General features: G+C 60.8%; 149 protein-coding genes, 1 tRNA gene and 5 pseudogenes. 77 read left to right on the top strand and 78 right to left on the bottom strand.

The genetic code is table 11. The features are described 5' to 3' along the window. A pseudogene (locus ACMX25_RS16775) lies at window positions 1-552 on the bottom strand (tyrosine-type recombinase/integrase); the annotation flags it as partial. A 3-nt stretch (window positions 553-555) separates the two neighbouring features. Continuing rightward, window positions 556-990, bottom strand: coding sequence for a hypothetical protein (locus ACMX25_RS16780; RefSeq protein ID WP_414951119.1), 435 nt, complete (start codon window positions 988-990; stop codon window positions 556-558). A 1,437-nt stretch (window positions 991-2,427) separates the two neighbouring features. Between ACMX25_RS16780 and ACMX25_RS16785 the strand changes: the two genes are divergently transcribed. Genes ACMX25_RS16785 through ACMX25_RS16795 form a run of 3 tightly spaced genes read left to right on the top strand, consistent with a single transcriptional unit; the run spans window position 2,428 to window position 4,499 of the window. Beyond that, window positions 2,428-2,892 (top strand): hypothetical protein, encoded by a 465-nt coding sequence (locus tag ACMX25_RS16785; RefSeq protein ID WP_414951120.1) that lies wholly within the window; start codon window positions 2,428-2,430, stop codon window positions 2,890-2,892. Between the two features lie 10 nt (window positions 2,893-2,902). After that, entirely contained in the window at window positions 2,903-3,610 is a 708-nt protein-coding gene (locus ACMX25_RS16790; protein ID WP_414951121.1) for a nucleotide-binding protein, read from the top strand. Then, complete coding sequence (locus ACMX25_RS16795; RefSeq protein WP_414951122.1) at window positions 3,600-4,499, top strand: hypothetical protein; 900 nt, start codon at window positions 3,600-3,602, stop codon at window positions 4,497-4,499. The genes ACMX25_RS16790 and ACMX25_RS16795 overlap by 11 nt, the downstream gene beginning before the upstream one ends. On the opposite strand, the gene ACMX25_RS16800 is transcribed toward ACMX25_RS16795, so the two are convergent. Both ACMX25_RS16800 and ACMX25_RS16805 read right to left on the bottom strand, forming a co-directional pair. Further along, window positions 4,381-6,633, bottom strand: coding sequence for a ParB/RepB/Spo0J family partition protein (locus tag ACMX25_RS16800; protein WP_414951123.1), 2,253 nt, complete (start codon window positions 6,631-6,633; stop codon window positions 4,381-4,383). The two genes, ACMX25_RS16795 and ACMX25_RS16800, sit on opposite strands and share 119 nt — an antisense overlap. A gap of 135 nt (window positions 6,634-6,768) precedes the next feature. Continuing rightward, window positions 6,769-7,602 carry a DUF932 domain-containing protein gene (locus ACMX25_RS16805; RefSeq protein WP_414951124.1) on the bottom strand — a complete coding sequence of 278 codons (834 nt, stop codon included), beginning with the start codon at window positions 7,600-7,602 and terminating at the stop codon, window positions 6,769-6,771. A gap of 733 nt (window positions 7,603-8,335) precedes the next feature. On the opposite strand from ACMX25_RS16805, the gene ACMX25_RS16810 reads away from it, so the two are divergent. The 5 genes from ACMX25_RS16810 (at window position 8,336) to ACMX25_RS16830 (ending at window position 15,469) form a co-directional block, all read left to right on the top strand. Continuing rightward, entirely contained in the window at window positions 8,336-10,279 is a 1,944-nt protein-coding gene (locus tag ACMX25_RS16810; protein ID WP_414951125.1) for a hypothetical protein, read from the top strand. Continuing rightward, window positions 10,276-11,382 (top strand): phosphoribosyltransferase-like protein, encoded by a 1,107-nt coding sequence (locus ACMX25_RS16815; protein WP_414951126.1) that lies wholly within the window; start codon window positions 10,276-10,278, stop codon window positions 11,380-11,382. The genes ACMX25_RS16810 and ACMX25_RS16815 overlap by 4 nt, the downstream gene beginning before the upstream one ends. Further along, window positions 11,366-13,285, top strand: coding sequence for a hypothetical protein (locus ACMX25_RS16820; protein ID WP_414951127.1), 1,920 nt, complete (start codon window positions 11,366-11,368; stop codon window positions 13,283-13,285). The genes ACMX25_RS16815 and ACMX25_RS16820 overlap by 17 nt, the downstream gene beginning before the upstream one ends. Before the next feature lie 71 nt (window positions 13,286-13,356). Then, complete coding sequence (locus ACMX25_RS16825) at window positions 13,357-14,397, top strand: hypothetical protein (RefSeq protein WP_414951128.1); 1,041 nt, start codon at window positions 13,357-13,359, stop codon at window positions 14,395-14,397. A gap of 28 nt (window positions 14,398-14,425) precedes the next feature. Continuing rightward, a complete protein-coding gene (locus tag ACMX25_RS16830) occupies window positions 14,426-15,469 on the top strand; it encodes a PfkB family carbohydrate kinase (protein WP_414951129.1) in 1,044 nt (347 codons plus the stop codon). Here ACMX25_RS16830 and ACMX25_RS16835 read toward each other — a convergent pair. The 5 genes from ACMX25_RS16835 to ACMX25_RS16855 form a co-directional block, all read right to left on the bottom strand. After that, a complete protein-coding gene (locus ACMX25_RS16835; protein WP_414951130.1) occupies window positions 15,443-15,973 on the bottom strand; it encodes an NADAR family protein in 531 nt (176 codons plus the stop codon). The genes ACMX25_RS16830 and ACMX25_RS16835 overlap by 27 nt on opposite strands. 449 nt (window positions 15,974-16,422) lie before the next feature. Beyond that, complete coding sequence (locus ACMX25_RS16840) at window positions 16,423-17,805, bottom strand: RES family NAD+ phosphorylase (protein WP_414951131.1); 1,383 nt, start codon at window positions 17,803-17,805, stop codon at window positions 16,423-16,425. 135 nt (window positions 17,806-17,940) lie between these two features. Then, window positions 17,941-19,038, bottom strand: coding sequence for a topoisomerase (locus ACMX25_RS16845; protein WP_414951132.1), 1,098 nt, complete (start codon window positions 19,036-19,038; stop codon window positions 17,941-17,943). Between the two features lie 549 nt (window positions 19,039-19,587). Continuing rightward, complete coding sequence (locus ACMX25_RS16850; RefSeq protein WP_414951133.1) at window positions 19,588-20,568, bottom strand: DUF4062 domain-containing protein; 981 nt, start codon at window positions 20,566-20,568, stop codon at window positions 19,588-19,590. Window positions 20,569-20,669: 101 nt separating this feature from the next. Further along, a tRNA-Leu gene (locus ACMX25_RS16855) sits at window positions 20,670-20,751 on the bottom strand. A gap of 27 nt (window positions 20,752-20,778) precedes the next feature. Here ACMX25_RS16855 and ACMX25_RS16860 point away from each other — a divergent pair. Continuing rightward, window positions 20,779-20,919 (top strand): annotated as a pseudogene (locus ACMX25_RS16860) (hypothetical protein); the annotation flags it as partial. Window positions 20,920-20,938: 19 nt separating this feature from the next. Here ACMX25_RS16860 and nadA read toward each other — a convergent pair. Next, a pseudogene (nadA, locus tag ACMX25_RS16865) lies at window positions 20,939-21,339 on the bottom strand (quinolinate synthase NadA); the annotation flags it as partial. A 265-nt stretch (window positions 21,340-21,604) separates the two neighbouring features. Here nadA and ACMX25_RS16870 point away from each other — a divergent pair. Further along, window positions 21,605-22,654, top strand: a complete 1,050-nt coding sequence (locus tag ACMX25_RS16870) for a phosphoribosyltransferase-like protein (RefSeq protein ID WP_414951134.1) — start codon at window positions 21,605-21,607, stop codon at window positions 22,652-22,654. Further along, window positions 22,629-23,276: an NADAR family protein gene (locus ACMX25_RS16875; RefSeq protein ID WP_414951136.1), complete on the top strand. Its 648-nt coding sequence runs from the start codon at window positions 22,629-22,631 to the stop codon at window positions 23,274-23,276. The genes ACMX25_RS16870 and ACMX25_RS16875 overlap by 26 nt, the downstream gene beginning before the upstream one ends. 165 nt (window positions 23,277-23,441) lie before the next feature. Here ACMX25_RS16875 and ACMX25_RS16880 read toward each other — a convergent pair whose 3' ends face one another. Beyond that, the gene (locus ACMX25_RS16880; RefSeq protein ID WP_414951137.1) at window positions 23,442-23,852 is read right to left on the bottom strand and encodes a hypothetical protein; all 411 of its coding nucleotides are present in this window, start codon (window positions 23,850-23,852) and stop codon (window positions 23,442-23,444) included. A 144-nt stretch (window positions 23,853-23,996) separates the two neighbouring features. Between ACMX25_RS16880 and ACMX25_RS16885 the strand changes: the two genes are divergently transcribed. Beyond that, window positions 23,997-25,016 carry an IS110 family RNA-guided transposase gene (locus tag ACMX25_RS16885; RefSeq protein WP_414951138.1) on the top strand — a complete coding sequence of 340 codons (1,020 nt, stop codon included), beginning with the start codon at window positions 23,997-23,999 and terminating at the stop codon, window positions 25,014-25,016. A gap of 282 nt (window positions 25,017-25,298) precedes the next feature. Here ACMX25_RS16885 and ACMX25_RS16890 read toward each other — a convergent pair. The 5 genes and pseudogenes from ACMX25_RS16890 to ACMX25_RS16910 form a co-directional block, all read right to left on the bottom strand. After that, window positions 25,299-26,213 (bottom strand): annotated as a pseudogene (locus ACMX25_RS16890) (tyrosine-type recombinase/integrase); the annotation flags it as partial. A gap of 793 nt (window positions 26,214-27,006) precedes the next feature. Next, window positions 27,007-27,732, bottom strand: coding sequence for an H-NS family nucleoid-associated regulatory protein (locus ACMX25_RS16895; RefSeq protein ID WP_414951139.1), 726 nt, complete (start codon window positions 27,730-27,732; stop codon window positions 27,007-27,009). A gap of 548 nt (window positions 27,733-28,280) precedes the next feature. Next, entirely contained in the window at window positions 28,281-28,808 is a 528-nt protein-coding gene (locus ACMX25_RS16900; RefSeq protein ID WP_414951140.1) for a hypothetical protein, read from the bottom strand. Window positions 28,809-28,812: 4 nt separating this feature from the next. Further along, entirely contained in the window at window positions 28,813-30,054 is a 1,242-nt protein-coding gene (locus ACMX25_RS16905) for a hypothetical protein (RefSeq protein ID WP_414951141.1), read from the bottom strand. Beyond that, a complete protein-coding gene (locus ACMX25_RS16910; RefSeq protein WP_414951142.1) occupies window positions 30,051-33,680 on the bottom strand; it encodes a patatin-like phospholipase family protein in 3,630 nt (1,209 codons plus the stop codon). Before ACMX25_RS16910 ends, ACMX25_RS16905 begins: the two co-directional genes overlap by 4 nt. 1,148 nt (window positions 33,681-34,828) lie before the next feature. On the opposite strand from ACMX25_RS16910, the gene ACMX25_RS16915 reads away from it, so the two are divergent. Further along, the gene (locus tag ACMX25_RS16915) at window positions 34,829-34,975 is read left to right on the top strand and encodes an acyl-CoA thioesterase family protein (protein ID WP_414951143.1); all 147 of its coding nucleotides are present in this window, start codon (window positions 34,829-34,831) and stop codon (window positions 34,973-34,975) included. A gap of 149 nt (window positions 34,976-35,124) precedes the next feature. On the opposite strand, the gene ACMX25_RS16920 is transcribed toward ACMX25_RS16915, so the two are convergent. Together ACMX25_RS16920 and ACMX25_RS16925 are read right to left on the bottom strand one after the other, a co-directional pair. Then, window positions 35,125-35,385 carry a hypothetical protein gene (locus tag ACMX25_RS16920; protein WP_414951144.1) on the bottom strand — a complete coding sequence of 87 codons (261 nt, stop codon included), beginning with the start codon at window positions 35,383-35,385 and terminating at the stop codon, window positions 35,125-35,127. A gap of 303 nt (window positions 35,386-35,688) precedes the next feature. Further along, complete coding sequence (locus ACMX25_RS16925) at window positions 35,689-35,943, bottom strand: hypothetical protein (RefSeq protein ID WP_414951145.1); 255 nt, start codon at window positions 35,941-35,943, stop codon at window positions 35,689-35,691. A gap of 458 nt (window positions 35,944-36,401) precedes the next feature. Between ACMX25_RS16925 and ACMX25_RS16930 the strand changes: the two genes are divergently transcribed. Then, window positions 36,402-37,460: a LuxR C-terminal-related transcriptional regulator gene (locus ACMX25_RS16930; protein WP_414951146.1), complete on the top strand. Its 1,059-nt coding sequence runs from the start codon at window positions 36,402-36,404 to the stop codon at window positions 37,458-37,460. A gap of 74 nt (window positions 37,461-37,534) precedes the next feature. On the opposite strand, the gene ACMX25_RS16935 is transcribed toward ACMX25_RS16930, so the two are convergent. The 8 genes from ACMX25_RS16935 to tssJ all read right to left on the bottom strand — a co-directional run bounded on the left by ACMX25_RS16935 (window position 37,535) and on the right by tssJ (window position 50,810). Next, window positions 37,535-38,305: a hypothetical protein gene (locus tag ACMX25_RS16935; protein WP_414951147.1), complete on the bottom strand. Its 771-nt coding sequence runs from the start codon at window positions 38,303-38,305 to the stop codon at window positions 37,535-37,537. Between the two features lie 327 nt (window positions 38,306-38,632). Beyond that, on the bottom strand, window positions 38,633-40,714 hold the full coding sequence (locus tag ACMX25_RS16940) for an MltA domain-containing protein (protein WP_414951148.1): 2,082 nt from the start codon (window positions 40,712-40,714) through the stop codon (window positions 38,633-38,635). 35 nt (window positions 40,715-40,749) lie between these two features. Continuing rightward, window positions 40,750-42,600 carry a protein kinase domain-containing protein gene (locus ACMX25_RS16945; RefSeq protein ID WP_414951149.1) on the bottom strand — a complete coding sequence of 617 codons (1,851 nt, stop codon included), beginning with the start codon at window positions 42,598-42,600 and terminating at the stop codon, window positions 40,750-40,752. Then, window positions 42,597-43,328, bottom strand: a complete 732-nt coding sequence (gene tagF, locus ACMX25_RS16950) for a type VI secretion system-associated protein TagF (RefSeq protein ID WP_414951150.1) — start codon at window positions 43,326-43,328, stop codon at window positions 42,597-42,599. Before tagF ends, ACMX25_RS16945 begins: the two co-directional genes overlap by 4 nt. Continuing rightward, the gene (tssM, locus tag ACMX25_RS16955; RefSeq protein WP_414951151.1) at window positions 43,310-47,056 is read right to left on the bottom strand and encodes a type VI secretion system membrane subunit TssM; all 3,747 of its coding nucleotides are present in this window, start codon (window positions 47,054-47,056) and stop codon (window positions 43,310-43,312) included. The genes tagF and tssM overlap by 19 nt, the downstream gene beginning before the upstream one ends. Before the next feature lie 50 nt (window positions 47,057-47,106). After that, window positions 47,107-48,603, bottom strand: a complete 1,497-nt coding sequence (gene icmH, locus ACMX25_RS16960; protein WP_414951153.1) for a type IVB secretion system protein IcmH/DotU — start codon at window positions 48,601-48,603, stop codon at window positions 47,107-47,109. Between the two features lie 43 nt (window positions 48,604-48,646). Next, the gene (tssK, locus tag ACMX25_RS16965) at window positions 48,647-50,062 is read right to left on the bottom strand and encodes a type VI secretion system baseplate subunit TssK (RefSeq protein ID WP_414951154.1); all 1,416 of its coding nucleotides are present in this window, start codon (window positions 50,060-50,062) and stop codon (window positions 48,647-48,649) included. A 196-nt stretch (window positions 50,063-50,258) separates the two neighbouring features. Beyond that, window positions 50,259-50,810, bottom strand: a complete 552-nt coding sequence (gene tssJ, locus ACMX25_RS16970; RefSeq protein WP_414951156.1) for a type VI secretion system lipoprotein TssJ — start codon at window positions 50,808-50,810, stop codon at window positions 50,259-50,261. A 174-nt stretch (window positions 50,811-50,984) separates the two neighbouring features. On the opposite strand from tssJ, the gene ACMX25_RS16975 reads away from it, so the two are divergent. The 6 genes from ACMX25_RS16975 to tssC all read left to right on the top strand — a co-directional run bounded on the left by ACMX25_RS16975 (window position 50,985) and on the right by tssC (window position 62,519). Then, entirely contained in the window at window positions 50,985-53,246 is a 2,262-nt protein-coding gene (locus ACMX25_RS16975; protein WP_414951157.1) for a CHAT domain-containing protein, read from the top strand. A 4-nt stretch (window positions 53,247-53,250) separates the two neighbouring features. Further along, window positions 53,251-55,206, top strand: a complete 1,956-nt coding sequence (locus tag ACMX25_RS16980) for a POTRA domain-containing protein (protein ID WP_414951158.1) — start codon at window positions 53,251-53,253, stop codon at window positions 55,204-55,206. A gap of 75 nt (window positions 55,207-55,281) precedes the next feature. Continuing rightward, window positions 55,282-59,136, top strand: coding sequence for a beta strand repeat-containing protein (locus ACMX25_RS16985; RefSeq protein WP_414951159.1), 3,855 nt, complete (start codon window positions 55,282-55,284; stop codon window positions 59,134-59,136). A gap of 34 nt (window positions 59,137-59,170) precedes the next feature. Beyond that, window positions 59,171-60,301 (top strand): type VI secretion system protein TssA, encoded by a 1,131-nt coding sequence (tssA, locus tag ACMX25_RS16990; protein WP_414951160.1) that lies wholly within the window; start codon window positions 59,171-59,173, stop codon window positions 60,299-60,301. 85 nt (window positions 60,302-60,386) lie between these two features. Next, on the top strand, window positions 60,387-60,959 hold the full coding sequence (gene tssB / locus ACMX25_RS16995; RefSeq protein ID WP_414951161.1) for a type VI secretion system contractile sheath small subunit: 573 nt from the start codon (window positions 60,387-60,389) through the stop codon (window positions 60,957-60,959). 57 nt (window positions 60,960-61,016) lie between these two features. Next, a complete protein-coding gene (gene tssC / locus ACMX25_RS17000; protein WP_414951162.1) occupies window positions 61,017-62,519 on the top strand; it encodes a type VI secretion system contractile sheath large subunit in 1,503 nt (500 codons plus the stop codon). A 105-nt stretch (window positions 62,520-62,624) separates the two neighbouring features. Here the strand turns inward: tssC and ACMX25_RS17005 are convergent, their stop codons facing one another. The 6 genes from ACMX25_RS17005 to tssE form a co-directional block, all read right to left on the bottom strand. Then, window positions 62,625-63,449 (bottom strand): PP2C family protein-serine/threonine phosphatase, encoded by an 825-nt coding sequence (locus ACMX25_RS17005; RefSeq protein WP_414951163.1) that lies wholly within the window; start codon window positions 63,447-63,449, stop codon window positions 62,625-62,627. A gap of 9 nt (window positions 63,450-63,458) precedes the next feature. Then, entirely contained in the window at window positions 63,459-64,772 is a 1,314-nt protein-coding gene (gene tagH, locus ACMX25_RS17010) for a type VI secretion system-associated FHA domain protein TagH (protein WP_414951164.1), read from the bottom strand. Between the two features lie 83 nt (window positions 64,773-64,855). Next, window positions 64,856-67,591 (bottom strand): type VI secretion system ATPase TssH, encoded by a 2,736-nt coding sequence (gene tssH / locus ACMX25_RS17015; RefSeq protein WP_414951165.1) that lies wholly within the window; start codon window positions 67,589-67,591, stop codon window positions 64,856-64,858. A gap of 43 nt (window positions 67,592-67,634) precedes the next feature. Continuing rightward, entirely contained in the window at window positions 67,635-68,810 is a 1,176-nt protein-coding gene (gene tssG / locus ACMX25_RS17020) for a type VI secretion system baseplate subunit TssG (RefSeq protein WP_414951166.1), read from the bottom strand. Continuing rightward, the gene (tssF, locus tag ACMX25_RS17025; protein WP_414951167.1) at window positions 68,786-70,681 is read right to left on the bottom strand and encodes a type VI secretion system baseplate subunit TssF; all 1,896 of its coding nucleotides are present in this window, start codon (window positions 70,679-70,681) and stop codon (window positions 68,786-68,788) included. The genes tssG and tssF overlap by 25 nt, the downstream gene beginning before the upstream one ends. A 4-nt stretch (window positions 70,682-70,685) precedes the next feature. After that, window positions 70,686-71,327, bottom strand: a complete 642-nt coding sequence (gene tssE, locus ACMX25_RS17030) for a type VI secretion system baseplate subunit TssE (RefSeq protein WP_414951168.1) — start codon at window positions 71,325-71,327, stop codon at window positions 70,686-70,688. Window positions 71,328-71,465: 138 nt separating this feature from the next. Between tssE and ACMX25_RS17035 the strand changes: the two genes are divergently transcribed. The 5 genes from ACMX25_RS17035 to ACMX25_RS17055 all read left to right on the top strand — a co-directional run bounded on the left by ACMX25_RS17035 (window position 71,466) and on the right by ACMX25_RS17055 (window position 80,431). Next, on the top strand, window positions 71,466-71,942 hold the full coding sequence (locus tag ACMX25_RS17035; RefSeq protein ID WP_414951169.1) for an Hcp family type VI secretion system effector: 477 nt from the start codon (window positions 71,466-71,468) through the stop codon (window positions 71,940-71,942). Between the two features lie 67 nt (window positions 71,943-72,009). Next, window positions 72,010-74,286: a type VI secretion system Vgr family protein gene (locus ACMX25_RS17040; protein ID WP_414951170.1), complete on the top strand. Its 2,277-nt coding sequence runs from the start codon at window positions 72,010-72,012 to the stop codon at window positions 74,284-74,286. An 18-nt stretch (window positions 74,287-74,304) separates the two neighbouring features. Further along, window positions 74,305-75,669: a hypothetical protein gene (locus ACMX25_RS17045; RefSeq protein WP_414951171.1), complete on the top strand. Its 1,365-nt coding sequence runs from the start codon at window positions 74,305-74,307 to the stop codon at window positions 75,667-75,669. Further along, a complete protein-coding gene (locus tag ACMX25_RS17050; RefSeq protein ID WP_414951172.1) occupies window positions 75,666-79,982 on the top strand; it encodes an RHS repeat-associated core domain-containing protein in 4,317 nt (1,438 codons plus the stop codon). The genes ACMX25_RS17045 and ACMX25_RS17050 overlap by 4 nt, the downstream gene beginning before the upstream one ends. After that, on the top strand, window positions 79,979-80,431 hold the full coding sequence (locus ACMX25_RS17055) for a hypothetical protein (protein ID WP_414951173.1): 453 nt from the start codon (window positions 79,979-79,981) through the stop codon (window positions 80,429-80,431). Before ACMX25_RS17050 ends, ACMX25_RS17055 begins: the two co-directional genes overlap by 4 nt. A gap of 14 nt (window positions 80,432-80,445) precedes the next feature. On the opposite strand, the gene ACMX25_RS17060 is transcribed toward ACMX25_RS17055, so the two are convergent. After that, the gene (locus ACMX25_RS17060) at window positions 80,446-80,634 is read right to left on the bottom strand and encodes a SymE family type I addiction module toxin (protein ID WP_414951270.1); all 189 of its coding nucleotides are present in this window, start codon (window positions 80,632-80,634) and stop codon (window positions 80,446-80,448) included. Between the two features lie 146 nt (window positions 80,635-80,780). Between ACMX25_RS17060 and ACMX25_RS17065 the strand changes: the two genes are divergently transcribed. Beyond that, a complete protein-coding gene (locus ACMX25_RS17065) occupies window positions 80,781-80,939 on the top strand; it encodes a hypothetical protein (RefSeq protein ID WP_414951174.1) in 159 nt (52 codons plus the stop codon). Window positions 80,940-81,018: 79 nt separating this feature from the next. Here ACMX25_RS17065 and ACMX25_RS17070 read toward each other — a convergent pair whose 3' ends face one another. Beyond that, window positions 81,019-82,329, bottom strand: coding sequence for an IS5 family transposase (locus tag ACMX25_RS17070; RefSeq protein ID WP_414951175.1), 1,311 nt, complete (start codon window positions 82,327-82,329; stop codon window positions 81,019-81,021). Window positions 82,330-83,022: 693 nt separating this feature from the next. Between ACMX25_RS17070 and ACMX25_RS17075 the strand changes: the two genes are divergently transcribed. Both ACMX25_RS17075 and ACMX25_RS17080 read left to right on the top strand, forming a co-directional pair. After that, complete coding sequence (locus ACMX25_RS17075; RefSeq protein WP_414951176.1) at window positions 83,023-83,748, top strand: OmpW/AlkL family protein; 726 nt, start codon at window positions 83,023-83,025, stop codon at window positions 83,746-83,748. 644 nt (window positions 83,749-84,392) lie between these two features. Beyond that, window positions 84,393-87,578 carry an NAD(P)-binding protein gene (locus tag ACMX25_RS17080; RefSeq protein WP_414951178.1) on the top strand — a complete coding sequence of 1,062 codons (3,186 nt, stop codon included), beginning with the start codon at window positions 84,393-84,395 and terminating at the stop codon, window positions 87,576-87,578. Window positions 87,579-87,614: 36 nt separating this feature from the next. Here ACMX25_RS17080 and ACMX25_RS17085 read toward each other — a convergent pair whose 3' ends face one another. After that, a complete protein-coding gene (locus tag ACMX25_RS17085) occupies window positions 87,615-91,508 on the bottom strand; it encodes an AAA family ATPase (RefSeq protein WP_414951179.1) in 3,894 nt (1,297 codons plus the stop codon). A 200-nt stretch (window positions 91,509-91,708) separates the two neighbouring features. On the opposite strand from ACMX25_RS17085, the gene ACMX25_RS17090 reads away from it, so the two are divergent. Continuing rightward, window positions 91,709-91,972 carry a hypothetical protein gene (locus ACMX25_RS17090; RefSeq protein WP_414951181.1) on the top strand — a complete coding sequence of 88 codons (264 nt, stop codon included), beginning with the start codon at window positions 91,709-91,711 and terminating at the stop codon, window positions 91,970-91,972. A gap of 154 nt (window positions 91,973-92,126) precedes the next feature. Here the strand turns inward: ACMX25_RS17090 and ACMX25_RS17095 are convergent, their stop codons facing one another. Then, on the bottom strand, window positions 92,127-93,335 hold the full coding sequence (locus tag ACMX25_RS17095) for a hypothetical protein (protein WP_414951182.1): 1,209 nt from the start codon (window positions 93,333-93,335) through the stop codon (window positions 92,127-92,129). A gap of 615 nt (window positions 93,336-93,950) precedes the next feature. Here ACMX25_RS17095 and ACMX25_RS17100 point away from each other — a divergent pair. Further along, window positions 93,951-95,177, top strand: coding sequence for a hypothetical protein (locus tag ACMX25_RS17100; RefSeq protein WP_414951183.1), 1,227 nt, complete (start codon window positions 93,951-93,953; stop codon window positions 95,175-95,177). A gap of 72 nt (window positions 95,178-95,249) precedes the next feature. Here ACMX25_RS17100 and ACMX25_RS17105 read toward each other — a convergent pair whose 3' ends face one another. The 3 genes from ACMX25_RS17105 to ACMX25_RS17115 form a co-directional block, all read right to left on the bottom strand. Continuing rightward, window positions 95,250-98,588, bottom strand: coding sequence for an AAA family ATPase (locus ACMX25_RS17105; RefSeq protein ID WP_414951185.1), 3,339 nt, complete (start codon window positions 98,586-98,588; stop codon window positions 95,250-95,252). Between the two features lie 405 nt (window positions 98,589-98,993). Then, a complete protein-coding gene (locus tag ACMX25_RS17110; protein ID WP_414951186.1) occupies window positions 98,994-99,134 on the bottom strand; it encodes a hypothetical protein in 141 nt (46 codons plus the stop codon). Between the two features lie 436 nt (window positions 99,135-99,570). After that, window positions 99,571-99,774, bottom strand: a complete 204-nt coding sequence (locus ACMX25_RS17115; RefSeq protein WP_414951187.1) for a hypothetical protein — start codon at window positions 99,772-99,774, stop codon at window positions 99,571-99,573. Between the two features lie 164 nt (window positions 99,775-99,938). Here ACMX25_RS17115 and ACMX25_RS17120 point away from each other — a divergent pair, with 164 nt between their 5' ends. After that, a complete protein-coding gene (locus ACMX25_RS17120; protein ID WP_414951188.1) occupies window positions 99,939-100,631 on the top strand; it encodes a GMC oxidoreductase in 693 nt (230 codons plus the stop codon). Window positions 100,632-100,769: 138 nt separating this feature from the next. Continuing rightward, window positions 100,770-103,829, top strand: a complete 3,060-nt coding sequence (locus tag ACMX25_RS17125; protein ID WP_414951189.1) for a patatin-like phospholipase family protein — start codon at window positions 100,770-100,772, stop codon at window positions 103,827-103,829. Window positions 103,830-103,964: 135 nt separating this feature from the next. Here ACMX25_RS17125 and ACMX25_RS17130 read toward each other — a convergent pair whose 3' ends face one another. Next, window positions 103,965-104,549: a GGDEF domain-containing protein gene (locus ACMX25_RS17130; protein ID WP_414951271.1), complete on the bottom strand. Its 585-nt coding sequence runs from the start codon at window positions 104,547-104,549 to the stop codon at window positions 103,965-103,967. A gap of 211 nt (window positions 104,550-104,760) precedes the next feature. Between ACMX25_RS17130 and ACMX25_RS17135 the strand changes: the two are divergent. Next, window positions 104,761-105,480: pseudogene (locus ACMX25_RS17135) on the top strand (IS6 family transposase). A gap of 1,283 nt (window positions 105,481-106,763) precedes the next feature. Here ACMX25_RS17135 and ACMX25_RS17140 read toward each other — a convergent pair. The 4 genes from ACMX25_RS17140 to ACMX25_RS17155 all read right to left on the bottom strand — a co-directional run bounded on the left by ACMX25_RS17140 (window position 106,764) and on the right by ACMX25_RS17155 (window position 111,230). Next, window positions 106,764-107,486 (bottom strand): 2OG-Fe(II) oxygenase, encoded by a 723-nt coding sequence (locus ACMX25_RS17140; protein WP_414951190.1) that lies wholly within the window; start codon window positions 107,484-107,486, stop codon window positions 106,764-106,766. Between the two features lie 133 nt (window positions 107,487-107,619). After that, on the bottom strand, window positions 107,620-108,234 hold the full coding sequence (locus ACMX25_RS17145) for a recombinase family protein (RefSeq protein ID WP_414951191.1): 615 nt from the start codon (window positions 108,232-108,234) through the stop codon (window positions 107,620-107,622). Window positions 108,235-108,362: 128 nt separating this feature from the next. Beyond that, window positions 108,363-108,866 (bottom strand): hemerythrin domain-containing protein, encoded by a 504-nt coding sequence (locus tag ACMX25_RS17150; RefSeq protein ID WP_414951192.1) that lies wholly within the window; start codon window positions 108,864-108,866, stop codon window positions 108,363-108,365. A 51-nt stretch (window positions 108,867-108,917) separates the two neighbouring features. After that, window positions 108,918-111,230 (bottom strand): helicase C-terminal domain-containing protein, encoded by a 2,313-nt coding sequence (locus tag ACMX25_RS17155; RefSeq protein WP_414951272.1) that lies wholly within the window; start codon window positions 111,228-111,230, stop codon window positions 108,918-108,920. Between the two features lie 315 nt (window positions 111,231-111,545). Between ACMX25_RS17155 and ACMX25_RS17160 the strand changes: the two genes are divergently transcribed. Further along, entirely contained in the window at window positions 111,546-115,733 is a 4,188-nt protein-coding gene (locus ACMX25_RS17160; protein WP_414951193.1) for a CheR family methyltransferase, read from the top strand. Window positions 115,734-115,761: 28 nt separating this feature from the next. Here ACMX25_RS17160 and ACMX25_RS17165 read toward each other — a convergent pair whose 3' ends face one another. The 9 genes from ACMX25_RS17165 to ACMX25_RS17205 form a co-directional block, all read right to left on the bottom strand. Beyond that, window positions 115,762-116,907, bottom strand: coding sequence for an acetate/propionate family kinase (locus ACMX25_RS17165; RefSeq protein ID WP_414951194.1), 1,146 nt, complete (start codon window positions 116,905-116,907; stop codon window positions 115,762-115,764). A gap of 5 nt (window positions 116,908-116,912) precedes the next feature. Beyond that, window positions 116,913-119,300 (bottom strand): phosphoketolase family protein, encoded by a 2,388-nt coding sequence (locus ACMX25_RS17170; protein WP_414951196.1) that lies wholly within the window; start codon window positions 119,298-119,300, stop codon window positions 116,913-116,915. A 166-nt stretch (window positions 119,301-119,466) separates the two neighbouring features. Continuing rightward, entirely contained in the window at window positions 119,467-119,907 is a 441-nt protein-coding gene (locus ACMX25_RS17175) for a hypothetical protein (protein ID WP_414951197.1), read from the bottom strand. A gap of 29 nt (window positions 119,908-119,936) precedes the next feature. Then, window positions 119,937-121,235, bottom strand: coding sequence for a PQQ-dependent sugar dehydrogenase (locus ACMX25_RS17180; protein ID WP_414951273.1), 1,299 nt, complete (start codon window positions 121,233-121,235; stop codon window positions 119,937-119,939). 82 nt (window positions 121,236-121,317) lie between these two features. Continuing rightward, window positions 121,318-121,485, bottom strand: coding sequence for a hypothetical protein (locus ACMX25_RS17185; RefSeq protein WP_414951198.1), 168 nt, complete (start codon window positions 121,483-121,485; stop codon window positions 121,318-121,320). Window positions 121,486-121,591: 106 nt separating this feature from the next. Beyond that, complete coding sequence (locus ACMX25_RS17190; RefSeq protein WP_414951199.1) at window positions 121,592-121,957, bottom strand: DUF3175 domain-containing protein; 366 nt, start codon at window positions 121,955-121,957, stop codon at window positions 121,592-121,594. Between the two features lie 23 nt (window positions 121,958-121,980). Continuing rightward, window positions 121,981-122,589 (bottom strand): UdgX family uracil-DNA binding protein, encoded by a 609-nt coding sequence (locus ACMX25_RS17195; protein ID WP_414951200.1) that lies wholly within the window; start codon window positions 122,587-122,589, stop codon window positions 121,981-121,983. Between the two features lie 7 nt (window positions 122,590-122,596). Continuing rightward, on the bottom strand, window positions 122,597-124,141 hold the full coding sequence (locus tag ACMX25_RS17200; protein ID WP_414951201.1) for an FAD-dependent oxidoreductase: 1,545 nt from the start codon (window positions 124,139-124,141) through the stop codon (window positions 122,597-122,599). Window positions 124,142-124,211: 70 nt separating this feature from the next. Continuing rightward, a complete protein-coding gene (locus ACMX25_RS17205; protein WP_414951202.1) occupies window positions 124,212-125,132 on the bottom strand; it encodes a LysR substrate-binding domain-containing protein in 921 nt (306 codons plus the stop codon). Window positions 125,133-125,239: 107 nt separating this feature from the next. Between ACMX25_RS17205 and ACMX25_RS17210 the strand changes: the two genes are divergently transcribed. Both ACMX25_RS17210 and ACMX25_RS17215 read left to right on the top strand, forming a co-directional pair. Next, window positions 125,240-126,538 carry an MFS transporter gene (locus ACMX25_RS17210; RefSeq protein ID WP_414951203.1) on the top strand — a complete coding sequence of 433 codons (1,299 nt, stop codon included), beginning with the start codon at window positions 125,240-125,242 and terminating at the stop codon, window positions 126,536-126,538. Between the two features lie 155 nt (window positions 126,539-126,693). After that, on the top strand, window positions 126,694-127,545 hold the full coding sequence (locus ACMX25_RS17215; protein WP_414951204.1) for an NAD-dependent protein deacetylase: 852 nt from the start codon (window positions 126,694-126,696) through the stop codon (window positions 127,543-127,545). Window positions 127,546-127,594: 49 nt separating this feature from the next. On the opposite strand, the gene ACMX25_RS17220 is transcribed toward ACMX25_RS17215, so the two are convergent. From ACMX25_RS17220 to ACMX25_RS17230, 3 genes are all read right to left on the bottom strand, one after another. After that, window positions 127,595-128,446 (bottom strand): PA4780 family RIO1-like protein kinase, encoded by an 852-nt coding sequence (locus tag ACMX25_RS17220; RefSeq protein WP_414951205.1) that lies wholly within the window; start codon window positions 128,444-128,446, stop codon window positions 127,595-127,597. A gap of 629 nt (window positions 128,447-129,075) precedes the next feature. Then, window positions 129,076-131,184, bottom strand: a complete 2,109-nt coding sequence (locus ACMX25_RS17225) for a phosphocholine-specific phospholipase C (RefSeq protein WP_414951206.1) — start codon at window positions 131,182-131,184, stop codon at window positions 129,076-129,078. Between the two features lie 66 nt (window positions 131,185-131,250). After that, window positions 131,251-131,802 (bottom strand): hypothetical protein, encoded by a 552-nt coding sequence (locus ACMX25_RS17230; RefSeq protein ID WP_414951207.1) that lies wholly within the window; start codon window positions 131,800-131,802, stop codon window positions 131,251-131,253. A 302-nt stretch (window positions 131,803-132,104) separates the two neighbouring features. On the opposite strand from ACMX25_RS17230, the gene ACMX25_RS17235 reads away from it, so the two are divergent. Then, window positions 132,105-132,542: a hypothetical protein gene (locus tag ACMX25_RS17235; RefSeq protein ID WP_414951208.1), complete on the top strand. Its 438-nt coding sequence runs from the start codon at window positions 132,105-132,107 to the stop codon at window positions 132,540-132,542. Between the two features lie 382 nt (window positions 132,543-132,924). After that, window positions 132,925-134,586: an FUSC family protein gene (locus tag ACMX25_RS17240; RefSeq protein ID WP_414951209.1), complete on the top strand. Its 1,662-nt coding sequence runs from the start codon at window positions 132,925-132,927 to the stop codon at window positions 134,584-134,586. A gap of 1,060 nt (window positions 134,587-135,646) precedes the next feature. Here ACMX25_RS17240 and ACMX25_RS17245 read toward each other — a convergent pair. The 4 genes from ACMX25_RS17245 to ACMX25_RS17260 all read right to left on the bottom strand — a co-directional run bounded on the left by ACMX25_RS17245 (window position 135,647) and on the right by ACMX25_RS17260 (window position 142,201). Then, window positions 135,647-136,591: an aldo/keto reductase gene (locus tag ACMX25_RS17245; protein ID WP_414951211.1), complete on the bottom strand. Its 945-nt coding sequence runs from the start codon at window positions 136,589-136,591 to the stop codon at window positions 135,647-135,649. Between the two features lie 102 nt (window positions 136,592-136,693). After that, window positions 136,694-139,615: a sensor domain-containing phosphodiesterase gene (locus ACMX25_RS17250; protein WP_414951212.1), complete on the bottom strand. Its 2,922-nt coding sequence runs from the start codon at window positions 139,613-139,615 to the stop codon at window positions 136,694-136,696. 202 nt (window positions 139,616-139,817) lie between these two features. Beyond that, window positions 139,818-141,056: an MFS transporter gene (locus ACMX25_RS17255; protein ID WP_414951213.1), complete on the bottom strand. Its 1,239-nt coding sequence runs from the start codon at window positions 141,054-141,056 to the stop codon at window positions 139,818-139,820. 164 nt (window positions 141,057-141,220) lie between these two features. Then, a complete protein-coding gene (locus ACMX25_RS17260; protein ID WP_414951214.1) occupies window positions 141,221-142,201 on the bottom strand; it encodes a GlxA family transcriptional regulator in 981 nt (326 codons plus the stop codon). A 103-nt stretch (window positions 142,202-142,304) separates the two neighbouring features. Between ACMX25_RS17260 and ACMX25_RS17265 the strand changes: the two genes are divergently transcribed. The 4 genes from ACMX25_RS17265 (at window position 142,305) to ACMX25_RS17280 (ending at window position 144,953) form a co-directional block, all read left to right on the top strand. Continuing rightward, complete coding sequence (locus tag ACMX25_RS17265; protein ID WP_414951215.1) at window positions 142,305-142,988, top strand: DJ-1/PfpI family protein; 684 nt, start codon at window positions 142,305-142,307, stop codon at window positions 142,986-142,988. Window positions 142,989-143,055: 67 nt separating this feature from the next. Then, on the top strand, window positions 143,056-143,352 hold the full coding sequence (locus tag ACMX25_RS17270) for a hypothetical protein (protein ID WP_414951216.1): 297 nt from the start codon (window positions 143,056-143,058) through the stop codon (window positions 143,350-143,352). A gap of 84 nt (window positions 143,353-143,436) precedes the next feature. Further along, a complete protein-coding gene (locus tag ACMX25_RS17275) occupies window positions 143,437-143,742 on the top strand; it encodes a DUF4148 domain-containing protein (protein WP_414951217.1) in 306 nt (101 codons plus the stop codon). 143 nt (window positions 143,743-143,885) lie between these two features. Continuing rightward, window positions 143,886-144,953, top strand: a complete 1,068-nt coding sequence (locus ACMX25_RS17280) for a hypothetical protein (protein ID WP_414951218.1) — start codon at window positions 143,886-143,888, stop codon at window positions 144,951-144,953. 98 nt (window positions 144,954-145,051) lie between these two features. Here the strand turns inward: ACMX25_RS17280 and ACMX25_RS17285 are convergent, their stop codons facing one another. Together ACMX25_RS17285 and ACMX25_RS17290 are read right to left on the bottom strand one after the other, a co-directional pair. Further along, window positions 145,052-146,914 carry a zinc ribbon domain-containing protein gene (locus tag ACMX25_RS17285; RefSeq protein ID WP_414951219.1) on the bottom strand — a complete coding sequence of 621 codons (1,863 nt, stop codon included), beginning with the start codon at window positions 146,912-146,914 and terminating at the stop codon, window positions 145,052-145,054. 844 nt (window positions 146,915-147,758) lie between these two features. Further along, complete coding sequence (locus ACMX25_RS17290) at window positions 147,759-147,965, bottom strand: hypothetical protein (protein WP_414951220.1); 207 nt, start codon at window positions 147,963-147,965, stop codon at window positions 147,759-147,761. Between the two features lie 600 nt (window positions 147,966-148,565). Here ACMX25_RS17290 and ACMX25_RS17295 point away from each other — a divergent pair. The 16 genes from ACMX25_RS17295 to ACMX25_RS17370 all read left to right on the top strand — a co-directional run bounded on the left by ACMX25_RS17295 (window position 148,566) and on the right by ACMX25_RS17370 (window position 168,371). Then, the gene (locus tag ACMX25_RS17295; RefSeq protein WP_414951221.1) at window positions 148,566-149,279 is read left to right on the top strand and encodes an energy transducer TonB; all 714 of its coding nucleotides are present in this window, start codon (window positions 148,566-148,568) and stop codon (window positions 149,277-149,279) included. Between the two features lie 77 nt (window positions 149,280-149,356). Beyond that, window positions 149,357-150,262 (top strand): MotA/TolQ/ExbB proton channel family protein, encoded by a 906-nt coding sequence (locus tag ACMX25_RS17300; protein ID WP_414951222.1) that lies wholly within the window; start codon window positions 149,357-149,359, stop codon window positions 150,260-150,262. A gap of 12 nt (window positions 150,263-150,274) precedes the next feature. Next, the gene (locus ACMX25_RS17305) at window positions 150,275-150,697 is read left to right on the top strand and encodes an ExbD/TolR family protein (RefSeq protein ID WP_414951223.1); all 423 of its coding nucleotides are present in this window, start codon (window positions 150,275-150,277) and stop codon (window positions 150,695-150,697) included. A gap of 19 nt (window positions 150,698-150,716) precedes the next feature. Then, window positions 150,717-151,148, top strand: a complete 432-nt coding sequence (locus tag ACMX25_RS17310; protein WP_299718451.1) for an ExbD/TolR family protein — start codon at window positions 150,717-150,719, stop codon at window positions 151,146-151,148. 9 nt (window positions 151,149-151,157) lie between these two features. Then, window positions 151,158-152,363: a tetratricopeptide repeat protein gene (locus ACMX25_RS17315; protein ID WP_414951224.1), complete on the top strand. Its 1,206-nt coding sequence runs from the start codon at window positions 151,158-151,160 to the stop codon at window positions 152,361-152,363. A 248-nt stretch (window positions 152,364-152,611) separates the two neighbouring features. Next, a complete protein-coding gene (locus tag ACMX25_RS17320; RefSeq protein ID WP_414951225.1) occupies window positions 152,612-153,187 on the top strand; it encodes a helix-turn-helix domain-containing protein in 576 nt (191 codons plus the stop codon). A gap of 375 nt (window positions 153,188-153,562) precedes the next feature. After that, complete coding sequence (locus tag ACMX25_RS17325; protein WP_414951226.1) at window positions 153,563-156,307, top strand: TonB-dependent receptor; 2,745 nt, start codon at window positions 153,563-153,565, stop codon at window positions 156,305-156,307. Between the two features lie 190 nt (window positions 156,308-156,497). Continuing rightward, window positions 156,498-158,138, top strand: a complete 1,641-nt coding sequence (locus ACMX25_RS17330) for a peptide ABC transporter substrate-binding protein (protein WP_414951227.1) — start codon at window positions 156,498-156,500, stop codon at window positions 158,136-158,138. Between the two features lie 95 nt (window positions 158,139-158,233). Continuing rightward, window positions 158,234-160,072 carry an extracellular solute-binding protein gene (locus tag ACMX25_RS17335; protein ID WP_414951228.1) on the top strand — a complete coding sequence of 613 codons (1,839 nt, stop codon included), beginning with the start codon at window positions 158,234-158,236 and terminating at the stop codon, window positions 160,070-160,072. Between the two features lie 7 nt (window positions 160,073-160,079). Next, entirely contained in the window at window positions 160,080-161,129 is a 1,050-nt protein-coding gene (locus ACMX25_RS17340; protein ID WP_414951229.1) for a microcin C ABC transporter permease YejB, read from the top strand. Further along, entirely contained in the window at window positions 161,083-162,228 is a 1,146-nt protein-coding gene (locus tag ACMX25_RS17345) for an ABC transporter permease (RefSeq protein WP_414951230.1), read from the top strand. The genes ACMX25_RS17340 and ACMX25_RS17345 overlap by 47 nt, the downstream gene beginning before the upstream one ends. After that, window positions 162,225-163,838: an ABC transporter ATP-binding protein gene (locus ACMX25_RS17350; RefSeq protein ID WP_414951231.1), complete on the top strand. Its 1,614-nt coding sequence runs from the start codon at window positions 162,225-162,227 to the stop codon at window positions 163,836-163,838. Before ACMX25_RS17345 ends, ACMX25_RS17350 begins: the two co-directional genes overlap by 4 nt. A gap of 291 nt (window positions 163,839-164,129) precedes the next feature. After that, window positions 164,130-164,984, top strand: a complete 855-nt coding sequence (locus ACMX25_RS17355; protein WP_414951232.1) for an oxidoreductase — start codon at window positions 164,130-164,132, stop codon at window positions 164,982-164,984. Window positions 164,985-165,355: 371 nt separating this feature from the next. After that, entirely contained in the window at window positions 165,356-166,321 is a 966-nt protein-coding gene (locus tag ACMX25_RS17360) for a LysR family transcriptional regulator (RefSeq protein WP_414951233.1), read from the top strand. A 61-nt stretch (window positions 166,322-166,382) separates the two neighbouring features. Continuing rightward, window positions 166,383-167,177, top strand: coding sequence for an N-formylglutamate deformylase (gene hutG, locus ACMX25_RS17365; protein ID WP_414951234.1), 795 nt, complete (start codon window positions 166,383-166,385; stop codon window positions 167,175-167,177). A 168-nt stretch (window positions 167,178-167,345) separates the two neighbouring features. Next, the gene (locus tag ACMX25_RS17370; RefSeq protein WP_414951235.1) at window positions 167,346-168,371 is read left to right on the top strand and encodes an aldo/keto reductase; all 1,026 of its coding nucleotides are present in this window, start codon (window positions 167,346-167,348) and stop codon (window positions 168,369-168,371) included. A gap of 85 nt (window positions 168,372-168,456) precedes the next feature. Here the strand turns inward: ACMX25_RS17370 and ACMX25_RS17375 are convergent, their stop codons facing one another. From ACMX25_RS17375 to ACMX25_RS17385, 3 genes are all read right to left on the bottom strand, one after another. Continuing rightward, the gene (locus ACMX25_RS17375) at window positions 168,457-168,777 is read right to left on the bottom strand and encodes a HigA family addiction module antitoxin (RefSeq protein ID WP_414951236.1); all 321 of its coding nucleotides are present in this window, start codon (window positions 168,775-168,777) and stop codon (window positions 168,457-168,459) included. 8 nt (window positions 168,778-168,785) lie between these two features. Beyond that, window positions 168,786-169,064, bottom strand: a complete 279-nt coding sequence (locus tag ACMX25_RS17380; protein WP_414951238.1) for a type II toxin-antitoxin system RelE/ParE family toxin — start codon at window positions 169,062-169,064, stop codon at window positions 168,786-168,788. Window positions 169,065-169,142: 78 nt separating this feature from the next. Beyond that, the gene (locus ACMX25_RS17385) at window positions 169,143-169,730 is read right to left on the bottom strand and encodes a MarR family winged helix-turn-helix transcriptional regulator (protein WP_414951239.1); all 588 of its coding nucleotides are present in this window, start codon (window positions 169,728-169,730) and stop codon (window positions 169,143-169,145) included. A 282-nt stretch (window positions 169,731-170,012) separates the two neighbouring features. On the opposite strand from ACMX25_RS17385, the gene ACMX25_RS17390 reads away from it, so the two are divergent. After that, window positions 170,013-171,842, top strand: a complete 1,830-nt coding sequence (locus tag ACMX25_RS17390) for a sensor domain-containing diguanylate cyclase (protein WP_414951240.1) — start codon at window positions 170,013-170,015, stop codon at window positions 171,840-171,842. Here the strand turns inward: ACMX25_RS17390 and ACMX25_RS17395 are convergent. Beyond that, complete coding sequence (locus ACMX25_RS17395) at window positions 171,836-172,777, bottom strand: LysR substrate-binding domain-containing protein (RefSeq protein WP_414951242.1); 942 nt, start codon at window positions 172,775-172,777, stop codon at window positions 171,836-171,838. The genes ACMX25_RS17390 and ACMX25_RS17395 overlap by 7 nt on opposite strands. A gap of 185 nt (window positions 172,778-172,962) precedes the next feature. Between ACMX25_RS17395 and ACMX25_RS17400 the strand changes: the two genes are divergently transcribed. Together ACMX25_RS17400 and ACMX25_RS17405 are read left to right on the top strand one after the other, a co-directional pair. After that, complete coding sequence (locus tag ACMX25_RS17400) at window positions 172,963-173,685, top strand: transporter substrate-binding domain-containing protein (protein ID WP_414951274.1); 723 nt, start codon at window positions 172,963-172,965, stop codon at window positions 173,683-173,685. Between the two features lie 20 nt (window positions 173,686-173,705). Continuing rightward, the gene (locus ACMX25_RS17405; protein WP_414951243.1) at window positions 173,706-174,827 is read left to right on the top strand and encodes a succinylglutamate desuccinylase/aspartoacylase family protein; all 1,122 of its coding nucleotides are present in this window, start codon (window positions 173,706-173,708) and stop codon (window positions 174,825-174,827) included. Between the two features lie 6 nt (window positions 174,828-174,833). Here the strand turns inward: ACMX25_RS17405 and ACMX25_RS17410 are convergent, their stop codons facing one another. After that, entirely contained in the window at window positions 174,834-176,255 is a 1,422-nt protein-coding gene (locus tag ACMX25_RS17410; protein WP_414951275.1) for an MFS transporter, read from the bottom strand. A gap of 315 nt (window positions 176,256-176,570) precedes the next feature. Here ACMX25_RS17410 and ACMX25_RS17415 point away from each other — a divergent pair, with 315 nt between their 5' ends. Both ACMX25_RS17415 and ACMX25_RS17420 read left to right on the top strand, forming a co-directional pair. Then, window positions 176,571-176,822 carry a DUF1488 family protein gene (locus tag ACMX25_RS17415; RefSeq protein ID WP_414951244.1) on the top strand — a complete coding sequence of 84 codons (252 nt, stop codon included), beginning with the start codon at window positions 176,571-176,573 and terminating at the stop codon, window positions 176,820-176,822. A gap of 93 nt (window positions 176,823-176,915) precedes the next feature. Further along, window positions 176,916-177,596 (top strand): Pr6Pr family membrane protein, encoded by a 681-nt coding sequence (locus tag ACMX25_RS17420; protein WP_414951246.1) that lies wholly within the window; start codon window positions 176,916-176,918, stop codon window positions 177,594-177,596. Between the two features lie 82 nt (window positions 177,597-177,678). Here ACMX25_RS17420 and ACMX25_RS17425 read toward each other — a convergent pair whose 3' ends face one another. Beyond that, window positions 177,679-178,068 carry a tautomerase family protein gene (locus ACMX25_RS17425; protein ID WP_414951247.1) on the bottom strand — a complete coding sequence of 130 codons (390 nt, stop codon included), beginning with the start codon at window positions 178,066-178,068 and terminating at the stop codon, window positions 177,679-177,681. A 143-nt stretch (window positions 178,069-178,211) separates the two neighbouring features. Between ACMX25_RS17425 and ACMX25_RS17430 the strand changes: the two genes are divergently transcribed. Further along, window positions 178,212-179,126, top strand: coding sequence for a LysR family transcriptional regulator (locus tag ACMX25_RS17430; protein ID WP_414951248.1), 915 nt, complete (start codon window positions 178,212-178,214; stop codon window positions 179,124-179,126). Window positions 179,127-179,213: 87 nt separating this feature from the next. Here the strand turns inward: ACMX25_RS17430 and ACMX25_RS17435 are convergent, their stop codons facing one another. The 4 genes from ACMX25_RS17435 to kynU form a co-directional block, all read right to left on the bottom strand. Next, on the bottom strand, window positions 179,214-179,825 hold the full coding sequence (locus ACMX25_RS17435) for a glutathione S-transferase family protein (RefSeq protein ID WP_414951249.1): 612 nt from the start codon (window positions 179,823-179,825) through the stop codon (window positions 179,214-179,216). 1,052 nt (window positions 179,826-180,877) lie between these two features. Continuing rightward, window positions 180,878-181,714: a class I SAM-dependent methyltransferase gene (locus ACMX25_RS17440; RefSeq protein ID WP_414951250.1), complete on the bottom strand. Its 837-nt coding sequence runs from the start codon at window positions 181,712-181,714 to the stop codon at window positions 180,878-180,880. Window positions 181,715-181,746: 32 nt separating this feature from the next. After that, complete coding sequence (kynA, locus tag ACMX25_RS17445; RefSeq protein ID WP_414951251.1) at window positions 181,747-182,655, bottom strand: tryptophan 2,3-dioxygenase; 909 nt, start codon at window positions 182,653-182,655, stop codon at window positions 181,747-181,749. 19 nt (window positions 182,656-182,674) lie between these two features. After that, window positions 182,675-183,925: a kynureninase gene (gene kynU, locus ACMX25_RS17450; RefSeq protein ID WP_414951252.1), complete on the bottom strand. Its 1,251-nt coding sequence runs from the start codon at window positions 183,923-183,925 to the stop codon at window positions 182,675-182,677. 334 nt (window positions 183,926-184,259) lie between these two features. Between kynU and ACMX25_RS17455 the strand changes: the two genes are divergently transcribed. The 4 genes from ACMX25_RS17455 (at window position 184,260) to msrA (ending at window position 188,423) form a co-directional block, all read left to right on the top strand. Continuing rightward, complete coding sequence (locus tag ACMX25_RS17455; protein ID WP_414951253.1) at window positions 184,260-185,501, top strand: ArgE/DapE family deacylase; 1,242 nt, start codon at window positions 184,260-184,262, stop codon at window positions 185,499-185,501. A 239-nt stretch (window positions 185,502-185,740) separates the two neighbouring features. Next, the gene (locus tag ACMX25_RS17460) at window positions 185,741-185,938 is read left to right on the top strand and encodes a DUF3311 domain-containing protein (RefSeq protein WP_165104398.1); all 198 of its coding nucleotides are present in this window, start codon (window positions 185,741-185,743) and stop codon (window positions 185,936-185,938) included. Next, window positions 185,935-187,419, top strand: a complete 1,485-nt coding sequence (gene mctP / locus ACMX25_RS17465) for a monocarboxylate uptake permease MctP (RefSeq protein WP_414951254.1) — start codon at window positions 185,935-185,937, stop codon at window positions 187,417-187,419. Before ACMX25_RS17460 ends, mctP begins: the two co-directional genes overlap by 4 nt. Before the next feature lie 263 nt (window positions 187,420-187,682). Continuing rightward, window positions 187,683-188,423 carry a peptide-methionine (S)-S-oxide reductase MsrA gene (gene msrA / locus ACMX25_RS17470; RefSeq protein ID WP_414951255.1) on the top strand — a complete coding sequence of 247 codons (741 nt, stop codon included), beginning with the start codon at window positions 187,683-187,685 and terminating at the stop codon, window positions 188,421-188,423. A 47-nt stretch (window positions 188,424-188,470) separates the two neighbouring features. On the opposite strand, the gene ACMX25_RS17475 is transcribed toward msrA, so the two are convergent. From ACMX25_RS17475 to ACMX25_RS17495, 5 genes are all read right to left on the bottom strand, one after another. Further along, window positions 188,471-188,722, bottom strand: a complete 252-nt coding sequence (locus ACMX25_RS17475; protein ID WP_414951256.1) for a hypothetical protein — start codon at window positions 188,720-188,722, stop codon at window positions 188,471-188,473. A gap of 41 nt (window positions 188,723-188,763) precedes the next feature. Further along, the gene (locus ACMX25_RS17480) at window positions 188,764-189,036 is read right to left on the bottom strand and encodes a hypothetical protein (RefSeq protein WP_414951257.1); all 273 of its coding nucleotides are present in this window, start codon (window positions 189,034-189,036) and stop codon (window positions 188,764-188,766) included. 123 nt (window positions 189,037-189,159) lie between these two features. Continuing rightward, window positions 189,160-190,440, bottom strand: coding sequence for a c-type cytochrome (locus ACMX25_RS17485; RefSeq protein WP_414951258.1), 1,281 nt, complete (start codon window positions 190,438-190,440; stop codon window positions 189,160-189,162). An 11-nt stretch (window positions 190,441-190,451) separates the two neighbouring features. Further along, window positions 190,452-192,686 carry a xanthine dehydrogenase family protein molybdopterin-binding subunit gene (locus ACMX25_RS17490; RefSeq protein WP_414951259.1) on the bottom strand — a complete coding sequence of 745 codons (2,235 nt, stop codon included), beginning with the start codon at window positions 192,684-192,686 and terminating at the stop codon, window positions 190,452-190,454. A 1-nt stretch (window position 192,687) separates the two neighbouring features. Then, window positions 192,688-193,143 carry a (2Fe-2S)-binding protein gene (locus ACMX25_RS17495; RefSeq protein WP_414951260.1) on the bottom strand — a complete coding sequence of 152 codons (456 nt, stop codon included), beginning with the start codon at window positions 193,141-193,143 and terminating at the stop codon, window positions 192,688-192,690. Between the two features lie 226 nt (window positions 193,144-193,369). Between ACMX25_RS17495 and ACMX25_RS17500 the strand changes: the two genes are divergently transcribed. The 3 genes from ACMX25_RS17500 to ACMX25_RS17510 all read left to right on the top strand — a co-directional run bounded on the left by ACMX25_RS17500 (window position 193,370) and on the right by ACMX25_RS17510 (window position 195,879). Next, a complete protein-coding gene (locus ACMX25_RS17500) occupies window positions 193,370-193,867 on the top strand; it encodes a DUF305 domain-containing protein (protein ID WP_414951262.1) in 498 nt (165 codons plus the stop codon). Continuing rightward, window positions 193,864-195,345: a YncE family protein gene (locus ACMX25_RS17505; RefSeq protein WP_414951263.1), complete on the top strand. Its 1,482-nt coding sequence runs from the start codon at window positions 193,864-193,866 to the stop codon at window positions 195,343-195,345. Before ACMX25_RS17500 ends, ACMX25_RS17505 begins: the two co-directional genes overlap by 4 nt. Window positions 195,346-195,552: 207 nt before the next feature. Further along, entirely contained in the window at window positions 195,553-195,879 is a 327-nt protein-coding gene (locus ACMX25_RS17510) for a DUF4148 domain-containing protein (RefSeq protein WP_414951264.1), read from the top strand. Window positions 195,880-195,955: 76 nt separating this feature from the next. On the opposite strand, the gene ACMX25_RS17515 is transcribed toward ACMX25_RS17510, so the two are convergent. Continuing rightward, complete coding sequence (locus tag ACMX25_RS17515; protein ID WP_414951265.1) at window positions 195,956-196,393, bottom strand: carboxymuconolactone decarboxylase family protein; 438 nt, start codon at window positions 196,391-196,393, stop codon at window positions 195,956-195,958. Between the two features lie 573 nt (window positions 196,394-196,966). Between ACMX25_RS17515 and ACMX25_RS17520 the strand changes: the two genes are divergently transcribed. The 6 genes from ACMX25_RS17520 to ACMX25_RS17545 are packed head-to-tail and all read left to right on the top strand — an operon-like array spanning window position 196,967 to window position 201,984. Continuing rightward, entirely contained in the window at window positions 196,967-197,581 is a 615-nt protein-coding gene (locus tag ACMX25_RS17520; protein WP_414951276.1) for a c-type cytochrome, read from the top strand. A gap of 35 nt (window positions 197,582-197,616) precedes the next feature. Next, window positions 197,617-198,831 carry a c-type cytochrome gene (locus ACMX25_RS17525; RefSeq protein WP_414951277.1) on the top strand — a complete coding sequence of 405 codons (1,215 nt, stop codon included), beginning with the start codon at window positions 197,617-197,619 and terminating at the stop codon, window positions 198,829-198,831. A gap of 7 nt (window positions 198,832-198,838) precedes the next feature. Beyond that, on the top strand, window positions 198,839-198,997 hold the full coding sequence (locus ACMX25_RS17530; RefSeq protein ID WP_414951266.1) for a hypothetical protein: 159 nt from the start codon (window positions 198,839-198,841) through the stop codon (window positions 198,995-198,997). Beyond that, window positions 198,994-199,563 (top strand): cupredoxin domain-containing protein, encoded by a 570-nt coding sequence (locus ACMX25_RS17535; protein ID WP_414951267.1) that lies wholly within the window; start codon window positions 198,994-198,996, stop codon window positions 199,561-199,563. Before ACMX25_RS17530 ends, ACMX25_RS17535 begins: the two co-directional genes overlap by 4 nt. Beyond that, window positions 199,553-201,181 (top strand): b(o/a)3-type cytochrome-c oxidase subunit 1, encoded by a 1,629-nt coding sequence (locus ACMX25_RS17540; RefSeq protein WP_414951268.1) that lies wholly within the window; start codon window positions 199,553-199,555, stop codon window positions 201,179-201,181. The genes ACMX25_RS17535 and ACMX25_RS17540 overlap by 11 nt, the downstream gene beginning before the upstream one ends. Continuing rightward, complete coding sequence (locus tag ACMX25_RS17545) at window positions 201,178-201,984, top strand: c-type cytochrome (protein WP_414951269.1); 807 nt, start codon at window positions 201,178-201,180, stop codon at window positions 201,982-201,984. The genes ACMX25_RS17540 and ACMX25_RS17545 overlap by 4 nt, the downstream gene beginning before the upstream one ends. The last annotated feature ends 374 nt before the right edge of the window (window positions 201,985-202,358 follow it).

Genomic DNA, 202,358 nt, shown 5'->3' on the forward strand with positions numbered 1-202,358 from the left:
CCGTTCTGCGGCGCGTTCGTGCGCTTCGCCCGTGGACTGCAAGTGCCCGATGGCATTGTCGAATACCTGCTTGATGATCAGATGCACAGCACCGCGGGTCAGCATCCGGTGGGCGCCGCCTATCGGCAACAGCAGCGGTGTCGTTTCGCCGCTGTAGGGGAGGGCCGCGAGATCGTAGTGTCGGCGATACCGTGCGAATTCTGTCATTAGTTCCGTCGTTGCTGGAAGCAAACGTTCCTTGTCGCCCTTGCCGGTGATCGACAGCCACCATCGGTCCTGGCCGTTGCGGTCCCGCCGCCTAAAAAAGCCCCCCATCGGATTGCTCACGACTTCCGAAATGCGCAGACCCATCAGATACAAGAGCGAAATCAGCCAGCGCACCCGCGCGTGGTGCTCCTGCTCGCGGGCAGTGTCACGCGGCATCGCGTCGATCGAGGCCTTGACGGCCTGCCAGAGATCGTCCTCCAGGAATCGCGTTACCCGTGGCTTGGCCTTGCGCGTGCGTTGGCGCCACAGAGACAGCGGATTGCCGGCCAGGTAGCCGGCGTTCACCAATCAGGCGAAGAACGTATTCAGAATCACAATCGCCTGTCGTTCGCTCGTAGGTGAGAGTGGCCCCGCGAACGGGCGCCAGGATGGGTCTGCGCGGGCCGCTTTGCGACCGGCCATCACCCAGCGCTGCGCCGGTTGCGGGTCGGCCAGAAAGCGCCGATAGAGGAGCAGGTCTTCGTGCGTGAGCGAGGAAACGGGTTTCCTCAATTCTGTGGTCGACCACAGCAGAAGGCGTTCGGACTCCTTAAGGTAGGTGTCGAAGGTCGCTTTTGTGTCGACGAAGCGCGCGAGCCACCCCTTGATGGCGTCGACGTCATTTTGCGCCGCAATTTGAGGACGGTTGCCGAGCGCGCGGTTTGTGCCGAGGCTACCGTCGAGCTCGGACGGCAGAGACAACTGCTCGAGCGGCTTAAGCGACAAAAGGGCGCCGTCGGACACGCGGAGGGGCTCAGAAAATGGCATGGCGAGGTAGGCGTGGCCAATTCAAACATTTCGTTATTTTACCCGACATTATCGTCATAATGTCTAAATTCAGACTATTTATTCAGGATAACAAACGTTATACGTTTGTAATTTTATACTTCGATCTCCGGAAAATACTCGCCATGAACGCTTCGCCTTGGAGCTCAACTGCACGCACGAATTGACCAGTTGCGCGCGCAGTTTCCGAGAACGCAGGATCGGTATCAAGAGGTCTGCGCGCTGCTGTTTTTCTGGCACGGCATCACGCCCACTGTGAACCGGCTCTATCAACCGGTGAAGAAGGGCAGCATGAACGTGCCGGCCGAAGCGTTAACGCGCTTTCGGGCTATGCTCCGCGATCCAGTCCGGATATAAGCCCGCAATCGCCCACTCCGTCAAACACAATATTTGCTTGCATATGGGAGGCGGCCATATGAGAAATGTCATGTTTCGGTGCTGGTGCGATGCGGAGAGCTTCCGTTCCGACAATGGGTGGTCGCCGTGTAACGAACAGAACTGGTGACATTGGACATGCGCGGATTTGACCGATTCAAAGTGATTCAAACCGTCGTGGACAGGGTGCTAAAGCCTGGGCCGGCCGATGCGTTTGCACCTGACAGTGCGCAGGTCGAGCGCTCGGTGCTTCGGCACAAACATGCAGGCGCCGACATGAGTGGAAGTCTGGTTGGTCAAATTCTTGGAGCTTATAACGATGGCGCCCAAAACCGGCGGTAGCCTATCCTGCAATCACTTTTTAAAGGTTCTGTTTTTGTTGTGAACGTTCGTCTTTTCTGCGAGGTTGATCCGCTGAGTTTGCGAGGTTGACTGCCGAATTCTGTTAGCTCTGTGCCAAAAGTCTGTCAGCGCGCTGGCAAGATTGGGATCATTGCGTCTATCGGGTCGGCAAAGTCGACAACGGCAGCATGTCGACCCGGTCACGAAGTTCCTGAGGTGACGGGTGTGAATTTGAGCATGCCTATCCTGCTGGTCGCACAGGTGTATAGCTTCAGTCTGACGGGTTTCCTCGCCGTGTCGGCTAGCTCACGGTCACCGACTTGCGATGTGCTCGCAATAAGTCCGCAGAGCTACCCGATCGAATCTGCCGGCATGGTTGATTGAGGTTCGCTGGCGCGCCGCGCGAAATTGCTCACTCGAAAATGCAGGTTGGCAGATGTAGCGCGTATAGCCATACAGCGCTGCGCACCAGTTTGTCAGCTCGTTGTCTCTAGTCTGCGATATGCCCTCCTGAAAGCTGATGGCTTGGTTGGGGGCGCTAAAAATATTTTTCTGTTCCCTCGTTTTCCTGTGCATTCCGACCGATTCTGGTCACCCAGTTATACCGTTGGCAGGGGTATTGACGAGCCGCTTCGCGATTCGCATGATGGTCCCGAATGCGATGCATGGGAGTGAATCGTGCCGGGTGCAAAAGGCTACACACGGGCGCAGTGGGATGAGTTTGTCCATGCCCTTGAGGCATTACCGGAGAAGCCCAGGAATGAACAACGCGTCACGGTCAGCGATGCGATGAAAGAGATTCGGGCGCATATCACTGCCACCCAGGCGAAAGGCTATACGCTTGAGGAGATTGTTCAGGAGGCAGGGCGTAAGGGGCTCGATGTGAGCATTGGCGCAGTCAAGTACGCGCTGTATCGCCCAGAACCTTCTGACGCAGCATCCAGAACGGCTAATCCGCAGGTAACGCGTGAGGCCGACCAGTCGTCCCGTCCGAAGCAGGCTGTAAAGCGAAAGGGCACGCGCGTAGGTAAGGCGCATGAGGATGCACGACAACAAAGGGGAAGGGGTGTCAACCAGCCGGGATCGATGGAGATTCAGGACGCGTTCTCGTTTGAGATCCGGCCTGATATCGAAAACCTGTAGGAGGTCGGTGATGGATACGGTGCATCCCATTTATCTGGTCGGTGGCAGCAAGGGCGGCGTTGGAAAAAGCATGGTGACGCTTGCCCTTGCGGACTATTTGCAGCGACAGGGTATCCATGCTGTGCTCCTGGAAACTGATACGTCGAATCCCGATGTCATGAAAGCGCTCAGGGACGAAATCAAGTGCGCCGCCTACGATCTCGACGATGCAGACGGCTGGATTGGGTTCGTCAACTTCTGCGATGTGCACCGGGGTGCGGCGGTGATCGTCAATACTGCCGCCCGCAATCAGACTGGAGTGACACGGTACGGCGGGACGCTCGCCCGGACGCTGGTTGAACTGGAGCGGCAACTCGTCGTGCTATGGGTGATCAACCGCCAGCGCGACAGCCTTGAGTTACTGCATATTTTCGGGCAGACGTTTCCGGATACCGCGACGCATGTCGTTCGCAACGGCTACTTCGGTGAGCCGGACAAGTTTACGCTGTATCAGGAATCGCAGCTTCGCAAAGCTATCGAGACGAAAGGGCGGTCGCTCGACTTTCCCGATCTGGCGGATCGGGTCGCTGACGAACTGCGCAGTCAACGCATCTCGATCCGCAAGGCGGCTGAGGTCATGCAGATTGGACAGCGTGCGGAGTTGATTCGCTGGCGCGAACTGTGCGATGACATGTTCTCTAAAGTGATCAGCATCGAGGGGATCGGCCATGAGCAATAGGCGGTCGAGGTCCGTCGATCCGCTCGTACGCCTGTTTCGCGAGGTATCGGGGGATGTTCCTGACGGGGCCAGTCTCGCCCGCATGCACCAGGTATCGAGCGCACTGAACCTGCGTGACAACGATGCCTTATGGTCGATTATCGCTGCGCTCGAATACTATGCGCGCCTGTACGAAGCGATGCCAGAACGTATCCGGTGGGCGAGCGAGGGTAGTCTCGAAGCCGCACGCCGGGAAGTCGGTGGCGCGACCGAAGCACTGATGCAGCAGCATCGGGATGCGCTGGAGCGATGCAAGGCGACGATCCAGTTGGCGGAAAGCCTGATACTGGAACATGAGGCGCGGTACCGGGCAGCACTCGCACAACTCAATGAGACGGCAATGCTGGCCTCGACCGAGCGCATGTCACATCAGATAGCGCGCACTGCAGGCAATCGGTTGATCGGTGCCGCAGCGGTTTCGGCTCGTGAGCAACGCGAGCGACTGGACGGCGCGATGACCACGTTCGGGCAGGCGGTTGAGGCAACGGCGGCGCGCGTGGAGGTGATGGCTACACGTATGGAAAAGCGTTTTGCACGCTCGATACGTCGCCTGTTGCTGGCGGGCGGTGCCGTCCTCTGCCTGCTGCTGGTTTCCGGCGGGCTGGCAGACTGGTGGAGCGCGTGTCATCTGGCGGGTGCGGGTTGTCGCACGGTTCAGATGCGGCAGGCAGACGGCAGGCCTCGAAGGACCACCGTCTGCCTTGCCCAGGTGCCAGGGCAACGGATCGGGCCTACACGACGCGCTGGTCAGCTTGCGCGGTGCTCACGCTGGCAGCAGTCGGGAAAGGCCACGGCGGCTGTTTGCTCCGCGTGTCGGGGGACGCGTCTGCATCGCGAGGCGTGTTGTTGACGTTCTCGCCGCCGTTGCATTGATCCGGTTCGGCGTCGCCATCCTCGCCACCCTGCGTCTCGCCTGCGCCGTTCCCGGCATCCGCATTGTCTCCGTCGTCTTCGTCTTTATCGTCGCGGATATGCCATGAGGGTGCGGTCGGGATTGCGCGATCGGTGAGGATTTCCGGGACCCATGCGGTTTTCGCGAGCCGCAGTTCAGCGGCGGCAGCCGCGTCGGCCTTCTTCATCTTGCCGAGGTCGGCGGCAATCTTCGGTGACACGGCGCTGGCGACGACCTCCGCGATGCGCGCCTTGCTGACGTGATCGAAATACGAGGTGCGCGTGGGCGTCCAGTACCGCGTCATGTCAAGGTTCAGTGCGCTCGCGAGCGCATTGATCGCATGCGGCTTTTCGTCGCCCGCGATACCGTCAAGCAGCGCGCCGGTGCAGAAGGCGAGCAGGTCGAGCAGGGTCGTGCCGGGGTCCTGCTCGATCAGCCACGGCAGCAGTTCCGCGCGCCGCGCAGGGAGTTCGCGTTCCCACCGCTCGCGCTGCGCGTCGATGGGACTCCACGCCGCGCTTGCGTGCAGATCGTCCGCCGCGCCGAGCAGACTGTCGCGGTTGCTCGTGCAGGACAGTTTCAGCGCATGCGGTGCGAAACCCGTCCCATAGCCCTCCGGAAAGACTTCCGGAATCAGACGTTGGAGGATGGCGGCGAGGGCGACGGACGGCTGCGCGATGAGTTCCGCGTAAATAGCGGCGGTGCGATGCGCAGTGAGGCGCTGGCAGAGCTTTGCGCTGTGGACCGGCTTCTCCTTCGCTTCGGGTTCCTCTGTCTCGCCAGATGTGCGTTCCGCCTCCGGCGTGCCGGTCACGGTCGCGCCCACTGCATCCAGTGCCGCGCTGTTCTCGCGGCGCACCAGACCCCGTTCGATCACGAGTTCGCCCTGCGGGCTGACCATCACGAATGCGCCCGCTTCGGCCATCTGCTGCCCGTCCCACGTCAGCGTGCTGCTTTCAAGTGCGATGAGGGCAGCGTTCACCCTGTCGATTTCGGCTTCGAGGCGTTCGGCTTGCTCGTAGGCGTTCTCGTCGTCCTCCGACAGTGCTTCGAACTTTTCGGCCAGTTCGTCCTGCTGCGTGGTGAGCGCGTCCATTTCCCGCTGTTCCTCGTCGGTAAGGGGGCGCTGCACCGGTTGCAGCCTGCCGTAGCGGTTCAGCTCGAACACGTCGCGCTCGATACGCTGTTCGGTCCATCCCCAACCCTCGGCGCGGACTTCTTCGGCGGCGGCGTCGAGTTTCGCGGCGGCGAGACGTTGCAGCAGTTCGGCGTCGACAATGTAGCCCGCGTTTTCGTCGTCGCTGAAAAGGTCACGGCGGACAAAGCCGCCTGCTGCCTCGTAGGTGTCGAGGCCGACGAAGCGCACCAGACGGCTGCGGCTCGCGTCGATCTCGGTGCGCGTGATGGCCTGCCGCAGATAGTTGGGCTGGCGCTGCCACTCGTTCGCATCGAACCAGATACGTTCCTGCGTCTCGTGGTCATCTGTGAGAGCGAGCGCCGAAAGCTGGTCAAGCGTGATGGCGTCCTCACGCAGCAGGGCGAGCAGTTTCGGGGAGGCGCTGGCGAGCTTTATGCGCCGTTTGATCGTGATCGGCGCGGCAGAGAAAAGAGCGGCGATGTAGTCGACGCTGCGACCTTCCTCGGCCAGCATCCGGTAGGCGCGCAGCACGTCGAACGGGTCGAGCCCTTCGCGTTCGCTGTTTTCGATCAGCGAAATGGCGAGGGCTTCACCTTCGCTGACGATCCGCACGGGGACCGGATAGTCGGCGGTGATGTCTTTCTGTTGGAACAGCAGGTCGAGTGCCGCCTCGCGGCGCTGCCCAGCACAGACTCCGTATTTGCGCTGCCTGCCGCGCGAGCCCTTCATCTCGTGGATGACGAGGTTTTGTAGCAGGCCCTTAGCGCGGATACTGACGGCAAGGGCTGGAATACCCGTGAGCGGTTTCGTACGGGCATTGAGCGGCGAGGGATGCAGGCTGGAATATGGCACGGACACGACTGGCTGCTCGTTGCCAACAGTGGTTTCGAGTACCGGCGCGGTTTCGGTAGCGTCCGCCGCAATGACGGTGGGTTTGACTTCAAGGGCTTGCATGATTGACTCCAAAAAATGGAAAAGAAAGGTGCCGGGTCAGGGTACTGCGGGATACCGCCAGAACTTGACCCGAATAGGAGTCCTGAAGGTATGAATAGGAAGCCGGGCGGCGATGGGCTGTCGCCCGTGCCGTGCTTACGCCTTCATTTGGCGCATGGCGTCCGCGAGCATCCAGAGCGCGCGGTTCAGTTTCACGTTCTGGTCGATGCCGGTGACGGGACGGGTGGACATGGCGCGCCCGCTGCGCGAGCGACCATGCAGACCGCCCTTGGTCATGTTTTCCTGAATTCGGTTAAAAACGACCCAGAGGTCGTCGCGGTGGTCCTCGAAGCGGCGCACGTTCAGAAGCTGGCTTTCGGTGATCGGAGCGGGCGCGTCGGCGTCGGTCGGGTCGTAGCGCAGCGCGAGCGCAGAGCGGGCAAACGCGAGCTGTTCGTCACGGCTCAGGGTCACGGTCTGCATGCCCTGCTTCTGTTCACAGATCAGGTCGAAACCGTCTAGTAGGTCGAATGCGCCGTTGATGACGTTCTGCACGATGTTGCCCTTGTGGGGTACGCGCACCTCGCCCGCGGTTTCGCCCGCAACCATGCCGTTCTGGCAAACGAACCTGTAGACGCCCCCCAGCATCTGATAGCTGCTGGTGCCATCGTGCGAATTGAGCAGGATGATTTCGTTGACGTCCTCGCCGGTAATCTCACTCGCGGGGCGCATGCGAATCAGGTGTTTTGTGAATTCGCGCTTGTCTTGATCGCGCACACGTGTTTGGCAGACCATGAATGGCTGGAAACCTTCGTTGCGCAGGCCACGCAGCACGTCGATGGTAGGGATATAGGTATAGCGTTCTGAACGGCTTTGATGCTTGCCATCGGAAAAGATGGAGGGGGCGACCCGGCGAATCTGATCGTCCGACAGCGGAGAGTCGGAGCGGAGCGTTGGGGAGCCGTAACGGAAAGAGGATGCGAGTTGCATGGCACTTCTCCAAACAAATGGTTGAATGGGTGTTGCGCTGACCGGGCTCCAAGATTCCGCCCGCCCGTAGGGGTTGGGCTCGTCCCGGTGCAACTCGGGGTTGGCATTGCTGCCGCCAGTCTCCTGAGTTCGCGCCCGTGCGACTGAAGGAGCCGATAGCGGCCCGGCGTCAAGGAACAAGGCGAGGGAGGGGTGCGGGCAACACGGTCCCTCGCCCCTTGACACCGGGCCGCTATCGGCTACTGTCGCGGGTGTCGGGCGGGAACGCTGGAGGCTGGTGGATGCGAAGCTGCGGGTTTGACCGGGATGAGCCGCCGCGCGGCGAGCGCGAAAGTGGAGGCCGCTTGCGGCCTGCAGCTGACCGGGCTTTACAGGATTAAGGTGTTGCGTCAGGGGTTGATGCCCGTCAGGGTCGAGACGCGGTGCGCGGCTCGACGCGAAGCGCGAAGACCCGGCCTGCAGCGTGAGCGGAGGGAGACGCCCAGCCGACAGGCAGTTATAGACGTTGTAATCGTCGCTGCAGCAGGCAGGCATTCCGAATTGACTGGAACTGCGAAAACGCCAGGTTGGAAACGCGAGACATTGCTGGCTCGCATCGACACGACCTGAAAGTGGAAAGCCGAACGATGCTTTGCTATCTCGTCAATAAGCCGATTTAATGCTAATGTAAATGGGTGCGTAACAGGTTGGATTGCGGCGCAGACAAACTAAAATCTGAGAGAGACTGTCGGCGATGGGGAAGCGGTTTTCGGAGGAAATTGCCTACCTGCCAAGCGCCATTCATTGGGCGCTTGAGCAGAACGTGGACCTTTTAGGGCGGGTTCTCGCTGCCCACTCAGGGCGAAGCCTCCTTGCCGTCGGCTCGGGCGGCTCTTCGACGTCTGCCGCTTTTCTCGCCCGACTTCATGAGTTGGAGTTCGGTCGGGTTTCACGTCAGGCAACACCGGTCGACTTGCTTGCGCACGAGACACGACCGGATGACTGCGCGATTGCTCTTGTTTCGGCCGAAGGCAAAAATAAAGACGTTATCGCTGCGGCCCATCAAATGTTGGCGATGGAGGCCCCAGGATTCGCGCTTACCCTTGCGCCAGAAAGCCCACTAGCGCGCAAACTTCTTGCGTGCGGCGCGACCGCTGCTGCGTTCCCAGCTCCATGGGGAAAGGACGGATACCTCGCAACCAATTCCCTCATCGCAACCATGATCCTTATGGCGCGTGGGTACGATATCGATGGCTTGGATCGGTATCTAGCGCAAATCGATGAACAGTGGCTGCGAAGCCGTCGAAGTTATATTGCCGAGCAAGGGCTTGGGGATGCGGTAGCTAGCGGACGTCACATGTGTGTGCTGTATGGCAGAGATGGCATATCTGGAGCAATCGACATCGAATCGAAGATTGCCGAGTCTGCGATCGGCGTGATCCAGACGGTCGATTTTCGACAGTTTGCGCACGGCCGTCACCTGCAGTTGGCAAGTGGTGATCTTGCGCCGTGCTTTGTCTCATTTCAGTCACCTCGAGACCTGAACCTGGCGCAGGCGACCATTGGCAGTTTCCCTTCAGATGTACCTGTCGTTCGGCTCGATCTTCCTGATGGTCACGCGCTTGCTGAAATTGTAAGTGTGATCGATGCGATCCTGATAACCGATATCCTGTCGCGCAGTCGCGGAATTGATCCCGGTCAGCCAGATGTTCCGGAATTTGGCCGCGCCCTGCATGCAACAGACGTTGGCGAGGCCCTTCGCGGGCACGGTGGTTGGCCCCCTGCGCTGGTTCGGAAAGTGCGAAACGTTGAAGCGCCTTTTGCGGCATACGACAAATTCAGGCTTTCCGGTCTTGCGTTTGCCAATCGGCTCGAGCGGGCACGATTTCGCGCGCTTGTATGCGATTTCGATGGAACGTTCTGCAATACAGATCTCCGATTTGAGGGACTCGATGCCGGGCTGGTGTCGCAGATTGAGCGGATCGCAGGAGCCGGGATCCAAATAGGTTTTGCGACAGGTAGAGGAGACTCTCTGCATACTGACCTACGCGCAAAACTGAGTGTGTTGTCTTGGAGCAAAATCACAATCGGTCTTTATAGTGGATCGGTCATATCGGGTCTCGCCGAGGCTCCTCCGGTACAGGGTAAGTCGGATCCAAGATTTGTCGAGCTGACTGAGTGGTTGGACGACTCTACTCTGCTCGGTGCGTTGAAGTCGTCTCCCAAAATTTGCGAGGGACAGTTAAGTCTCAGGATTCGCGACCAATCGTCAAAATACCGGATAGGCGCATACGTCCGTCAATGGCTTGAGGCGAAAGGCTATGTCGGATGGAGAATATTCTATTCGGGCCATTCAATTGATGTTCTCACCGAATCGGCCGGTAAGGACAAGGTAGTGTCGGCAATTTCATCGACGATCGGCTGTAGTTGCGAAGATGAAATTCTCAGAATAGGGGATTCGGGCGACATCGAAGGTAACGATCACGAGTTTCTCAATGAAGGGTTGGGTCTTAGCGTCAGCGGCGTCTCGATCGCGAGGGATGCTTGCTGGAATTTTCTTCCACTTGGCCTTACGGGTGCGCAGGGCACGCGGTTCTACCTCGAAGCGCTAACGGTCGATGGAGGGGAGATGTGTTTTGCACCAGAGTTCATTGACCATGTTCGTGATGTTCTCACGATGCCGAGGATTCGAAAATGAAGGCTCAACTTGCCATGCGTCTTTTGGCAGATCTGCTGCAATGGGATGAGAGTCGTGCAACAGAAGAGTTTGCATGGTTACGGTTGATGGTTAGCGCCAAATATGACCACTACCAGGGCTTCAGCCCAGGATCGCGGTTTTATGTAAATCTGCTCGCCTGGCTGGGGCAGTTCAAGGAAGAGGATCGCGCCACGGCCTACACCTTCATTCGCAGGCGATTGGTGTTTATAAGCCAAAGCGAAATGCACCATTTGGTGGACTTGACAATGCCAGTGCTGCTGCGTTGCATGCGACACCAAGTAGCGAAGCAATTAGGTGTTCCACTATACAAAACATGGGGTAACAACGAAGCGGAACAGCGGCTTGAGTTGATCGGGATTCGGACCCTCTACGTTGGATTGAGCGATGGCGCAAAAATCGACATCTTCCGCCGCGACAATGAGGGCCGGGTTTCGACTGAGCAAGTCGTTGCCGCAAGCGAGATCTCAGACGAGAAGTGGACGAAATTGAACGAAGCGTTACGGGAGCGCTTAGACATCCGGGGATATCCCGGCGAAGAAGCACTATTCGAAAGGGTCTGCTTGATCGATGATTTCACCGCGTCGGGTGCAACGCTGATTCGCCAGAAAGATGGCGAATGGAAAGGGAAGATTCCCGTCTTCTGCGGTCAGAACAGTGGGCGACTTGGCACTTCGCTCACGCGTCAATGCTGCATCCACATCCATCATTATTTGGCTTCCAGTCATGCGACTGGAACCGTGGACGATGCTATCAGTCGCTTTCGAGACGCAACCGGCGCATTCCAATTTGAACTGACGTTTTCTGCCGTTCTTAGTAGTGATATCGTGATTAATGATGCTGGCCCAGCAGACGTGGTCAAATTGCTTAAAGATTGCTACGACTCCTCAATTGAAAACACGCATCTCGGAAAAGATGTCTGGTACGGCTACAGGCAGTGCGGCCTTCCTGTTGTGCTTTACCACAACACACCAAATAATTCGGTAGCGATCCTATGGGCGGCATCTGGATCTCGTCATGCGCCCCCGTCACACCGGATGAAGCCGCTATTCTCCCGTAAAACGCGGCATGCTGACCATGGATAATCCGTTCAAGAAACGCGCAACTGAATACTTCGACGCGCCAGGCGCGTTGCTTTCCATTTTGAGCCCGGAACCCCTCAGACGTTTCTTTGAAAGCAACGCCGCGTCGTTTTTTGATCGCCTTGTTATCGTGGTCGGAACGCCAGGCAGCGGTAAAACAACAATTGCGCGACTGATCGAGCTCGATACCGTGATTGCTTTGTTGAGGTCACTTCCTAGCAGCGATCACAAAGACGTAACTAGTGCGTTGACCGAGTGTCTAGTCATTGCAGATCTTCGGCCGCGAATATTAGCTCTCCGAGTCGCAACCACGCCCGATATGCGAGATATTTGGGAGCTGCCCTATTCGGTTAAGGTAAGAAGTGGTCTTCTGCGATCATTGATCCAGGTTCGCTCAGTGCTTGGATGGTTGAGAAAGATTGAGGCAACGGGCGTCGATCTGTCGAAGGTGAAGATCGTAGCACGGCAAGAATTTGAGGTTCAGTCGAAGCTGATTCACGCCGAGAATACGCCTGACTTTCGTGACCATGCCCGTGCGGTGGAAGCTCAGATATTCAAGATCGTAACGGCGTTAGTGCCTCCCGCAGAGCATCGATTGACGGAGATCGGACCGGAGAGCACCTACGAAGCCTTTTCGATAGTAGAAGCGATTCAAATCCCCCCGATCACGGGAGTGGAGGGTGCAGAAATCACGATGAGACCACTGGTAATTGTCGATGACGCGCACGAATTGCATCCTGAGCAATTCGCGGATATTGAGCAATGGCTGCGCGGGCGGGAACTGAAGGTTGCACGGTGGCTAGTCACGCGTGTTGATGCGATCGGCCACGACGTGTTCCGACAGGCGTTGGCGGTGGATCCGGAGCGGTCTGTCGGCAACGTCGCGGGCAGTACGCCGGATCGCGACTGGGTTCTTAAACTCATGCAAAAGGGCGCGGAGGACAAGCGTGCTTTCAAGGCAACGGTTAAGGACATCTCAAAGCGCTACATAGAACAGATGCCTACGCTGCGGAGACAATCTATCCGTCTAGAGGATTGCCTCTCAACGAGGGACCCTGTGCTGTCGCCCGCGGACACGCAACATCTGGCAGCATCCGTAAAGAAGGTGATCGATGAAAGTGGTTTTGCGGCTAAGCGTGTCGATGTTGTTAAATCGTGGATTCCCTCAAAACTGCCTGCTGACACCCGTCAAGCTTTGCTTAGAATTCTGATACATCGTGAGTCCCGGCGCACCCCCCAGACAGAGCTTTTTACTTCGGAACCGGAGCAACCGGAATCACCACCGGACGAGCAAGCAGCGCCACGCTCAGTGAATGCCTCGTTGATTGCCGGCGCCAATCTCCAACTACTACACGACTACAAAAAGCCCTTCTATTATGGCTTTGACCGTCTGGTTGATGCGAGTAGCGAAAACATCGAGCAGTTCATTCAGCTGGCCGGAGCATTGGTCGAGAATGTTGAAACCAGGATACTGCGGGGACGCGAGCCTCGTCTTGAGGCCAAAGTGCAAAACGAAATTTTAGTGCGACAGGCAGCGTCGACCATTGAGCGTTGGAACTTCCCACACAGTGACGCGGTGCGGCGACTGGTTGAGTTCGTCGCCTCGCGATGCAAGGTCCGCACCCGTGAGCCTAATGCACCGCTAGACGATGGCGCAAACGCATTCGGGATACCTCAATCCGAAATGGATCGCTTCCAGAAGGATGGTGGCAATCTCGTGGTTGTTCTGCATTACGCGCTCGCTTATAACGCGCTCTCTCTGACCGAGAATTACGAGTGCAAACGTCGGACCTGGTGTCTGTTTCAATTGGGTGGACTTCCGATCCTGAAGCACGGATTGACGTTCGGCCGTGGCGGCTTTTGTGAGGGCCACTTGTCGGAACTCATTGCGAGTATTGGTGAATGAGCCGTTTCTCCCGGAACAGGTGCTACGCCCAGAGCGACGCCGATGTGCTTCCGTTCTTGACGGAGCACCTGATGAATTCGAGACGTGTGCTGTTTATCGGGACCGTCGGAATTGACACAAGTAGTCTTTATTTTGCTACTGCTCTCGCTGCTGGAAAAAGCATAGATTTTCGCTTCATGGTGGAGCGTCGCCGCGATAGTTCAAAGACGTTGACCAATATTGGCGCAAGTCACCTTGCGCACCTTGTGAAAGTAATACCTCGAGCCCGAATCAGGTTCGAAGACGTGAGGATCGTGGCTGATGACGGCGCGACGGTAGGAGGGCGTGTCGCTGCTCGCGCGGCGGACGCCTGGTATCAGGAAGAGTATTCCGATATCGTGATTGATGCGACGGGGATGTCGCGCGGCATATGCTTCCCTCTTGTGAAGCAGGCCATCGAACGCAGCATGCGGTCCAACGCAAACGTTCATGTTTTGATGGCGATGAATGACCATCGAGAGGTCAAGCTTGATTCTGAATCTAACGACCGTGCCGAGTGGATGCACGGGTTCCAAGGAACGATGGGGCTTGATGTAAGCGCCGACACTCTAAAACTTTGGGTGCCGCAATTGGCCGAAGATTCACTTCCGCAGATGAACACGATGTTTCAAGCGCTATCGGCAAGCTCGCCCGTTGCGGAAGTATGCCCGATCGTACCCTTCCCATCAGCGCGGCCTCGGCGTGGAGACGATTTGCTCTTTGAATTCGGTGACCGTCTGCTGGGGGACTGGGAAAGCAGCCACCTGAACGTAATTTACGCCCACGAGTCAGACCCAATGGATGTGTACCAGTCGATTTCGAGGATGGACTCAGCGCGAAAGGAAGTGTTCCAAGCGGCCAACCAAAATGCGATTACGGTGCTCTCGCCGAATGGGTGGCGCATGGGCAGTCTCGGAATGCTGCTAGCTGCAATCGACCTAGACCTGCCGATGCTGTATGTGGAGACGATCGGGTATACTACCGCTTCAGCACCGCCTGCAGGGGTGTCTGTTTCAAAGCCTGACCATTTGTGGCACGTTTGGCTTGCTGGGGTCCCATATGACGATTCGATTGAGGTTGCCGGAAAGGTCTGAGGCACGGCCACGCGTAGTCGGCACAGGCTTGCTGGCGCTGGATGTTCTCCTTGGAGAAGGTAAATCGAGCTTGCGAGCCGAATTGGGCGGCTCGGCAGGGAATGTTCTGGCCATCCTTGCCTTCCTGGGCTGGTCAAGCGTTCCGGTTGCGAGACTTGGGGATGATGTTGCTGGGAAGCGGATTCGCCGCGAGTTTGAGGTCCTCCGCGCCGATACGCGTTTTCTAAAGCACGAGCACCAAGCTCACACACCGGTCGTCTATCAGTCGCCTGGCGATCGCGACTGTACACACAAATTCAGTTTCTCGTGCCCCTTCTGCGGACTGAAGCGAGGCTTTGCTGCTGAGGACGGGGATGCTCACTGCCATACCGTGCTGCGACAGATCGAACGACCCGACGTCTTCTATTTCGATCGTGTCACAGACGGGTCGCTTAGTCTTGCAGAAAGCTACCGTCGTCGGGGCGCGTTGGTGGTGTTCGAACCATCCGCCGTCGCTACTGACACTGCAGACTTTCAGCGGGCGATTGATGCGTGTCACGTCTTGAAGTACGCGGACGAGCGAATCGCAGAGTTGGCGGCTTTTGACTGCTCGAGCGTCGAGGTTGTTATCCAGACACTTGGTGCGCAGGGACTTCGCTTCAGGGTAGCGTCGGAGATGCCGGCAGGGAGCTGGCGGACGCTGGCAGCGTTCAAGGTCCCGCATATTAGAGACACTGCGGGAGCCGGTGACTGGTGTACTGCGGGTCTGTTGTACGCATTACACGATGCCCGTTCATCTCCAGAATTGCGTACATCAACGGTAGCGGCGTCTCTTCGGTTTGGGCAGGCACTGGCTGCACTGAATTGCATGCACTTAGGAGCCCGTGGATTGGCCCGGTTTGAGCCGAGGGACAAGCTGCAGGCACTAGCTGCTCTGATGAAGGGGCCTGATCCGGTCGAAGTTTTGGAAACCGAAGGATGGCGCGACGCATGTGAGTCCGCGCACGCCTTTCCGGTGCCGCACTCCGGAGTTGGTTCACATATCTCCTCAGTACAGCCTGCGAAACTATGCTGCGAGCTTTTCCCGGTTTGATTTGCGGCGGGGAACCGCGGGCTTTTTTTTCGTCTGGGAGGGCTTGGTAAGAGAGGTCTGAATCTCAGAACGGACCTCCATCAGCAAGGTTCCTAACATGTTTTTCCCGACACCGTTCACCTGCCCCCAAAGCCGGTTGACCGCATTATCGACGGTTGCTACTTCAGTCAGCTGGGCGTCTCCGGTGGAAAGAAGAATCTCCTGCAAGTCGAGATGCTGAGTAAATTTGGCTGTCAATACTCGCTTCATCCTGTCGAATTTGGTTTTTGACCATTCTGGATGAACGTCCCACACATACAGCCCATGTGCGGCCATCGCGAGCAGTGAGGGTGATGGTGCAGCCATGAGCCATTCACGCACAGAGTCCTTTCGCGGCTTTCCGGCCTGATAAGCGTGTTCCGACGTTGGATACTCGATGCCGTCAAATATGATTGCGCGTTTATACAGGTTACTGAAAACGCCGTAAGGTTTCTGGTTTGCCCGATAGAATTCGATTTCTTGCATCTTTAATCGGCTAGCGCCCGGTGACTTATGAATAGACGGGATCCCGCTGTTTCCCCGCCCGCTAGGACATCACGCCTTTTTCGTGTGGGCAGGGTCAACAAAGCGGACACAGCGGGTGCATTGTATCAAGGGGTTCCGTAATATCGAACGACTAGCGATGATCGTTCGACCCGTTGCCATGTAACTCCCTGTTAACCGGGGGAAGGCGCTGATCAGTACGAGGGGTGGCTTGCGCATACCGGTCGATGGCAGGCATTGTGTTTTGGAGGGTCGACGAAGGTCAGGCTCCTCGAGGCTCAGTGAAACGGCGTCGCTACGTTTGTCTTTCCAGACGTCCTGTATGGCGTCAACTGTGACCGTCGTGACAGAACAATTGTCGCCGCGCGACGTCCTTCCTTTTGGTACTTCGTTGGCTGGCACAGAAGAGTTACGTTCGTACGTACGCCGGCTTAAAAATTGGAGGCCGGACGCTGAGCGCTAACGTGGAGTTCGACCGTGTGTGCGTAGGTAGTGAATTTTACACCTTCGATCTCGTGGATCTCGAGGGTATTGCGGTCGAGTGTTAGCGCCGGAAGACTTTCATCGGTTGCGTTTGACCACGGGCTATGCTCTGACTCGTCAGCTGGATGATCCTCTACCCAGAGCTGTGGTTCGAATCGTATCCCGTCCTCGTCGTGATCGAATAAGCGGACCTGCACACCGTCGGCGTATTTCGTTTCAGAGAGGAGTACCTTGGACGCTTTGTTAAACAGAATGACGTTATGGACGTCCGAGGGTGTTGGTTCCCCTGCTGATTGAACGGATCGGAAGAGTATCCCATCCAGTTCAAGGCGCGGGTGCGTAGCGAGGTAGTCAGCTATGGCCTGCGTGGTAAGGTAGCCCTCGTCGACCAGTTCAGGCATGACTGGCATCGTCAGCTTAGATTCGAGCTGGTTGAGGAACCGGCATCTTACCGACTGCTCGATAGTGGCGGGATCAAACACGCTCAGGGTGGGATCGAGCTTCACCGAGGCGAGCTTCGTCACGTCGAGCAGCCGCAGGGGGCGACTTATCTTGAACGCCGCGACTACAACGTGACTTCCCACCGGCGGACGCACTTCGGAAATCGCGATGGCTGGTTGTGTGGAACCATAGAATACCGACACGCCTTTGGCATTCATTCTCCCAGCCTGTCCGACTCGAGGGGGAGGGGGGCCCAGATGGCGTTCGGGGTGGGCAAGAGCCGCCTCGAGAGCTCCAATCGTTTGAAAAACTCTGGCTCGATAAAGCGTATCTAAAGGGGCAGTTGGGCCCACCTCCACGATTACCGATTTGCCATCGTTTGTCCTGTCGGCCAAGATCGGGCCGAATATGTTTTCCATCGTCTGTGTAGCAAGCGGATTGACGAATCTCGCTTCGCTTCGTAGGCTACGTTCCATTCTTTCCCAGGCCTCACTCAAGGGCTGTGGTGAAGCATCCGTCCTGATAAACCAAGGATTGTCATCGCCATAGCGATGTTCGCACGAACCGCGATCAAACCACATATCGTTCAGTAGTTCTGTCAAGTCTTGTGCGGCTTGCCCGGAGGTCACCAAGAGATTTTCAAGCAGATCGACGAGTTCTTCTCCTTCCGGTGTGTAGTCGTAAATGGTGACCGCATCCGTGAGGCTCGAGATGGAGTAGAAATCCTCAATTACCTTGTCGCACCGCTGTGCGAGATCCCACATTTCGATGGTCGGTCGTGTCTCATCGCAATAGCTGCATGCGACGTCGACGACAGGAGATCGGGCGATTTCGCTGTTGAGGAATCGTTCTCTAATACAGTTCGAACAGATCCGGTTTTCTAGTGGCATTTGCTGTCTGTCTCCATCAACAGGCGCCGCTTGGCCATACCTTAACTGCGTTGAGTGAGCGTCCCGGGACACCGAGGCGGTGTAACTACATCGCAGCAGTGAATATCGTGAGGTATGCGAGAAGTATCGCAGGGTTCAGGGTTGCGGCGAAAATGCCAGAAAATCTTCTATCGCGTGAAATTCAAGCTGCTTGGCTACCTTCTTTGGGGATAGATACTTTGAGATCTCGGCGAAGAGGCCATCCTTGTCTAGCAGATCTTCATCGGTATAAACAAGAATCGGGATTCCCCGTTTGCGGAAGTAGGCCTTCAGTTTCCTCATCTCTTTTTCGAAATTTCCCTTTGCTTCTTCATTGATCTCCTTCTGCGACTTGCCTTTGGTTCCGGCAAGCGCTCCATGGGAGGACCAGGGGGACAGCTCGAAACCGATCTTCGCGAGGGTATGCGGGTTAATAATTGTAAAATCGAGTCTGTACTCGTGCTTTGCGTCCTTTCCTCCATACCTTAGTTCGGGAATGAGCAGCGGAACGTCAAGGGGAGCTGGATTCGTTTTTACAAAATCGCAATAACGCTTCGCAATCTCTCTCTCGTGGATAGAGCCGGAGTTGCGTACCAATGTTTGCCGAAAGAACGCGAGGTATTGATCGACCGACTTGAACCAGATCACATCATCTTCGTCGGGAATCACAAGCCCCGTCTGCAGGACGTGGCCAATGGTCCAATATTTTGGTTTGAAATGTCGTATTTCACTGCGATCGTTCTCCCATGCGCCATTTCGGAAACGTGGGGTGACGAAGATGCCGTACGATGCGTTATTTTGACCAATCCAAATGCTAGCATCCTCGTCCGACGGGCGAGGTTTCGAGAGCGCTTCATAGTTACGCAGGTATGTTCGCGTAAGAAACAAGCGGAGCCACTCCCGTACCTTTTTGTTTTTCTTAACTGGCAGGAATGCGTCGTAGTAGGCGTTACCGGTCCTTGCGAAGATGCCGAGCCCTTCCAAAGTCCGAAGGAACCCCTGGAAATAAAGGGCGACGAACTGCTCCGGGGAGTCGATGACTTCGTTTCGGATGTCGATATATTCGGCGTACTTGCCCCCATATTTTGCGTTCAATGACTGCTCGCTTCTGAAGCCCGTGAGATCGAGCACATCGTCGAGCATTCCGTTGATTTTTTCGGTCAGCGCTGCGATTTGCTGGTTGCGTATCGTTTTTGCCGGATCACGTGTGGCCATGGGTCCTTTGAAAAGGATGGGTGGCTGGGGACAAACAGCTATTTTTTGAAGACAACTGATAACACTTCGAGTCAGTGGAACATTTTAGAGGTCTTTATGTGAGGCTGCATGTCGATGCCCGACGGTGCGAGGACCTTTAGGTGTCACTTGCCGATCAGCATCTTAGCCGGACTCAAGCCGCATAAGCGTCCCTTCGATTCCTCCGTCGTATTCACCGTGATGGAAGGTCTTAATTCGCATTCGGGAGAGGCAGCCTGCTTAGGTTGCAGGGCACACCAATTTCGGCTGTCCCTAAGGGTTCCGATGGGCTCCGCTCCCGTGGAGCCGTACTCAACAACATCGTCGAAGTTGACCGTGTGCGCCGGTTGTGAATGCTAGTGCGGCTGACATCAGTCAGTTCGATAACCTTTGCGATGCGCAGCAATTGAATACCGTCTTTCGGAACCATGTTGAACGTTCCAGGGCTGCATTGAACATGGTTCGATCCTATACCTCGACCATGCACAACATAGACTTGCATCGCGGATGGTCGAGGAGTAGCAACAAAAATCAGGAAGCGGCGCGCTTGACGGTTACCGAATCGCATACGAACGTATCAGAAACATCTGGGATAGGAGGAAGCGGCTTCCCTTTTGGCGGATTTTGGGTTTGGCCGCGTAGATTTTCAACTTCATCCCAGTGTGCCTTGCTAGCTGTTGGGAAGTACCCTGCCAACGACAGTCCTGCTGGCCCCATGACGCAAGCACGGACGATTCGCGTGTCACCAGGGTTGCCCAAAATGTCGCAGTCTCGGGCAATCCAGGTCTTGCTTATGCCGTTGATCTCTACGCGTTCCCCCATTGGATAGGAACCCTTTAGGTTCGGCCACGCACGAGTCAAGCGCAGTTCATAACCCACAGGCAAAGGTTTCAAGATCGTCCCACGAAAGTCGCACTTACCGATGACGTCTCCGCCCGACGGGCTCGTAATCGTGATCCCATAAGAGTCCGCTTCCCCCTGCGAGTCGACAACCTGATCCGCGCGCATCCAGCCGCTCATCCGATTTTCCTCGATCAAGATGTTTATCGACTTCAACGCTTCAAACTTGATTTCCCCGAGGTTCGATATGGGGGCAGAAAGTTTGCTCATAACCAGTTTGCGAAACTCCTTGAAATCGCCAACGTAGTCCTTTTCGCGCACCTTGTCCTCCAACTCCCCCTGATCTTTCTGATCGATCATCTTTTCGTCGAGATACAGGGCAAAAAACGGCTTTCCCGTCGTCACAGCGTAGTCGTACTCAAGGTGGGTATAGCTCTTTTTCGACGTTTTTTCGACGCTGCCATAGCGCCCCCCAAGGATCAACACAAACATGTCACTTTCGTCGATCCACTTCTTGATGACATCCCACTGATCGCGGTTTCCCGACGCGAAGAGTTCCATCCCGGCGGGGATGTGTCCCGCGCTGAGGATCGCTTGTACCGCGGCCTGTCGCTCTTCCTTAAGATCAAGGTAGGTCGACGAGATGAAGATCTGGAATTTTTTCTTGCTCATCGCAACGCTCCGGAACTGCGAATAAAATTCCGTACGTTTTTCCGTACGGAACGAAAGGGGCTTAGACGTTTCGGTCTAAGCCAGTATTTTTATGCTAATCCTGGTGGGTGATACAGGGTTTGAACCTGTGACCCTGCCGTGTGGACGCAAGATATATATCGACCGACTTGAACCAATCACATCATCTTCGTCTGCAATCACAAGCCCGGCAATCTCATCGATGTCGCTTCGCTCATCGTGGAAAGCGCATGTTCACGGCGGGAAAGCCGCGGACAGCACTTCAGCCGCGACCGGCGCGAGACCTTGCCTAAAGCGCTGCCGACCGTGCTCACGCCGCCGAGCGTCTCGCGGCGCAGTCAGTATGCGTTAGTCAGGCCGGCCCGACGTTCGAGAACAGCGAGCCATCCTTTGCCAGGTCACCGCTCGCCTGCACGCGCTTGTTGCGTGCGGCGGCGAAATCGAGCATTCGGTCGATGGCCAATCGCGCACGTTCGCCATTCGCCGGATCGACGGAAATCTCGTTATGCCCGCGTTCCAGCACATCGGCGAGGTTGGCCACGCCATTCATTGCCATCCACGGGCAATGCGCGCAGCTCTTGCAGCTCGCGCTATTGCCGGCGGTCGGCGCCTCGATGAAGATCTTGCCGGGCGCAGCCAGCCGCTTCTTGTCCAGGATGCCGAGATCCGTCGCGACGATGAATGTCTTAGCGTCCCCAGGCGCACGGCGGCGTCGATGAGCTGAGTGGTCGACCTCACCACGTCCGCCAGCGCCGCGTCCGCGAGAAAACTTATCATTTGTAAGATGAAACCTCTATCGGTCCAGTTTTTCTGAGATGTGAGTCAGCGGCAGGCGCGTTCCGGTGGATGATAAAATTGCTATAGTGTTTTAATAGCATAATTCTATGATGGAGTTTCGACGCAGGCAACGCTTGCCTCAATCTGCGCGAAGAAACGAGCCGGGATTAACGCGCGCGAAGTAGATTTTGCCGGTCACACTTTATAATGACGTTATAACAATACTGTGGAGTGTTACCACATGAACGCGAGAGACGACCTTCTTGCTTCAATTGCCGGCACGATCAGCACCTATCGCCAAGGCGAGCTTGCGGTGCCCACGCCGGCGCACGTTGACCGCTGGGCGAACCAGTTCAGCGCTACGGATCAGCTCCTCTTCCTTCGGGAGTTCGATCACGTCATGAAACAGACGTTTCTGACCAAGGAGACCGTCAAAACATTTTTGAGCAACCTGGTTCGGAACGAGAAACTTGCTGGGACGGACCCCGGTGGCTATTGGGCACGGGCGAACGTTCTGCAGATTCAGCGGGCCGGTCAAAGTCAAAGGGCGATGGTCAAGCTTTTTGCCGAAACGCTAGAGCAGCAGTGTGGGCTAACTCTCTCAAACTGCGGGGCGGTGGACGGCGAGTACATCTACATGGATGACGTTCTGTTTACCGGCGGTCGAGTGGCAACGGATTTGCAAGCGTGGATTGCGACACAAGCGCCGGCCAAGGCTGTTGTACATGTGATTCTTATGGCGCTGCACACCGGGGGTAGTTATTACCTCATGAGCAATCGCTTGAAGCAGACGATCGCGAGTTCGAGGAAGGACATCAAGGTCAAGATCTGGCGATTGATCGAGCTCGAAAACCAGCGGAACCGAAAAGACGACTCAGGGGTGCTCTGGCCCGCCGTTATTCCCGACAACCCAGCGGTCCAAAGTTATGTGGCCTCTGAGACCCGCTTCCCGTTGGTGCCCAGACAGCCGGGCGGGAAGCTTGGTGTATTCTCCTCCGAAGAGGGGCGTCAACTGCTGGAACGAGAGTTCCTTATCGCGGGAGTCAGGATTAGGTCGCTGACGCAAACGCCGAAAGATTTTGTCAGACCTCTCGGATGTAGCAGTTTCGGAGTTGGTTTCGGTTCAATGATTGCGACATATCGTAACTGCCCGAACAACTGCCCGTTGGCGATGTGGTGGGGTGACCCCACGGCCGCTTCGGGTGCACTCCATTGGTATCCTCTGCTATCGCGCAAGACCTATGCGGCTCCGGAGAATGTTTTCAATGGCTTCAACGATCTCAAAGTCTGAAATGACCGACAGCTTCCGCTCGTACCATCGCGCGGAGGTCGTTGTCGTCTACAAGACGAAGGAGAGCTTCGGCGGTCTTTCGAACATGGCGTCTGGCTACCCCCTCCAAGTCACCGGGGTACGCATTCTGACGACCGAAGCTTTGTATCAGGCCTGCCGTTTTCCGCATCTTGCTGAGGTCCAGAGGGAGATCATCGGACAGCACAGTCCTATGACCGCGAAAATGAAGAGCAAACCTCATCGGAAGGACTCGCGACCAGACTGGGACGAAATTCGCTTCAAAGTCATGCGGTGGTGTCTTCGGGTCAAGCTAGCTCAGCATTATGAAGAGTTTGGCCGATTGCTACTTGCGACTCGTGATAAACCTATCGTAGAGCAGTCCCGTAAGGACAGCTACTGGGGAGCGATGGTATCGAACGATGACGAAATGTTGATTGGTCAGAACGTCTTGGGTCGACTCTTGATGGAGCTGCGGGAACGTCTCAAAGCAGATGCAGAGGAAAACTTGAAGGTAGTTCGCCCGTTGAATATCCCAGACTTTTTACTAATGGGTAAACCCATTGGGATTGTGACGACTCAAAGTGCCGCGCGCGCGGACAAGCAGCAGCCCGCACTTCTCTGATGAGTCATTGACAGAGCGACCCAAAGCCCATAGCTGAGGCATAGCGCCCCGTTGCTGTGCTGTGGAAGTCCTCTATTCCATCTGCCGGAGCGGCGGGAGCCGCCCCGAGGGGGGAACCCTCGCCTCGGTAAGCTAGGGTGTGTAGTCTTGCGCGGGAGCGCAAGACTACACGTCCGTGACCTTTCGCACCCGAAATACTGAAGCGGCCCATTTTCGGTCGGCTGAGATTTCGTAAATCATAAAAAGGGGCGACAAGTAACGTTGCAGCAGGCCGTCATCTGGCCTGGCGCGATGCCCCTCGCCAGCGCGACACCGGTGATATTCCTTGCCACCAAGAGGCGGATCGAGGCCCGTGGAACCGTGGAAAAAGCTCACCACACCCCAAAGCTGCGGCCGGATATTAGCGAAGCCATTGTCACTAAACGGGCTGAACGCGATCCCGTCGCCGCCCACCGATTTTCGCGGCGCTTGACCACACGTCACAAAAAGCACTTCGCGTCCATAGCCGACCTGAGACAGGTTGGTGCTTTGGCTTGTGACGCTCATGTTTTGTGATGCGCCTTTGAGGAAGCGCATAAGGGTGGATATCGTCAAATGGAATGAACGCCCCCACCCTCAGCGGTCAGGAACGTAGACAGCGGACCCTCACGGGCCAACGGCATCAAGGTGCCAAAATTGGAAGATCATTGAGGTCTTCGCAGGCAAACCAGAGGGTCCGAAATGAACTATACGACGGTCGGGGTAGACATCGCCAGGAATGTGTTTCAGCTTCATTGGGTAGATGCTGAGACGGGAGAAATCGTCAGCAAGCAACTCAAACGAGCGGTGTTCCTCGAGCACTTCGCAAATCGAGGACCTTGTCTGGTTGGAATGGAAGCTTGCGGCGGAGCCCAGCATTGGGCACGGCGGTTGATCGATATGGGCCACCGGGTAAAGCTGATGCCAGGAAAGTTCGTCAAGGCCTTCGCTACCGGCAACAAGAACGATTCGGCGGATGCGCGTGCAATTTGGATGGCCACGCAGATGCCTAGCAAGGCGGTTGCGGTGAAAACGGAAGCTCAACAGGCGATCTTGGCGCTGCACCGAATTCGGCAGCAAAAGGTTAAATTCCGCACGATGCAGATGAATAGTCTGCGGGGGCTGCTGACTGAGTACGGCGAGGTAGTAGCTAAGAGCCGGACGGCGCTGGACAAAGCAATTCCTAGCGTGCTGGCAAAATTGGTTGAGCGTCTGCCGGCGATGTTGATTGAGTCGTTGCGTGAGCTATGGAATGATCTCGAAAAATTGGATAAGCAGATCGCTGATATTGAACGACGTTTGCAGATGTGGTTGAAAGAGGACAAGGCATGCAAGGCGATTGCTGCGATACCTGGCGTTGGGCTGCTCACTGCGACCGCTGCTGTTGCGACAATGGGAGATCCGAAATCCTTCAAATCCGGACGTGAATTTGCAGCGTGGCTCGGGCTCGTGCCGGCGCAAACGGGCACGGGCGGAAAGGTCAAGTTGTTGGGTATAAGTAAGCGGGGAGATACGTATTTACGGACTCTCCTGGTCCACGGTGCCCGCAGTGTGCTCTTCCTCGCGAAGGAGCCGGGGCCGTGGGTAGAAAATATGAAGCAACGAAGACCAGCAAACGTGATCGTCGTGGCGCTGGCCAACAAGATGGCTCGAATGATATGGGCGGTCCTGGCACATGACCGTCCATATCGAAAGGATCACGTGAGTATTCGGCCGGTTTGATAAATTACGTTTCGCAGAAGATCTAACTTTTACAGGGTATGGAGTCAAAAGGTTGCGTTGGAAACGAGTGTGATGACAAGACAGGTCGGACCGTGGCTTGCTAAACCTGAATCGTAGTTCGAGCTCCAAGCTCGTGCGTCAAATGAGGGGCAAGTCAGCGGATTTCATCGGGGCCAGCGGCGTATCAGGCTGCGAAAAGGTCGGATATAAAACTGCAACCTATCCTGTTAAATCAAAGCACCGAAACTGACGTAAACGGGGGCGTTCATATAAAACTACGATGTCCGCCACGCTCGGGAACACGAATTGGCCTTGGCCTGTCATGGCGTGCAGTTCGCGCAGTATTGCAACTGCCTGCGTGGCGAGTGGCACCAGGTGCTCCGTTTTAGTCTTGCTGATGAGGTAGCGCCATTCTCCCTTCTCCAGATCGAACTGAGTCCATTCGGCCTGCCGCAATTCGCCGGGCCGCACGAATATCATCGGTGCTATCTTGAGCGCACAGAGCACTGGGAACGTACCCGAAAAGCCGTCAAACGCGCGTAGCATCTCTCCGACTTTCACGGGTTCGGTAATAGCCGCGAAATGCTTTTCTACTGGCGGTGGTATCGCGCCGATTAGATCCTTAGCCGGGTCGGTCTTGCAAAACCCCTCCTTGATCCCGTAGCGGAAGACCCGGCTGATTTCGCTGCGCACCCGATGGGCCGTGAATCGCGCGCCCCGGCTGTCGATACGCTTTAAGACAGAAAGGATCTCCGGGGCGTCGATTTCGGTGATCGGTCTCTTGCCCAGCCACGGAAACACATCATTCTTGAAGCGGGCTGATGTCTTCTCGTACTGACCGATTTCAACAACCGTCTTGCGTTCTTCCATCCAGCCATTGGCGACGAATTCAAATGAATTGGCTGCGGCGATGCGCACAGCGCGTTTTTCGGTTTTCTTCGCCTCGCCAGGGTCTATCCCCGCCGCAAGTTTTTCGCGCGCGTCGTCGCGTTTCTTGCGGGCTGCCGCTAGCGACACAGCTGGATACGCGCCGAGCGCGAGCGTTTTTTGTTTGCCGACGAACCGATAGTTCATCCGCCAGTATTTCCCGCCGGACTGATCAAGCTGAAGGTACATGCCGCCACCATCTGACAGGCGGTTGCCGGTTCCGTCTGAGTTGTGGCGTGCGTTCTTGATCTGAATATCGGTGAGCGGCATGTTGGTATCTCGAAGCGGAAAATGGCGTTTGCGAGGTCGATACCAACAAAAATACCATCTGATACCTTCAGATGTCCACGGAACATCTCCGCTCAGCTGAGACAAAAAAACCCGCGAAGCCTTGAGCTGGCGCGGGTTTGTGGACTTCTCTGGAACTTACTGGAATATTTTGTGGTGCCCGGGGCCGGAATCGAACCACCACGCCTGTAACGCTGGATGTTGAGCTTCGTTGTGCGGTCAAGAATTTGCAGGGAAACTTCGTCAGAGCAGTCGCCACCGTCATGCTCGACCTTCGAGGCCAGTTGATCGACTCGTCTGAAAGGACATGAAGGTCGTCAAGTAGTCTGCGCAGCCCTGCAGCATTGGATGCATGCTGGCGTCGATTTTGAAGCAGGTGGTGAGGATGCACTGCGGTGACGATGAGTGCCGTAGCGGTCAGCGATCCGACTTTAAGGCCTCAGCAGAGGCATTGCGACATCTCCTTGTCGCGGCGTGGCAAGTTCGTGAGCAGTGTCAACAGCGGGTCGAGTCTGTCGGCTGGTTTAATGCAAAGCAATTTATCAAACTGCTCATCGGACAAGGATAGTGTCTCAATAGCACTATATTTGGACAAATTTGGCCTACAAAACTCTCCGGCCGGATTGCGAGTCGCACCCGCGACTGCCAACTGCGCTCAGGTCGTCGAGTCGGCATCAGTCGCGACCGGTGCCGCCGGAGCGGCCACGGCTGCGCTTGCGCGCGGTGTTTTTCGCCGCCGCCGTCCTGCCCGCAATTGCGGCTTCTTCGTGATGCCCTAGTTGGCTGACGCCTTGGCGTTCACAATCTTCTCGGCGGTGCCTCTCGTTGATGTTGCCTTCATCTCTACTTTCTTCTTTGCAACAGCGCCGCTCGTAGTCGAAGACTGCGACTTACCGGCTTTGCTCGTGGCACTGATCTCAGTCGCGACGGTGGCCGCGTTGACAATCAAAAACTTCGAGCGGTCTTTTGCCGCCGCAAGCCATACGGGTGCCGGGCCACGTCCGCTCCATGTTGCGCCGGTCTTGGGGTCGAGGTATTTCGCCGGCTGCGGACCTTTGCGCTGTCCTTTGTGAGCCACTGCACTGCCAACTGCCACGGTTTTCTTGGTTGCGGTCTTCGCCGTTCTCACGGCGCCACCGTCCGGGCCGTCAATCAAGAACTTGCTGCGGTCCTTAGCATCTGCAATCCATGCCGGCGCGCGCCCGTGTCCGGTCCACGTGGCGCCCGTTTTAGGATGGCGGTATTTCGGCGGCTTGACTCCGGTGACAACTGAACTACTCGCCACCTTTCGCGTTGCGGTGGTGTTGGGCTTGGAGCCCGCCGGTCGGCCGCGCTGCTTCTTTCCAGTCGAGTGAGCGGCGATGTCCGCGGTAGTAAGACCATGCTCTTCCATTAGCTTGCGGATGTCGGTCAAGACAGACTGCGCGCGCTTGGCAATCAATTGTTCGGCTTGCTCTTGAAGCCTCTTCATCTTGTCTTTGATTTGTTCGAGTGTCGGCATCGTGGTTTCCTCAATGGATGTGCCCGCAATATGCCACGCGCGCTTCAATTGCGAAAGGCTTGAAAAGCCTTCGCACTGCGTACGTGCAACGAACAACTATCATAGAACCGTTGAGGATCGTCAGCGAGTCAAGGTCGGTGTGCCGCTGTCCGCCGTACCCTACATAGCGCTGAGTCGGTCGCGAAATGACGCGCTATTTTTGAACCACTTCGCGCTGGACAGGTGTTTTCACAGCGGAGTACCGCTTGCGTCGAAGCTTGATAAGCGAGCACTGTTCGGCAAAACCGAGCGTTGTGTGTTTTCTGACCTTGTCGGCCGTTGCGGCCCTCGATCTAGCGGTATTGTTCTTCCAGAGGGCTTCGAATTCGCCCACTAGACCGATACTAATCGATGCTGCTGATTGAGCGGAGAGAACGGGGGCAGGGGCGAAGAAAGGCAGACACGGCGACAGCGTCCCTCCAAAGACATCTGCTCAATCCAGTCAAACTAAAGAGGGTTGAATGCGGCATCGGTGTCGGACGTGACAGGCTGCACGGAACACATAACCGTCAGAGCGGCGGTACGGGAAGGAAATACTCACCCATCACACGCCCAATGATGTCTTGACGCGCGTGACGGAGCGTCATTTCCGTCGTGGCCAGGACGTAGTCGCCGATGCACTCTTCGCCGGGGGAAGCAAAAGCAATGCGTGTGTGGCAGTTGAGCGCGATTGCAGGTTCGATCAGACGGCCACCGATGTAGACCGAGATGACGGGACGGCAGTGCAGCCAGACATCGTCGGGCCAAACATGGCGGCTGCCGAGCGCGGCCCGAAGCGTGTCGATGAGCGAAATCGACAGAAGTTGTGGAAGAGTCTGCCGAGTAAGTGCAATGAAGCGAAGCCAGGCGTCGGCGCCGCCGTGCTGAAACAATTGATCCCGAATCGCGTCTATGGGTCCGTGGCTCACGACACCGAGATCGAAGTCATCCCATAGTCCGTCGGGAATCAGATCACGCAGAAACCACGCGATCGTCGGTTGTGGCGGAATGCCGCGGGGCAGCGCGGGAAAGTTCGGGTGCATATCGTTTGGGTGCATATCGTCAGGCCCTCGTGTCGGGCGAGGAAGTGCTAGATTTTGCTTCGCGCACGCGCGGCGGCCTAGGCGGATGACGGAACGCGACTGTGATCTGCACGTCCTGGATCGCGTGTGTGGCCTCTGCGGGTGGTTGGTCGGGTCCCGTCTTTTTCTTCAATCTGCCAAATATCCGCGTCGCGAGAGTCGCCAGCAGCGCACCTACGCCGGCTGAGCCCGCGGCGGCGGTAGGAAGCGAAACGGTGGACGACGGTGACGGTGGATTGGGAGAGGGTTCGGCATCGTAACTACCATCCACCTTTCCGTCGCTGGCAGCGTCAATCTGGACTCGCTCGGTGAACTTGTCCGGCCCTTCCACTTTTGGCAGAAAGCGAATGTGTACATTCCGGACGTTCGTTCCAGCGTTGCAAAGTGCGAAATGCTTTGAATCGTGCAGTAGCCGAAGCGCGTCGCACACGCCTACGTCAATGGGTCGTTGAGGCACCGTCACATCCACGCACACGGGCTCTTCGCCTTCCTTGTCGCAGACTGGTTGCGTGGGCAGAACAGGCCGCAACGGAATCTGAACCTGCGGGATGAACGCGACAGTCACCGGCGGTTGCGGCGCGGTCCCCGATTCATCGGTTCTGACGGGCGGATGCCGCGTCAGCGTGACGTTGGCGTACTCTCCGTCAGGACCCATTTGCGCGAGATCGACATTGCAGCCCCGTTTGAGCAGTACCTCGAAAGCGCGGCTGCGTCCCGTTGTGCTGGTCAGATACGTCGCATCGTTTAGCTCCTTCTCAATACCTTTGAGCACCGCCTCTTCGCAGGAAGGCGTCGACCATTTCAGCGGCGCTTTACCGGGGTGTGCTTTAAGCGCAATCGCCGCTCCCGTTGCCGTTATCGGCACTGGCCTCGCCTCGGGATTGGTCCAGAACGAATCGGCGTTGAAGCCGCATCCGAGCCGAGCAAGACGGCGGTGCAGAACAAGCGGCGTACAAGTGGCATCGTGCGAGCACGCCGCAATCGCAGACGATACGGCTTTCGGCTCGCAATAGTTGATCAACGAGCAACGCGCCCTGCAGTTTCCACTCGGGCAAGGCATGTTGTACCAATCGCCATCCTGATCGGCGGAGCACACCCAGCGCGCCGTGACGGCCGGCTTTGTGTCGACGCGTTCAGACGCAGTTCGCGCAGGCGAACAGAAGCACGCGATGTTCAGACCAAAAGCGGCTATCACGACACGTCGACCGAGCAGACGGATCACCTCGACCTCTTCTTGTCCGGGGAGAACAGGCCGCGCTGCGCGTCACCGTCAGGCCTGACGGGCCCGACGGGCGGCATGGTGTCCAGCGGTACATTGTCGGGAATGTCATCGGTATCGCGGCAATCCAGCACACGCCGCAACATTTGCAGCATTTCCCATTCGCCGAGCTTGCGATAACTCTCGAACTGCGATTCGCTAAAGAACTGATCGGCCGTCGATTCATGCGGGAACTCGATATGCTTGTGCGCGTATTCGTGAATATCGGGCGGTTCACTCCCATAAATGCAAGGCTTCAGATAGAGCAACACGCCGTCGACGGGATTGCCATTTTCGTTCAGATAGCGAATGGTAAAGCGCGCGTGATACAGGCCGGACGCGCGAGCGGAACGAGGAAACAGCAAGATCGGCTCGCTTTCTGCGCTGATCTCGATACCCATGTCAATGCGGATCTTGCGTATTGCGCAGTACAAATCCTCCATCGCAAAGCGGCCATCCTGACTGGCGTCGATCACGAAGATGCGGCGACACCGGCGATGCACCATTTCCCACAAGCCCATATTGTCGAAATGCCCGCCATCGGACAGATGAATCCAGTCGCCGGTGTCCGTCGTCTGTCCCGCTGCCTCCTGCAACAGACGCCAACTCGATGACGTGGGGTCTTTGCTTTCCCACTGTTTGTATTTTGGATTGCCGAGCCACCACCCTAGGCGCACATTGAACACCGACATCAGGAAGGCCATAGGTGTGCTGCTGTTGTAGCCCATGTTCGGATTGAAGGCCGCGCCGGAAATGGCCATCGCCGTGCCGAGCTTGACGTTGCCGGCAAATCTGGCCACGCTGCGATAGCCGAGCCGGTAATTTCCCGCGTGCAACGCGGTGAAGGTGAAGCTGTCCGCTTTGCGCTCCTGCCACGCAAGTGCATCGCCTTTCACGAGATTCAGCGCGGTGTTGACGACGAGATAAGGCGGTTTGTTCGAATGTCCCGCGTAGTCGAATCGGGGCGAACCGGGGTCATAAGCCGAAGCGATATCGGCAAGATGAATATCATCGTCGGTGTCAAAACCCGTGAAACGCGCTGGCTTGCGAGGCCGCCTGTCACTACGAAAGCCGCCATAGAACGTACGAATCAGGCGGTCGCGATAAAAGCCGTGAAGGCTAAATTCGTTCATGCGGGCGACGAGACCGAGCGCAAAAAACAATACGCCCGAGAACACCATCACTAGAAGGCAAAAAGCAAGTCTGCTGTTCTCGTTAAATTGCTTGATGACCTGATCGACAAATCTGGAAAACGATTGATCGATGCATTGCGTCGACTCAGACGTGCAAGAATGGCCTTTGGTCAAGGGTTGAAAAGCGCTCGTGACGGCGCATGAAGTGGTCTTGTCCTGCAGACACAAATAGCGCGCGGGCAGCGTCAAGTTATCTTTACTGATCTGGAAGTGCGTCAGAGTCAGATCATCCCAAGCCGGCGCGAGTTCGATTGCCTTCCATGCACCGATGGAAAGCAGTATCGCGAGCAACACCATGCCCACACTGCCAACTAGCGTGAGACTCATTGGCACCTGCGTGCCCGGCTTACCGGGACTCGATTTACGATAGCCCACAAACGTGCTGACGGCGAGCGATAGCGCGCTTCCCGCCGCCGCGACACCTTGAGCCGAACTGCCGTAGTAGCTGAGCAAGCCGGGAACGCCGATCACCAGCGCCGCACTAACGATCCACGCGGTGAGCAGCATGAAAACGAACGCGTGAGCGCGTCCCTGATGCTCGCGCCGTTCGGGACCTTCGGTGAAGGAGCGCACAGCCGCTTTCAGGCCTTCGCCGATGAGCAAAGCGATGAGCATCAACGCTGGCGTCGCCAGCGCGCGACCGGCGGAGGCCAGACTGCGCATATCCATTGTCGACTTGTACCAGTCTACGAGACCCAGGAAGATTGAATAGAGAAGGCCTATCTGTGTGCCGCCTGCCAGAATCGCCGCCCCGATCATGACCCAGAAGCTACGCGGGCCGTTGACATTGCCCAGAGCCAGAATAATCTGCGTTCCAGCAATTGCGACCCACGCGTACCACAATTGCGACGGGTGATCGGGTGGGTCCTTGTCGGCCGCACATCCCATCGCATAGGAAAGGCAGAAGCATGCAACGACCAGCAGCAGCGCGCCAAAAGCCGCGCGCACGTCGCCGCTGCGCGGCAAGGCAAAGTGGTTCGCAAAGCGCAGTTCCTGTTTGCGCTTCGGTTTGCCTTGGTAAAAATAACTGGCACCGAGCACACCCAGGCAGGAGCCCACGAAGCCTACCCACAAGGGAGTCTGTGATGTTTCCGGGTTTTGCGTCGCCTGCCCGAGCCAGACAGTGAACCACGGACCCAGCAGAAACACCATGAACCAAGGCCAGAACATCGTCCAGACGATGAACAGGTTGCGAAGATAGGTCGCGACGATGGTCCATGCGTCGGCTGAGAAGAGCGAAAGGCGTCTCGCAAGATAGTTGCTGTTCATCCTGAGCCATGTCAGCGGCCCTTCCTGATTGAAGGTCAACCCCGCCATGCGAGCCTGGACATAGTCAGTCCGACGCAATCGTTCCAGTTCGTGTTCGACGAATTGCAAAGCGTCCCTAGGCGACAGGCGGTCGTCGTCTTTCTTCGCGGTTATCCAGCGGGAAAGGGCTGTGCCGATATAGCCGCCGCCGGATACGGTAGAAATGTAGTGAAACTTGCCGAGCAGTCGATAGGTCGCCAGCACTTGCAGCACGCCGAGACAGAACGACGCGCTGCGAATGCCGCCGCCCGACAGGCAGATCGCACTTAATCCGGCGCCCGATTCATCCGCGTGATAGAGCAAGGTGTTTTGGATGTGGACGCTGGGCGCGTTTTCGTTCAGCCTGCCAGTGATATGCGCGTATTCGTCCGCCAGTACGCGATGGCCGATATAAGGCAAGCCAGTCAGGAGTTGATTCACCTTTTCGTACGCACGACCCTTGATAATTTCGTGCAGTGTCAGCGCTGCTGCCCAGATCTCCCTGTCATAAGACGCGATTTCAGGGTGAGTGACAACCCGCACGAAATAGTCCCAGTCGAGCGTCACAATCAGGCGACGCAGCCCTTCCTGGTGTGGTTGCCCGAGCCGGTATGCCAAGTAAAGCACGGTGATCTTGAGTTCGTCAATGAAACCGGGGTACGCGGTAAGCTCGTCGGGCAGATCGGGTGGATCTATTTCAGGGGGCCTAATGATCGGCTTCTCATCGAGCTGCGGACGCAGCCAGCTCCGAACCATCCACTCGATTTCCACCAGTTTCTGCTTACGCAAGAACCGGTCGAACGCATTTTCATCGACAATGATCTTCGAGTTGTCCGGCTCGCTCCCGGCCAGCCTTGCCCGCCATTCAAGGATTGCTTCAGGCAGCAGTTCGTTTGCCCGTTCGCCAAAACAGTACTCCACGAGTTCACGGACGTCCGCTTCGCTCGACAGCGGAAAGCCGCGACCGACGCACACACGTCCGTGCTCCCGATACATTGTCGGAGAGAACCCGTGATAAAACTCGGGACAATAGCGATGCGTGTGCCCGAACGTGAGCGTCGCCAGCAAGACCCTCAGGTATGGAATGACATGACCCGACAATGAAGACACAAGGGCGTGCGGTGCGTCAAAGTCTCCTTTGACGCGAGAATGCTCCAAGTTTCTCTTGTCCATCATCGCCTCGCTGCCGGTCGTTTTGCTTTAGCCAAAGCACGTTGCTGATAGCGATCGACCGTTCGCGCACGTAAGCGGAGAGGATCGATGCTTCGAAGAGATGAGGCTGGAATTGCTGCTGCCACTGACGCGAACGGTCCGGCAACCTGCGCCCGCTGACTTGCGCGCGTGCTTAAGCGCAAACAAGGCCGCTCTTTTCAGACAATCGCGTTGCGAAAGTCGTCTCTCAATCTTGTTCTAACTTCGTCTTGTATTTGTAATAGTAGATATGGATAGCGGGAGCGATCTAAGTTCGGAACTTGGGTGCGGTAGCGCACATAACCTCGGGCTTGCCATTTATCGGCTACCAAAGTTCTAAGAAGTGGGCCGCGTTGCACCGATGGACTACGGACGTCCGGCGCGGGGACGCATTCAGGGTCGAAGGATGTCAAATGACCTTCGGGAAACGTATCGACGGCGGGCGCTGGTACTCGGATTGGTCACTTCCACACGAAGCTCTACGCGTGCCAGAATGGCAAGCCAACTGTTTCGTCAATGGACGCTCGTCCGGATGCAACTGTTGATTGTATTTACATTAAGACTTTTGCCGAAGAGTCGAGACAGCCTATCGCGGAACCCCTGCAGTGCCAGCACCCACCATTGCTCGAGGAAGCCATGAGCATTGTCGTAGTCAGCCAGCGGGCGGATGGGCATCAGTTCCATTGGTACTAGTGGGCGGTCGAATTCCACTTCAACCACCGGTTCACATTCGGAAACTGCCGGATACACGGTGGAGACTTCTCGGCCTAAGCCGACGTTCGTCCATGGACTTTGCTATGCCCGCTCACCGCTTCAGACCAGCCATTCGTCTACAGCAGAGGCCTGATCCGCTCGGTTGTTAGCGACGATCCCGCCCAACTTCTCGCCGCTGAAACGGGCCACTGTATCGGAAATCATTGAAAACGGTTATTCGCAGCGAACGAGTGGCACATCCGAGGCAACGGCGGTTCGGGTCGCTGTCACGCAGTTCTCCATTGCCTAGCCGGGCGAGCCAGCCGAGGTACACGGGCGAGTGTCGCCTCTTAGTAGTTCATCACGCAAAGGACTTGAACCTGGCTGCTTCAGCAGGAGGAAAGGTGCGTGCTCAGATTGAGCAGACACCGGTGCTTTTCTCCTTCGACACCGGTAAATCCATTCCGGTGCCGGACGACTTGCGGGAAAGCATGCTGCGATTTTGCAGCGAGAAAGGCTGAGCGGGCACCCTCGATCAGATCCATGAAACACCCAAAAAAATGTCGCTTGGCAACCCAATCGAGGGGAGTGAGATACCTCCGCTTTTCAGACCTCTTCGGCTTATACGATCGCGCTGCAATCTGAAAAAACAGCATCGCACGGCATCGATTCAATGATTCAAAGGCGCAAAAGCATTCATTCCCATCATGGGACGATCCGATCGGGGCGGGAAGATACTCCAGTGCCCCTCGGCGTTCTGGAAGAAGAACAACACATGCGAATTCACACCATCGCGCGATTCCACGCGCGCGGAGCGAACCCGTGATGACCCTGTGTACCGGATCAGTGTGACGTGGAGCGAGGTATCGAGACGCGGCATCAGCCATTTCTCGACCTGGGCACGGAGTGAGAATTCGCGGTCGGCTTTCATGAGTCGCTCTCCCTGCGCCGGCGGGAAGTGGAATCGACGATTCCCGGAAGACGCGTCGTGATGTTTCGGCTCCTGGCGAACATCACTCCAGAAGGTCGGTCCGGCACATAGTGGAAGCTCGAACGAATGACCCGGCCTGACGAGTGGAAGATAGATCTTTGCCGGCGCAGGGCCTATCGTTCGAAGGCCCTAGATCGAAAGTCGTAGAAGCAGTCTGGACAGCGACCTTTGCCTATTCGCGCGGCCTCCCACATCCCGCGCGGATGTCGGGAGAGGCCGTCGCGCAATCCAGTCAGGCGGCGTTCACTGGCCCTTGTAGATATCGCAGAAGGTCCGGGGCGCGCAGTCGGTCTGTTTCCCATAGGCGTCCTTCGCCGCCGACCCCGCAGCGCTCTGATTCGTGGCCCCGCCGTAGCTGTTCGAGTCAGGCGGCGGTGTCGTGGTCGCGCCGTTTTGCGAGGTGGTCATGTTGGCGCCGTCGGGCGCTTCCTGAGCCTGCGCGACGCTCATCGAGAGCGCGCTCAGGACCGACGCGAGCAGAAGCAGTTTGTTGCTCATGGCAATTCTCCTTACGAGATAACGTGGGTGACTACCGTTTGCCGGCAGCCGTCTGGAACAGTAAGCACTCGACCGTTCGATGACGCGTGGAATCGTGACCGGCGGCACGTGAGTAGTCCGATCGGATTCCTTGCAGGATGAATGGTGCAAGTCGGGAGGCCACCCGATATGTGTCGGCGTCTGAGCGACTCATGCTGTGGAATCGCGAATGACGTAATGGCGCTGTTGCGCAGAGAGACTGCGCACAAAGAAGACGAGCGAGCCGAGGCGCGAATGAAAAACGAAACGGCTTGGCGAACGCAGCCGCCGAGCGAAATTGACCATGCAAAGCAGGTCTTTCCAACGTGCAGTAGCATCGAGAGATATGAGCTTGCGCCCGGCTGCCCAAAGCACCCGGTTTTGAACGCTAGGGCGTGGCGCGCGCCTGTCCGAGAATCGACGGCCCCTGGAGGCATCATGTGCGAGCGACTCTCATCAACCCGGCCGAGGCCTGCGACTCCATGAACATCTTGCTCACCGGACCGGCGGGACTCTTTCTCGAAGGCGTCGCGGCCCTCCTGCGCGACGTCGTGCCCGACGCGCACGTGACGGCCCGCAACAGTCTGGAGCGATCCGGGCCCGATGGGGACAAGCCCGATTGCATCGTGCTCGACGGCGACAACCTGCGCGAGCCGAGCAGTGAACTCGATACAGCGCGCGAGCATGCTCGGCTCACGCCGGTCATCGTGCTGGTCGACCATGCGCGGCGCGAGCAAGTCGAAGCACTGATCGTGGCGGGCATGGCGGGTTGCGTCGAGAAATCCGCATCCGCCGACGTGCTGTTCGGGGCGGTGCGTATCGCGCTTGCGGGCGGTGTGTATCTGCCTCGACCGCTGCTCGCGATGGATTCCGACGCGGACGATACGCGCGCGGCGGGCAAAGCCGAGCAATCGGATGGGAACCTGCATCTCACTGCGCGACAGATCGAAGTGCTCGCGCTGCTCGCCCGCGGCCGCTCGAACAAGGTCATCGCGCGTGAACTGAATGTGGCCGAGGCCACCGTCAAGACCCACCTCACGACCATCTTCAAGGCGCTCAACGTATCGAGCCGGGGCGAGGCGAGCGCAGCCGCGGCCCGCATCGCGAAAGTGCGCGACACTCAGGCGAGCGTAGCGCTCAACGGTCATGTGCCCATCAGCAGGCTGCTCGCGAACATGGACGCGCAGCATTTCCGCACGAATGAGATCCTGTTCCGCAAGGGCGATCCAAGCGGCGCGCTGTTTTACCTCGAAAAGGGTACGGTGGAACTGCGCGAGTTCGGCATCGAGCTGGGGGCGGGCACGGTGCTTGGCGAGATAGGGCTGTTCTCGCCGGAGCACCGGCGCACGTGCACGGCGGTTTGCCGCTCCGCGTGCGAGATGCGCGTCGTGTCCGCCGCCGATGCGGTTCGTCTCTACTATCAGGAACCCGAATTTGCGCTGCACCTTCTGCAACTCATCGTGCGGCGCCTGCAGGCCGATAGCTTGCGTCACGGCTGATGGCTGATGGCTGACGGTTCATGCTCGACGGCGGACGGCGGACAACGGACGGCGCCCGCACACCCGCCGCCGGCTCATGCGTGCGCTTCCAGCGCGAGCAGGTTCAGCACGATCAGAATCGCGTCGCGATTCTCGGCCGCGATCTCGATGCCGAGCGTGTCCGTGATCCAGCGGCCGATGCGCGTGGCCGCGAATTCATCGGGCGTGGTGGATTTCCTCGTGGTGACGCCCAGCTTGCGCGCGCGATAGTGATAGGACGGCACATCGTTGGCGTCGGCAACGGCCTTGAGACCACCCGGATGATTTTGCGCCGCGCCCAGGCTGCCCGCGAAGATGATGCGATCGGGCGCATCGAGCGCGGCCACAAACGCATGGGCGAGCTCGCGCACGCGCGCTTCGCTCAGGCCGTGCTCGGACAGCGTGGCGGCAACCGGATCGCCGGGCGCATGGCTGCGCGAATCCACTTCGGCCTGCACGCCGTCCATTTCTATCGACACGTTGCGCTGCACGCTCGCGCTGCGCAGGCAATCGATCAGGAACCGGCGGAAGTACGCGCACAGCGCGTAGGCGGTGGAGGGCGCACTGTCCGCACTGGCATGCGACGCGCGGTGTTCCAGGTCAATGCGCAGCACCCGCGAATAAAAGAACTGGGCAATCAGTTCTTCCTTGTCTTCCGCCAGTCCGCGCAGTTCGGACGGGTAGTAGGCCCTGAGCGCATGGCAGACCATCTTGTAGATCTGGCAGGTCTCCAGCTCGCTCAGTGCCGTGCGGCGATGCCAGAGGTCGATCAGCGTGGCAGCATCCAGCGCGAAAGCGGCGGATTCGCGGTGGATCAGCGCGTCCATGATGCCGCTCCGAAGAACCGTGCGCCTGCATGCTGAACGAAGGGTGCATCAACGTAGGGTGCATCAACGGGTACGGGCGACGCGGATGGCGCCCGGGTGGAAGTTTGCGCGGTCATGGCCTCTCCTGACGAGTCTGAAACGCTGCCGGCGTCTAGCTGGCGAACGGAAACGGCTCGGGGGCTTCGGCATTGCATGCCGTTGTGGTGAGCCGGCGTTTCAAAGGTACGGATGCGGGGAGCGCCGCAAAATCGGCCAGATGGTCTACATCGAAAGTCGTAGAAGGCGATGTCGCGCGCGTTCGTGAGGGCGCACGCGAATCGCCGCGGGTCAAGGGGTGCTGTCGTAGTCGACGCAGAAACCGTCGTCCACGAGGCAGTCGGCGCTACTACCGGAGTTGCCACCGGACTCGCCGCCGCGCGTGGTGCGCAGGCCGCTGCCGTGCGAAGCCAGGTTCAGGCCCGTCGGCAGCAACACCCATAGCCGCGCCGGCGCCTTGAGCGTGCTGGCGACCCGTTCGGCGTCCATGCCGGACCCGGAATAGAGGTCCGCACGCTGCGCGCCGCTGATCGCGCCGCCCGTGTCCTGCGCGATGAACAAGCCCTTGAGCCCGCCCGTCGCCCCGGTACGCGCGGAAAGGTACACGGGCGCGCCGAGCGGGGTGGTGCGCGGATCGACGGCGATCGAGCGGCCAGCGGAAAGCGGCACGCCTAGCGCGCCGAGCGGGCCGTCAGTGTTGTCGCGAATCGGCTTGAAAAACACGTAGCTCGGGTCCGAGGTCGCGAAAAGGCGGGCCGGGACGGCGAACGGTGCTGCCGGGGACAACTCGCCAGCGGCGCTTACGCCAGACGCCGGACGATGCATGCTCACACGGCGCGCCTTCACGACGCTGCCATCGCCGTCGGAATCCGCAGCGCCGGGCAGCGCTACCGCGCCCAGGTTCGTGCGGCCGCCGGATGCCGGCTGGCGTGCCCGCGTGGAGCCCGCGCCGCCCGCCGACTGGAGGTCTGCGAGCAGGTACACGCTGCGTGACTGGCCCCCGGTGCGCGCGCTCGCGGCGGGCACGCCGGCACCGGAGCGCTGGTCTTCTTCCTCCGCGCCCGCCAGCAGGACGGGCGCGCCGCCCGGCGCCGCGGCGTCGCGCGCGTCCGCCATTTTGCTCGCTAGCGGCTCTCGCGTCGCCATCGATGGGGCGCTTGCTTGCATATTCGCTGGCATGTTCGCCGGCGTTCCGACGCCGGCGGTTGGCGCGGTTGCGCTTGCGTCCGCGTTGTCTTCCGCCACTTCGACTTCCATGCCGCGCAGGACGAGGTGTTGCACGCTGCGCGCGCCGGCCGCAACGACCGACGGGCTGAACGGATGTCCGTTCTGGTCCGCATAAGCGACGCGCACGACCGACTCGTCCTGCAGCACGATCTTGCCCGAGCCCTGCATCTGGATCGTATAGAGCTGCGCCGGATTTTCCACATAGGCGATGACATCGGCCTGCAAGCCGCGCTGCTCGATCTCGGCACGCGTGTAGTACGGCACGATACGTCGCCCTGAAAGGCGCATGCGGATTTTCTTGTCGCGCAGGTCAGGCACCGCGCCGGTGAGATCAAGCGCTAACACGCCGGACATCGAGCCGGTTGACACCTGGGCCAACGGAACCACCTGGCGGCCCACGATGCGCGCGACCGTCAGCGTGCCGAGCGCGTTCGGCGGCACGCGGTGCGCGTCGAGATAAAGCATGTCGCGCGGCACCCCATACACCGGGTACACGAAGCGCCCGCCATAGCTGCGGCTGCCGTGCACGACCGGCTCGAAGTAGCCGGTGAGCAGGCCGCCCTGTTCGCCTCGCGTGCTCTCCACCCGATACACGACGAAGTGCCGTTCATAGAATGCGCGGATTGCGGCATCGTCGGCGGCATCGACATTCGCGGCGTCCGCGCAAGTCGATGCCCACGCCGGGCGGCTTCCCAGCACGCGGCAACTGCGCAGGAACGCCTGCCACGATTGATCGAGGCGATCGCTGGTCCAGCCCGGCAGTTCGGCGAAACCGACCGGCGTGTAGACGGCGTGTTGCGTGGCAAACGGGGTGGCGGTTCGTGCGCGCGCGGGCGGCGCTGCCGCCGCGAGCACCGCGGAGCGCGTCGGAGTGGGTGATGGGGACGCTGTGGACGAGGCGGACGATGTGACATCGGTCATGGCGCGTGTGGCCGGCTCCGCCGCAGCGGGCGCGGTCGATGCAGTCGATGCCGCGACGGGCAACGGCGGTGCGCCGGCGCTAGCCGGTGAGACGCGCGTGGCGTCCTGCTGCATCGCGCATCCGGCGAGCGCGGCGCATAGCGCCAAACCCAGACCCAGACTCGCGCGCGCGGGCGGCGGGCGAAAGACTGGCAGCGAACCTGATTGGGCGGTCATCGTTTTCATCGTGTCCTCGTTGCGAAAAAAAGGGCGGCTCACGATCATCTGGACGAGCGGACGACGTCGATTTTGAATTGCGCGATACCGTACTCGTCAGGACAGGACGGCGCTTGCTTGCCGCACTCCGGGCGCCCCGCATAGGGCGATGCCGAATCGGCCGACAGCGTGGCCGGCGCACGTGCCGGGTCGAATACGCCGAACACCGAATCCTGTGTGAGCAGCGAGGTGTCGAACGCGCGCCGCGAGCGCGACACCAGCACGAAGACGTGCAGGTCACCGAACGGCTCGCCAATAACGGTCGCCCATCGCGGCTTGGGCAACACGAGCGGGCGGGCCGCCGTGATCGCGTTGTCCTGGTCGATCTCGTTCGGAAAGAGCATCTGGTACTTGCCGTTTGCATCGATGAGAAAGAGATAGACGTAGCCGTCCTGCGAGCTCGTGAGCGTAAGCTGAAGCCTGTCCCGATCGGCGATGGCGCGCGTGGACGGCGGGTTGGCGCGAACGCGTATCGACGCATCGGCATGCAGCGCTATGCGCTCGAGTTCGGCGAGCGGCGTCCAGCGAATCGGCGGCGTTTGATGCACGGCCGGTTCGTGCGATTCGTGCGATTCGTGCGATTCGTGCACCTCATGCTGCACGGCCGGTGCCGATGGACTCAGCGGCGCCGCATTCGATCGGGCCGGCTCGACGATCGTATCGGGCGATGCGCCCCGGCGCTCCACCGGGTTTGGCCCGACCAGCAACGCCCCCGTGAGCGCCACGGCCGCCAGCGCAATCGCGGTACGCGGACGCGCGAGGAGACGCAGGGTTGAGACGCCCTGCGATGTGTCCGCCACTTTGTCCACCGCTTTATCCGCTCGCCGCTTCCGCTCCCCACGCTCCCCACGCTCCCCACGCTTCGCGCCATCCCCCGCGTCCAGGTTGGCCGCGAACGCCTCGATACTGCGCGTGCGCTCGGCCGGCCACAGCACCAGCGCTTCGTCGAAGGTGCTGAGGAGCGCGGCCGAGTAGCCGGGTGGCGCGGCTCGCGCGAGCGGCACGAAGCCGTCCTCGACGATCCGGGCCACGGCCGGCGGCGGCGTCTTGCCGAGGATGGCGAAATAACCGAGCGCGCCGAGCGCGTAGACGTCGCTCCACGGCCCTTGTCGCAGCGAAGGTACTTCGGCGTACTGTTCGATAGGCGCATAACCCGGCTTCAGGAAAGCGGTGAGCGCTTGCGTCATGTCGCCGATCACGCGCCGCGCGGAGCCGAAATCGAGCAGCACGGGCCGGCCGCTGCCGGCAAGCAGCATGACGTTGTCCGGCGCGATGTCGCGATGCCAGCAATGTTCCCGATGAAGCGCGCCGATCGCATCGACGAGCGGTTCGAGCACGGCGCGCAGCCACGCTTCGCCGGGCGGCTCGCGCATGGCGCGCAGGGTATCGAGCAGGGTCGCGCCTTCGTAGTAGGGCATCGCCATGTAGGCCGTGCCGTGACCTTCCCAGAAACGGAAGACCTTCACGAGCGACGGATGGTCGAAGTGCGCCAGCAGACGCGCTTCGTTGATGAAGCTTTTCAGCCCCATGTCGAACGCGTCCGCGTGCCGCTCGGATTTCACTTCGACGTTCGTCATGCCGATGCGCGAGGCGAGCATCGCGGGCATGTACTCCTTGATCGCGACATTGCGATGCAGCGAGATATCACGTGCGAGATAGACGATGCCGAAACCGCCCTCGCCGATCAGCGAAACGATCTCGAATTCGGCGAGCCGCGTGCCGGGCGTCAACGCGTTGCCCGAGCCGCCGGGGTGCGAGGCCGCGCGCGCCGTGGGTGGCCTCGCCGGCGGCGGTGCGCCGTTACCCCAACCCGGCGAGGAGACGATGATCGTCTTGTCGTCAGCATCGGAATTCATGGCTGTCCGTCCGTGAGCATGGCGACGAAAAGCCCGGCGTCCGGCAGGCCGGGCGCCACCCACAACGCATGCGCGGCGGCGGGGCCGGGCTGCGGATCGGGGAGGGAGTCAGGAAGCGAGTCAGGAAGCGAGTGCGCGCCGTGCGCGGAGGGCGCAAGCGCTGCCCAGATGCTGAGCTCATCAAGCAGCCCGCCACGATACAGCGAGCCGTGCACGGGCCGGCCGTCAGGTGGCGGACGCAGCGCCAGTTGTGCTTCGAGCCATGCCACCGGCTGATCGAAGCGCAGCACCGCGAGCGCGATCCGTTCAATCTCGCCGAGCCAGCGCCATAGGTCGGCGAGCGCGTCGCTGCGCACGGGCGCGGCCTGGAACGGCGCGGCGATGGTGAGCGGGAAATAGCGCCCCACGCTGTCCACCGACGGCATGACCACGCCGCTCCAGCACACCTCGCCGTCCTTATCTGCGGATGCGAGCGCGCCCGGCATCAGGAAGAAGCGCCAGACCGGACTTGTTAGATATGCGTCGAGCCAGGCATCGCCGAGGCGTTCCCGGCTTGAGGCCAAACCCTGCGCGAGCCAGCGGTCCCACGACGCGACAAATCGCGCCGGCAGCCGGCGCGACGCAAAGTCGCCGAGCGCGGGCAGCTTGCCGTACCAGCCGGGCGCGCGCAGCTCACCCGCCTCGGGTGCGCCGGCCGGATCGAGCGAGCTCATAGTCCCTCCGGGCATCGGAACGCGCGCAGCTCGGCGAGACCGAACGGGCTCTGCACGCTGCCCGCCGACACTTCCAGGCGCACCTGCCGCCCTTCGACGTCGAAGGTCGCGAAAAAACGCTCCGGCTGCGCGGTGGGTTCGATCTTCATGCGATCGAGCATGCGAAAGAGCGCCCAGGGTCCGTCATAGGAGAGCGGGCCGGCGCCGCTGCCGGGTGCCGGCGTGAGCTGCACGCTGACACGCGAGGCGCCGTGTGCGGCAGGCCACTGCACGGGAGTCGCGAGTTGCGGGCCGTGGGCGTAGCTGACGAGCTGACCGTCGATGTCGAGCGTGAACTGGAGAATCGACGGATCCATCTCGACCGGCTTGAAGTTCAGCGCGAGCGCGGATGTCGGGTTGCCCGCCGCGAAAAACACCGCGCGGATGGTCGCGGCGCGCTCGAAATCGGCGAGCCCCGCGGCGTTCGCCGCGCTCGCGCTGCCGTCGACCTTCTTGTAGGCCCATGGATGCACAGAGGTATCGACATCGGCGGCCAGGGTCTTCTGGAAGAAGGCGTCAAGCCGGCCATTCGGCGCGAAGAGCGTGTCGAAATCCTGCGGCGGCACTTCGGCGCGCGCGGACGGATCGAACGGATAGCGCCCGTCGACGACCCGCTTGCACCATGCCGTGAGCGACCTGAGATCGTTCGATGCAATGCCGCGCTTGGTCTCCTGCGCGCGCTGCGCGCCGCTCTGCCCGAGCTGGATGAGTACCGTGCGGAGCGGCTCGGGCAATTGCCCGGCGAGCGCGCCCAGCCGCGCGAGCACGTCGGAGCTGGGTGGCGCGACTTTCTGCTGCATGGCGCCGTCGAGCGCGCTCAAATAGACGTAGACCTCGTTGAGCAGCGCCATCGCGGCGACGATCGGCGCAGGCTGGCCGGGCGCGGACGCATCGACGATGGCATGCAGACGGTAGAAACGATTGTCGACGTCTTGTTCCGGACCGGTCGCAGATGCCGCCGATGCCGCCGCTCCCCCCAAGTGCTGCTGCACGGTGTTGCCTAGGGCGTGAAAGGTCTGGCCGGCCCGTTCGGTGAGCGAGGGCTCACCCTTGGGCGCGTCCGACAGCGCGGTTTCGCGCGCCGCCTCACGCACGAAGGCGAGCAGCGGCGAGTCCGGCGCCGCGAGCAAGCGCGCCCGCTGGGCGCTTTGCGCGAGGTCCTGCACCGGCACGAGGCGAATGCTGCCGAGATAGTTCTCCCACTCGCGGATGTAGTCCTGCGCATAGAGGCGCCGCACGCCTGTCTTCAGCGCCTCGGGTGCGCTGTCAGGACCCGACGCGCCCGGTCCGAGCACCCAGGACGCCTCGTCGTGCACGTCTTTCGCATATTTGTCGATCGCGCCGAGGAAGGGGCCGTAAAAACACTCGCGGGTAAATAGGCCCGGCACGCCCTCGGAGAGGGGTGCGCCATTCACGCGCTCGAAGACCAGCGGCGCATTCGGGCCACCCGCGCGCGCGATCGTGAATGGCGTGCAGCCGCTGTCCACGCCGGCGGTTCTGACGCGCTCGTAGACCTGCTGGTCGAGCGCCACGCGCAGCAGCCGCGCGCGCGTCGCCGCGACGAGGGGTGCGTCGAACGGCCGGCTCGAGTGGACAGCGCCGTGTTCGAACAGGGCATCGACGTGCTTGCCGAGCGCCTGGCGATCCGTACCGCCCGGCTGCGCGCCGGGCAGGCGGCTCGCGTCGGCGAGCAGCCAGGTGCGCAGCGCCGCGCTGCTGTCCTGATGCTGCGTCTCGAAGAGCGATACATAGGTTTTCAGCGCGTCGTAGGCTTGCGCGGACGTGCCGCGCGCGGCCTCGCGCAAGTTTGCTTCGGCACGCGCTGAGAGGTAAGGCAGCAGCCAGCCGTCGAGCAGGCTCGCATAGGTCGCTTGGGCCGCGTCGTCGAGCTTGGCTCCTTGCCACAGGCCCCATTGCATCGTCAACGGCGCATGCGCGGCGTCGATGGGCGGCGCCGAGGCGAGCGCGCGCGCGACCGACAGCAGCGTCAGCGCACGCGTCAGATGCGCGGCGTCGCTGACGTTGCTATTGCCGTTGCCGTTACTGTTGCCGAGCGCCGCCGCCTGCACGCCGAGCGTATGCGCGGCCTGATCGACGGCGGCAACGTAGGTGCGGTTGCGCAGATAGCTCACGCTCCACAGGCTCACCGCGAGCGCGGCGGCGAGTCCGATCGCGGCGAAGCCGGCCAGGCGCAGAAGATGGCGCCGGCGCATCCATTGAAGATTGCTGCCCGCGAGACCTTGCTCCGCGAACACGACTTCGGTCAGCATGCGACGCACGAAGAAGCTGCGCGCGGCGGTCCTGAGCGGCCGTGGCGCGGCGCGTTCCAGCCGCAGCGCGTCCTTGAGCGTGGCGAGCACGCGGTCGATCGGTGCGCCTCGCTGCGTGCCGCTCGTGATATAGACGCCGCGCATGAACGCCGCATCGCGCGCCGGGGATTGGATGAAGACATCGGCGAGGAAGGTTTCGAGCAGCGGCCGGAACGCCGCGAACTGCTGAGGAAAACCGATGATCGCGGCGCGCGCCGCGACATTCGGCTCCTGATCCGTGCGCGCCAGCACGCGCGCGACCAGGCGAGCGTCGAGTGCTTCCAGCTCCCGACGCACCTGCGCCGCAAGGTTCGGCTGCGGCGCGGATGCGGCCGGCGCGGTGGCGGTTGTGGCGTGTTCAAGCGGCAGCGTGAAGCCGAACACCTGCGCGCGGGCGTCGCTGTCGAGGTCGGCGAAGAACTCGGTGAAGCCCGGCAGCAGGTCCGCCTTGGTCACGAGCACGTACACCGGAAAGCGCGTGCGCAGATGCGCGCTCAGTTCGTGGATGCGCGCGCGCAGCGCGGCGGCGGTGAGCGCGCGCTGCGCGTCGTCCGCTTCCAGCAGCTCGGCCACGCTCACGGCGAGCAGCACGCCGTTGATCGGCTCGCGCGGACGCGTGCGCCTGAGCAGCGACAGGAAGCCGTGCCATGCGGCCGCGTCGGCGCGCCGGTCGCTTTCCTGCGTCGTATAGCGGCCGGCGGTGTCGATCATCACGGCACGGTCGGTGAACCACCAGTCGCAATGGCGCGTTCCACCGATCCCGTCGATACGGCTCGCATGCCAGCCCGCCCCCGACGCCGCTTGCGCAGCCGGCGCCGAACGGCCGGCGCCTGCAAGCTTGTCGGCAAGCTTGTCACCGAGCTTGTCTGCGAGCGGAAACTGCAGGCCCGAGTATTCGAGCACGGTGGTCTTGCCCGAGCCCGGCGCGCCGATCAGCACGTACCACGGCAGCCGGTAAAGATACTGCCGCCCGGACATCGAGAGCCAGTCGCGCCATCCGGGCCGGCTGCCCGCCGCGTTCACGCGGGCTTCGCGCAGCGCCGCGACCGCGCGGTCGAAACGCCGCCCTAGCTCCACGATCTCTTCCGCGCCCGGCTCAGGCTCGGCGTACGCCTGCGGCGCTTCGTGCGCGGCTCGTCCGACGAGTCCGGCCGCCAGCACATGATTGCGCCAGATCGCGCGCGCGACCAGCCAGAGCCCGCGCAACACCACCACCAGCACAAGCACGCCGATCGTGATGACTCGCGCCCGTTCGCTGTCCAGCGGACGGTACGTATCGGGCGCGCCGATCGCGATGAGCGGGCCGATCCACCAGATCAGCGCGCCGGTCATGCCGAGCGCGAGCGCGAGCAGCAACAGCGGATGAAACAGGATCGATGCGATCTTCTTGAGCACGGTGATTCTCCTGTTATTGGTGCGAACGGTGCAGGCGCCGGCCGGTGCGCTCAGCCCGGCTGCGCGAACAGCGTGATCTCGACGCGACGGTTGCGGGCGCGTCCGGCGGGCGTGTCGTTGCCGGTGACGGGTTCGGTCGCGCCAAAACCTTGCGCCTCGACGCGGGCCGCATCGAGCGTCGTGTCGATAACCGCGCGCACGCGTTCCGCGCGCTCGCGCGAGAGCTGCCAGTTCGACGCGTAGCGGGCCGAATGGATGGCGACGCTGTCGGTATGCCCGCCGACCAGGATCTTGCCGGGCAACACCTTGAGCGCCTCGGCGATGCGGCCCACCAGCGCCTCGGCGGACGGGTCGAGCGTGGCGCTGCCGGGCGCGAAGTCCGCGTCGCCGGCGAGCGTGATGACAGAGCGGCCCGGCCGCGTCGCGATGCTGATGTGCCCCGCCGCAATGTCCGGCGCGAGCAGGCCGGCCAGGCGTGCGGCGCCGGCGGCGGGCGCCGCGTGCGCGACCGGCGTCGCGTGCGCGACCGGCGTCGCGCCGGTCGCGAGTCCGCCGGATTCGCCGGGTCCGCCGGGCGCGTTCAGCGAACGAATCGCGGCGATGTGTGCGAACACCGGATCCGACGCGCGGTTGATCGATACATCGAAGCCGACGAACACCGCCGCGAGCGCGAGCGCCGTGGCCGCCGCGACTAGCCACGACGGCACCACGTCGCTGACGCGGCGCGGTGGCGCGCTCGCCGGCCGCCAATGCGGCGCAAGCTCGGCATGCGGCACGCCGCGCTGCTTGCGGATCAGGTCGGAGAGACGGCGGCGCAGCGCATCCAGAGCGTACTGGCCGTTCGCGTGTACCCGGTACTGGCCCTCGAAACCGAGCGCAAGCGTGAGCGCGACAAGTTCGAGCAGGTCGATATGGCGCGCCGGGTCTTCCGCGAAACAGGTGAGCAACTGGAACACCTTGCTGCCGCCGCGCGCCTCGTTGTGGAACATCACCAGCAGACTGTATTGCGGCCAGGCGGTCGCGCCCCACGGCGTGCTGCATGCCGATTCATCGATCAGCGTGCAGACGATATAGCGTGCCGCCAGCACCGCTTCGTGCGCGATGCCGCGCGCACGCGCTTCGCTCTCGAAACGGCGCACCGCGCGCGCGAGCGTGTCCCTGAGCGCGGCGGGATCGGGGCAGCGCGTGCACAGGCGCAGTTGCGCGGCGGCCTGCATGAGCGGCGCGCAGGCCTGCGCGAGCGGATTGAGCGCGCCGCCCGAGCGGAACAACTCATCGAAGCCGAGACCTGCGGCGAAGGCCGGTTCGCGTCGGCCGATACCGTCGAAGTCATTGAAGTGGTCGTGCGGGTCGTGGGAGAAATCAGGGGCGCCGGGGGTGTCCGGGGTGTCGTAGGCGCCCGGTGGTTTGCTCCCGCCCGCGCCGCCGTTCGCCGCGCGTGTTTCCGGTGACGGCCGCGCGCCCGCATGGAGCCGGCTCGACGGATTCGGCTTGACGATGGTGTGCTCAGGATCGGCCGGAGCGATGAAATTTTCATCGTGCATCATGGAAAGCCTTTATAGGGGAATCCTTACTAACAGAAAGCGGCGCTCAGAGCCGCACCGCCCAGCATTCGACTTCCAGCGCGGGAAAGTCGCCGAGCACCCGCATGGCGAGCTGACCGCTTTCCTGGAGCTGCCGCCACAGATCGCCACCCGGTTCAAGTTCGAAATAATCGAAACCGGCGTGCACCGGAATCTGCGGCGGCACCGTTGACAACGCCCGCAGCGTGATGCCCGGCAACGCAAGCGTGACGATCTCCTGGATGCGTTGCGCGGGCGCGACCTTCGCCTGCGCCGCAAAACGCACGCGCAGGGCTTCGGAGGACATTTGCGCCCGCGCGGCGAACACGATGCGCGCGCGCTTGAGCAGCTCGGGGTCGTGCAGGGTCGCCTGACGCTGGCCCGGCGCGGTCTCCACAATTTCGATGGGCTGCGCCGCGCGCTGGATGCGCCAGGCGGATGCACCGCGGATCATATTCATCAGCATGCCGAAGCAGTCGGCAAGCGAATCGTGACGATACGCCACGCGCTTCGCCGGGCGGCGCTGGGATTCGAAGGTGGCGAGTTCCCCGGCCAGCTCGCGCATCGCTTCGAAAAGCTGCTCGGGATGCAGGACCGGCATCTCCTGCAGATGCTCGGCACGTGCCTCGTGCCGATTCACGAGCATCAGCAACATGACATCGACGATCTCCGCGACACCGCCGCTGCGCGCTTCCGTAAAGCGCTGCGCGAGCAGGTTGCCTTGCGCCCGCAACAGCGCACACAGTTCGCGCAGCCATCCCGCGAGCGCGGCTTGCCGGCCGACATCGAGCGACGGCGCAATGAAGGCCGGATCAAGCGTCACGCGTCCTTCGGCGCCGCGCTCGAGCACGCGCGCCACGCCGATCGTGGCGTAGGCGGCGGTGGCATCGCGTTCGAGCATGAGGCGCAGGTTCGGCGCCGCGGTCTGCATCTGCGCGACCTGGTTCGATCCCGCGACGTTGTCGGTCACTTCCGCTTCGCTCATGCAATAGCGCAGGCCATGCATTTGCCCATGCATTTGCCCATGCCGCTGGCCGTTCGCGTAGCCATTCCCGTCGATCGCGCCGAATGTGATGTCCGGCGCATCGGCCAGGCGCTGGCCGATGTCGAATTCCTTCGCGCCCGGACGCGCCATCGGCACGCCCAGCAGCACGGTTTCGCCACGCGTGTCCGGCGGAATATCGAGCGGCGCGGGGGCGGGTGCATCGTCGGGAAAGGAAAAATGCGTGCCGTCGGGCAAGTGTCCTTCAGCGGCGACCAGCGCGATCTTGCCAAGCTCCAGCGCGAGCGGATCGAGCGAGAGCGACAGCGTGCCCCACATCCACGCCTCGGACGCGCGGGCATGCGAGCGCAACTGATGCTCGATAAAGCGATCCTGCTGCTGCAGGTGATGCGGCTGGAGAAACAGCCCTTCGGACCAGATGACGCGTTGGTGCCAGGTCATGAGTACGCCTCCTTGCCTTGTCTGGATTGCGGCCCGTTGCGCGGTGCACCGCGGGTGCGGCCGCGCAACGAGCGGCTAATTCGCTAAATTCATGCGGTAAACGAAAGAGCGGCGCGGGTTTGCAACAACATCGTCCGTCCGGCTCGATCTGGCTCGATCTGGCTCGATCTGGATCGAAACGCACCGCCAGTTCGCGTCATGGCGGCCCGATGGTCACGTCGAGATCGTCGATGCGCAGTCCGAACGCGGTCGTCTTGTGCAGCGCCACCGGATGCACCGCGCGCCAGCGCGAGCGTTCGATGTCCCGATAAGCAGCGACAAGCGCCACGTAACGCGTGTCGGGCTGTAGGGTCTGTTCGAGGTTGAGCACATCGCCGGGACGCAGCATGTAGTCGCGTCGGGTGTTGAGGTCGGTGCCGAGCGTCGCCTGATCTTTCGCCTGCAGCGTGAAGAAGTCGACGGTATCGATGGTGCCGGACGATTTCAGCTCGTAGATGCGCACCGCGACGGGCGAGGGCCGTCCGCTCGCGTCGCGATTCATGGTTGCCGATGCGGAAAGCGTCAGCTTGAGCACGGTCGGCCGCGAGTCGGCGGACTTGCAGCCGGGCAAAACCGTGAGCGCGAGCAGGACCGCGAACCTGAGCATGACCATGAGCATGAGCGCCGCCCCCCGTGACGCGGGACGAGACTCGCCGCACGGCGTTGAAAGCGCCGCGCTGTGCGCGTCTTTTAAAAAAGATATCGCCATCCCGGTCCTCCGCTGAGTCGACGCAAGACGCGCGAACGCTTGCCGCGCGCTTCCGTTAAACGAAGTGCACGCACGTCGTTTTAAAAGCGCCCCGAACGATTCGTCTTGCCGCAGTAGTCTCGACGCCGGATGCAATCACCGGCGTATCCCCTGGACGAGTGAGCGGAGAACACGGTGAAGACCAAAGCGTGCTTCGAACATCCCGGTGGCAGCGGCCGCGCTGTCATTCCCGACTTGCGGCGCTGGCGCGCGAAAGCGCTGGAGAGTCGGCTAGTGAGTGGGCTAATGAGTGGGCTAAAAAGCGGGCTGGTGAGCGCATTCAGCGCACTGAGCCTGATGAGCGCTGCCGCGTCGTGGAACTGCGCCGCCGCCCAAACATCCGCTGCACCCGCTACACCCGCGCCATCCGATCGCATCGATCAAGCCCGCCAGAGCGATGCGGAAAGCGTGCGCGCGCTGACCGCCGACGGCCGGCTGCTGCTCACCCGCGACCGTGTGAAGCTCGACGGCTACGCTTACTGCAGCATGGCGGTGGCGGCGGCCGAGCGTGGCGATTTCAGGCTGAGCATCGAGGCGGCGTCGCGCATGCTGGTGCTCGCGCAACAATCCGATAACGAGAACCTGCAGGTGCTGGCCTTTCGCGATCTGTCGATTGCCTACAGCTACGCCGGCGATCTGCGCGATGCACGGATCTACGCGCAAAAGGCGCTCGATGGCAAGCCGAAGGACCCGGCGCAGGTCTATGCGCCGGCGCATAAGGTGCTCGGCGACGTCGTGCTGCGCGAGGGCGACGCAAACGCGGCGATCGATGCGTATCGCGCGGCGCTCGAGACAGCCTCGCCGCGCTACCGGCCGCTCGTGCTGGCCTCGGTGGCAAGCGCCCAGATTGCAGCGGGCGACACCACCGGCGCGCGCGCCAGTCTTGCCGCATCGGGCGGGGCGCCGGCGCCATCGCTTGAACCGTTCTTTCGTCGTATCGAAGGCAATCTGCTGCTCGCCGAACACGAGCCGCAAAAGGCGCTCGATGTGTTCTCCGCCAGCCTGGTGAAGCCAGGCGCGGAGCACGCCGAGGACGCGGACTACGACGATCTCTGGGCGCATGAAGGCATGGCCCGCGCGTGGCTCGCGCTCGGCGATGCCAGGCAGGCCCGTGCTGCGCTCGCCGCCGCGATCGCGGATTCGGAAGCCATGCGCGCGCGCTTTCGCAGCGACGAGTTCAAGACCGGCCTGTTCGCGGACGTGCAGGGCGTGTTCGATCTGGCGATCGGCCTTGCCATGGATGATCAGGATGACGAACATGCGTGGGCGCTCTCGGAGCAAAGCCGGGCGCGCGCGTTGCTCGACACCGTGCGCAGCCGCGTGGACGCCGGGGTGAACCCGCGCCATCTCAACGGCGACACGCTCACGCTTGCCCAGGTGCGCACCACGCTGCGCGACGACGAAACGATGGTTGAATACCACGCGTTGCCGCACCGCATGATCGCGTTCGTCGTGCGCCGCGACGGGCTCACCACGCATGTATTGCCGATCGAGCGGCGCGACCTGGGCAGCGCGGTGGACGCGTTCCGGGCTGCGATCCTCGACCAGCAGGCGAGCGCACGGGCCTACGGCGCGCGGCTCGACAAACTGCTGATCGAGCCGCTCGGGCTGCGCGAGCACGACCGGCTCATCCTCGTGCCGCACGGTGTGCTGTACTACATGCCGTTCCAGGCGCTGCGCAATGACCAGGGCTATCTGATCCAGCGCCATGCGCTTGCGCTCGCGCCTTCCGCGAGCGTCGCGGTGCAGCTCGTCACACGCGAGCGCACGCTTGGCAGCCACCTCGTCGCGTTCGGCAATCCGCATTTTTCCGACCGATGGGATCTGCCGGCCGCCGAGCGGGAAGTGCGGGTCATCACGCCCTATTTCAGCCAGAGCACCGCGTGGCTGCGCGACGACGCCACGCGCGCCCACTTCTACGACAGCGCGCCCAACGGCCGTGTGCTGCATGTCGCCGCCCACGCGGAAGCGGATTCTGTCGATCCGCTTTACTCGAACATCAAGCTTGCGCCGCCGGAGCATCCGCCCATCGGCCCGGACAAGCTCAGTGCGCGCGACATCTACAAGCTGCGGCTCGACGACGTCGGTCTCGTCACGCTGTCCGCCTGCGATACGGCGCTCGGGCGTCTTGGCCTTGGCAACGAGATCGAGGGCCTGACCCGGGCGTTCTTCTATGCGGGCGCATCGAGCGTGATCGTGTCGATGTGGATGGTCGACGACGAAGCGAGCGCACTCACCATGAGCACGTTCTATCGCTCTCTCACCGCCGGCCACGAAGCGATCGACGCCATGCGCGATGCACAACTCGCCGTGCTCGCCGATCCTCGCTTCGCAAGCCCGTATTACTGGGCGCCGTTCGACCTGACGGGAGGCTGGCGGCTCACGGTCGCCCGGTGACACGATGCAACCATCCCCAAAATCCAATCCTTTTGCGCGGGCCGCCGCTTGCGCGATGCATGGCGCACGGCGCCGCGGAACCGCGGCAGTTGCAATTGTCGCGAAACCGGAATGCGGCGACACGCCGGCCGCCGGCGCACGCGCACGGCAACCGGCGCGACGCGCGTCGTGCCCGGTCGCGGCGCTTCGGCTCGCGGCGGCCATGATGGTCGCCGCCGGCATGAGTCCGCTCGCTCAGACCGAGGCGCAGGCGCAAACGCTGCCACCGGGCGTGAATTTGCCCGCGCTGCCCACGCTACCAGGAGGCCTGCCACGTGCGCCCGACGCCGGCACGCTGCTCCAGCAAACACAGCCCAATCCGAACCCTGGCGCGACGAGCCCCGACAACGGCGACGCGAGCCTGCCCGCGGGCCGGCCGGGCCCGCCCGCCCGGCCCGGATCATCCGCGCAGGCAGCAACTCCTGGCGCGCCGGGCCAGTCATTCGAACTGCGAAGCATCACCTTCACCGGCAACGACAGCGTGTCCGCCACCGACCTGCTGCCGCTCGCGTCGCCGTGGATCGGCAAGCCGGTGACGTTCGACGATCTGCAGGTGGTTGCCGCGCGCATCACGCAGTCGTATCGCGAGCGCGGTTATCTGCTTGCGCAAGCCGTCGTGCCGCCGCAGGACGTCACCGACGGCAACGTCCAGGTCACGGTGCTCGAAGGCCGCATCGGGCACGTGCAAATCAACCTGTCACCCGCCGCGCGCGTTCGCGAGAGCGCCGTGCGCGCCCGGCTTGCGGCCATCACGCCCGGCGCGCCGCTCCAGGAACACGCGCTCGAGCGCGCCATGCTGCTGCTGTCGGACTTGCCGGGCGTGCGCGTCTCGTCGTCGCTGGAGGCGGGCGAGGCGCCCGGCACTGTCGACCTGACCGTCAACGTGGAAGCCGCGCGGCCGTGGCAGTTCGCGCTGACCGGCGACGACTACGGGACGTCGAGCGCGGGGCGGGTACGCATCGGCGCCGTGGCGCGGCTGAACTCGCCATTCATGATCGGCGACAACCTCGACGTCAACCTGCTCGCCGCTGAACGCTTCGATACCGCATACGGGCGCGTCGGCTACGACATGCCGCTCGGGGCGAACGGCACACGCATCGGCGTGGCGGCGTCGCATCTGTACTACTACCTGGGCAAGCAGTACTCCGCACTCGATGCAACCGGCGACGCCGATATCCTGACCTTCTCGGCGTCGCAGCCGCTCGTGCGCTCGCGCCAGCACAACCTGCTGTTGCGCGGCTCGTTGGAGTACCGGCACCTGGTCGACAGGATCGGCGTGATCGGGCAGGACAGCCGCCAGACGCTCTGGGCCGCGAACGGTGCGCTGACCTACGAAGGCCGCGACGCGCTTTTCGGCGGCGGTTTCACGAGCGCCGAGATCCAGTTGACGGCAGCGACTCTTCACATCGATTCGGACCCGCAACGCACCTTCGACCAGGGACCGTTCGGGCGCGACACGCAGGGCGCGAGCCTGCGCGCGACGATGTTCGTCAACCGCCTCAACGCCATCACCAACCGGCTGAGCGTGTTCACCGGGGTCTCGGGGCAATGGGCGGGCCGCAATCTCGACAACTCGTCGCGCGTGGCGCTCGGCGGACCACGCGCCGTGCGCGCCTATTCGCCATCGGAAGCGGTCGTGGACGACGCGCTCATTGCCACCGCCGAGCTGCGCTTTGCCGTGATGCCGAGCCTCACGCTCTCGGCGTTCTACGACTTTGGCATTGGCTGGTACAACGCGCGTCCGGTCAGCGGTGCGCCGGATAACCGCGTGACGCGCGGCGGCGTCGGCATGGGCGCTTTCTGGAGCGGCCCGTGGGGCCTGTCGGCCAACGCCACGCTCGCCTGGCGCACCGGCACGAAGGACAGCACCGGCGACGACAAGGTACCGCGTTTCTATTTGCAGCTGACCAAATCGTTCTAAAGAGAAGAGACCGCGCGGACCGCGCAGACCGTGGCCGCAACCGATGTCATGCCGCGCGCGCGGCGGGAGATTTCGATGAAGACACAGCTCGCCCTGAGCACGCTGGCCGTCGCCGCGTGGATGCTATTTCAGGCGCAGGCGCAAGCCGCGCCGCCCTTGCTCGCTCCCGCACCCAGTGCGCTGCCGGTGCAATACGGCACCAATCCGGGCATCAGCGTCACGACGGGCAAAGACGCGCGCACCCTCACCATCAACCAGAGCGCGCCCACAGTGATCAGCAACTGGACGAGCTTCGATATCGGCTCGCAGGCGAGCGTGGTCGTCAAGCAGCCGACGACGAACTCGACGCTGGTCAGCCAGGTGTTCACGAGCGCACCCACGCGGATCGCGGGCGCGCTGAGCGCGAACGGGCGTGTGTTCGTGATCAATCCGGCCGGCATCACCGTGTTCAACGGCGCGACCATGACGGCGGGCGCGCTGGTGCTATCGACCCTGCCGCTCGACCGCAAGACGCTCACAAGCGACCACTTCGGGTTCAACACTAACAGCGATGGCGTTGCGGGCACCGTCGAGAATCACGGCAAGCTCATTGCCACCACGCCGCAGAACACGCCGTCGGCGACGCGCACCGTCGCCTTGATCGGCGGCAACGTCATCAACGGCACCGACGGCGTCGTCAGCGCCAATGCGGGCACGGCGGCGCTCCTGGCGGGGCGGAACGTGACGCTGGATTTCGCCGCCGACGATCTCACCAAGGTCGTTGTCAACGGCAACGCCTTGCGCGCGGCTATCGAGAACCAGGGCATGGTCGTGGCCGATGGCGGTCAGGCGCTGATGACGCTGCGCACAGCCGATGACCTGATCTCGACGGCGCTGAATCAGGACGGCATCGTGCGCGCGCAGTCGGTCGCGACGCGCGGCGGGCGCATCGTGCTGGACGGCGGCTCGGGGATGGTGCAGGTCACCGGCACGCTGGACGCCAGCGGCGGCGCCAACGGCGTGCCGGCGCGCGGCGGCAACATCGATGTCACGGGCGGCACGGTGCACCTGAGTTCGACCGCGCTCGTCGATGCGAACGGCACGGCGGCCACCGCGCAAGGCGCAGGCGGCGGCCGGGTTCGTATTGGCGGCATTGGCGAGAGTGCGCTGCAATCGGGCGCGGCTGTCGATCTGACCCGCGCCGGCAGCGTGCAGATCGATGCGGGCGCGCGGGTGCGCGCCGCCGCCGCCGCGCCGGCCGCCGCCAGCAGGTATGTGCTGGCGGGCACCGAAGCGCCGGCGAAGGGTGCTGGCGGCGAGGTGATCGTGGACGGCGCGGCGGCGACCATTGCCGGCACGCTCTCGGCCTCGGGCGGCGCGCTGGGCGGGAACGGCGGCACGGTCGAAACTTCGTCGCCCACGCTCGATGTGAGCCAGGCGCAGGTCAGCGCGCATGCGGTCAATGGCGCCGCGGGGCAATGGCTGATCGATTCGGCGGGAGTCGACATCGACATCGTGGCGAATCCGCCGCTCGTGGCAACGGGCAGCGGCGGCGTGCGTATCGTGGCGGACCAAGCGCCTGCCGCGCAGGGCCAGGTGAGTGCCGATGCGATCGACCGCGCGCTCAGCAATGGCACGTCGGTGACGGTGCGCTCCTATACGGGCGGCGCCGTGGTGGCGGCCGCGCCGCTGTACACCACCCCCGCGCCGCAGCCGGCCGGCACGATCACCCTCGACGCCTCGATCCTCAAGAGCGCGCAAGGCGCACCGAGCAACGTGCAATTCGCGCTGCAATCCTATGGAGGCATTGAAGTATCGAACGAAGGCGCGACGTCGGTGAGCGCCGCGCCCAACGCTGGCGCGCTCGGCGTATTGATGCAGACGGACTATCGGAATCCGGCCACGCCGTCCCACAGCGTGACGCTCGACGCCGCGAATTTCGTCACGAACGGCGGGGACTTCAGCGTGCAGGCGCCGGTCATCGACATGGACGGCGTGAGCATCGACACGCGGGTCCTGAACGCGCTGGCAACCAGCGGCGCGGTCACCATGACCGGCAACGGCATCGCCTTGAACGACAGCAGCATCACCACCTCCAGCAGCTCGATCAGCCTCACCGCGACAGGGGGCGGCTTGTCGATCGAGTCGTATCCACCCAATCTCGATGACCCGTCCGCGACGCTTGTTTCATCGAGCAAGCTGACAAGCGGCACCGGCTCGATCTCGCTGTACGGCAGCAAGGTGTATGCGCCGCCAGTGGCGGAGATTGCCGAGGTGGCGGCACTCTCGTCGCTTTCGTCACTTTCGTCTCAGTCTGGCGTCTCGTTGCAGAACGTGTCGGTGAGCACGCAGGGCGGCGCGATCGACGTGCGCGGTCTGGGCTTGCCGCTCAAAGGGACCGGCAGCGTCAACGGCGTCTCGCTCAACCAGGTGTCGATGTCCACCTCGGGCGGACCGCAAGCCTATGTCGCGCTGTCCGGGCAGGGGACGGGCGCGGGCGCGGGCATTGTCGCGCGCGGGTCGGCGATCGGCGGCGCCGGCCAGCAGGGCGACGTCATCCTGCGCGCGCAAGGCGGCACGAACGGCGGTGCGCTCGACCTTGGGACGAGCGGCACGCAGAACCGCTTCGCGAGCACCGGCAATCTCGTCGCGATGCCAGGCGGCGTCGATGCGAACTTTGCCCTTGCCGCCGCCAACGCGACGTCGATCGTGATCGGCGAGCCGTCGGGCGGCTTCGGACTGTCCCTCACCGATCTCGCGCAGATGACCGGCGTAGACACGCTGATCGTGGGGAGCGCGACTCACACCGGGCGCATCACGGTTGACGCGGCCAGCCCGTTTCTCACCAATCTCACGCTGCAGAATCTGGGCGCGGGCAGTCAGGGCATCCTCGCTTACGGCGCCGTGAACGTGGCGGGCAAGATGCTCGCGATTGCCTCGGCGGGCGCCGTGACGATGCCGGACGCGGTGACCGCCAATGCGCTTCTGCTGAGCGGGCCGGGCACGTTTTCGCTGACCAGCGCGGGGAATTCGGTCAACACGCTGGCAATGTCCGGCGCGGGCGGCGTCACGTTCGTGAATGCGCATGGGTTCAATATCGGCGCGCTCAAGGGTTCGGCGTATGGCAGTGCGGCGCAGAACGGGCCGGCGAATGTGATCGACGCGTCGAACTCGACCGTGAACGGTGCGCTGTTCACACGGGCGCTGACGGGAAATATCGGGCTTGGCGGTGGTTCCGCGCAGTTGCATGGCGTTGGCGACCGGCTGGGCGCGAGCGGCGCGACGAACGTGAACCTGAAAACGGGCGGTGCGTTCGATCTCGTGATGGACGGGCCGGGTGGCCACTTCGTCAATGCGGGTGCGGGCAACGTGTCGTCCGGCGCGACCTGGCGAATCTGGGCCGACACGCAGACCGGTGAAACGCGCGGAGCGGTATCGCCAGGCGGTGCGACGCCGAACGTGTATGGATGCGTGTATGGCGCTTGTAACCCGGATATGCAGGCTAATCATTTCCTGTACGCGGGGAGTGAGGGCGTGAACAACCCGAAGAATCCGAATAATCCGAACGGCCCGAGTGGTCCGAACAACCCGAACGGTCCGAGTGGTCCGAGCGACCCGAATGGCCCGAATGGCCCGAACGTTCGCAAAAACCCGAACGACAACATCATCACCAACCAACAAAATGCCCCCGGAACCTTATTCACCCAAACCGGCCTGCAATCCTTCTTCACTGACGCACAGCATTCGTTCCTCTACGACAACAACCTCGCCGGCGTGATGTCGCGCGGCGGCACGTCGGTGTGCATGGGTTCGAATCAGCCGCTGGCGTCGAACCTGCCCGCGGATACCGCGCCCGATGCGCTCGCCGTCGAATGGCGGCGCGTGCGCTCGCAGCCCAATCTGAACAATTGCATCATCGTCAACCGGCCACACGGCTGCGGCGATTTCTGAGGACGGCACCATGACCTACACACGAGGCATCGACATGCAGGAATCCGAATCGATCAACGGACGCTCCGGCACATTGCTGTACGAAACGCTCGAGCCGTTGCTCGCGCCCGTGCCCGGCGCCGCGCCGGGCGGCCCGAACCTCGAAAATGACCGTGAGTTCCTGGCGCTAGAAATCGACGTTTTAGGCAGCCCCGAGAAGAGCATCGGCAACGACGTGAAGCCGGCGGTGCCCCCGAACTGGATCGACATTCAGGCGCGCGCTGAAAACCTGTTGATGCGCTCGAAAGACCTGCGCGTGGCGCTCATCTACATGCAGGCGGCTGTCGCGCTCAACGGCCTCGCCGGCTGCGAAGCGGGCTTGCATCTGCTGCGCGAACTGGTGGTGCGCTTCTGGGACACGCTGCACCCCGAACTGAAAGCGATCACGAATGCGCCCGGCGAATTCGACGCGTCGTGGCGTTGCAACGTGCTGACTGCGCTGCGCGGCCCCGCTTTCCTGCGCGCGCTGCGCGACCTGCCGCTCGTGCAAATGCGCAACCCGGTTCCGACGGTGCGTGAAATCGAGCGGGCGGAGCGCGACGAGCTGCCCGCCCCGGCGCTCAATCAGTATCACAAGCAGCTCGACGACGCCGTGCGCGATCAGCGTGCAGGATTGGAGGTCGCGCTGCGCCTTCCCGGCGCGGTGTCCGCGCTGGAGGACGCATTGCACGAGCGCTGCGTCGAGCCGTCGGCGCCGCGCTTTGAGCAGCTCGCGCAGACTGCCGAGGCGCTTGCGCAGGCCGTGGGCAATGCCTTCGCGCGCCAGGCCGAAAAAGCCGCCGCCACGGCAACCGAAGCACTTGGCGCCGCCATGTCGCCATCGGAGGCGAACGGGAGCAACCGTGAACGCGCGTCAGCCTTGCCAGCCCTGCCAGCTTTGTCAGCCGCGCCACGCGGCGCGCATCCGGCCACCGGCAAGCTTACATCCCGCGCCGACGCCATCGCCTGGCTCGACGCGGTGAGCGCCTTTCTGGAGCAGTCCGAGCCGGCGCATCCCGCGCCGCTCTTGATCCGTCGCGCGAGCGCGTTGCTCGGCATGGATTTTCTTGGCGTGATGCGCGAACTCGTGCCGGACGCGCTGCAGCAGGTTCGCGCCATCGCCGGTGTCGGCGCCGAGCGCAATTGAAGTCGCCGAGGTCGAGGGATTTTTTTCAATACGCGCGATGTGAATCGTCTTGTCGACAGTCCCTTGACTGTCGTCTTTATGGAGGATGCAAATCATGGATAGTGGACAGAAATGGATCAGCCGCAACCGCGAGCCGCGCGTGCAGATCCAAATGGATGTGGAGGAAGGCGGCGCGGAGAAACGCAAGGAACTTCCGTTCGTCATGGCCGTGCTGTCGGACCTGAGCGGCAAGACGACCGACACCGTGCCGCCCGTCAACGATCGCGACTTCCTGGAATACGACATCGACACCTTCGCGGGACGTCTGGCGGCCATGAAACCGTCCGTCGCCTTCACCGTGAAGAACACCCTGACCGACGAGGACAACCTGCAGGTCGCGCTCACCTTCACGTCGATGGATGATTTCGGCCCGGGCGCGATCGCGCGCAACGTGCCCGAACTGAACGAGTACCTGAAGGTCCGCATGCAACTCGACCGCCTCAAGCTGATGCTCGACGGCAGGGGCGGGGCGGAGAAGGCGCTCACCGAGGCCTTGAGGAATCCGGATTATCTAAGGCTGCTCGCCGCCGGCAGGAACGACGCGGCCGTGCCGGGCGCATCCGATGACGACGCCGCGGACCCAGCGAATCCGGACGCAGCTTCTCCCAACGATCAATGATCCCGATGACCCCGATCATCTCAACGATCTTCATGACTCGCCAGCGAGGACTTTGCCATGCCCGACACCATCACCAATCTTGAGACCGCGGCGCTCGCGCCCGAGGCGGCCGACGCCAAATTCGACCTCTTCTACAACATGCTGCAGAAGGAATTCCGGCCCCGCACCGATGAGGCCGAACGCGCCGTGCAAAGCGCCCTTCAGACGCTCGCGCAGCAGGCGCTGCAGGAAGATTCGCTTGTCTCCGACGACACGCTGCGAACCATCGATGCGATGATCGCGGCAATCGACGAGAAGCTGACCCGGCAGGTCAACCTGATCCTGCATCACCCGGATTTCCAACGGCTGGAAGGCGCCTGGCGCGGACTCGACTACCTCGTGCGCAACACCGAGACCGACACCAAGCTCAAGATCCGCGTGCTGAACATCAAGAAGCAGGAGCTGGGCGACATGCTGCGCGGCGCCATGGGCGCGGGGTGGGATCAGACGCCGTTCTTCAAGCGCGTGTACGAGCACGAGTTCGGCGTGCTGGGCGGCGAACCTTATGGTGCGATCATCGGCGACTATTACTTCGATCATCATCCGCAGGACGTCAAGCTGCTGGGCGAGATCGCCAAGACGGCCGCGGCCGCGCATGCGCCGTTCGTGGCCGCCGTGGCGCCGTCGCTGCTCGGTCTCGATTCGTGGCAGGAACTCGACAACAAGCGCGATGTCAGCAAGATCTTCGTGACCGACGACTACGCGCCCTGGCGCTCGTTGCGCGATTCCGACGATTCGCGCTATCTCGCGCTCACCATGCCGCGCTTTCTCGCGCGGCTGCCTTACGGGGCGAAGACCGATCCGGTGAGCGCGTTCGATTTCGAGGAAGACGTGGACGGCACCAACCACGAACGCTACGCCTGGGCCAATGCCGCGTATGCCATGGCGGTGAACATCAACCGGTCGTTCAAGCTGTATGGCTGGTGCACGCGCATCCGCGGCGCCGAAAGCGGCGGCAGCGTGCCGAACCTGCCGCTTCACGCATTCCCGACCGACGATGGCGGCGTGGACTCGAAGTGCCCAACTGAAATCGCCATTTCGGAGCGCCGCGAGTTCGAACTGTCCAACAACGGCTTGCTGCCGCTGATCCATCGCAAGCACAGCGACGAAGCGGTGTTCATGGGCGGGCAGACCTTGCAGAAGCCGGCCAAATACAATCGTTCCTTCGCCAACGAGAACGCCGAGTTGTCGGCGCGGCTTCCCTACGTGTTCGCATGCAGCCGCTTCGCGCACTACCTCAAGCATCTGTGCCGCGAGCAGATCGGCTCGTTCAAGGAACGCGAGGACATGGAGAAATTCCTGAACGGCTGGATCAGCGATTACGTCGACGGCGATCCGGCCAATTCGACGGTCATCACCAAGTCGCAGAAGCCGCTGGCGGCCGCCAAGGTCGAGGTGCAGGAAGAGGAGGGCAAGCCGGGGTATTACCGCGCGACGTTCTGGTTGCGGCCGCATTATCAACTGGAAAAGCTGGGCGTATCACTGCGGCTCGTGTCGCGCTTGCCGGAAGTGAAAGGCTAGGAAAGGCCGTGCGCGAGCGCACGGCTACGCAGCCCCGCCACGCCGGCGGGGCTTTTTTTATCGCGTGAATTATGAAGTGAATTATGAAGTGACTTATCAAGCGATTTATGACGTGATCCTCACGCCACGCGTCTGGGCCGCGGCCGGGTCGTCCGGCTTCAAGGCCAGGATCGTCACCTCTCTCGGCGCGCCCGCCCACACGGCAACCGCGCTGAGGTTGTCCGCCTGCGGCGGCGCGACGCGCCGCACGCGCGCGGCGAGCGCCGCAAGCCAGCCATTGGCGTCGTCGGCCTCGCCGATCGACTCGATCATCTCGGCTTCGTCTATGTGTTCCCACAGCCCGTCGCTGCAGATGAGGAACGTGTCGCCGTCCGCGATCGCGAAGGGCGTGGTCGCCGCCTCCACTTCCAGCGCATCGGTCGTGCCGAGCGCGGCGAGCAGGAGGCTGCGCATTGGATGGCCGCGCATTTCGTGCGAGGCGAGCAGACGCGCGTCGACCAGGTTCTGGACCATGCTGTGATCGACGGTCTGCAGCGCCGTGCGCCCCTGGCGAAAACAGTAGATGCGCGTGTCGCCGCAATGCGCCCAGGCGGCGCTCGCGGTGAGCGGATCGATGGCGAGGACCGCGGCAGTCGAGCGCATGTGCGCGAGGACGCCACCGGCTGCCTGCGCTTGCACGATGGCGCGATTCGCGGCGAATAGCGCATCGGCCAGTTGCGCGGTGCTGATGGCGGTGTGCATCGCGCATTGGCCGAGCACCGCGCAAACGGTGTCGACGGTGAGTTGCGCCGCGACGTCTCCGCCGCCGTGGCCGCCGGCGCCATCGGCGACGACGCCCGCTAGCAGCCGCGTGTGCCGGATGAGCGCGAGCCGGTCTTCGTTGCTCCGGCGTCCGCCGCGATCCGTGATGCTGGCAAGATCGAAACGCATCGGGTTCCTCTAATCTTGATGTTTATGCTGCTCGACGGATTCTTCGTATGCCGAACGAAATGCCGCACCGAACAGCGTGAAAAAATCTTCTTCCGATTCACCTACGAGACGCGCATAGAGCGCCGCGAAGCTGCGCCACCGTTGCGCGTCGCGCAGGACCGGCAGAAGGTTCTGCGCATTCGAGGGCGGTGGCAGCAGCGCATCGATGCGTTGCGGCGAGAAACGTTCGAACATTCCGCCGATGGCGCCGCGCAAGCCCGCCAGAAAGCCGAACTGATGCGCTCGCAAATCGTTGCAGGCATCGCGCAAGGCGGCGCTGCCGCCCAGATAGCCGCGCCGTGGTACGCCGAGTACGCTGCGCAGCGCCGCATCGGCATTGGCTGCATGCTTGAGGGGATTGTTGTCGCGCGGCTCGATCAGGGTGAGCCGCGCGTGCAGCATCTGCTTGACCGCCTGACGCGCGATGAGCAGATCGACCGTGCCCTGCAAGGCTTCGCGCAAGAGCGCGCCGAGCCGTTCGGCGAACTCGGGGGTGAATTCCGCGAGGTCCGCGTCATCGATGCCCGCGCCGCGCGCGAAAGAGGCGCGCAGCGACAGCGCGCTCACGTCCCTGCTCATGTCCCTGTTCACGTCCGCGTCCACGTTGACCTGAGCGGCCGGTGCCTCCTTGCGTGCCGGTTCGGCAACGCTCGCGCGCGGCGTCGTGAACTCGGGCGTGATGAACGCGCTCTCGATGCCAAGCCCGCTTTCCGGCAGGGCGCGGGGCGGCACGTCCTGCGTCGCGCGCAAGAGGCTCTCCATCGGGTTGTCGCCCTGGTGTGTGTTGGGCGCGGACACCGGTTCGGCGAGTGGTGACGCAGCGGGCCTCGGTACGCGCCGGGGCGCGTGTTCCGGCATGAAAAAGCGCAGTGGATCCGTCTCGGTGTGGCCGGGCACGTCGAAGCTGCTGTCCGCGTCGGCGAACTGGGCATGAGACGACTCACAAGACGACGCGGAACAAGCCTGCGCCGCTGCGTCGATGCGCACCATGATGTCGTAAGCGCCTATCTGCACGGCATCGCCGTGCTCAAGCGCGACTTCGTCTCCGGCCGCAACCGGGCGGCCGTTCACCAGCACGGGATTGGCGCCCTGCTGCGCGAGCTGCCAGCGGCCCCCGCGGCGCTCGACGCGCGCATGCACGCGCGATACGAGCCGCTCGGGATCGGCCAGCACGAGCCGGCTGGTCTCGGCTCGGCCGATGGTGCCGCCTTCGACATCGAACGAGGCGCTAAGCGGTTCGGCGAGCGGCTGCCCGCGGCAGGCGGTGACGGTGAGCGTGAGCATCGGTCATGCTTCCTTGAAAAACCCGCCTGGCGCGCGAGGCTGGAAAAAGCCACGCGCAGCGAGTGACAGGGTCGTGGGCGCGTTCATTCAAAGCTGTAGTCGAAGTCGCCGTCGCGCACGGCCAGCCCGATGTGCGTGAGCGGCGCACCGTTCGCGATGCGGCTGAGGAACTCGGTCGAGATGCGCGGCAGCACGGTGTTGGTAAGCAGCGCGCCGATCGCGCGTCCGCCCGCTTCCACATCGTTGCAGCGCGCGACGATCAGCTCGACCGCGGCTTCGTCGTACTTGAACGACACGTGATGGTGCTCCGCCACGCGCCGTGCGATGCGCTCGAGCTGCAGCCGCACGATGCGCCCGATCATCTCGTCACTGAGCGGGTAATACGGCACCGTGACGAGACGGCCGAGCAGGGCCGCGGGAAACACGTCGAGCAACGGTGCGCGCAAGGCCGCGGTGAGTTCCTCGGGCGAGGGCAGCGACGCGCTCGCGCGGCACGCGCGCTGGATGAGCGCGTCGCCCACATTCGACGTAAGCAGGATGATCGTGTTCCTGAAATCGATACGGCGTCCCTCGCCATCTTCCATCGAGCCTTTGTCGAAGACCTGGTAGAAGAGCTCGTGCACGTCGGGATGCGCCTTTTCGATCTCGTCGAGCAACACGACGCTATAAGGCCTGCGCCGCACCGCCTCGGTGAGCACGCCGCCCTTGCCATAGCCCACGTAGCCGGGAGGCGCGCCCTTGAGCGTCGACAGGGTATGCGCTTCCTGGAACTCGCTCATGTTGACCGTGATCACGTTCTGCTCGCCGCCAAACAGTGTTTCAGCGAGCGCGAGCGCGGTTTCGGTCTTGCCGACGCCCGAGCTGCCGCACAGCAGGAATACGCCCACCGGCTTGCACTGCTCGTCGAGACGCGCACGTGATGTCTGGATCCGCCGCGCGATGGTCCTGAGCGCATGGCGCTGTCCGATCACGCGCTGGTCGAGAATGTCAGGCAGCTTCAGGATGGTGTCGATCTCGTCGCGCATCATGCGGCCGAGCGGGATGCCGGTCCAGTCGGCGACGACGCTCGCCACGGCGCCTTCATCGACGCTGGAGAGCACGAGCGGCGTTTCGCCCTGCAACGCACTGAGTCGGGCCTGACAGTCGCGCAGTCCGGCGAGCAGGGTTGCGCGCCGGTCGGCGGCGGCAGCCTCGGGAAAGCCGGAAGCGCCGGCTTCGGTGGGCTCGCGTAGCGCCGCCCGCGCGGCAAACATCTGTTCGACGAGCGCGCGCTCTTCCTTCCAGCGCGCCTGCAGCTTGTCGAGCGCGGCTTGCTGCGAGGCCAGCTCGTCATTGAGCGCCGCGGCGCGGCCGCCGCGCTCAAGCCCGATGCTCCGTTCGCGTTCGAGGATCGCGGCCTCCACGCGCAACGCCTCGATGCGCCGCTGCAGGTCCTCGACCGCGGCGGGCGTCGCGTGCTGGCTCACGGTCACGCGCGCGCAGGCGGTGTCGATCAGGCTCACCGCCTTGTCGGGCAACTGGCGTGCCGGAATATAGCGATGCGAAAGCCGCACGGCGGCTTCCATGGCTTCATCGAGCAGATGCACCCGGTGATGCGCCTCCAGCACCGGCGCGACGCCGCGCAGCATGTCGAGGGCGCGCGCTTCGTCCGGCTCGGCGACCTGGATCGCCTGGAAGCGCCGCGTGAGCGCCGGGTCCTTTTCTATGTATTGCTTGTACTCGGCCCAGGTCGTGGCGCCGATGGTGCGCAGATTGCCACGCGCAAGCGCGGGCTTGAGCAGGTTCGCGGCGTCTCCGGTGCCCGCTGCACCGCCCGCGCCCACGAGCATATGGATTTCATCGATGAAAAGAATGATGGGGCGCGGACTCGCCAGCACTTCGTCAATCACCTGGCGCAGGCGCTTCTCGAACTCGCCCTTGAGGGCCGCGCCCGCCTGCAGCAGGCCGAGATCGAGCGCGAACAGCGCGACGTTCGCGAGCGGCGGCGGCACGTCGCCGCTCGCAAGCCGCTGCGCGAAGCCTTCGACAATCGCCGTCTTGCCGACGCCCGCCTCGCCGGTGAGAAGCGGGTTATTCTGGCGGCGGCGCATCAGGACGTCGACGATCTGGCGAATCTCCTCGTCGCGGCCGGTGACCGGATCCAGCTCGCCGCGCGCGGCCCGCGCCGTAAGATCCACGGCGTAGCGCGTGAGTGCATCGAGCCGGACGTCCGGTCCGGCCGATCCGGCGCCCTGCGGCGATTGACCGGATTGCCCCAATTGCCCCAATTGCCCCAATTGCGCCGCCTGTCCCATCGACGCGGCGCTCGCGAACACCACGCCATCCTGCGCAATCAGGCCGTCCTCGGCGTCGCCGTGCGTGATGGCGTCGAAGTTGTCACGCAGATTGTCCAGCTTGATGCGCTCGAACTGCTTCGACATCGCGAGAAGGAGCATGCGCTTCTGGAACTTGTCGAGCAGCGCGATCAGCAGATAGCCGCTGCGCACCTGCGCATCGTGGCAGACCAGCGTGGCGTGGGACCAGGCCGCGTCGATGGCGTCGATGAGCGGCGTGGACGGCACGGGTTCCGATGTGCGCCCGCGCGGCAGACGCTCCAGCGCGCGCGTCAGGTCGGCGGCAAGGCGTGCGGCATCGATGCCGTAATGATCGACGATACGCATGAGATCGCTGCCGGCATTGCGCAACAGCACCTCGAACAGGTGCTCGAGTTCGACATAGGGATTGCGCCGGCTGGCGCAGAAACTCGTCGCTTCGATCATCGCGTCGTGCACGAGCGGATTGAACTTGCCGATATACATCGCGAAGGTGGTGCGGTCCATGATTTCTCCCTTTCGATCGGTTCTTGCCAAGACTTGCCGAGACCTACCTGGACGAATTGCCCGGGCGCGGATTGGAACGAGGTTGTGGCGGCGGATACTCGGAGCCTGGCAGCGGCACGCGCATTTCCGCGTCGATGAGCGGGCCGCTTGCGGCTTGCGTGTCGCCCGGTCGGCCCGCGAAGAACGTGGTCCAGCCGAGGCGCGCGCCGCGGCCGAGCCGGAGTTCCGGCACTTCGTCGCGTTGGAGCACGAGGTGCACGTCCCACGCGAGTTCGCGATTCAGGTATTGGCGCACCAGCGCCGTAAGCACCGGCAGGCGCTCGCCGCCCGGCAGGAGCGAGATGAATTCAGCGAGCGTGAGCGCCCCGGCGATCAAGCGGAACCTGAACTGGCGCGTCAGCACATGCGCGCCCAGCACGGTGCTCTCGCCAAGGCGCCGGCTCGCGCTGAGCGTGAGCCGCTCGTCGGCCGCCACCGCAAGGCGCTCGCAGACGAATGGTTCCAGGCGCAGCGGCACCCGCAGGCCGTCGGCAAGTATCGAGAGCAGTCCCTCGGGCGGGCGCGTCTCCTTGGCGAAGTGCATGGCATGGCGCAGCTTGAGGTGATCGTGCGCGGCGTCGCGACGCTGGCAACTCGCGTGGCCGATTCCAAACAGCGCGCCAATGAACCGGCCAAAGCGGTCGTCTCCGGCGCGGTCGAGACTGGCGGCCGGCTGCGCCTGCGCGAACGCGCGATAAAAAAGCAATGCGTAACGATGCGTGAGCAGATCGAGAAAACGCACGAGGGTCTCGTCGTGTTCATGCAGCAGACGGTCGCGCGCGTATTCGGTCAGATGCAGCGGCAGCGGCCCGTTTGGCCCAAGCAAGCCGAAGAAGTATTGCGACAGCCGCGCGGGGCGCACGAGGGAATGCGCATGGGCATGGGAATGGGCATCGGCGGCATCTGGATTTCCATCCGGCTCGAAGGCGCACTCGAGCGACGCGATCGGCGCCGGGGCGAACGCGAGCGACGGCGTCTGCGCAATGCGCAGCGGCTCCTGCGCCGGACGCGGCGCGCACCCGAGGCGCGGCAAGCCCGGCGTCAACGCCTCGACGCGCCGCAAGACCTGGAAAAAGTGATGCCGATGCGGCGCGTCGGCGACTTCCCGCAAGTAGTCCGCGAGCTCGCGCGCACGAGTGTCCTCGTGCGGGACGCTCAGATCGTCGGTCGGCCGCCGCATCGCGGGGATCCTGAGTGAATCGTGCGCCCGTCCACGCCGCGCACGGTGGTTTGAACAAAGGAATTGATCGATACGTAACGCGCGAAGAATGTGTCGAGCACGCGCGCGAGCAGGTGCGCGCCCGCGCCGGCGAAAGCGGTTTCGTCGAAGACCAGCTCGACGGCGAGGCCGCGCCCGAAGGTGATCGGACCGGGTATCGCGAGACGGCGTACCACCGGCACCGCACGCACCGAGCGCACGCCGGCGGCCTGGGCGGCGGCTTGCGCATCGCCGGGCGCCACGTGCAGCATCAGGAGCGCGCGCAGGGCAGCGGCGCCTTCCTCGGGGTTGGTATCGAGCAGGGACAGGTAGTTGAGCGAAAGATGATCGACGAGCCGCCAGCCATCCTGCGCGTCGAGGATCGCGGGAATCGGGCGGGACGGCCCGCACACGCGGCGAATGGCGCGCACCGGCGCGGCGCAATCGAGCGTGAAATCGCCCTTGGCACCGCCAAGCGGCAGGGCCAGCGGCAGGTCCCGGTTAGTGCAAAGCGTTTCGAAGGCGAGCTGGCGCAGCGTGCGCGGCCACGGCGCCTGCCGCGCGTCGACGACCGACACGTACATTTCGCTGCCAACATATCCCGTATCGATGCCACCCGCGCGACGCACGGTGTCCACGCCGCGCGGTGCGCGTTCGCTCGTGAAATAGGCGGCATGGTCGGTGCGCGCGTCGTGGAACGCGGCGTAGAACGGCTGGAAGACCTGCTCGCCCGTCACGCTGCCGCCGTAGCCGCGCACCCCGCAGACCGAATGCACCTCGAAATCGAGCGGGCGCGAGCGGTCGGGCACCACGTGGAAATTGGTGCTCTGATCGCTCACGAGCGCGCGGTCGGCCTGCTTCGGGAACAGGTTGACGGCGGGTACGCAATGCAGCAGCACGTGCTCACGGGAAACCGTATGTTCAAGCGCGGCATCGGCCCGGTCGATGAGCACGTTGATCTCGAATTCGCGCCCTTCAATATACGGGAGCGCCTGCGCCAGACCCGCGATGCGCAGGAAGCGAAAACGCGGCGCGAAGGCGAAGTATTCGCGCAGATGCCGGTAGCCGCGCAAGCCCTGTGCGGTGACGGGCAGCAGCGCTTCGTCATCGTCGAAACCCGGATGAGACACGGCACTCGCCGCCAGTGGAAAGAGCCGCTGCAGCGGCCGCGCCGGCGCGCTCACGGTGAGCGCGAGCGCATGCGACGACACGGCTTCGTGCAACCGCCACGCCACCGTTTCGTCGCCGCTGAAAAAGAGCGTGAGTGTATCGAGAGCGAGCATGTTAACGCTCAGCCCCTCCGGCACGCAGAGCCGAAGCCGCAGCACGCCGCGCACGCGGTTCACGAAGGGCGCGAGCGCCTGTGCTCCGGCCAGCGGCAGGTCGCTCGCGCGTGGCAGCCAGGCCGCTTCCGTGACCTCCAGCGGCCACAGCGACAACGCGCAGCCGGTCCGGAACAGGCACGCGGTGCGGGTGTTGAGCGCCTCCTTCGAGGCGAGCATCGCGCCGCGCGGCAGCGTGAAGCCGCGCGCCAGGTTCGGGTTGCTGAAGTCGGGTTGCAGTTGCGCGACGAGCATCGACGGCGTGGGCGCGAGCGCTTGCGGCATCAACGTTTGCATCATGCGTTGCGTGAAGCGCGGGAATTCCTCTTCGAGCCTGAGTTGCACGCGCGCCGCGAGAAACGCGCTGCCTTCCAGCAAGCGCTCGACATAAGGGTCGGCGACTTCGGTGCTGCCATCGTGCTGCAAGCCGAGGCGGCCGGCGATCTTCGGAAAGTCGCGCGCGAACTCGGCGCCCATCTCGCGCAGATAGCGCAATTCCGTTTCGTAGTGGCGCAGCAGGCGCGGATCCATGGCGTCACGCTCCCGCTTCGTGCACGGTCACGCCGCCGTCTTCCAGATCGATCTGCGTGCGCAGGACGATCGCGAGCGAAGCCGGGCGAAACCACAACAGCGCGCGAATCACGAGCGCGATCTGTTTGAGGGATTCGTCCGCCTGGTCGCCGCCCGCCCGCTCGATCTCGATTGACGACGGCAGGATGCGCGGCTCGAAGCGCACGATGGCCTCGCGGATCGCTGTGTGCAGGCGCGGCACGTCGACGCTCGCCGCAAAGCCGCCGACGAAGTTCGGCAAGCCGTAGTTCAGCACGGAATCGCTTGCGTACGGATGAAGGCTGGCGTCGATATCGCGCGGCTGCCCCGCCGCGTTGAAGAGCCAGCGCAGCTCGCGCAGCACCGACGCGCGCAGTCCTTCGCCAGACATCAGGCGCGCGTCCAGCGGCTCGCTCTTGCGCTGCGGATGCTCGTCGGTCAAGCGATCGAGCAGTGATGGCTGGAGGCGCATGCCGCGGGTCGTCTCGATCATGTCGCGTGTCTCGTGTCTTGTGCAGGGGGAGGGCGGGTACGGCGCATACAGCACATACGGCACATACGGCACATACGGCACATACGGCACATACGGCGGCCGTGCGAATGCGCCGTCTGCTACAGGACGAACCATGTGCCCGCGCTTTGAAACGCCGTAACGCGCGCTCCATTGCTTCCACTACAACTAGCGAAGCCGGCCGCTTTTCAAAAGAACCGGTCCACGCCCGTCTTGCCGATGCAGTTTCCCCATGACTTTCAAGCGGAGTCCTCAATGGCAAACGATATCTATCTCAAGATCGACGGCATCGAAGGCGAAAGCGTCAAAAAGGGCGCCGAGAAGACCATCCAGTTGCTGAGCTGGAAATGTGGCGTAACCAACAAGCACAGCGCGGATCACGGAGGCGGTCTCGGCAGCGGCAAGGCCGAGCCGCACCACCTCGAGTTCACGCATCACTACGACAAGGCGTCGCCCGTGCTCCAGCGCCATTGCGCGGCGGGCAAGCATTTGCCGAACGTGAAGCTCGTCGTATCGAAATCGGGCGATGGCCAGAAGGAATACCTGACCGTCACGCTCAAGAACGCATTCGTCACGCACATCTCGCACGACTGCCAGACCGACGCGACCGTGAGCACCGTGCACCTCGCCTATGAAGACATCGAGCACGAATACAAGCAGCAAGGCGATGACGGCAGCATGAAGGGTTCGGTCAAGGCGGGCTGGAACACCAAGACGCACGAACTCCGCTGAAGCGGCGCACGCCTCGTTTCACGACTGCTTTCACGTCTGCTTCACGATAGCCCTCGGGGGTGCATGCATGACTTCTGCTGCGATGAGCATCGATACGCCGCTAGGCCAGGACCTGCTGTTTCATACCTTGCGCGGCACGGTCGAACTGGGGCGTCTGACGCGCTACGACGTGATCCTGCTGTCCGCACGCGGCGACATCGAGCTATGCAAGGTGCTCGGCCAGCGTGTGACGGTGCGCATCGCGCTGCCGGACGGCGGCGAGCGGGCGATGCCGGGTTATGTCGTCACCTTCCGGCAATGCGGCATGCACGGGCGGATGCACGCTTACCGCGCGTGCATCCGCCCGTGGCTGTGGCTGCTGACCCGGCGCACCAACTGCCGCATCTTCCAGAACATGGCGGTGCCCGATATCGTCAAGGCGGTGCTCGCGGATCCGATGTACCAAAGCCTGGAGCAAGGCGAGATCCGCTGGCAGGCCGATGCACGCCATCACCCGGCGCGCGAATACTGCGTGCAGTACCGCGAGTCCGACTTTGCGTTCATCAGCCGCCTGCTGGAGGACGAAGGCATCTGCTACTGGTTCCAGGAGCGCGACGGCAACGAAACGCTCGTTTTCGGCGATGGCGCCGCGGTGCACGAATGCACGCCGGGCTACGAACAACTGCCGTTTCGCAGCTCGGAGGCAGGCGTGCCTTTGATGGAGTTCGTGACGCAATGGGAAACGCATTACGCGATTGAGACGCGCAATTTCGTACTGACCGATTACGACTTCGAGAATCCCACGCGGCCGCTGCTCAAGCAGTCCGTCAAGGACATGCCGGGCTTCGACGACTTCAGCGATCTCGAGCAGTTCGACTATCCGGGCGGTTACGTTGCGCCCGATTACGGCGATAGCCGCGTGCGCACGCGCGGCGACGAAGCCAGCGACTACGACGACAGCGGACCGGACTGGCATCGCGTGGACGCGCTCACCAATGCGCGCGGCTTGCAGGTCGGCGCGCTCTTCACGCTTGAAGATCATCCGCGTAAAGAACAGAACATCCAGTACCTGGTCACGCGCGCCGAGTTCGAGATCGATTACGCGGATTATGAGAGCCTTGGCGAAGGGCACGCGACGCGCTTCGCCTGCCGCTTCAGCGCCATCGACGCGAAACGGCCGTTCGCACCCGCCCGGATCACGAAGCGGCCGACGGTGCGCGGCCCGCAGACCGCCGTCGTGGTAGGACGCAAGACCGACGAGATCTACACCGACAATCATGGCCGCGTGAAGGTGCAGTTCTTCTGGGACCGCGTTGGCAAGTCCGATGAAAACAGCTCGTGCTGGATTCGCGTGAGCCATCCGTGGGCCGGCAAGAACTGGGGCATGGTCGCCATTCCGCGCATTGGCCAGGAGGTGATCGTCGATTTCCTGGAAGGCGATCCTGACCGGCCGATCATCGTCGGGCGGCTATACAACGCCGACCAGATGCCGCCGTACGACCTGCCCGCGAACATGACGCAGTGGGGCGTGAAGAGCCGCTCGACCACGGGCGGCACCGGCGCCCATTGCAACGAGTTGCGCTTTGAGGACAAGAAGGGCCACGAGCAACTCCTGATTCACGCGGAGCGCGATCACAGCCTTGAAGTGGAGGCAAGCGAAACGCATTCGGTGGGCTACGACCGGAGCAAGACGATCGGCCACGACGAAACCGCGCACGTGAAGCGCGACCGCACGGCGAGCGTGGATCGAAACGAGCTCACGACCATCAGGGGCACGCGCACCGAAACCGTGACCGGCGACGAGACGCTCACGTTCCAGGCGAACCGTATCAAGTCGATCACGAACGACGAGACCGCGAGCGTCGGCGGGAACCATCATGAGTCGATCAAGGGCAACGACATTGTTGCCGTTACCGGCGACCGCAGTGTCACCGTGATCGGCTTCAAGCGCGAGATGGTGTCGAAGTCGAAAGAAGAGACGGTCACGGAGGGCAAGAAGCTCAAGGTGGGCGCCGACTACGACCTGAACGTGGACGGGGCGCACAACGCGGTGGTCAAGGGCGACCAGAGCGAGATGATCAACGGCGCGCATAGCGTGACGGTCGGTGGCGCGCAGGCGCTGCATGTGTCGGGGAATCAGGACATCGGCGTCGCGCAGAAGATCACGGTGACGGCGGGCACGTCGTTGAAGCTCGTGTGCGGGAAGTCGACGATCGAGATGGACAACGAAGGGAACATCACGATCAACGGCGAGAACATCACGTCGAAAGGGGCGAAATCGCACACCATCAAAGGCATGACGGTAAGTTGCTCGGCCACCGTGAAGAACACGGTGGAAGGCACCGTGCTCATGCTCAATCCGTGAGCCGCGAGGAGCTTGGTCATGCCGCCCTCAATGCCACCCGTCACGCAGCCCTTCACGCCCACGAATGCGGTCGAACGCCGCCTCCTCGACGCGCACGCCGACTGGCTCAGCTTCATGCACAACCGCGATGCGCGGCTTTTGCTGTGGCAAACGAGCGAGCATGATCGGGAACTCGTCAAGACCTACTTCGGCGCGGGCGAGCAGATGTCGAGCGCGGTGCTGTGCCTGCGCACACCGTTCGAGCAACCCGCACGCTACGCCGATGCGCTCGCCGCCGAAATCATTTCGTTCTACGAGGAAAGGCGCGCCGGCAGCGAGAAGAACGACATTGTCGCGGACTGGCGGCCGCCCGTGCGTCAGCGCGAAACCGGCGTGCGCTATCTGCTGCGTGTGGTCGAAAGTCTCATGGACCATCACGCGGATCTTTTCTTCGTGATGGTGCTGGTGTTCGTGCCGGGCGAAGCGCGCGACGACAAGGCGTTTTCCGCGTGGCTCTCCACGCTGCTCACGCAAGACCGGGACCACGACGCGTTCGCTTTGCGGCTGCGTTACGCCACGCATATCCTCGACGAAGCACCGTGCGCGGATTTCGTGCGGCAGTGGGCGAAAGCGGTGCGGGTCGTGCATGGCAAGTACCACATGCAAGCGGTGCCGCGCGAACTCGTGGCGCAGTCCGGCGAGCGTGGTCCGGGCGGGCAGTTCAGGCGGCTGTTCGTCGAGCTGGCCGAGACGCTCGAACACGACGATCCCGCTCGCCTCAAGCGTCTGCGCGCTGCGGCGCTCGCGGTTGCGCAAGAGGCGAAATGGTTTGATCAATGCGTCGTCGTCGACCTTCTTGCAGGCGCCGCGTTTCTCAAGTGGCGCGATCACGGGCAGGCGCTGGACGCGTATCGCGGTGCGTTCGCGAGCGGCGCGAAGGCGATAGAAGCGGGGCATCCGGCGGGCAACAAACTCGCGGCCAATGCGCTCTTCGGCGAGGCGAGTGTTCACCTTACGCGCAATGAACCGCTCAAGGCTGTGCCGTGCTACGAGCGCGCGGCGGTCCATTGCGAGGCGGCAGAGGACGCAATTCTGACGGTCGAAGCGTGGCGCATGCATGCGTGGTGCCTGGACCGGGCGCATTGGCGCGAGCCGGCGCTCGAGTCGGGGTTCAGGGCGCTGGCGGCGGCCGGGCGCATGGATGCCCCAATGCGCGCGCAGAGCAATGTGCCGGTCGTGGCGCAATGGATGCTCGAGCGCATCGGTCCGCTGCACGAGCGGCGCGATGCGCTTCATGTGCGGCTCGTCACGCTGTTCGGTCCGCGCTGGCGCGAGAGCTTGGGCATTGGCCCAGGCGAACCACGCAGCGCCGCCCGGGCCAACGTTCAGGTGCAAGCGCAATGAGCGTCCCAGCCGCGAAACATTTCGACCCGGTGGCGGGCATCGACATCCATATGGTGATCGTGCCGCCGTCGCCCGTGCCGGTGCCGATTCCGCATCCGCATGTGGGTTTCATTCTCGACCTCGACGAATACTCCAACGCGGCCAAGGCGGCGATAGGCGCGATCGAGGCCGCGCTCAAGGAAGCCGCGATAGAAGCCGCGATGCAAGCCGTGCTCGATAACAGCCCGCTTGCGCGGCAGGCGATGGACGCGGCGAACGGCGCGATGGCCGCGGTGGGCAGCGCCGTCGAGAAGGCGAAGAAGAACCGGTTCGTTGCCGCAGCGCTGAAGGCGAAGGCCGCCGCGGATGCCGCCAAAGAGAAACTCGACGCCATCAAGAACGCGCTCGGCGCGGGCGCGGGATCAGGCGGGGGCGGTCGGCCGATTCTCGTGAACGGCTTGATGCGCACGACCATCGGCACGCATACCTATCACATGCCGGGCCTGCATTTTCCGATAGGCGCGAGCTTTGGCGGCCCCGACATCAAGATTCCTTCGCATGATTCGGAAGCGTTCATGGGCAGCAAGACGGTGCTGGCCAATAACGATCCGATGTCGTTCGCCGCGCTCCCCGCGCTCTCGTGCTCGGCGGTCGGCCTGAAGCCGACCGACAAGAAAGGCTCGCACATGCAGCGGAGTTATTTATCCCTGCCGACCTCGGTGATGTTGCCGATTCCCGCCGGGCGCCCGGTGCTCGTCGGCGGTCCGCCGATGTTCAACATGGCCGCCGTCCTCAAGGGATTGTTCGATGCATTTCGCGGCTCCCAACTCGCCAAGGATCTCTTCAAGAACTGGCCATCGGGGTTCATCAAGTGCGTGATTTTCGATGCCGAGCCGGTGAATTCCGTCACGGGTGAGGTGGTCGTGCAGCAGAGCGATTTCACGGTGGCCGGACGTTTGCCGCTCGAGTGGAACCGCTATTACGCGAGCCACGACTCGTTTTGCGGTATCGCGGGGCATGGCTGGCAGACGCCCGCCGACACTCGGCTCGAACTCGCGCTGTGTGAGGGTGATGTTGTCGCTTACGCGGCCTTTTGCGACCACCTGACCGCGTTCGCGGAGTTGCCCGCACAAGCGGGGTGGGATTCACGCGTGTACGACTGGCAGAACGGACACGCGTTGTATCGCGACGGGGATGACCTCGTGCTGCGCACGCGGGAGAGCCACGAGTACCGTTATCCGTTGCCGCGCACCTGGAAGGAAGAGGTCGAGTTTCTCGCGCCGCATGCGCGCCTGGTTCTGCGCCTGTCGCGCTTCAGCGATCTGAACGGCAATGCATGGCAGTTCGAGCGCGCGCCCGATGGCGCCATGCGCAGCGTCGCGGAATGGTCGGGCGACGCGCCTACCGGACGCAAGCTCCTCGTCGATGCCGGCCGTTTCACGCTGGCCGATGCCGAAGGCCTGAGTCATCCGCTCGTGCGTTATGAGCTGGATGCGGCGCGCAATCTGGTCGCGGTCTTCGATGCACTCGAGAAGCCGTATTGCTTCGAGTATGCGGCGCGCGGCAACATGGTTCGCCACACGGACCGTAACGGGCTCTCGTTTCATTACAGTCATCAGCTTCACGAGGATGGCCTCTGGCGCGTGGATCACGCGTGGGGCGATCACGGTCTGTTCGATTATCGCTTCGTGTACGACCTGGAGCGGCTGGAGACGCGGCTCACAAATTCACTCGGCCACACCACGGTCTTGCAGTATGACGATCGGGGATTGCCGGTGGCGCGCATCGGTCCGCTTGGTGATGTGTACAGTTATCAGTATGACGAACAATGCCGGACGACAGCGGAGATCGATCCGGCGGGCAACAAGACGACATGGGATTACGACGCGTTCGGCAATCTGCTTGAACTGACGCGGCCGGACAAGAGCGTGATCGCTACGCGCTATGACGAGGATTTGAAGCCGGTTTGCATTGTCGATCCGGAAGATGGCAAGTGGCGGCAGGAGTGGGATGCGCGCGGCAACCTGCTCGCGCAGACGACACCGCTTGGCGTGCGCACGCGCTTTCGCTATGACGCGCGCGGGCAGCTTGTCTGTGTGATCGATGCGGCGGGACAGGAGACGCGGCTCGATTTTGACGCATATGGATTCGTCGCCCGGCTCATCGATCCGCTTGGCCATTCGACGCGTTTTGCTCACGATGCGCGCGGGAATCTGATCCGACAGGTCAATGCGAACGGCGACGTGAGTCTGTTTCATCACGATGCGAAGAACAGGTTGATGTCGTGCGTGTTGCCGGGCGAGCGCAACATCCGTTGCAGCTATGACGCGGAAGATGATCTCACGCGTTATGTCGATGAGCTGGGCCGCGAGACACGCTTCGAGTACTTCGGGCAGGGGAACGTCAGCACGCGCATCGATCCTGATGGCACTCGCGTGGGGTATCGCTACGACACGGAAGAGCAGTTGACGGGCGTCGTGAATCAACGCGGCGAGCTGTGGCGGCTTGTGCGCGATGCGGGCGGACGGTTGATAGAGGAAGTCGACTACTGGGGACAGGCGCGGCGTTATGAGTACGACATCGCCGGGCATCTGACGCGCGCGGTCGATCCGTTGGGGCAGGCACTGGAGATGAAGTGTGACCCGCTGGGGCGCATTGTGGCGCGTCGCGCGGGGGATGGCGAGCAGGAGAGCTATGCGTACAACCAGCGCGGTCAACTGGTCGAAGCGCGCAACCCGTTTAGTCTCGTGCAGCGTGAATACAGCGCCGATGGGCGACTCGTGCGCGAAGCGCAACGCCAGCAGGGCGGCGAGGGTACGCTCGATTACACCTACGACGCGGCGGGGCGGCTTGCGTCTCAGACGCAATCCTGGCGTCACGCGGGCGCGGATGAGGATGCTTTCTCGCAGACGCAGCGCTTCGGTTATGACGTGCGCGGCTCGCTCACGAGTCAGCAGATAGGCGAGAGCGAGCCGCTACGCTTTGCGTTCGATTCGGTGGGGCGGTTGAGTGCGCAGTGCGTCAATGAGCGGTTGACGTATCGATTCGGCTACGACACGGCGGGGCGTCTCGCGCGCCATGCGACCGAGCGCAGAGGATGCGCTGACGATAGCACCGAGTATCGATATGACGCCTCGGGGAATCTCACTCAGCGACGCGATAGCCGGATGGGCGCGGATGCGTATCGGTATGACCCGCTTGGGCAGATCGTCGCGCATATGGACCCGGCGGGGAACGTGCGGCGATTTGTGTATGACCGGGCGGGGGATCGGTTCGCGGTGGTGCGGGAGGGCGGTGATGGGCGTGTTTTGCTGCATCACGATGGGACCGTGCTGGAGATGGATCGCGCAGGGCAGACGGTTGTGAGAAGGACGCCGGACGGTGCGGAGCAGGCGTTGCAGTGGGATGCTTTCGGGCGGCTGCGGCGCTTGGTCAATGAGAAGGGTGAGCGGTGGGAGTATCTCTATGACGCGTTGAGCCGAAGGGTTTGCAAGGGGAAGCAGGGTGGGCCGGAGCGCACGTGGTTCGTGTGGGATGGAGATGCGCTTGGCGGGGACGTGACGGGTGGGGGGGCGGCGAAAGCGTGCGCTCGATTCTTCGCATATCGGCTCGGGACTTTTGAGCCGCTTGCGATGAACGTGTCGAATGGCTTGGACGAAACCTCGATCTTCTACTATCAAAACGATCCTCATGGTGCGCCGGTTAGGGTGCGGGCGGATGATGGGAGCGTTGTCTGGGAAGGGCGATACGGCGTTACTGGTGGAATCGATTCGGACGGGATGCGGAGGATTGAACAGCCCATTCGGTTGCAGGGGCAGTATTATGATGGGGAGAGTGGGTTAAGTTATAACCGGTTTAGGTATTATGACGCCAATACCGGATGCTTCATCTCGCGGGACCCGATTGGGCTGGAAGGCGGAGAAAATCCGTATCAATTTGCGCCCAACGTGTTTGGGTGGATCGATCCACTCGGGTTAAGTGACGAGATACTTGGAAGTGAAGAAAATCCATTCCCTACTTCTAGAGGCGCTCGCAGAGAAGCTATGAGGCAAGCAGGAATTCCTACGAGTCAGCAACCGATCAGTCAATCTCAAAATAAGTCTGGTCGAGAATACACTTACGCAACGGAAACACCGGGGGGCGGGCGAGGTCTCTCGTCGGTTCAAGCGCAAACACTCGATAGCAGTCATCCTGACAAGCCACACTGGGAAGCTGGTCGAGTCAAGGTAGATGATCATGGAAAGCCGCGGATAAACAAATATGGACGACCAGCGCTGCGTAATGGCAAGGGCAAGGCTTATTATGTGAAACCACCTAAGAGGGGATGCTCTTGAATACGGCACCTAACAAGAGAGCTTTGCTGTTTCGGCGGGCTCAAGGAAAAATTTGCGCTGAGGAATATGCGCGAAAGCTTGCTTATTTATTGAATTGTGAAATAAGTGCTGGGGCATTTCTGGATTTAGAGAAAACGGACCAGATCATAGCTTTACTGTCAAAGAAGAAAGTATGTAGATGTGAGTCCGTGAATGTAAATTGTGCGCAAGAACTGTTTGATTTCATCGAAGGTAAGATGTGCGCTTATGGAACTTATGTGCTTCTTGATGAGGAATGGAAGTTTTGCGGCGCATATAAACTTGAAGGTCAAGTTCGATTTAATCATAATTTTGATTTTAATAAATATCTTAGTGATGAAATTAGAATTATTGATTTGAGTTTGAGATTTCAAATCCAGATTGACTGCGACGCAGACGAGATAACTTGTCAATATTTGGATTATGATTAGAAAGAATTTTTGATTCAGTGCAAAGGGGTCGCGAAAGCGGCCCTTCGTTCTGATTCAGCGCTAATGGTTAGCCGCCCATGTTCCACGTCGACCTTCACGTGCTGCCCCGGCGCGAAGCCGGCATGTTCAAGCCACCGTTCGGCTCTTTCGAGCGCGCTGTTAGCAGCGCTCGGTGCCGAGTTAGCGGACGCGTTATCCGTGATCGAAGCTCATGCAAATCTACCGGAGCTGATAGTTGAGAGAAAAGTACACGCGCCAATGCAGGTTGAGTGCAAGGCGCAATGGCGGATAGTTCCGCCCGCCGCCAAATCGCATCGGGTTCTGCACGAAAAAAATAAGTGAACAACACATGCAGCCTCAACCTGCCTCGTCTCCGGCCAACACCGCCACTCTCCCGCCCACTGACAAGATCGTCGTGGCGATCCACGGCGTTGGTCCCGTGCTGCGCAGCGACGCGATACGCGCCGCCGTTCGTCGCGTCGGTGCGCGCGGCGAGCCGCCGGATTGAGTTTTCCGCGTGGGCTTGTGCGCGTAGATAGTCGACCCTGAACAATTGATTTTGTCGGCTGGAGGCCTAATCGCTAGAGTCACAAGCGAGCGGGCGAGATGAAGAACAAGGCCAACATAAGGGCGTAAAAAACCCGCAGTTTCCTGAGGATCATCCGCAGGTTGTGGCCGGCGCCGCACAGTACCGCGTGCATCGCGTCACCTAATGCACCTTTGAGCCAGTTGCGATCGAGTCGGCCATCTGTCTTCATGTGACCGATCGCCGGCTCGATCGCGCTGCGTCGTCGAATCATCGCCCGTAGTCCACGCGTGATGCCACGCCTCAAGCCAGGGTGATAGATCTTCACGCCATCGATCGCTACGCCTTTGTAGCCGCGATCCACAATCGCCACTTCCGGACTCACGTCGCTCAAGATTGCCGCCTGTTCCAAAGCTTCGGCCAGCGTGTGCCCATCGTACGGATTGCCCGGCATCGAGCGAGCGCCGACTACCAGCCCTTCCTTGTGAGTCGTTGTAATCGACACCTTCACTCCAAATTCGTACGGTGTACCAGCCTTGCCCTTTGCAAGACATTCGACTTCCGGTGCATGCAGCGCGTAGAGCTTGTTCTTGTCCTTGGGCTTCTGCGACAGGATCCGCTTCGTACGGGCAATCAGTTCCAGCAGCGCAGTGCGGCCCAAGTCCGACGCCTGAGCGACCTGCCGCTCGACATCGCGCATCACCCGGCCCACGCGCGAGCGCAGCGTGCGCAACGCGTGACGCATGCGCTTGTACTGTTTAGCGTGCGCATAGCGCCCAATCTGCAGCGCCAGGCGCGGCGCCTCGCGGTTGTAGTTCTGTCTAAGCTTGAGGCCGTGGTGCGCCGCGGCCCTGACCAGATGTTCGCGACACCGCTCGAGCAAGCGTGAATCGGTCGGATGGGCAATCGCTTTGGGCATCACTGTCGTGTCGACGATCACGCGCTTCACGCTCGACGCCTTGATCACGCCTGCACGTTTGGCAGCTTCAATCGTCGCCGCCAACAGTTCTTCAATACCCGCTTCGCCGAGGCGTTTGCGCCAGCGCGTCAAGCTCGACGGATCGATCGGTGGCTCCGTTTGCAAGAACGTCTCGCCAGTGAAGACCTGCCAATAGGGGTTCTCGACCCATTGCCGCACGACTTCCTCGTCAGACAGGTCGAATGCGTGTTGCAGATAAAGCAGGCCGGCGATCAGCCGTGGTGATGTCGCCGGCCGTCCGGCACGGGAGACGAAGCTCTCGCTCATCGTGCTACCCAGTCGCGCCCAATCGATCAGCTCGGCCAAGCGCACCAGCGGATGCTTCAAGTTGATCTGCTCAAGCAGCGGCTGGCGGAAGAAATCTCGCTCTGTCACACGCGGTTTCGGACCCATCCGGACCTCGTCAGAATTTGCAGGTTTCAAGCGCTAATTTGAACGAATCCTGCAATTCTGGCAATGCGGTTTCGCCCGCAAAGGCTCGACAATAAAGGCGCCGGCGATTGTTCAGGGCGGACTAGATAACAAAGCTCGTTTCTTTCCAGGTTCGGAGTTGAGCCGGCCGAAATTCATCGCTATGGATGCACGCACTCATCATGGTGCGGGCCGATTCTTGACTTTCAGTTTCTCAACATCTAGCTTAAGAGCAGCCTAAAGATCCTCGTGAACGTTGGCCGCTCCGGCAAAAATTCCATGGATATGTTGCACAAAGTGGCAAGCGCCTTCTACTTTGAACCTTAACGATTAAGAAACCGAATTGATGTGCAACCTGCGAGCAAATTTGGTGGCCTGGCGCGATTACAAATGGCGGTCAAGTTCGCACGGAGAGAGGTGCATTGAACCCGATGCACAAAGCATGAACAACTGGATCCAATCCTGGCCTACGCCGTCACCGGCCATGGCCGCACAAGCGCCCGTGTTTCCCGAGAAGACGCAAGAACGCAAGAAGCAGCCCAATCATTTTCGATGACCAAGGCTGCGCTCAAATCGTGGCTGACTTCCAGTCGCTCGTGAAGCATCGACACACTGGCCGTAACCAGATCCGTCGCAGCAAACAGGGCAGGGCGACTCTCAAAGAAGGAGCGCAAAATGAATCTGATCCGAATGACGGGTTCGTGCGCCGTTGCCGCGGCGCTGTCCACCATGGCCCATGCCCAGAGCGCAGGCACCATCTTTTTCAGCGCGGGCTGGTATCACGTCGCGCCGCAGGACAGCAGCAACAATTTCAGATTCACATCCGTGGGCGGATCGCCCGTCAACGTCATCGTTCCCAATACGGGCGTGGCTGTGTCGAACGCCGACACCTTCGGCATGACAGGGGGCTATTTCCTCACGGATCACATCGCGGCCGAATTCCAGTTCGGCGTGCCGCCAAAGTACGACGTCAGCGGAACAGGAGCACTCGCGCCGTTCGGCAAGCTCGGCACGGTCAGGGAATGGGCGCCGGTTCTGTCGGTCCAGTACTTCTTTCTCGACGCAAAAGCGAAATTCCGGCCGTACGTCGGCATCGGCGTGACGCGCACGTGGTTCAGCGACGCAAGAAGCACCAACACGGCATTCGAAACCGAGGCCCTCGGCGGACCGACCACGGTCGAGTCAACTGCGCAGTGGGCGCCGGTCTTCAACGTCGGCTTTACCTACGCATTCACGGAACACTGGTTCGCGGGCTTTTCCGTGGCGTACGTTCCGATCAACACAACGAGCACCTTCACCACCCAGGCACAGACGCCGGTGGGCACGCTCACGCGGCGCGCCGAGACCAAGGTTTCGCTCGATCCTATCGTTACGTACCTGCGCGTGGGATATCGGTTTTGACGGGACCGCACACACAACGCAAACGTAGATTTAAAGTTGGTCGAATGATCGACATCAGCCTCGCATCGCACGTAATGCAAGCGAATTCAAGTCCGTCGATTCGGCGAGCGTGTGTGTCGATAAATTCATCGTTAGTCCAGGCTTTGCGTTGGTCTGCCTCTGCGTCTGCCGCTGCGTACGTCGGCATGATCCACCTCGCGATCCACCTCACGAAGCGCAATCTGTAGCCTCCGCGCCGCGTGACCCGGACTGAGCGAACGAGCGCGAAAACTTCTTGTATAACTGGTTTTCAGCGCCATACTTCGAATTCAATCATTCTTTCAAATTTGCACCCGGGTCCACGTCTTTGACCTGAATCAAAACGTGGCCGCTTCCAGTCGTCACTTGGCAATCCGAATCTTCAGAAGATAACGTGTGACCCGTAATGCGCCGTGAATGTCGCGACATCCATCGTCATTCGTAACCGGCTGTTCGTGTAGTGATAAGGGTTGATGAAGCGCGCCACCGTTGACGCGTGGACACGTGCACAGTGGCGCGGCCCGGATCGAATCTCGCAATGCGTACCGATCAAGCGATCTGTTGTCGACACCCGCGCGACGCATCGGCAAACGTGCGTGCCCGGGTCCTAAAGGAGGAAAGAAAGAATGGAACGCCCGGACTACATCTACACCAACGGCTCACCCCTTCAGCGCACGCCCATGCATCTCAGCGAAGCTGAAATGTATGGCTTCCTTATCAAGGGAGATACAGAAAAACTTCAGGCGACCGTCGATAAGACACTCAATGCAGTGGCTGGAAACAAGGCAATATTCCACGTCTTGTCACCATACGTTTTGCTGACGTTCACGCAGGTGAACCACGCACAATCGGGCTTTGAAGAGGACAACGAGCGCGGCTGGGGCAAGGAATGCGACATCATTCCCTGGATCATGGTCGGGCAAATGGATGAGCATGACGGTGGCACCCGATTGCAACGCATCTTTCTTCATCCGTCGTACACATGGGTCGATGTGACCACTGCCGTCTCCATCGGCCGTGAAGTCTTTGGTTATCCGAAAAGCATCTGTAAACTCGAGATGCCCGGCGCGGATGACGATCCGGACGCATTCACGATTGCATGCGAGGGTTGGGAGACATTCAGTCCGGATTCGGAGTTGGGGATCCATCCTCTGCTGGAAATCGTGGCGACCGACAAGACGCATAAGCACGTGCCGGTGTCGGGGCTTGGGGAGATCGTCGCCGAGGGTCTGAAGCTCTTGCACTCGGAGCCGGATCTACTTTCTCTCGACTTCGAGGGTGTCAAGGATCTGGTGTCGATGCTGCTCGAACCGCACATCGACCAGCTCTTTCTCAAACAGTTTCCAGACACGAGCGGCATGAAAGCCGTTTATCAGGCAGTGGTGACTGCGCCCGCGATCATCGACAAGGTGCACCGCGCGAGCTTGCTCGGCTATACCTACGAGTGCACGCTTCACAAGTTCTACAGCTACCGGCTGGATGAAACGCTCGGGTTCCAGCTTGGAGCACAGCGCGTGCTTTTACCGTTCCATATCAGCATGGACTTCACGGTCGACGCGGGGGAAGAGCTGGCCGAGAGCGTGGAGTCCGGGCAGGAGAAGATCGCGGATGCCCAAGCCGACGAAGCAGCGCCTCTGACCGCTGCACGTGCGCCGCAGTTTTTCGCCGCCGCCCAAGCCGATGAAGCAGCGCCTGCGGACAAGGCGGACGGGCGTGAAAAAATCGTGATCCTCGGTGGCGGCCCGGGCGCGATGACCGCCGCGTTTTATCTCACCGATCAGCCTGACTGGCGCACCCGTTACGACATCACGGTTTATCAAATGGGTTGGCGTTTGGGTGGCAAATGCGCGAGCGGTCGAAACGCCGACATGGGACAGCGGATCGAGGAGCACGGCCTGCACATGTGGTTCGGCTTCTACAACAACGGTTTCGATCTGATGCGCAAGGCCTATGACGCGCTGAACCGCGAGCCCGGCACACCACTCGCGACCTGGCAAGACGCGTTCAAACCGCACAATTTCATCGTGCTCACGGAGTTCATCAACGGCAAATGCAAGTTCTGGCCCATGCAGATGCCGATCAAGCCGGGCACGCCGGGATCACACAACGGCGAACTCACCTTGCTTGGCATGGCGGCGACGCTGACGGCGTGGATACATCAATGGATTGAACATCTCAACCTGCATCTGGCCGAGGTCGTACGCAGGCAACTCGAGGAAGACCTCAAGCATGTCAAAAACATTGCGCATGACATTCGGGATTTCGCGCGGCGACTGAAAGATTCGTTCCACCTCTTTGTCGAAGGGAGCAGGAATCCGGTGATTGCTGAGTTGCGGAAGCTGCGCACTTCCGTTTTCAATTCTGTCCACCAGTTTCTCGACCAGGACGACCCGACGCGGCATCTCTACATTTGCATCGATCTCGCCATCACGGCGCTTATCGGCATGCATGCCGACGGGATCATGGGCAAGAACTTTGATGTCGTCAACGACATGGAGTTTCGCGCCTGGCTGCTCAGGCACGGCGCGAACGAAGACTACTCCGTCAATTCCGCGCTCGTGCGCGCGCTCTACGATCTCTCGTTCGCGTACGTAGACGGCAACGCGGCCGCGCCGAACATCGAGGCGGGAACCATGCTGCGAGGTATATTGCGGCTCAACATCGACTATCACGGCGGCTTTATCTGGAAAATGCAAGCCGGCATGGGTGACACCGTGTTCACGCCGCTTTATCAGGTATTGAAGCAGCGCGGCGTGAAATTCGAGTTCTTCCACAAGGTGGAGGATCTGATTCCCGAGGCGGACAGCAACAGCGTGAGTGAAATCGTCATCACGCAACAGGTCGCGCTCAAGGCGGGCTTGAGCGAATACGATCCGCTGGTCGGAGTGGGCGGTCTGGACTGCTGGCCAAGCCGTCCGAATTACAATCAGATCGACGACCAACAAGCCCAGTTGCTGAAAAGTATGGATGTAGACCTCGAATCACACTGGAACGACTGGGCGCAAATTTACAGCACTCAATTCCAGAAACCGCTGCCAGTCAAGCGGCTTAAGCGTGGCGAGGATTTCGACAAGATCGTCTTCGGTTTGCCGATCGGATCCTTGAAGTACGTTTGCCCGAAGATCATCGCTCGCAGTCCTGACCTGGACGCCGCGTGTCAGAAGATGAAGACCACGGCGACACAGGCGTATCAGATGTGGCTGAGCGAGGAACTGAAAAATCCCGACTGGAAGCATGTCGGCACGGAAGGGGAAGATCCGATCCTGAGTTCGTTCAGTGAGCCCTTCAGCACCTCGACGCCGATGAATCAACTGCTGTCGCGGGAAGACTGGCCGGCGGGGTGTCTGCCGCAAAGTGTCACTTACTTCTGCAGTCCGATCCGCGTGTCGGACTTTCCCGCTGCCGCGGAAACGGGCTTCCCCGCGAAGTGGACTCAGCAGGTGAAGTCCAATGCATTGGACCAGTTGAAAATGCAGGCGTCCAACCTGTGGCCGAAGGCGGTCGTCGGCGGCATCTTCAAGTGGGACTGGCTGATCACGCTTGGTAAGCAAACCGGAGAGGATCGATTCGATGCGCAGTATTGGCGCGCCAATGTGAATCCATCCGACTTGTACGTGCAGTCCGTCGTGGATAGCACCCAGTACCGGATAAAGAGTGACCAATCGGGCTTCAACAACCTCTATTTCGCGGGCGACTGGCTCAAGACGGGTTTGAACGCAGGCTGCGTTGAAGGAGCCGTGATGGGCGGCATGCAGGCTTCGCGCGCCATTTGCGGGCATCCATCCTACATCCGGGGCGAGACGGATCGCTGACGCGCATCGCTGACGTGTGCACGAACGGCGCGTCGCTCACGTGTGCACGAACGGCGCACCGATGCGTTCGTGCTGAACGCGCGCCTGCTCAAGGAGCTCGGTTCGTTCAAAACTGCCCTGCGGACTCTGGTTACCAAGTTCGTAGAGCAGCAACGCCTCGTCGTAACCGGCGCCGAGCGCGCGCGCGACCACGAGCCCTCGGCGCCAGCACGTGAGCGCACGCGGCCTGTCATTCCGCGCCGCCGCGATGCGGCCCGCAAGCAAAGCGGCGCGCGGGCCGGCCGGCCGGGTTGCGCGCGCATATCGCGTGAGAATGCGGCACGCACGCCGGGCGTCGCGCCAGTTTGCCAATCCGCAGGCGGATGCATCGATCAGCGTCTGCGCGATTCCCGCAATCCCTTCGGTGATGTACCACGCCACCGGCACGCCTGCTGACAAGTCATGGAGACCTGAGAGAGCCCATTGCACCGCGCGCGAACGCTCGCCCAGCCGCCAATGGGACACGGCGACCAGACCCTGGCAAAAGATCCGGTCGAACTGGGGAAGTTCGCGCGCACCTATGACCTTGTGCAGGCAGTTCACGCGCTCTTGCAATTGCCCTCCCTGCATCAGCGCGAGGCAGGTATCGAAGCCATGCAGGTAAGCGGCGATTTGCGCCGGCATGTGATGCCGGGCAGGACCGAGTTGCTCCAGCAAAGCCCTCGCTTCGTCGAGTTGTCCGCGCGCCAGTGCGATTGCGCACAGGCCGCCGATCGACTGTTGACAGCGTTCTGTCGCGCCGAGCCGCGCATAAAGCGATGCCGAATAAGTCAGGCACTCGATCGCGCGTTCCCAGTTGCCGTCGGCGGCCCAGTAGACGCCGCCGACGACATTGGCATAGGCGATATCGTCGATGCCGCCTTGTTCCGTTGCCAGCGCCAGCGAGCGCCGGTTGTAGACCTGCGAAAGCCAGCGTTGCCCTGACCCCGCGAAGCCGATGGCCATCGCAGCCAAACCCTTCACGGCCTCGCGAACGCTGCCGGAACGTTCAGCAAGATTGAGTGACGTCAGCGTCGCGTGCAGAAGCGACAGCGTGCCGCTATTGAAATACGCGATCTCGCTGAGTTTTTCGTGAATCTGCGAAATGCGTGGCAGCAGCGGATCCGCGCTCCGGCCGCGCGCGAGCCCGGCGCGCGCGCTCAGTTGCTGCGCCAGTTGCCAGGCCACGTCGAGCGTCATCATAGTGGCGCTATGCGGAACCGGGCGGCCTGCGCACACCAGCGCGCGATTGAAATGATGCTTGGCCGCGCCATATTGGAACGACTCGCTATAGGCTTCGCCCAAGATGGTCTCAAAGCGCATTTCGCGCTGCGGATCGGGCGCAAGTTCCGACTCCGTGGCGAGCTTGAGCGCGCGGTCAGCCTGCCGGATGGCGTCGCAGGTCGCGTACCGTTTCAGCGAGTGCTCGGCGGATTTTTCGAGGTAGGCGACCGCGGTGGGAATGTTCAGCGCGCGCTCCCAATGTGATGCGAGCGCGGCGAAATGCGGTTCGAGATCATGCGATTCGTGGGCTTCGATCCAATCCGCGATATCGCGGTGAAGCTCCTGACGCAATGAGCACGGCAGCAGTTCATACACCGCGTCCTGCAGCAACACGTGCTTGAAGCGGTAACGGTCATGGTCACGATCATCCGCGGCGGGATAAACCACGTCCTCGCGCTCGAGTTCATGGACCAATGCGACGAGATCCGTCGTGCCCTGATCGACGGGGAAAAGATCCCGGAGCATCTTGAGAGAGAATTCGGGGCCCACCACCGAGGCGATCTTCAGCAGTAGTTGTTCGGCGCCGCCGAGCGTATCCACGCGGCTCACTATGATGCCGCGCAATCCCTCGGGCAAGGTGAGTTTGGCTTCGCTGGCGGCATCTGCGACGAATGCGCCGATGCCATCGGTCACGTCGAGATAGCCCGACGCGTGCAGCGCCGAGACCACTTCTTCGGCATAGAGCGGATTGCCTTCGGTGCGTTCCGCAACGAAATCCACGAGTTCTTCCGTCGCTTCTTTCGCACCGAGGCGATGTGCAATCAGCACGCCCAGCGCATCGGGCGTCAGGCCCGGCAGATGAACGCGGCAGCGCGCCTCGCGCAGGACCTGGTGCGCCACCGGCGCGCTCGAAGCGTCGAGCGGCCGCGTAGCGCTCAGTAGCAGAAGTCCCGGCGGCCTCATGATCGCAAGCTCCAGCAGCAGCGCGGCCGATGCGCCGTCGAACCAATGCAGGTCATCGGCGATCAGGAGAAGCGGAGTATCGAGCGATGAGCGCGAAATGATCGTCGCGACGAGCTTTCGTACTCCCTCGGCGCGTGCATGGCCGACCATCTCGCGCGTGAGTTCGGTATCTTCGAATGCGAAAGGCAGAATATCGTTGAGAAGCGCGAGCCACGATACGAGACATTCGTCGTCCGCCACGAGACTCGTGGCCACGCGACGTGCGATGGACGAATTGAACTTGCTGGTGCCGCACAGCAACTGCGCGAGGATGTGCCGCCAGACGTGATAGACCGACATCGATTCCAGCGGGAACCCCGCGCCCCAGACCACCAGAACGCCGCGCTCGCGCGCATGGGCGGCGACATCCGCGATCAGGCGCGTTTTGCCGAGTCCTGCCTCTCCGCATATCAGGATTGCGTCGCCGGTTCCGGCGATGACCTGATCGAGCGCGTCCGACAATTGGTCGAACTCCGGTTCGCGGCCGACCGACACGCCCGTGAAGAAATGTCCCTCGCCCTGCGGATCGGTCCGTGGCCGCCACACCGCGACGACTTCGTTGATGCCTTTGGCGGGGATTGGGCCGCAAGCATCGAACAAGAACTCGTGGGCGGCGGCGTCGCGGGTGCGCTTGTCACACAGTATGTCGCCGTGCGCGGCCATCATCAGTCTCGCCGCCCGGTTGACCACGCCGCCGGTCAATCCCGCATGACGACGCTCGTTGCCACCGCGATCGGAATACAGCGCGAGCCCCGTCGTGATGCCGATGCTGACCGCAAGCCGGCGTTCGTGAAGGGCGTCAAGGAGTGCCCGGCCAGCCGCCACCGCGCGTACGGCGTCGTCTTCGTGCGCCATGAACGGCAGGCCGAAGACCGACAGCAGCGTGAGGCCCTTATCATCCGCGGAAACCTCGGTGAGTGCGCCACCCAAGCGGGCATGCACGCTTTGCGCGCATTCCACGGCGGCTTGCAATTGCGTCAGCGCATCGTCGCGGGAGCAATCGATGCGCGACAGGCCGATGAATAGCGTGCTGATGTTTCTGAACTCCGCGAACCATCGGCCACCGCCCGTGCGCACGCGTTCGAGGAAGTGTCGCCCGAGAAAGCTTTCGAGCGAGCCGGACGGTGGTCCGAGCGCCCGCGTTGGGGTGACGGGCGTCAAGGCGGAGTTCGATCCTATCGAGATCGCCACGCCGCTGCCAAGCACCCGTCGCGCCTCGAGTTGCCCGCGGACCTTTTCCCATAGAGACGGACATACCACGACCTCATCGGGCCCGCCTTCATGATTGGCCGACGCTGCTTCGGCGGCCGGGCCGCCTGCGGTGAGGCAGTACCATTTCCCGCCAATACCGCCAACGGTAAGATGCGTTAGTTTGCCTTCGGCGAGTGAGATGCGTTGACGCATTGCCACGCCCGTTTCCGCAATGATCTCGGGCAGGGAACTCTGAAGTTTCAGGCCGCACTGCACGGCAAGCATGGCCGTTTCTCGCGATGAAGCATCGTATTCCCAGATCACACGAATCGCGTCTCCGACAAAATCGAGCACATCACCGCCGTGCTCGATCGCGATTGCCGTCATTCTTCCGAAGTAACGGTCGAGGATCACGGACAAGCGCTCGGCTCCCACCACGCCCTGGCGCGCGAACGTTTCGGTGAGTTCCGTAAAGCCCGCGATGTCGACCATCATTGCGACACCTTCGAAATGTCGCGCACTGGGGGCCTCGCATGTGCCGGCGTTCGTTACATGTCGCGGCAAATAACGCGAAAGGTCTTCCAGAATGAATGCACTTGCCTTGTCCACCTCGGTTCTCCCGCAGGGGATGCCACTCCACGCACTTTAGTTCTTTCAAATACGTTTCGGCGCGAAACTTGCGCTGCGGAGCGAGGATGTTGCCATTAAGCATCACTGAGCAAACGACGATGGCTTGCTCCAGTGTTGTCGGCCTGTTCCTTGTGCGCAGCGCGCCCATCCGCCGTCTTTGCTTTGGTTTGACAAATAAAACCAAAGTGAATCCCGGCAACGGGAGGGACCACGACATGGAAGTCAATTTGCTGCTGAGCGTCTTCCGGATGACGGGCGAACGTCAAGACGCGAAAAACAAAATTCGGAGCTTAAAACGTTTGATAAGAGGGCTTGATAAGACGGTTTAATCGCGAGGCCCGAGATAGTGATAACGATCGCCGTTGCACGGTTGATCTCCTATGCCTGAAGCTGGCGTGGAAATGGGCTATGCCGGGCGCCCGTCAAGGCACGGTTTTCACCTCAAAGAATCGATACCGATTTTCCCCCTGGCCAACTTTTCCCTCATGAGGCCGCCCACAAACTGCGTAGCTTCTTGTCTAACGCATCGTAGCTCGCCGCGTCCATCCACATTCGCCGAAGCGTCTTGCGAAGAACGCTTTGAAATGGAAGGTTGTCATTCCACCAAACTCTTAACCATATTGGCGGACGGGCAGTTGCCGATATTTCCGCACCAGGCACGCCCATTAATTCACTCGAAAGCTTTATTTCGAGACCGCTCGATTCAGACTGCTTTAGCCGACTATAAGGCGCGAGCATGTCCATAGCACGCCTTCCTTCCTCGTTTATCAGATCCTCGGCGCGACGTGCATTCACCCCGTCGGCACGCAGCGTAGCCACGAGTTCCCGGTAAGCGCGTCCTGGCGCGGATTCACGAAACGTTTTGGCGCGCTCGAGAAGTTCCCGAACAGTGCTGGGTGCTCGTTCGCCGCTCAGGAGAAACGGTAATACCGGCGGCACTGGGTACGATCGTTTTACTGCGACATCGTGCCCTTGTAATCGCGCTTCTGTGGCATCGAATATGGTGGTTTCCTCATCCGACGTGAAACGCTTGGCCAGATCGGGGGTTGCGGTCAAGCCAAGGAATAGGCGAGCGCGTTTGGGTTGAATATAATGTGTCGTACTGCTCGCTTGCGCGAAGCCGCTGAAGATAAAACCGCTGAGCAGAAATTGCGCGACTTCAAGGGGTGCCTGATCCAAAACGCTTAATTTTGCGCGTAATTGATCGGCTAGTGGACCCTCTGCCGATTCAAAGATATCTGGTTTCCAGTCATAGCGAAAAACCTCCTGTTCCACGAGCGCATTGCTTAGATCAGTTAACTGACTGAAATCGACTTTCGACAGGCTGACGAGAGCACCTTTTTTTATTGTTTGGTATACGTCTTTGCTAATATCAATTACTCGTGTCTGCTCGCCTAGGATCGAGTCAAGCGGAAGTTCCACAGTCAGTTTCATGAACGTCGCGTAATACCCGATCAGCGGGATGGTGTCGCGCGTGACAATCATGTCAAAGAAATCGACTAGGCCGCCCATGTTCGCGGCGAGAGAGGCCCATACATCGCTATCGCTTCGCCTTAGCTTTTCCGATCCGCTTTTGCCATTCAGGAAGATCTCGCCCGCACGAACAATCATCGGATCAGGAACGAAGCCGATTTCGTTGGCATATTTCGTCCAACTCAAGAATGAATTCTCAGCAATGATCAACGGAGTCATCGTTCGCCCTTTACTGAATGCGGGTAAAGATAAATGCCGTGGATCGCTTCATCAACCATCCCATGTCAGGGGATCAGCGAGCCAGTTTTCTTCACAGTGTTCTTCAATAGCGGAACAAACGGCTAAAGAGGATTTTAGGCCGGGAATATTTCTTATCCTCAATTGGCCGTAGCGCTATAACCGCAAACGTTTGCGATTGTCCAATAATGTCATCCTATTCACCTGATCTCTGTGCGCTGCCGCACCTTATTCGTTGATTGTGAACCGGCTCCAACCTGTGAAGAGCCTCGGGAATGCCACGCAATCAGGCTGGCGAAGGAAACGGTGCACAACTGATGATGGACGCCGGGCTATGGATGCCGCCCCAAAACGCGCAGGCATATGCGCAAATTGATCCGCCGCGAATTTCTCCGTCCCGTTCAAATCCGCGTCACCTGAATCGTTCTGGATAGCGAGCGGGAACGCACGCCATCTTCATCAAACCCACGGCGATCGTTTGCTTTCGAAGCCATCCTTGCGGACGGCTCGAATCATTCCCTCTCGCGACACTCGGCTGCGCATCGAGCCACGATGCCTGCGGCTCGGGATTCATCGGGTCAGGAAGTCGGAGGAACCATGAACAAACTACGCTCGATGTCGCTGGCGGCGGCCGCGCTTGCGCTCACGGCATGCGGTGATATGCCTGGCATTTCGCATCAAAGCGTCGGCGGCGCCGATACGCTCGCCACGAAAGCGGACTCGCGTCTGGTCTACGCGCGCAGGATCAGCACCGACGCCGCGACGGGCAAGCTGCAGCCCAATGAAGTGATCTGCGCGGAGCCGAGTCCCGATGTAGCAAACGCCTTCTCGACCGCGTTCGGCACGACCGCCGAGGCGGAAGCCAAGGCGCTTCCCGCGCTCTCCGCGGCCGGTGACGTGAACGCGTCGCTGTCACTGTCGCGTTCGCGTAGCGAGGCGATCGCCCAGCTCGGCAAGCGGCTCGGCACCATCCAGCTTTTGCGCAACGGATTGTTCAGCGCTTGCGAGGCCTATGCGAACGGCGCGATCTCGCCGATCAGTTACGCGTTTTTACTCAGCCGCTTCGGTGACGTCATGGTCACCCTGCTGGCCATCGAGCTGGTCTCTGGCGACGGCGTCGGATCCGACAACACCACGACCACCGCCTCGTCCACAGCGCCGCCCTCCAGTCGCGACAAGGCCGGCTCGGGCGGGGCGGGGACGGTCGATGCCGCATCGGGTGCGTCCGCGAATGCTGGCGACGCCACGGCCGCCGCCATGAAAAAGGCGCTGGCCGGTACGAACGCCAGTACGAAGGCCGTCGCGAAGGCCGGTACGACCAGCGCGAACGATGCAGACGGACAAGGCAGCAATGGCGTGAAGGACCCGGGCAAGGACGGAACCGTCGGGGACGGATCGACTCCCGAGACGACCGCTTCCGCCACGTCGACGCCGGGTAAAACCGACAAGGGTTCCCTGAGCGACGCGCAAACCGCCGCGATCGTTCAACTGCAGCAAACGTTCTTGCGCGGAAGTGAAGCGGGTCCGCTGGTTCTGGCGTGCTCCGTCGCACTGGATCGCGCCAGCGACGCGAATCGGGCGGCGAACGGCGGCCCGCTGGGGCAATCGGGATCAACATCCGATCTTCCTTCCACCTGCGGCAAATTCCTGGCTGACTACGGGCAGATGGTGGTGAACACGATCTCGGCCGAGCGGTACGCCCAGGCCAGCGTGCTTACCCGGCAGACCGCGAACCCGCCGGAAAGAAAGCAGCCTCGTGCCGTTGGCGCAGCGACGATCACGAACCGGCCAGATGAAGCCGCCGGAACAATCGCCATCAAATGATTCGACGAGCAATACGCCGCTAACCCCGCCATGATCGTGGCTTAGTCGCGACACGATGAAACGGCAGTGTCGTCACGCCAGCGACCCGCACGTCAAGAGGAGATGGCGTGCTTCGATCATCTGCGGGCAGTTGTGTCCTTCGACGAAGCCTTCGATTACCGGTTCGAGGCACGACCTTGCTTCGGCGCAGCGTCCTTCAGCGCGCAGCATGGCAGCAATATGCATGCTGGCGCGCAGTTCGAGCAACCGCAGGTTCTGCGAGCGCGCCTCACTAGCGGCGGCGCGTAGCTGCTCCAAAGCCGCACCCGGCGCGGCACGCGGGTCAATGCTCTTCACTACGCCTTCGGCATAGGCGAGATCGACGAGGCCGGTCTGCTGGCCCGTGTTCAGGCAATCGACACGTGCGGCCGCAATGCTTTGTCGCGCTTCGTCATAACGTCCTAGGTGCGCGAGCGCTTGCGCGCGCCACGCGTGAACATAGCCGAGATCGTTGCGGCCGCCGTTGCTTGCGAGGTGCGCGATCGCTTCGTCCAGTCGTGCCTGCGCGCGCGCGTATTGCCCTTCACGCGCCGATGCGACGCCCTCGTAGACCATCGCCCACCCTTTCCAGAAGGGCAGGCGCTGCGTGTCGCAAAGTTCGATGCAGCGGCGGCATAATTCTCGCGCCACGTCGATCTCGCCAACCTCGACGAAAGGGCGCGCCGCGACGCTCAGCGCCTGCGACAGCACGAACGGCTGCGCGAGCGCGTCGGCGTGATCCATGGCTATGTGGGCGAGCCGGCGTGCCTCGTCGAACCGTCCGGTCGACAGGTGACAATAGCTCAGCCAGCAGCAGGCGGTCACCTTGGCGTCGTTGAGACGCCCGTAGCCCGTGTAGCGCGCGACATCATAGGTGTCGTTGACATATTGCAGCAGCGCAGTGCAGCGCGCGAACTGGGCCTGCTGATACAGGATGGGGCCCACTGCCGCATACGCCACGATCCGGCTGTCGGTGTCCTCGGTGCGTGATGCAAGCTCGATCAGCCGTTCGGTCGTCGCGAGGGACTTGCGGGAGTCCGCGGCCGCATAGGCGAAGTTGTTGATGCCAACCAGCGCGAGCACCAGCAGCCGCGCCTGCGTCACGCCATCCAGCACCGCTTCGGCGCGCTCCCACAGGCTGGCGACCTCCGTGCAGGCGTAGCCTTTGAGCGCCCAATGACACGCAGCGCCCGTCACCAGCAACGCGACCTCGAAATCCGCACGTCGCGCCGGGTCCGCCTGGGCGACGAGCTCAAGCCCCGAGTCGACGTGCGCCAACGCATCCCGGTGCCGGTTGCGTGCAATCGCGGCGCGCGCAGCCGCCGCCCATTGCTGCAGGGCGCGGTCGATCATGCCCGCGCGCGTCAGGTGTTGCGCCAGCACTTCGGGACTCGTCTTCGCGCGGTCACTGAATTCCTCGGTCAGGGCCCGCGCAATGCGCGCGTGGATCCGCACGCGCTGGCTCTTCAGCAAGCTGTCGTAAGCGACGTCCCGAACCAACGCATGCTTGAATCGGTAGATCGTATCATCGCCCGAGCCGCACCGGAAAATCAGGCCGCTTGCCTCGAGCGATGCAAGCGCCTCCGCGAGCCGTTCGAAATCGATCGGGGTAATCGCGGCCAGCAAGGCGTGATCGAATTCGCGGCCGATGCAAGCGCCGATCTGCGCGACCGCCTTGACTGGCGCGAGGTGATCGAGGCGTGCCATCAAGGAGTCGTGCAGCGTGAAGGGAATGGCAAGTGGTGCGACGGGCCCGTTCGTTTCCCAGTGATCGCCTGCGTCGAGGAGAAAACCTGCTTCGAGCACGGTTTGCGTCAGCTCCTCGACGAAAAGCGGCACGCCATCGGCGCGTTCCAGTATCTGTTCCAGCACATCGGTCGGAATCGGCTTGAGGGCGGTCAGCTCCTCAGCCATTTGCGCGCCTTGACGTTTGGCAAGACGGTTCAAATGCAGCAGCGTTACGTTGCCATGCGCGGTCCACGTCGGCGTGAATTCGGGACGGCAGGTGATCAGCAGCAGAATGGGCCAGTGACGGATCCGTTCGATGAATCGCGCCATTGTCTCGAGGGTGTCGGCGTCGGCCCATTGCGCGTCTTCAAAAAGCATCAGGAGCGGCTTCCCGCGCGAGAGCTTGAGCGGCTGCTCGACGAGCGCGTCGATGGTCACTTCGCGAAGGCGCTGCGGCGAATCCATCCGCGGCGGATATCGTCCTGTCGGCAGCGACAACAGGGCTGCAAATAGCGGCGCAATCTGGTCGCGCTCGCCGGGCTCCAGATGCAAGGCGGCTTCCAGCTTGTCGAGCCTGGTTTCGGGCGTGTCCGAGCGCTGGAAGTCGCTCGTCTCCGACAGGTGTTCAATAATCGGATGAAATGACGAGCTGCTCTGAAAGGGCGAGCACTGGTAGAACAAGGTCAGGTGCTGCTCGCCGGTCAGGCGCTCGCGAAGCACATGTGCCATGCGGCTCTTGCCGATGCCTGGCTCGCCCGCGAGCAGGACGGCCTGACCTTCGCCTTCGCGCGCGGTTCGCCAGCGCGAGACAAGCAGGTCGACTTCGTGCTTGCGGCCGACAAACGGCGTGCTGCGATCCGGACGGATCGCGCTGAAACGGCTTTCCCGGTACGCGAGGCCGGCCACGCGCGCGAGTCGGACCGGGGCGCTGATGCCCTTGAGCGCGTGTTCGCCAAGATCTTCGAGCTCGAACGTGCAGCCGAGCAGGCGGCGCGTGCTGGGTGCGATCACGATCTGATCGGGACCGGCGAGCGCGCACAGCCGCGCTGCCAGGTTCGGCGTTGCACCCACGGCGGTGTCGCATGCCATGGGATCGTCGCCTTCGAGTTCGCCGACCACCACCGCGCCGGTCGCCACGCCAAGGTGCGCGCGCAGTGGCGCGGCCGCGGGCAGGCGGCCGACCTCAGCAACGATGTCGAGCGCGGCGCGCACCGCACGTTCGGCGGCATCTTCGCGCGCTCGTGGAAATCCGAAGTAGATGACGAGACCGTCGCCAAGATATTGCGCCACGTAGCCTTCGTAGCGCGCGACAACACGGCCACACGCTTCCTGATAGGCGCGCATGACCTCGCGCAGCTCCTCGGCGTCTATGGCCTGGGCGAGTTCGGTCGAGCCAGCGAGATCGCAAAAGAGCACGGTGAGCTGGCGGCGCTCGCCGGGCGAGCGGCGCGCTTTGGGGGCTGGGGGCGCATGTTGTGCCGCTACCGCCATAGGCCTCGAGAGCGCATTGAGCAGACGCCGACGGTGGCCGAGCAGAACGCCGAGTTCGGTGAGGTCGCGTTCGGTCAAGAGAGCGAGCGAGTCCAGGTCGACGCCGTTGGCCAGGAACATCTCCGCGTAGCGCTCGAGGCCGAGTTCGGCGAGCCAGGTCGAAAGCGAATCCATCACGCGACTCCTCCGTGTGAATGGGCGCGTATGCAACTGCGAGCGCGCTCCGACTCTAACCGCGCAGTTGGCGCCACGTCAACGTCACGATAGAGGCGGGAAAGACGAAGGGCGGCGGGGAGCCAATGCGATGGGGCAAGACGGATGACAGGCAGCTATCAGGTCTGCTTAGTGAGTTCGCATCATCATGAATTCCGGCGCTGTCGGCCAGCCGAAACGGTGGTTAGCCGAAATGGTTAGCCGAAACATCAACGCGATCGAAACGTTTGATCGGCATGACGGTCATGCCGGATTCGCGGGGTCGTTCAACGCATGATCGTATTCGGTGAAAAGCACCGCGTGCGGATGCGTGTCCTCTCCGGGGTTGTCGTACTCGTCGAGCGTGGCGTTACTGCCGAACGCATGCTAGATGCGCTGCGCCTCGCATACTCGTGGCGACTCACGCGAAACGTCGATTAAGCGCTGCACCGCGACCGGCACGTGGTCGCGCGCGCATCGTTGCGCCGCTGCTCGCAGGCCCGCGTCGGAGACGTTCGTCTTCCGCATTCATTCTCCCAGCCCCGTGAGTGTCAACAGTTTTCATTAAGCATAGGAGATGAACGGGCCGAGTCAGGCATCGCGTTTCTACCAATTGAAAAACAGGTTGCCACGAGGCGGTGAAATTAAGAAGCGCCATCAATGTCATTCGATATCCAAAGTACTTTAGTTAGAGAACGTTCGTTTCGACAGTTGCGCCCGACGCCCGCGCGCATAATCCATCGTCATTGACATCGTTTTGTTCAGCCAAAGTCGACTCCTTGTCCGCCATTTGTTGTGCTTGCTCATGCGGATCGATATAAATTCATCGATATCCATTCGTTCTATGGAAGCCTGCGATTCAATCGAGCATCCGACGCGCATACCGAAGCAATTTGCTTTCCGTATTTCGTTCGACCATGCAAGCACGCATTCCTGAGAGGCGAAGGATCATGGGTATTGCCACTCACCCGACCGGCGTAGATGGCCACGCGCTTCGCCGCACGCTATTCGCCTTCGGTCCATGAACCCGCGGCGGGATCAGGCTGTTCCTGATGCCGCTCGACTCCTTCAACGCAACGGACACCGAACCGTGGAACAGCGCGTAGTTCCCGAACGGTGCAGACAACACTCCGTTCGGCAACGTCGCCGCAACTTCGCCTTGGGTCATGCAAGCAGCGGTGCATTGCGCGCGCTTTCCGGTCGTCACGCCGGCGGGTAAGTACAAAAGCGGTGACAGAGCCCTTCGGCTGGTCGCTGTCGGCCAGGCCGACGATCCGGACGCAAGCGCTCGTCCTTCTTTCGATTCGTCACTTCTTCTTCGAGGAGCAGCGTATGCGTGCAAAGACGGCAATGCTCGCCCTTGTCTGGTGGAAGCAGCACGGTCGCGGAATCTACGCGACCAACGGCGTCGTGCTCGGCGTAATTAAACGCTCGGCCCCGGGTTTGCCGGACCCGGATCCTTTCATCTTCGGCTTGCCCGGATTCTTCAAGGGCTATTTCCCAGGCTACTCAAGCGCTCTCGCAACCCAGAAGAATTACTTCACCTGGGCGATTCTCAAGGGGCATACAGCTAACGTCACAGGTAGCGTCAAGCTGCGCTCGGCGAATCCGCGCGACATGCCGGACATCAACTTCAAATACTTCGACGATGGCGAGAAAGGCGCGGACGATCTCAATGCGGTCGTGAAGGGCGTCGAGTTTGCGCGTCGAGTGATGTATCGGTCGCGTAGCACCGTTCGCCGCGAAGTCGTGCCGGGCTATGGCGCGCAATCGCAGAGCGATCTCAAGGAGTTCGTGAGACGCGAGGCATGGGGACACCATGCTTCATGCACGAACAAGATGGGCGTGGCGAGCGATCGCTCCGCTGTCGTCGATTCGCGCTTTCGCGTGATCGGCACGAGCGGCTTGCGTGTCGTTGATGCATCGGTGGTTCCGCGCATTCCGGGATTCTTCATCGTCACGCCGGTTTATATGATCAGCGAGAAGGCGAGCGATGTGATCATCGGAGACGCGCGGCGGACGTGAGCGCGTCGACTTGCGCATCGACTTGCGCGTGATCAATCGTACCGGAAGGATGTGCCCCGAACGGGTGGCCGCGTATCCGCCGCTCTAAGCCGGGCACAAAGAAAAAACAATTGCAGTTCGAAACGAGCGAGGCTGGTGATGACAAATCCTAACGCGCAATTGCCCACGAACGACGGAGCGGGTGTTCCGTTCGAAACAGTGGTGCGGGACGAAATAGAAGACATCAATGTCACGAGAAATCTACTCGATACGGACGCGCGTCCCGCTGCGACATCAGCGGGCGGCACGCGGCTCACAGGGCTCGCGCTGTCGGGCGGCGGCATCCGCAGCGCGACGTTTTGTCTGGGCGTGATTCAGTCGCTGTCCGAGACGAGGCTGCTGCGCCAGTTCGATTATCTTTCGACCGTGTCTGGCGGTGGCTATATCGGCGCGTGGCTTTCGGCGCAGATCTATCGCCGTTGCAAGTCCGGAACACCGGCCGAACTCGAGGAAAAACTCAGCCCGACGCAGAACGGCTGCCAGAAGGACACGGAGGATCCGTCGATCGTCTTTCTGCGCGAGTACAGCAACTATCTGACGCCCAGGCTCGGACTGCTCAGCACCGATACGCTCGCCGCCATCGCTGCCTATCTGCGCAATCTCACCCTGATCCAGGGCATGCTCATCCTGCTGATGAGCTTCCTTCTGCTGGTGCCGAGGGTCGTCTTCTTCCTGGCGAGCGTGACACAGCGTCTGGCCGTGCGCGAAGGCACGCACGCGGCCGGCCTGGCGGTGGTCGGAATGGTCGCGTTGGTGGGCGTGCTGCTGTGGCTAAGCATCTGGGCCATCAGGCGCAACATGAGCGCCGGCGACGGCGAGTTCGCCGGCCGTACGGGCTTCGTGCTAGGGCTGATTCTTGCACCCGGCGTCGTTGCCTCCTTCATCCTCGCAGTGGCGATGGCGATCCTCGCGACACTTGAGAAGCCCGCCGCGCATGATACTGCCGTGACCTGGATAGTCGTCTTCCTAATCATCTTCGGCGTCGGCTCCATGCTGATTCCCGCCGAGCGCAAGAGCGTTGACTTCGATCTCCCGGCGGTCGATTGGACGCCACAGTCCTCCGCTGCGGCGGGCGAATCGACGCCACAGTCCTCCGCTGAGCCGGTCGAATCGACGCCACAGTCCTCCGCTGAGGCGGACGACAACGGCAACGGCAACAGTACTGCGCGCCGGCGTAATCGCGGCTGGATCGTGTTCTTCGGACTGCTGGCCGGAGCGACGGGTGGATTCGCGCTGTGGCTCGTGCGGGGTCTTGTCAGCGCCGCTTACGCGACGTTCGGCGGCGACGCTTCGGCTGTGGACGCGACCCTGTGGGTCGCGATTTCGGTTGCGCCGTTTCTCATTCTGACCGTGCTCTCGCTCATCATCATCGTGCATCTCGGGCTCGTGGGCCGCATGTTTGAGTACGAAGTGCAGGAATGGTGGGCTCGCTACGGCGGCTGGCTGATCGCTATCATCGTCTTCGCAGGCGGAATATTCGTGGCGTCGGTGTATGGGCCGGCGCTCGTGGTCTTCGGCGAGAACTGGGCGCGAGCCGGCGGTGCGGCATGGCTGCTGGCGTCCCTGTGGGGCGTCCTGAAGGGTACGTCGAACAAGACGAGCGGCGAGGGGCCGTCCTGGACCGAGCGCGCGCTGGTCGTGGTGCCCTATGTTTTCATCGTGGGGCTATCGATCCTGCTTTCGTATGCGATCCACGAAATCTGGCAGTCCGCGCTGGTCACGCGCGAGACGGTGCTGGCGTGCGTCGAGCCGGCGAAAGGCCATTCGCGGGCGTACCTTTGCTTGCTCGACTCGATGCTTAACGAAATGACGGAGCAGACGAGACATCCTGTCGGCGGATCGTGCGTGCCTGCGGTCTTGATCGTCATTGTGGGCGTGGCGAGTGCGTGGACGTTGCTGTCGTTGCGCGTGGACGTCAATCTGTTTTCGCTGCACAACTTCTATCGCAACCGTCTGATCCGCTGTTATCTCGGTGCGTCCCGCAGTGCATTGAAAACGCGCAAGCCGGACCCATTCACCGGCTTCGACCCCGCCGACGATATCCCGCTCGACCGACTGGCCGCACGCAGGATTTCGCCGCAAGCGAAAGACACATTCGTCCAGCGTCCGTATCACATTCTAAACACGACCGTGAACCTGACCGAAGGCGAGAACCTCGCCTGGCAGCAACGCAAGGGCGGCTCCTTCTTCTTCTCGCCGCGCCATTGTGGGTTCGGGTTGCCACAGGCTTATGTCTCCGGGCAGGAGCAAGCGGGCACCTTCTTGCCGACCGCGAACTACATGCGCGGGACGGTCCGAGGCGGCCACGCACACACGACGAGAAGGCAAGTCGGGACGCGTTACGATGTTGGGCCGATGCTCGGCGGCGCCGTGGCGATCTCGGGCGCGGCGGCGAGTCCGAACTGGGGGTTTCATACCGACCCGGGCGTGGCGTTCCTGCTGACGCTGTTCAACGTGCGTCTGGGCAGATGGTGTCCGAACCCGGTCCGCTATGCGCCGAAAAAACCCGTCTCGCCGAATCCGATATTCAGCGGAGCCCTCTACATCAACGAGTTGTTCGGTCATGCGAATGGCGAATCCGACTACCTCTACCTGTCCGATGGCGGGCATTTCGACAACCTCGGACTCTACGAGCTCGTGCGCAGGCGGACTCAGGTTATCGTCGTATGCGATTGCGGCGAGGACGCACCGCTGCGCTTTGATGATCTCGCCGATACGATTCGAAAGTGCTCGGCCGATTTCGGCGTCGACATCGTGATCGACGTGGATCCGCTGCGGCACCTGGAAACGCCCGACAAGCGGCCACCGCCGCAAAGCGGCGCGTATGTGGTGGATGGTGTCATCAACTATCCGGCGAGCACCACGGGCACCACGGGCACGAACGCGCCTGCGTTCCAGGGCACGCTGCTCTTGGTCAAGCCCACGCTGACGAAGGAAGTCATTTCCACCGCATCCGACCTCATGAATTACGCGCTGTCCAACGCGACCTTTCCGCAGCAAACCACGCTCGATCAATGGTTCGACGAAGCGCAATTCGAGAGCTATCGCAAGCTGGGCTACCTGATCGGCCGTCAGTTGCAGACGATGACATTCACGAAGCAGTCCCCGGAGGGCGCATCGCTTGCGGAACTACTCCGAAACTGCACAGGCATCAAGTGATGCGTGCCGCAACGCCGGCTGAGACCCGTCGCGCTGGACAGGCACCGAACCGGCGCCTTTATTGACGACTCAGGTGCGACCCGCTTTTAACGCGAGACGAACCCCGCGGGGTTCGCTCGACAATGCCTGTTATTGCTAGATGTCTTTCGCATTCTCCGCGACCTCGACACGGTTGCGGCCCGCCGTCTTGGCGCTATAAAGTGCGCGATCGGCTCGAACAATCGTTTCGTCAACAGACTGGACTAAGCGGTGGCCCGCGACGCCAGCCAAGAACGTAAAGTGCATATCGCCTTGCTCGCTCGTGACAGCCAGCACGGCAATGCGCTCGCGTAGTCGCTCCATTGCTTCGAACGCGTGGGACACGTTGGCCTCGGGCATGAGGATCAGAAACTCCTCGCCTCCCCAGCGCGCTACCGTGTCAGCGCTGCGCACACTTGCGCGCGCGACCTCGGAGAAACGACGCAGTATCTCGTCGCCGCCAGCGTGGCCGTATCGATCGTTGAGTTCCTTGAAATGGTCCAGATCAAGCAATGCCACGGAGAATGACTGCACCGCGCGGTCCACGCGGGTTACTTCGGTCAGCAACAGCTTCCGGGCCCGGTGACGATTGGCGAGGCCCGTCAGATCGTCGAGCGTTGCAAGGTCCTGGATGCGGTTCAGTGCCGCCTTCAGTTCCAGTCGTTGTTGTTTCAGTCGTGCCTGCAATGAGTTGAGCCGCATGGCCAAGGCCGATGCGCCCGGCAAAGTAACCATGCATACGAGGAAGTTGGACCGGTCCACGACCGTTGAATAACGGCCCGGCCATCGCACATGCATCCACACTATGAACGCGCCCATGACTACGAGCGCAAACACCGTCAGTTGGGTTCTGGCGCAAATGGAGGCAGTGAATGGGTTAGAGTCGCCGGACTACACGACCTGATGACCGATGATGAGTAAGCTAAAGAGCCTGGGTAAGCTGTTCGATGGGCGACATTTTGATCGCGAGATCATCCTTCTGTGTGTTCGCTGGTACTTGCGCTAGAAGCTTAGCCTGCGGGATCTTGTCGAGATGATGGCTGAGCGGGGTGTATCACTCGCACACACGACGATCCTGCGTTGGGTGCAGCGTTATACGTCCGAATTTGGCAAACGCTGGAACCGGTTTGGCACGCCCACGGGACAGTCGTGGCGTGTCGACGAAACTTACCTGAAGATCCGCGGTAAGTGGGTCTACCTCTATCGGGCCGTGGATCGGGCCAGCCAGACGGTAGACTTCATGCTGCGCGCCAAACGCGACGTAGCAGCGGCAAAAGCATTTTTCAAGAAGGCCATCAAGCATCAGGGGCAGCCACCGAAAACCATCACCCTCGATGGCTACGCGGCCTCGCACCGGGCCGTGCGCGAGATGAAGGCTGACGGCTTGCTGCCCGCCGACACGGAAGTCAGATCCTCGAAGTATCTGAATAACCTGATCGAGCAAGACCATCGAAACGTCAAGTCCCGGACGAAGGTCAAGCTTGGCTTCAGGCGGTTTAGGAGCGCCGCGACCACGATCTCAGGTATCGAGCTGATCCATCGCATTCGCAAAGGCCAGTTCAATCTCGCGACGCTCGACCTCAAAGACACCGCCACACCGACTGTTTGGGATGCGGTCTTCTCAGCCCAATAAGCTATCCTATCAAAAGCAACTTCCTCGACTGGTACCGCTATTTGCACCAGATCCGCTTCAGGCGCCTTAGTTGAACTGGCGCTAGCGGCCCACACGTGTGGCGCCTTTGCTCTGGTACAACCTCGGAATTTTCGCCGCCTACAGCTTTGGCCGAACTGCTGTTTCTGAGATGCCGGCTTGGATGATCAGACCGCTCCGTTACCTGCCTTTGAACTTGTGACAGCGCGATAGGCGACTGGCGTCGTGGGTGCGTGCACAATTGTGCTTTGACTTGGAACCGATCGCGCCGGCTGATGCTTGGGAAGGTGTTGTGGCGCGGTTGCATCTTTCTATCGAGCGGTCACTACGCTTCGCTCACCACGGTTGCGGCACGCATTGTATGCTCCGCTGTTCGAAGACGCGACCACAGTGTGGCTTCTTCAAGCTTTGCTAGGATCGCGTTGGAATGTGGCTGGCGGCATCAATGACGGTATGGCCGTTTCCGTGGGAGTGGCCGATGCCGCGATGACTGTCGCGCGGAAGAGCTACGCCGGCGTTTCGAGCAAAAGCGGAGTTGCGTCGCCGTTGAGTTGCGAACCGTTGCGCGATTGCGACATCAACGAACAGTTTTCGCGAGCAAATCGATAGGGCGGGGACATTCGTTTTTCCAGCCGCTAATCCGATCTGTTCCGCCATTTTTTGGGGGTAGTTTTGGGGGTAACCGGCCACGGGCCACATCCAGACCTCCTTATAGGGCGGGCCAAAGGCGCGGCAATTCGAATCCCACCCGGGGAGCAGGTTCTCTGAATTAAGGTCTTGGCAACGGCCGGCTTTGGTCGGAGCAAGTTGGAAAATGCCTGACGGTATCGATGACGGTATTTCACCACCGGTCGTCTCGACATGCGCCATTTTCAAGATTGTTCGAGCAACGTTGGTACTGTTCTCCGTTGCGGTCCGCAGAGAGGCGGTAAGTGCCGATAGTATTTTTCGGTATCGTTGACGGTATCGGCGCGCCACGACCGGGCGGGAACGCCGTCCCGCAAGGGCTCAATCCGGCGATTGACGATCGAGTGGGATTGATAGCGTGCCGCAGCGGACTTTACTTGGTGACTGCTTATCCGATCAGGCGGAAGGTTGCTGACCTGCGCTGTGTCTGTTGCCGAAAAGCAACGTTAATTTACCGAAGAGTTCCTATCTGATCTGGCGTAGGTTTTAGCGTAGGTTTGGTGACGGAGGGTTGTCAGAAAAGGCTTCTTCACTATTTCGACGAAAACGAATAGGTAACTGCAGGGGCGCCTTGAGCTTCAAATTGCGTCGTGGAAAATAACGCCCACCGTATGCCGGTGCCCCGATCTCAGCCGGCTCACGCCGTGCCTGAGATTCACGCGATACGCTCCGCGCGTTCCGTTCACCGGCCGGTTATGCACGGCAAAAATCACGGCGTCGCCTTGCGCTAGCGGTACGACTTCGGCCCGCGACTGCATGCGCGGCCGCTGCTCGGTCATCACAAACTCGCCGCCCGTAAAATCCTGCCCGGGTACCGACAGCAGACACGCGAGCTGCAGCGGAAACACGTGCTCGCCGTACAAGTCCTGATGCAGGCAGTTGTAGTCGCCCTGCGTGTATTGCAGGATCAGCGGTGTGGGGCGAAGCTGGCCGGCCGCGTGGCATCGATCGATAAAAGCGGCGTGGTCCGGCGGATAGCGCGTGTCGATACGCATGATCTCGTTCCATCGGTTAGCAATGGGAACAAGATGCGGATACACCGCTTTGCGTAAGGTGCCGATCACATCAGGCAGCGGATAAGCGTAGTACTTGTACTCACCGCGCCCGAAGCCGTGGCGTGCCATGACTACGCGGCTCCGATACAACTCGTCGCGCGCATAAAGCGCTTTCAACGCGTCACATTCCGCTGGCGTGAGCAGGCGCTCGACCGTCGCGCAACCGAAATGATCCAGTTCCTCTTGAACCGCATGCCAGTCGATGGCGTTCACGCGGGCTTCGATATTCGTCGCCAGAGCATCCATTGGCAGCATCTCCATGCAGGTTTCGATGACCGCAAGTGTCCGCTGCACAGCGCGTTAAAACACCCCGAATGTTGCGGTCATATTAGATATGCGGAAAACATATGATGAATAACCCAGGGCTTTCCCGGGCGCATTAGTGGTTCACCGGTGATGAATGCGCCTCAGCGGAATCGCGCGATGCCGCGTCGCGAAGGCGAATGATGGTTTGCCGCGATGTGCTGAGCACCCGCGCGATGGCCGTCACGGTGCTGCCCGCGGCAAGCGCCTTCAGTGCTTGTTGCCGTTGTGAGTCGGAGAGCGAGGCGGGCCGTCCCTGATGGGTGCCGTCCTTCTTGGCAATCGCGGCCGCGTCGAGCGCGCGTGCGCGTTTGGCATCGCGTTCCAGTTCGGCGGAAAGCTGCAGCATGCGGATGGGTGAGCCTTCGCCGCTCGCGCAAAGATCGGCTTTACCGGCCTCGAGGCAGAAGACGTGCGCGCCTTTCCCGGCCAGCGCGGTGAGCGTAGACACGGCGTCGCTGATGCTGCTTCCCAGGTAACCGAGATGCGCGACGACCAGCGTGTCGCCGGGTTTAATGCGGCGGATAGCGCGCTGGAGCGCGGGGCGCGACGTGGCGTTCACGGCGTGGCTGCAGTTATCGACCAGGACGCAACCCATGTCGACCAGGAAGCCGGTCGCGTCGATCTGGAACAGGTCGTTGTCGCGACCGTCCTGATTGCCTGCGGTATTGATGTACACGATGAGGGTCACGAGCGCGCTCCGATAGTGCTTCGCATGGTCCGCCGGGAGCGCTGCAGAGGCGCTTCCGGCTGCTGCGGCTTGCTGCATGTTAGCAAACTGCCGGACGATGCGCGGCACTCGGTATCAACGCTGCCGCCTCAATTCTGCAGTGCGACTTTGGTGATCTTGCCTTGCAGCGCCTCGCGGCGTGTCGCGATCCGCTCACCGAGTTTCCCGAGATCGAGCTTGGTCTTGCGCAGTTCGGGGAACAGCTCCGACTCCTCTTCCTCCACATGGTGATTGACGCTTTCGGTCAGGACCTTGAAGGTGGCGTTGAAGCCTTCGTCGCCGGCTTTCATCGTCGAGAATTTTTCGATCAGCGTCTTCACCAGGAAGTGCTCGATGACTGCTTCGTTAACATCGTCCTTGTTGTCTTCGCCCAGCGCTTCCTTGGCTGCCGGATAGAGGATTTCCTCTTCCACCATGGCATGCATGGTGAGCAGTTCGCATGCGCGTTGCACGAGCGTCGACTTGCGTTCCAGGTCGTCATCGTCGGCGCGTTCGAACGCATCGAACAATTTTTCTACCGCTCGATGTTCTTCTTCAAGCAGCGTCAGCGCATCCTGCCGGGTCGTGTGAGTTGCAGCCGTAGTGACAGCCATGATGATTCCTCGCGTGGGGTGGGGCAGGTCGGGGCGACTCGCTCGCAAGAATCACAGCAATGCGGATGCCCGAGCAACGGGTGCCGAAGTTACGGTGTGCCGGACGATCTCCACCCGCCACCACGCGGGCAGCAGGCGGCGCACGTCGGCGCGGGCAAAGCGGTCATCGATGAGATACAACACGCCTTGATCGGTCTGGCCTCGAATCACGCGCCCCGCGGCCTGTACCACTTTCTGTAGCCCGGGAAACAGGTACGTGTAGTCGAATCCGGCGCCGAACTCTTCGTCCATGTGCGCTTTCATCTGCTGGTTGACCGGATTGAGCTGCGGCAGTCCAAGGGTCGCGATGAACGCACCGATCAACCGCGTTCCCGTCAGGTCGATTCCTTCCCCGAACGATCCGCCGAGCACGGCGAAGCCGATACCGCGCCCTGTTTGCGTGAAGCGCGCGAGAAAAGCTTGCTGATCCGCTTCGCTCATTGAACGCGATTGCGTCCACACCGGAATGTCGGGGTGCTCGCGAAGCAGCGCGCTGGCGACCTGATCGAGGTAGTCGAAGCTGCTGAAGAAACTCAGGTAGTTGCCGGGCGCACGCCTGTACTGCGCCGCGATGAGATCGACGAGTAATGGTACGGATTCCTCTCGATCGCGATATCGCGTGGAAACATTCGCTATGGCGCGTACCTGCAACTGATCCTCGTGAAAGGGTGACTCCACATTCACTTGCAGGCAGGTGTCGGGAAGACCGAGCATGTCGCCATAAAAATGCATGGGCGTGAGCGTGGCCGAGAAGAGCGCTACCGAATGCGCGCGGGCAAAGCGCGATTTCAGATGCGGCCCGGGAACACGGTTGCGCAGGCATAGAACGGTATTGCGCCGCGTCGCACCGTGCGGGGACAAAGTGGTATCGAAGAGAGTGTGGGTGTCGAAGCGCTCTGCAATGCGCACGAAATGCATGGCATCGAAGTAAAAGCGCAGCGTTTCGTGATCGAGGCCCGCAGGTTGTTCGGTCACGAACTCTATGACTGCCCCGATCATGTTGTCCAGCGCTTCAATGAAGCGTCCGGGCAGGGCCGCATGCACGTCGTAATCGGTTTCCTGCGCGCTGGAAATCGCTTTCCATTCCCGCGCGATCTTGTCGAATGCGCGCTTTAACGGTGGCGGCACGGTGCGGCGCAGGCCGCGAAAACGTGCTTCATCGAGCGTGGCCGAATACATCGCGCGGGCGCGTTCAACCAGGTTATGCGCTTCGTCCACCAGCACGCCGACACACCATTCCTTCGACTCCGCGAGGGAAAACAGCATGGCGTGCGTATCGAAGTAATAGTTGTAGTCGCCGACAATGACGTCGCTCCAGCGCGCCATTTCCTGGCTCAGGTAGTACGGACAAACAGCGTGCTCAATCGCAATCTCGCGCAACACATGGCGGTCCAGTTGCGCCACTCCAAGAGCAGCGGTTCGCGCGGCGGGCAAGCGGTCATAGAAGCCGCGTGCGAGCGGGCATGATTCGCCGTGGCAGGCTTTGTCGGGGTGTTCGCAAGAGCGGTCACGCGCGACCAGTTCGAGCACGCGCAGCGGTGTGTTGCCGCCAAGCGTGGTGAGTGCATCAAGCGCAAGTTGCCGGCCTGAACGCTTCGCGGTGAGGAAGAAGATCTTGTCGAGCTGTGCGGCGGGCCATGCTTTCAGTAGCGGAAACAAGCTGCCCAGCGTCTTGCCTATACCCGTTGGCGCTTGCGCCAGCAGACTGCGCCCGTGCAACGCGCAACGGTAAATTGCTGCCGCCAGTTCCCGCTGTCCCGGATACAAAGACGCGTGAGGGAAAACCATGCCCGCCAGCGCGCTGTGCAGTTTCGCGCGATGGTCGAGTTCCTGTTGCGCCCAATCCAGAAAACGCTCGCAATGCTCGTGAAAGTGATCGCGGAGTGCGTCGGCGGAATGCAGTTCGGTGAACACCGTCTCTTCCTCGCTGTCGATATTGAAGTAGACGAGGGCAACGCGCACTTCCTGCAGATCAAGCATTTTGCAGCACAGCCAGCCGTAGATGCGCGCTTGTGCCCAATGCAGATGCCGGTGGTTATCCGGGACGGCGCTGAGCTTCCCGCGAAACGTCTTGATCTCTTCCAACTGGTTCAGGCCGGGGTCGTAGCCGTCCGCACGACCGCGCACGTGCAGTGGACCAACTTTATCGGAAAGGCTTAGTTCGGCCTGGTAGCGCTCGCCGCGTCGCGCAGTGACGAGCTTATGCCCCGCCATGCCCTGTTGCGCAGTAGGCGACGGAGTGAAGCGCAAGTCGAGGTCGCCGCGCTTGGCAGTGAACTCGCACAACGCCCGTACTGCGATGGAATAGGCGGGTTGATCGGACATAATTACTGTATAAATATACAGTAATATTATCACGACGTATTCGTCCGCTGAAGCGGTCAACAACCCCGGATGACGCAGCAGCCAGATCATTGGCAGTGCCTTCACGTCCGCAAAAAATGCCGCGTAAATATAATGAGCGCCGCCTGCGCCTCTGGAGATAAAAGCCAGATAAAAAGCCGGATGATCCGATCCCCTCCGCCGCAAGATGCGCGTGTCCGATGAGCGCTGCGTCGCCCATGCAGTAGAAAGCACGTTCGTTCAAACGCGTAGTGGTATCTTTAATCTGTCAAAGCACCCCGAACCGAGGCCCCTGGAGTGAGCGAAACTACAACATCAACGGCGCCGCCGGCAGAAGACGACGAGCCGGGCGCGGCTCATAACCCGAGTTCGCTGGATTTCCCCGTTGTTGGGATTGGCGCGTCCGCAGGGGGCGTGCAGGCGTTGTTGCGCTTCTTCGAGAACGCGCCGTCCGACATGGGCATGGCGTTTGTCGTGGTCCTGCATTTGTCGGCCACGCATGTCAGCAGCGCGGACAAGGTGCTGCAGAACGTGACCCGCATGGGCGTGCGGCAAGTCAGCGGGCCGACCAGGATAGAAGCGAACCACGTCTACGTCATCGCACCGGGCAAGAGCCTGACGATGGCGGACGGTTTCCTGAACGCACGCGACGCCGAGCCCACGGCGGGCCGGCCGGTCAGTATCGACCGGTTTTTCCGGAGCCTGGCAGATGCGCATGGTCAGCGGGCGATGTGCATCGTAATGTCCGGCACGGGCAGCGATGGTTCGGTCGGCATTGCCAACGTGAAAGAAAAGGGCGGCGTGACGCTCGCGCAGGAGCCCAACGACGCCGAATACTCAGAGATGCCGCAGAACGCGATCCTGACAGACCAGGTCGATCTCGTGCTGCCGGTGGTGGAGATGCCGCAGCGACTGCTCGACATATGGAACAACGCCAAGCGCATCGCGCTGCCTGAACTGGAACCAGCCACGTTGAGTCCGGACGACCGGGCCGACCGGGGTGAGGCCGAACTTGCGTTGCAGGCCATTCTGGCAACGTTACGCACCCGCACCGGCCACGATTTCCGTTTCTACAAACGTGCAACCATGCTGCGCCGGATCGAGCGGCGCCTGCAGGTCAACGGCGTACCCAACCTGATTGCCTACCGTGATTTGCTGCGGGATAACTCGCGCGAAACGGCGGCCTTGCTCAAGGACATGCTGATTGGCGTGACCAGTTATTTCCGCGATCGGGAAGCGTTCGAATCGCTCGAGCGCGGCGTATTGCCGGCCCTGTTCCAGAACAAGGCCGACGGCGATCAGGTTCGCGCGTGGGTCGCGGGATGCTCGTCGGGCGAGGAAGCGTATTCGCTCGCCATGCTCCTGTGCGAGCAGCGCGAAGCATTACATTCCTCAGCCAATATCCAGGTGTTCGCCACGGATATCGATGAAAGCGCCGTCGCGCGTGCGCGGGCCGGACTGTACCCCGAGTCGATCATGACCGATGTCCGCCCCTCTACGCTGCGGAAATTTTTCACCAAGATGGATTCGCGCTACGAGGTCGTGAAAAGCGTGCGCGAGAAGATCCTGTTCGCCATGCATAACGTGCTACGCGATCCGCCGTTCTCGCGGCTCGACCTGGTCTCCTGCCGCAACCTCCTGATCTATCTCGACCGCGGTGTGCAGAACCAGGTGCTGGAAATGTTCCACTACGCGCTGTACCCCAACGGGTATTTGTTCCTCGGCACGTCGGAGTCGGCGGACTCGGTGGAAGAACTGTTCAGCGTGGTCGACAAGAAGAATCGTATCTATCGGGCAAAGGCGGCGAAGCTGCCGAACCGTCCTACGCTGGGCGCGCCTTCGCTGCTGTTGCAAGGGCGCTTCACGCAGGACGAGGAAGCAGGGTCGGCGCTGGTCCCCGGGCGCCGCAATTTCTCATTCAGTGCGCTACATCAGCGTGTGCTCGAGCAATACGCGCCGCCCAGCGTGATTGTCAACCGCGATTCGAAGATCGTGCATATGTCGGATAACGCGGGACGTTTCCTGCGCTATGTCGGCGGCGAACCGTCGAGCAACATGATTGCCGTCGTGCTGCCTGAATTGCGGCTCGACTTGCGTACCGCGTTGTTCCAGGCCGCGCAGACGGGCAATAGCGTGGAAGCACGGCGCGTCAAGCTGCAGCGCAACGGACTTCCGTCTTACGTCAACATGACCGTGCGTCCGTTCCACGACGCCGCTGCCGACGCCGACTTCCTCCTCGTGCTGTTCGACGAGGTCCAGGAGGCCATGACAGAAGACCGGGCCGCGGTGACGTATCAAACGGGTCACGACACCGTGATGCAGCAGCTCGAACAAGAGCTGCACTCGAGCAAGGAACAACTGCAGACCACGATCGAGCAGTACGAGACGTCGATGGAAGAATTGAAGGCATCGAATGAAGAATTGCAGGCGATCAACGAGGAGTTGAGGTCGGCGACGGAAGAGCTCGAAACCAGCAAGGAAGAGCTGCAGTCGGTGAACGAGGAGCTCATCACGGTCAACGCCGAATTGCAGGCGAAGATCGAGGAGACGGGCAAAGCCAATGACGACCTGGAGAACCTGATCACCTCTACGGACATCGCCACTATTTTCGTCGATCGCGCGATGTGCATCAAACGCTATACGCCGAATGCGGCCACGGTGTTCAACCTGATCGGCGCGGATGTCGGGCGCTCGTTGTTCGACATTACGCACCGGCTTGTTTATCCCGAACTGGCCGACGACGTCAGCGCGACGTTCCAGTCGTTGCGCCTGACCGAGCGCGAAGTCGCCACGTCCGACGGCCGCTGGTTCCTCGCGCGCGTGCTGCCTTACCGGACGGCAGACGACCGGATCGACGGCGCGGTGCTCAGTCTCGTTGAAACCACGGCGCGCCGCCGCGCCGAGGCAAACGTGCGGGCAGGCGAGGAGCGGCTGAGACTCGCGGCGCAGACGACGAACGACTTCGCGATCATCGTGCAGGATCCAGAGGGGCGCATCGTCAGCTGGAACGCCGGCGCCGAGCGTGTCTTCGGTTATACGGCAGCCGAGGCGGTCGGGCAGGATATCGACGTGATCTTTACTGCTGACGATCAGCAGGCGGGTATGGCGGCCCACGAACGCGAGGTCGCACAACGCGATGGCCGTGCCGACGATGATCGCTGGCTGGTCTCAAAGGGTGGCCGCAAGGTGTATTGCAGCGGCGTGGTGACGCCGTTGTCCGATCCGAAGTTCACGGGTTACGCAAAGATCGTGAGGGATCTCACGGACCGCAAGACGCAGGAAGACGCGCGCCAGTCGCAACTGGCGGAGGAGCGGGCGGTGCGGGCGCAGGCGGAAGCGGCGAACCGGCTCAAGGACGATTTCCTGGCCGTGCTGTCGCACGAATTGAAGCACCCGCTCAACCTGATTCATGTGAAGGCGGAAATGTTGCCGCGCATTCCCGAGGCGCGGGGCGTACCGGCGATCCAGCAGACAGCCGACGCAATCCAGCGCGCGGTGCTCGGTCAGGCGAAGATCATTGACGACTTGCTGGACCTGTCGCGTGTGCGTACCGGCAAACTGGCTTTGAACCTGGCAATGGGCGACGTCGCGGCCATGCTGAAGACCATCGCCGACGCCATCGAGGCGGACGCTGCATCACGGGGCATAACGCTGTCGTTCGAGGGTCTGGATGAACCGGTGTGGACCAAGGTGGATCCGGTGCGTTTCGACCAGATCGTGTGGAACCTGCTGAGCAACGCGCTGAAATTTACGCCGCGCGGCGGCTCGGTGTCCGTTCGCCTCACGAGTGAAGAGGACCAGTTGCGTATCGATGTCACGGATACCGGGTTGGGGATCGAAGCATCGGTGTTGCCGCATATCTTCGAGATGTTTTCACAAGGCAACGAAGCGCGTCGCAAGACAGGCGGCGGCATGGGCATCGGCCTCGCGCTGGTCAGGCAACTCGTGGAGACGCATGCGGGAAGCGTGCTTGCACAATCCGACGGCGAAGGCCGCGGCACGCGCATGAGCGTCTGGCTGCCGCTCGTCGACGGCCTTCCCATTGGCAAGCATGCGCCGGATGAGCACGGCGGGTCGCTGGCGGGCGTGCGTATGCTGGTCGTCGACGACGACTCTGAAACCGCGAGCTCATTCGCGGCGTTGCTGGAACTCGAAGGCGCGCTGGTCGCTACCGCGCATGACGGCGACAGCGCGCTTCCGCTGCTCGAACGCAACCACGTGGACCTGCTGGTCTGCGACATCAGCATGCCCGGCATGGATGGCTACGATCTCATGAGCCGGGTCCGGGCGAATCCCCGCCTGGCACAGTTGCCCGCTATTGCGCTAACGGGCTACACCGTGGGTAACGATGACGAGCGCGCACGCGCGTCGGGCTTCGACCTGACGCTGGTCAAGCCGGTCTCGCTCGAAGCGTTGGTTGCCGCCGCCGAGCAAGTGTTTTTCTGGCGCGGTGCACATGGCGGTGGCACGCACGAGCGTCGCTGAGGGGCGATCAACCTGAACTGACAAGTCGCTAGGAGGCGGCCGGCTGCTTGAGCAACGTGCGGCAATGACGCGCAATCTGCCGCTCTTCCTGGGTCTCGATCACGTCGAACTGAACATCGAGAAATTGAAGTCCGTCGCAAATGCGTTCACGCACGGCCGCAGCGTGTTCGCCAATACCACCGGTGAACACCACGCGGTCGAGGCCGCCCATCAACGCGGCATACGCACCGATAGCCTTGCGCACAGCCGTACAGAAGATATCGATGGCAAGCTCCGCATCAGCGTCGCTGCGTTGCAGAAGCGCCTGCATGTCATCGTTTGAATTGGAGAGACCCTTGAGGCCGCTCTCGTAATTGATCAGGTGTTCGAGCGCATTGGCGTCAAGCGTTCCGGTCCGCATCAGATAAACGACCACACCAGGGTCGATGTCACCAGTGCGTGTTGCCATGGGAATGCCCCCCGTAGGCGTGAGACCCATGGTGGTATCGATTGAACGGCCATCGCGAATCGCGCAGAGGCTCGCGCCGCTGCCAAGATGCGCGACCACGAGGCGCGCCGGAAGATCGTTGCCGAGCGTAGCGACGATCGACTCGTACGAGAGCCCGTGAAAACCATATCGGATCACCCCTTCTTCAGCGTAGTGTTTCGGCAGCGCGAGGTGAGTCGCGCGCGTAGGCATGGTCCGGTGGAACGCGGTGTCGAGGCAGGCGTAATGCGGCACGTCGTTGAAAATTTGCTGCGCCAGATCGAGCAGCTCCAGCGCTTGCGGCAGATGCAAGGGCGCAAATTGCACCGCATCGCGCAGGGTCTGTTTCACCTCGGGCGTGATCAGCGCATGGTCGGTCAGGTGCGGACCGCCATGCACTACCCGATGCCCCACCGCGGCCAGCGGCTGGTCGAGATGCGCATGCAGCGCGTCGGCCACGCGCTGCAACGCGTCGTGCTGCGACTCCATCACGTGATTCTGCGTGACATCGATCGCACCATCCGATGAACGCATGGTCAGCGAGCCGTCGTCGCGGCCTATGCCTTTTGCACTGCCAGTCAGCCACGGCGTTTCGTCGCTGTTGTCCGGCGTATTAGCCGAAGCATTGCCGGACTTCTCGCCGGGCATATACACGCCGAATTTAAGCGACGACGAACCGCTGTTCAGCACCAGGATTCCCAGGGTCATGGTCGTTAGCCTTTCCAGACCCAGTTGCGGATTTCATCGCGGTCAATGCCTTCCGCGTGGGCGTAAGTAATGCTCGCGTTGATCTGATCCTTGAGCCAGTTCTTCGTGTGAGCGCCGGTATCGCGAAGCCGCGGGACACGATCGATCACATCGATACACAGCGAAAAGCGGTCGACCTGATTGATGATCGCCAACTCGAACGGCGTATTGATGTTGCCGCGTTCACGATACCCATGCACGTGCATGTTCTCGTGATTCGTGCGGTTATACGTGAGCTTGTGAACGAGCGACGGATACGAGTGGAAGTTGAAGATGACCGGCTTCTCGCGCGAGAAAATAGAATCGAAATCGCGACTGGACAGACCGTGCGGATGGTCGGTGTCGGGCATCAGGCGGAACAGATCCACTACGTTGACGAAGCGGATCTTGAGGTCGGGGAAATGTTCCTTCAGGATCTCGACGGCCGCAAGCGATTCCATGGTGGCGATATCACCTGCGCTGGCCATCACCACGTCCGGTTCGCTGTTCTGGTCAGTCGACGCCCAGTCCCAGATGCCAATACCCTTGGTGCAATGCGCGAGCGCAGCGTCCATGTCGAGGTACTGCAAATGCGGCTGCTTGTCCGCGACAATCACGTTGATGTAGTCGCGTGAACGCAGGCAATGATCCATCACGCTCAGCAGGCAGTTTGCATCGGGTGGCAGGTAGATGCGCACGACTTCTGGACTCTTGTTCGTGACGACATCGAGGAAACCCGGGTCCTGATGGGTGAAACCGTTGTGATCCTGACGCCATACCAGCGACGTAATCAACAGGTTCACCGATGGCACCGGCGCACGCCAGTCGAGTTCGAGCTTCGATTTTTCCAGCCACTTGGCGTGCTGGTTGAACATGGAATCGATCACATGCACGAAGGCCTCGTAGGTCGCGAGCAAGCCGTGCCGGCCCGTCAGCACGTACCCTTCGAACCAGCCTTCCAGCGTGTGCTCGCTGAGCATTTCCACTACGCGACCGTCAACCGATAACGCGCCGCCGTCGCTGTCTTCCGGCTTGATCTCGGCGATCCAGCGTTTGCCCGACGCTTCGTACACGCCATCGAGTTTGTTGCTGGCGGTTTCATCGGGGCCGAACAGCTTGAAAGTGCTCATGTTGCGCTTGATCACGTCGCGCAGCCAGGTTGCAAGCACCGCGGTAGGCGACTGGTAGGTGCCAGCGGGATCCTTGACCTTGAACGCATAGTCGCGGATATCGGGCAGGTCCAGCGAGCGCCTGAGACGGCCGCCGTTCGCATGCGGATTCGCGCTGATGCGGCGATCGCCCTTCGGCGCAATCGCGCGAAGTTCTTCGATCAGCGTGCCGTTTTCGTCGAAGAGTTCTTCGGGTTTGTAGCTGCGCATCCACGCTTCCACGATCTTCAGGCTCTTCGCGTTGGTCACCGGATCAAGCACCGGTACTTGATGCGCGCGCCAAAAATCTTCGACCTTGTGGCCGTCGACTTCCTTCGGGCCGGTCCAGCCTTTCGGCGAACGCAAGACGATCATTGGCCAGCGCGGACGCGTGGTGTCGCCAGTCGAACGGGCGTGGTCCTGGATCGCGCGAATCTCGCCGATGCAAGTCTCAAGCGTCTCGGCCATCAGTTGATGCATGACAGCGGGATCGTTGCCCGAGACAAAATGCGGTTTGTACCCGTAACCGGTCATCAGCGCTTCGAGTTCTTCTTGCGGAATGCGCGCGAGGATGGTCGGGTTCGCGATCTTGTAGCCGTTCAAGTGCAGGATGGGCAGCACTGCGCCGTCGACTATCGGGTTCAGGAACTTGTTCGAATGCCACGACGTGGCGAGCGGGCCGGTCTCGGCTTCGCCGTCGCCCACTACCACTGCGACGATCAGGTCGGGGTTGTCAAATGCCGCGCCAAAGCCGTGCGAGAGGCTGTAGCCCAGCTCGCCGCCTTCGTGAATCGAGCCCGGCGTTTCAGGGGTGCAATGCGAACCGATGCCCCCGGGTGACGAGAAAGCGCGGAACAGGCGCAGCATGCCGGTTTCGTCAGCACTCCGATCCGGATAGACCTCGGAGTAATACCCTTCAAGGTACGAGTTCGACAAGGTGGCGGGTGCGCCATGGCCTGGTCCCGAGACATACATGACGTTCAGGTCGTCCCTCATGATGAGGCGGTTCAGGTGCACCCACGTGAACGACTGGCCGGGGTCCGAACCCCAATGTCCGAGCAGGCGCTGCTTGATGTGCTCCGCCTTGAGCGGCTCGCGCAGGAGCGGGTTGGCGCGTAAATAGATCATGCCTACCGACAGATAATTGCAGGCGCGCCAGTAAGCGTCGATCTTGCGCAATTCGTCGGCGGAAAGGGGGGAGGAGCGGGGAGTTGCCTGTGTGTCCATATCGTGTCCGTTGTATCCGTTGGTTGGAGGGCGGTGTCACTCGATCCGGCGGGTCACTCTGCGGGTCGCTCTTTGCAAAGGGATTCAGGCGCTAAAGCATTCTGTATTGTGCCGCGTGCGGCAGGTTCACGGTCAGCCACGACCATGACATGGATCAAAGGCAATGCTATGACTGGCGGCCTTTACGCGGAGAGGTTGCATGCAGGAGCGGGTTGAAGCCGGCGGACGGCGCGGTCTTGCGCGCGGTTTTTGCAGCCCTTTTCCGGCCACTGCCGCCTGATAACTGGTTGATCAGATCGCTGTCGGGTTCGTCGTCGGATGGCTCCTCGGGCTCCTCGGGTCCGTCGCGCTCTTCAGTACCGATACCACCAATATGCCCGATTACTGCAAAAAATTCCTTCGACGCATTGCGTAAGGTTCGTCCCGGCATCATGGTCATGGCGACCACTTCGTGCAGCGATTTATCGTCGATGGTGCGAAGCCGGGGCGAGGTATTCCAGTTGATCGCGCTGTTGGCAAAACCAGCTATGACACGCTGCAGCACGGCGGGAGCAAGCACGCCGGCGTCGTAAAGACCGATCAGCGTGGCTTCGGCGGCGGCGAACAACCCGTTCCCCGGGGCGGCGCGCTTTGCCATCAGTTTTGCGCGGACGATGAAGACGGCGTGACGCGCCAGACTGCGTTGCCCACGTCGTCGGCGACCAGCAATGCGCCGTCGTGGTCGAGCGTCACACCGACCGGACGTCCTCGCGCATCGCCTTCCGGCGAAAGGAACCCGGTGAGAATATCTTCGGGCGGTCCCGACGGTTTTCCCCCGGAAAACGGCACGAAAATCACCTTGTAGCCACTGCGCGGCTTGCGATTCCACGAGCCATGCTGTCCGATGAACGCGCCATTGCGATACTTCGCCGGAAACAAGGTGGCGTCGTAAAACGTGAAGCCCAGCGGAGCGCCATGCGACCCCAGCGCATAGTCAGGCGGTATCGCCTTCGCGACCATGTCGGGATTTTGGGGCTTCACGCGGGTGTCGATGTGCTGGCCGTAATAACTGTAGGGGAAGCCGTAAAAAGCGCCGTCTTTCACTGCTGTCATGTAGTCGGGGACAAGGTCGTTTCCTAGCTCGTCGCGCTCGTTGACCACGGTCCAAAGCGCACCGTTCTCAGGGTTCCACGACATGCCGTTGGGATTGCGCAGACCCGATGCGAAGATCCGCGATTTGCCCGTCGCCCGATCAATTTCCATGATCGACGCGCGTCCAGCCTCCGCCTCGATGCCGTTCTCGCCCGCGTTGCTGTTCGATCCAACCGTGGCGTAAATGAGTTTGCCGTCGCGGCTTGCGATCAGGTTCTTGGTCCAATGATGATCAATAGGTCCTGCCGGCAGGTCCGTGAGTTTTTCACCGGGCCCAGTAATCGACGTGTCGCCCGTGTGGTATTTGAAACGCAGTATGGCGTCGGTATTCGCCACATAGAGATCGTCGCCGACCAGCACCATGCCGAACGGAGAATGCAACTTGTCGATGAACACATAGCGCTGGTCTGCCACGCCGTCATGGTGGCTATCGCGAAGCAGGACGATGCGATCCGGGCTTGCAGTGGCTGCGCCCGCGCGTTTTTGGAACTGTTTCGCAACCCAGCCCTTGAAGCCGCTCTTCGAATCATGAACGGCGGGCGCATTGCTTTCGGCCACGAGCACGTCGCCGTTGGGCAGCGTGGCGAGCCAGCGCGGATGATCGAGTCCCTTGGCAAACGCCGTTACGCTGAAGCCCGCCGCGGCGGCCGGCATGGTGCCTTCGGGCCAGGGTTTCGCGGCCGCTACGTTGAGCGTGGGGATCAGCGTCGTATGCGGGGGAGGGAGCGTGGGATTCGGGCCATAACCCATTGCGGTGTTGTCTGATGCGTTCGCGCAACCGTCCAGCAATATGACAGCGCTCAGGCTTGCGGCGCACAGGCTGGCTGTCAAAATTGTTCTGAGCACTCGTCGTTGCGGGAAGGATAACGGGCGGCTACGAAGGTCATCACGCACCGCCAATCCCCTCGACTACTTTACCGGTGCCGTTGCACTGTTCGCACTTCTGGCCGTCCTCTTTTCCCGAACCGTTGCATGCAGGACAGAGATTTTCGCCGGTTCCAGGCGTGCCGGGCGCAGCTTCGTCGCCGGGATTCAGATCGGTGTTATCAGGCATGGCGCCTCCTTGGGTGACCGGCAGGTGCGCATCGGTTATGCATGTCTGGAGCGAGCGCCTGAAGCAAGGTAGCAAGGCGCATTCCACCGATGCTTCCGCGCTGCCATCACGGCTTGCGGCCGAACGCTTCACGCAGGCGCTTCTTGGCATTATCCAGCGTGGTACGACGCGATTTCGGCAGGTTTCGTCCTGCACGATTGATATAGAAATTCAGCATCGACATGGCGGACTGGAACGGCGTGCCTTTACGCCGATTGCTGCGCGTCGACGACTTTTTCAACGAATCAGCGATCTCCTGCGCGCTGCCTTCCTTGAAAATCTCATGCTGGATATCCATTGCATCGCTCGTTTCCATCACGTGATGCGACCAGCGTTTGGCGTTCGATCGGCTCGTCGATTTTGGCTTTGCACGCGCGTGTTTCTGACGCGTGGTATTGCGTTTGCCATTGCTGCTCTTCGATGCGGTTGCCATGTTATTGCTCCCTTTCTTTGGAATCAATCTTCAATCAATCGATGGGCGTGTTTGAATGCCTCCACAATCGCGCGATACGCACTCTCGCGCGTCCCGGCATCGGGGGCTCGCAGCGCATACGAAGGATGAAAGGTTGCGATAACCAGACGCCCATCGTGCTCGATCGCATCGCCCATTGAAGCCTGCAATTTCACGGCCGGTTTTTGCAGTACGGACTTCAACGCGGTCGCACCCAACGCGACCACGACCTTCGGATCGTGTTCCGCCAATTCCCGTTCGATCCAGTAGTGACACGCGTCCACTTCCCGTTGTGCGGGCGTCTTGTGCAACCGTCGCTTGCCGCGCGGCTCCCACTTGAAATGCTTGACGGCGTTGGTCACATAAACCCGGCTGCGGTCCACGCCGGCTTCATCGAGCGCGCTATCGAGCAATGCGCCGGCCGGACCGACAAACGGCTTGCCTTGCAGGTCCTCCTGATCGCCGGGTTGTTCGCCAACGAGCATCAGTGGCGCATGCCGTGGACCCGCTCCCGGGACCGCTTGCGTGGCCGCTTCCCACAACAGGCAGCGGCGGCATTGATCGAGGTTTTCCGGTTGCTGGTCCGGACGAATGCCGATGGGCCGGGTTGCCATGACAGCATCAACCGGCCGCGGCGCTGCGCGCTTGCGCGAGCGTCAAGGGGACCCGCATGGCTTCCGCCAGCCGCGCGGAGGGCGCTTCGCGGTCGCATGCGACGGCCGCCGCAACGTGACCATCTTTCAGCAGATACGCAATGAACGCGAGCGCATCGAGATCGCCGTCGATCACCACCTCGTCGTGCTCGCTCCCATGGCCGAGATATTCGAGGCGCTTTTCGAAGTGATAGGTCCAGAAATACGGCACGCCGGTGTAATGTTCATCGCCGCCGGCCATGTTCAGCGCAGCGACACGCGCTTGTTGTTGAGCGACGCGCCAGTGTTCTATGCGCAGCGTTTTGTCGGAGCGAGGCAGGGGGAATTGCGCGATGTCGCCTGCCGCGTAAAGACCCGGCGCGAGACCGGCGACTTGCATCGATGAATCCACGGGAATGCCGCCGTCATCCGCTAACTCGACGCCATGCAGGAAGTCGGTAGCCGGGCGCACGCCCGTACCGATGATCACCACATCCGCCGGCAATTTTTCGCCGCTTTTCAGTTCGGCCTCTTTAACGACGTCATCGCCCAGGAACGCCGTGACTTTCGACTCCATGCGAAAGACCACGCCGTTTTTCTCGTGCAGGCGTTGAAACATGCGGCCTAGTTCATCGCCGAATTGCGAGCTGAGCGGGACCTTTCCAGGCGCGACGACGGTCACATCGATCCCTCGTTTTCTCAGCGATGAAGCCACTTCCAGCCCAATGAAACTTGCCCCCACGATCAACGCTTTCTTCGCGCCTTCGAGCGAAGAAAGAATCATGGCGGCGTCGTCTCGCGAGCGCAGCAGGAAAACGCCGTGAAGGTTGGAACCGGGCACATCCATCGGCTTGGGGATGCCCCCTGTGCAGATCAGCGCGGCGTCGTAATGCAGGATGAGTTCGTCAGGCAGATTGATTTGCTTCGTGCCGGCGTCGAGACTTTCGACGTTTGCTTCAATACGCTCAATCCGTTGCGTCGACAGGAAATCGTCGGGCAATAGCGGCGGGATTTCCTCGGGCGGCATGTCGCCGGCAAGCACGAACTTGCTGAGCGCCGTGCGATCGTAGGGCATGCCGTGCTCGGGTCCGATCAGTACAAGGCGGCCTTCGAAGCCGGCTTCGCGCAGCGTGGCGCAAGCGGCTGCACCCGCTGCGCCCGCACCGATTACGACCATCGTGCGGGTGTCCGCCGTCGGCGTGCGCGCGGGTTCGTCTTGCGCGTGTGGAGAAACCAGTACATCGCCGTTTTCAATAGTGACCGGATAGCGTCTCAATCCAGTCAGCGGCGGCGGCTCGATCAGGCTGCCATCGGCAACCGCGAACGTGCCCTTATGCCACGGGCAAACGATGCGGCCGTTACAGATCGCGCCCTCCTCGAGTGGCGCGCCGGCGTGCGGGCAATCCGCTGAAAACGCGTGTACCTGGTCGCCTTCGCGGACCAGCAGGATGGGGGTATCGGCAATGCTTACGCGCGTGCCCCGGTCCTCTCGAAGATCATCGAATCTTGCTGCTCGCTGCATGGAACCGGCCATTTTGCACTCCCGTCAGTCGTTCTCCGGGTTTCAGCAAAAAGCGGGCCGTCGAATTTGGGCGCAGCGCCGCTCACGCCGCGATCCGGTCCAGCGACGCCGCGTCGCCTCGTACGGATTGAAGGATGAGCGCGGCGAGCTGTTGCACCGGCGGCGTGGGCGTAACCGACGCGCGCACAAGCGACAGCGGCAGCGACGGCAGCGCGGGCAAGCCCAGATCGCGGCCCTCGAATGCACTGACGGAAGCGGGTAAGCCATAGCGCGTGCGCACGGTCAGTCCAAGTCCCGCTGCCGCGGCGGCCCACAGGCCGGAGAGACTCGGACTCGTGAACGCGACGCGCCAACGGATGTTCGCGCGATCGAGCGCGTCGGTGGCGGCGCTGAAGAACAGGCAGGCGCGATCGAACGCAACCAGCGGCAGCGGTTCTGCCGGATCGGGATTCCACGGCAAGCTTGATGAACCGATCCAGCACATCCCGGGCTCGGCGATGATCTCGTGCCGGTCGCTGCCTGGAAGTTCATGGGCCAACGAGACCGCGTCGTCCCAGATCAGCGCAAGGTCGAGGTCGCTCGAATCGATCCGGCTGAGCAGTTCCGTATTGCGCGCGACCCGTGCTTCGATCCGCACTTTCGGATGCGCTCGCGAGAACCGGCCGAGGACATCGGGCAACATCGCTTCGCCGAAATCTTCTTGGAGCCCAAGCCTCACCCAGCCTTCGAGGTCGGGGCCACGCACGGCGACAGCGGCTTCGTCGTTGAGATCGACCAGCCTGCGCGCGAACCGCAGCATGGTTTCGCCCGCTTCGGTGAGCGCCAGATTGCGGCCGGCTTTCTTGAACAGCGGCGCGCCCGATTGCTCCTCCAGTTTCTTGATCTGCGCGCTGACGGCAGAGGTCGAGCGCCCGACGCGGTCCGCCGCCTTCGCGAAGCTTCCCAGTTCCATGCCGACCACGAAGGTCCGCAGCGAAGCGACATCGAAATTGGTTTGTGACATGGTCGATCATCCTGTTTTGTCGAATTATCGATTCAATATTACTTGATATTCAGGACGATGATAAACCGCGATACTGAGTTCATCGACAGCATTCACGAGAGAAAAGCATGGAAACTCAGTCCGCAATCCCCTTGCCGGCCATGCCGCGTCGCGCGCTGGACGCGTCGCACCGGTGGAAAGTGCTGGGCGTCGGCGTGGCCGCGAACGTGAGTTTTTCGGCTGCCGTCGCGGGCATTCCCACGACCGCCGTCTGGCTGCGCGCGGATTATCACCTCAGCAACGCAGCGCTGGGATTGGCGCTGGGGGCCATTGGGCTGGGTACCGCGCTCTCGGAGTTGCCGTGGGGTGTGGCTACTGATCGCTGGGGCGACCGACCCATTTTGCTGACTGGTTTGACTGCGACCGCTGCCGCGCTGCTCTCCATGATGTTGTTTGTCGTGCCGTCGCAAGCGGCAGTTCCGGGCTTGGTATGGCTGGTGCTGTCGATGTGTCTGGTTGGTCTAATCGGCGGGAGCGTGAACGGTTCCAGCGGGCGCGCGGTCATGCGCTGGTTCCAGGAGGGCGAACGCGGCCTGGCCATGAGCATCCGCCAGACCGCCGTGCCGCTGGGCGGCGGCCTGGGCGCGTTGGTCCTGCCCTGGCTTGCCTCCACAGGCGGGTTTCGGCCGGTTTTCGGGGTGCTGGCGGTCATGTGCGCGGTCTCGGGCGTGCTCACCTGGTTCTGGCTGCACGAGCCGCCCGAGGTGCCTGTCGTGACGCATGCCGGTTCGAACGCGACTTCACCGCTGTCACCCGCAGCGATTGTCAGTCCGCTGCGTGACGGGATGATCTGGCGTGTCGTGGCGGGCATCGGCATTTTGTGCGTGCCGCAGTTCGCGGTGCTGACTTTCGCCACCGTGTTTTTGCATGACTTCGGACACGTCGGCATAGCAGGCATTACCGCGACGATGGTCACCGTCCAGCTCGGCGCGATGATCATGCGCGTCGCGAGCGGCCGTTTCACCGATAAACGCGGCAACCGGCGAGGATATCTGCGTGGGTCGACGCTGGTCGCGGTGGCATCGTTCGTGATGCTGGGCGCTGCGGTTACGTTCGTTCACCGGATGCCGGAAGTGTTGCTGATGGGGTTGATCGCGTTTGCCGGGATCTGCGTGTCCGCGTGGCACGGCGTGGCGTACACGGAACTCGCGACGCTGGCCGGCAAGGATCGCGCGGGCACGGCGCTTGGCATGGTCAATACAGCGGTGTATTTCGGCTTGTTCCTGACGCCGCTGTGCATTCCGCATTTGCTTGCGGCCGGATCGTGGGGCGTTGTCTGGCTCGCTACGGCTGTCTGCGCATTGATCGCCTATCCGTTGTTTCCGAAACCGGTGAAGTCAGTGAAGCTCGGGGCTCGGGTGTTGTAACGAATCGGCCGCGGGCCAGTCTCAATGCGAAAGGGGCGGGGGCTATTCGTCTACAAGTTGGGGACTTTATTTCGACGCTCCACGTCATCACTGTGGTGCAAAGGGACCGAACCGCGTTTCAGCAGAAAAAGCGCGTTGCCGCTACTATTCCGAGGATGAAAAATCTGCCGGATTACGCGTCTCAAGCGCTTTTAAACCCTCTCTACGATTTCGTCGAACGGCATCCTCGGCTGTTCATTTTGTCGGGTGCCGGAATTAGTACGGAATCCGGAATACCTTGCTACCGGGATACGGAAGGGCAGCGTACCGGTCGAGCGCCTATCCTGCTGAAAGATTTCATGGGCTCGGAGTTCTCCCGCAAGCGATATTGGGCGCGCAGCATGATCGGCTGGCCGCTGGTCGCGGGTGCCGCACCGAATCCCGCGCATCTCGCGGTTGCGAGGCTCGAGCGCCTGGGTCTGTTCGAGCGACTTGTCACGCAGAACGTCGATGGATTGCATACGAGTGCGGGCAATACGGACGTCATTGAACTGCATGGGAATATCGGCCGGGTGCGGTGCATGGAATGCGGCGATGAAATCTCACGCGCCGCGCTCCAGCAGAGACTTATCGCCGATAACCCGAGCTTCGTGGGTCTCGCTGCGTTGCCAGTAGCGGATGGCGATGCGCAACTTGAGGGTTATGACTTCGACGCTTTTCACGCGCCGTCTTGTACGCGCTGCGGCGGTTTGCTCAAGCCTGACGTGGTGTTTTTCGGCGAAGGTGTGCCACGGGGGCGCGTAGACGCGGCGGCTGCGGCTCTTGAACAGGCCGATGCCATGCTCGTGCTTGGTTCATCGTTGATGGTGTATTCGGGATTTCGCTTCTGCGAGTGGGCCGCGCGTGCCGGCAAACCGATTGCCGCGGTCAATCTTGGGAAGACGCGGGCTGATGCGCTGTTGCAACTGAAGGTCGAAGCGCCATGTGGGTTGACGCTTGATGCGCTGGTGAGGGAATTGGAAGCGTAGGGGTGGACCGAAGCCCGCCAAACGCTCCAAAAACACCAGCGCGAGAGACCTACCCATCGAGTTCCTGCTCACGTCTAACCCGGGCTTCCTCTTCAAGCCGAATGTCTTCAATTTCCTGCATGACCGCTTCGAGATCGACCGGTGTGGTGTCCACTTCCACGTGACCCGTAAGCTTTGTATCGACGGAGAGCAACCCCGCCTCATACAACGCCCACATCTCCTTGCCATAACTTGCCTTCAGCAATTCAGGCGCGAACTGGCCGAAATAAGTCGCGAGGTTATCGACGTCACGTTGCAGCATGGCTGCCGCTTCGTTATTGCCGGCGGCATCCACGGCCTGCGGCAAATCGATGATCACCGGACCGTCGGCGGCCAGCAGGATGTTGTATTCGGAGAGATCACCGTGAATCATGCCGGCGCACAACATGCGGACGACTTCACTCAGTAGCAACTCATGCAACTCAAGCGCGCGCTCGTGGCTCATGTCCACATCGTTCAGACGCGGCGCGACGTCGCCCTGTGCATCGACGACCAGTTCCATCAGCAACACGCCATCCGTGCAGATGTACGGTTGCGGCACACGCACGCCGGCATTGGCGAGGCGGAAGAGTGCATCGACCTCGGCGTTTTGCCACGCTTCTTCCTGCATCTGGCGGCCGTAGCGCGTGCCTTTTTCCATCGCGCGCGCTTGCCGGCTGTTTTTCACCGTGCGGCCTTCGCGGTAGGAAGCGGCTTGCCGGAAGCTGCGCTGCTTCGCATCTTTATAGACCTTCGCGCAACGGGTGGAGTCGCCGCTGCGCACGACGTAGACGGTTGCTTCCTTGCCGCTCATCAACTGGCCGATCACTTCGTCGATCAGACCTTCTTCCAGCAACGGCAGCAGCCTTTTCGGAGTTTTCATACGGCCACCGCATAGAAGAGGACTTCGCGGAAGGCGCGAAGGGGGTGGCAGGCGGGGAGGCGGGAAATTGGAATCATGGCGGATTATAAAGGCAACGCGGATTTGCCCGGGCAGAAGTGGACGCCAGGGCTGGGCGGCCCGGCTTTCCATTGGCTCAGTCAACCGACAACCCCGCGGCGAAAGCGCGTTCCAGCTTGCCCTTTGTCACGCCGTTGCCTGAGCGATTGGGCGAATCCGCCACGCTTGGTTTGCAAACAAAGGCAACGCACGTTTCTCAGCCCCTCATGCCTTATCCACCCAGCGAGCGTGCCATCTGACGCCTGTTTGCAGGCCAGGCACATTGCGGGCTTGCGGATTTAAAGCAGATTTGTTAAAGCTTTTCGTACGAGTTTTATTACTTCATATGAACCAAGGTCGGTGATCGAAGCCGGCCCGATTACGCCCCAACCGGGCCGCTGAGCAACGGGGCATTCGTCTAATCACATCCTTAATACTTCTTTGCTTACATTAGCGCGACAGTTTAAAGAGCTTTTATCGTCGTTGATTGATTAGACGACATTCGGCTGCCCAATAAAAAAACGCCGCTGCGAGTCTGCTCGCAGCGGCGTTTTCGATGGACAGCTCACATTTCAGCTTCCGAGTGCCGGGTCGGACATGCTGCTCTTGCCGGTTTCCACGTGTCCCGCGAGACGCCGCACGAAGGTCGTGTCCGAGGCGGTGGTAATGCTCAGGTCGTACCAGCCATACGATCCGCGCAGGTCGAGATAGAGGCTTTCGGTGTCGCCGCCACGCACTTGGCGCGTGATGACCGTGCCCGGCGTGTAGGCGTTCGCGATGCTGAAATTGCAGCTCGTCGTGCCCAGGTTCTTCAGGCGCAATTGCAGGTTGCCGTTGGCGACGTCGTAACCCTCGGCCACTTCCGGCAGCGCCTGCTTGTCATTCCACCAGTGCTGCTGGACCGCCGTGCCGGTAAAGCGGCGCAGGAAGCCGTTCGGACCGTACACGATGAAGTCGTACGTATTGGTGGCAGTCAGCGGGAACTGGTCCTGCAGGCGTTTGCCGGCTTCGACCGTATAGCAGCTTGGCGCAGTCAGGCTGTTGGCCGTGTACACGAGGAAGGTCGCGCCGGCATTGCCCGTGTTAATGAAATCGAAGCTCACGCCCTTGCCTGTATTCGTATGGACGTGAACGAAGAATTCATAGGGCAACGCGCGGGCGGGGCGTACGCCGGGTTCCTGTTTCGGGATGGCCTGAACCGCGGGCGGCACCGGCACATAGTCAGGATGACGAATCTGTTGCGTAGGGGCGTAGCCGCTCGTGTCCGGCAACGTGGGAACGGAGGCGTTCGGGGTCTTGAAATTGAACGCGGACGTCAGGTCGCCGCAGATCGCCCGGCGCCATGGCGTGATGTTCGATTCGGTAACGTTTGCACGCGAACCAAAACGCGTTTCAATAAATTGAATCACCGAGGTATGGTCGAACAGTTCCGAGCACACGTAACCGCCTTTGGACCAGGGCGAGACCACCAGCATGGGCACTCGTGTTCCAAGACCGTAGGGGCCTGCCTGATAGCTGCTGCTGCCCGGGAAGATCTCGTTGACGGTGCTGACGGTGGATTTTCCGTTCGCGGCGGACGAGGGCGGGAACGGTGGCACGACGTGATCGAAGAAACCATCGTTTTCGTCGTAGTTGATTAGCAGTACCGTCTTGCTCCAAACCTCCGGATTCGACGTCAGGATTTGCAGCACCTGGTCGACGTACCACGCACCGTAATTGGCCGGCCAGTTCGGATGCTCGGAGAACGCTTCGGGCGCCACAATCCATGAGACCTGCGGCAGCGTGTTGTTTTGCACGTCGTGCTTGAGGATATCGAAATAGCCATCGCCGGCTGCCGCATTCGTACCGGTGCGCGCTTTGTCATACAGCGGGTTGCCAGGCTGCGCATTGCGATATTGATTCAGGTAAAGCAGCGCGTTGTCGCCATAGTTGCCAATGTACGCGTTGTCGCTGGTCCAGCCCCATGAGCCGTTTGCATCGAGTCCGGTGCCAATGTCCTGATAGATCTTCCACGAAATGCCCGCGTTCTGAAGCACTTCCGGATACGACGACCAGCTATACCCAAGTTCGGCATTGTCGATCACCGGGCCGCCGCCGTTGCCGTCGTTGCCCACCCAGCCGGTCCACATGTAATAGCGGTTCGGATCCGTCGATGAGTTGATCGAGCAGTGGTACGCGTCGCAAATGGTGAAGGCGTCGGCGAGCTGGTAGTGGAACGGAATGTCCTGGCGCGTGAGATACGCCATCGTGGTGGTGCCTTTGTACAGGACCCACTGATCGTAACGGCCCTGGTTGTAAGCACCTTTGCCCGTGGTCCAGTCGTGCGGCAGATCCTGGATGAACTGGAGGCCGAGATCGGGCGCGCTCGGACGGAACGGCAGCACTTCGCCGAGTCCCGCAGCGATCGGCTGGTTGAACACGGGCTGACCATTCGGCAGCTGCACGGCGCGCGTATCGCCAAAACCGCGTACGCCCTGGAGCGTGCCGAAGTAATGATCGAAGGAGCGATTTTCCTGCATCAGCACGACGATATGTTCGACGTCCTTGATGCTGCCGTGCTGGTTGTTAGCGGGAATGGCAAGTGCATTGCGGATGCCAAGCGGCACGATACCGAGTGCGGTGGCGGAACCGGCTGCCTGTGCGGCAGCCTTGAGAAAATCACGTCGGCTTTTTAAGTTCATGGGTCTCTGTCGGTCGTGGGGGGAAGGCTTGATCAGGCTCGCCCGCCGCTTCGTGTTGCGTCAATGTCACTCGGCTTCGTGAATGACCGGAGGCAACAAGGGATCGGAAGCGGCTGCGGGCGGGGGTGCTTGCGTCAGACTGGACGTCACTGTTGCTGGCCGGGTTTGCTGCAAAGCCCAGCTTTGTATGTCCGACGATCCCGGTGCAGCGGATGCATCGGTTTGCTGAATAGAAGAAGCGGATGAGGATGAAACTGAGGACTGATCCGGCGTTGGTGTGGACGCCGACGGCTGGTTGTGGTTCGCGCCGTGGTCCCCGCATGCGGCGAGCATCGTGCACACGAGCACGGCTCCGCACAGCCAGTCGACTCTAGATAATTTGCTAAGCACAAGCGTCCTCTGGACGGTTTGCATGACGCCGCCATGCGCATGCGGATGGCGGCGGGAAAGAGCAAGCCAGAGGATAGAAATTACACGTGTAGGAATTATTAAATAATCGAAATAAGATCCGTAACGCAGATATTTAGGCGTATATAACGTAATTAAATCGTAATTAATATGTTTGATTAAAGAAGGGAATATCAACAGCAATGGAAAGGGCAAATCGTTCTTTATCAAGGTCTGCTGACCGGATTTGCCGGGTCGTCGCGACAGCGCCCAGAGTTTGTCCAGGCCTACTCTGCGGAAAAGCACATGCTTATGAAAAATTCGTTAAAGCTTACGATTTACATGCCGTAAAGAGGTGAGCAGTGGCAGCTAATCGACTGTCGCTGGCTGTTCAACCGAAGCCCCGCAACGGCGACTCCTGTGTGCTCGACAAGGAACGCCGGCCGGACAAAACAACATTGTTGCGGTTCGGTCGCGTCAGATTCAGTTGATCCCAAACGCATCTGGCCGACCGGACGACACAGGAGAACACGATGTTCACCGATACGGCGCAGCGGGTCTTGCAACTTAGCGACTACGCGGTGCGCCTTGCCGCTGCACGTGACCAGAGCTACGCGCTTGCACGTGAGGTCGAGAAGTCGCAAGCCACGCTGAACGGAGTGGCCCAGGATCCCGCAAGCGACGCCGCACTTTGCCGCTACGCAACCGACGCCCTCGAATCCTTGTGCGAGAACCTGGTGCGCCTGTGCGCGCTGACCGACCAGGCATCGGCAAATGCTGAAGCGCTCGCAGCCCTGCCCCTGAAATTTTTTACCGATAACGACGGCGCCGCTGCCGACCTTGACGCTGCGGTCCTGTCGCTGGCCGAGGCAACGTCGACTGCGGAAGCCCAGCTTGCCGAACTGGCGCAAGTCGTGGAAGAGGCGTGCGGCGCGGTCAATGAAATGCGGCGGCCGGCACAAATCGGGTAAACCCGGTTACAGGAATTTTGACACGGTAATATGCGGGTATACGCGAGGCGGCACTACGCTTCGCGTGCGTCACATGCATTGCGCTGGTCCGGTGATCCCGGTCGAACGTTTTGCCTGACGCACCAAACAAGAGGGTCCGCTGCGAGGCGGACTTTTTATATCGGAACCGGCCACAAGCCGCTACCGACACTTGTCCCGGGTATTACACATGTCCATTGCAGCATTCCTACACTCGGTCGCGCGAGGTTTCCGCCGCGCACCAGATCACCGACCCACGACTCGTGGCGCTGTCTTCTCTTCATCGCATCTGCTTGCCCGCCTGCTTGGCTCCGACCCTGGTCTACTGCGTTTTCACACCGCGCTTCGCAGCTCGATTGCTTGCGTGCTGACGGGTGTCATGACGATCGGCTGGATGGTCCACACACATCGGCCGCCGACCCTTGCCGCGTTCGCGTTGCTCTTCGCGATGATCGCGCCGCTATTTCTTCGCGATGCCACCGCGCGTGGCTGGTTCGGCTCACTAGCTGTTATCTATGGCGCGGGGGCTGCGAGCCTGATCGCGGCGAGCACGCTGGCAGCCTGGCCACTCGTGGCGGATGCCGTGTTCCTTGCCGTACTGTTCGCGGCGATGCTGGTGCAGGCATGCGGTCCGCGCGCGCTCGGCGCAGCGATGACGGCAGTTGTTTCGTTTTACTTAGGACTTTATCTTCACCCGGAATTCGCGCATGTGTTGATGATGCTGGGGCTGTCGATGATCGCGCTCGCTTGCGTGGCATTCACGGGTTGCGTGCTCGTGCCGACGCGGCCCGAGGCCACTTTGCGTCGTGCGCTGACTGCGGTGGCGCAGCGTGCGGAGACCGTGCTTGCCGACCGTCGCGCAGATGCGCCCGATGCCATGCGCCATTTGTCGCTTTTAAACGAAGCGGCGCTCGCTGTTGAAGAGCAGCTTGGGTTGCTCGATTTTCCGCGCGCGCAGCGGGTGCGGGCGCGCCTCATTGATGTCGAGGTTGCGGCGGCCCAGCATGCTGTGGATTCGAGCCGGCTTGATCGAAGCAATGTTCGTCTGCGGGTTGCGCTTCGGCGTTTATCGCGTGCGAGCGGCGACGCGGTGGCGTCGACCGCGCGCGCGGTGAAGGCGGGCGCGAAGCGGCCAGCCGGTGCTGCTTTCGTTTTGCGAGATGCGCTTTGCTGGATGCCGGCTTGCCGCGCGACGACCGCCGCGCTGATCGCGATGCTGATTGGTCATTCGGTGTCGCCGGAGCGATGGTTCTGGGCGGTCATTACGACCTTTGTGGTGTTCCTCGGCACACGGTCGCGCGGCGACACGATCCGCAAGACCGGCGAACGTGTGCTTGGCACGCTCGCGGGCGTGGCCGTTAGTGCTGCGCTTGTTGGCGCGTTTCATGGCATGCCGTGGCTGTTGGTTGCTGCGATGGCTGCGTGCGTGTTTGGATGGGCTTACTTCATCCTGACTTTGTATGGGCAGGGCGTGTTTTTCATTACCGTGTTGGTGGGGCTGGTCTATGGCGAGTTGGGTTTTGCTATTGGACCGCTGATCGAGATGCGTGTGGAGGAGGTGTTCGTTGGCTGTGTTGTGTCCATAGCGGTTGCGGTATTGATGATGCCGCTGCGGACGTCGCATCACGTCGATGTCAAGGTAAGCGGCGTGCTTGATGCGCTCGATGAGGTTTTGCGTGTTTGCGCTACGCGCGGTGATGGGCCAGGGCTTGGGATTGATCCACTCGTGGCGATGCGTGCGCTCGATCGGCGCTGGCACGAGTTGCGCATCGCACTGCGGCCGTTGCAAACGCAACGGGTGTTTGCTTGGAACACGCAGATGGAACTTGCTGTTGGGCCGTTGTTTGCCTGCGTGCAGGCGGCGCGGGAATTGGTCAGGGAGACAGCGCACGGCGCGGCGGTTGTTGCGGCTGATGATGCCCGTGCTCGTTTCGATGGGGCGATGGCGTTGTTTGTGGCGCGATCGGGGAGGGGGACGTCGGGCCCGGACGTGGCGGGTTTACGGGAGTTGGTCGTTTTGCGGTAGGGATGTTCAGGGGATGGGGCGGGGTTGCTAGGTTCTGGCGTTAGCGGTCTGAGTCATTGCCGGGTTGCTGCTTTCCAGGTCTTTGCGCATTTAGTGTTAGTTGTTCTCTTTATCACTATTAGCCACTGTGCGTGGCGGCACGTCATTTCTTTGTCCAAAGCGACAAAGAAACGAAGCAAAGAAAACGCTTTCACCTCTCTAAAAATTAAGTGTCCACAGCGTGCAGTTTTGATTCATTGGTACCCGAAAAGCACGGTGCTCGCCAGAGCCACGGATGTGTGAAACCCTCCTTCTCGCGAATCCTGACAGTAAAACGCTTCGCCCCGTACGCTCTCGGGCGAGCACCAGTGCCCCACGAACCGGCACGGCGCCACGCATATTTGAGGTGCCGGTTCTTAGTAGCTTGGTTGAACAGTCTGCGCCGAAGGGGCCGCATGTCCCGCGTTGCGGATCACAGATTGAATCCGCGGTGGATTTATTGCTTCAATTTTTGGTGAGTTGGCTGGTGAATCGCATGGACGTTTTCGTGGGGTACGGCGTTACGTGTTTGGGTGGCCTTGTTTCCTAGTGCTTGGCGAAGTGGTTCGACATGCGTACAAATTCTGTGGAAGGTTTTCCGCGTATAGCGCGGGGTGCTCCTTGGGCAGGTTCCGTCAATGGTGCTTGCCCGAGAGCGTACGGGGCGAAGCGTTTTACTGTCAGGATTCGCGAGAAGGAGGGGTTCACACATCCTAAGCTCTTGCGAGCACCGTGCTTTTGGGGCACCCATGAATAGAAACTGCACGCTGTGGACACTTAGGGTAGAGCGGTGAAAGCGTTTTCTTTGCTTCGTTTCTTTGTCGCTTTGGACAAAGAAATGACGCGCTGCCACGCGCAGTGGCTAATAGTGATAAAGAAATCAGCTAACCTAAGCAGACCACTAACCCCGAAAGCAGCAACCCGGCAATGAACCCGACCGCTAACCCCAGAACCTAGCACCCCGGCATTGACCCCGACCGCTAACGCAAGAACCTAGCACCCCGGCCCCCCGCCCAACCCCGTCCACCGGCGCGAGCACCCCTTATCCGACTGTTGCCGCAATCCGCTTCCTCATCGATTGATCCGGATAACTACCGAATCCAGCACGCACATTGTCGCGCATATACTCAGGCCGCCCGGTACCGGGAATCACGCATGTCACCGCCGGATGTGCGAGCACGAACTTGAGCAACAGTTGCGCCCAGCTCGTGCATCCAATCGCCTTACCCCACTCCGGCACCGGCTGACCTTTAAGCTTACCCAGCAATCCGCCACCGCCGAACGGCTGATTCACGATCACACCAATCCCGCGTTCCCGCGCAAGCGGCAGCAAGCGTTCTTCAGCGGCACGGTCATCGGCGGCATAGTTGATCTGGACGAAGTCGAGTGTCTCGGAACGCATAACAGCTTCCACTTCGGCAAACGCGCCCGACGTGTAATGCGTGATGCCGATATAGCGAATCCGCCCCTGCGCCTTCCATTCACGCAGCGTGGCGAGCTGCGTGCGCCAATCGAGCAGATTGTGAACCTGCATCAAGTCGATGCGCGGTTGTTGAAGGCGCCGCATCGACTCCTCCATTTGCGCAATGCCCGCTTCGCGGCCTTCAGTCCATACCTTGGTCGCGATGAACGCGCGGCCGTGCCCGTCAATGCGCGTCAGCACCGCCCCGGCGACTGCTTCCGACGATCCATACATCGGCGATGAATCAATGACCGAACCGCCGTTGTCAAAGAGGATTCGCAGCACATCGGCGAGCGACGCCTGCGCCTGAAGATTGTCGCCGACATCGAAGGTGCGCCAAGTGCCGCAACCCACCACTGGCAATGCCTCACCCGTGGACGGAATAGGGCGCGTGTTCATGCGCGCCGACGGCATCGCCGAGGAGGATGTTTGCGCGTAGCCCGTGGGCAGGCTCAAGGGCAGCAGCGCGCTGCCGGCGGCAAGGAGGATGCGCCGACGGCGTGCGTCGGCGGAAGTGGAGCGCATGAGCAGGCTCGCCGTAACGGATCAGCTCACAGGATAGGCGAAGTCCCAAAGCTTCGTCGCGAGCGCGGTATTCAGCGACCAGGCAACCGAACGATCAAACTCTCAAGGCTCTTGAGTCAGCACCTGCAAACGCGGCGCGAGCGTGGTCAGCAAAAGCTCTTTCAGTGGCATGGGCCGCGCGAAGTAATACCCCTGCGCCTGCGCCGCACCCATCTCGCGCAGCACCGCGAGCGTGGCTGCGTCTTCCACGCCTTCCGCCACGAGCGTCAGGTCCAGCGACTCCGCCATCCGCACGATTGCCCGTACGATCGCTCGGCTGCGCGGACTCGTCGTCAGCTCGAAGATGAACGACTGGTCGATTTTCAGGCCGCTGAAACGGTATTGATGCACGTAACTCAGCGACGAAAATCCAGCGCCGAAGTCATCGAGTACAACCGACATGCCGTGATCGGCGAGACGCTGCATTGAACGCCTGGCCATCTCGGGCTCGGCAACCAGCGCGCCCTCAGTCAGTTCGAGACAGATCCGCGCCGGCGCAACGCCATGACGCGTGAGCAATGCGAGGACGTCGTCGGCGAACTCAGGGCGCGTCATGCTGTAGCTCGAACAGTTCACATGCACGGGCGGCCAGTCAGCATGCTGCGGCTGCGCGAGAATTACCGCAACGCGAGTGAGCATGTAGAGATCAAGCCGCCCGATCAAACGCAAACCCTCTACCGCCGGCAGGAATTCGCCCGGCGCAATGACGCGGCCGTCGGGCTGGCGCCATCGGATCAACGCTTCCAGCGCCACAAGCTGGCCACTGTTCACGCAGACAATAGGCTGAAAATACGGCACCAGTTCGTCGTCGCGCTTGAGCGCATTGCGCAATGCCCCTTCGCGTTCGACCTGGTCCGACACCTCGCGGCGCAGCGCATGGTTGAATACGACGAAACTGTCGCGGCCGCCGTTCTTCACGCGATACATCGCGGTATCGGCATCGCGCAGGAGATCGGCCGGCTCGCTGTGAAACTGGCTGTCGGGACTGACAATACCAATGCTGCACGACGAAAACACCACGTGATCGTCGATGTGAAACGGCAAGTCGAACGCCGCCAGGATCCGCTCGGCGATAGCCACGGCCGTATCGAGCGGCGCACCCGGCGACAGCACCGCGAACTCGTCGCCGCCGAGACGCGCGAGCAGATCGACATCGCGCAGGCAGCTACGCAGACGGGCCGCGGCCTGAATCAGCAGCAGGTCGCCGAAATGATGCCCAAGACTGTCGTTCACCACCTTGAAGCGGTCGAGGTCGATAAACATCACGGCCAATTGCTCGCCTTCGCGATGATGATCGTGCCACGCCTCGCTCAGCCGCTGCAGCAAGTGGCTGCGGTTCGGCAGCCCGGTGAGCGCGTCGTGCGAGTTTTCGTGTTGCAGCCGGGCGTTGGCGAGATCGAGTTCGCGCGTGCGATTCTGCACGCGCTCCTCAAGCTCATGGTTGGCGGCATGCAGGGCTTCGGCGGCGCTGCGCCGCGAGAGGGCGGTATCGATATGGCGCGAGACGAACGTCAGCAATTCCTGGTCGCGTAGCGAGTAACGCACGCGCGTGGAATAGCTTTGAACAGCAAGCACGCCGCGTACGACGTCACCATCAAACAGCGGAATGCCCAGCCACGAGCGCAGCTTGATGCTCTCACCGGAGCGCTCTATTTCGCCGCTGTCAATCAGTCGCGTGGCTTCAGCGAGGTCGATCAGACAGGGACGGCGTTGTCCGATCACGTACTCGGTCAAGCCGCGCCGGTTACGCCGTGGCATGGGATGATCGTTCAGCAACTCGTCGACGTAATAAGGAAAGGACACGGTCTCCGTCGTGCTGTCGACCAGCGCGATGTAGAAGTTTTGCGCATACAGCAACTCGCCGACAATCCCGTGCAGGCTCTGGAAAAACTCCATCATGTCGCCATGCCGGCTCGACAATTCAGCAATCTGGAACAACGCACCTTGCAAGTGTTCGGCGCGTTTGCGCTCTGCAATTTCCTGCCTCAACGCGCGATTCAGTTCGGATAACTCAGCAGTGCGGCGCGATACCGTTTCTTCCAGATCGTCCCGATGAAGTATCCGGTCAAGCGCCATTGCCACATGCCGCGCAACGACCAGGAAAAGCGCGCGATCCTCCAGGCTGTAGATTCGCGAGACGTCGTACACCTGCATGGCGATCATGCCGAAGACTTCGTCGGAAGCGTTCTTGAGCGGTGCACCCATCCAGAATTCAGGGCAATCACCCACGCAAAAGAAGCGGTTTTCCTGCTCGGCGGCGTGGATCCCGGCGCTGTCGATGAGCATCGGCTGACCCGTCGTCAGCACCTGGCCCGTCAGCGACAAGCGTGATGGATCAAGGGTGTCGTACATCGCACATTCGAGCGCGCAGGTATCGATCACATCGACGTAATACGGGTACGTGATTCTGCCGCTCGGCGCGTCGTAAAGCGCGAGGTAAAAATTTTCCGCGTCGATCAGCGTGGCGAGTTGCCGGTGTACGCCGAGCAAAAACGCTGACCGTTCGCGCACGGAACTCGCAAGGTAGGCGATTTCGTAGAGTACCCGTTGGGTATTTTGTGCCCGCGTCAGCGCGTCGGTCTGCAGGGCTTCACCCAGGCTGCGGGCAAGGTTGGCAAGCGCGGGACTTCCCGCGTGGCTGGCGGGCGCGAGCAGCCAGCCGAGAATGCTTTCGCCGCTGCCCGTTGGCCAGAGACACAGGCGCTGCGCCGTGCAAAAGGGATGGAAGGTGTCGGCGGTGAGAAGGTTGGGCCACATTTGCGCTGCATCGCCCTGACCCGCCAGATGCATGTCCTCGCCGACCTGATACCACGCCCAGGCGGTGGTATCGACTTTCGACCCGGCACTGCGCAACAGCACATCGACCGAGCTTTCCGCGTGGGTCCACCGCGTCGGGTCAATGATCGTGCGGGCGACGTCTGCAGCGGAATTGTCGCTGCTGACGCCGGCCATCGGCGTGCTGGGGTTAGCGGAAAGGACGTTCATCGGCGCTCCGAGCCGAAGGCTGCCCCGGCTCCTGATTCAATCTCGTTCGATGTCGATATGTCTATTTTTCATTCGGACACTGGAGGCGTCAAAAATACCCGCTCCTACGTTTGTACGCGCATGCACGCACCTGATCACTATAACGGCAGCACGGCTTACGGCTTGAGCGTTTTCAAAAAAGGGCTTTGATAAAGGGCTTTTATCACGCGCCCGACGAACTGCATGCCGTCGCGGGGCCGGACATCAGTGAGCGTCGCTCGACCGCCACGGAAACACCCAGCAGCACAATTCCGCCACACGCGAGCAGGGCACCGGTCCAGCCCGTCGCCTCGAGTCCGAAACCCATCGCGACCACTACGCCGCCAGCCCACGCACCCAACGCATTCGCAATGTTGAAGGCCGAATGATTGAGCGCGGCGGCAACGGTCTGCGCGTCGCCGGCCACGTCCATCAGGCGCGTCTGCACGGCGGGGACCACGGCGATGCCGAGTCCCATCGCGAACAAGTTGAGCGTGGCAGTCCATTCGTTGGCCGAAGAATAGGCGAAAGCGGCCAGCGCAGCGGCGTTCCAGATCAGCATGCCGAAGATGGTCCAGAGCCGCGACTTGTCGGCCAGCACGCCGCCAATCAGGCTGCCCGCCGTCATGCCGACACCCAGCGCGCCGAGCAGCAGCGGCACGCGCCAGGGAGCCACGTGGGTCACGTTCAGCAGCGTCGGCGTAATGTAGGTGTACACGGCAAATAGTCCGCCGAATCCGACCGCGATCACCGACAGTGTCAGCCAGACCTGCAGGCGCCTGAACACGCCAAGCTCGCGGCGCGGCGTGGCGCCACCCGCGTGAATGGGCGGGAGAAAGATGCGCACGCCAATCATCGTAAGAATACCGAGCGCGCCTACCAGCAGGAAATCCGCGCGCCAGCCGAGCCACTGACCGAGCCAGGTCGCGAGCGGCATGCCGAAGATATTGGCGATCGTCAGTCCCAGCATCACGCGTCCCACCGCCCGCGCGCGCCGGTCTGGCGGCACGAGCGACGCGGCGGTCAACGCCGCTACACCGAAATACGCGCCATGCGGCACGCCGGAAATAAAGCGCGCGATCAGCAGCAGCGTGTAATTTGGCGCGAGCGCACTGAGCAGGTTGCCGAATGCGAACATCAGCATCAAGCCGATCAACATCGCGCGGCGCGGGATCTTGGCGAAGAAAATGGTGATGAGCGGCGCGCCGATCACTACGCCCAACGCATAAGCGCTGATGATGTGGCCGGTCACGGGCAGCGAAGTGCCGAGGCCGTTCGCGATGACCGGCAAGATGGTCATGGACGCGAACTCGCCGGTGCCGATAGCCAGCCCGCCGATAGCGAGGGCGAGTTCGGCGGGCCCCGCACCATGAGGCGCGATCACGCGCGTGAGCGGGTCGTTAGGGACATCGATAATGGACATTGACGGGAAATTGTGAATTGTGAGCAAGGCGCAATGCAGCATTATCGCGAAAGAATAAATGTTTCGCATGCGCCAAGGCTCGAACGGCCGTGCTAAATAACGTTGCTGCGCTGCCGTAGCATTAGTCCTGTGTGACTGTGGCGCGGCCTGACGCGTTTGTGTCGTCAGTGTCCTCCTGCCGAGAAACGCTCACGGTAAGCCTGCGGTGTGACACCTATAGAACGCAGGAAGCTGCGCCGCATGGTTTCCTCCGATCCAAATCCGCAACGCGCGGCCACCCGCTTGACCGGAAACGACGTATCGCCAAGCAGCCGGCGTGCAGCTTCCAGGCGCAGTTGATCGATGGCGCGAGCAGGCGTGATCCCCGTTTGCGCCCGATAGTGGCGCACGAAACTGCGCTCGCTCATGCCCGTGCGTTCGGCCAGCATCGCGATCGACAAATCGGCGGACATGTTCTCGGCGATCCAAGCGTGCAACTCGCCGAAGCGATCGCCGGTTTTTTGCAACGACAACGTCGTGCTGAACTGCGCCTGACCGCCCGGCCGCTTGAGGAACACCACGAGTTCGCGTGCTACATCGAGCGCAAGCGCGCTGCCGAGATCGTCCTCGATCAATGCCAGCGCGAGATCGATGCCGGCTGTCACGCCCGCCGAGGTCCACAGCGCGCCGTCACGGATAAAAATGGGCGCGGGGTCGACGCGCACGGCCGGATAACGCGCTTCAAGATGCTCGCAATGCGCCCAGTGCGTAACCGCACGGCGTTTGTCGAGCAAGCCCGCGGCCGCCAGCAAAAATGCCCCCGTGCATACCGATGCAACCCGCCGGCACTGTGCCGCGCGCTCCCTGACCCAGGCCACCTGCGCCGGATCTTTCGATGCCGCATGCACACCGCGTCCGCCCGCGACGATCAGCGTGTCGGTCGTTTGCCGAGCGGCCGGCAAGGGCTGGGCGAACAGGCCGAGGCCCGCGGTGCTCTGGATCTCCCCTGCAGTTGCAGCGACAACACGCGCGATATACGGTGCGTCGGCTCCGCGCGCCAGCGAGAGTTCATTGGCGGAGGCGAACGCCTGGAGCGGTCCGGCGACGTCGAGCAACTGGACGTCTGCAAACGCAAGGATGTCGATACGGCGCGGAGCATTGTTCATGGTTTGAAACCGGGTTGGCGTGAAACGAGGGTTGATTGACAATTTCGCCAAATCGTAGCGAGGTATTGTAGGTGCGTCTACTTCCATTTGAAGGTTCATCGCCATGACATTGCATATCGGTTTTCTCGTCTTCCCACGCGTTCAGCAACTCGACCTGACCGGCCCGCACGACGTGTTTGCGTCTGTGCCGGACGCGACCGTCCACCTGATTGGAAAAACGCTCGATCCGATCCAGGCGACCAGCGGTCTGGTGCTGACGCCCACCATCACCTACGCCGATTGCCCCGCACTCGATGTCGTGTGCGTGCCGGGCGGATTGGGTGTCGGCGAATTGATGGAGGATGACATCGCGCTCGATTTCATCCGGCGGCAGGCGGCGCAGGCCCGCTTCGTCACATCGGTGTGTACGGGTGCGCTGGTGTTGGGAGCGGCTGGTTTGCTGCGCGGACGGCGCGCGACCACGCACTGGGCGGCCCATCATTTCCTGGAAAGCTTCGGCGCGATTCCTGTCAAGGAGCGCGTTGTTCAGGACGGCAACCTGATGACCGGCGGCGGCGTGACGGCGGGCATCGATTTTGCGCTGACGCTGCTTACTGGCTTGATCGGCGAAACGGAAGCGCAGGCAATTCAGCTTCAGCTGGAATATGCGCCCGCGCCGCCCTTTAATTCAGGTACGCCCGACACGGCGCCGAAGGCGGTGGTGGATCTGCTGTGGAGTCGCGGTGAAGCAGGACGTGCTCAGCGCGCTGCCATCGTCGAGCGCGCAGCGGCGCGGCTGAATTTATAGCTTGAATATGCGGCAGGCCCGGCGCAATGCCGATGCGCCCGGGTGCTTTTAACAGAAGGCGGATGCCATGCCACGCGCACGGATTGCTTCAATCACGGTTCTCGCCTCGCTCGGCATCGTGCTGGGCGGCGCGCCTGACGCATTTGCCCAGAGTACCGATGCAACGCCGGCCACGCCGGCGCCGGCACCCCTAACGCCTAAGCAGGCGCAGAAAGCGCAACGCAAAGCCGATAGAAAAGCGGCCCGGGCAAAGAACTCGGCGGAACTAAGCAAGCTGGAGAAGAACGGCTATAACCCCGCAGGGGATCGCAACGATTACCCGAATGATTTGCGCAAGGCCGAGGACAAGGCGAACGGGCAGTGACTTCGCGTATGTAGGTCCATGCCGGTATCCCGGGAATGCCCAATGCTGTGCAAGTAACGACAAACGACAACCCGGGAGACGACCATGTCGAATTTTCATTTTTCGCGAGTGTTCCTTGCATCCGCGCTTACATGCGCGGCACTTTCTTTAGCTTTCACTAACCCGGTTTATGCGCAGTCCGCAGCGACGGGCGCCACGGCGCAACCGGGTAATGGACCGACCACTCGCGCATCGGAAAAGGCCGATCTGAAAAATCTGGAGAACCATGGGTATAGGCCGACGGCAAGCGAGTCGAACTATCCGAACGACATTCAGAAGGCCGAGAAAGCCACTTACGGATCAGGTGCAACGGGCGCGACCGGCGCACCGGCGACCACGAATGCTAACTGACGGATTGCTGACGGAAAAGGTATCAACCGAGCCCATCGACATTTGCACGGTCTGCTAACGCATTGGCGGGGAACGAAAGTTGCGACGGCGGCCGTTGGCTGGGCGGCAGCCTGCTGCCCGCACTAACGATGGTCGACTCGTGAATGAGAAGAAAAGCCCTGATGTCCGCTGTATTGTGTGTTTGCGTCGCCGCCAGCGGTTGCACCACGCTTGGTGCAAACCGTCTCAAGGCCGATCAGGTCGATTATGCAAGAGCACTCGGTGAAGCCAAGAAGCGAGAAATACTCGCGGCTATTGTCGGCATCCGGTTTGCGGATTCGCCCGCCTTCTTGAGCGTCAGCCAGATCATTGCCGCCTATACCTTCGATGCCACCGCCGGTTCCACGCTCAGCGCAGGCGACACGACGCAGAATTTCGCTGCGGCCAACGGCAGTGTTTCGTACTCCAATCATCCAACGTTCACATTCACGCCAACGACAGGGCAGGCGTTCGCGACGGCCTATATTCGCCCGCTTGCGCCGACGCTCGTCCTGCCGCTGGCAGAGAGCGCGATTCCAATCGACTTGTTGTTGCGCATTACCGCGCAGTCGATTGGCGGCCTGCAGAACGCGAACGCGATGGGCGGCCCGAACGCGAACGGCAGCGTTGGTTTCTTCGAGTTGATCCAGGCATTGCGACGGCTTCAACTAGCTGGCCAGCTCAACGTCGAGTCGCGGGATGAAGATAAAGGCGGCCGTGTTTATTTCACGCTCGGCGCGACCACGAGCGGCGAAAGCGGAGATACGTCGGCGGATCTCGCGCTGGTGCGCAGGCTGCTGAAGCTCTCGCCGAAAACCAAGACCTACGAGGTGGTGTATGGGCAATCGGCTCAGCGTGGCGAACGGATTCCAATGGTCACGCGTTCCGTGCTCGGGATTCTGACGGACCTTGGCGCGCAGGTCCGGGTTCCGGATGAGCTGGTGACGCACGGGTCGACCAAGCCGACGATTGGATTGATCGGCGTGGAGACGCGGCCGACGATTGTTGTCAACGTGGGTAAGAAGGCGCCGGAAGATGCGTATATCGACATTCAGTACGGGCCATCGCAATACTGGATCGACCGGCGCGACTTTGATTCAAAGTACGCGTTCACGATCGTGCAGATGTTGATGGCGCTAGCCGAAACCAATCAGGACGCGAAGACGCCGATCGTGACGATTCCTGCGGGGTAGGCGCGCGTAATTAGCGGCGAAGCTTGACCCACCTGTATTGCGCAATACGTCATCCGCAATACAGGTGGGTGCAAGCCTCGATGCAGCTTCGCTGCGTTTCAATGCGCTTCGCCACGGCCCGCCGGGCGAATAGGCGTGTTGTCTTCCAGCGCTTTGGATTCGGACGCCTCCGTGCTCGCGTTGCGTACGGGGCTGAAAGTCCACACCATAGGTTCACGCGTGTCCGGCTCGGCGCGGGTCTCGTGAGCCTCGTGCGTTACGTGGGTCTCGCGTGGCGCGCGCGCGACCGGGTTGGCGAACAAGTGCGGCGGCGTACTGGCCGGCGTGCTCGGAGCGCTGGGCGTGCTCGGAGTGCTATCCGCGCTCGCAACTGGCGCCTTGCGCGGGATTGCCGGAATTACCACGGCCTCGCGGATGGGCGCCGGATGCAACGGACCGCGTTGCGCGATGGCCGCATTCTGGATCTGCGCGTTTTCGGCTGCCTTCTTCGCTTCAGCAATCTTGAAAGCCACATGCTTCAGGAATACGCGCGAATCCGTATAGCTCGAGTCGATGGCAAGCGCGTCTTTTGCATAACGCCGTGCGCATCGCCATGAAGCCGAACGGTCGCATGTGCGGGCGTGTTGCATGGCGGTATCGCGCGCGGCTTCGCGTTGGGCGAGATCGTCGCGTATCTGCTGGACCTCAGGGCTGTTGACCTGATCCGCGGGCACGTTGGCCACGCTCTTTCGTGCTGCGCTCAGGTCGTTGGTGCCCAGCGCGAGGCGCGCGAAATAGAGGTTTTCGCCCGGGCTGCCCACCGGCGGACGCTCTATGGCGATAACCGGCATGACTGGCGGCAACGACAGCTTCGGCAGTTCCTTTTCCACCAGCGCGGGCGGCTGCGGTGCATGGCTGGCGATGGGGACATCAGCGGCGGCGGTAGGGCTGGGCGCCGGTGGTAAAACCGCGAGCGACGGAGTACTGACGGTTGGAGCGATCGTGGACGGTGGTGCGGCAGGTGTGTCCTGTGCCAGCGTGACAGGTGCCGAAGGCGTCGGATTTTTCGGTGCGGGAGTGACAGCCGGCGGGTTCGTCGGACTCCTTGATATCGGTCCAGCGACCACGGTCGGCGTGTTCGTTACTTTCGCCGCTGTGGTTGGCGCAGTTGCGATTGTTGGGGATGTAGCGGTCGTTTCGGCAATAGGCGCAGGTGCGTTCGATGTTGCCGGCGTAGCCGGATCTGACGAAAAACTCATCGCGAGCGTGGAAATCTCGGTGCGCAGGACTCCAGCGGCGATCGTCAGCTTGTTCATGATCGACGCGATTATTTCGGTTGCCGGATTTGTTGCTGTGTTCGTTGCTGGATTCGTTGCCACTATGGGCGTTGGCGCGGGAGCCGGTATAGGCACCGGCAACTGCGTCACTGGCCGGGCCGCCGCGTAGGTCAACGCGGGGGGCGTCGGACGGCTTGCCGGCGGGGCCTTGGCCGCGCTCACCGGGATAGGGGGCGCTGGCTTCGCGGCCGCAACAACCTTCGCCGCGCTGGCCGGTGCAATGGCCTTCGGTGTGCTGTTGGTCATGACCGGAACGAACGCAGGTGTCCTCGCGGGCTCCGGCAGTGCTGCAAGCCGTTGCACCACGGGCGATCTCAGGCCGGGGGCGTAATTCAGCGCCAGCGCGATGGCGAGCAGTCCGCCGCCCGCCACGCCGAACGTTACGCGACGGACAACGCGAGCACGTTCCCGCGCGATATTCATTGCCGCATCGACTTCCTCGGGCACGCTCGGATACGGCACGTGCATGCGGCCCGGCATCATCATGACGTTGCTGCTATTGAAGTCGACGGAGTTCGGTGCGCGCAATGCCCGGGACTGATCCGCGCCGCAATGCGGGCATTCTTCTTCGCCTTGCGTCAACGTGTTTCCACAGCGATGACAAGCCGCGTAGAGGACAGGCGTGCGAAAAGCTAACAGGTTCATGATGAACCCCTCGAGGCAGGTGTCGATGCCGGCTCGTGATGCCGTCGGATCGTTCGTATAGGAATAGTGCGATTAATCCAGAAGTTGGCAGCGCGGTATGTTTTGTAGACCGCATTGACGCGCATCGGCAACGTTTCTCCGCAACTGCATTGTGTGGGGCTTCGCTCATCGCGTTTGTCCGAATTTAACTTGGATGTGGCGGATAAGGGCGGTAAGGCAAGCTTGCGGTCGCAACTCGCACCGGACGTCAGGGTGGGTAGAACCCGCTATACGATGTCGACCAGATTGAAGTGCCGCTTGTAGGCAACTGCTTAGTTCGATCAAGTGGACCGGACGCAGACTCGACAGATGAAGTCGTCGACGGCGAGCGAATTTTTGAGCAACGCCAACGCTAGGATGGAACGGCGACACGATCTGCACATCGCCCGCGGGGAGATCAGTGGGTAACGAAGTGTGAGGCGGGCCAAGAAACACATCGTCGAAATTGCTTAGTTATCTTGATGAATCGACTGACTAAGCATCATCCGGCGGATGACAGGTATGTCGACCTATGCTTCTGAACATGTGAACTTGCAGATTGGCCAGCGAACGGACATCAGCCTTCGACGCTTTCTTTCAATTAATAATTTTTATTCATCCGGCTTAATCTCCAATAATCTGCTAAATGCGAATTCATTATGGTTTATAACAGGATGTTATGTGGTCGAGAAACATAAACCCCAGAGAATGCGAATATATTATGGGTTATAACGAGATGTTATGAGTCAGCGGGAATAAGCTCAGCGAGAACTAATTACCGACAATGCCGCAGCTATTATCCTTGCCGTTAGTTATATGTAATAAATCAGAATAATTTCTGTAATTTAATAATGACGTATTGAGAATGTCTGTTTGACGTGTCGTAAATACCGCTAAAAATACTTTCGCGCGCCGCTTTCGAGATTTTAATTTTGTAGCCCTTGACGCCAGGTGCGCGTGAGTGCTCGATCGTCGCGTCCGACGTGCCTTCAGCGCTCAGTTCCCAGCGTGCGAAATCTTCGCCAAGGTCCACCCAGTAAGCGTTCTATCGGTATCCTGTCGTCTATGGGTCAGCGGCCCGCGACGGATATCAGAACGCTGCAATAAGCGACCCGGTCCCAATTGCCGGGCTTTCAAAGGCGGCCCCATATCCGCTTGAGATACGGTTATTGTTTTGCGACAACGCAAAAGCGGCACTAGTTAGAGCGTTCTCTCTAATTTGAGTATGCTGACATCAAAAAAAGTTTGACCATGCATTTTTTGTCCTGCTATCGTCGCATCCCATGAAACGCCGGTGACAATCACGCTGAAAAGTTCAGCAGCAGAAGCGCTTCGTTAAAATGCCCCCGGGTGTTAAAGAAAGATCGGAATGCGTGAGGGGCGTGAGTGATTGCGCGGGACAGAATTAACTGAATGTGGTTATTAAGTGATCGCTCGGTGAGCAGGAAAACCCGCTGAGGCGCCTCGTAGCCGTACCTCCGTCATCGCATCCGATTTGCGCGCTGCAGCATAAATTTTGCAGTGCAAATCAAGCGGTTGGGCGGTGCAAGCGCTGGCCCGAAGTGAGCGTTGGTTGCCGTACGCAAGTGCATTGCAGTGACAGAAATAGACGGTTCACGCCGGAGGAGTAAAGGTGGGTACGAAAGTCGAAGGGCAATTTCCGGCAGCAACGGCCAATTTGGGAAGGCCAGGGCGTCCGCGTGAGTTTGGGCGCAAGCAGCAAAACCCGGTGCGCCGCTTCGGCGGTATCGCTGTTGTTCTGCTCCTGCACATCGTGCTGATCTATGCGCTCATCAATGGCTTGGCCACCAAGGTCGTTCAGGTCATCCAGCATCCTATTGAAACGAAAATCATCGAGCCGGTGAAGCCGCCTCCGCCGCCGCCGTTGCCCACCGTGCAGTTGCCGCCGCCGAAGTTTGCGCCGCCGCCCCCGCCGTTCGTGCCGCCGCCGGAAGTGCAGGTGCAAACGCCGCCGCAGCAGCCCACCATCACGCACCAGGCCGCGCCGGTCGTGTCTGCACCCGCTGTCGCGCCGCCCGCTCCGCCAGCGCCGCCCGCCCCGACCAAGCCGGTAAGCACCGAGGTTGGCGTCGTGTGTCCGAACTCGGACCAGATCCGGTCCTCGATCCGCTACCCGAAAGAAGCGCAGGAAAACAATGTGACGGGCGATGTGCTCATTGAATTCGTAGTCGACCCGCAGGGCCACATCACGAATGAACGCGTTGCCAAGTCGGCAGACGATTCCTCACTCGATCGCGCAGCGTTCAACGCGGTCAAGCAGTTCACGTGCGTTTCCCAAGGCCAACCCGTCCGTGTGCAAGTTCCGTTCTCGTTTAACCTGAACTGATCCCCACTGGCTGTTCGGTACCGGTAGCGATTTATCAGTCTTGGTTTAGAAGTTGTACTAATGAACTTGGAGCAGGCATGAAAAAGCGTACTCTCGCCGCATTGGCGGCAACCCTGTTGTTCGCCGTAACCACGGTGGATACCTTTGTGGCACCGCATATGGCCCACGCGCAAGCTAGCGATGCTACCGCGTCGGCTACAGCACCCGCCACCGCAGCACCGCAAACGGCCGGCTCGGCCACGGACGAAGCCGTGCCGCCGCCCCAGCCGGCTACGTCGGAAACCGTCAACAACCCGTACGGGCTCGGCGCGCTCTGGAAGAACGGTGATTTCGTTGCACGCTTCGTGCTGATCTTGCTGGTGCTCATGTCGATGGGCAGCTGGTACATCATGATCACCAAGTTCTTCGAGCAATTCCGCGCGAATCGCCGTGCAAAGAGTGCCGACGAGCAGCTGTGGAGCGCGCCGTCGCTCGTTGAAGGCGCGAAGATGCTCGATGAAGCCTCGCCGTTCCGCTTCATCGCCGAGACCGCTATTGAAGCGGGCGAACATCACAACGAAGCGCTGCTCGAAGCCGTCGACCGCAACACGTGGATCGACACTTCGGTCGAGCGTGCGATCACTAACGTATCGAATCGTCTGCAAGACGGCCTGGCGTTTCTCGGCACAGTCGGTTCGACAGCGCCGTTCGTCGGCCTGTTCGGTACGGTGTGGGGCATTTATCACGCGCTGACGGCAATTGGTATTGCCGGTCAGGCTTCGATCGACAAGGTTGCAGGTCCGGTGGGTGAAGCGCTGATCATGACCGCAATCGGTCTCGCGGTGGCCGTGCCGGCGGTGCTGGGCTACAACTTCCTGGTTCGCCGCAACAAGTCGGTGATGGAGCGTGTTCGTGCGTTCGGCGCGCAACTGCACACTGTCTTGCTCGCCGGCAGCCGGCGCTCGGCGCGCGCTACGGCTCGCGAAACAGCGCTTGCCCAATAAGCGGAGTTCGTCATGGCTATGAGCGTTGGGCAAGATGATGACGACGAGGTCATCTCCAGTATCAACACCACGCCGCTCGTCGATGTGATGCTGGTCCTGCTGATCATCTTTCTGATCACGATTCCGGTGGTGACCCATACGATTCCGGTGCAACTGCCGAAAGAGACGATCCAGCCGCTGCAGACCACACCGAAAAGTATTGTCATTGCGGTCAACCGCGACGGCGATTTCTTCTGGAACGAGAAGCAGGTGGATGCGCCGACGCTGCTGGCACGCCTGAAGACCGTGTCGGTCCAGACGCCGCAACCGGAAGTGCACGTTCGGGGCGACCAGAACACGCGTTACGAATTCATCGGCCGGGTCATTACCGAGTGCGAGCGCGCCGGTATCGCCAAGGTTTCGTTTATTACTGAGCCGCCTCCGCGGGGCGGCTAGCTTTGCAGGGGAACGCACAATGGGAATGAACGTATCGTCGGGCGGTGGCAGCGCTGAACCGGACGTGATGGTCGATATCAACACCACGCCGCTGATCGACGTGATGCTGGTGTTGCTGATCATGCTGATCATCACGATTCCGATCCAGACGCACGCCATCAAGATGAACATGCCGATCGGCAATCCGCCGCCGCCGATCACGCAGCCTGAAGTGGTGCAGATCGATATCGACTTCGACGGCACCACGACCTGGAACGGTCAAGCGGTGCCGGACCGTGCGGCGCTCGAATCCAGGCTCGCACAGGTGGCGGCTGAACCGGTGCAGGCAGAAATTCATCTGCGGCCCAACAAGCTGGTGCCGTACAAAGATGTCGCGGCGGTGATGGCGTCCGCTCAGCGATTGGGCGCGACGAAAATCGGCCTGATCGGCAATGAGCAGTACATGCAATAGGGAAGTGCAATGCTAACGATCCATCAACGATTCAAACGCGCCGTGATGGCGACGGCCATTGGGGGACTGTCCGCGCTCGCCGTGCTGCCTGTCACGGCGCATGCCGCGGACACGTTGCGCCCGGATGTGGCGAAGCCGCTGAACGCCGCGCAGGATCTGTATCGCGCGCACAAGTACAACGATGCGTTGACGAAGATCGATCAGGCCGCAGCGGTTCCCGGCAAGACGCCGTATGAAAGCACCATGGTCGAAGAAATGCGCGGCGCTGCTGCGGCGGCGGCGGGCAACAACGCCGTGGCTGCGCAAGCCTACGAAACGTTGCTGAGTTCGGGACGCCTGAGCGGCGCCGATGAACAACGCACGACCGCGGCGCTTGCGGGCATCTACTTCCAGGAAAAGAACTACACGCAGGCTATCAAGGTCGCGCAGCGTTACCTGAAGTCAGGCGGCGGCGATCCCGATATGCGCACGTTGCTCGTGCAGTCTTACTACCTGTCGAACGATTGCGCCAATGTGGTGAGTTTGCTCAAGCCCGCGGTGGACGCGCAAGTGCATGCCGGTCATGCGCCCGATGAGTCGCAGCTGCAGTTGCTCGGCACGTGCGCGCAGCGCGTGAAGGATGACACGACGTACCGCGGTGCACTCGAAAAGCTGGTGGCGTATCACCCGAAGCAATCCTACTGGGATGACCTGTTTCAATCGATTCGCACGAAGCCGGGCTATTCGTCTGTGCTCGATATCGACACCTATCGGCTGCGTCGCGCAACCGGGTCGCTCACAACCGTCGATGACTACATGGAGATGACTCAGCTCGCTATCGTCGCGGGCACCACGGCCGAGGGCAAGCAGGTGATCGACCAGGGATTCACATCAGGCGTTCTGGGTCACGATGCACAGACGGATCGCGAAAAGCGGTTGCAGGCGCTGGCTGTGAAGCGGGCACAAGCGCCGGCTGATTCGTCGAACCCTGTGGCGCCTGTTGATATCGGCTTCAACGAGGTCTTCGCCGGTCAAACCAAGCCAGGACTTGCGGCCATGGAGGCGGCGATCGCGAAGGGTGGACTGGATCATCCTGATCAGGCGCAACTGCATCTCGGCGTGGCCTACTTCGTGGCAGGCGACAAAACCCGTGCAGTGCAAACGTTCCGTGCGGTGAAAGGCTCCGACGGTTCAGCCGACCTCGCCCGATTGTGGGTGCTGGTGGCGTCGAAGTAACGAGTAACAAGTAACGGTATCCCGGTTGAACATGTCCCATCCTGCGAAGGGCGATGATCGCGTGTGCAATTGCCGTGCGCATCGCCCCGCTTTAGGCAAGTGCGAAAGTATCCCGACGATCGCATTGATTGAACCATCCATCGCGGCAACTAACCGGGCATATGGCGCGTGTCTTAGGGAGGATGCTGCATTCAGTAAAACATAGTTTGGTATACAAACTAATTTTGACCACGGGATTCTGTCTTGCTATGGTTTTGCCACTCGATAACAAGGCACAGGTCGCAGTTTCCATAGGAAGTAAAATTCGCGCGCTTCGCCAACGGCTCAAGCGCACGCTGGATGAAGTGGCAACGATTGCAGGGATTTCAAAGCCTTTTTTATCGCAGGTGGAACGAGGTCATGCAACGCCTTCCATTACCTCTCTGGTTGGCATTGCGCGGGCTCTCGGCGTGACGGTGCAGTACTTCGTCGACACGCCTACCGAAGACAGGTCAGTGCGCAGAGGGAGCGAGCTGAGCTACTTTGGGTTTGACGGAACCGCGAACCGTTTTGGAAGGCTGACGAACTTGTCCGTCGGCGGCCAGCTGGAGGCGATTCTGGTCAGGATGCCGGTGGGACAGAATCCATCGGAAGTCACGACACATGCAGGAGAAGAGTTCCTGTATGTGATGAGCGGCCAGATATCGCTCACGTTGGAAGGTACAACGTTCGTGTTGCAGGCAGGTGACACCGCGCATTACGAGTCCACCGTGCCCCACGCCTGGTGCAACACCGCTCGTGAAGAAGCGGTAATTGTTTGGGTGGGCACACCAAGATTGTTCTAAGCCCCTTTGCTTCGTACTTTCTTTAGAAGCAGTCGCTTCGTATTTGTAAGCATTACTGATGGATAGATGTAAGGTGGAATGGATGGGAAGACATTTCCCGGCCCATCACACAACGTAGTTGAAGTTAAAAAAACTAAGCAGCGCTGCGCATTTCGTTTGCAACAAATAAGTAGTCCGATATTGAAGTATTTGAAGTGTCCCGTCTTTTTGTCTGCATGTGCAATCTGGTGCGTGATTGACCAGTTTGCGGGTCAGTTCAAGCGCGGGTCAGCTTTAACGGAGCGCGGCGCTAGAACGCCGTATATCGAGTGGCGAGGTTCACAAGACCTCGCCTCACACACAGCTGTGCCTTACTTACGAGCGAGAAGGGGAAAAATGAAACAACGGGCATTGGCGCTGGCCATCAAACGAATAGTCTGGGCTGAGTTAGCATTGTCAGCCGCATTCGCCGTACCGGCGTTTGCGCAAAGCCAGCCGGCCACCACAGGAACTGCTGCAGGCGCAACCACGACGGAAAGCGCGCCGGCAGCGGCAGTGGCGACGCCAGCATCTGGCACCGCTGCAACACCGTCCGCAGACAACAATACCGCGACACCGACTGCTGAAAAGGGCGTCCAGCAAATCAAGAAATTTGAAGTGACCGGGTCGCTGATTCGCAGCGCCGACAAGGTTGGCTTCAATGCGGTGCAGACGGTTACGCAGAAAGACATTCAGAACAGCGGCGCCACGACCGTCGCGGATTATCTGCGCACGACCTCGGCCAACTCGGCGAACAGCTGGGGCGAAGGCCAGTCCGGCAACTTCGCGGCAGGCGCGGCAGGCATCGCTCTGCGCGGCCTTAGCGAAAAATACACGCTCGTGTTGGTGGATGGACAGCGCGTTGCTCCGTTCGCGTTCTTCTCGAACAGCGTCGACTCCTTCTTCGACTTGAATACGCTGCCGTTGAACTCCATTGACCGCATCGAAATCGTGAAGACCGGCGCCGTGTCGCAATACGGTTCGGACGCCATCGCAGGCGTCGTCAACATCATCACGAAGCATGACTTCCAGGGCTTGCAACTCGACGGCAGCTACGGCAGCGCCATCAGCCAGGGCGGCGGCGCGGGCACGACCAAGTTCGGCGTGCTCGCCGGCTTTGGCGACCTCAACGCCGACCGCTTCAACGTGACGGCTGCAGCGAGCTACTACAAGTCGAACGGCTTCACGCTCGCCGACCGCGACGCGACGAGCGCCCAGGATTTCACCAATCAGCCGGGCGGCCATTCGTTGCTCGCGCCGTCGTACTGGAACCTGCCCGACGGCAGCGTGCAGGCGTTGAGCGGCTGTGCGAACGGCGGTGCTGTGCATCCCGCAGGCACCAACTCGCTGACATCGGGATTGCCGGGCACGATTTGCGGCTACAACACAGCAGAAAGCACGTCGATCGCGCCGATGACCGAGCGTCTGAACGCGAAGCTTCACGCTGATTTCAAGATCAACGACGAGACGACAGCGTTTGGTGACTTCCTGATCAGCAGCAACAAGACCACGACGAATGACGGTCTGTGGGGCAACGTAGTCGGGAATCCGCAGGTTCCCGCACTCGTGTGGAATCCGAACACCAAGCTGCTTTCGCCGTTCAACTTCACGGTGCCGGCGGGCAATCCGTACAACCCGTACGGGGTAGCCACGCCGCTCACGTATGCGTTCCCGGGCGCGGTAGCGGAAGACACGTATGCCACCTACTGGCGCGCGTCAACGGGCATCAAGGGTTCGTTCAACCTGCCGAACGGCGAGTGGGACTGGGCAACGTCAGTCAGTCACTCGCAGAGCACGGTTTCGAACACTTATACGAACCAGCTCAACACCGCGGCACTGACCAATATTTACCAGAACGGGACGTTCGATTTCTCGAATCCTGCGGCAACGCCGAACGGCCTCAACGGGCTGTATCAGGATGCGAACAACCTCGCGATCTCGAAGCTCGATACCGTTGACGCAACGCTGTCCACGCCACACCTCTTCAGTCTGCCGGCGGGTGATGTAGGTCTCGGCTTCGGTGCACAGTTCACTCACCAGAGTGAAGTGATGAACCCGGGTGCGGCATTCGAAACGGGCCAGGTCATCAACCCGAATCTGCAGACGGTGAATGGCCAGCGCAACGTGGCTGCCGTGTACTACCAGGTGGACATTCCTATCGTCCGCGCGTTGACGTTCAGCCAGTCGGGCCGTTACGACCACTACAGCGATGTGGGTGGTGCGTTCTCGCCGCGTTTCGCGTTGCGTTATCAGCCGGTTCAGGCGTTGACGATGTACACCTCGTACAACCGTGGCTTCCGCGCACCGACGTTCGTTGAGAACAGCAACTCGCAAACGCTGGGTATTCAGGTCGACCAGGCCACTGGCCAGAACTACACGTCGATCACGGAAGGGAATCCGGACCTGAAAGCCGAACGCACGAAGAACCTGAGCATCGGCTTCCAGCTGTCGCCCACCCGTACGACGGATGTCGGCCTGGACTGGTACAAGATTCGTGTCGACAACGTGATTGGTCAAGGCTCGCCTTCCCAGACCGTAACCGACGCAGATGGGAATCTGCTGTACAAGGTCATCCCGTACATGAACCTGGGTTACCTGGATACGAACGGCTTTGAAGGCACGTTCCGCCAGACGCTGTCGACGAAGACCGGGACGTTCACGTTGTCCGCTGACTGGGCTTACATCAACAGCTTCAAGCTCGGCTCGCCGGGCCAGTCGCCGGTGAATGGTGCGGGTAATGACTACACCCTCACGCAGCCGTTCGGCGGCAGCTTCCCGCGCTGGAAAGGCAACACCACCCTGGACTGGGCGTACAACAAGTTTGACGCAGCGCTGACGTGGCAGTTCACGGGTCCGTACGCGCAAAACTTGGTTGCTGCCGGTCCGTCCCACGCGGGATCGTACAGCCAGTTCAACCTGATGATGACGTACACGGGCTTCAAGCACTGGACGATCTTCGGCGGCATCGACAACATCTTCAATCGTGCGCCGCCGTACGATGCAGTCTTTGCAAATGGCACGCTGGATCAGAATGGCTACGACCAGTCAATCTACACGAACATCGGCCGTTTCGCGCAAGTTGGCGCAACGTACAAGTTCTGAAATCGCTGTAGTCTGTTTGCCTGATGGAGCGGTCGCTTCGGCGCGCGTGATACGGCGCCGGAGCGGCCTTGTTTTTGGAATTCCGGACCTTTCGTTTTTACGTATTGATCTTTCGATGCCTCATCGCATGACGTGCTCCAGGCTGCAGTCAAAGCCGAGCGCGGAAGTCACGAATACCAGGAGTTTCCAGATGTTTCTCGCACTTCGTCCTCATTCTTCCATCCGTCTTCGCCGTGCATCTGCGGCACTGGTTCTGAGCGGCTTCACGCTCGCCGGCGCTTCGCAGGCGGCAATTGTTCCTCTCGGCGTGCAGCTCGCCGCGAAGCAAGAGTTGGTGCGAAACATTGGCACTGAAGTCGAGACGCTGGATCCAAACGTAGCGGAGTCCGTGCCGGCTAATACCGTCGCGCGGGACCTGTTCGAGGGGCTGACCGCCACGCGTACCGACGGCGAAACGGTGCCCGGCGTCGCGGAAAAGTGGGAGATGAAAGATCCCACTACATGGATCTTTCATCTGCGAAAAAATGCGAAATGGTCCAACGGCGAACCGGTTGTCGCCGCTGACTTTGTTTACGGATGCCAGCGTCTCGTCGACCCTAAAACGGCTTCGCCGTATGCAACCACGTATGGCATGTTCCTGCTGAACGGGGCAGACATCGTGGCAGGCAAGAAGCCAGTGGCGTCGCTTGGCGTGATCGCACTCGACCCGTACACGCTCGAAATCAAGACGCCGAATCCGGTGCCGTTCTTGCCCGACCTGATGTCGAATACGAACCTGGGTCCGGTGAACAAGGCGGCCGTCGAAAAGTACGGGAAGGACTGGACCAAACCGGGCAAGCTGGTCAGCAACGGCGCCTTTATGCTGAAGGACTGGCAAGTCAACAACCGCCTCGTGGTGGCGAAAAACCCGCTGTATTGGGATGCTGCCAACGTGCAGCTGACCCAGGTCACATACCTTCCGGTAGAGGACGAGAACACTGACGTGAAGCTGTACGAATCCGGCGGTGACGACTGGGTGAACCAGCTTCCGTCCGGCACCTATGCCCGCTACAAGCAGGAGTATCCGAACGAGATGCGCGCGGCGCCCATGCTCGGTTTGCGTTACTACTCCTTCAATAACAAGGACCCGCTGCTGAAGGATGTGCGTGTGCGCAAGGCGCTGTCCATGGTCATCGACCGGGACATCCTGGCGCAGCGCGTGACAGCCGACGGGCAGATTCCGGCGTATGGCGTGATCGTGAAGGGCGTGAAGGGCGCCGATGTCAGCGCATACGACTGGGCGTCATGGCCGATGGCAAAACGCGTGGATGAAGCAAAAAAGCTGCTGGCCGAGGCGGGTGTGAAGCCGGGCACCAAGTTGCAGTTCGCCATGAACACGAGCGAGTATCACAAGAAGATGGCCATCTTCGCGGCCTCCGAATGGAAGACAAAACTGGGCCTGGATACCGAGATTCAGGCAATGGAATTCAAGGTGCTGCTCAAGAAGCGGCACGATGGCGACTACCAGATCGCACGCAACGGCTGGGTGGCTGATTACAACGACGCCAGTACCTTCCTCACGCTGGTTCAATGCGGTTCCGAGCAGAACGACAACCAGGCGTGCAACCCCAAAGCCGATGCGCTGATGCACCAGGCGTCCGACTCCACGGACCCGGCTACGCGCCAGAGATTGCAGACCGAAGCGGGCAAGGTGGCCATGGACGACTATCCGATGCTGCCGCTGCTGCAATACACGCTGGTGCGCCTGGTCAAGAGTTACGTGGGCGGCTATTCCACAAAAAACCCGATGGACCATTACCGCAGCGCAGACATGTACATCATCAAGCATTGAGCGCAGCGCCGTGTTTTTCTATGACCGAACGGGATCATCCCGTGAGAGTACTGGTAACGTGCAAATCTGGTTCACGACGATGGCGGCAAGCGACAATGCATAGGGTTCTTTTCACGCTGAGCGTTGCAGCACTGCTCGTTACCTCGCAAGCATTCGCGCGGCCGTCGATCGCACAATACGACGAGCCGAAATACCCGGCGGATTTCACGCATTTCGACTATGCGGACCCAGACGCACCGGCCAACGGCGACATGAATTTCCAGAATTACGACGAACTGCAAAGCTACGATTCGATGAATCCGTTCCTGGTCCGCGGCGCGCCGGCGCCCGACCTGAAGAACCTGATGTTCGACACGCTGATGCAGCGAAGCTGGGACGAACTGGCGTCGGAGTATCCATTGATTGCGGACGACGTAGCGGTGGCTCCGGACGGCAAGTCGGCCACGTTCCATATCAATCCCCACGCGCGTTTTTCCAATGGCGACCCGATCACCGCCGCCGACGTAAAGTATTCATACGACATGTTGTCGAGCCACGAGGCGGCGCCCATCTACAACTCGCAGTTCGCCAACATCAGCCGCGCGACCGTTGTGGACCGCCTGACGGTGCGCTTTGACTTCAAGGAAGCACGCCGCGACGCACCACTGATCGCGGGGGACCTGCCGGTTTTCTCGCCGAAGTGGGGCATGAAAGCGGATGGCACGCGGCCGCCGTTCGACCAGATATCCGATGTCCCGCCAGTGGCAAGCGGTCCTTACCTGATCGAGCAACGCAAGAACGACAAGCAGATCACGTACCGGCGCAACCCGGATTATTGGGGCGCCGACCTGCCGTCGCGACGCGGCATGTATCGCTTCCAGCGGGTCACATTTCGGCTCTTCACGGATCACTACACCTCGCTGGAAGATTTCAAGGCGGGTCACACGGACCTGCGCGTGGAGTATTCATCATCGACGTGGGCGCGGAAATACATCGGCAAGAACTTCAGCAACGGCTCGCTCAGGAAAGTCGAGATACCCGATGGCCCGGCACAAATGCAGGGCATGTTCTTCAATACCCGCAAGCCAGTGTTCGCGGACGCCCGCGTGCGTCGGGCGTTGACGCTGGCTTTCGACTATGATTGGTTGAACCGGCTGGCTTTCTACAATCAATATCGCCGCACGGGAAGTTACTTTCAGGACTCCCCGTTTGGCGCGCAGGGCTGGCCGGATGCGAAAGAGCTGAAACTGCTCGAGCCGTATCGATCAATGCTCCCCGCCGCCGTGTTCGGCCCGATGGTGAAGCAGCCCGACACGGTGCCACCCCATTCGTTGCGCGCTAATTTACGGGAAGCGCAGGCGCTCCTGAACGATGCGGGCTGGCAGTATCGTGACGGCGCGTTGCGCAACGCAGGCGGCACTCCGATGACCGTCGAGATCATGGACGACCAGCCCGGCATGGACGAGGTCATCCTGCCGTACATTCAGCAGTTGCAGACGCTCGGCATACAGGCGCACTTGCGAGAACTCGACAGCGCGTTGTACGAGAAGCGCATGGACGCATTCGACTTCGACATGACCACGTTTATCTATGCGCCTGTCACCATTCCGGGTGGCGAACTGACGCGGCGTTTTGGCAGCGCAGCGGCCTCGCAGCCGGGCTCGGAGAATTACCCGGGTGTCCGGTCGAAAGCCGCGGACGCGATGGTCGACGCTGCGTTGAAAGCGCAAACACTGAGCGATCTGGAGACGGCGACGCGTGCGCTTGATCGCATCCTGATCAACGGCTATTACATTGTGCCGGAGTACTACGCACCGAATACGCGCGTGGGATATCAGTCACGCATGGGTTTCCCAAAAGTCTCGCCGACTTCTTACTACGCCGAGGACTGGCTGATCTACTACTGGTTCGTGAAGGCGCCGTCCGGTGCCGCTACGGCTGCTTCAACACATTGAGATTGCCATGGCCGCTTATATCCTCAGACGCCTGTTGCTGATGATCCCCACGCTGGTAGGCGTGGTCACGCTGACGTTCTTCGTCACGCAGTTCGTGCCGGGTGGCCCGGTCGAGCAGATCCTGACCCAGATGCGCCACGGCGGGAATCACGGCGGCGAAGCGGGCGGGGCTGGCGGATATCACGGCAGCCAGGGGGTTGACCCGCAACAGGTGGAGCAGCTCAAGAAGCAATTCGGTTTCGACAAACCGCCGATCGTGCGCTACTTCAGCATGCTCAAGAACTATGCAAGTTTCAATCTCGGCCAGTCGTATTACCAGCATCAAAGTGTCTGGGCGGTGATCCGGTCGAAGCTGCCGGTGTCCATCACGCTGGGGCTCTGGACCGTGCTGCTGACCTACCTTATTGCAGTGCCGCTCGGGATATCGAAGGCCGTGCGCAACGGCTCCCGCTTCGATACCGCCACGAGCGTGCTCGTCCTGACCGGCTACGCCATCCCGGGTTTTGTACTGGGCGTACTGCTGCTGATGCTGTTTGGCGGCGGCACGTTGTGGCAAGTATTTCCCATGCGCGGCCTCACCTCCGACGACTTCGATCAGCTTAGTGTCGTGGGAAAGGTACTGGATTACCTGTGGCACATCGCGTTGCCGGTGACCGCAGCGGTGGTCGGCAACTTTGCGATTATCACCATCCTCACGAAGAATACCTTCCTCGAAGAGATCAGCCGGCAATACGTTCTGACCGCGCGCGCAAAAGGTGCGCCGCAACGCGATGTGCTCTGGAAGCACGTCTTGCGCAACGCAATGATCCCGCTGCTGACCGGATTGCCCGCGGCATTCGTGGGGGCGTTCCTGAATGGCAACTTGCTGATCGAGACATTGTTTTCACTCGATGGCATGGGCCAGCTTTCCTACGACTCGGTGATCCGGCGCGACTATCCCGTCGTGCTCGGTTCACTTTACTTGTTCACCCTGATTGGTCTTGTGACCAAGCTTATTGCGGACGTGTGTTATGTCCTCGTCGACCCCCGTATCCAGTTCGACCGGCTCGACCGGTGAACGCATGAACGTCTCCGCGAACCCGGTCATGACGGCCACGATCAAACCGCCGCCGTCGGAGTCACCCGGCCGGCGCGTATGGCTGCGTTTCAAGGCGCAGCGGCTGGGTTACTGGAGCACGATTGTGTTCGTCGGCTTGTTTGTGATCAGCCTGCTTGGCGAGGTGCTCGCAAACGACAAGCCGTTGTTGGTCCGGTACGAGGGCACCTATTATTTTCCGATTCTGAAGGACTATTCGGAGAAGGTATTCGGCGGCGATTTCCCGGCGCGCACGAACTATCTCGATCCATATATTCGCGACCGGCTGGAATCGAAGGGCAACTTCGCGATCTATCCGCCGAATCATTTTCACTATGACACCGTCGACTATTTCGCGACCACGCCCAATCCTGCGCCGCCCTCTGCCGCGAACTGGATCGGCACGGACCAGTTCGGGCGCGACGTCCTTTCGCGCCTGCTGTACGGTTTCCGGCTCTCGGTGCTCATGGCGCTTGCATTGACGGTCTCGGGCGTCTTGCTGGGCGTCCTGACGGGCGCTGTGCAGGGGTTTTACGGCGGGCGCACCGACTTGATCGGCCAGCGCCTGATCGAGATCTGGAGTTCGATGCCCGACCTGTACTTGCTGATCATCTTCGCGTCGATCTTCGAGCCGACCTTATGGCTGCTGTTCATCCTGCTCTCGGCGTTCGGATGGCTCACGCTGTCCGACTACGTGCGTGCCGAATTCCTGCGCAACCGTTCGCTTGACTACGTTCGCGCTGCTCGTACGATGGGTTTGTCGAACTGGCAGATCATGTGGCGCCATGTATTGCCCAACAGCCTGACCCCCGTGATCACCTTCTTGCCATTTCGCATGAGCGCCGCGATTCTCGCGCTGACCAGCCTCGACTTCCTCGGGCTCGGCGTACCCGCGCCAACACCAAGCCTGGGCGAACTGCTTGCCGAAGGTAAAAACAATCTCGATGCATGGTGGATCTCCGGCGCGGCGTTCGGCGGCCTTGTCGTCACCTTGCTGCTGCTGACCTTCATGGGCGACGCATTGCGCAACGCGCTCGATACCCGCACACGCGGTTCCGCATTTGGAGGCGCACAGAAGTGACAGTCCCTCTGTTGCAACTCGACGGGTTATCGATTGGTTTCGGCGACAAGACCGTCGTACGCGACCTGGCTCTTTCTATCGGACGTGGCGAACGCGTGGCGCTGGTCGGCGAATCGGGCTCGGGCAAGAGCGTCACGGCGCTATCCATTCTCGGTCTTGCGGACAATGCTCGCCAGACAGGACGCATTCTGCTGGATGGCGAGGATCTCCTGCAAAAGACCGAGCAGCAGATGCGCGGCATTCGCGGCCGCGACATCGCCATGGTCTTCCAGGAGCCGATGACCGCGCTCAACCCGTTGTTCACCATCGGTAAGCAGATTGCGGAAAGCCTGCGTCTGCACGAAGGGCTGCGGCCGAACGCGGCACGCCAGCGCGGCATCGAATTGTTGCGGCGTACCGGTATTCCAGAACCGGAACGGCGCATTGACAGCTTCCCGCATCAGCTCTCCGGCGGTCAGCGCCAACGCGCGATGATCGCGATGGCGCTCGCTTGCCGCCCGCGCCTTCTGCTCGCCGATGAACCGACCACGGCCCTCGATGTGACGGTGCGCCAGCAGATCGTGGAGTTGTTGATCGGCTTGCAGGAGCAGGAGGCGGCCGAGCGCGGCATGGCGGTGCTGTTGATCACGCACGACCTGAACCTGGTCAAGCGCTTCGCGCAGCGCGTGGCGGTGATGGAGAAGGGCGTGCTGGTCGAAACCAATTCGACCGCGGAGCTGTTCGCTAATCCGCAGCATCGCTACACACGCCGTCTGCTCAACAGCGAACCCGAACGCGCGATCGATCCCGTTGCGTCGAACGCGCGCCAGGTGCTCGAAGTGCAGGGGTTATCGGTGGACTACCGGACGTCGGTGAAAGGCTGGCGGTCCGTATTTTCGAAGTCTTCGTTCCGCGCGTTGCAGGATGTCGGCATTACGCTCAGACGCGGCGAAACGCTTGGCATCGTGGGCGAATCCGGGTCGGGAAAATCTACGCTCGCAGCCGCCATCCTGGGCTTGCAACGGCCGGCGGAAGGACTGATTCATATCGACGGGCAGTCCTTGTCTTCGTTAAAAAGCGCGAACTCGCGGCGCAGCGTGTCGTCGCGGTTACAAGTCGTCTTTCAGGATCCCTACGGATCGTTATCGCCACGGATGACGATCGAACAGATCGTGGGCGAAGGGATAGCATTGCATCAGCCGGAGGTAACGGCAGCGGCACGTCGTCAGCGTGTAGTGGCGCTGCTCGAAGAAGTGGGCATGCCGGCCGATGTCCTGCCACGGTATCCGCACGAATTCTCGGGCGGGCAGCGGCAGCGCATTGCGATTGCCCGCGCGCTTGCGGTCGAGCCGGAACTGCTTGTACTCGATGAACCCACGAGTGCGCTCGATGTATCGATACAGCAGCAGGTGCTAAACCTGCTCACACGGCTGCAGAAAAAATACACGCTGACCTATCTGTTCATCACGCATGACCTGGCCGTCATGCGCGCGATGGCGCATCGGGTGGCCGTCATGAAGGCGGGGCGGATAGTCGAGATGGGCGACACAATGGACGTATTGCAAGCGCCCGCGCATCCCTATGCACAGGCGCTGCTCGCGGCATCGATCGTGGCGAGCGCGGCGGCCTGAACTTGTAGGGCAGGCGCGAGCGCTTGGTCTGCTTCAGCTGGGCTTGACATTCCGCCTTAACGAACTAAAGCCGCACGCCGCCAAGAGAATCAGGCAATCGAGAGCAATTTACTGCAGCACGCAGCCCTGAGCGGCCCGTGCTGCGTTCGCGTCTGGCGAGTAAGCTTTATCGGGGATTTACGCGCGGGAACGATTCGGGCTACGCATTCTCCAGGCTTCGGCCCGACATCACCTTCCTCATTCAGTCGCACCAATACAACCCACTTTCAGATTGATATACAGGAGCTTTCCATGATGAATCGAGACAACCCCGTGTGGCTCATCACCGGCTGCTCGACCGGCTTCGGTCGTGAGCTGGCCAAACTTGTGCTCGAGCGCGGATGGCGCGCCGTGGTGACGGCACGGGATCCGTCCACGCTCAACGACCTGGCCGAAGGCCACGGCGACCGGGCGCTCGTGCTGCAACTCGACGTGACCGACCGCAAGCAGATCGCCGATGTCGTTGCGCAATCGCAGAAGCATTTCGGCCGTATCGATGCACTCGTGAACAACGCGGGTTACGGTTATCTGGCGGCGATCGAAGAGGGCGAAGACGACGCCGTACGCGCGATGTTCGAGACGAATGTGTTTGGTCTGGTCGACATGACGAAGGCCGTATTGCCCATCATGCGTGCGCAAAAAAGCGGCCTCATTGTCAACATTTCGTCGATAGGCGGGATCACGAGTTTCGCAGCCACCGGGTATTACCACGGCACGAAATACGCAGTGGAAGGGATCTCGGAATCGCTGGCGCTCGAGGTGAAACCGCTCGGCATTGACGTGCTCGTGGTTGAGCCCGGACCGTTCCGCACCAACTGGGCGGGGCCGTCAATCAAGCAGTCGGCTACGCGCATTGATGACTATGCGAGTACCGCAGGCGAGCGTCGCAAGCAGACCGAAGCGCGCAGCGGCAATCAGGCGGGCGATCCGGTGCGCGCGGCGCAGGCCATCATTGACGCGGCACTCTCCGATACCCCGCCATTGCGCCTGTTGCTTGGTAAAGCCGCGCTTGAACTCGCGCGCAAGAAGGTCAGTTCGCTGACTCAGGACTTCGACGCGTGGGAAAAGACGACGATTGGCGCTGACTTTCCTGAAGGATCCAGGTAAGCCGTCACATTGCGCAAGAGTCGTTCTCTTTGTGGTTCCTCGCCACGAGCCGTAACGGGGCGCACGCTTCTCATTTTTCGCTGACAGAGAGGTGTGCGCCCTTTGACCGTTGGACATCTCCTATCGATAAAGCCCGCCTGCGTCTCACACGTATGCGGCTTGGCTTTCATCACACGATAAGCACGCCTGTTCTCGAACTGCTTATGCCTTTTGCTTCATCCCGATTGCAGGAAACCCCCGCTTCCGCGAACATTTTGCATAAGGCAAACTTATGGGCATCGACGGAAAATCCTGCAGCTTCGCACGGTTCTTGCCAGCACAGGCATCCTTTAGTCCCTGCTAAACCCGCGCCGCGCCAAACCGGAGCGCCCATGAGACGACCGCATCATCCTATCGACCTGCGCGCGTTGCAGGCGTTCGTTGCCGTCTGCGATACAGGCTCGATGACCGCCGCAGCAAAGCAGCTCGGCGTGAGCCAGAGCGCGATCAGCCAGGCGGTGTCCGGGCTCGAACGCGAGCAGGGCATAAGCCTGTTTGACCGGGACAGCCGCCCGCCGCGTGCCAATAGCGCTGGGCGAGCGTTGCTTGAACTTGCCACGCCCTTGCTCGATCACGCGCAACGCGTGAGTGCCCGCATAGACGAGGTATCCGATGCAGGCAATGCGTCGGTCCGCCTCGGATGCGTGGACTCGTTCGCCGCCACTGTGGGGCCTGAACTGATTCGTGCACTCTCGGGTTCGTCCCGGCAGATTGCGTTATGGTCGGGCTTGACGCCGGGGCTGACCAAGCAGTTGCATGATCGCGAGATCGATCTGGCTGTATGCACCCAGACTGTCATTTCGGACCCGCGTATTGTGGAGATTCCGTTGTTCTCCGAGGCGTTCGTAGCGGTTGCGTCGCGGCGGTTCCTCGCGTCACGTCCCGCGGCGGACTGGCGTATGCTCGCTGGCAATCTTCCTTTGATCCGTTATACGGGGCGCTCGGTGATCGGTCAGCAGGTCGAGCGTTTTGCGCGGCACCTGGGTATCGACAGTCCGCGTCGTTATGAATTCGATGCCACCGATCCGCTGCTCAGTCTCGTCGCCGCGGGTCTTGGTTTCGCCATTTCCACGCCGCTCTGCTTGTGGCAGGCGCGTCATTATCTGGAGGAAATCGATGTGTTGCCGCTGCCGCCAGGCGGCCTTGCACGCCGCGATTTTTTCCTGCTGCATCGTGAGAGCGAATGGGATGGTTTCGCGGCCGAACTGATCAGTTTGACGCGCGGCGTGCTTGATCAGCGTATTCGCCCGGCGCTGCAGCAGGCGCTTCCCAACCTGCCCGCCGACGCGCTCCAGTAACGCTTGTCAACCCGCCCTGTTTTAAACCTCTTCCTTACGCTTATCCCGCCCGGAATCCATCATGACCGATCTCTACACCTTGCATCGTGGCGACGCGCCGCTGCTTATTTCGATCCCGCATTTGGGCACTGAAATTCCAGAGAGCTTGCGGCCGTTGTACACGGACATTGCGCTGACCGTTGCGGACACCGACTGGCATCTCGACCGCCTCTATGACTTTGCCCGCGAGATGGGCGCGACAATTCTTGGGGCGCGCGTTTCGCGTTACGTGATCGACCTGAACCGTCCATCAAACGATGAAAGCCTCTATCCGGGCCAGACGACGACGGGCCTGTGCCCGGGCGAAACCTTCCGTGGCATGCCGCTGTATCGCGATGGCATTGAGCCCGATGCGGCCGAGAAAGCGCGGCGCGTAGTCACTTACTGGCAGCCATATCACGATGTGCTTGAGGCAGAACTCGCGCGGTTGCGGGCGGTGCATCCAAACGTGCTGCTGTGGGAAGCGCATTCCATTGCAAGCGTGTTGCCGCGTCTGTTCGAGGGCAAGCTGCCTGATCTGAACATCGGTACGCAGGATGGGCGCACGGCAGCGCCAGCGGCCTTGCAAGCGGTCACCGATGCCGCTGCGCGGAGCTCGTATACGTGGATCGCCAACGGCCGTTTCAAGGGCGGTTACAACACGCGTCACTATGGTGCGCCTGAGACCGGCGTTCACGCGATACAACTGGAGATGTGCCAGTCGACTTACATGGATGAGACGGAGCCGTTCGACTACGCGCCCCAAGCGGCGAGTCAGGTGCAGGTGGTGGTGAAGGACATGGTGGGCGCGGCGCTGGATGTCATCCAACGGCTGTAATCCAAAGACCGTGATCTCGCTCGCGTGAGCGCGGGACCGTCTGCCGCCGCCGTGCATCCAAGCGCGATTTTCAACGATCTCTTAACATGGCCGATGCATCAACGAAGCTGCCTGCCCGCGTCGCCGGCGCAGCAGCGGCTCATTGGCTTTCAATGGAAAGGAGTGGACATGGAATATCGCTTACTGGGCGAAACGGGCTTCAAGGTGCCCGTGCTGAGCCTGGGCACCGCCACGTTCGGCGGCAGCAATGATTTCTTCAAGGCGTGGGGCAGCACTGACGCTGACGGCGCGCGTAGCCTGGTCGATATTGCGCTGGAGGCGGGCGTCTCCATGTTTGACAGTGCCGACGTTTATTCCGACGGCATGGCGGAGGAGATCCTCGGGAAGGCCATTGCCGGGCGTCGCTCGAAGGTGATTGTATCGACGAAAGGAACGTTTCAGTTCGGCTCGGACGTGAACAGCGTTGGCTCGACCCGGCATCACTTGACCGAAGCCGTCAATGGCAGCCTGAAGCGTTTGAATACCGACTACATCGACATCTATCAACTGCATGGTTTCGATGCATTGACACGCGTGGAAGAAACGTTGCGCACGCTCGATGACTTCGTGCGCGCTGGCAAGATTCGCGTGATCGGCTGCTCGAATTTTTCCGGCTGGCACTTGATGAAATCGCTGGCGGTGTCAGACCGTGAAGGCCTCGCGCGGCATTCGGTGCATCAGGCGTATTACTCGCTGACCGGCCGCGATTTCGAGCATGAACTCATGCCGCTGGGATTGGATCAGAAGGTCTCGACCATTGTGTGGAGTCCGTTGGGGTGGGGCCGCCTGACAGGCAAGATTCGGCGCGGCAGCCCGTGGCCGGAGAATAGCCGTTTGCACAAGACGGCAGACATGGGACCGCCGGTTGCCGATGATTATGTCTACGGCATCGTGGACGCGCTGGATGCCGTGGCCAAGGAAACAGGCAAGAGCGTGCCGCAGATTGCGTTGAACTGGTTGTTGCAGCGGCCGACAGTTGCGAACGTGATTGTGGGCGCCCGCGACGAGAAGCAATTCCGCGAAAACCTGGGCAGCGTTGGGTGGTCGTTGAGTGCTGAGCAGATTGCGGCCCTGGATAAAGCGAGCACGTTGCCGTTGCCGTATCCGTACTGGCATCAACGCGGTTTCGCCGATCGCAATCCGTCGCCGGTTTAGAGCGGGAGGATGGCGGGAAAACGCGGTGCTTTCATGTGCGGGTGGCCAGGGCCGCGCCACTCGCCGTCACTCTGCCGGTCAAGGGTTAACGCAGCGACGCGATCGCTCCGTTTGCCGCACCGTTACGCATGATTTGCGTGAGTCGATCGCCGAGTTTTTCCCGCGCCTGTTCGGTATCGTAATGCGTTTGGAGGTTCATCCAGCTTTGCGGATCGACGCCAAAAAATGCACCGAGACGAACAGCTGTATTGGCCGTGATGGCGCGTTTTCCTTGCACGATTTCATTGATACGACGTGCCGGTACTTCTATGGCTTTCGCGAGCGCGTACTGAGTAATGCCCATTGGGGCGAGCCATTCCTCCGCGAGGATCTCGCCGGGTGTGTCCAGTGGAATGTCTCGAGTCATAAGTAATCCTAGTGGTAGTCGCAGATTTCAACTTGCGTGGCGCTGCCCGATTCGAAGCAGAAGCAAAGACGCCATTGATCATTAATGCGTGCGCTATATTGTCCTTTCCGATTACCCTCCAGTGCTTCGAGAAAGTTGCCGGGCGGAAGGCGCAAAAAGTTGAGATCGGCCGCTGCATGAAGTTGTTGCAACTTGCGAATCGCGACCCGTTCGAAATTGACAGATCGTGCGACCCGCTTTCCTTCAAACAATGAGCGTGTGTCTTGGCAGCAGAAGGAAGTGATCATAAATCAAATAATAACGCGCAGCGTTATTAACGCTGTGGTGCTCGCAAGATCCTTTTTAACGCAGCATGGTCGTCATCCTCACCGGTCCTCTACCGCATCCCCACGCTTTGCAATGATCCGTCCCAACTCCCGCGTTGAAGGTACGCGGCGCATTGGATTCGTGGACCCCAGTTCATCGTCGGCCAGGTTTTCGATCAGCGCCAGCAACACCTTCCGCGCGGTCTTGATGTCATGCTCGCTCAAACCCACCACGCTGACCTCATTGACTTCCTCGGCGAGCGGAACGAGCTTCTCTTTCAGCGCACGACCCTCGGCGGTAAGGAACACGTGCACGTTTTTCTTGTTGTCCGGCATCTGCTGACGCTCGACATAACCCAGCGCCTCCATCGCCTTGACGGCTGCAAAGGTCGTTGGCTCCATCACCCCCGCCTGCGTGCTTAGCTCGCGCTGTGTCAAGCCGTCCGTCTCCCACAAGATCCGCAGAAATGTCCAGTGCCCGTACGACACGGTGTGCTCGGCAAGGCGCATTTGCAGCGCGCGCACCAGCGAACGCGCGGCGTCCTTGACGAGGTGGGCCAGTCGGTCGTTGGGTACGGCGTCATGCCAGTGGCGCAGGATTGCAGCGGTTTCGCGAGGCGCGTTGTCTGCGGATTTCTTTCTTGTCATGACCGTGTTCCCGAAGCTCGAAGCGTTACCCAGGCCAACATGATAGCCGGTCGAGACGAACCTGAAGAACGGCGCCAGGTTGTCGCCGGCGTGAAGGAAAACCCTGCCGATCGCGGCATCCGCATGTCGGCTATGCACGAGAATGCACGCGCAAAACCGATCCGCTAATTGAGTTAGCTTCCATTAACGGCACCCCGCGAGGGATTGCAGGATTAAACTCCGTCTGGAAATTGTCGTTATAGACTGTATGCGCTGCTCCCAGTCACGCCTAAAGAACTGGATATGCTGGCCCCCATTAAATTCGACGACGCAAGCAACCCGGCTCATGCCCTGCCTCCGCTCGACGGGGACACGCGCCCGGATGAACGGTTCGACGGGCTGACTCGTCTTGCCAGACGCCATTTCAGCGTGACCCTTGCACTCGTCATGCGGGTCGACGGAGAACGGCAGGAGCTCAGCTCATGCGATGGTCTTGCTGCTGATCGTGCCTTCGTACACACCCCTCGCGGGCTTTCATTTTGCCGGCAGGCAGTACCTGGCGATGAATCCCATGCTGACGATCTTCTCGTCATACCGGACACCCTTGCCGATAACCGCGTTCATGATCATCCGCTTGTCGCGGACAATCCCTGCATTCGTTCTTATGCCGGATGTCCGTTGCGGAATGAGAACGGGGAAACGCTTGGCGTCTTTTGTCTGCTTGATACTTCGCCTCGCGAACTCGACGATGCCGAGCGCGAATGCTTGCGGGATTTTGCCCGCCTCGCTGAGGCAATCCTCGCAAGCGATCAGTCGGCCGCTCAATTAAAAGAAGACCAGGACGCGCTGAGCAAGCGCGAGAAACGCATGGCGCTTGCCATTGCCGGCAGCGGCACAGGCATCTGGGATCGCAATATAGTTACCAACGAGATCCACTATTCGGCGGGATGGAAAGCCATCCTGGGTTATGCGGATTGGGAGCTGACCAACCAACTCAACGACAGTTACCAACGCGTTCATCCGGACGATCTCGCTTACGTTCAAGCGGCCATTCAGGCACATTTCGATCGGAAGACGCCAAGCTATGACGTAGAACATCGCATCCAGTGCAAGGACGGCAGCTACAAGTGGATCTCCAGCCGCGGCAAGGTCGTCAGCCGTGACGGCACGGGTCAGCCGTTGCGCATGATTGGCACCACTACCGATATCACGGCCATGCGCGCGATGTCAGAGCGGCTGCAGGAGAATGTCGACCTGATCACCAGCCTGACCAACGAAGTGCCGGGACTTGTCTTTCAATATCAATTGCTGCCGGACGGCGAATCATTTTTTTCGTATGCAAGCGCGGGCATTGAAGAGATCTACGAGCTCACGCCGCAGCAGGTGGCCGCGAACGCGGCGGTCATCAACACAATCGTGCATCCGGATGATCTCGCGGCTTACCGCGCTTCGCTTGAAATATCCGCGGCGAACCTCACGCCGTGGCACCTTGAATACCGTGTCGAATTGCCACGACAGGGTCTGCGCTGGCGCCAGGGCGACGCGCAACCCCGGCGTCTGGAAGACGGTGGCACGCTGTGGCATGGCTTCATTACCGACGTGACCGAACGCAAGCGCATAGAGTCTGAACTCAAGGAGTTCGCGACCATCGACTCCTTGACGCAGTTGCCCAATCGCCGCCATTTCATGGTTCAGATCGAGGCGGAACTGGTGCGCATCCGGCACGCGAAAGAGGGTTATGCGGCCATCCTCATGTGCGATCTCGACCACTTCAAATTGATCAACGACACATGGGGACACGCGGTCGGCGACCGGACGCTCAGGCATTTCGCGTCCATCCTTCAGGCTGAGCTGGGCGCGCAGGGCATCGCGGGCCGTGTGGGCGGTGAAGAGTTTGCGGTGATGTTGCCGAATGCCGATCTCATCGATGCAAGGGCTTTCGCGGAACGCATGCAACGACGCATGGTGGAAGCGCCGCTGGCGGAATGCGACTGGCGAATCGCGCTGACGGTCAGCATTGGTATTGCCGTGATGAACGCGGCCGATGCGACCGCCGACGCACCGCTTTCCCGCAGCGACGCGGCTCTATATCGCGCGAAGGAGCGTGGGCGCAATCGTATCGAGTGTCATTGACCAGGCGCCTCGCCTGTCACCGTGGTCCCGGGCAGCATTCTCGAAAACGACACCGCCATGGACGCCAGCTCCTGCGCGACCGGCGTCAACGGCACGCCTGCGCGTCGCAGCAGGCACACGCGCGTACTCAATGCCTGCTCTTTAATCGGGACGACCGCCACGTGGTCCCTGAAGAACGGATGTGCCGCGAGGCGCACGGGTTCGAGCGACAGATAATCGCTGTTCGCCACGCAATGCAGCGTATCGAATACCGCCTCGGTCGTGGCCGCAATACGCGGCGGTTCGAGCTCCGCGTCCTTAAACAAAGTGGACAGGCGATTCGCGACATCGCCTGCATGGCGTGGCCGGGTGCTGACCCACTCGCAATCCTGCAGCGCCTTCAGCGAACGCGCGCGACCTAGCGGATGACCACGCCGCGCGATGACGGTGACAGGCGATTCAAACAGCGTGGTTGCTTCGAGATCGTGAATATCCGCTTCGTTCGATGCTAGCGCCAAAGCAAAGTCCAGGCTGCCGTCGCGCACCCACGCCGTCAGGACCCGCGACGTGGCGCTGGTCAGGTGAACATCGATACGCGGGCAGCGCTCGCGAAAGCTCGCCAGCAGCGCGGGAAATAATCGCATCATGGCTTCCGCAGCAGCGCCGAGTGAGACCTGACCCGTCAGCTCGCCGCGCAACTGGCGCATTTCGTTTTCGGTTCGAACGCATTCGCCCAGGATCACGTCGGCGCGAATCCGCAAGCGCTCCCCCACCGAGGTCAGGCGCGCGCCGCGATGCCCGCGTTCGAACAACGGTCCACCCGCGTTCGTCTCGAGTTTCCTCAACTGCTGCGTCACGCCGCTTTGCGCAATGCCGAGGCTGCGCGCCGCCGCCCTGAGACTGCCGGCTTCAGCCACAGCCACGAATACGCGAAGTTGCGTCAAGGTCAGGTCCACGATTTCCGCCCGGGGTGACAGGTAAAAGTGATCATGATAAGTAAATCGGGCCTGTTTGGTGGCATTTTGCGCTCGTACCATGAAGGCGTGTTATCCCCATCACCGTCCTGACCACTGAGCAAGCGCCGATGAAAACCCTCTCTTCATTGCTGGCCACCGTCGTGATCGCGGCCTTGGCCGTCTCCATGCCGGCCTATGCGAAAGACGCGAATGTATTGCGCCTCGGCATTGATCCGACGTATCCGCCGATGGACGTCAAGATGCCCGACGGCACCGTGACCGGTTTCGATGTCGACCTTGCCAACGAAATCTGCCGCCGCATCGCGATGCATTGCCAATGGGTCGAGATGGAGTTCTCCGGCATGATCCCGGCGCTTCAGGCACGCAAGATCGACGCAATCATTTCGTCGATGGCCATCACCGAAAAGCGCATGCAGCAGATCGCGTTTTCGACCAAGCTGTTCCAGTTCAAGTCACGTTTGATCGCGAAGACCGGCGCACCCGTGACGGTCAGCGTCGAGGGTCTGCGCGGCAAGCGCATTGGGGTGCAGAGCGGCACGCAGTTCGAGGCATATGCGCAGAAAAACTGGCAGTCGGGTGGCGTGGAAGTGGTCGCGTATCAAAGTCAGGAGGGCGTCTTTCAAGACCTCGAGGCTGGCCGGCTGGACGCGGCGCTGCTGGGATCGGTGGAAGCGGACAACGGCTTCCTGAAGACACCGAGAGGCAAGGGTTTCGGTTTTGTCGGCGGACCGCTTGAGATGGGTGACCACGGCACGGGCATCGGCCTGCGCAAGGACGACGTTGCGCTCAAGGCAAGCATCGACAGCGCGATCGCCGGCATGCGTGCCGACGGCACTTACCAAAAGATCGCCCGCAAGTACTTCGACTTCGACGTCTACGGCAACTAACAAGATTCCAGGAGTATTCGATGCAGATCAAAACCACGCCGCTGGTTTCCACGTCCATTGGCACGCGTCGCGAGTTCGTCAGCTTTCACTTCGGTACGCCGGGCAAGGGCGAGAAGATCTATATCCAGGCGTCGCTGCACGCGGACGAAATCCCCGCCATGCTGACCGCGTGGCGCCTGAAGCAACGGCTGATCGAACTGGAAAAGGCAGGACGCATTCTGGGTGAGGTGATCCTCGTGCCGGTGGCTAACCCGATCGGACTCTCGCAGCATGTGCTTGGACAGTTCCTTGGACGCTTCGAGTTGAATAGCGGCCACAACTTCAATCGCAGCTTTCCGCTGCCTGCTGCCTCGGCTTTGGTCGAGCGCATTGGCAGCAAGTGGACGCAGGACGCCGACGCCAATACGCGTTTATTGCGGCGTGCAGTATGCGACATGCTCGCCGACGTCAAACCGAAGAACGAGTTCGAGTCCTTGCGTCGCGAGATGCTGATCATGGCCGCCGATGCCGACGTCATCCTCGACCTGCATTGTTCGCTCGAGGCGACCATGCACTTGTACACGAGCCCTGCGAGCTGGCCGGCGGTTGAACCGCTCGCGCGGTATCTGGGTGCAAGCGGCGTATTGCTCTGTGCGGACTCGGGCGGCCAGTCATTCGACGAGGTTCATACGCAACTCTGGAACGACGTTCGCGCGCTTGTGGGCGAGGGCACGCCGATCGCCGCGCCTAATGTTGCGCTGACGGTCGAGCATCGCGGCCAGCGCGACGTGTCCTATGAATTCGCCGAGCAGGATGCGGACGGGATTGTCGATTACCTGAAGTATCGCGGCGTGATTGAAGGCCAGGCACGCGAGCTGCCGCCGCTCAATCATCCGGCAACGCCGCTGGCCGGCAGCGAGCAGTTCATTGCGCCCGCAAGCGGCGTGGTGGTGTATCGCGCGCAGGTCGGGGCACATTTGAAAGCGGGTGATCCGGTCTTCGACATCATCGATCCGATCACGGACGAGGTGACTACACTCACGACGAAAAACGATGGTGTCTTTTATATGCGCCGGGCGATCCGCTTTGTCATCGCCGGCGCACCGATGGGCCGTGTAACGGGCGCAGTCCCGTTCAGGACCGGGGTGTTGATTGGTGCTTAGTTAGCGTCACTTGACCTCGCCCGCGCGCCCGCGTGCGGATCCTCGCTTGGCAGAAATTCCCTCACCTGCTTCAGCGGGCATCCGCATGAACATCGGATAAGAACTGATTACAACGAGCGCGGTAACGATAAAAGCCGAGGCCAGCTGCCACCGTTCAGCATGCGTGCCAGGGGCCAGGATCATGGTGACTTGGATTGTCCCTGCCGCGACTGTCACGCCGACCGCCTTCATCAATTGCTGAGCAGTCCCCTGGAATGAAGTAGCGGCGGCAAGCCTGGCCTTGGGAACATCGGCGAAAGCGAGGGCGCCCATGGTGGCGAAGCTCAGCGAGCGCGACAATCCGCCCACAAGCAGCAACAAGAAGATGCCGCTAGCCGGCCAGTTCTGCGACATGAACGAGCACACCAGGAGCACGGCCGCAAATGAAACGCTGCCCGCGCACAAGACGGTGCGGACAGAAAAGCGCCTTAGCGCAAGCGATGTCATTGGGCGCATGCAAAACGATCCTAGCGCGCTGGCGAATGTGACGAGACCGCTAGCGGAAGCGCTATAGCCGAACCCGGCTTGCAACGTCAGCGGCACAAGAAACGGCAGCGCGCCGGCACCGGCGCGAAACAAGCTTCCCGCAATTGTCGCTGCATGAAAAGTGGGTATAGAGAGCAGGGAAAAATCGACGGCCGGATCGTCCACGCGACGGCAGTGCCTGACGGCCATCCAGAACATCGCCACGCCCGTGGCCACGCATGCAGGCGACGCAAACGGCGGCAAGACGCTACGTCCCGCGCATTCAATGCCGGTCATGAACAGCGTCAGCGACCCGCCGATCAACATCATGCCGCGAATGTCGGGTGGCGCGTGATGTTCGGGGGGCGCGGCCGGCAGCAAGCGCCAAGTCAGCAGCAGACCGACGATACCCACCGGCACGTTGACCCAGAAGATGCTGCGCCACGAGAGGGTATCGGTGAGAAAGCCGCCGAGTGGCGGACCCATCAACGGGCCGATAAGAGCCGGCATGGTGAGCCATGTGGTGGCCTGCAACAGCTCCTCGCGTTTCACTCCACGGAACAAAATCAAACGTCCGACCGGCACCATCATGGCGCCCCCGATTCCCTGCACGATGCGTGCAGCAATCAACTGCGGGAGGTTCGCGGCCGCGGCGCAGGCGAGCGACGCCAGCGTGAACGTTGCGATTGCCCACATGAAGACGCGCTTCGCCCCGAAGCGATCGGCAACCCATCCGCTAGCGGGAATGAACACCGTCAGCGCCACTAGATAGGCCGTAATGGCACTGCTCAGATGCACCGGGTCCACACCAAGATCACGCGCCATCGCAGGCAAGGCCGTCGCGACGATCGTGCCGTCCATGTTTTGCATAAAAAGGGCGCTGGCTACAACGGCGGCGGTGATGCGGAAGTTGGCAGGTTTCACAAGGCGAGGGTATTTCAGGTAGAGCCAGCGACGCAGTTGCAAGCAAGGCGCCGAGGGTTCAATCGATAGCGTGGCACCAGAGTCTACTTGAACCGCGGGATGCGATGCGAGAGCATCGACGCGCCAAACGCATTACAAAAACCGTACAGCGAGAGGACGGGCTTAAGGCTTAAGTGCTTGCTAGCCGCTTGTGGTAATTGCTTCCCGATTTCCCTGCAGTCGGAACATCGCGTTTGTTGCGGGAATGGTCAGGGCAGGGTAATTACCAGGAATAACACCGTCGCGCGCGTCACGGTAATAGGACTAGGATGGCGTATGAAACTCAATTTCCCGAACCCAAGCCGTTCCTACGACAACTCCCGGCACTGCGTGTGCTTCTGGGGGTATGACGGTTCGCGCGAGATCTCGTTCCAGATAGACGATGCCGCTCTATCGAGTTTCAATCCGCAAATGGGGTCGGGCGAATCCGCCGTGCTCGCCGCCTTCGATACGTACCGCGAACGTATTCTCCTGAAAGCCGAGGGACTGTACGTACGCGGCGCGCAAAATATCTTCAAGATCTCCTGAGCTTGCTGCTCTGCAGCGCTAACTGTCCGCGTATAAAATCGCGGCATGCCCAAGCCGATTTCCTCGCTACCTGAACCCCAGTCCCTTAGCCCGATGCAAAGTCCGCAAGAGGCGTCGGCAGAGCCCGCGTTGCCCTTGCATACGCCCACAACGGCGTCGTTATTGCTGGCTGCGTGCATCGCGACAATAGCGTGGCTCGCGCTCGCCGCGCAAACCGATATCACGGTGCACCGGATGCTGAACAGGGGCTTAAGCGTATTCGATGGAATTGAGCGCCTTGGCAGCTATCTGACGAACCTGACCATATTCGCTGTTGCACTTTGTTTTTCGTGTGTCGCCGTGCTTGGCCGCTCGCCGTTCGGACGATTTTTCCGCAAGCCGCCAGTGGTGACGGCGGTCGTGGTGTACATCGTGTTTGTCGGACTGGCTTATAACCTGTTGCTGCGTCACCTGTGGACGCCTTCAGGATATCGGGCGATGCTCAACGAATGCCTGCACACCGTTATTCCTTTGTTGTCGGCAATCTACTGGGTGCTGTTCGTGCCGCGCTTTCATCTGAGTTTGCGGCAATGCCTGCTGTGGCTGATCTATCCGCTCGCTTATCTTTGCATCACGCTTTGGCGCGGCAGTACGTCGGATTTCTATCCTTATCCATTTATTGATGTCGGCGAACTTGGCTATCCGCACGTGCTGCTCAACGCAAGCTTGCTTGTGCTGGCCTTTGTCACGCTGATGGGTGTGTTCATCGCTTTGAATCACAGGCGTCCGCATTAGCACAGGATCGAATGGCCGCTGGCCGCGTACTTGCATGGACGTGCGCGACCGGCGGCGTTTCATTGCTGCACGGACGTGGCGGCTACTTCGGCGCGTAGTGCATATCGCCATTGCCGAACGACCAGTCCTCGCGATTTACCTCGACCAGGTTGATCCAGACATCCTCCTTTCGAACGCCCGTCCTGGCATGTATGCCATCCGCCACCGCGCGATAAAACGCTTTCTTCATCTCAGTGGTGCGGCCGATGTTCCATGTCACCTGGATAAATACGATGCCCGGCGTGTAATTCACGCCCAGGTAACCTTCCGCCGGGTAGATCAATTCGTCAGGCGCATGGCGCGTGATGATCTGAAACTTGTCGTGCTCGGGCACTTTGACGACATTGATCATTGCGTCGTACACGACGTCACTGATTGCCTGAACGACTTCCGGTGACGCAGTCTGAGCGAGATTGATTCGAACGAGTGGCATGGTCTTGACCTCAGGCTTAAGTAGGGAATAAGGACGCGTTGCTGCGTAAAAAATATCGCTTCTCACGATTCGCCATTGAAGATTAGACTAGGCTTGCGCTTGCATCAAGCGCATAGTTTTCATACGAACCATGAGAATCGAGCATGTTATTCGAAGACCTTAAAACCCTGGTTGCGGTCATTGACCATAATTCGCTGACTCGGGCGGCAGATGTACTGTCGCTGACGCAATCGGCTATATCGCGGCGGATTCAGCATCTCGAATCCATCCTTGGCCTGGAACTCCTGGACCGGAACAGCAAGCCGCCTCAAGCGACCGCGCTTGCGCGCCGGATCTACGAACACGCTGTTCCGCTCATGCGCAGCATGAATCAACTGCTTGATATCTCCCGGGAAGACGCTGTGCCGAGCGGGGTATTTCGCTTGGGCCTTTCGCAAGTGATCGCGGAGATCGTTTTGTTCGACGCGGTGATGCGTTTGAAAGTGGCGTTTCCTGCGCTTGAGGTTCAGTCGCATACCGAGTGGAGCACGGGTTTGTTGCAGCAGGTCAGTCTTGGGAAACTCGACGCGGCCACGTTGCTGCTGCCTTCTCCAAGCACGTTGCCAGCCAACATGGCAGGACGGCTTATCACAACGCTCGAAGTGCTGGTGGTCCAGAGCAAGAGAAGGCCCGTGGTCGAACGTCGCTCCACCATCAAGGCGCTTGCGGAGCAGGAATGGATTCTGAACCCGTTGGGTTGCGGCTACCGTGCTGCGCTGAACCGGGCGATGCAAGGTGCGGGGCGCGAACTCAGGTTAAGCGTGGATACGCACGGCACGGAGATGCAACTGAAGCTGATTGCAGCGGGGCTCGGTTTGGGGCTTGTGCCGAAGACGGTGCTTCGTCGGAGTAATTCGTATGCCGAACTATCTGTTGTTGACGTGAAAGACTTTTCGCTTAGTCTGGATATCTGGCTAATTCACCCTGTTCAGTTGGGCAATTTGAAGGGTGCAGCCACTGTTTTTGGCGATGCCGTGGCGGAGAGTTTTGCGAGCGTTGCAGCCGGCCGTGGCCGTTGAGAAACCGTTAATAGCCGCCGTGGATCAGAGTGAGCGTCGTTGGCTAAGCAAGCGTTCCTTGCCTCTGCCAACGATGCTCAGAACTTTTTACTCTCCCGACTTCTCGATAGCCCTTTTATACGCCTCACGGGCTTCAATACGCCGGACAAACGCGGTGAGGTTGGGGTACGCCTCTTCGCCGCAAAACTTCACGGCCATCTGGACCGCGAACGACAGTTGAACATCGGCGCCCGTCAATTCATTGCCAATGAAATAGTCCTGTGCTGCGAGTTCGCTGTTCAGAAAGCCGAGGTGCCTTTGCATTTCACTTTCGATGCGCGGCTGCAACGGCGCTGCGCCATCGCCAAGCCGGCTTGTGTAGAGCTTTAGCATGAGCGGCAACATGGCGGAGCCTTCTGCATAGTGTAGAAACTGTAAATAACGGTTGTAGTCACGCGAGTCTGCTGCGGGCGCGAGCCGGCCGTTGCCATACTTGCGAACCAGATATTCGATGATCGCGCCGGACTCGAAGATGACTTCATCGCCATCACGGATCACGGGCGCTTTGCCCAGTGGATGGATCTTTTCGAGTTCGGGCGGCGCAAGGCGGGTTTTTGGATTGCGCTTGTAGGCATGGACGGTGTAGTCGAGTTCGAGTTCCTCGAGTACCCACGTAATTCGGCGCGACCGGGATTCGTTTAGATGATGGACTTCAATCATTAATGGCCTTGTGAGTTAGATTTCTGGGGGAGCGGTCGGGGTCAATGCCGGAGTGCTAGGTTCTGGCGTCAGCGGTCTGGTTCAATGCCGGGTTGCTGCTTTTCAGGTCTTCGCGCGTTTTATGTTAGCTGATTTCTTTATCACTGTTAGCCACTGCGCGTGGCGGCGCGTCATTTCTTGGTCCTTAGCGACAAAGAAACGAAGCAAAGAAAGCGCTTTTAACAGCTCTACCCTAAGTGTCCACAGCGTGCAGTTTTGATTCATGGGTGCCCCAAAAGCACGGTGCTCGCCAGAGCCACGGATGTTTGAACCCCTCTTTCTCGCGAATCCTGACAGTAAAACGCTTCGCCCCGTACGCTCTCGGGCTAGCACCCGTGTTCCAAGAACCGGCACGGCCTCACGCGCTTTTGGAGCGCTCCGCATTTTTTGATCGCTTGGTTGAGTTGACTGCGCAGCAGAGACGCGTGACCAGCTTCGCGGATCACAACCCGATGTGTATTTATTGCTCTATCTTTAGTAAGTCGGTTCGCCGGTTACACGGAATTCTTTGGGTACGGCCTCACGCATTTCGGTAGCCATGTTTCTTCGCGGGTTGCCAATATGGTTCGGCATGCGTACAAATTTGGCGGGTGGTTCTAGGCGGATAGCGCGGGGTGTCCCTTGGGCAGGTTCAAACACTGGTGGCGAAGCGTGGGGTATCCGTGTTCGGAGAAAGAGGGTTTCAAACATCCGTGGCTCTGGCGAGCACCGTGCTTTTGGGGTACCCATGAAATGGAACTGCACGCTGTGGACACTTAATTTTTAGAGAGGTGAAAGCGTTTTCTTTGCTTCGTTTCTTTGTCGCTTTGGACAAAGAAATGACGCGCCGCCACGCGCAGTGGCTAATAGTGATAAAGAAGACATCCAACACTGAACGCGCGAAGACCTGGAAAGCAGCAACCCGGCAATGACTCAGACCGCGAACGTCAGAACCTAGCAACCCAACCCCCGCCCCCCACTGCCAACCTCAAAACCACCCCCGTCCAACCCCGAGTGCGAACGAAAATCCCTCCTTATGGCTTAACGAACCGCAACGTCATGCGATCCGATTCTCCAATGGCTGCGAAGCTCGCGCGGTCGGTATCGCCGCCGCGATAGGTCGGTGGCAGCGACCACACGCCGTTCGGATAGTTCTTCGTATCGCGGGGATTGCTGTTGATCTCACTGCGCGCGACGAGCTTGAAACCCACCGCCTGTGCATGCTCGATCACATAGGCTTCTGTCATATAGCCGGTATCGATCATTTGCTGAACCGATGTACCTGGTATTGCGCGATGCTCTTCCACTCCAAGCACGCCGCCGGGTTTCAAGACCGAATAGAACGCACGCAGGTTGGCATCGACCTGACCGTCTTCTATCCAGTTATGAATATTACGGAACGTCAGCACGCGATCCACTTGCAGCCCGGCGGGAAAGCCGCTGAACTGCCCTGATTGCAACGAGCCGACCACGACCGTTCCAAAGACGTCCGGCGCGGCAGCGAGCCTGCGCTCGAACAAGGCGTTGCTCTTTGCCTCGCCGGCAGGAAGCGCCCCTTGCGGCGGCAGATATTGCGCTTCGTAAAGCGTGCCGCGCGCCCGCAGATAAGGCCCGAGGATGTCCGTGTACCAGCCGCCGCCCGGCGCAATCTCCAGCACGCTCTGGTCAGGCGCGAGGCCGAAGAACTCGAGTGTCTCTTTCGGATGTCTATAAACATCGCGCGCCTGCGCTTTTTCTCCACGATACGGCGCCGCAATGGCGGTATCGAGTGATATCGGCGCGGTAGGTGTTGCGCACGACGCTAGCAGCATGGCTGCGGGCAACGCCAGAAAAACACGGCGCATGAGGCTGGGGGCAGGGAGCATTTTCATGCGAGATATTATCGGACAAAGCGGACCGCTTGTCAGAGCAACGTCCGGACGTGCCATAACTCAGGAAACAGCACGACATCGAGCATCTTCCGCAAATAGAGCGCACCACTGGTTCCGCCCGTGCCTTGCTTGAAGCCAATGATCCGCTCAACCGTGGTGACGTGGCGAAAGCGCCATTGCCGGAACGAGTCTTCAAGATCAACGAGTTCTTCCGCCATCTCATAGAGCTCCCAATGTTGCGTCGGCTCACGATAAACCGTGAGCCACGCGGCTTCCACGCTGGCGTCGTGCGTGGTCGGCTGAGTCCAGTCGCGCTCAAGCCTCTCCGGTGCAATCGGAAAACCACGGCGCGCAAGCAGGCGGATGACTTCATCGTAGAACGAAGGGCCGTCAAGCGTCGCCTTGACCTCGGCAAGCACGTTCGGACGATGCATATAAGGCTTGAGCATCTGCTCGTTCTTATTGCCAAGCAGGAATTCGATCTGCCGGTACTGATGCGACTGGAATCCGGACGATGCCCCCAGATAAGGCCGCATTGCCGTGTATTCAGAGGGCGTCATGGTGGCGAGAACACTCCACGCCTGCACCAGTTGATCGAGTATCCGCGAGACGCGCGCCAGCATCTTGAACGCAGGCGGGAGGTCATCGCGACGCACGGCGGCAAGCGCCGCATGCAGCTCATACAGCGCGAGCTTCATCCATAACTCGCTCGTCTGATGCTGCACGATGAACAGCATTTCGTTGTGATCCGGCGAGAGCGGGTGCTGCGCTGAAAGGAGCGTGTCAAGCGAGAGATAGTCGCCATAGCTCATCGAATTGGAGAAGTCGAGCTGTGCGTCATGCCAGCCTTCGGGCTTCTGCGCAGCGTCGTCCGCGGCTCCCGTGGCTCCATACCCCATGGGACAGCCTCCGGTGCCTTCGCTTTCTTGTGATTGTGTCATCGCGCGTTCTCCGCTGGGGTCAGGTAACCGCGCCACGTTCGGCGAACTCGGGTGCACGCCATGCTTCAGTCGCAAGCACGTCGCGCAAGGTTTCAACCGCGTCCCATACATCCACATAACGCGTATAAAGCGGCGTGAAGCCGAAGCGCAAAATGCGCGGCTCGCGGTAATCGCCAATCACGTTGCGCGCGATCAGCGCCTGCATGACCTCATACCCATGCGGATGTTCAAAGCTCGCCTGCGAACCGCGTTCGGCATGTGCCCGCGGTGTCACGAGCTGCAACGGAAATTCGCTGCAACGCGTCTCGACCAGTTCAATGAACAGGTCGCTCAGCGCCAGCGATTTCCGGCGCAACGCGGCCATGTCGGTCTGCGCGAATACGTCAAGCCCGCATTCGATCATCGACATCGAGACAATAGGTTGCGTGCCGCACAAGAACCGTCCGACACCGTCATCGGGCCTATATTCAGGGCTCATTTCAAACGGCTTTTTATGGCCCCACCAGCCGGACAGCGGTTGCGAGAAAGCATTCTGCAGCCGCTTCGGCACCCAGATGAATGCAGGCGAACCCGGCCCGCCGTTCAAATATTTGTAGGTGCAGCCGACGGCGTAATCCGCACCGGCGGCGTTGAGATCGACTGGCACCGCACCTGCCGAATGCGCCAGGTCCCACACCGCGAGCGCACCCGCTTCATGAATCACGCGGGTCAACGCGGTCATGTCGTGCATGGCGCCCGTGCGATAGTTCACGTGCGTAATCATGGCAACGGCCGTGTTCTCGTCGATAGCACTTGCGAGTTCGGATGCGTGATCCACGAGACGCAGTTCATATCCGCGATCCAGTTGTTCGATCAGGCCTTGAGCAATGTAGAGGTCGGTAGGGAAATTCGAGCGTTCGGAGACGATGACACGACGCTTGGGATCGCGTTCATTGGCTAACCGCAACGCCGCCGACAGGATCTTGAAGAGGTTGATGGAAATGGTGTCGGTGACGACCACTTCGTCCTCGGCTGCGCCAATCAACGGAGCGAGCTTATTGCCAAGCCGCTTGGGCAACGCGAACCATCCCGCCGTATTCCACGACCGGATCAAACCGTCACCCCATTCGCCGGTTATGACGGCCGCCGCGCGTGCGGCTGAGGCCTTGGGCGGCACACCAAGCGAGTTACCGTCCAGATAGATGGTGTCGTGACCGAGCGAAAACTTGTCACGCAAAGCGGCCAGGGGATCATCGCGGTCGAGCGCCGCGGCATTGTCTCTATGGTTCATTGAAGCGTATTCCGGTGAATTGTTGTGTCCGTGCCTGACGGAAATCCGCGTCTCTCCGCCGCCTGGCGGAGCGCGTCCTCATGCCTGAAAGCTTAGCTGAGAATGGCGGTTAATTGATTGCGAAACAAACGCGGCGCTTGCGCCGCAATGCAATATTCTTCGATGAAAACCGCGCTTAAGCGCAATAAATTGATTGCGATCTGTTATGGGCGGCATTCGGGTAGGCTCACCCATTCGTGTGGCCGGTCCGCTAAGCTGGCGCTGCTCGCCGACAGCAGCGTTACTCGTTACCATGCAGTCAACCCCAGCCAATTACTTCGATAGACCGCCGCTCATGACCTCATCCGTTCTCGTTTCGACCCTCACCGACTGCGTCGATCATCACTTTGACCAGGAGGTCCAGTTCCTCGCCGCGCTTGTGCAAAAACCTTCGGACAATCCGCCCGGCGATTGCGCAGATCACGCTGAGATGGCGGCGCAGTGGCTTGAACGGATCGGCTTCACGGTCGAACGCCACGCAGTGCCGGCCGACGATGTCACGCGCGCCGGCATGATCAGCGCGACGAACCTGGTGGTGCGCCATCGCTTCGGCGCGGGGCCGGTGATCGCACTGAATGCACACGGCGACGTGGTGCCCCCCGGCGATGGCTGGACCGCCGATCCCTATGGTGCCGAGATTCGCGACGGTTTCATGATCGGGCGCGGGGCGGCGGTATCGAAGTCTGACTTCGCCACTTATGCGTTCGCGTTGAAGGCGTTGATCGAAAGTGGTGCGCCGCTCGGCGGCACGGTAGAGCTGCACCTGACCTACGACGAAGAAACCGGCGGCCTGATCGGCCCGGGCTGGTTGCTGAAGCAGGGCATCGTTAAGCCCGATTACGCCATCTGTGCAGGCTTTTCCTATTCAATCACGACCGCGCACAATGGCGCGATCCATCTGGAAGTCACGGTCCGGGGCAAGTCGGCGCACGCGGCGCGACCCGATACCGGGCATGACGCGCTGGAGGCCGCTACGGCGGTGCTGAATGCGCTGTACGCACATCGGGCGGCGTTGCGCGAGATCCATTCGAAGACGCCGGGCATCGATCATCCTACGTTGGTGGTGGGTCTGATCAAAGGTGGCACCAACACGAACGTGGTCCCTGACAAAGTAAGTTTGCGCCTCGACCGTCGCGTGGTGCCGGAAGAGAATCCGCAAGACGTGCTTAGGGAATTGAAGGCGCTGATCACGGCGTCGGTGGCAGGCTTGCCGGGAATTGGGGTGGAGATAGAAGAGGTGTTGGTGACGTCGCCGTTGCGCTCGCTTGACGGCGCAGAGCGCTTGTCACAAGCGTTGCAGCGCGCAGCCGTGGTTACGTTGCAGCGCGACATTCCTACCGAGGGCGTGCCTCTTTATACCGATGCCCGCTTATATTGCGAAGCGGGCGTACCGACCGTCATTTATGGCGCCGGTCCACGGACGCTGCTTGAGGCTAATGGACATCGGGCCGATGAGCGGGTCGCGCTGGAAGACTTGAAGGTCGCGACAAAAACCATTGCGATCGCGCTTGCGGATTTGCTTGGGCAACAGCCCTAAGCGGTTCCACGCTTAGTTCCTTTACGGCCTTGCAAAGGAACTAAGCTAAATCACCCTCCGTTCCGCAGGCCGCCTTAATCTGCTTAGCCGGCTAACATCCCAAGCCCCTCCTGCTAGGGGCATTCAGCACGTCTTCGAAATCTCGAACATAATTCCGGGTGCCGTTATTCCGGGCTTCGCCGCAGCGCCCGGCTGCCGCGAAGCGCGACAGGTCGAACCTCCATCACGAATCAATTACTATGAAAACATCAGAAGAGACAAAGCATTCCTGGCTTTGGCTGGTCTTGCTCATTCCGTATGTCGCCTTGCTCTGGCTGCCTTTTTATAACGATACCCGTCCGTCTTTCGCCGGTTTCCCCTTCTTCTACTGGTACCAGTTCCTATGGGTGCCGCTGACCTCGCTCATCATTTACATCGTATATAGAGGTGTCAAATGAGCGATATCGTTCCGGTCAATCCGGTTGCCATGACCGTCTTCATTGCTTTCTTCCTGCTGGTGACGGTAGTGGGATTCTTCGCGGCGCGCTGGAAACGCGGCGACCTGACGCAACTGCATGAATGGGGTTTGGGCGGCCGCCAGTTCGGCACGGTGATTTCATGGTTCCTGGTCGGAGGCGATTTCTATACCGCCTATACCGTCATTGCCGTACCCGCCCTGGTGTATTCCGTTGGCGCTTATGGTTTCTTCGCGCTGCCTTACACCATCATTGTTTATCCGTTTGTGTTTGCCGTCATGCCGAAGTTATGGAAGGTCGCGCACGCGAAGAACCATATTACGGCAGCCGATTACGTGCATGGCGAATACGGCGGCAAGTGGTTCCCGGCAGCCGTGGCGGTCACGGGAATTGTCGCGACCATGCCGTACATTGCCTTGCAGCTGGTGGGCATGCAGGTCGTGATCAAGGGGCTAGGCGTGAGCGGCGAGTTGCCGCTGATCGTCGCGTTCGTGATCCTCGCGCTCTACACCTACACCAGCGGTTTGCGTGCGCCGGCCATGATCGCCTTCGTGAAGGACATCATGATTTATATCGTGGTGATCGCGGCGGTCTGGCTGATTCCATCGAAACTTGGCGGCTATGCGCACGTGTTCGATGCCGCCGATCAGTTCTTCAAAGCCAAGGGCGGTCCGACCGGCATTATCCTCAAGCCGACGCAATTCACCGCGTACGCATCGCTTGCTCTAGGCTCGGCGCTCGCGGCCTTCATGTATCCGCATACCATGACCGCGGTGTTGTCGTCGTCATCGGCTGCCACTGTTCGCAAGAACGCCATCTTCCTGCCGGCTTATACGTTGCTGCTCGGGTTGATCGCGTTGCTCGGCTACATGGCAATTGCTGCGGGCATCAAGGTGCATTCCGCGTCCGACGTCGTGCCCGCGTTGTTCGGCCAGTTGTTCCCGTCGTGGTTCGTTGGCTTCGCGGCCGCGGCCATTGCAATCAGCGCGCTCGTGCCGGCGGCGATCATGTCGATTGGCGCAGCGAACCTGTTCACGCGTAATTTGTGGCCGCTGATGGCGCGTGACATCACGCCCGAGAAGGAAGCGAAGACAGCGAAGCTGGTGTCGCTCGTGGTGAAATTCGGCGCGCTGCTGTTCATCGTGTTCCTGCCGACGCAATATGCAATCGATCTGCAATTGCTCGGTGGCGTCTGGATCCTGCAGATATTCCCGGCCATTGTGTTTTCGCTCTATACACGGCGCCTGAACACGCCGGGGCTGTTCCTCGGCTGGCTGGCCGGAATCGTGCTCGGAACCGGCATGGCGATCGCGCAGGGTTTGAAGCCGGTGTTCGCGCTGCATCTGGGCGGGGCGACGTATCCGCTGTATATCGGCTTGATTGCGCTGGCGCTGAATATTGTGGTCTCGTTTGTTGTATCGATGGTCACGCCGCGCCGCGCACCGGTTCCGCAGGCGACGTAAAGAACGAGTGCAGGCTCAGGTCGATGCGCAAGATTTCCTGTGTATCGACCTGGCAATTTTTACTGTGCCGGCGCGTGTGATTCGTTCTTTCCGCACCTCGTGCTGACCTTTCCCTGACCTTTCGATGACATCTTTGTCATCAAGCTTCCACACGTCTCCGGGCGCGCTAACATGGCGCAAAAGGACCACGCTCAGGCGCGCGTCGGGCATCTAGCCGCCGGCCACTCGCCAAAGCGCGTTGTCCTCAAACCCGGAGGTTCTCCATGATTTCCACGAAGCAAAATCCCGCCACGTTTCTGCGTTCGCGCGGCGCGGCGCTATTGACGGCTATCGGCCTGGGCGTCGGTATCCTGTTCGCATCGATGCATCCAGCCCATTCATCCGAAGCCGCGGTCGTTATTGCCCCGCCCGCGCTGGATGAACCCGTGAACGGAGCGCACCAGGAAACCGCAGTGCTCGCAGGCGGGTGTTTTTGGGGCGTTCAAGGCGTTTTTCAGCACGTCAACGGCGTGACGAAAGTGGTGTCGGGCTACTCGGGTGGGCAGCCTCAGACCGCGCAATACGAGACCGTCAGCGGAGGCGATACGGGTCATGCCGAGTCGGTGCAGATCACTTATGACCCGACGAAAATTACCTACGGCAAGTTGCTGCAGATCTATTTTTCGGTCGCTCACGATCCGACGGAATTGAACCGGCAGGGCCCGGACAGCGGCACGCAATATCGTTCGGCAATCTTCCCGGCAAACGACATGCAAAAACGCATCGCGCAAAGTTATATTGCGCAACTCGACAAGGCGCATGTATTTTCCTCGCCGATCGTGACGAAGACAGATGCGCTCAAGGGCTTTTATCCCGCTGAGTCTTATCACCAGAATTATTTGACGCTGCATCCGGATGCACCGTATATCGCGATCAACGACATGCCGAAGGTCGAGAACCTGAAGCGGCTTTACCCGGCGATGTATCGCGACAAACCGGTGCTGCTGAGCGTGGCATCGCAGTAGTGGAAGAGCAGCGGCGGCCTTAAAATCCGCCGCTTTTCAGCCGCTATTTAGCGGTTCTCGCTCATCTTGTCGACGATGTCACGCCCCGCATGATAGGCCGCGTCCAGTGCCTTGGCCTCCGTCTCAAACACGTTGCCGAGTTCATAAAACTGCGTGCGTTGCCCGGCATGATGAACGTCGGCCCCGGGTCGGCACACGTACCCGTTGTAGTGGTAGGGGGTGTCTGGCGTGGGCGGTCCGTATGCAAGAATCGGCAGCACCCAGATCTCAAAGCCTTTGTAGTCAATTCTTTCCCACATGGAAACCTCCAGCTTCAGGGAACGGCGTTAAACAGCAGGAGCTAGACTGCTCCGTCCAATACGCGAGCGACGAAGTGTCTGCCCCACGCTTCGCCGTGAGCAACCGCTTCCGCGACCGTGGCGTAGGGCCCGTGATTGCCGGTCAGATCGCCGGAATCTTCCGCGTGCGTCGAACCTCGAACCGGCGTTCCATCATGCCGGGTCACCATCACGCGAGCGCTATAACCCATGATCTCTTCTACGTCGGGCGGCTCGTATTGTGGCTCGACGTTTATGGTCAGAAGATAGTCGCCAACTTCAACGTCCTGATGCATGGCCGTCTCCCGGTTCATCGAGGAATCTTATTATGAACGCGAACGCCTGGCTGACAATGTGTTTACGCAAAACGGCGGTGGACTTGAAAATCCACCGCCGCTTTAGACAATACCTTTAACAACTTACTGCGATGCCTGCGTGCTCTTGCGCAGCTTAGCCACATCAGTTGCCCCGACCGCCGGCGCACCGTTGTTCCAGCCGGTGCGAATGAACGTGAGCACATCGGCGATCTGCTGATCGTTGAGCACCGGCGCGTATTTAGGCATTGGATACGCGGCGGGGACGCCTTGTATCACGAGGTCCTGCGTGCCGTTCAGCGTGACGTTGATCAGCGACGACGCATCCTTCTCCATCACGTTCGGATTGCCCGCCAAGGGCGCGAGCAGCGGTGCGAACGCGTGGCCATCCACGCCGTGGCAATGCATGCAGTACGCGGTATAAACCCTCGCGCCTGCATCGTTGGCAGGATGCTGCAGCAGCGCCGTCGTGGCCTTCGGGTCGTACGCATAGGCCGGCGCGTTCGTACCGCCCGCGGCCGGCAACGACTTCAAATAGGCCGACATGGCAGCCAGGTCCTGATCGCTCATGCCCTGCGTGCTGTGATTGATCACATCCGTCATGGACCCGAACGCCGACGCATGCGCGTTCGCTCCAGTCTTCAGGAACGTGGTCAATTCAGCATCCGACCAGCGCCCCAGTCCAACGTTCTGCTCGCCCGTCAGGTTGGACGCAAACCAGCCGTCGAGCACACCACCCGTGAGCCACGCGCTGCCGCTTTCATCGAGCGCCTTTTCCTGGAACGCAATGCCGCGAGGCGTATGGCACGCGCTGCAATGGCCCAGACCTTGAATCAGGTAAGCGCCGCGATTCCACCCGACATCCTTGCCGTCCTTGTCGCGATAAACACCTTTATCGAGGAACACCATGTTCCAGAACTTGAGCGGCCAGCGCATGTTCAGCGGGAACGGAATATCCGATGGACGGTTCGCCTGGCTCACGGGCGCAACGCCCTTCATGAAGTACGCATAGAGCGCCTTCACGTCGTCGTCTCGGACCTTTGCATAGGACGTGTAGGGCATGGCCGGATAAAGGTTGTGACCGTCCTTGGCCACGCCCTGACGCAGCGCCTTTTCAAAGTCCTCTTCGCTCCATTTGCCAATACCCGTACCGGGGTCCGGCGTGATGTTGGTCGTATAGATTTTTCCCATGGGCGTGGACATCGGCAGGCCGCCGGCAAATGGCTTGCCCTTGGGCGCGGAATGACAGGCGACGCAATCGCCCACCTTCGCGAGATAGGCGCCGCGGGCAACCAGCGGATCGTCGTTCGCAGCGGCATGAGCCAGCAAGGGCAGGCTGAACGTGATTAAGCTAAGCCCGAGAGAGGCAACAAGATGTTTGATCATTGTGTGTGCCCTCATGCGCTTTGCAGTTGACGGCCGACGGGCAACTGCCGCAAGCGCTTGCCGGTAGCGGCAAAAATCGCGTTGGTCAACGCGGGCGCGAGTGCTGCCGTACCCGGTTCGCCAATGCCTCCGGGCGCCTCGCTGCTCTTGACGATATGCACCTCGATAGGCGGCGTCTGATCAATCCGCAGCATCCGGTAATCGGTGAAGTTGGATTGCTCGACGCGACCGTCCTTGATCGTGATCTCGCTATACAGCGCTGCAGTGATGCCGAAGATAATGCCGCCCTGGATCTGCGCCTCGATGGTGTTTGGATTGACCACCATGCCGCAATCCACCGCGCAGACCACGCGGTTCACGGCTACTTCGCCGTCGCCGTTCACGGTGACGTCCACCACCATGCCGAAGAAACTGCCGAACGCGTGCATGACCGATACCCCGCGTCCCTGGCCCTTAGGTAGCGTGTTGCCCCAGCCGGCTTCGCGGGCGGCGACATCGAGCACGTTCTGCGCGCGCGGGGTCTTGCCCAGCAGGTCGTGGCGATACTTCACCGGATCGACTTTCGCTTGTGCAGCCAGCTCGTCCATGAAACTTTCGACTACGAAGGTTCCGCGAGTCGGACCGACGCCGCGCCAGAACGCGGTGGGCACGTCCATGGGTTCTTGCCGCACATAGTCGATGAATTGATTCGGCAGGTCATAGGGGAGATCGGAAGCGACTTCCACCGCATCTGGATCGAGGCCGTTCTTGAACGCAGGCGGGGCGAACCGCGCCATGATGGACGACCCCACTATGCGATGTTGCCACGCGACCGGCTTGCCATTCGCATCGAGACCGGCGGAGATGACGTCGTAGTAATACGGGCGATACATATCGTGCTGGACGTCTTCCTCGCGCGTATAGGTGACTTTCACGGGCGTGCCGACTTGCTTGCCGACCTTCAGCGCCTGGGCGATGAAATCGGTTTCCAGCCGGCGCCCGAAGCCGCCGCCGAGCAAGTGGTTGTGCACCGTGATCTTGTCGGCGGTGAGGCCGGTGATCTTCACGGCGGTATCCACCGCGCGCGTGGGCACTTGCGTGCCGACCCAGATATCGCAGCCATCGCTGCGCACGGACACCGTGCAGTTCACCGGCTCCATGGTGGCGTGCGCGAGGAAGGGTTGCTGGTACACGGCGTCAACGCGTGTCTTGGCGTCGTTAAAGCCCTTCTTGACGTCGCCGTCCTTGCGCGCCACAGCGCCATCACGCTTCGATGCATCGGCGAGTTGCTGCACTACCTTGGCCGTGGAAAAGTCCGCACCACGGCCTTCGTTCCACTTGATGTCGAGCGCTGCCGCGCCGCGCTTGGCAGCCCACGTATGGTCGCCGATCACAGCCACGCCGTTGTCGATGCGGATCACCTGGCGAACGCCGGGGATCTTCTTCGCGTTGGTGTCGTCGACGGAAACAAGCGTGCCGCCGAACACGGGGCTATTCACGAGGGCGGCGTAGACCATGCCCGGCACCCGGACATCGAGCCCAAACATGGCGGTGCCGTCCACTTTTTCCGGCGAGTCGAGACGCTTGGCAGCCGTGCCGATCAGCTTGAAATCCTTCGGGTCTTTGAGCGCCACGTTCTGAGGGGCAGGCAGTTTCGCGGCGGCATCGACGAGTTGTCCGTAACCGATGCGACGATTGCTTGCGGCATGCACCACTTCGCCTTTCTCTGCGTGGCACGACGCCGGGTCGACCTGCCATTGCTGCGCCGCCGCAGAAATAAGCATCACGCGAGCGGTGGCGCCGGCCTTTCGCATGGGCTCCCATGCATAGCGAATCGATGTCGATCCGCCCGTCAACTGGCCGCCGAGCAACGGATCCATGAAGAGCTTTTCATTGGGCGGCGCGTGATCGATCACCACGCTGTCCAGCGGCACTTCCAGTTCTTCCGCGATCAGCATGGGGATGGACGTATAGATTCCCTGGCCCATCTCGACCTTGGGAATCACGAGCGTCACCTTGCCCGTTGCGTCGATCTGCACAAAGGCGTTGGGCTCGAATACCCCGCTTTGCGGCGCTTCGTTGGCGTCGCCGCCGATCACTGACTTGGCGTTGGGTGCTTCGCCCTGGCTCGCCGCGGGTACGCTGAAACCCAGCATGAGGCCGCCGCCAACTGCCGCGCCTACCGATATTCCCAGCTTTAGAAACGTGCGCCGATTGACGCCGTCGGGTGCACGGCGGTTCTGTGCATCGAGTAATCCTCGCGACATGTCACGCCCCCTTGGCGGCGTGCTTGACCGCGGCACGAATACGGTTGTACGTACCGCAGCGGCAGATGTTGCCTGCCATTGCAGCGTCGATATCTGCATCCGAGGGGTTCGGGTTCGAGGCGATCAGCGAAGCCGCCGACATCACCTGACCCGACTGACAGTACCCGCACTGCACGACATCGAGCGCGACCCATGCGTCCTGTACTTTCTTGCCCGCGGGCGTAGTGCTGACAGCCTCGATGGTCGTCACCTTGCGTGTTCCCACCGCTGCAATCGGCAGCACGCAGGAACGCACGGCCTGGCCGTCAAGATGGACCGTGCACGCGCCGCATTGTGCGATACCGCAGCCGAATTTGGTGCCCGTGAGACCGACCAGATCGCGCAGTACCCAGAGAAGCGGCATGTCGGGAGGGGCGTCGACCGTGTGAGATTCGCCATTGATGGTAAGCGTCGTCATCTGCAACTCCAGTTGTCGTGGGGGATTTTTATAGTCGCCCTTAAGCGGAAACCTTATACAAGATTACGACGATTCGTGCTGAATCGTGCTGAATTGTCGACAGGCCTTGGCCGCGCCTGATTGATGCTCTTTTTTATTGGCTGAAAAAAATGTGGAATAAAAGGGCGTGGAAAGGGTTAGCGCAGGCATTGATGTCCTTCACGCCCATTCTTCGAGGTGAGTCTCCGTGCCTTCCAATTTCATTACGGTCCTGCGTGCGCGATGCATCGCTGCCGCCGGGATCTCGGTTGCCGCTATCGCGCTGGGTTCAATCGGTTCCCTGGCCCATGCCGCCGACGCGGCGAGCGGAGCGCCGGAAAAGCCGTTCCTTGCTGAAAACGATCAGGCGATGACACGCATGATGGACGGTATGTCGATCAAGCCGAGCGGCGACGTCGATCGCGATTTCACCGCGATGATGATTCCGCATCATCAAGGCGCAATCGATATGGCGCAAGCCGAACTGCGCTATGGACACAACGAGCAATTGCGTCGCATCGCTCAGGAAATCATCGTTGAACAGCAGCAGGAAATCACCGCCATGCGCCTCGCGCTCGGGCTACCGTTGCCGCCTTCGGCCCCAGCCCCGGATCAAGGTCAGGTGCCGGGACACACCACCGCTTCTCAACCCGCGTCCAGCAAAAACATGTCCATGCCGATGCGCATGGACCAGGAGATGAAATGAAACGATCCACGCTGTTTTCCGCCGCGCTAGCGGTGTTCGCGACCGCCGCGTTCGGGGCCATTCCGCAGCTTGCATGCGCAGGCCAAGCGCCCGATCTCGCGTCATCACCTGACATCGCGATTAGCCACCACGACCGCGTCTACGCGGCCGAACAGTTCTCGAATACGGTCTCCGTCACAGACCCCGTCGACAATAAACTGGTGGGCGTGATCCGTCTTGGCGATCCGTCGCCGGGCAATTTCAGCCCCTTGTACAAGGGACAAGTTCTCGTACATGGCATGGGTTTTTCGCCGGACCATCGAACGATCGCGGTGGTTTCCATCGGCTCGAATTCGATCTCGTTCATTGACACGCAGACCAACGCCGTCAAGCATGTGACCTACGTTGGGCGGGCGCCTCATGAAGCATTCTTTACGCCGGACGGCAACGAGGTCTGGGTCACCGTGCGGGGAGAAAACTATGTGTCGGTGCTGGATGGCCACACGTTTAAAGAGAAGACCCGCATTACCACGCCGGCGGGTCCGGGCATGCAGATTTTCTCGCCCGACGGCAAGTATGGGTACGTGTGTTCATCGTTTAATCCTGAAGTGGATGTGATCTCCGTAGCCGATCACAAGCTGGTCGGCAAGGTCGCGCAGGTCAGCCCTTTCTGCCCGAACATTGCGGCTACACCCGACGGCAAGCAGGTCTGGTTCACGCTGAAAGATACAGGCAAGACGCAGGTGTTCGACGCTCGTCCTCCGTTCGCCACGCTTAAGGTCATCGATACAGGTCCGATTACGAACCACGTGAATATCGTGCATAACGCGAACGGTACGTTCGCTTATGTAACGGTCGGTGGGCTGAATCAGGTAAAGGTATTTCGCACAGACGACTTCACGCAGGTCGCCACCATTCCGGTTGGCAAGCTGCCACATGGAATCTGGCCGTCAGGCGATGGCAGCCGCGTGTATGTCGGCCTGGAAAATGCCGACGGAATGATCGCTATCGATACCTTGACGAATAAGGTCATCGCAACCATTCCGATTGGGCAAGCGCCGCAAGCGGTCGTCTACGTGCCGAACGCAGTGCCTGAAGGCGATGGGTCGCAGAACACGCAACCGCTCGGACTGGCAGGCGAGAGCGCTCATCTAAGCATGGTGCCGGTCGACGCGAGCCAGACGGATAGGGCGCCGACCAGCGTCGCATTGTTTGACCAAGGCTTGCTGCAGGTATTGCAGGCATCGGCGACCGGCTTGCAGCCTAAATCGCCCTACGTGCTAGGTCTTTCCGATAATGCCGATGGCAGCGGCAACGTGGAATCGCTTGCGCTGTTCATGACGAACCCGGCGGGATCGGCGATCGTCAATGCGATTGGGCAGATCCGTCAGGTAGTCGTGCCGGGTACGAGTACTGCCGCCGACAAACGGCGCTATCTGGTGATTGCGCCCCAAGTCTCTGGCAAGCCGGGTGCACCTGTGCAGGTGCAAGCGCTCTAACCGGTTTCGTTTTTCTCGAAGCAAATATATAAGGCCGCCGGAGCGAATGCTCTGGCGGCCTTTTCTTGGGCGAAGCCACGTTTGTTTGAAGTGCTGATGACGTCGTTGCAGCCTCGCATCTATTTATTTTCGACAACTCAGGAATAAATCCGGCGAGAAATGGGTTTGCCCTTGTACCAACCCGTTAAACATATATTGGAGTCGAAAATGAAGACACTGTCCTGGCTTACCCTGTCCGCCGCCGTCCTGGTTTCCTCAAGCGCTTTCGCGCAAGGACTGACCCGCTCAGAAGTCCAGCAGCAACTGGTTCAAGCGCAGCAAAATGGTTCGGAGTACGTGTCGAACTCATCGTACCCGGATGTTCCCCCTGTGTTTCAGAACCAGGCTGAGAGTCAACGCAAGAACGCAAGCGCGTATGGCGGTGTTGCTGCCGGCGCGAACACCAGCGCACCGCGTGCGAGGATGAGCGGTTCGCAAGGTCCTGAAACGTGTGTTGGTCCTGTGAGCTTCTGCAATATCTATGCGGGGTCGTGAGCGGCGTGGGCATATCCTGTAACCCGGCGCAGTGAAAGGGGCAGACCGATTCATCGTCTGCCCGGTGTTCGTTTGATCAGACCGGCATCTTGCGGAATGCGATCGCAAAGCGGTTCCAACTGTTGATCGATGTCACCAGCAACGTCAGGTCGACGATCTCTTCTTCGGTGAAATGCGGTTGCACGGCTTCCCACACGGCATCGGGTACATGGTCGTGCGAGACCAGCGTGAGCGCTTCGGTCCATTCCAGTGCCGCGCGTTCGCGGTCCGTGAAGAACGGCGTCTCGCGCCATACCACGACGGCGGCCAGCCGGCGATCCGTCTCGCCGCCCTTGCGCGCGTCGGTCGTATGCATGTCGACACAAAACGCGCAGCCATTGATCTGCGATGCACGCAGGCGCACCAGTTCCGCCAGCGATTTTTCCAGCGACGACTTACCGATGTACTCTTCAACCGAAACCAGGGCCTTGATGGCGGACGGCTTGGCTTTATAGAAATCCAGACGAGTTTGCATGACAGCTCCTTCGGTATAGATGGGTGCGCAATGTGGCGCGACATGAATAAGGTTAGGCGTTTCACTGGACCTTATAAATAGCCGATTTTGTCTAATTCCAGGTAACCAGTGGAGAAGCTCTCCAGACTTGGTGGCGCCTGGGTTGTTCCAAGCGTGACAGCCTGGCGAACAGCGGCGGGCTTATCCGTCAACGAGCCGTTCAAGCCCTAGCGAAACGCTTAAAGAAAAAAGCCTAAGCCCGGGAAATAGTGCGCGTTTATTGACTTGGATCATTGAATGATCAAGCTCAGTATTTCGACAAGTTGAATCAATTCAATATTGGTCAATAATGCATAAAATCGTGTGAATCTTAGTACTCGGCAAATTAGCTTAAGTGCTTTAAGCTCACTCTCCAGAGCAGTCGCGTTGGTTATAAAAAATTAGCTGTAGCGAAATACTGCAGACACAAAAAACCGATCGAGGGATACAACGGTGGGCATACGCAGCGTCCTCATAACACTAGTGCTGCTCGCAAGCTCTAGCCTGCATGCATTCGCCGCTGGCGAGGCGCCGGCCGAAAAAGCGCCTGACACCATGCAGGCGCGCGTGCTTGGGTGCGCGGCCTGTCACGGCGCGCAGGGTGAAGGCACGAGCAACGACTATTACCCTCGGCTCTCAGGCAAGCCCGCAGGTTATCTCTACAACCAATTGCTCGCCTTTAGAGACGGTCGTCGCAAGTACCCGCCAATGAACTATTTATTGGCGTATTTGCCTGACCCGTATCTTATGAAAATTGCGGAATACTTTGCCGCCGAGCATCCGCCCTTTCCGGCGCCCGCGCCCGTGACTGCAGATACGGCAACGCTCGCGCTAGGCAAGACCCTGGTCAATACCGGTGCCGCGTCGCGCAAGATTCCCGCCTGCGTGGCGTGCCACGGCGCGACGCTGACCGGCATGGAGCCGGCCATTCCCGGCTTGCTGGGTTTGCACTCCGACTACATCAGCGCGCAGCTGGGCGCATGGCGTTACGGCACGCGCACCACGCTCGCGCCGGACTGCATGCATGGCATTGCTATTAAACTCGCTGATCGTGACATCACGGCTATCGCGGCGTACCTGGCTTCGCTGCCGGCGCCGGAGAATCCAGCGCCCGCTGCGGCTGGGTCGCTCAAGATGCCGCTCGCGTGCGGCACTGTTCCTAATCAATAGGCGAGGAAATAGACGTGCTCAGTTTCCGTGCCCTTATGCTTTTTTGCGCCTGCGTTGTGACCTTGAATGCGCGAGCCGCCGATCCGGGAGTGATTGCCCGCGGCGAATATCTTGCTCGCGCCGGTGATTGCATCGCGTGCCATACCGTGCCCGCCGGCAAACTATTTGGTGGTGGCCGCGGGATGGAAACGCCGTTCGGCACGCTCTATACGCCGAACATTTCATCGGACAAGGCAACCGGTATCGGCAAGTGGACCTCGGATGAGTTCTACACCATGATGCATACCGGCAAGTCGCGCGACGGCGAGCTGCTGTATCCGGCCATGCCGTTCGCCTCCTATACCAAGGTCACGCGCGCCGATTCCGACGCAATCTACGCCTACCTGTTGTCCACGCCGCCCATTCATCAGCCTAATCGTGCGCATGAATTGCGGTTTCCGTTCAACCAGCGCTCGTTGCTGTACGGCTGGCGCATGCTGTACATGAAGCCTGGTGAATACCAGCCTGACACCACGCAATCGGTGGAATGGAATCGCGGCGCTTATCTGGTCGAAGGGCTCGGCCATTGCACGATGTGCCATACCGCGATCAATGCGCTAGGCGGTAATTCACCGTCCAAGCGCTTCGAAGGCGGCTTGATCCCGGTGCAGAACTGGTATGCGCCTTCGCTTACGTCGAATAAAGAAGCAGGGCTGGGCGACTGGAGCATCGAGGACATATCGGACCTGCTGCAGTCGGGCGTATCGAACCGAGGGGCAGTGTACGGGCCCATGGCCGAGGTCGTGTACGACAGCTTCCAGTATTTGACGGACGAAGACATTCGCGCCGTGGCGGTCTACCTGAAGACGCTGCCTGCGCGTGCCGGCGACAAGCCTGCGCCCGTCACCGCCGCTGTTGCAGAACAGCAGACCAGCCTTTCGCCGCTGGGCAAGAAGATCTACGACGCCCAATGTGCGTTGTGCCACGCGTCGCAAGGGCAGGGCAAGCTGCCGCATTTCCCGCCGTTGGCAAACAACCAGTCGATCCAGATGACCTCGGCGGTGAACCCGATTCGCATGGTGCTGAATGGCGGATATGCACCCGGCACGAAGAAGAATCCGATGCCCTACGGCATGCCGCCGTTCGCTCAGTCGCTCTCCGATGTCGAGGTCGCGGCGGTAGTCACGTATATCCGCACGGCCTGGGGAAATCACGGCACGCCGGTTGGTGAGAAGGAAGTCAACACGTTGCGCTCAGCCCCACTTTATTGAGGACGTCATGACTGATTCCGAGAAAGAAGATGCCGCCGTCGATGAGATCGTGCGTGACGGCCCGCACGGCGCCATTGCGTTGGCGAGCGCGGCAACAGCCGTTGTGATCGGCTTGTGGTTTGTGTTTTATTTCTTCGTCTTCTTACCCCGCGGCGTTATCCAATGAGCACTGAACACCCGTCGCATGCGTCTGCCGATATAGCCGCGCGCATCGAGCGCAAGTGGGCGCTTCTGGTCGTCATCATTCTCAGCGTGCTGGTCGCCATGACGATCTTCACCGGACTGCATTGGGCCATGATGCCGCCGTCCCGAGTGGAGACCGTGCGGCCTGAAACGCTCAACGTAAGCGGTGAATTCATCGAGAGCAACCTGGGCAGCGCAGTTGAAGCAGATGGTTCGGTAACCGTACGAATTGTCGCTCAGCAGTACTCGTTTACACCGCAATGCCTGCTCATTCCTACCGATACACCCATCACTTTTCGCGCCACCAGCGCGGATGTCGTGCATGGCTTCCTGATCACGAACACGAATATCAATTCGATGATCGAGCCAGGTTATATCTCCACCTTCAAGAGCACCTTCACGCAGCCCGGCGAGCACCTGATGCCATGCCATGAGTTTTGCGGCACGGGACATCAGGGCATGTGGGCGCACGTCAAGGTGATCGATAAAACGGCTTTCCTCAAGATGGCAAACGCTAACGGTTCGCGGAGACTCAGCTGTGTTAAATAGCAAGCGACTCGTTCTCGCGCATTTCTGGCTTGGTTTCGTCAGCTTCGGCGGCGCATTGCTGCTCGGCGCGTGGCAGATGTGGGTGCGCAGCCCGCTACATCCGTGGCTGAAGAATCCGGAGCTCTACTATCGTTCGGTCACGGCGCATGGCTCGGCCATGGCCTATGTATTTCCCACGCTGATCGCAATGGGCTTCGGTTACGCGGTCACCGAACTGGCGCTAAAGAAACCGCTGGTCGGTGCGCGTTGGGCATGGGCCGGTTTCATTCTCGTGGCCGTGGGTACGGTGACCGCAATGGTGCCCGTCGCGATGGGCCTGGCCTCGGTCCTCTACACCTTCTATCCGCCGATGATCGGCAACGCGTTCTATTACATCGGCATTGTGCTGGTGGTGGTCGGATCGTGGATCTGGGTCGCGCTGATGTCGATCAATCTTGCCGTATGGAAGCGCGAGCATAAGGGGGTGCCGGTGCCTCTGGCGATGTTCGCGACCTTGGCCGGCGCCTATTTATGGGGCTGGACAGCGGTCGGTGCGGCCATTGAGATCCTGTTCCAGATCCTGCCTGTCGCGCTTGGCTTCAAGACGACGATCGATGCCGGCCTTGCCCGCGTGTTCTTTTCGTGGTCGCTTCACGCGATTGTCTACTTCTGGCTGATGCCGGCTTATATAGCGTATTACACAATCTTGCCGCGAGCGATTGGCGGCCGCCTGTACAGCGATTCGATGGCGCGTATCTCGTTCATCCTGTTCCTGGTCGTGTCGATGCCGATCGGCATCCACCATCTGTTCGCGGATCCGCAGGTCGGTTCAGGTTTCAAGTTCATGCATTCGGTGTTCACTGCACTGGTCGCAGTGCCGACCTTGCTGACGGTGTTCACCATCTGCGCGTCGGTTGAGATCGCGGCGCGTTTGCGTGGCGGGCGGGGCAGCTTCGGGTGGATCAAGGCGTTGCCCTGGGAAAATCCGCTGATGCTTGCGCTGGCGTTTTCGTTCGTCATGCTTGGCTTTGGCGGGGCGGGCGGTATCATCAATATGAGCTACCAGCTCGACTCGACCATTCACAACACGCAGTGGATCACCGGTCACTTCCATCTGATCTTCGGCGGCGCGATTGTCATCATGTATTTCGCGATTGCTTATGACCTCTGGCCGCATCTCACTGGCCGCGCGATGACGCACTTGAAGCTGATGCGACGGCAGTTGTGGCTGTGGTTCATTGGCATGATCGTGCTGACGTTCCCGTGGCATTTTGCCGGCATTCTCGGCATGCCACGACGCATGGCCTTCTTCGATTACACCAATCCGGAGATCGCCGAGCAGGCTTTGTCGGTGATCGTCTCGACTATTGGCGGCGTGATTTTGGTGATCTCGGCAGTGCTGTTTTTCATCGTGCTGATTCGCAACCATCGTGGACCGCGGAGTGTGATTGCAGAGTACAAGTTCAGCACGGCGGTGCATGAATCGAAGACTATTCCGGTTGCGTTGAACAGCTTTGGCCTGTGGCTTGCGCTGATGATCGGCTTGACGCTCTTCAACTATGGTTATCCGGTTGCTTCGCTGTTGTTCCGCTCCGATACATCCGTCCCCGCGATTCAGATTGGAGGGCCGCAGCGATGAGCGAAGAACGCTTGTTCTCGTTACGCAACCGGTGGTTCACCGTCACGGTTGGCGGCATGCTTGGCATGGTTGTGTTTTCGGTGGCTGTGGGTTTCATATGGCTGCCTTCGGCGCAGAGCGATCAGCCCTTCCAGGGCGTGTGGAATGCGATCTGCAGTGCGGCGGGCGTACCGCAGCAATGGTTGCGGATTTCATCGGCCACGCCGGTGCCGCTGGTGCAGACCAGTGCGGTCGCCATGACGCCGCAATTGCTGCCAGCGTCCAGCAGCACGTCGATTGGCCGGGGCGCGACCTTGTCGATGCGTTGCACGATGTGTCATGGTGTGCGGGGCATGAGCGACGCCAACTCGCCGAATCTCGCGGGTCAGTATGCTTCCGTGATCTACAAGCAGTTGCTCGATTTTCAGTCTGGGGCGCGCCGTAATGCGGTGATGTCGCCTATGGTCTCGAATCTGAGCGATCAGGATATGCGTGATCTTTCTGCTTACTATGCGTATTTGCCGAGGCCCGTTGCGTTGCGTTCCGATTCGGCGCCGAATGTGCCTGTGCCGGATATAGTGTCGGGTGGGGCGCCGATGCGGAATATTGCTTCTTGTGCGTCATGTCACGGCGGTATCGATCACAAGGTGGGGAGTCCGTGGCTCGAGGGAATGCCTGCTGCGTATACCCGGGCGCAATTGCAGGCTTTCGCGAACGACGCACGTCATAACGATATCAACGAGCAGATGCGGAATATTGCGCGGAATATGACGCCCGCGGAAATTGATGCGGCTGCTGCTTATTATGCCGGTGCGCAGCCATGAGGGGTTTGCTCGCGCCGGTGGACGGGGTTTGGAGGTGGGTGGCAGGTTTTGGGCTGGCGGTCGTGGGGTCAATGCGGGGTTGCTGATTTCTAGGGCTTTGCGCGTTTAGTGTTAGATGTTTTCTTTATCACTATTAGCCACTGCGCGTGGCGGCGCGTCATTTCTTTGTCCAAAGCGACAAAGAAACGAAGCAAAGAAAACGCTTTCACCTCTCTCCTGAGAAACAATTAGAGCAGTACGGGTTTCAAGCCAGCTGAACGGCTGGGGTGATCTGAAAACCGAGCGCAGTCGCGCGGCGCCTGAGGGCATCGATGCTGCGCTGCCGTTGCTGTTCTTCGTAGTGCTGCTGGCCCTGATCGACGAAGGCTTCGCCC

The organism is Caballeronia eucalypticola (assembly GCF_047608185.1).
Classification (GTDB): Bacteria; Pseudomonadota; Gammaproteobacteria; order Burkholderiales; family Burkholderiaceae; genus Caballeronia.

Bases quoted from the DNA above. Each gene is read 5' to 3' on its own strand.
- ACMX25_RS16790 (WP_414951121.1), top strand. From the start codon at position 2,903: ATGGATACGGTGCATCCCATTTATCTGGTCGGTGGCAGCAAGGGCGGC.
- ACMX25_RS16795 (WP_414951122.1), top strand. From the start codon at position 3,600: ATGAGCAATAGGCGGTCGAGGTCCGTCGATCCGCTCGTACGCCTGTTT.
- ACMX25_RS16800 (WP_414951123.1), bottom strand. From the start codon at position 6,633: ATGCAAGCCCTTGAAGTCAAACCCACCGTCATTGCGGCGGACGCTACC.
- ACMX25_RS16805 (WP_414951124.1), bottom strand. From the start codon at position 7,602: ATGCAACTCGCATCCTCTTTCCGTTACGGCTCCCCAACGCTCCGCTCC.
- ACMX25_RS16810 (WP_414951125.1), top strand. From the start codon at position 8,336: ATGGGGAAGCGGTTTTCGGAGGAAATTGCCTACCTGCCAAGCGCCATT.
- ACMX25_RS16815 (WP_414951126.1), top strand. From the start codon at position 10,276: ATGAAGGCTCAACTTGCCATGCGTCTTTTGGCAGATCTGCTGCAATGG.
- ACMX25_RS16820 (WP_414951127.1), top strand. From the start codon at position 11,366: ATGCTGACCATGGATAATCCGTTCAAGAAACGCGCAACTGAATACTTC.
- ACMX25_RS16825 (WP_414951128.1), top strand. From the start codon at position 13,357: ATGAATTCGAGACGTGTGCTGTTTATCGGGACCGTCGGAATTGACACA.
- ACMX25_RS16835 (WP_414951130.1), bottom strand. From the start codon at position 15,973: ATGCAAGAAATCGAATTCTATCGGGCAAACCAGAAACCTTACGGCGTT.
- ACMX25_RS16840 (WP_414951131.1), bottom strand. From the start codon at position 17,805: ATGCCACTAGAAAACCGGATCTGTTCGAACTGTATTAGAGAACGATTC.
- ACMX25_RS16845 (WP_414951132.1), bottom strand. From the start codon at position 19,038: ATGGCCACACGTGATCCGGCAAAAACGATACGCAACCAGCAAATCGCA.
- ACMX25_RS16850 (WP_414951133.1), bottom strand. From the start codon at position 20,568: ATGAGCAAGAAAAAATTCCAGATCTTCATCTCGTCGACCTACCTTGAT.
- ACMX25_RS16870 (WP_414951134.1), top strand. From the start codon at position 21,605: ATGAACGCGAGAGACGACCTTCTTGCTTCAATTGCCGGCACGATCAGC.
- ACMX25_RS16875 (WP_414951136.1), top strand. From the start codon at position 22,629: ATGGCTTCAACGATCTCAAAGTCTGAAATGACCGACAGCTTCCGCTCG.
- ACMX25_RS16880 (WP_414951137.1), bottom strand. From the start codon at position 23,852: ATGCGCTTCCTCAAAGGCGCATCACAAAACATGAGCGTCACAAGCCAA.
- ACMX25_RS16885 (WP_414951138.1), top strand. From the start codon at position 23,997: ATGAACTATACGACGGTCGGGGTAGACATCGCCAGGAATGTGTTTCAG.
- ACMX25_RS16895 (WP_414951139.1), bottom strand. From the start codon at position 27,732: ATGCCGACACTCGAACAAATCAAAGACAAGATGAAGAGGCTTCAAGAG.
- ACMX25_RS16900 (WP_414951140.1), bottom strand. From the start codon at position 28,808: ATGCACCCAAACGATATGCACCCGAACTTTCCCGCGCTGCCCCGCGGC.
- ACMX25_RS16920 (WP_414951144.1), bottom strand. From the start codon at position 35,385: ATGAAAGCCGACCGCGAATTCTCACTCCGTGCCCAGGTCGAGAAATGG.
- ACMX25_RS16925 (WP_414951145.1), bottom strand. From the start codon at position 35,943: ATGAGCAACAAACTGCTTCTGCTCGCGTCGGTCCTGAGCGCGCTCTCG.
- ACMX25_RS16935 (WP_414951147.1), bottom strand. From the start codon at position 38,305: ATGGACGCGCTGATCCACCGCGAATCCGCCGCTTTCGCGCTGGATGCT.
- ACMX25_RS16940 (WP_414951148.1), bottom strand. From the start codon at position 40,714: ATGAAAACGATGACCGCCCAATCAGGTTCGCTGCCAGTCTTTCGCCCG.
- ACMX25_RS16945 (WP_414951149.1), bottom strand. From the start codon at position 42,600: ATGAATTCCGATGCTGACGACAAGACGATCATCGTCTCCTCGCCGGGT.
- tagF (WP_414951150.1), bottom strand. From the start codon at position 43,328: ATGCCCGGAGGGACTATGAGCTCGCTCGATCCGGCCGGCGCACCCGAG.
- icmH (WP_414951153.1), bottom strand. From the start codon at position 48,603: ATGATGCACGATGAAAATTTCATCGCTCCGGCCGATCCTGAGCACACC.
- tssK (WP_414951154.1), bottom strand. From the start codon at position 50,062: ATGACCTGGCACCAACGCGTCATCTGGTCCGAAGGGCTGTTTCTCCAG.
- tssJ (WP_414951156.1), bottom strand. From the start codon at position 50,810: ATGGCGATATCTTTTTTAAAAGACGCGCACAGCGCGGCGCTTTCAACG.
- ACMX25_RS16980 (WP_414951158.1), top strand. From the start codon at position 53,251: ATGCAACCATCCCCAAAATCCAATCCTTTTGCGCGGGCCGCCGCTTGC.
- ACMX25_RS16985 (WP_414951159.1), top strand. From the start codon at position 55,282: ATGAAGACACAGCTCGCCCTGAGCACGCTGGCCGTCGCCGCGTGGATG.
- tssA (WP_414951160.1), top strand. From the start codon at position 59,171: ATGCAGGAATCCGAATCGATCAACGGACGCTCCGGCACATTGCTGTAC.
- tssB (WP_414951161.1), top strand. From the start codon at position 60,387: ATGCAAATCATGGATAGTGGACAGAAATGGATCAGCCGCAACCGCGAG.
- tssC (WP_414951162.1), top strand. From the start codon at position 61,017: ATGCCCGACACCATCACCAATCTTGAGACCGCGGCGCTCGCGCCCGAG.
- ACMX25_RS17005 (WP_414951163.1), bottom strand. From the start codon at position 63,449: ATGCGTTTCGATCTTGCCAGCATCACGGATCGCGGCGGACGCCGGAGC.
- tagH (WP_414951164.1), bottom strand. From the start codon at position 64,772: ATGCTCACGCTCACCGTCACCGCCTGCCGCGGGCAGCCGCTCGCCGAA.
- tssH (WP_414951165.1), bottom strand. From the start codon at position 67,591: ATGGACCGCACCACCTTCGCGATGTATATCGGCAAGTTCAATCCGCTC.
- tssG (WP_414951166.1), bottom strand. From the start codon at position 68,810: ATGCGGCGGCCGACCGACGATCTGAGCGTCCCGCACGAGGACACTCGT.
- tssF (WP_414951167.1), bottom strand. From the start codon at position 70,681: ATGGATCCGCGCCTGCTGCGCCACTACGAAACGGAATTGCGCTATCTG.
- tssE (WP_414951168.1), bottom strand. From the start codon at position 71,327: ATGGTTCGTCCTGTAGCAGACGGCGCATTCGCACGGCCGCCGTATGTG.
- ACMX25_RS17035 (WP_414951169.1), top strand. From the start codon at position 71,466: ATGGCAAACGATATCTATCTCAAGATCGACGGCATCGAAGGCGAAAGC.
- ACMX25_RS17040 (WP_414951170.1), top strand. From the start codon at position 72,010: ATGACTTCTGCTGCGATGAGCATCGATACGCCGCTAGGCCAGGACCTG.
- ACMX25_RS17045 (WP_414951171.1), top strand. From the start codon at position 74,305: ATGCCGCCCTCAATGCCACCCGTCACGCAGCCCTTCACGCCCACGAAT.
- ACMX25_RS17050 (WP_414951172.1), top strand. From the start codon at position 75,666: ATGAGCGTCCCAGCCGCGAAACATTTCGACCCGGTGGCGGGCATCGAC.
- ACMX25_RS17065 (WP_414951174.1), top strand. From the start codon at position 80,781: ATGCAGCCTCAACCTGCCTCGTCTCCGGCCAACACCGCCACTCTCCCG.
- ACMX25_RS17070 (WP_414951175.1), bottom strand. From the start codon at position 82,329: ATGGGTCCGAAACCGCGTGTGACAGAGCGAGATTTCTTCCGCCAGCCG.
- ACMX25_RS17075 (WP_414951176.1), top strand. From the start codon at position 83,023: ATGAATCTGATCCGAATGACGGGTTCGTGCGCCGTTGCCGCGGCGCTG.
- ACMX25_RS17080 (WP_414951178.1), top strand. From the start codon at position 84,393: ATGGAACGCCCGGACTACATCTACACCAACGGCTCACCCCTTCAGCGC.
- ACMX25_RS17085 (WP_414951179.1), bottom strand. From the start codon at position 91,508: ATGATGGTCGACATCGCGGGCTTTACGGAACTCACCGAAACGTTCGCG.
- ACMX25_RS17090 (WP_414951181.1), top strand. From the start codon at position 91,709: ATGTTGCCATTAAGCATCACTGAGCAAACGACGATGGCTTGCTCCAGT.
- ACMX25_RS17095 (WP_414951182.1), bottom strand. From the start codon at position 93,335: ATGACTCCGTTGATCATTGCTGAGAATTCATTCTTGAGTTGGACGAAA.
- ACMX25_RS17100 (WP_414951183.1), top strand. From the start codon at position 93,951: ATGAACAAACTACGCTCGATGTCGCTGGCGGCGGCCGCGCTTGCGCTC.
- ACMX25_RS17105 (WP_414951185.1), bottom strand. From the start codon at position 98,588: ATGGATTCGCTTTCGACCTGGCTCGCCGAACTCGGCCTCGAGCGCTAC.
- ACMX25_RS17110 (WP_414951186.1), bottom strand. From the start codon at position 99,134: ATGCGGAAGACGAACGTCTCCGACGCGGGCCTGCGAGCAGCGGCGCAA.
- ACMX25_RS17115 (WP_414951187.1), bottom strand. From the start codon at position 99,774: ATGACCCAAGGCGAAGTTGCGGCGACGTTGCCGAACGGAGTGTTGTCT.
- ACMX25_RS17120 (WP_414951188.1), top strand. From the start codon at position 99,939: ATGCGTGCAAAGACGGCAATGCTCGCCCTTGTCTGGTGGAAGCAGCAC.
- ACMX25_RS17125 (WP_414951189.1), top strand. From the start codon at position 100,770: ATGACAAATCCTAACGCGCAATTGCCCACGAACGACGGAGCGGGTGTT.
- ACMX25_RS17130 (WP_414951271.1), bottom strand. From the start codon at position 104,549: ATGCGGCTCAACTCATTGCAGGCACGACTGAAACAACAACGACTGGAA.
- ACMX25_RS17140 (WP_414951190.1), bottom strand. From the start codon at position 107,486: ATGGATGCTCTGGCGACGAATATCGAAGCCCGCGTGAACGCCATCGAC.
- ACMX25_RS17150 (WP_414951192.1), bottom strand. From the start codon at position 108,866: ATGGCTGTCACTACGGCTGCAACTCACACGACCCGGCAGGATGCGCTG.
- ACMX25_RS17155 (WP_414951272.1), bottom strand. From the start codon at position 111,230: ATGTCCGATCAACCCGCCTATTCCATCGCAGTACGGGCGTTGTGCGAG.
- ACMX25_RS17165 (WP_414951194.1), bottom strand. From the start codon at position 116,907: ATGACCCTGGGAATCCTGGTGCTGAACAGCGGTTCGTCGTCGCTTAAA.
- ACMX25_RS17170 (WP_414951196.1), bottom strand. From the start codon at position 119,300: ATGGACACACAGGCAACTCCCCGCTCCTCCCCCCTTTCCGCCGACGAA.
- ACMX25_RS17185 (WP_414951198.1), bottom strand. From the start codon at position 121,485: ATGCCTGATAACACCGATCTGAATCCCGGCGACGAAGCTGCGCCCGGC.
- ACMX25_RS17190 (WP_414951199.1), bottom strand. From the start codon at position 121,957: ATGGCAACCGCATCGAAGAGCAGCAATGGCAAACGCAATACCACGCGT.
- ACMX25_RS17195 (WP_414951200.1), bottom strand. From the start codon at position 122,589: ATGGCAACCCGGCCCATCGGCATTCGTCCGGACCAGCAACCGGAAAAC.
- ACMX25_RS17200 (WP_414951201.1), bottom strand. From the start codon at position 124,141: ATGGCCGGTTCCATGCAGCGAGCAGCAAGATTCGATGATCTTCGAGAG.
- ACMX25_RS17205 (WP_414951202.1), bottom strand. From the start codon at position 125,132: ATGTCACAAACCAATTTCGATGTCGCTTCGCTGCGGACCTTCGTGGTC.
- ACMX25_RS17210 (WP_414951203.1), top strand. From the start codon at position 125,240: ATGGAAACTCAGTCCGCAATCCCCTTGCCGGCCATGCCGCGTCGCGCG.
- ACMX25_RS17215 (WP_414951204.1), top strand. From the start codon at position 126,694: ATGAAAAATCTGCCGGATTACGCGTCTCAAGCGCTTTTAAACCCTCTC.
- ACMX25_RS17220 (WP_414951205.1), bottom strand. From the start codon at position 128,446: ATGAAAACTCCGAAAAGGCTGCTGCCGTTGCTGGAAGAAGGTCTGATC.
- ACMX25_RS17225 (WP_414951206.1), bottom strand. From the start codon at position 131,184: ATGAACTTAAAAAGCCGACGTGATTTTCTCAAGGCTGCCGCACAGGCA.
- ACMX25_RS17235 (WP_414951208.1), top strand. From the start codon at position 132,105: ATGTTCACCGATACGGCGCAGCGGGTCTTGCAACTTAGCGACTACGCG.
- ACMX25_RS17245 (WP_414951211.1), bottom strand. From the start codon at position 136,591: ATGCGCTCCACTTCCGCCGACGCACGCCGTCGGCGCATCCTCCTTGCC.
- ACMX25_RS17250 (WP_414951212.1), bottom strand. From the start codon at position 139,615: ATGAACGTCCTTTCCGCTAACCCCAGCACGCCGATGGCCGGCGTCAGC.
- ACMX25_RS17255 (WP_414951213.1), bottom strand. From the start codon at position 141,056: ATGTCCATTATCGATGTCCCTAACGACCCGCTCACGCGCGTGATCGCG.
- ACMX25_RS17260 (WP_414951214.1), bottom strand. From the start codon at position 142,201: ATGAACAATGCTCCGCGCCGTATCGACATCCTTGCGTTTGCAGACGTC.
- ACMX25_RS17265 (WP_414951215.1), top strand. From the start codon at position 142,305: ATGACATTGCATATCGGTTTTCTCGTCTTCCCACGCGTTCAGCAACTC.
- ACMX25_RS17270 (WP_414951216.1), top strand. From the start codon at position 143,056: ATGCCACGCGCACGGATTGCTTCAATCACGGTTCTCGCCTCGCTCGGC.
- ACMX25_RS17275 (WP_414951217.1), top strand. From the start codon at position 143,437: ATGTCGAATTTTCATTTTTCGCGAGTGTTCCTTGCATCCGCGCTTACA.
- ACMX25_RS17280 (WP_414951218.1), top strand. From the start codon at position 143,886: ATGAGAAGAAAAGCCCTGATGTCCGCTGTATTGTGTGTTTGCGTCGCC.
- ACMX25_RS17285 (WP_414951219.1), bottom strand. From the start codon at position 146,914: ATGAACCTGTTAGCTTTTCGCACGCCTGTCCTCTACGCGGCTTGTCAT.
- ACMX25_RS17300 (WP_414951222.1), top strand. From the start codon at position 149,357: ATGAAAAAGCGTACTCTCGCCGCATTGGCGGCAACCCTGTTGTTCGCC.
- ACMX25_RS17305 (WP_414951223.1), top strand. From the start codon at position 150,275: ATGGCTATGAGCGTTGGGCAAGATGATGACGACGAGGTCATCTCCAGT.
- ACMX25_RS17310 (WP_299718451.1), top strand. From the start codon at position 150,717: ATGGGAATGAACGTATCGTCGGGCGGTGGCAGCGCTGAACCGGACGTG.
- ACMX25_RS17315 (WP_414951224.1), top strand. From the start codon at position 151,158: ATGCTAACGATCCATCAACGATTCAAACGCGCCGTGATGGCGACGGCC.
- ACMX25_RS17320 (WP_414951225.1), top strand. From the start codon at position 152,612: ATGGTTTTGCCACTCGATAACAAGGCACAGGTCGCAGTTTCCATAGGA.
- ACMX25_RS17325 (WP_414951226.1), top strand. From the start codon at position 153,563: ATGAAACAACGGGCATTGGCGCTGGCCATCAAACGAATAGTCTGGGCT.
- ACMX25_RS17330 (WP_414951227.1), top strand. From the start codon at position 156,498: ATGTTTCTCGCACTTCGTCCTCATTCTTCCATCCGTCTTCGCCGTGCA.
- ACMX25_RS17335 (WP_414951228.1), top strand. From the start codon at position 158,234: ATGCATAGGGTTCTTTTCACGCTGAGCGTTGCAGCACTGCTCGTTACC.
- ACMX25_RS17340 (WP_414951229.1), top strand. From the start codon at position 160,080: ATGGCCGCTTATATCCTCAGACGCCTGTTGCTGATGATCCCCACGCTG.
- ACMX25_RS17345 (WP_414951230.1), top strand. From the start codon at position 161,083: ATGTCCTCGTCGACCCCCGTATCCAGTTCGACCGGCTCGACCGGTGAA.
- ACMX25_RS17355 (WP_414951232.1), top strand. From the start codon at position 164,130: ATGATGAATCGAGACAACCCCGTGTGGCTCATCACCGGCTGCTCGACC.
- ACMX25_RS17360 (WP_414951233.1), top strand. From the start codon at position 165,356: ATGAGACGACCGCATCATCCTATCGACCTGCGCGCGTTGCAGGCGTTC.
- hutG (WP_414951234.1), top strand. From the start codon at position 166,383: ATGACCGATCTCTACACCTTGCATCGTGGCGACGCGCCGCTGCTTATT.
- ACMX25_RS17370 (WP_414951235.1), top strand. From the start codon at position 167,346: ATGGAATATCGCTTACTGGGCGAAACGGGCTTCAAGGTGCCCGTGCTG.
- ACMX25_RS17375 (WP_414951236.1), bottom strand. From the start codon at position 168,777: ATGACTCGAGACATTCCACTGGACACACCCGGCGAGATCCTCGCGGAG.
- ACMX25_RS17380 (WP_414951238.1), bottom strand. From the start codon at position 169,064: ATGATCACTTCCTTCTGCTGCCAAGACACACGCTCATTGTTTGAAGGA.
- ACMX25_RS17385 (WP_414951239.1), bottom strand. From the start codon at position 169,730: ATGACAAGAAAGAAATCCGCAGACAACGCGCCTCGCGAAACCGCTGCA.
- ACMX25_RS17390 (WP_414951240.1), top strand. From the start codon at position 170,013: ATGCTGGCCCCCATTAAATTCGACGACGCAAGCAACCCGGCTCATGCC.
- ACMX25_RS17400 (WP_414951274.1), top strand. From the start codon at position 172,963: ATGCCGGCCTATGCGAAAGACGCGAATGTATTGCGCCTCGGCATTGAT.
- ACMX25_RS17405 (WP_414951243.1), top strand. From the start codon at position 173,706: ATGCAGATCAAAACCACGCCGCTGGTTTCCACGTCCATTGGCACGCGT.
- ACMX25_RS17415 (WP_414951244.1), top strand. From the start codon at position 176,571: ATGAAACTCAATTTCCCGAACCCAAGCCGTTCCTACGACAACTCCCGG.
- ACMX25_RS17420 (WP_414951246.1), top strand. From the start codon at position 176,916: ATGCAAAGTCCGCAAGAGGCGTCGGCAGAGCCCGCGTTGCCCTTGCAT.
- ACMX25_RS17425 (WP_414951247.1), bottom strand. From the start codon at position 178,068: ATGCCACTCGTTCGAATCAATCTCGCTCAGACTGCGTCACCGGAAGTC.
- ACMX25_RS17430 (WP_414951248.1), top strand. From the start codon at position 178,212: ATGTTATTCGAAGACCTTAAAACCCTGGTTGCGGTCATTGACCATAAT.
- ACMX25_RS17435 (WP_414951249.1), bottom strand. From the start codon at position 179,825: ATGATTGAAGTCCATCATCTAAACGAATCCCGGTCGCGCCGAATTACG.
- ACMX25_RS17440 (WP_414951250.1), bottom strand. From the start codon at position 181,714: ATGAAAATGCTCCCTGCCCCCAGCCTCATGCGCCGTGTTTTTCTGGCG.
- kynA (WP_414951251.1), bottom strand. From the start codon at position 182,655: ATGACACAATCACAAGAAAGCGAAGGCACCGGAGGCTGTCCCATGGGG.
- kynU (WP_414951252.1), bottom strand. From the start codon at position 183,925: ATGAACCATAGAGACAATGCCGCGGCGCTCGACCGCGATGATCCCCTG.
- ACMX25_RS17455 (WP_414951253.1), top strand. From the start codon at position 184,260: ATGACCTCATCCGTTCTCGTTTCGACCCTCACCGACTGCGTCGATCAT.
- ACMX25_RS17460 (WP_165104398.1), top strand. From the start codon at position 185,741: ATGAAAACATCAGAAGAGACAAAGCATTCCTGGCTTTGGCTGGTCTTG.
- mctP (WP_414951254.1), top strand. From the start codon at position 185,935: ATGAGCGATATCGTTCCGGTCAATCCGGTTGCCATGACCGTCTTCATT.
- msrA (WP_414951255.1), top strand. From the start codon at position 187,683: ATGATTTCCACGAAGCAAAATCCCGCCACGTTTCTGCGTTCGCGCGGC.
- ACMX25_RS17475 (WP_414951256.1), bottom strand. From the start codon at position 188,722: ATGTGGGAAAGAATTGACTACAAAGGCTTTGAGATCTGGGTGCTGCCG.
- ACMX25_RS17480 (WP_414951257.1), bottom strand. From the start codon at position 189,036: ATGCATCAGGACGTTGAAGTTGGCGACTATCTTCTGACCATAAACGTC.
- ACMX25_RS17485 (WP_414951258.1), bottom strand. From the start codon at position 190,440: ATGATCAAACATCTTGTTGCCTCTCTCGGGCTTAGCTTAATCACGTTC.
- ACMX25_RS17490 (WP_414951259.1), bottom strand. From the start codon at position 192,686: ATGTCGCGAGGATTACTCGATGCACAGAACCGCCGTGCACCCGACGGC.
- ACMX25_RS17495 (WP_414951260.1), bottom strand. From the start codon at position 193,143: ATGACGACGCTTACCATCAATGGCGAATCTCACACGGTCGACGCCCCT.
- ACMX25_RS17505 (WP_414951263.1), top strand. From the start codon at position 193,864: ATGAAACGATCCACGCTGTTTTCCGCCGCGCTAGCGGTGTTCGCGACC.
- ACMX25_RS17510 (WP_414951264.1), top strand. From the start codon at position 195,553: ATGAAGACACTGTCCTGGCTTACCCTGTCCGCCGCCGTCCTGGTTTCC.
- ACMX25_RS17515 (WP_414951265.1), bottom strand. From the start codon at position 196,393: ATGCAAACTCGTCTGGATTTCTATAAAGCCAAGCCGTCCGCCATCAAG.
- ACMX25_RS17520 (WP_414951276.1), top strand. From the start codon at position 196,967: ATGCAGGCGCGCGTGCTTGGGTGCGCGGCCTGTCACGGCGCGCAGGGT.
- ACMX25_RS17525 (WP_414951277.1), top strand. From the start codon at position 197,617: ATGCTTTTTTGCGCCTGCGTTGTGACCTTGAATGCGCGAGCCGCCGAT.
- ACMX25_RS17530 (WP_414951266.1), top strand. From the start codon at position 198,839: ATGACTGATTCCGAGAAAGAAGATGCCGCCGTCGATGAGATCGTGCGT.
- ACMX25_RS17535 (WP_414951267.1), top strand. From the start codon at position 198,994: ATGAGCACTGAACACCCGTCGCATGCGTCTGCCGATATAGCCGCGCGC.
- ACMX25_RS17545 (WP_414951269.1), top strand. From the start codon at position 201,178: ATGAGCGAAGAACGCTTGTTCTCGTTACGCAACCGGTGGTTCACCGTC.